This window comes from Cryobacterium lyxosi, assembly GCF_004403345.1.
GTDB classification, from domain to species: domain Bacteria; phylum Actinomycetota; class Actinomycetes; order Actinomycetales; family Microbacteriaceae; genus Cryobacterium; species Cryobacterium lyxosi.
On sequence record NZ_SOGT01000011.1, the window covers coordinates 1 to 230,686 of the forward strand.

The following is a 230,686-nucleotide window of genomic DNA, read 5'->3' on the forward strand; positions in this document are numbered from 1 at the left end:
AGCCGACGCCGCGTTCGTGTTGAAGGTCGGTGGCGTTGATGTGGATCATGACGGTGGTGGCGGCGCCGCCCATGGTGGGGGTCTTCGGATCGCGCGCGGCCGCTTCGAAGACGAAGCGGAGGATGTCGGCGCGTTTCTCGCCGGCGGTGCGGGAGTCGCCGTCGTAGCGGGCGTCGCCGGTGAACGGGTCGGCGCTGAACGGGTCGGCACTGAACCGGTCGCTGTCTGGGTTGGCAGGGTCTGCGCTGTCAAGACCATCTAACTCAGTGCCGGTGCCGGATTCGGTGCCGTTGAGGGGTGTGGTGGGTTCGAACCGTGGCGTGCGGGACCGGGCTGACAGGTAGGTGTCGAAGAGGGTGTCCATGATGCCGCGCAGCTCGGGGGTGACGTCGGCGCGCAGGGGGTATAAGCCGTGGCGCAGCAGCCCGAACGTCAGCGTGCTTGTCGCTTCGACGGTGTCGTCGTTGGGGGCGGTGCCGTCGGGATCGAGCCGGCCCTGCCACTCCAGTGCTTGCGCCCGCAGCAGGTCGGGCGTGAAGCGGATGCCGGCTCCGGGTAGTCCGGCAGTTTCCGGGGTGATCGCTCCGGTCGCGGAGGCGACCAGGGCACGTTCCACACGGTCGAGGTCGTCCTGCAGGACTTTTCCGTGCAGCGCGGTGAGGGTGCTGGCGATGATCTCTGCCGATTCCAGGCCGAGGTCGCCGCTGACCAGGCCTCCGGCGATGACCGCGTACCGCGCCGGCACGGGCAGGCCCATCGGCGTGCGTTCCACGACGGTCTCGCCCAGCTTCAGACGCCGTTGAGCTTCACGGCTGGAGATACCGGCGAGTTGGGTGATGAATTCAACCCGGTTACGGCATCCGTGNCCGGTCGGTCTCAGCGCGCACGCCGATGTCGGCGGTGGCTCGTAGCCTGGCACCATCGACCTTGCGACCGAGTTCTTCCAACGCCGCCAGTACCGCGATGGCTTCAGCATCATCAAGGTGCCCAAACCGTGTTCCATCCAAAACAGAGCCCAGCAACGCACCAGCCTGGCCGATGACGAAAACCCGAGAACCCTCGGGTTCCGGCACGGAGCCAGTTGCAGTGGGCGGGGCGGTGAGGGTCATGGCGTCAGTGCCTCCTTCACCCACAATTATAGCCCGAATCGACCACTAAAGCGAGTAAATCTCAGCATAAAAGTGATGTCAAATCAGAAGTTTCTTCTCATTTTCAAGAAGGCAAAAACTCGTCGTTTTAGTGGCCCAACGCAACTACTTTCGCATTCTCGGGAACAGTGGCGGAAGGGGATCGTTTGGTTTACCGTGCCGACAGAATGTCGTCGCCTTCGCTGCCCATCTGCCGGGTGCGACCAGCCATATTTCTTGAATGGGCGGGAGCACCATTTCTCGAGGATTGCTAGATTTAGGTATGCGAGAACTCCAGGCGCGAATCATCGCCGAACTCAACGTGTCACCCACTATCGACCCGGCCGCTGAAGTGCGCCGTCGGGTGAAATTTCTCAAGGAGTACCTGAAACGCACCGGCGCACAGGGATTCGTGCTCGGCATTAGCGGCGGCCAGGACTCCACCCTCGCCGGCCGCCTTTGCGCCCTGGCGGCAGGCGAACTGACCGAGGAAGGGCATCCGGCCACCTTTGTGGCAGTGCGCCTGCCGTACGCAGTGCAGCGGGACGAAGTGGATGCTCAACTTGCTTTGAAATTTATCCGCCCGCCCTCGCAGGCCACTTTCAACATTGAACTCGCCGTCGATGGATTTGAAAGTGAATTCCTGGCGAGCCTCGAGGTGGCTATGACGGACTTCACCAAGGGCAATATCAAGGCTCGCTCACGCATGATCGCCCAATATGCCGTGGCCGGTCAGCTCGGCCTGCTCGTGGTCGGAACCGACCATGCTGCCGAAGCTGTGACCGGATTCTTCACCAAGTACGGCGACGGCGGCACCGACATTCTGCCCTTGACCGGGCTGACCAAACGCCAGGGCCGCGCCCTGTTGATGGAGCTGGGTGCGCCCGAACAGCTTTATCTGAAGGACCCCACCGCTGACCTGCTCGACCACACTCCCGGCCAGACCGATGAGGCCAACCTCGGTCTTCAGTACGAGCACATCGACGACTTCCTCGAGGGCCGGTCGGTCGAAGATGAAGTGGCCGAGGCCATCGAGGCACGCTATCTCAGCACCGAGCACAAGCGGCGCGTACCTGCGTCATTGTTCGACACGTGGTGGCACTCGTCGCCGACGCGGTAAACAAAACACGAGCCGGTCAGCGCTGAGAAAGCGCCGACCGGCTCGTCGTTTGTCTGAGAAGAGCGACTATAGGGTGGGGGCCGCCGAGGAGCGCGTGAGCGGGTCGGTGCCGCGCACCTCGAGCTTGTTCACGTCATCCAAAAGGCGCTGGGTCTCGGTCGAAGCGTCCGAAGCCGTCGAAGCCGTCGAAGCCGTCGAAGCGGACGAAGCAGTTCGGTTGACGACCGCCGGTGTGAGCGGCGCGGCCCGCATCGGAGTGGGCGCCGAATCGGTTGGGTTGTACTGGTCGTGGTGTTGCTGGGCCACCCACGCTTCCTGCTCTGCCAGCAGGCTCTTCTCGGTAGAGGAGTTCTGCAACTTCCATCGGTCGAGATCGCCCTGAAAAATCTTGCGTGCGCGGGCGGGCTTGTTTTGCCATTCGATCAGTCGGTCGCGAAACTCCACCAACGCCGGCTCCAGCTGGTAACCGAACGTGGCGGAGGTGCGCTTGAGTTCGTAGAGTTCGTGGGCAGCCCAGTTCGCGGCGATTCCCGATCCGCGAATTGGCAGCAGCCGTACCTGAATATCGGCCTGGGCGACCGCTCGGTCGCTCATGACTTGTTCCTGCGGTGTGAGCGAATTCCACACGGATGCCTCGGTGGCGGCATCGACGAGGGTCGCGATAGCAGCCACCTTGATCTCGCGATCGCGCTGGGTAATGAGCCGTTTGATGGCTCCGCGCGAGATCAACGCGGCCAGCACGCTGGCAATGACGATCGCGCCGATGAACACGACCGCAGTGAAAATCATCGGTTGGGTGTTGACGTCGGTAAACCAGGCTACGAAGTTATTCCACCATTCCATGTGCAGGATTTTATCCGTGCCGAACCCTGTTCTCTGGGATCAGACGCGGCGTGCCCTCAGGCAAGTGCACTCCTTGCCCTCACGAGGGTGTACTTCTTAGTGCGTTACTAGCGAAAGCAGTCCACCGCATCGTCGATGCGACAGAACTCGCCGAGGTCTCGAGTGCGGGTCGCGAAGACGATTCTCCGGGCGCTATAGCGGTTGCCGTCGACATCGACGTGGTGTTCGATATACCCGATGACAGCGCCGGCTGGATCGACAATGCGCCACAGCCCGTCGCGCACGAGGATGAAGTTGCGGCCACGCACCGTGGGAAGTGCCGTTGCGGGGCGTGCTGTGATGGAAATTGCTGTGCGAAGAATCGGTGCGATGAGAGTGGTCATTTGTGCGCCTCCGTAATAATGCCGCAGTATCCCAGCCGCCCTGGGTGTTTTTTGAGCGTACGGGCGACCACCGACATCCGCTTTAGGCGAACAGGCGGCGTGAATGCCGGTTCGACCGGAGGCTGCAGCAAGCAAAGAGTTATACTGATACGATGCAAACTTTTGTGGTCGCAGGTGGATGTTTTTGGTGTCTCGATGCCGTGTATCGGGTCTTACGCGGAGTAAGCGATGTCGTGTCGGGGTACACCGGCGGTACGACAACCAACCCGAGCTATGAAGCGGTCTGCACCGGTCATACCGGCCACGCCGAAGCCGTCGCGGTGACCTTCGATCCCGATGTCATTCCGGCCAGCGTGATTCTTGATGTATTTTTCACCCTGCACGACCCCACCCAGCTCAATCGCCAGGGTAACGATGTGGGTACCCAGTACCGGTCGGCAATGTTCTATACCGACGACGCGCAGAAGCAGCTGTTTGAAACGGCCCGCGATCGCGCGACCGAATGGTGGGGTGCCGGCATCACGACCACGATCGAGCCGCTTGGCGAGTACCACGAGGCCGAGGACTACCACCAGGACTTCTTCACCAAGAATCCCGGACAGGGCTACTGCATGGCGGTCGCCGTGCCCAAGGTCAACAAGATTCGCAAGTCGTACTCGGAGTACCTGGTCAGCTAGTTCCTCCTCCACAGTCGTTTCGCTGCCCCGTTCTCCACTGATCGCGCGCAGCGTGCGCCGCGGCGTCGTTCCGAGCGGCACACTCACAGTGTGCGATCCGGGAACGGCAAAGAATGGCACGAGTTGCCGTTTCCGGGTCGCGTGCGCCGGGTGTTCGCTCGGCGGCTGACGTGCGAGTCCTCACGCGCTGACCGTGCCGGGAGAAACTATGAGCGACCACATCACCGTATCCGGAATCATCGGCACCGTCCCCCGCCGCAGTGTGGGCAAAAACGGCGCCCCGATCACGTCCTTTCGACTGGCCTCCCGCCAGAGTCATCTGGACCGCGCGAAAGATGAGTGGGTTGAGGACGAGAGCAGCTGGTACTCCGTCACGACATTTCGCCAGTTGGCCACAAATGCGGCGTCGTCGCTCAGTAAGGGCCAGCACGTCATCGTGAGTGGCCGACTGGTTATTCGCACATGGTCCAACGCCGAAAAATCCGGAATTGACGTCGATATTCTGGCCGACGCTCTCGGACACGACCTCACTTGGTACACCACGACGCCGGTGCGCAGCGATGCTTCCTCCAAAACCCCTGCCGAGCAGACCGGGCCAGAACAGGTAGAGCCAGCAGAGTCCGCCGAATCAGCCACCGCGTATGAAGCGGAAAGTAGGCAGATCGACCGTTCCGACGACGGCTTTGTTCCGATCGACATCGACGCTGATCAGGATGCGTATGCCCGTTTAGACTCGTAGCATCGTCCACGTGCGTGGACTGGGGGAGGCAAATCTTGAGCGTGGCGAAACCAGCATGGCAGAGTGTGGGTGCGAAAACAGCGCGGCGACGTGCACGCCGCCCGCGGTTCGCGCTGGGTATGGTGAGCGCTGGGCTCCTCCTCGGGGTAAGCCTGACCGCGTGCACCGGCGTCCCAGCAGAACCCCCCGCTAACGACACGGCGCCGTCCAACTCCGGTGCGCCCGAGCCGTCGGCCACACCGGCGCCTGACGCGACGCTCGTGCCCGACGGAACCGCGGCAGAGAACCTGGTGTACTTCAACTTTCTCGCCGCCGCCGTCACCAAAGCCAACCCCGCAGCTGACGGACGCGCCTACATCGATGCGCTCGTGGCCGGCGGGTTCGACCGCGCCGCGATAGAGGTGACCTTTGATCGAACCCAGGCCGACCTGGCCGCCGACTCCATCCAGTTCTCCGTACGCTTCGCCGGGGAATGCCTGATCGGCCAGATCGGGCCGGCCAGCAACGGCTTCCACAGCGTGGTCGTGCCAATTTTGTCGACCGGTTTGTGTCTTGTTGGGTCCACCCGGCAAATAGACTGGTAAACACTATGGCCGAATTTATTTACTCAATGGTCCGCGCTCGCAAGGCGATCGGCGAAAAGCTGATTCTTGACGACGTCACCATGTCCTTTTTTCCCGGCGCCAAGATCGGTGTGGTCGGCCCGAACGGTGCCGGAAAGTCCACCATCCTCAAGATCATGGCGGGCCTGGACACTCCCAGCAATGGCGAAGCGAGACTTTCCCCGGGCTACACCGTCGGTATCCTGATGCAGGAGCCGCAGCTTGACGAGAGCAAGACCGTGCTGGAGAACGTGCAAGAGGGCGTCGGACCGATTAAAGCCAAGGTCGACCGCTTCAACGAGATCAGCCTCGCCCTTGGCGAGCCCGACGCAGATTTCGATACGCTGCTCGCCGAAATGGGCGTGCTGCAGGAAGCCATCGATGCAGCGGATGCCTGGGACCTCGACTCGCAGCTGGAACAGGCCATGGACGCCCTGCGCACCCCGCCGGGAGACTCCGAAGTCTCCAACCTGTCCGGTGGTGAGAAGCGCCGGGTGGCCTTGACCAAACTGCTGTTGCAGAAGCCTGACCTACTGCTTCTCGACGAGCCCACCAACCACCTCGATGCCGAGAGCGTGCTTTGGCTCGAGCAGCACCTCGCCAAGTACCCGGGCGCTGTACTCGCCGTCACTCACGACCGGTACTTCCTCGACCACGTGGCCGAGTGGATCGCCGAGATCGACCGCGGACACCTGTACCCGTACGAGGGCAACTACTCCACCTACCTCGAGAAGAAGCAGGAGCGTCTGCTCGTGCAGGGTAAGAAGGACGCGAAGCTGTCGCGTCGTCTCGCCGACGAACTTGAGTGGGTGCGTTCCAACGCCAAGGGCCGCCAGGTGAAGTCGAAGGCGCGACTGGCTCGCTACGAAGAGATGGTCACCGCCGCCGAAAGCACCCGCAAGCTCGATTTCGAAGAAATCGTGATTCCGGTCGGCCCGCGCCTCGGCGCCCAGGTGATCGACGCGACCAAGCTGGAGAAGGGGTTCGACGGGCGCATACTCATCGAGAACCTCAGCTTCACACTGCCGCGCAACGGCATCGTCGGCATCATCGGCCCGAACGGCGTGGGAAAAAGCACCCTGTTCAAAACCATCGTCGGCCAGGAACCCCTCGACGGCGGCGAGCTCAAGATCGGCGAAACGGTGGACATCTCCTACGTCGATCAAGACCGTGGCGGCATCGACCCGAACAAAACCCTGTGGGAGGTCGTCTCGGACGGCCAAGACTATATCCAGGTCGGCAAGACCGAGATTCCGTCGCGCGCCTACGTGTCGACCTTCGGGTTCAAGGGTCCAGACCAGCAGAAGAAGGCCGGTGTGCTCTCCGGCGGTGAACGGAACCGCCTGAATCTGGCGCTCACCCTGAAGCAGGGCGGCAACCTGCTGCTCCTCGACGAGCCCACGAACGACCTGGACGTTGAAACTCTCGGCTCGCTCGAGAACGCGCTGCTCGAGTTTCCCGGTTGCGCCGTGGTGATCACTCACGACCGGTGGTTCCTCGACCGGGTGGCCACGCACATCCTCTCCTATGAAGGAACGGATGACAACCCGGCCAACTGGTACTGGTTCGAGGGAAACTTCGAGTCGTACGAGCAGAACAAGATCGAGCGGCTCGGCCCGGATGCAGCCAAGCCGCACCGCTCTGCGTATCGCAAGCTCACCCGCGACTAAACAGAACAGGGAAATCTGGTGAAGCTGCACGTACCGATTCGCCTGCGTTGGTCCGACCTCGATGCTTACGGCCACGTGAACAATTCTGAGATGCTGCGCCTGCTCGAGGAGGCGCGCATCCTGGCGTTCTGGGTGACCGAAGACGACGGAGCGATCGGAGCGAGTACGGCCGTGCTCGACGGTCGCCCCGGGGCGTCGACCCTGACGTTGATCGCGCGCCAGGAGATCGAATACCTCGCGCCGGTGCCCTACCTGCGCCAGCCCCTCGACGTGAGACTCTGGCTCGGCAAACTCGGCGGTGCCAGCCTCGATGTCTGCTACGAGGTATACAGCCCGGAGGGCGTCACACCCGAGGTTCTGTACGCCCGGGCGAACACCACCATTGTGCTCGTCGACGCGACGAGCGAACGCCCGCGCCGCATCAACGACACGGAGCGGGCGGCCTGGACGCCCTACCTCGATGCACCGATCGAGTTCGCGCGGCGGTGATAATCGCCGCGCTCTGCGGCTAGAGTTCCCGTAATACCGGTACTACTGAACCACACACGCGTTCACCGCGTGTTAAGCAGGGGAGGTACTTATGGCCGATGAGCGCGCCGAACTCTTGCAGGCACTGCACGATGAACACGCACCGCTTTTGTGGCGCTATGTCGTACGGTTGACGCAGGATCCGGCCTTTGCCGATGATGTAGTGCAGGAGACGCTGCTTCGAGCGTGGCAGCGCCCTCGCCTGCTCGACCAGACCGAAGTGTCTGCGCGCGCGTGGCTGTTCACGGTGGCCCGAAACCTGGTGATCGATGATCGGCGCTCGGCCCGTGCCCGCCATGAGATTCCCACCGACCAACTGCCCGAGGTGCCCACCGACGATCAAACCGATGCCTTGCTCGATGCCTGGCTGGTCGCGGACGCGCTGCACGATCTTTCTCCCGACCACCGGGCGGTCATTGTCTGCGCATATTATCGAGGCCAATCCGTGGCCGAGACTGCGCGCGACCTCATCATTCCCGAAGGCACCGTGAAATCGCGGCTGCACTATGGACTGCGAGCCCTGCGACTCGCACTGCAAGAACGTGGAGTGACGGAGCGATGAACACTCCAGCAGATCTATATGCCGACTGGGACGGCGCGTATATGCTCGGCGCCCTGTCACCGGGCGACCGCCGGGACTACGAACGGCATCTCAACGACTGCGTCGCCTGCAGCCAGGCGGTCGCGCACCTCGTCGGCTTGCCGGGGCTGCTGGCCCAAGTCCCACTCGATCAGGCATTGCAGCTCGGCCCGTCCACCGAGACGTCCACCGAGACCAGAGCGGATGCCGCGCACTCCGCCACCCTGTTGCCCCGCCTGGTGCAGGCGGCGCGGGCCAGTGTCCGGCGCGCCCGTCTGCTCGCCGCCGGAGCCGTGGTCGCGGCCGCTGCGATCGCGGCATCCGCTGCCCTCGTCGTACCGGGGTGGCTCGAACAGTCGGGCGCGAGCGTTACCGAACCGGCCGTGGCTATGGCCGCGGTGGTTCCCAGCCCGCTCACCGCATCCTTTCGCCTTGCCGGCGAAGACTGGGGCACCCGGATCGACGCGAACTGCAGCTATGCCACGAGCGCTAACGATTTCGGTCCGCAGGCCTACGCCCTCTTCGTGACCGACCGGGACGGGCAGGAGACCCTCGTCGCCAGCTGGATCGCTGGTCCCGGAAGCACGATCAACGCTATCGGCACCACGAGTGTGGCGGAGAACGATATCGCCAGTGTGGATATTCGGTGGATGCCCGACGAGCGGGTGCTGTTGGAATCCACACCGACCTGGTAGGTGCTCGAGTTAGTCGAGGATGATGGGGACGCGCAGCATGCCCTCCTGCGCAACGGTGGCCAGGAGCACGCCGTCGCGGCTGAAGATACTGCCCGTGGCCAGGCCGCGGCCGCCCTGAGCGCTCGGTGAATCCTGCACATAGAGCAGCCATTCATCGACCCGACCGAAACGGTGCCACCACATGGCATGGTCAAGGCTTGCGACCTTGAGGCCGGGGGAAGACCAGGCGATGCCGTGCCGACGCATGATCGGCTCCATGATCGAATAATCGCTGGCATAGGCCAGGGCGGCGCGGTGCAGATCGGGGTCGTCGGGCAAAGGAGAAAAAGTCTTCATCCACACGGCTTGGCGAGAGGTGTGCTCACCGTTCACCTTGAGGTAGATCGGTGAGGGGACATGCCGCATATCGAAGGGGCGCTCGCTCGCCCAGTAACGGGCCACCGAATGATCGATGTGTGCAAGCGCATCGGATGCCGTTGGCAGGCTCTCCGGGTCGGGGATATCCTTCGGCATCTCGATGTGGTGCTCCAGGCCCTCATCGGCGTCCTGGAACGAGGCGATCATCGACAGGATGGGCACGCCCTCTTGGTAGCACTGCGTGCGGCGGGTGGAGAACGAGCGACCATCGTGAATGCGCTCGACCGAGAAGGTGATCGGCGCTTTGACATCGCCGGGACGCAGAAAATAGCCGTGCATGGAGTGCACGTGGCGTTCGTCAGGAACGGTGCGCATCGCGGCGACCAGCGATTGGGCCAGGACCTGCCCGCCGAACACGCGGCCAAGCGGCATCCACTGGGACGGACCGGTGAAGATATCTTCGCTGGTGCGGGCACCGGTGTCGGTCAGATCGAGAACGGCCAGGAGGCCTTCCATCGGCTTGTGCATGCTGTCTCCTCGGGCAAGTTCGCGACCGCGGCACGCGGATGTTTCGTATCTTGGTAGTTTAGGAGGTGATGAGCCAGTCATTCACTCTTACCGATTCCCAGTCCCTCAGCGATTTGATCGTGTTTCTCTCACGATCCGGCCGCGTCCTCGATGGTTCCGTGCGTCTCATGGCGTCCGAGGGCGTTCTCGCGGTCTACACCGCCATTTTCTATCCGCGCGGTCTGCTCGACGCGAGCCCGACCGTGCTCGGGCTGCGCACCTTCGCCCTGACGGAGCCGGTCGACCTCGACAAGGTCGTGCCGGTGCGGTCCCTGCTAGAACGCCTCAAACGCCTCGAATCCACCGCGCGTGACCTCACCGTGCCGGTGGTCGTGACCGTTCCGCTGGAGGTGAATACCGTGACCTGGACCGGCATCTCCCCGCCGAAGGGCGGCTGGGAACCACACGGCCAGACGCCGGCATCTCACCTCGAAGCGGCCGCTCGGAAGGGCATCGACGAGGTTGCCGCCGCCGTGCCGGAGGGCACCGGAGAGTTGATCGTTGAACGCGTGCGCTCTGAGGTCTGGGGCCGTCAGGTCGATGGGCTCGAATTCGTACCGACCGGGGCCGGTTTCGCAGCCTTCAGCCTGGGCTTTCTCGCCGATGACGAACCGGTGCACCTGTTCGAGTCGGGCCTGTGGACCCGCCTCAGCACGAGTCGCGGCCACGTTTTGGTGCGACGCAAGCCGTGGACTCTCAAGGCCTGACCGGCTAGAGGTTGCACTGTCGGTCGCGAGGACTCGATGGTGGCGGACTGCCGCTGTCGGCCGTCACCGGACGGCCCACATCATGGATTCTCCACAGGCCGGCGGCCTTGGTGGTATCTACGCCGTAACCCGCTTGCATCCGAAGTCACCACAGCAGCGACAGGGGCTGGTGCGTTGGATGCCCCTAGGCTGTGGGGCATGCCGATACTGTTGCAGCTCGATTCGTCCGCCGACCTCGTGACCTCGCGCTCGCGTGCGATTACGGCGACTTTCGCGGATACCTGGCGCGGTCTGAGCAATGAACACACCGTCGTTCACCGTGATCTGCACCGGGAACCGTTGTCCCACCTGACCGATGCCGCGCTGCACTTTCCAGCACGGCTCCGCCCGGAGGGCGCGCGTCCGAGCGCGGAGCAGGAAAAGCTGCAGCAGCTCCTCATTGCGGAACTTGTCGCGGCCGACGTGCTGTTGATCGGTGTTCCGCTATACAACTATTCGATGCCGTCGACCCTGAAGGCGTGGATCGATTACATTCACCTGCCGACGGTGACCGCTCCGTTCGACGACCCGACCAGTCAGCAGCCCCTCGCTGGTCGCCCGGCCGTACTTGTTTCCACTCGCGGCGCGGTCTACGACCCGGGAACCTCCACGGAGTTCGACGATCACGCGCTACCGGCGCTGACCCTGATTTTGGCGAACGCCTTGGGAATGACCGTCGAGACGATCGTGGCCACCCGCACGCTCAGCGAACGGTTCGGTGCTCCCGCCGACGAGGTCGACACGCAACACGAAGAGCTGGCCGCGGCGCACGAGTCCGCTGCCCGGGCCGCCCGCCGTCTGGGCTGAGGGGGCCGCGACGACGTGACGCTGAGTGCGGTCGGCGCACATCCAGGGCTGCGCCGCAACGTTGCCTTCTGGCAGGCCGTGCTGTTGACCGGCACCGGGGCGGTGCTGGGCGGAATTCTCGGCCTGCTGGGGCCCACCATGCTCGGGCTGGTCGGTCTTTTGCCTTTCGCACCGCCGTGGCCCCAGGTCGCCCTGCTCGTTCTGGGGCTTCCCGTGATCATCGCGGTCGGCAGCTGGATCCTCGCCCGCCCGGCCGAATTCGAAGAGCGTCTGCAGCGCACGCTGAACTGATCCTGGTCAGGATGCTGCTGGCCGACACCGCTCACGTTGATGCGTTGCATGGCGACGATTCCGGCCTGGCAGGCCTGCCCACCGGCGTCGCCCAGCGCGCTTACTTGGCGGCGAGCAGGCGCGCAACGCGGGGCTTGACCTCGGTGGCGAGCAGGGTGATGGACTCGAGCAGGTGTTCCTGGGGGAGCCCACCGTGGTCGCCCTGCAGAAAATGACGCATGTGGCCGAGGTGCCTGTGCAGCGCGACAATGCGTTCCGCGACGTCGTCAGGGTCGCCCACGAAGTAGGCGCTGGGTGCATCGACCTGAGCCAGATAGGAACTGCGCTGCGGCACCGGCCAGCCCCGCAACCGACCCATCTCCACGTTCAAGTTCACCCACCCCGGATACATCCGCTCGACGGCTTCCTTCTTGGTCGGGGCCACCAGGCCGAAGGTCGCCACCGAGACCTTGATGTTGTCGCCGGTGTGGCCGGCCTGCGCAGCTGACTGCCGGTAGAGGTTGGCGAGGGGCGCGAACCGGTGTGGCTCTCCGCCGATGATGGCGTAGGCGAGGGGGAGACCGAGGCGCCCAGCACGAGCCGACGACGGCGCGCTGCCGCCGGTCGCGATCCAGATGGGGAGTGAGCCCTGCACCGGGCGCGGCACGACGTCGAGCTGGGGGATCGACGGACGTGCGGTGCCCGACCAGGTCACGTTTTCGGTGGCGCTGGTGTTGAGCGTGAGGAGCAGGTCGAGCTTCTGGGCGTAGAGCTCGTCGTAGTCGTTCAAGTCGTAGCCGAACAGCGGAAAAGTCTCGACCGAGGAGCCGCGGCCGGCGGTGATCTCGATTCGGCCACCGCCCGAGATCGCATCAGCGATGGCGAACTGCTGGAAGACCCGCACCGGATCATCCGTTCCGATGATGCTCGCCGCGCTGCCCAGTTTGATCTGACTCGTCGCGGCGGCGGCCGCTGCGATGATCGCACCGGGCGAGGAGGCTGGCATCGAGACGGTGTGGTGCTCACCGACACCGAAGTAGTCGAGCCCGGCCTTATCGGCCAGCACGATGGCGTCGAACAGGTTCCTGATCGCTTCTGCGGTGGAGCGTGAGCTGCCGTCGGGGTTGAGCTGAGTGTCGCCGAAGCTGTAGGCGCCGATCTCCATGGTGTTCTCCATTGTGTACGGGATGGTGAGGCGGCGTCCGGGAACGGGCGCGCCTTCTGGTGCAGAAATCCTCCGACGACCTCACGCGTCGTGCGCGAGTCGCCGTAGCTAGTTTCGCGCCTCTGTTGCCAATTCGCGCAGCCCTGTGGACAGGATGCGCGCGTCGCCCGGAGCGTGTGCGGGCTCTCATTCTCGTGTCCGTGACGATGACACGCAGAAGCGATGTTAACTGGCTCTTCCGCGAGACTGGACGGGTACACTCAAAGTATATACAAAATGTATTAAAATAGTAGTATTATGCGGGTATGGGTTCACTTTTACAAATTCGGAACGTACCCGATGAAGCGCGCCGGGCGCTGAAGGCCAGGGCCGCAGCTCAAGGCGAGTCCCTCAACACGTATCTGCTCGATCTCGTTTCCCGAGAGGTCGCTCGTCCGACGGTCAGTGAGGTACTCGAACGCGCAGCCCGTCGAACGGAACACGCGCAGGCATCCGCGCTCGAGGCGCTTGCGGTCGCACGAACGGAGCGCACTGGCGAGGTGCAGGACCGGTCCGGCGCGTGATCGTTGTCGACGCCGCCGCTGTGATTGATGCGTTGACCGCGGTCGCTGGTACCGATGGTCTACGCTCCCGCCTGGCAGCTGAAGAGCTGCATGCGCCGAGCCTGCTCGATTATGAAATCGTCTCCGCCTTACGCGGCCTCACGCTGGGCGGGCACCTGAGCGCGGCTCGGGCGCAGGACTTGTTGGTCGACTTCGAAGATTTGCCGATCCGACGGTGGCACTCGGCTGAACCGCTGTGCCGGCGGGCGTTCCAGTTGCGCGACACTGTTTCGGCCTACGACGCTGCCTACATTGCTTTGGCCGAAGCGCTGCGTTGCCCGCTGCTCACCCGCGACGCACGATTGGCCCGAAGTAGCGGGCACAGTGTGCGGATTGAAGTGCACTAGCGGGCATCATCTGCTCACGCGGATGTCTGTCGGTACCGCCGCGCCCTAGTCTTCGAAGCTGTTCACCATCGCGAAGGCGGCGCGTTCCATATAATCCCAGAGAATTCCCCGCTGCAACGGCGGCAGATTGGCGGCGTCCACGGCGACTTTCATATGGCCCAGCCAGCGGTCGCGGGCATCCGGGTTGACCTTGAACGGAGTGTGACGCTGACGCAGACGCGGGTGGCCGCGCTGCTCGCTATAGGTGCCTGGACCGCCCCAGAACTGCTCGAGGAACATAACCAGGCGGTGTTCGGCCGGTCCGAGATCTTCTTCGGGATACATGGGCTTCAGCACCGGGTCGGTGGCTACCCCGACGTAGAAGTCGTGCACGAGCTTTTCGAAGAACGGTGTTCCGCCGACCTCGTCGAAGAAAGTGGGCACTGCGGCGGGACCGTTCTCACCCTCGCGCAGGTACACGTCGGCACGGGCTGCAGGCTGATCGGTGGGGTGTCGTTCAGTGGTCACGTGGTGCGGCTTTCTTCTGTTGGGTGGGTTCAGTGTCAGTCAATGCCATCCCCACGAACTTCAGGGTCGGGCGTCTTCATCGGAGCCGGAACATTTTTGGGCTTGTGCGGCCCACGGGGCTTGCGTACCGCGACCGGGCCGGTGCGCACGCCGGCGACGGCGTCGGGTACGGCCGCAGCGGCCGCTTCGGCGGCATCGAGGGCGCCATCGGCCGGTTCACTGGTCGACCCCTCAAGGGTACCGTCGCCGGTGGTCATGACCACGCTGTTGAGCGGCGTGAGTGGCACTCCCATACCGTCGAGGGCCTTCTTCATGTGCAGGCGCAGGTCACGGGCGAAGTCCCACTTGGCCGAGACCCGGGTCTTGACCACGAGCCGGGTCACGAGGGCTTCGGCGCTGATCGACTCGAGGCCCCAGATCTCGGGCTTTTCGAGAATAAACGCGCGCCACTTGCGACTTGAGGCGAGGGCAGTGGCCACGCGCAGCAGCTCGTCTTGCACGGCCTCCACGTCGGAACTGTAGGGGATGGCGAGGTCGATGATGACGCGCGCCCAGCCCTGCGACATGTTGCCGACCCGCAGAATCTCGCCGTTGCGCACGAACCAGAGCGTGCCATCGATGTCGCGTACCTGAGTGATGCGAATTCCGACCGTTTCGACGACACCGGATGCGAATCCCACGTCGACGATGTCGCCCACGCCGATCTGGTCTTCCACGACCATGAACAGGCCGTTGAGAATATCCTTGACGATGTTTTGTGCGCCGAAACCAAGGCCGGCGCCGAGCGCAGCGGTGAGCAGAGCGAAGGAACCGAGAATGTCCTTGTTCAGGGTCGTGACGATGAGCAACAGGGCGGTGATCAGTATGAACACGTTCACGATGTTCGCCAGCACTGCCCCGAGGGTGCGTGAGCGCTGGACAACGCGAACCGCCGCGAGCGGTGACACATTGAGTGCCTGGGTGTCGTCGACCTTCTGATTCTTCTTGACGCCGGAGACGATCTGCTGCACCACGCGCCGAATGACGAACTGCAGAACCCAGCGCAGGGCGAAAGCGATGATGATGATCATCGCGACAGCGAAGGCCTTTTCCAGAAAGACGGTCCACGGAATTTTAGCAAAGTAGGTACCGAGATCGGCCCAGAAAGTTTCCCAGTTCATATCCGAGCCAGTCTACCGAGAGGCCGTTTGCGGAACCCGGGAGGTGACCCCGGTCACGGTATCGACGCCCGCGACACGCAACCGCAGCAGACCGGTCTCGGCACCGCGGGCAGTGGCATCCTCTCGGTAATCGTGGAGTTTGCTGTGAACCTCACGGGATGCGTGAAGCCCGCGGCCAGTGGTCGGCTGGCTGCGGGCTTCATGGTGTTCCCTGCCGACGGCTAGTCGGCGTCGCGCGCCTGTACCTTCAGCGATCGCTCGACTCCGGCCAGGTTCTCGACCACGAGGCGGCGAAGCGCTGCCGGCTCCGGGTTCGCATCGAGCCAGGCCCGGGTCGCGTCGGCGAGGGCCTGGTTGTTCAGCGGCGCCGGGTAGAGACCGATGACGAGCTTCTCGCCGATAGAGAAGCTACGCGACTCCCACACGCGCTGCAGCATCTCGAAGTAGGTCGCGACAAACGGCTCGAGCAGGGCTGCGTCGTTGACCCGCAGGAACCCGGCGGCCGTCGTGCGCACAATGGTCGTCGCTGCCGTGTCAACGTCGATGAGTGACGACCAGGCGGCGAGCTTGCCGTCGGCGGTGGGGAGAGCGGCCCGGGCCAGGGCGGCCGACTGGGCGCCGGTGGCCGTGTTGTCGGCCGTGAGCGCCGCGTCGATCTCAGTGGCGTCGGCGCGTCCACCCGCCACAAGGGCGGTGAGCAACTCCCAGGCCAGGTCGGTATCGATCGTGAGGCCCTTGAGCACGGTGCTGCCCGACCGCAGGGCAGCTACGTTCTCGAGGTCGGCTGGGTTGGTCGCAACGGCGGCGAAGAACTTCACGAACTGGAACTGGGCGTCGCTGCCGGCCACAGCATTCTGGGCCAGCGTCCACAGTGCCGCGGCGACCTCGGTCGTGACGGCAGCACGGTGTGGCTGGCCGACGTAGTAGTTCGCTGTGAGGACGACCTGGCCGAGTACGGTGCGCAGCGTGGTTGACTCGGTTTCGGTGGCCACGTTGTTCAGCACCAGGCGCACGAAGTCGCGCGCTGTGGTCTCAGCGTCGCGGGTGGCGTCCCAGACCGAACCCCAGACCAGAGCGCGGGCGAGCGGGCTCTCAATGGCAGAGAGATGTTCCAGAGCCACCGCCTCTGAGGCCGGGTCCAGGCGAACCTTGGCGTAGCTGAGGTCGTCGTCGTTGAGCAGGATCAGGTCGGAACGCTGGCGACCGACGAGGGCGGGGACATCCGTTCGCGAGCCGTCGACGTCGAGTTCGACCCGGTGCGTGCGCACGAGCTTGTGGGCGTCGTTGAAGGTGTAGAAGCCGATGGCCAGGCGGTGCGGGCGAATGGTGGGGTAATCGGCTGCGGCGCTCTGTAGCACCGTGAAGCCGGTGATGACTCCGGCCTCGTCGACGGTGATCTCGGGGCGCAGGGTATTGACGCCGGCGGTTTCGAGCCACAGCTTCGCCCAGTCGCGAAGGTCCCGGCCGCTCGCCGCTTCGAGTTCCACGAGCAGGTCGCGCAGCTCGGTGTTGCCCCACTGGTGCTTCTGAAAGTAGGAGCCGACGCCGGTGAAGAACGCCTCGATACCCACCCAGGCGGCGAGCTGCTTGAGCACGGAGCCGCCCTTGGCGTAGGTGATGCCGTCGAAGTTGACGAGCACGTCGTCGAGGTCGCGGATGGTGGCGACGACCGGGTGGGTCGAGGGAAGTTGATCTTGCTTGTAGGCCCAGCTCTTCTCCATCACGGCGAAGGTGGTCCAGGCTTCGTGCCACTCGGTGGCTTCGGCGGTGGCGATGGTCGATGCCCACTCGGCGAAGCTCTCGTTGAGCCAGAGGTCGTTCCACCAGGTCATCGTGACGAGGTCGCCGAACCACATGTGGGCAAGCTCGTGCAGAATCGTCACAACCCGGCGTTCCTTGACGGCGTCGGTCACCTTGGAGCGAAAGATATAGGTTTCGGTGAAGGTGACGGCGCCTGCGTTCTCCATGGCGCCGGCATTGAACTCCGGCACGAACAGCTGGTCGTACTTGTCGAAGGGGTACGCATAGCCGAACTTCTCCTCGTAGTAGGCGAAGCCCTGGCGGGTCTTCTCGAGGATGTAGTCGGCGTCGAGGTACTCCGAGAGGCTTTTGCGACTGAACACGCCAAGTGGGATGGTGCGTCCGTCGCTTGAGACGAGTTCGCTGCGCACGACGGCGTACGGGCCGGCGATGAGCGCGGTGATGTAGCTCGAGATGGTGTGGGTGGGCGCAAACGCCCACGTGCTGGCGCCGTTGCCAGCATCGATGGGTTCGGGCGTGGTGGAGTTGGAGACGACCTGCCACTCGCTCGGCGCCGTGACGGTGAAGGAGAATTTTGCCTTCAGGTCAGGCTGCTCGAACACCGCGAACACGCGGCGGGAGTCGGGTACCTCGAACTGGCTGTACAGGTAAACCTCGTTGTCGACCGGGTCGACGAAGCGGTGCAGGCCCTCACCGGTGTTGGTATAGAGCGCGTCGGCGACGACGACGAGCTCGTTCTCGGTCTGCAGGCCGTCGAGCTGGATGCGGATTCCGTCGCTCACGACGGCCGGGTCGAGCACGGCACCGTTGAGGGTCACCGAATGCACCTGCGCTGTGATGGCGTCGATGAAGGTCGAGCCGCCGGGGGTGGCGTTGAAGCGCACCGTGGTGGTGCTGCCGAATGTGGTGGGGCCGGTAGTGAGGTCGAGTACAACGTTGTAGCTCGCTACCGTGACGAGCGCGGCGCGCTCGGACGCTTCCAGGCGGGTGAGGTTCTCTCCAGGCAACTTAATTCTCCAATTCGATTCACGATTCGATTCGCGACGGATTCCATTTGGAACGGTGCAGCTTCGGCGCTCGTGGCGCCAACGCACCCCGCAAGCCTAGCCATGATTAGGATGTGGGCATGAGAGCGAGCACCGATCCCGGCGTCGCGACCGCTGAACGCTACCGGGCCTTCGCCGAGGTCGAAGCCCGCGGAATGAGCGCCTGCTACGAACGCTGGGCCGCTGGGGTTGCGGCTGATCCTGAGATCGTGACGCTGATCGATCTGCTGCCGCCAGTCAAGCGGCAACCAAACCTGGTGTTCAGCGCGGCCCGGTTGCACGGGGCTGTTGCCGGGGAGTACCCGGCTTTCGCGGCCTGGCTGCGCGAGCACTGGGCGCTCGTCGCCGCCACCTGCCTGACTCACGCCACCCAGACCAATGAGCCCGGTCGGTGCGCCGCGTTGTTACCGGCCCTGGCGGCGCTCGCCGGGCCGCTCGCGATAATCGAAGTGGGGGCATCCGCCGGTCTCTGCCTGCACCCCGATCGGTACAGCTACCGGTATCGGTCTGCTGATGGCGGCGAGTGGATGCTGCACCCGACCGACGGCCCCAGCCCGGTCGTTCTGGACTGCGCCGTCACCGGCCCGGTGCCGCTGCCCGAGCGGATGCCCGACATCGTGTGGCGGGCCGGAATCGACCTTCACCCGCTCGACGTGCACAGCGACGCGGACGTGGCCTGGCTCGAGGCGCTGATTTGGCCGGAGCACGACGACCGTCGATCCCGGCTGCGCGCCGCGGTTGCCGTGGCCTACCAGGAGACGGTCGAGATCGTGCCGGGGGACCTGAACGACCAGATCGAGGCGCTCGTCACCCGGGCACCGGCCGAGGCAACGGTTGTCGTGTTCCACACCGCGGTGCTCGCCTACCTGAACGAGCGGGACCGCAATCGGTTCGCCGCGCAGATGACCCGACTGCCGGTGCGCTGGCTATCGAACGAGGGGCAGAGTGTGGTGCCGGGGGTACTGGAGCGGCTTGGAAAGGCTCCGGCGAAGGAATCCGCTTTCATTCTTGCCCTGGACGGCGAGCCAATTGCCTTGACCCAGCCACATGGTCGCAGCCTGCACTGGCTCGGGTGACTCGGCGGGTGGCTCGGTCGACGGCCCCGCTGACAACGGCGCCGCGCTACCGGTCGCACAGCCGAAGGATGCGGATTGGAGCTGATCGCCGATTCCGATGACGTGGTCGGTGATGGTGCCGAGGATACCCTCAGGCAGCATGGTGGCCGTCGCTACGATGGGTCGTTCCAGAAAGATGATTCCGGCTCCGGCTCCGGCTCCGTCTTTGGTTTGCACGAACGAGAGCACGTGTCCGCGCAGGACGCTGTGCTCGATCATGCGTGCGCGCAGGTGCTCGAGAAAACCGGTGACCGTGTGCGGCGACTCGGCCATGATTTTGAGCTGGGCCGTGTTACGCCCGAATTGCGGGTTCGATACGCCCAGAAGCGCGGCCGGATCGGAGTCGGCCAACGCGGTCAGGGCGATGTCCGCGTCGACGAGTCGATGATCCAGTCGCCGACGGCCCGGTGTTACCAGGCGCCGGGCTGGTAGTCCTTGAGGAAGACGCCGTAGAGGTCTTCGCCGGCCTCGCCGCGCACGATCGGGTCGTAGACCCGGGCTGCGCCGTCAACCAGGTCGAGCGGCGCGTGAAAGCCCTCCTCGGCCAGGCGCACCTTGGTCGGGTGTGGCCGTTCGTCCGTGATCCAGCCGGTGTCGACGCTCGTCATGAGAATGCCATCATCGAGCATCTCCTTGGCGCTCGTACGCGTGAGCATGTTCAGTGCTGCCTTGGCCATATTGGTGTGCGGGTGGCCAGGGCCCTTATAGCCGCGACCGAAGACGCCCTCCATCGCTGACACGTTCACAATGTAGGTACGACGGGCAGCGGATGCCGTGAGCGAGCCGCGCAGACGGCTCACCAGCAAAAATGGTGCGGTCGTATTGCACAGCTGAACTTCGAGCATCTCGAGCGGATCGACGTCTTCGACGTTGGCCGTCCAACTGTTCACGTCGTGCAGGTCGGGAACAAGCCCGCCGGCGTCAATGGCGGTGCCGGCGGCAAGACGCTCCAGCGACGACGACCCGGCGGCGAGAGCCAGCCGGGTAAGGTCATCCGCTGTGAGCGCGCCGGCACCGGACGCCGCCGCGAGCAGCGGATGCCCGGAGACCGACGCAGCCAGGGCCAGCGGATGCGCATCATTGGTGTGTCCAAACGACACAATCTCGGGCAGGGGACCGTCGGGCAGCGGAGCATCCTCGGCCTCGACCAGGGGGGAGTACGAACCGCGGGAGCGTCGCACGGTCTGCGCTGCATTGTTGATGAGAATGTCGAGCGGACCCTGGGCAGCGACGGAATCAGCCAGGGCGATCACCTGGGCCGGGTCGCGCAGATCGATTCCGACGATGCGCAGGCGGTGCAGCCAGTCCTTGGAGTCGGGCATGGCGGCGAAGCGGCGAACGGCGTCGCGCGGAAACCGGGTCGTGACGGTGGTGTGGGCGCCGTCGCGCAGCAGGCGGAGTGCGATGTACATGCCGATCTTGGCACGGCCGCCGGTGAGCAGTGCGCGTTTGCCGGTGAGGTCGGTCCGAGCGTCACGCTTGGCGTGACTGGAGAGAGCGCAGCTCGGGCAAAGCTGGTGGTAGAACGCGTCGACCACGGTGTACTTCTGCTTGCAGATATAGCAGGCGCGCGGAACAAGCAGCTCACCGGCGGTCGCCGCGCTGGTACCGAGGGAAAGCTGGGCGCCCCGGGTCTCGTCGTCGATGCGGGTGGGCGCGCCAGTGGCGGTGGCCGCGATGACGCTGCGATCGGCGTCGGCGATGACCGCGCGTTTCTCGATGCGACGCACCATCTTGACCGACTTGAACATCTTGGCAGTGGCCTGGCGCACGGTGACGAAGTCGGGGCTGTCCGGATCGATGTCGGCCAGGGAGGCGAGCACGCGGAGGGTGACGGCGAGATCCTGTGGATCGATTCCAGCGAACTCGGTAGCCGGTGCTGCCGACTCGGCGGCGGTAGTGGGCGCGGAAGTCATTAGAGAATCCTACGCGGACCGACTGGGATCATCTGCGTCAGCGAAACGACGGCGCCCGTACGAAAAGCCCATTCGAACGCACTCCGACCAGGTCCGAGATCCCACGGGGAGAAGTCCTGGAACTGGCTGTTTCATGCCTTCCTTATTTGTCAGGTGGAGGCGCGTTGCGCGCGCGCCTCCACCTGATCATCGACTGGGCCCGGCGAACAGATACCGGGAAGCACTACACCTTCGTCGATTCCTGAGCCGGAATGGCGCTGGTCGGCGGCTCGAAGGTGTGGTCGAACGGCATCTGGTCGGTATCGAGCAGGGGATTGTCATCTTGCGTTTTGACGAGTTCATGCGCTTCCTCTTCGCTGTTCACGCTCGGCATGGAGCCAGGAAGATGACGATTGGCCGATTCCCGCAAGAAGAAGATGGCGATCGCACCGATGAACGACGTGCCCATCAGGTAGAACGCCGGCATCATGTCATTGCCGGTGCCCACAATGAGCGCCGCGATGATGAATGGTGTGGTCCCGCCGAATATGGCGACGGCGAAGTTGTACGAAATACCCATGGCACCGTACCTGCTCGCCGTCGGAAACAAGGCAGGCAGGGCGGAGGCGAGGTTGGAGACGTAGAACGTGACCGGGAACGCGATGAACGCCAGGCCGAGCAGAGTCGACCAGACGTCGCCGATACCGATCAGCAAAAACGCCGGGTAGGCCAGTACGACCGTGCTGATTGCTCCGATCCACAGCACCGGTCGGCGCCCGATGCGGTCGGACAGGCGACCGGCCAGCGGGATGCACAGGGCCATGACGACGAGAATAGGAATTGTCAGCGCTGTGCCGTGCAATTCGTCGTAGCCCTTGTTCTCGGTTAGATAGGTGGGCATATACGAGGTGAGGGCGTAGCCCACCGTGTTCGCGGCGGCGACGAGGATCATCGCGATGATGATGTTGCGCCAATACGCCTTGAATATGGCGATCGGGCTCTTCGGGGTGTCCGCCGTGGCGCCGATGGGATTCTTCTGCGCTTCCTCCTGGGCGTCGAGAGTGGCCTGGAAGGCGGGCGACTCGTCGATCTTCAACCGGAAGTAGATTGCGACCAGGCCGAGCGGCCCGGCGATGAGAAACGGAACCCGCCAGCCCCATTCCTCCATGACCGACTGCCCGAGCGTGAGCTGGAGTACCGAGACGAGTGAGGCACCGATGGCGAAACCGAGGTAACTGCCCATATCGAGAAAACTCGCAAAGTAACCGCGCTGTGTGTCGGGCGCGTGCTCGCTGACGAAGGTTGTCGCCCCCGCGTACTCGCCACCGGTTGAGAACCCCTGTACGAGCTTGACGAATACCAGCAGAACCGCTGCCCAGACGCCGATTTGGGCGTAACCGGGAAGGATACCGACGGCAAAGGTCGAGGCGGCCATCAGCGTCAGCGTCGTGGCGAGCACCTTCTGCCGGCCGATGCGGTCACCCAGCCAACCGAAGAACACGCCGCCGAGTGGGCGGGCGAAAAAGGTAGCGGCAAAGGTTCCGAGCAGAAACAGGGTTTGCACGGATGCGTCCGCCTCCGGCAGAAAGACCGGACCCATCGTGGTGATCAGGTAACCGAAGATACCGACGTCGTACCACTCCATGGTGTTTCCCACGATGGTGCCACCGAGGGCACGCTTCATGATGGGTTTGTCGACGACGTTCACGTCGGACACGGCGATGCGTCGGCGGCGCAAGGGTCTCGCGGCCTTTTTCCTCCCGGTCGAGGCGTTTGTGGCGTCGAAATTCGGGTTGGATGTACTTCGGTCAGTGGGCATGAAATTTCTCTCGTGGAGATATTGTGCTGCGAAGTCAAGGATGTACTGCGTGGTGCAGTTTTTTCAGTTGGACAAGAGTACCCCTAAATGGGGGCATTGCCTAAAGAGCAAATCTCGGTAGCGGGGAGGGCCCCGCGAGTTCTGCTTAGGCTGGAGGTATGACTGATTCCGTAGATTTCTGGTTTGACCCCTCGTGCCCCTGGGCCTGGATGACTTCGCGCTGGGTGGACGAGGTTGCGCGCCTGCGTAATCTCGACGTGACCTGGCACGTGATGAGCCTCGCTGTACTCAACGAAGACCAGGATGTGAGCGCGGAATATGCGGCATTCTTTCCGCGGGCGCTCAAGTACACCCGACTCGTGGCCGCCGCTGCCGAACTGCACGGCCAGCCGATGGTCAAGGCGCTGTACGACGCGCTCGGCACCCAGATTCACCCGGGCGGTAGCAACGATCCCGACGAGGTCATTCCCGCAGCGCTCGCCGAGGTGGGCCTGCCCGCCAGCTTCGCGGCCTTCGCCGACAGTGAGGAGTATGACCCCCAAATGCGCGCGAGCCACTTCGACGGCATCAATCGGGTTGGCCAGGACGTCGGAACCCCGGTGATCGCGGTCAACGGTGTGGCGTTCTTCGGCCCAGTCATCTCACCGGCACCCATGGGGGACGCCGCACTGGCCCTATGGGACGGCGTCGTGGCGCTCGCGAGTTACGACGGGTTCTTCGAGCTCAAGCGCAGTCGTACCCGCGAACCAATTTTCACCCCAGTCGCCAGCACTAAATAGACTGATCACATGCGCATCCACATCGCCACGGACCATGCCGGTCTCGACCTCAGCCACCACCTGATCACGCACCTGAGTGCGGCCGGTCACGAGGTCATCGACCACGGCCCCCGGACCTATGACGCCCTCGACGACTACCCGGCGTTCTGCATCAACGCCGCGCAGGCAACCGTCGACGACCGCGAGTCCGGTATCGAAGCGCTCGGCGTCGTATTCGGCGGTTCGGGCAATGGCGAACAGATCGCCGCCAACAAGGTATCCGGAGCCCGAGCAGCCCTCGTCTGGAATCTCAGCACGGCCCGGCTCGCTCGTGAGCACAACGACGCCAACGTCATTTCCATCGGGGCCAGGGAGCACACGATCGCGGAGGCCACGAGCTTTATCGATGCCTTTGTTGCCGAGCCGTTCAGTGATGAGGAACGGCACACGCGGCGCATCCGTCAGCTCGGCGAGTATGAGCGAACCGGAACCATCGCCGGGAAAAACGTCGACGGCAGGTGAACTGAGGTGCCAGAGGGTCACTCCGTTCATCGCATCACCCGCCAGTTTCAGCGCAATTTCATCGGCCACCGCGTGACGGTCAGCTCGCCGCAGGGCCGGTTCGCGACTGGCGCCACCCAGCTCAGCGGACATTCGGTGACAGATGCTCGCGCCGTGGGCAAGCAGATGTTTCTGGAGTTTGATCACGGATTGTGGTTGCGCATCCACTTGGGATTGTATGGCGCCTGGGATTTCAGCGGCGAGGTGCTCATGGATGCCACGATGGCGTCGGCCAACGGCCGGATGGGCCAGACCAATCAGCACGGCACCAAGGTCGCGGCGGGGGCCGAGGCCGCGACCTTTGACGCCGATGGTGAAAATTCGATCTTCAGTATCGGGGCGCCGCGGCGCACGCGGGTGCGCATGTCCGAGCAGGAAAAGGAGATCGAGCCCGTCGATATCTTTCCCCCCGAACCGGTCGGCCAGGTACGGGTGCGGCTGCTCACCGACACGGTGTGCGCCGACCTGCGTGGACCGACGGCGTGTGAGGTGCTCGACCCGGCTCAGGTCGACGCTGTGATCGCCAGGCTCGGACCCGATCCGGAACTGGAGAACACCCCCGCGGCCGAGGAACGCTTCGTTTCTGTCGTGCGAAAAAAACCCACGCCGATCGGCCGGCTGTTGATGGACCAGAGCGTGGTCAGCGGAATCGGCAACGTCTATCGTGCCGAAATACTCTTTCGTGCCGGTCTCAACCCGCACACTCCCGCCAAGTCACTCAGTGACGAAACCGTGCGCGCGCTGTGGCAGGACTGGGCCCACCTCTTGCATATAGGTGTTGCCACTGGCCAGATGATGACCATGGACAAGCTCGAGGGCGCCGGGTACCGGCGCGCCATGAGGAGTCGGGCCCATCGGCACTGGGTCTACAAACGCGAAGGCCTGCCCTGCCGAGTCTGCGGTTCGCACATCGTGCTCGAAGATATGGCGGCCCGCAAACTGTACTGGTGCCCGCGATGTCAGGCGTAACCGCTCCTGCTGCACGGTGAGGGGGCCAGCACGCGTGGTACTCGGGTGTCGGGCATGCTGCGAAAATAAAGTCATGATCCATCGTCGATTTGCCCGGCCACTCCGGCGTGTTGCAACCATCGTCAGCGGTGCCATCGTCGGAGCGGTCGTCATTACCGTCGCACTGACCGCCTGCTCGAGCGACGACGGCGCCGGCGTCATCGACACCGTCGGCAGCATCGACTTCGTAAATCCGCTCGCGATCCCGCCGCTGGCCGAATCGACCGTGAATGCCGCGGGTGAGCGAGTCTTCGACCTCGCCGCCCAAGAGGGAACGAGCGAGTTCGTGCCGGGCATCAGCACCGCCACCTGGGGCTACAACGGCAGCTACCTCGGCCCCACCCTCGTCGCCGAGCGCGGCGAAAACGTGCGCATCAATGTCTCCAATAACCTCCAGGAAGCTACGAGCGTGCACTGGCACGGCATGAACCTGCCCGCAAAGATGGACGGCGGCCCGCACCAGATGGTCGAGCCGGGCGCACAGTGGAGCCCGAACTTCACGATCGACCAGCCCGCCGCAACCCTCTGGTACCACCCGCATCCCGCCGGCACAACCGAGCACCAGGTAGAAATGGGCCTGGCCGGCCTGTTCCTGATCCAGGACGACGAGGAGGCCGCACTCAACCTGCCCCGCAGCTACGGAGTCGATGACATACCCGTTGTGGTGCAGGATCGCCGCTTCGACGCTAAGGGCCAATTCATCAGCAACGTGCGTGGTTACATCGGTCCGATCGGCGATGAGCTGTTGGTCAACGGCACCCTCGCGCCGTACTTCGACGTGACGACCGAGATGGTGCGCTTGCGCCTGGTCAACGGGTCGTCGGCGCGCGTGTACGACTTCGGGTTCAGCGACGGCCGGTCCTTCGACCTGATCGGAACCGATGGGGGACTGCTCCCTGCGGCGGCACCGATGGACGGCATCCGCTTGTCACCGGGCGAGCGCGCCGAGATCCTCGTGACAGTGATCCCGGGGGAGAATGTGAAACTGCAGTCCACCCCGCCCAACCTCGGCACCTCGGCCGGAGCGGCGACCCGCAACGCCGGTGATGACACGCTCGACGTGCTGGAGTTGCGCGCGACCGAAACTCTCGGCAGCATCGGCGCCGTATCGACGACCTTGGCGAACATCGAGCCACTCCAGAAAGCGGATGCCTCCGTCGACCGCTCGTTCACACTCAACGGCTACACGATCAACAACCGGCTCATGGACATGACACGCATCGACGAGACCGTCGAGGCCGGTGCCACCGAGGTGTGGACCGTCGATAATGCCATGCCGTTGCCGCACAACTTTCACGTGCACGCCATGCAGTTTCAGGTACTGCGGGTGGGAACGAAATCGCCGCCACCCGAACTTTCCGGCTGGAAGGACACGATCTATCTCGAGCCCGGGGTGCGCTACGAACTGATCATGCAGTTCGCGGAATATACCGATCCGGACTTTCCGTATATGTTCCACTGCCACATGCTTGCCCATGAAGATGCCGGAATGATGGGCCAGTTCGTCGTGGTCAAGCCCGGTGAGCAAGCCGGCACCCCGCCGACCGCTCAGGACGCGAGCGTGCCGAAGGTAAACCAGGCCGTTGGCAGCGGACCGCGCGTGATCTTGCCGAACCACGGCCACTAGAGGCGGACTGCCGCCTAAACGGCGAAAGCCGCCAGCTACGCGCTGACGGCTTTCGGTGTGTGCATATTCACTCTGTGGAGGGGACGACGGGAATCGAACCCGCGTCATAAGTTTGGAAAACTCAGGCTCTACCATTGAGCTACGTCCCCAGGCTCAATATTTGAGCACTCGAGTATCCTAGTACAGGAAACCGGGGGACGTTTGCCAGTGCGGGCGCATCCGTTCGAACGGCGTGCATTAGACTGGGCGAGGTCAATCCGCCTGTCGTGAGCTTTCGCTTGCGCCAACAGATTGGTTCCCCAACAAAGCAGTATCGATGGGTCGAAGTAGATCCGGGGCGTAGCTCAGCTTGGTAGAGCGCTCGTTTTGGGGGCGAGAAGTCGCAGGTTCAATTCCTGTCGCCCCGACATTATCCGCAGCACACCGTTTCAATACACAGGAGAGTCTCGAGTGAAGTCCACGGTCGAAAAACTGAGCCCCACGCGCGCCAAGCTCACCATCACGGTGAGCCCCGACGAGCTGAAGCCAGCCATCACCCACGCCTACGGCCACATCGCCGAGGACATCAACATCCCCGGTTTTCGTAAGGGAAAGATCCCGCCGGCCATCATCGACCAGCGCGTCGGCAAGGCCGCTGTCCTGGAACACGCCGTCAACGAGGGTCTCGACGGTTTCTACCGTGCGGCCGTCGAAGAGAACAAGCTGCGCCCCCTGGGTCGTCCAGAGGCCGACATCGTCGAATGGCCGAGCAACACCGACTTCTCCGGTGACCTGCTCCTCGCTATCGAGGTTGACGTACGCCCCGAAATCGACCTGCCTAGCTACGCCGGCCTCAAGCTCACCGTTGATGCCGTCGCGGTATCCGACGAAGAAGTTGCCGAAGAACTCGACAAGCTGCGTAGCCGGTTCGGTGCGCTCATCACCGTCGATCGTCCCGCCAAGACCGGTGACTTCGCTCAGATCGACCTGAACGCCGCAATCGACGGCGAAGAGGTCGACACCGCCAGCGGCATCTCCTATGAGGTCGGCTCCGGCGACCTCATAGACGGCATCGACGAAGCGCTCGACTCGCTCAGCGCCGGCGAGACCACGACCTTCAATTCCGACCTCATGGGTGGGGACCACGAGGGTGAGACGGCTGAGATCACCATCACCGTGATTGCCGTGAAGGAACGCGAGCTTCCCGCCGCCGATGACGACTTCGCTCAGATCTCGAGCGAGTTCGACACGATCGCTGAGCTCACCGAGAGCCTCAAGGTCCAGGTCGAGAAGTCCAAGGCCTTCGGACAGGGTAGCCAGGCCCGCGAGCGTCTCATCGAGACGCTCCTCGGCTCGGTCGAGGTTCCGATCCCCGCCGCGATCATCCTCGACGAGGTGAACCGTCACCTCGAGGGCGAAAGCCGCCTCGAGGACGACACACACCGCGCCGAGGTCACCGAAGCCAGCGAGAAGACCTTCCGTCAGCAGATCCTGCTCGACACGATCGCCGAAGCTGAGCAGGTCAAGGTCAGCCAGGACGAGCTCACCCAGTACCTCATCCAGGGTGCAAGCCAGTACGGCATGGACCCGAGCGAGTTCGTTCAGACGCTCAACACCAACGGCCAGATTCCGTCGATGGTTGCCGAGGTTGCCCGTAACAAGGCCCTCGCCATTGCCCTGGGTCGGGCTGAGGTCGTTGACTCCAACGGCAAGCCGGTCGACCTGAGCGAGTTCACGGGCCCGGTCGACGATGAGGGTGCTGGCGAAGAGGATGCTGCTGACGCGGCCGTTGACGCTGCACCCGTTGATGCTGCACCCGTTGATGCTGCACCCGTTGCCGAGGCTGACGCAGAGGTCGACGAGAAGCCGAAAAAGAAGAAAGCCGCTGCTAAGAAGTAGCGTGCGTAGTACTACTCCCTAAGCGCGTGCATAGGCCGGCCGGATTCACTCCGGTCGGCCTTTTGCATGCTGTGGGAGCCTGGGCGTGCGCCCGGTTATCTGCCGAGGGCGAACACAGCCGTTTTCCGCCGCGCGCTCCGATAGATTCATTGAGAAGCGACAACTGAAACGGAGCACGACATGGCCGACCCGACACCCACTAACGGTGTATTTGACCGACTGCTGAAGGACCGCATCATCTGGCTCGGCTCAGAGGTCCGTGATGAAAACGCCAACGAGATCTGCGCCAAGATTCTACTTCTGGCAGCCGAGGACTCAAAGCGCGACATCTATCTCTACATCAACTCTCCCGGTGGTTCGATCACCGCTGGAATGGCGATCTACGACACGATGCAGTTCGTACCCAATGACATCGTCACGGTCGGCATCGGGATGGCGGCCTCGATGGGCCAGTTCCTGCTCACCTCGGGCACCAAGGGTAAGCGGTACATCACTCCGAACGCTCGTGTGCTTTTGCACCAGCCGTCCGGCGGATTCGGCGGCACGGCGGCCGATATCCAAACACAGGCACGCCTCATCCTCGATATGAAGCAGCGACTGTCGGAGATCACAGCCGCGCAGACCGGCAAGACCCCCGAGCAGATCAACGCTGACGGTGACCGCGACAACTGGTTCAGCGCTCAGGAAGCCCTCGAGTACGGTTTCGTCGACCACCTCCGCGCATCCGCTTCGGATGTCATCGGCGGCGGCGGCACCGATCCCGACGCCGACGCCACCAAGTAGTCCGCCGAAACTGAACAGGAAGAAATCATGACTATCCCCACATTCGGTGGAACGGCCTACAGCTCGATGGGCGGCTCGACCAAGAACTCGCCCGAATCCCGCTATATCCTTCCCACCTTCGAAGAGCGCACCGCCTACGGGTACAAGCGCCAGGACCCTTACGCAAAGCTGTTCGAAGACCGCATCATCTTTCTCGGTGTGCAGGTTGACGACGCTTCGGCCGATGACGTGATGGCCCAGCTCCTCGTGCTTGAGAGCCAAGACCCGGATCGCGACATCACCATGTACATCAACTCGCCCGGTGGATCGTTCACCGCCATGACGGCGATTTACGACACCATGCAGTACATTCGACCCCACGTGATGACGGTCTGCCTCGGACAGGCGGCATCTGCTGCGGCCGTGCTTCTGGCCGGCGGTACCGCGGGCAAACGTCTCGCCCTGCCGAACGCGCGCATCCTCATTCACCAGCCCTCGGTTGGCGGCCAGGGCGGCGGCCAGGCCTCGGATATCGAGATTCAGGCGGCTGAGATTCTGCGCATGCGCGTCTGGCTCGAAGAGACCCTCGCCCACCACTCCAACCGGAGCGTGACGCAGGTCAACAAGGACATCGACCGCGACAAGATCATGAGCGCAGCAGAGGCCCTCGAATACGGCCTCATCGACCAGGTTCTGACCAGCCGGAAGAACCTTCCAATGCTCGTCAAGTAGCCTGTGGCCTGAACCGGCCTGACCGGCGCGTCGCCTGCGGGCGGCGCGCCGTTTCGGTTTATTGCGTGCTGCACCTAACTGTCGGATGCACGGACTAGGCTAAATTGCAGCGAGACCAATGGAGGAGGCTGACATGGCCCGAATCGGTGAAAGTGCCGACCTGCTCAAGTGTTCCTTCTGCGGAAAGAGCCAGAAGCAGGTGCAACAGCTCATCGCCGGCCCCGGCGTGTATATCTGCGATGAATGCGTCGAGTTGTGCAACGAGATCATCGAAGAGCGCCTGGCTGAAGCCGGCTCTGAAGACACGACCGGCGAGTTCGACCTCCCCAAGCCCAAAGAAATCTTCGGCTTCCTGGAGGAATACGTCATTGGCCAGGAACCTGCCAAGCGTGCCCTCGCCGTTGCCGTTTACAACCACTACAAGCGTGTCCGGTCCCGGGCTACACTCACCGCCGCCGAGGCTATCCACGACGACGTCGAGATCGCCAAGTCCAACATTCTGCTCATCGGCCCGACCGGTTGCGGCAAGACCTATCTCGCCCAAACCCTTGCCAAGCGCCTCAACGTTCCCTTCGCCGTAGCGGATGCGACGGCCCTCACCGAGGCCGGGTACGTCGGCGAAGACGTCGAGAACATTTTGCTCAAGCTCATCCAAGCCGCAGACTACGACGTCAAACGGGCCGAGACAGGCATTATCTACATCGATGAGATCGATAAGATCGCCCGCAAGGCCGAAAACCCGTCGATCACCCGTGATGTTTCGGGCGAGGGCGTGCAGCAGGCGCTCCTGAAAATTCTTGAGGGCACGATCGCCTCGGTTCCCCCGCAGGGTGGGCGCAAGCATCCGCATCAGGAATTCATTCAGATCGACACCACGAACGTGCTGTTCATCGTGGCCGGCGCTTTCGCCGGGCTCGAAGACATCATCTCGTCCCGCGCCGGCAAGAAGGGCATCGGTTTCGGAGCTCCCCTGCACGTCAAGGGCGACGACATCAACCTGTTCAGTGAGGTTTTGCCCGAAGACCTGCACAAGTTCGGACTGATTCCCGAATTCATCGGGCGTCTGCCCGTCGTCACGACGGTCACGCAGCTTGATCAAGTGGCCCTCATGCAAATTCTGACCGTGCCCAAGAACGCGCTCGTGCGACAGTACCAGCGCATGTTCGAGCTCGACGGGGTCGAGCTCGAGTTCGAACAACCGGCACTCGAAGCCATTGCCGACCTCGCCGTGCTCCGAAAGACCGGGGCCCGAGGCCTGCGAGCCATCCTCGAAGAGGTACTCGGCCCGGTCATGTTCGAGGTTCCGTCGAGCACCGACGTGGACCGCGTCATCATCACGCGCGATACGGTGTTGAACAACGCGCCCGCTGAGATGGTGCTGCACAAGACCCACCAGGTGAAGTCGGCCTAAGTCGGGCTCATCGTGCGGGGGCGTGCGCTCATGACACCGACGAACGCTTGGCAGCGGTGTCACCCGTTTGGGCCAATCGTGCCCGCATGATGATCCCGGCTACCGTGCGCTCGATGGTCAGCGCCGATAGCGCGGCGCTCAGGGCGAGGAGGGCGCCGGTCACTTCAAGTCCCTCTTCGATGCCGACGAGCAGGTGATACGGCAAGCTGCCGCGCGATAGGTCATCGAGGCGGCCTCCCACGACGATGCCGCCCATGGCTTCAAAGCCAACGGCGCCGAACAGGTAGATGGCTCCCGCGACAATGAGTCGGCGGCGAAGCTGTCGGTCGATCGAACGGGCGACCCAGAGCATGAGCAGGCCGGCGACAATGGCCAATGGCACACCGATTGTGAGCCAGGCAAACGTGAAGCCGGTGCCGAGATCGAATCGAGCCAATTGTTCGTGCAGTTGGGCGATTTCGTCGGCCGACAACTCGAGGGCGATGGCGGCGAGAATGAAGTACGGTGCACCCCGTTTTGCTTCATTGCGAACGGCGAACCCGACGGCGACCAAGCACAACGCGATGCCGGAGAGGAGCAGCCCAGACGCCCACGCCCAGAGGTTCCCTTCACCGTCGGCGTAGAGCAGGCTCGCCAGGGCGCTGAGAATGCGCCAGCCCGGGGTCGTGATGTCGATGTTTTCGCGTAGGTAGTGTGACACAACCCCACCCAGCAACATGAGTGCGAAAACGATGGCGACGACCCAGAGAAACCAGCGCACCCCAGGGCCGTGAGAACGAACTGTCGGAATGTCCATGGGCCCGTAGCTTACGGTGCCGACGCCGTTAACACATCCCAAATACTGAGGGTCCTGGAAAGTATTTGCTCGGCGGCGCCTGCGGCTCATCCCGCTAGGTGTTTGTCCTAATTGAGGCCGCGTCGGTCGAGCAGTGGCTGCAGATCGGCGTCCCGGCCACGCCAATGCCGGTAGGCCTCGAGCGGATCCTGAGTGCCGCCGACTCCGAGCAGGCGATCACGAAAACGATCGCCGTTGGCGCGAGTCAGGCCGCCATTATCCCTGAACCATTCCACGGTGTCGGCATCGAGTACCTCGCTCCAGATGTAGGAGTAGTACCCGGCGTCGTATCCTCCCGAGAATGTGTGCGCGAAATACGTGCTCGCGTACCGGGTGGGAACAGCCGGATTGTCCAGTCCAACAGAAGCGAGGGCATCCGCTTCGAACCGGGCGACGTCGGCGACGGTGGTGTCGGCGTCAATGCGGTGCCAGGCCTGGTCGAGGAGTGCTGCGGCGAGATACTCGCTGGTCAGGAAGCCCTCGTTGAAAGTCGATGACGCCTGGATGCGGTCCACCAACTGCTGCGGCATCGCCTCACCGGTCTGGTAGTGACGGGCGTAGTTGGAAAGTATTTCGGGCCAGAGCATCCACATCTCATTGACCTGACTGGGGAATTCCACGAAGTCCCGATACACGTTGGTTCCAGAGAACTTGGGATAGGCCGCGCGGGCCAGGAGCCCGTGCAGGGCATGACCGAATTCGTGGAACAGGGTGGTGACCTGGTCGTAGGTGAGCAGAGTCGGCTGCCCGGCAGCAGGTTTCGACACGTTGAGGTTATTGCAGACCACGGTCGTATCGGTTCCGAGCAGCGCTGACTGCGAGACCAGGGCGTTCATCCAGGCTCCGCCGCGCTTGGAATCGCGAGTGTAGAAGTCGCCGATGTACAGACCAAGCGCAGAACCCTCTTCCGTGGTGACCTCGAAGACGCGCGATTCGGGGTGCCAGCCGACCAATTCGGGCTTCGCCGTGAAGGTCAGCCCGTAGAGCTGGTTGGCCGCGTAGAAGACGCCATTGGTCAGTACGCTTTCGAGTTCGAAGTAGGGGCGCATGGCCGCGGTGTCCACGTCGTACTTTTCCTGCCGCACCTTCTCGGTGTAGAACGCCCAGTCCCAGGCAGCCAGCTCAAAACCCCCGCCCTCGGCATCGACCACGGCCTGCAGGTCGGCCTGTTCCACGCGGGCATTGCGGGCAGCGTTTGGCGCGAGGCGCCCGAGCAGATCCCATACTGCATCGGGTGACTTGGCGGTTTCATCGGCGGTCACGTAGGCGGCGTGACTGTCAAACCCGAGCAGGCGGGCGCGCTGGGCGCGGAGGTGAGTAATCTCGATCACGAGAGGCCGGTTGTCGTTGGCCGCTCCCGTCGCATCCGAGCGGATGCCGCGGGCTCGGCTCGCCGCGAGCAACCGTTCGCGTACCCCGCGGTCGGTGAGGCTCGCAAGGTAGGGGTGCGAGGTGGGGAGCACGAGGTTGATCAGGTATTTGCCGTCGAGCTGGCGTTCCCGAGCGGCCTCGGCCGCCGCCGAGATCTCGCCATCCGTGAGTCCGTCGAGCTCGGCCACGTCGTCAATGACGAGGGCGAGCTCGTTGGTGTCGGCCAACAGGTTCTTTTCGAAGCGGGTGGTGAGGGTCGACAGCCGCGAGTTGACATCACGCAGTGACTGTTTGTCGTCATCGCTCAGGCCGGCGCCGGCCAATGTGAATTCGGTGAAATAGCGGTTGATGAGGTACAACGATTCGGCGTCGAGTGTGAGGCTGGAGCGCTGCTCGTGCACGGCTTCGAGACGCGCGTAGAGGGCGGGATCGAGCCGGATCGCGTCGGCGTGGGCGGCCAGCAGCGGCGCGAGTTCTTCTTCGAGCTCGTTCGTGAAGTCGCTGGAGTCGGACGAACTCTTGTTGAAGAAGACCGCGGAGACACGGGCGAGCATTTGTCCGCTGCGCTCGAGGGCGACGAGCGTGTTGTCGAAACTGGGGGCATCCGCTGTGCCGGTGATGGCGCTGACTTCGGCGAGCTGCTCGGTCATGCCCTGCAGAAAGGCCGGCCGATAGTGTTCCTCGGTAATAGACGCGAAGGGCGGCAGCTGGTACGGCAACGTGCTGCGCGTGAAAAAAGGGTTGTTCGCTGTGGAAGCCATGCGTCCACACTAGCCAAGGCAGCCGCCATGCTCGTGCGGGGCCAGCTGCGCGTCGGAGTTCTGACGCCGATGTCGGACATCGAGCAGCCCACCCGCCCGAGTTACGAGTTACTGGTGCGCGACCACTCGGCGCGCACGGCGCTGAGCGCATCGTCGAGGCTGACTCCCCGTCGATGTAGGGCCTGCGCGAAGAGTCGCGCACTCGCACGAGACTCGTCGTCGATGCCCTGACCGGCGCGCACCCTGGTGCCACTGCCCCGACTGGTCGAGATGAGCCCCGCCGCCTCTAACGCGGCATAGGCACGCGCGACGGTGCCCGTCGCTATCCCCAGATCGGTCGCGAGCTGGCGCATCGAGGGCAGCCGCTGGTCCGCCACGAGCGATCCAGCCCGGATCTGATCCGCCAGCTGGGCCCGAATCTGCTCGAACGGCGGTGTGGCCTGGTCTTCGTCGATGGTGATCATGTGCCACGGCTCATGAGTGCTGAGTGGATGCCGCATTCGCTGTCGAGGCGCGTGCCGGATAAACGCGGCCGAGTGGCTGCGTGGTGGCATCCAGGATCGAGAGGCTGACCAGAACCCCTCCGAGTAGAGCGACGACCAGCCCGGCAACCAGCTCGGTGAGACCGAAGGCGGCGGCTGGCTGCACAGCGGAGATAGCCCCGCCGGGCAGGAAGGTGATTGCAGCGTTTCTCGTGGCCCAGCCGGCGACGAGCAACACACCGCCGGAGTAGAGAAACAGTGCTCCAGAACTGAGCTGCATGACGACGCGCGTGGCCAGAACTCGCACGGACCGATCGAGCTCGTCGAATTGTTCTGAGCGCGCTGCCGAGGCGATTCGACCGAGTGCGAACAGTGTCGCCGCGGCAAGCAGCACGGTCAAGCCGATCAACGGCACACCGTAATACCAGCCCGGGTAGGGGCCCGCTGTGCGTGAGCCGATGGTGATCGAACGAAAAGCGCCGTCGGGCGGCGCGCTTGCGGCCAAGCCGGCGATGATCGCGAAGACGACCACGGCCACTGCAGCACAAAGCGGCAGCAGGAATCCCCAGGCCGGTCCGTACGTCCACACTCGGCGCGGCACCAGGTTCGCCGAGCGGCGTTTAGGCCGGTCGGTCACGATGCGAGTGGGGGTCAGTGCGAAGACCAGCAGGCCGATTGCCGCAGCGACTCCGGGGGCCAGCATCAGCGGCAAACCATACCAGCCCGGTTGCGCCTGGTTGACCCGGTCGAGCGCCCAGAGCGCGACTCCGCCGGCCGCGAGGGTGCCGACGTTGCGAAGCATGATCGAGCGCGCGAACCTGCGCGCGGTCACCGTGCTAATCTCGGGAACCGTCACGACGAGACGGGCCAGGCTTTTTCGGCTGCCCACCCGAACAATTCCGACCACCAGGAAAACGAGTAGGAAGTAGATGAGAAACAACATGCACGCCGCCTTTTGTGTATCACTCAGGTGATACACAAAAGGCTAGCAGGCGTATCATCGCGCAGCTACACGTGAGACCCTAAATCCATTCCTCGTCATCATCGTCGACGTTGGTTGACGGCTGCGTGATGGTTGCGCTGTCGTCGACCGGGTTGAACCGGATGATGGTGCCATCGTCGAGCTCGATCACCGGCTTGGACTCCAGCCAGGTCAGGGTCCAGCGCCACGTGCTGCTGTCGACGGCCAGCGCCGCGACGTCTTCTTCGACCGATCGCACGGCGATCTCAACAACCTGCGGCAGCCCCGCCGGCAGGGTGCCGCCCAGGGCCCATCGGGTGCCTAACTGCATGATCTAGACGTCGATCTCGTAGGTGACCCAGTCGGTACGCGTTCCGAGCTGGTCGTAGAGCACCTGCGCGGTTGCGTTGTCGGCGGCGGTCACGAGCTGAATCTGGGCCAGCTTGTGCGCCCGGGCATAGGTCTTGGTGAATTCCATCAAAAGGGAGCCGACGCCATTCTTGCGCGCGTCCTCGGCCACATAGAGATCGTCCAGGAACAGCGCCAAGTCGCCGCTAAGGGTGCGCGGAACAGTGCGATAGTGGGCAAAGCCGACGAAGTCACCATCGTCGTTGACCGCCACGGCACCAACAAGGGCGTTGTTCGCGTCGATAATCCAGCTCCACACCTGCAGGGCTTTCTGATCGGTCAGTTCTCTTTCGTAGAACGCGCTGTAGCCTTCGAACAGGCCCAGCCAGGCAAAAAAGTCCTTGTCGCCCAGTGGGCGAACGGTCACTGACATCTGGTTTCCTAACTTTCCAACACGGTGGCGAACACGATGTCGGTCACAGCGAGTTCGCTGCCGTCGACAAAGGTCAGATTGTGAATGCGACCAACAGCTTTGAGATCAGCGGCGGCCAGGGTGAGCAGGGCGATCTCGGCGGGAGCACCGCATATTACTGCGGAATCCACCTCGGACTTTTGCGACGCCTTCGCATCCGTTTTGGCACGACGGATTCCCGTCAAAGCGCGGCTGGCCAGATCGAGCAGAGCGATATTGCCGGTGGCAACCTCGTCACTGCCGAGCAGATCGGCTGCGACCGGCCATGGCGCGGTGTGCACCGAGCCGTCGTTCGACCAGGACCAGGCTTCTTCGGTCGCGAACGGAACGAACGGCGCGAACAGGCGTAACAGTGTCGCCAGTGCAGTGCGCAGCGCGGCAACGGCAGAAGCCTGGCCGGGCCCGGGCTCGCCGTAGGCACGTTCCTTCACCAGCTCGAGGTAGTCGTCGCAGAAGGTCCAGAAGAAGCTTTCCGTGGTCTCCAGCGCGCGCGCGTGATCGTAGTTCTCAAACGCGGTCGTGGCTTGGGCGACGACCGCGGTGAGGCCGGCGAGCATGCTCTGGTCGACTGGTTCGGTGATCGGCGCCGTACTGCTGCCCTGCGACATGGAGACGAACTTGCTCGCGTTCAGAATCTTGATGGCGAGGCGGCGGCCGATCTTGATCTGCGTCGGGTTCTGTGGGTCGAAGGCCGCGTCGGTGCCCAGGCGCGAGGATGCCGCCCAGTAGCGCACCGCGTCGGATCCGTGCTTCTCGAGCATGTCGGCCGGGGTGACGACGTTGCCCTTCGACTTCGACATTTTCTTGCGGTCGGGGTCGACGATGAAGCCGCTGAGCGCGGTATGCTGCCACGGCGACACACCGTGTTGCTGCTCGGCGCGCAGCACGGTGGAGAACAACCAGGTGCGGATGATGTCCTGGCCCTGCGGGCGCAGCGAATAAGGGAAGACGAGCTGGAACAGTTCCGGGTCTCGCTCCCAGCCACCGGCAAGTTGCGGAGTGAGCGAGGACGTGGCCCAGGTATCCATGACGTCGACTTCGCCCACGAAACCGCCAGCCTCGCCGCGCTGGTTCTCGGTATAGCCGGGCGCGGCATCCGAAGAGGGATCAACCGGCAGGAGGTCGCGCGTGGCGACAATCGGCTGGTCGAACACCGGGTTGGCGTCGGTGTCGAGCGGGTACCAGACGGGCAGAGGCACGCCGAAGAAGCGCTGGCGGGAGATGAGCCAGTCGCCGGTGAGACCATTCACCCAATTCTCGTAGCGCACCTTCATGAATTCAGGGTGCCAGGCCAGCTCGGTACCGTGCTCGAGCAACCGTGCGCGCAGTTTTTCGTCGCGGGCACCGTTCCGGATATACCACTGGCGAGTCGAAACGATCTCCAGCGGTTTGTCACCCTTTTCGAAGAACTTGACCGCGTGCACGATCGGCTTCGGCTCGCCGATCAGGTCACCGCTGGCTGTCAAAAGCTCAACCACGGCGGCCTTCGCGCCGAACACGGTCTTGCCGGCAAGCTGCGCATACGCATCGCGGCCGACGACGGAGGTGATCGCCTCCGGGGCTTCTGCGATGATGCGACCATCGAAACCCATGATGGCGCGGTTGGGCAGGTCGAGTTCGCGCCACCAGACCACGTCGGTCACGTCGCCGAAGGTGCAGATCATGGCGATTCCGGAACCCTTGTCCTTCTGGGCGAGGTGGTGCGCGAGCACGGGAACCTCGACACCGAACACCGGCGTCGTCACGGTAGTGCCGAACAGATGCTTGTAGCGTTCGTCATCGGGATGCGCGACGAGGGCGACGCACGCCGGGAGAAGTTCGGGGCGGGTTGTCTCGATCTCGATCGTGCTGCCGTCGGGCTTGAGAAACGACACCCGGTGATACGCGGCGGGCATTTCTTTGTCTTCGAGTTCGGCCTGGGCCACAGCGGTGCGAAAAGTGACGTCCCAGAGGGTCGGCGCCATCGCCTGGTACGCCTCGCCGCGTTCGACATTGCCAAGAAAAGCGAGCTGCGAGGTGAACAGCGCCTCCTGGCCGATGGTGCGGTAGGTCTGGGTCCAATCGACACTCAGGCCGAGGGTACGCCAGAGGGCTTCAAACTGCTTCTCATCTTCTTTGGTGAGGGTTTCGCACAGTTCGATGAAGTTGCGGCGGCTGATCGGCAACTGGTCGGCGGCCTTGGAGCTCTTGCCGTCTCCACCTTCGAACGGTGGAACAAAGTTCTCGGTGTAGCCGAGCGAGGGGTCGCAGCGCACGCCGTAGAAGTTCTGCACTCGGCGTTCGGTGGGCAGACCGTTGTCATCCCAGCCCATCGGGTAGAACACGTTCTTGCCGCGCATCCGCTGAAAACGGGCAACGACATCGGTGTGGGTGTACGAGAAAACGTGGCCGATGTGCAGTGAACCAGATGCGGTCGGCGGGGGAGTGTCGATCGAGTAGATCGTCTCGCGGGTGGCGTTCGCTCGTGCAAATCGGTAAGTGCCGTCGGTTTCCCAGCGGGACTCCCACTTGGTTTCGAGCCCTTCGAGCGCAGGCTTTTCGGGGACGCGGTCGGCGTGGGTCATAACTCTCCGGTTCGGTGTATTCGGCACCGTGTGAATGGTGAGGTGCCCGAGTGTGCCCATCCAATCTACCCGATCGGCCCTTTTTCCCCGAACGGGGGCCTTCCTCCCCAGCGCGAATGCGCTCGTTTCACACGGGTGCGCGGGGCACTGCGGCGAGTAACTGCGCCGAGTATGGATGCTGTGGCGCGGCAAAGACGCGCTCCGCCGGGCCGATTTCTACGATGCGCCCGTCACGCATGACCGCGATCTGATCGCTGATGTGTTGCACGACACCGAGATCGTGCGAGATGAAGATGAGGCTGAGCCCGCGCTCTCGCTGCACGTCGTCAAGGAGATCGAGCACTTGGGCCTGAACGGTCACGTCGAGTGAGGAGACGGGTTCATCACAGATGAGAATCTCGGGTCGACCGGCTAGCGCCCGGGCGATACCAACCCGCTGTCTCTGCCCGCCGGAGAGTTCGAGCGGGCGTCGGGGCAGCACGGTCGGCGCAAGGCCGACCTCGTCGAGCAGGCTGGTGAGTCGCGTCGTCGTGTGCGGTGCGCCGCGCTCGTGCCGCAGGTTCAGGGCGTCGGTGAGGATTTCGGCGACACTCCAGCGCGGATCGAACGAGCCGAGGGCGTCCTGATAGATCGCCCCAACGGATGCCCGCAGTCCGCGCCGGGTCTTTTCGCTGGCCGCGCTCCACGGCTCGCCGAAGACGTGAACTTCACCGTGCTCTGGCGCCAGCAACGCGAGCAGAAGACGAGCTACCGTGGTTTTGCCGGAGCCGGATTCGCCGACGATGCCGAGGGTACTGCCGTGGTGCAATGTGAACGAGACGTCGTCGACGGCGAGCTGGCTGGTGCCATCGGGGCGTCGAAAACTCTTCGACAGCCCGATGGCTTCGAGCACGACGGTGCTTTCGAGCGAAACCTCAGCGCGGAAATTGGTCGGTGTGCTGAGAGTGCTCGAGGTGCTGAGAAAGCGCGGTGCGTCCGGCCTGGCGGACGGGCTCAGTCGCGTGCCGCGTGGTTTGTCGGCCGGTATCGCGGCGACCATTCTCCGGGTCTGCTCGTGCTGGGGCGAGCCTAGAACCTGTGTTGTGCGGCCGGTTTCCACGAGCTGTCCGTCGTGCATGACGGCGACCCGGTGTGCGACCCGACTCACCACGGCCAGGTCATGGCTGATCAGAAGCACGGCGGTACCGGCACCGGTGATCTGTTCAAGCAGTGCCAGAATCTGCGCCTGTACGGTGACGTCGAGCGCCGTCGTCGGTTCGTCGGCGATCAGCAGCGGCGGGTTCAACGCAATTGCCGCCGCAATCAAAGCACGTTGACGTTCGCCGCCGGATAGCTGCCCCGAGAGCTTGCGCACCTGCAATTCGGGGTGCGGCAGTCCGACCGCGTCGAGCAGCTCGAGCACTCGCCGTGCCCGGCCCGCAGCACCAAGAGCGGTGTGCAGCCGGAGCGAATCAGCGATCTCTCGGCCGATCGGCCTCAGCGGATCGAGCGAGACCAGGGCATCCTGTAACACCAGGCCGACGTCCTTGCCTCGTCGGCCCTGCCATGCGCGATCGGTCAGCCCCAGAACGTTCTGCCCGCCGAGCTCGAGCCGGTCGGCACTGACCCGGGAATTCCTACCGGCCAGACCAAGCAGGCTGCGGGCGGTCACACTCTTGCCCGAGCCGGATTCGCCGACGATGGCGAGGCACTCACCCGGGGCGACGACGAACGACACACCGCGAACGACCGGTTCGGCCGAGCCGAAACCAACCCGCAGATTGCGCACGGTCAACGCGGCAGCACTGTCACTTTTGAGTACCGGCCCATTCATACGTGCCTCATCCGCCGGTCGATGCTGCGGCCGAGTACCGTGGCGGTCACGGCGGTCAGCACGATGAACAGGCCGGGAAAGAAACTCATCCACCAGGCCGAGGTGATGTAGGTGCGCCCGGCCGAGAGCATGGCGCCCCACTCCGCGGTCGGCGGTTCGGCGCCGAGCCCGAGGTAGCTCAGCGTTGCCGCCCAGACAATGGCCTGGCCGATGCCGAGGGTTGCGAGAACGAACAGGGGGGCGAGGGTGTTGGGCAGAATGTGGCGCAGCAGAATCTGCCACCGAGTGCGGCCGAGCACGGTCGCCGCCTCGACGAACGCTTGTGATCGCACGGTAATCAGCTGGGCCCTGATGATGCGCGCATACCCGGGTGCTGTCGACAGTCCAACAGCAATCGTCGCGGTGACCACGCCGGGGCCGAAGATGACAATGAACAAAAGCGCCAGGAGTAACCCCGGAAAAGCGAAAAGTACCTCAAGAAATCGATTGACGGTGAAATCGATGACACGGCCCAGCATCCCAGCCAGGGTGCCCAGCACGATGCCGAGCCCTAGTCCGATCGCGGTAGCGGCAGCCCCGATCACGAGTGAATACTGAGTGCCGTGCACGACTCTGGTGTAGATGTCGCGGCCCGATTCGTCGGTGCCGAACCCGTGTGCGAAGTTCGGCGGCTGGAACGCCGAGAGCGGGTCGATCGCGAGGGGGTCGCCCGGTGCCAACAACTGTGGCACCACCGCTGATGCCACCAGGAACAAGGCGAGAACGCCAGCTGTTGCCTCGGCAACCCCGAGACGGCGCGACGGGCCGGACCGGCGGGATTGGGCCGCGAGGCCGGCCTGCACTTCGAGGTCGCTCATGTCAGACGCAATCGCGGATCAACGAGGCGACTGGCAGCATCCGTGAGCAGTGTCATCAGGATATAGGCGACCGCGACGATCATGACCACGCCGATCACCACCGGAACGTCCCGAAGGGTCACGGCATTGAGCAGGGTGCGGCCGAGGCCGGGGCGGGCGAAAATGGTCTCGACGACGACCGCGCCGCTGATCAGGGAACCGAACGCCCATCCGGAGAGGCTGATCGCTGGCAGCGAGGCGTGGCGTAGCGCGTGCACCCAGCGCACACCACGCTCACTCTCGCCGCGGGCGCGAGCCGAGAGTACGAAGGGGCTCTCCAGCGCGCCGAGGAGCGATTCGCGCATGATCTGCCCGAGAAATCCGGCCAGCGGAACGGCCAAGGTGAGAACCGGCAACACGAGCCCGGCGATGTCGCCGGTGCTGATCGGCGGCAGCACGCCGAGCCCGATGCTGAACACGACGATCAACGAGGTCGCGAGCCAGAAGTGTGGCAGTGCGGCCGCGACGATTTCAAGGCTCGACCCTACCCGGGCGGCGACTTTGCCACCGCGGGTCGACCAGGTGGCGAGGGCGAGGGCGAGCAGCCAGGCGAGAATAAGGGCAAGAACGGCCAGGAGCAGGGTGCCGCCGAGCTGGCTGAGCACGAGCGGTCCGACATCCGTGTTGAGTGCATACGACCGCCCGAGGTCGCCGGTTATGAGCCGGCCCAGCTGGGCGAAATACTGCACGATCACCGGTTGGTCGAAGCCATATTCGGCGCTCACGGCAGCAAGCGCCTCCGGCGAGGCTTGCGATCCCGGACCCCCCAGAACGGCCTGGGCGGGGTCACCCGGAATGAGTCGCACCGCAAAGAACGTAATGGTGGCCACCATCCACAGCACGAAGACAGATCCGGCCAGTCGGGCTGCGAGTCGGGGGAGCACAAGGGCCAACATCTCGAGCGCGACGGGGAATCGAGCGCGCGCGCTGGCACCGTCCCGGTCGGGGAGAGCCCGGCCCGGTCCGGGGCGACCGGCCGGCGCTACCGGTTCAGCCACACGTCGTACAGCGTGGGAACGGCCACGGTCGGTAGGGTACGCAGGCCTATCACGTCGCTACGCAGCAGAAAGTGGTTCTGTTGGTCGTAGAGCGGCAGAATGTAGAAGCCCTCCAGAATGCGGTCTTGGGCATCGGAATAGAGTGCCGCGCGTTCTGTGGCATCCGCCGTGCTCGCAGCAGTCGTGAGCAGCTCGTCGATCGCGGGGTCACTGACCTGGGCGAGATTGGCGAAATAGCCGCTCGGTGCCGGCACGATGCTGTCGGAGTGGTACAGAATGCGCAGTACGTCGGGGCCGACCTTGGTGTACGGCGCGCTGACCGCGTCGTAGTCGTTGCTGGCGAGGGCGGCGTACCAGCTGGAAAGATCCATCGGGCGCAGTTTTACCTCGAAACCGGTGGCCTTCGCCGTGGCCTGGATCTGCTCGAATACGCTCTGCTCGGCGGGAATGGACTGGTTGGTACTCACCGGAAACTCCACCGTCAGGCGAACGCCGTCTTTGATGCGGTAACCGTCGGCATCAGTCTCGTTCCAGCCGGCTTCATCGAGCAGGGTACCGGCAGCGGTCGGATCATAGGCGAACAGGGCGGCGTTCGAGACGGCGGTCGGCTCGACGCTCGACAGTGCCGAGTACGAGCGGGTCGCCGTGCCCTGGAACAGGCTCGACACGGCGTCGTCGACGTTCGCCGACCGGATGAACGCCTCCCGAACGCGCACATCGTCGAAGGGCGCTTGACCCGAGTTCAGTTCGATGCGGTTGGAAGAGCCGGGACGCGGGGAATCGAGCTCTTCGAGTGAATCACTCTGCTCGGCCTGCACGATCGTGTCGGGCTGGGCGTTGTCGATCACGTCGACCTCGCCGGACTGCAGGGCTGCGTACCGCGAAGCGGAATCGGGAATGAACCGCCAGATAACCGTGTCGAGGTAGGCGGGACCGGAATGGCCGGCATCCGCTGGCGGGGAAACGTAGTCATCGTTGCGCACCAGGGTGATGGCGTTCTGTTTCACCCAGCTCTCCACGATAAACGGGCCGGTGCCGACCGGGGCAGCGCAGTTCTCGTCCTGGCTGCGTTCGAGCGCCGCCGGCGATTCGATGGCGAGCCACGGCTGGGACAGCGATTCCAGCAGGGCACTGTCGGGTTCGCTGAGGGTGAAGCGCACGACGGTGGGGGAGACCGCCTCGGTGCCGGTGACCTTACCGAGGGCGAGGTATCCGGTCGAGGACAGCGTCGTCGGGTCTTGCAGATGAGCAATGTTGGCCTGCACCGCGCTCGCGTCGAAAACCGTGCCGTCGGTGAAAGTCACGTCGTCGCGCAGGGTGAATTCCCAGGTCAGGCCGTCGGCGCTCGGAACCCAGGACTCGGCCAGCCAGGGGATGATCTGGCCACTGCTGTTGCGGGAGACGAGCGACTCGAGGTATTGGGCGCTGACCAGCGCCTGGGGAAAGTTTCCGCCGACGTGCGGGTCGAGGCAGCTTGGTTCGGCGTCGCCCGAGGCGTAGGTGATCGTGCCGCCACTTTTGGGCTCACCGACCGATTCGGTCGAACCGGCCGCGGTGCAGCCGGCGACGAGCAGCCCGAGGGCGACCAGGCCGGCGAGGGAACCAAGCGCACGAGTAGTGCGCCGTGGAGCGGTTCGCGCCGGAGTGCCAGTTGGGGCGGGGCTGTGGGAGGCGGGCCGGGTAGGCATTCACAAACTCTTTCCCCGGCATTCGCTGCCGAGTTGATAGCACGTTGAACCGGCCCCTCGTGCGAATGAACCGGCCTTTAACACTAACGCCGCCTGCGTTCCGGTAGAATCAAACGCGAATGACAGTGACCCGGCTATCACCGGGAAGTCTTCGGAAGAACGGATGCTCACCCCCGGGTGGACAGCTCAGTAGAACCGAACGAGTCGGGCCCGTCACAGCCTGTGAACAAGCGGTCGCCCGGCAATTGTGGGCGGCAAGCGAGGTGGTACCGCGGCGATTTCTACAGGATCGTTCGTCCTCGTGGAGCAGGGCCCCTGTGACCCGTCCCGGTAGGAGAAGCAATTTGTACCCCAAGAAGCGCAACGCCCCCAGTGGCAGCACCCCCCTGAACGGTGAGCCGACGCCCGGCGCGAACATCGTTCCGTCGCCGAACTTTCCCGCGCTGGAAGCCGACATACTCGCCTTCTGGAAGAGCGACGACACGTTTCAGGCCTCGATCGACCTGCGTGAAGGCGCCGAGGAATGGACTTTCTACGACGGACCACCCTTCGCCAACGGCCTGCCCCACTACGGTCACCTCCTCACCGGCTACGCCAAAGACCTGTTCCCACGGTTTCAAACCATGCGCGGCAAGCAGGTACACCGCCGTTTCGGCTGGGACACCCACGGCCTGCCGGCCGAGCTCGAGGCCGAACGCAAGCTCGGCATCACCGACAAGAGCCAGATCGAAGAGATGGGCCTGGCCGCGTTCAATGCCGTCGCTCGCGAGTCGGTGCTCGAGTACACCAAGGACTGGGAAGAGTACGTCACTCGCCAGGCTCGCTGGGTCGACTTCGACAATGATTACAAGACCCTCGACATCACGTTCATGGAATCGGTGATCTGGGCCTTCAAGCAGCTGCACACCAAGGGTCTCGCCTATGAGGGCTACCGGGTGCTGCCGTACTGCTGGCGCGACCAGACCCCGCTGTCCAACCACGAACTGCGCATGGACGACGACGTCTACAAGATGCGCCAGGACCAGACGGTCACCGTGACCTTTCCGCTGATCGGTGCCAAAGCCGAAGCGCTCGGCCTCACAGCGGTCCGGGCCCTGGCCTGGACGACGACCCCGTGGACCCTGCCGACGAACTTCGCGCTCGCCGTGGGCCCCACAATTGTCTACGCCGTGGTGCCGGCCGGCCCGAACGGAACGCCAGACGCCGAGGTGCTGCGCGAGGGAGCAGTGGCGTCAGCTGAGGTGCTCGGCGCCGAGTACCTCATCGCGATCGACCTGGTCGGCAACTACGCGAAAGACCTCGGCTACGAGAACGCAGCGGAGGCATCCGCTGCTGTATCGCGCACCGTGCTCGGCAGCGAACTCGAGGGGGTCTCCTACGACCGCCTGTTCGACTACTACGCCGACGCATCGATCTGGGGCACCCAGAACGCGTGGCGCATCCTCGTCGCCGACTATGTCACCACGAGCGACGGTACCGGCATCGTGCACCAGGCGCCCGCCTACGGCGAGGAGGACCAGAAGATCGGTGAGGCCGCCGGCATCCCGGTCATCCTCTCCCTCGACGACGGCGGAAAGTTTCTCAGTGACGTTCCCGAGGTCGCCGGAGTGCTCTGGAGCGATGCCAACAAGCCCCTCACCGCGCTGCTCAAAGCCAACGGCCGGCTGCTGCGCCAGGCCAGCTATGAACACTCCTACCCGCACTGCTGGCGCTGCCGCAACCCCCTTATCTACAAGGCGGTGTCGAGCTGGTTCGTGCGCGTCACCGACTTTCGCCCGCGCATGGTCGAGCTCAACCAGGAAGTGAACTGGGTTCCGGAGAACGTGAAAGACGGCCAGTTCGGCAAGTGGATCGGCAACGCCCGCGACTGGTCCATCAGCCGTAATCGGTACTGGGGCTCGCCCATCCCGGTCTGGAAAAGCGACAACCCCGAGTACCCACGAACGGATGTCTACGGCTCGCTCGACGAACTGGCCGCCGACTTCGGCGTACGCCCCACCGACCTGCACCGCCCCTACATCGATGAACTCACCCGCCCGAATCCCGACGACCCCACCGGCCAGTCCACGATGCGCCGCATCGATGACGTGCTCGACGTCTGGTTCGACTCCGGCTCGATGCCGTTCGCCCAGGTGCACTACCCGTTCGAGAACAAGGACTGGTTCGAGGCGCACAACCCGGCCGACTTCATCGTCGAGTACATTGGGCAGACCCGCGGCTGGTTCTACCTGCTGCACGTGCTCTCTACTGCACTGTTCGACCGGCCCGCGTTTAAAAACGTGGTCAGCCACGGCATCGTGCTCGGCAACGACGGCCAGAAGATGAGCAAGTCGCTTCGCAATTACCCTGACGTCAATGAGGTCTTCGACCGTGACGGCGCCGACGCCATGCGCTGGTTCCTGATGAGCTCGCCGGTGCTGCGCGGCGGCAACCTCGTCGTCACCGAGGAGGGCATTCGCGAGGCTGCCCGCCAGGTCATGCTGCCTTTGTGGAGCACCTGGTACTTCTTTTCGCTCTACGCCAACGCCTCAGGAACCGACGGTGCCACCGGCTCCGACTCACGGGGTTATGAAGGCCAGTGGCGCACCGACTCCACCGACGTTCTCGACCGCTACCTTCTCGCCAAGACCCGCGACCTGATTGTGGGTGTCACGACCGATCTCGAAGCGCTCGACAGTACGGTCGCGGCTGCTCGCCTGCGCGACTTCGCCGACGTACTCACCAATTGGTACGTGCGCCGGTCACGCGACCGATTCTGGGGTGGAGCGGCCGAAGGTGCTACCGCCCACGAAGCCTTCGACACCCTCTACACCGTTCTCGAAACCCTCTGCCGGGTCACCGCGCCGCTGCTGCCGCTGGTCACCGAGCGCATCTGGCAGGGCCTGACCGGCGGCCGCAGCGTGCACCTCGAGGACTGGCCAGACGCCACCCTGTTCCCCGCCGACGAGAACCTGGTCGTCGCGATGGATCAGGTGCGCCTGATCAGCAGCACCGTGTTATCGCTTCGCAAGCAGGCAAGCCTGCGCGTGCGCCTGCCGTTGACCAACCTCACTGTCGTCACCGGCAATACCGCCGCACTTTCGGCGTTCGTGGGAATCCTCCGCGATGAGCTCAATGTGAAAACGGTCACCTTGATCGAGCTTGAAGACGACAGTGCCGCCGCCTACGGTGTCACGAGCAAGCTCGTCGTCAACGCCCGGGCTGCAGGTCCCCGCCTCGGTAAGCAGGTGCAGCACGTTATCAAGGCCGCGCGTGCCGGTGACTGGAGCGAGTCCGACGGCGTCGTCACGGCCGGTGGCATCGCGCTCGAAGCGAGCGAATTCGAGTTGACTCTCGAAGCGAACAACGTCGGTACTGACGGCGGGACGGCCTTGGCGTTGTTGCCCGGCGGCGGTTTTGCGCTTCTCGCGACGAACACCACGCCCGAACTTGAGGCTGAAGGTTTCGCCCGCGACCTGATTCGCGCCGTGCAGGACACCCGCAAGTCGGCCGGTTTTTCGGTGAGCGACCGCATCCGTCTCGATCTGGTCTTTCAGAGCGAAACGGATGCCGAATCCTTCGACCTCGCCCTCGGGGTCGATGTGGCGGCCGAGACACTCGCCACGAGTTTCACCACGCATCGCCCGTCAACCGGGGAAATTCTTGCGGAGTTGCCGTCGGAGTGGCTCGAGGCTCGCGTCGGCGCTCCCGTCGAACACTACGTCCGGTTTGAAGCACACCACTATGTCAACCAGGGCGCCGTCATTGTGGCCGTCGCGCGCGTGAACGGAGCCATCCTTGTCTGAGAACGACACCCCTACCGACGACACCCCTACCGACGGCGCACCCGCCGACGACAGCACTGATTGGAAGAACATCACCGGGCGCGGCGACGACGAGGAGCCGATGAACCAGCCGGCTCCGCTGGACGCTTTTCGCGAAGCCGGCGACGCTGTTTTCGCTGAATTATTGCAGCGGGTGGGGGAATCGCAGCCGCAGCCGCGCCTGGCCCCAACCCGGCGCGCCCTCGATTTTCTCGGCGACCCGCAGGGGTCGTACCCGATCATCCACGTGGCCGGCACGAACGGCAAGACCAGCACGAGCCGCTTGGTCGAGAGCATTGTTCGGGCCTACGGGCTGCGCACTGGTCTGCTCACCAGCCCGCACCTGGTGCGGCTGAACGAGCGCATCGTCATTGACGGCGAGCCGATCAGCGACCAGATCCTTGCCGCTAACTGGGCCGACATCCAGCCCTACCTGCAGCTCGTCGACGCCGAACTCGATGCCGCCGGCGAAGTGCCGCTGACCTTCTTCGAGGCGCTCACCGTGCTCGCGTACGCCTGCTTCGCTGACGCGCCGGTAGACGTGGCCGTGATCGAGGTCGGGATGGGCGGCGAGTGGGACTCCACCAACGTCGCCGACGGGCAGGTCGCGGTGTTCACGCCGATCGCGCTGGACCACACCCTGCGACTCGGCACGACCGTTGCCGAGATCGCCCGCACCAAGAGCGGCATCATCAAGCCGGCAGCCGCCGTTGTCTCCGCAGCGCAGAGCGCCGACGTGCAGGCCGAACTCAACCGTGCCGCCGAGCTGAGCGAGGCGACGCTCGCGCGTGAGAACGAGGGCTTCGAACTGATTTCCAGTACCGTCGCTGTCGGCGGGCAGGTCATCTCGGTCCGCGGTCTCGCCGGCACCTATACGGACCTGTTCCTGCCGCTGTACGGCACTCATCAGGCCCACAATGCGGCGCTTGCCATTGCTGCCGTCGAGTCGTTCCTCGGCGCGGGCAGCCAGGCGCTGGTCGGTGACCTGCTCGCGGAAGGCCTCGGCACGGCGACTTCGCCCGGTCGCTTGCAGCTCGTCGGCATCGAACCGACCGTTCTCGTAGACGCCGCGCACAACCCGCACGGCGCCGGCGCTCTCGCCGCCGCCCTCGAGGACTACTTCGACTTCGATGAAATCGCCGTGGTTGTCGGGATTCTCGCCGACAAGGACGCCGAGGGCATCATTGCCGCCCTCGCCCCCCAGGTCGACCGGTTCTACGTTACGGAGCCGCACTCCGAGCGCGCCGCGCGCATGGACGACCTCGCTGACAACATCGCCGAGTGGACGAGCGATGAGGTTACTTTTCGCTTCGACGACCTGGCCGGCGCGCTGGAGAGCGCACGGGAATGGGCCGCCGAGGCCCCCAAGCGTGCCGTGCTCGTCACCGGGTCGATCGTGCTCGTCGGCGAAGCGATCACCCTGGCGGTCGCCGGCGAATGGATGGAGAAATGAGCTCCGTGGGCGCCGACGATGCAGACGCTGACTCGCGCGCAGGTCGGTTTCGCCGGTCGCCCGGCCCGCGCTCGGTCAAACGCACACTCGCTACCATCGTGCTCGGCTTCGAAACCATCGTCGTATTTCTCGGTGCGGTGGTCACCCTCGGGCTGGTATCGGTGGCGACCGAGCCGGGTCCGGTCTCACCGCTGACTGTCATCATTGGCGGTGTGCTGCTGTGCCTGGCCATGGTCGTCCTGATCGCACTGCTCCGTTTTCGCTGGTCCTACCCGATCGGCTGGCTGCTGCAGGCGGTCATCATCGCTACCGGGTTCATCACCCCGGCCATGTTTTTTGTTGGCGCACTCTTTGCTGCCATGTGGACGTACTGCATGGTCACCGGCTCACGAATAGATCATCAGAAGGAGATTGAATGAACACCACGGTCGAAGAAACCCTCGTTTTGGTCAAACCCGACGGCGTTGCCCGCAACCTGACCGGCGAGATCCTGCGCCGCATCGAGGCCAAGGGATACTCCCTGGTTGACGTGAAGCTGGTCGAGCCTGACCGCTCGCTTCTCGCGGCACACTATGCCGAGCACGAGGGCAAACCGTTCTTCGAGCCGCTCGTTGAATTTATGGAAAGTGGGCCCATCGTCGCGTTCCGCGTCGCAGGCAACCGGGTCATCGAGGGGGTTCGCGCCCTGGCCGGCACGACCGATCCCACGACCGCCGCGCCCGGCACGATCCGCGGTGACCTCGGCCGTGACTGGGGCTCCAAAGTTCAGCAGAACCTCGTGCACGGCTCGGACTCGCCCGAGTCGGCCGCGCGTGAGCTCGCGCTCTGGTTCGACTGACCGAACAGCATCCGGTAGGCCAGGAGTGGCCCGTCTCATCAGTGAGGCGGGCCACTTCTGTCTGCACCAGCGCGTCACAGACGATTCAACACGTCCATGTTGACCTGCGCGACGATGAAGAACACGATGTAGCAGACGATGGTTATGACGAATATCCAGGAATACGCGGCGTCGGCCACGCGGCGAACGGATGCCCCACCGGGCAGATTGCCCACCGTGAAGTTATACAGCGTCACAGCCAAAAAGGCCGGAATGGTCACCGCCCAGGTCACCATGCACCACGGACACAGCACGTCTAGCACGAAAATACTCTGGGCGATCAGCCAGATCACGAAAACAATCGCGGCGAGCATCCCAACGTTCAGGCCGATCCAGAACCAGCGGGCAAATTTGGCTCCGGCCAGAATGGCGACACCGATCGTGATAACCACGCTCCAGGCGACGAGCCCGATCAGCGGGTTCGGAAAGCCGAGCACTGCGCCCTGGGGCGAGGCGAGGTTGGTCGCGCATCCGATGAGAACACTGAAGCTGCAACTCAATTGAGCGTTCGGATCCTCCAGCAGGCGGATCTTGTCGAGTGTGAGGGCGAATGCCGCTGCGAGTGCGATTAATCCGGCGATGATCAGGAAAATAGCCAGGCCGGTTGGACGCTGAGAACGCTCTGTCTGAGGCACGCTTGCGATTATGCCACGCGTGCTGCGTGGGTTTGTGCGATTACATGCGATAATCACTGGTAGTCGTTGAGCCGCGCTCAAGCAGACGCCAAAGAAGCTTGCCTGGGCAATAGTCGCCCAGAATTAGGGTCCCACGATCCGAAGTATTTGCAGCCAGAGCACAGTCCCCGAACAGCAACAGGGGGCAACGCCGGTTGCCGTAGTAAAAAAAGTTCGCGGAATCGTCACGAAGGTGACAATCCCGCACGAGAGAGTAACCGGTGGGTGGCGCGGTCATCCACAGCGGTCAAGGAGCGCACCAGTGATGGTGGAAGACAACGAAAACAAGAAACGCAAGAGCCTGTTCGGCCCTCGCAAATCAACCCGGAAGGCGCCGGTCACCCGTTCGACAGAACCAGCGATCGAGGCCCCGGCAGTGTCAGTCACCGCTGAGCCTGCAACCGCTGAACCTGCAACCGCTGAACCTGTACCCGCCAAGACAACCATCGCGGAGTACAACAACGTCACCGGAGCGCAGCAGATGACCGCTGCAACGCCGGCAAACGACACGGCGCACGACGGACCAGTCGCGCAGGCAGCGGCACCCGTACGCCCGTCGTTGTCCCTGTTGTTCCAGGCACCGGAAATTCTGCCGATGATGGCACGCACGGGTATCCGCTCGGCGCAGGAGTCGCACCAGCAAGAGCGCGATCTGGATGACGACGAGGAAGAAGAGGCGACGACGGTTCGTCGTCGAGCCCGTCGGCGCACCGGCGATGAGAACAGATCAGGCACCGACGACCCGGCCAACACGGTGGTCAAGGTACGCGCCCCGCGCGAACCCGAACTCATCACCGAACCTCAGCGCATCAAGGGATCGACCCGGCTCGAAGCAAAGAAGCAGCGTCGCCGCGACGGCCGTGACGCCGGACGTCGCCGCCCGGTTATCACGGAGGCAGAGTTCCTCGCCCGTCGTGAGTCCGTCGACCGCCTCATGGTCGTGCGCGCCAAGCACAATAAAATCCAGATCGGTGTGCTTGAAGACGGCGTGCTGGTTGAGCACTACGTCGCCAAGAACCAGGACGCCTCCCTCATCGGCAACGTCTACCTCGGGCGAGTGCAGAACGTGCTCCCAAGCATGGAAGCCGCCTTCGTCGACATCGGGCGTGGTCGCAACGCTGTGCTCTACTCCGGTGAAGTTGACTGGGATGCTGCCGCCGAGAACTCCGGCAGCAACAATCAGGCCCGCCGCATCGAGCTCGCGCTCAAGCCCGGCGACCAGGTGCTCGTGCAGGTCACTAAAGACCCGATCGGGCACAAGGGTGCCCGCCTCACCAGCCAGGTCTCCCTGCCTGGCCGCTACCTGGTCTACGTACCCAACGGTTCGATGAACGGCATCAGCCGCAAGCTTCCCGACACCGAACGCGCCCGCCTGAAGAAGATTCTCAAAGAGGTACTCCCCGACAACGTTGGCGTGATCGTACGCACCGCTGCTGAGGGCGCGACCGATGAGCAGCTCACCGTCGATGTCAACCGGCTTCGTGAGCAGTGGGCGAACATCGCTGAGCAGGTCGAGTCCGCGCAGGCGCCCGCCGAGCTGCACAGCGAGCCCGACCTGCTGGTCAAAATCGTGCGGGACGTCTTCAACGAAGACTTCCAGCGCATGGTCGTGGCCGGCCCCGACGTGCGGTCCACAATTGAGACGTACCTCAGCCAGGTCGCTCCCGATCTGCTCGAGCGCGTTGAAACCTATGAGGGCGAGATTGATTCCTTCGATGCGTTCCGCATCTCGGAGCAGATCGAAAAGGCCCTCGACCGCAAGGTCTGGTTGCCGTCCGGCGGATCCCTCGTGATCGACCGCACCGAGGCCATGACCGTCGTCGACGTCAACACCGGCAAGTTTGTCGGCAGTGGGGGAAACCTCGAAGAGACCGTCACCAAGAACAACCTCGAAGCGGCTGAAGAGATCGTGCGCCAGCTGCGCCTGCGCGATATCGGGGGCATTATCGTGGTCGACTTCATCGACATGGTGCTCGAGTCCAACCGCGACCTCGTGTCGCGCCGGCTGATCGAATGCCTCAGTCGAGACCGCACCAAGCACCAGGTGGCCGAGGTCACCTCGCTCGGGCTCGTTCAGATGACGCGCAAAAAGCTCGGCCTCGGACTGTTGGAATCGTTCAGCGAAGACTGTGAGTCTTGCGCCGGCCGCGGCATCATCGTGCACCACGACCCGGTCACCAAACACCGCCAGACCGCGCAGCCGCCGCAGGAACGCCGTCCGCGCGCCAAGGGCGGCAGCAATGCGGCGGGCACCAACGGTGGAGGAAACAACGGGTCGGGAAACGGCCGCGACAATTCGGGCCAGCGCGACGGTTTCAACCGTGACGCGCATTCCGGCAGCAGCGCCGGGTTCGACGCGCCGAAAAGCGGTCAGGGCACCCACGGCATCACGGAGGACGCCAAGCAGGCCCTCGCGCTGATCGCCGCCCGTACCATCACCCGCACCGGCTCCATCGCGATCATCCCAGCTTCGGATACGCGGGCAGCGGATGCTGATGCTGGTGCAGCGAAGGTCGCACCGGTCACCACCGGTACTGCCACCACCGGGGCTGCCAGTATCGAGCTGGCTGGCACCGAGCTGGCTGGCACCGAGCTGGCTGGCACCGAGTTGGCTGGCATTGTGCTGGCGAGCACCGAACTGGCCAGCACCGAGCTGGCTGGCGCTGGACCCGCCAGCACCGAAGCGGTCGAACCGACGACTGCCGAGCGTTCACGAGGCCGTCAGTCTCGTTCGCGCGGTCAAGGCGGGCGCGGCCAGCAGTCGCGGTCCGAACAAGCTCGTGCTCGTCAGGCTGGCACGAAGCAGGCTGGCACGAAGCAGGCTGGCACGGAACAGGCGGACGCCGAGCCGGGGAACATCGGTCAGGCCAACACGGAACAGACCGACGCAGCCGTATTGACTACGCCGGTCACCGAGCCACTCGTCGGCACCGCCGCCATGGCAGGGGCGCCCCGCACCCGCGGTGGTCGCAGCGCCCTGCCGGCTGGGGCGCCGGCCGTGCAGTCGCCCGTCGCCGTGCAGTCGCTCGCAGCCGATATATCGGAGTCTGTCGATATCCTCGACATTCCGGTGAAGAAGGCGACGCGTACCGCGCGGCGCCCCAGCAAGCAGGTCACTGACCAGCTGCTGGACTCGGTGTTGGATTCGCTGCCCGAGCCGAAACTTCCCGGTCAGGGACGCGCGCGCAGCCGCCGCGTCACGACCGCCGGAGGTCCTGGTGGGCAGGCCATTCTGACCAAGACGGGTACGGTGACGTCCGCATCGGCACCGAGCCAGTTGCCGCCGGGTGAATAGGCCGCGGCGCCAGGTCAGGCGATAACGCAATCGGTGCGTAGGTCTCCTGCGGCGATGGCCTCCCGGCCTTGCCCCAAGGGACCCGCTCACCATCGTCACTACGCAGCGGGTCGTCGGCTGGGGCTGCCACATCCTCGTAGCACGCCCACCGCTTCGATGCGGGCGTGAGCGCGGCGAGCGACCCGGTCGCGTTCACCCCGGTCGAAATTCTGCCGGTGGATCAGGCGAACGATATTCTGCCTTCTGAACAGGTTGCCGATCGCTGAAGCGTGACACCAAACTTTTTCGACGGTGCCCGGTCAGCGCCGAGGCAGCGAATGCGACGATCGTGGTCGTGAACCTGCGGCCGGTTTGCGGCGCCCCGGCGTGCTCGGGTTCGACGCTACGTGAGCGTACGCGGGAAGCAGTTTGCTATCCGAGACGCCGTTCTCGAGCCGTCACACGCAGCCCGCTGGAGCGCAACCGCACGATCATCTCGCGAAAGCTCACCGGCAGTGCCCCGGCGGCGACCAGATCGGCGTAGCGAGCCTCAGGGACGTCGTAGTGGTCACGGTCGAAACCACGTCGCGGAACGCCGGCTGCGGCCGCGAAAGCGTGCAATTCGTCAAGATTCGCATCACTCACGAGGTGTGCCCACACCGTTCCGTGCGCCAGCCAGCTAGGCTGGTCGATAAGTATTGCCATGATCGAAGTCTATGAGCCGCACTGGTTCAGACACCGTGGTTCAGACACGCCGCGCCATTGGTTTGACCACGGGTAGCGGATCAGGTAAAGTCAACCCTTGGTGTGTGTTAGGCAATATCAACGCAAACACCATGATTTTCTGAGTGCTCTGGGCCAACCGGCCCGGCCATGCAGCAAATTTCCAGATTCGGAGTCTTTTGGGGCTCCCCAACGATTGGTACGTAAAGTGGTTTACGCAGTTGTGCGCGCCGGAGGGCGGCAGGAGAAGGTAGAGGTCGGTACCATCGTGACGATGGACCGAATCAAGGCTGACAAGGACGGCAACGTCGAGCTGGCCGCCGTGCTTCTCGTCGACGGCGACAAGATCACCTCTGACTCTACGTCGCTGGCCAAGATCAAGGTCACGGCCGAGGTTTTGAACAACCTTCGCGGTCCGAAGATCGTCATCCAGAAGTTCAAGAACAAGACCGGGTACAAGAAGCGTCAGGGGCACCGTCAGGAGCTCACTCGCGTTCAGGTTACCGGCATCGCCTAGGCCTGAGGAGATAGACAGATGGCACACAAAAAAGGTGCGAGTTCCACTCGCAACGGTCGCGACTCGAACGCCCAGCGCCTCGGCGTGAAGCGCTTCGGAGGTCAGGTTGTCGGCGCGGGCGAGATTATCGTTCGTCAGCGCGGCACGCACTTCCACCCCGGCATCAACGTCGGTCGTGGCGGCGACGACACGCTCTTCGCCCTCGAGGCCGGCTCCGTGCAGTTCGGCGCCAAGGGTGGCCGCAAGGTCATCAACATTGTGGTCGCAGCCGCGTAGGTTTCCACACCACAGTAATTGTTAGCACAGCGTCAGGGCGGGCTTCGGTCCGCCCTGACGTGTTTGTCCGTGACAGATTTGATTACCGCACATAGTTTCATAGCACCGTGTTTTGAAGCACTTCTTGCGCCACCTGAAAGGGGCACTCCATGGCCACATTCGTTGACCACGTGACGCTGCATTTACGAGCGGGCAATGGAGGAAACGGATGCGTTTCGGTCAAGCGCGAAAAGTTCAAACCCCTGGCCGGCCCCGATGGCGGTAACGGCGGGGGCGGCGGAGACCTCGTACTCGTCGCCGACCCGAGCACGACCACCCTGCTCGGTTACCATCGTTCGCCCCACCGCAGCTCCGACAACGGTGGACCAGGTATGGGCGACCACCGCAATGGTCATAACGGCGACCTGCGCGAGCTCATGGTGCCGATCGGCACGGTCGTCAAAGACGTTGAGGGCAACCAACTCCTCGATATGAACGAACCTGGCCTGCGCCTCATCGTCGCACCCGGCGGCCAGGGCGGGCTCGGTAATGCTGCCCTCGCCTCGACCAAGCGCAAGGCCCCAGGCTTCGCCCTGCTCGGCACGCTCGGCTGGGAAGGCGACGTCTATCTCGAGCTCAAGACCGTAGCGGATGTCGCGCTCGTCGGGTATCCCTCCGCAGGCAAGTCCAGCCTTATCGCCGCCATGAGCGCGGCTCGGCCCAAGATCGCCGACTACCCCTTCACCACGCTGCACCCCAACCTCGGCGTCGTCGAGTCCGGTGAATCGCGCTACACCATCGCCGACGTGCCCGGCCTCATCGAAGGAGCGAGCGAAGGCAAGGGCCTCGGCCTCGAGTTTTTGCGGCACGTCGAGCGGTGCACCGCCCTGCTGCATGTGTTGGATTGCGCCACACTTGAGCCTGGCCGCGACCCGATCAGCGACCTCGACGTCATCCTTGGCGAACTTGACGCCTACCCCGTACCCGAGGGGCAGAAGCCGCTGCTGCAGCGTTCTCAGCTCGTTGCTTTGAACAAGATCGACGTGCCGGAAGGCCGCGAGCTGGCCTCCTTCGTCAAGGCAGACCTCGAAGCCCGTGGCTACCGCGTGTTCGAGATCTCCAGCGTCACCCACGAGGGTCTCAAGCAACTCAACTACGCCCTTGCCGAGGTCGTGGAACAGGGCCGCGCCGAGGCGGCCGCAGCCGAAGCGAAGAAGCCACGCATCATCATCCGTCCCAAGGCCGTCGACGAGGGTGGTTTCGTCATCAAGGTCGAGGGTGGCACCTTCGGCAACATCTACCGCATCCTCGGCACCAAGCCGGAACGCTGGATTCAGCAGACCGATTTCACCAACGACGAAGCCGTCGGCTTCCTCGCCGACCGGCTCGCCAAACTCGGTATCGAGAACCAGCTGTACAAGTCGGGGGCTATTGCCGGTTCGACCGTCATCATCGGCCCTGGCCACGGTGTCGTCTTCGACTGGGAACCGACGCTGACCTCGACCGCCGAGCTGATCACCGCTCCGCGCGGCACCGATTCCCGCCTCGACGAGCCCAAGCGCCGCACGAGCAACGAACGCCGCGAAGAATACTTCGGTCGAATGGACGCCAAGTCCTCGGCCCGCGCCGAGCTCATTCGCGAGCGCGAAGCCGGCATGTGGCAGACCGGCGAAGAGGAATACAACGAAGACGTGCGCCTCGCCGACGTGGAGTTGACCACCGCTGGGGGAGTCGCTGCCGCCGACACCTCGTCGGCGGCGGACGCAGCCGAGACTGAAGCCGCGACTGAAGCCGCGACTGAAGCCGCGACTGAAGCCGCGACTGAAGCCGAGACTGAAGCCGAGTTCGACCGTAGCAATGACGTCGACAGTGACGCTGTGGAGGAAATTCAGAAGTGAGTGGCTTAGCCAGAGAAAACGTAGCGGGCGCGAAACGCGTCGTTGTGAAGGTGGGGTCGTCATCGATCAGCGGCGAGAACTCCGACCAGATCACCCCCCTCGTTGACGCTTTGGCCGAGGCATACGGTCGTGGGATCGAGGTCGTACTGATTTCTTCGGGTGCTGTCGCCACCGGAATGCCGTTCCTCAACCTCGAGGAGCGACCCAGCGATGTCGCCACGCAGCAGGCAGCCGCCGCCGTCGGGCAGAACGTATTGATCTTTCGCTACCAGGAAAGCCTGGACCGCTACGGCATCGCGGCGGGCACGGTGCTATTGACCGAGGGTGACGCGCTCAATGAACCGCATCGCAGCAATACCCGGCGCGCGCTCGAACGCCTGCTCGACCTGCGCATTCTGCCGGTCGTCAACGAGAACGACACCGTGGCCGTGTACGGTTTGCGGTTCGGAAGCAACGACCGCCTCGCTGCTCTGGTGGCAACACTCATCCGTGCGGACCTGTTGATCATGCTCAGCGACGTCGATGCGCTCTACACCAAGCCTCCACACCTGCCGGGGGCGGTAAAGCTCGACTTCATTGGCGCGGATGATCCACTCGACGCATTCGAGTTCAGCTCGAGCGGAGCGACCGGAGTCGGCACCGGAGGAGCGAGCACCAAGGTCGTGGCGGCCCGTCTGGCGACCGAGGCCGGCACCGCTGTTCTGGTGACGTCAACCGAGCTGGCCGCCGCCGCCCTCCGCGGCGAGCACGTCGGCACCTGGTTCGAACCGAAAGCGACTGAAGAGCGCCACGCGCTGCTCTAGTGAAGTCGGGGCAGGCGCACTGTGTCTGAACGTGAGTACCCTGGTCAGGGGTGTCATTGTGACTCGCCTCCCGCGTGACGATTCTCTTCCCCCAGTAGATGGATGCTCTTCGGACGCCGCCAGGCGACTTGCGCCGGTGAAAAACGTTCGCTGCATTCGGTAAACTGCCACTAACCGCGCTCGGTGCGGTTGTTTTTTCGCCGAAGGTTGAGTCCGTGGGGTTGCACGTCGTGAGTGGTGAAATCGTGGGGCTCGCGAGGCTATGAGGGCGCACTCGCGGCACGTCGTTCGATCGGCGTCGCGCATCGTAGTCAAGGTGGGCTCCTCGTCGATCAGCGGTGAGAACTCCGGTCAAATTGCGCTACTCGTTGATGCTTTGGCCGAAGCCCATGGTCGGGGTACCGAGGTGGTTCTGGTGTCATCCGGTGCTATCGCGATCGGAATGCCCTATCTCCAACTGCAGGAACGCCCCACCGACCTGGCCACCCAGCAGGCGGCGGCATCCGTTGGGCAAAATCTGCTGATCTTCCGATACCAGGACCGCCTCGATCGCTACGACATCGTGGCCGGCCAGGTGTTGCTCACGGCGAGTGACCTCGACAACGCGACTCACCGCGGTAACGCCCAGCGCGCCATGGAACGCCTGATGGCACTGCGTATACTTCCGATCGTCAATGAGAATGACACGGTCGCCACCCACGAAATTCGATTCGGCGACAATGACCGGCTGGCCGCGCTCGTTGCCACTCTCATCGGCGCCGACCTGCTGGTGCTCCTCAGCGACGTGGACGCCCTGTACACCTGCCCACCGGACGTGCCCGGGGCAGAGCGGATCAGTCATGTTGCGTTCGGTGACCCCTTACTCGGCATGAAATTTGGCGCCACAACCGTCAATGGAGTCGGTACCGGGGGAGCCAGCACCAAGGTGACGGCGGCTCGCATCGCCGCCCAGGCCGGAACCGCAGTGCTGGTCACCGCTACCGGGCTGGTGGCCGAGGCTCTGCGCGGAGACCCGGTGGGAACCTGGTTCGAACCCTCGACGGCGCCATCGGCATTGCGGATTTCCTGAGAACCGAGAATGCTCTCCTGGATGCCTCCCGTAAACTACGGAGTATGTTGCAGTCCCCGAACGATGTAGCCCAACTCACACCCACCCTCGAGGCCGCGCGCACCGCCTCCGTGTCACTCGCGTCGGCGCCGACGGAGCTAAAAAACAAAGCCCTCAAGCTGATTGCCCAGGCGCTGCGTGACCATGTCGCAGAGGTCGTCACTGCTAACGGGGCCGATCTCGCCGCCGGCGTCACCAACGGTCTCCGTGACGGACTGCTGGACCGGCTGAAGCTCGACGAGCCCCGAATATTGGCCTTGGCGGATTCCGTCGACCAGATCGCGCTGCTCACCGATCCGGTCGGGCAGATCGTGCGCGGCAGCAGCCTGCCCAACGGCATCAAAATCAGCCAGGTGCGCGTTCCCTTCGGCGTGATCGGGGTCATTTACGAAGCTCGTCCCAACGTCACGGTCGACCTCGCGGCCCTCGCGCTGAAGAGCGGAAATGCTGTTGTACTCCGCGGCGGTTCCGCTGCCGAGAACAGTAACCGGGTGCTCATCGGCCTGGTGCAGGCCGCGATCATCGACGCCGGACTCAACCCCGATTCAGTGCAGACCATCGATCCCTTTGGTAGGGCCGGTGCTACCGAGCTTATGAAAGCCCGCGGCTACGTCGATGTGCTCATTCCCCGTGGCAGCGCCACCCTCATTCAGACCGTGGTGGCGCAGTCCCAGGTGCCAGTCATTGAGACGGGAGCGGGCGTCGTGCACGTCTTCCTTGATGAGTCGGCTACCAAGGAGTGGGCGATCGAGATCGTGCACAATTCCAAGACGCACCGCCCGAGCGTATGCAATGCCCTCGAAACCCTTCTCGTGCACCGAAGCGCCGCCGAACGACTGCTTCCCGCCGTGTTGGCCAAGCTTGCGGCATCCGGTGTCACCATCCATGCGGATGCCCGCACGCGGTCGATCTATCCGGCCGCGGTCCCGGCGACCGACGAAGACTGGGGCACCGAGTACATGAGTCTTGACATCTCCGTAGCAATCGTCGACTCACTCGACGAGGCCATCGCCCACATTCGCCGCTATTCCACGGGGCACACCGAGTCGATCATCACCAATGACCTGCAGAACGCGGAACGCTTTCTGAACGAGGTCGATTCGGCCGCGGTCATGGTCAACACCTCGACCCGGTTCACCGACGGCGGCGAGTTTGGGTTCGGCGCTGAGGTGGGAATCTCTACCCAGAAGCTGCACGCTCGCGGGCCGATGGGTTTACCAGAATTGACCAGTACAAAATGGATCGTGCGCGGCACCGGACAGGTGCGTGCTTAGGTCCGATGGCGGGGTCCGGCTAGAATGGGGCGATGGCGTGAGTCGCCAAGCCTGCGACCCGTCGCTGTCATCTCAAGCCGCGCCTAACCTGTGCAGCCCGTGAATGGAGAACCGATGTCTTTTCTGACTGCCGTGCTGACCGAGGTCGAGCACATCGCCCTGCCGTTGCCGCTCGTCGTCTACCCGCTGGTCGCGGCTGTGCTGTTTCTGGCCCTCGGGGTCGTGCTGTGGAGCTTTCGTGACGTCGCGAACCGTCACAGCGGCAAAGCCAATGCTTACGCGGCCGCGCACGGTGGACATGGTGGAACCTCCGACACCGGTGGCCATTAGAAGCCTGATTTCACCGTGACAGTTCGTCGTCCGCGCATCGGCGTGATGGGCGGAACGTTCGACCCCATCCACCATGGGCACCTCGTCGCCGCCAGCGAGGTGGCACACAGTTTCGACCTCGACGAGGTGGTCTTCGTTCCGACCGGGCAGCCGTGGCAGAAAAGCGGCGTAACCCGAAGTGAACACCGATACCTGATGACCGTGATCGCAACCGCCTCCAATCCACGGTTCACGGTAAGCCGCGTCGATATCGACCGGGTCGGGCCGACGTACACAATAGACACGCTGCGTGACCTGCATGAAGAGCGTCCGGACGCCGAATTGTTCTTCATTACCGGAGCGGATGCCATCACCCAGATTCTCGGCTGGAAAGACGTACGTGAACTCTGGGAGCTGGCGCACTTTGTCGCTGTGAGTCGTCCGGGGCATGAGCTGAGCGTTTCAGGATTACCGAACCAAGACGTAAGCTTGTTGGAAGTCCCTGCACTGGCCATTTCGTCCACTGACTGCCGGGCACGGGTCAATCGGGGATTCCCGGTCTGGTATCTGGTCCCCGACGGGGTTGTCCAGTACATCTCAAAGCATCATCTGTATCGGAGTGTGGCATGACGTCGGGAGAGCCTCAGCCGCTCAGCCGACGTCAGGCGCGCGAACTTGCCCGCGACCAGGGCGATGAAACGGCCGCGCCACACGACGCAATACCGACTCTCGACGTTCCGGTCCTGGTGCCGGCCGCGCTCAGCCCTGCATCCTTCTCCGGCTCAACGCAGCCTGCGACCTCACGTCGAACGAACCGGCACCATACGATTCCCGCAGTAGACGAGGCCCAGGAGGCAGTACTTCCTGGCGCAAGTGCACTTGCAGCCGAGTCCGCGCCGTCTGCTCTGGTTTCGGCACCATACACGCCCAGTCGCCGGGAATTACGTGCATTGCACGCGCGTGAGCAAGAGCAGGCCCTCTCTACCGGCGACTTTCCAATTTCCGCTGGTGAGCCGGTCGAGGCGAAAGTTACTGATGCTGCGCCCGCTGATGCTGCGCCGGTCGAGCCCGAGCTGATCGAACCCGAGCTGATCGAACCCGAGCTGATCGAACCCGAGCTGATCGAGCCCGAGCCGATCGAGCCCGAGCCGGCCACTCCGGTCGTCGTCGACCGCATCGAACCCGAGCAAATGTACGCCGAACCGATCGTGGCCGAACCTATCGTCACGGCGCCGATCGATGCACCAGACTCGGTTGTCAGCTCCACCACCGGTTGGATACCGCCGATCGGGCACTGGTCGGTCGATGAGGACGCTCTGCGCGTCGAAGCGCCGCAGCGCGACCAGTCCCTCGACGAACTGATCAACCGCGGTATCGGGGCCGGTGGGATTCCCACCACCACGAACGCGCTCATATTGCCGTCGATTCCACATCAGGGCAGCAGCGTGAGTCCCATCTCCAACACCGGTGAGATCATGATCACCGGTTCATTCGACCTGCCGCGTAGTCTTGGGTCGACTGGCGCGCATCCGAATCTGTTCGATTCGTCGGAGATAGACCACATGATGGACCAACTCGACGCCGATCAACTCGGGGGGGACTCGGCCCCGGTTAGTGCGAGTCGCGCTGTGAGCACGCATGCCTCGACGCGGGGCATGCTGGCCCCGCCCAAGAGACGCCGTGCCTCGCTTCCGATGATTCTCGTCATCGCGACGGCAGTTTTGGCTGTGAGCGTTCTAGCGCTTTTCGTGACCGGCTATCTGCTGGGCAATTTCTAGTGGCTCGAATCATTCAACCTCGTCCCGCCCGCTCTGTGAGCCCCTGCTGTTCGCTTTCTTTCGTTCCCTCTATCATCGCCACAATGGCAATACCGCCTCGCTTCACAATCTCAAGGATTCATTCATGACCACTTCACCCCACGCCCTCGAGCTGCTTGCAATCGCCGTCGCCGCCGCCGACTCCAAGGGAGGAGAAGATCTTGTCGCCCTCGATGTCTCAAATCCGCTTCCTCTGGCCGACATTTTCTTCATCGTCACTGGCCGATCCGAGCGCAACGTGGTTGCGATTGCCGGTGAGATCGAAGACAAACTGATCGAGGCCGGCTACAAGCCGCTTCGTCGTGAGGGACGGGCTGCCGGTCGCTGGGTGCTGGTTGACTTCGGTGACCTGGTCGTGCACGTCTTCCACGAGGAAGAGCGCCAGTATTACTCCCTCGAGCGCCTGTGGAAAGATTGCCCGGTGATTCCAACCGGGATTCCCGCCAAACTGTCCGTAGAAGACGCCGCCGAAGAGGTCGCGGAGTAGCTTCGGTTTCGCAGATCCCAATCTGTGTTGTAAGCTAACAAAGTTGTTTCGGAGCAATTCGAAACAACAATCTGGGTCCGTGGCGCAGCTGGTAGCGCACCTGCATGGCATGCAGGGGGTCAGGGGTTCGAATCCCCTCGGATCCACCAAGTATGAAATAGCTCCGACATTGTCGGGGCTATTTTTTTGTATCGGCAGTGTAGAAGTTGTGAATGCAAAAGAAATACCGCGTGGCGGGTATCGGAATGCGGGTGGGGCAGCCATAATCTGTTAGTGGTTATTGCCACAACGAATGCATCCATCCCGAATGTATTCGACACTGCATTGGAGAATCTCAGAATGAAGAAGACCACGGTTCAGCTGCTCGACGACCTTGACGGCACCGTTATCGAGAATGGCTCCGGAGCGACCGTTTCCTTTACCTTTGAGGGTGACTCTTACGAGATCGATCTGTCAGCAGGGAATCTCGCTGAATTCCGATCTGCAGTCAAGCCTTACATAAATGTTTCACGGCGCGTTGGCTATGTGCCCGCCAAGCCGCGTGGTGCCAGTTCGGCCGGTTCAGACCGGGCCGAACTGCAGGCCATCCGCGCCTGGGCCGCCGCCAACGGCACGCACGTGTCCGACCGTGGGCGCATCTCCGGCACCGTGCGCGAGGCTTACGCCAAAGCGCAGGCGTAGCCGACTGTCAGCACAACCCATCACTGTGCATCAGCGTTGTCCGTGCCTGAGCGGCGACACCTACTCTGTCTGCTGCGGCCGCTATCACAGTGGTGCTGCTTCACCACCAACGGCTGAATGGCTCATGCGTTCGCGGTATAGCGCTTTTTACCTCGGCAACGCCCAGTACGTACTCAAGACCTGGCATCAGCAGACCAGACCTGAGTCATTCGAGCTGGACCCGGAGATAACGTGGCGGCGGCTCGATATCGTGCGCACAGAACGCGGCGGGTTACTCGATAAAGAAGGCATCGTGGAATTCGCAGCGCACTATCGTGAAGACGGCATAGCAAGACAGCAGAAAGAAATCAGTCGTTTTCTCAAGGTCGACCGCCAGTGGTATTACCTCGACGCTGCGGCAGAGGGTCTGGCGTCGGCATAACCCGGCCCGGCAATGGTGTGCGTCGAATTCCAACACAGGTGTCACCGACGGGAATATCCGGCGGCCATTTCCCAGACACATAACCTAGATTTGATAAATGTCAGAGCACCTCTCCCGCGATATGGCCAGCGGCAGCGACCCGCGGCATCCGGTGCGGCGGGCGCTGCGCCGAGCTCGCACGTGGGTCGACGGGCACCGGCATCTGCTCTTCGTCTATCGCCTCGGCGTCGCGCTGCTCGGCACGATGATTATTGCGATCGGCGTCCTTCTGATTCCTTTGCCGGGACCGGGGTGGCTCATCGTCTTTTTGGGCTTCGCCGTGCTCGGAACGGAATTCGCGTGGGCGCGTCGGTTTGGAGCATTCCTCAAGCGCATTGTCACTCAGGCCTGGGCGTGGTGGCGCGCGCGACGTGACCGCCGGGTGGCCAGTTCTTCCTGAGCGCAAACGTGCATCTGCCGGCGGCGGATGCGATGGGTCAGCGGCCCGGCGACGGTGTGGGAACGGTGATGAAAAGTGAAATCAAGACGGCGACGTAGACGATCACGAAGATCGCCGGGGTCACGTAGCGCACGACATTGACCCACGCTGCCATAGCGACGATGCACCGGGTAACCGAACTGGGCGCCGTCACGGAACGCAGGTCGGCGATGACGGCCAGTCCCTCGTTGGCGGCGGCTATTTGCGCGAGCGCCCCGAAAATACCCGACGCGAGCAGAATACCCGCCGCGGCAATGCGCACGGCCAGGTCGGCGGTGCCGAGTCCGAGTGCGAGAAAGCCCACGGTGGCGGTCAACAGAAAAGTTGGGGCGGCCTGGGACGCGATGATGTGTGCTCGCGCCTTGACCCACAAACTGATGAGGTCGATTTCGGTCATGGGGGTCTCCAGTCGTCGGGTGCAGAGAGCACGTGGTTCCATTTTGGTGGCTCTGGCAGTGCAAATCGAAAATGATGAACGAAATTCTGTCAGGACCTCGTTGCACCGGCAGATGCATGTGCCGGGAAATATTCGTGTCTCGTGAGAAGCCGTAACCGCGTGACGTACACACGTGAACCGGGACACGATACTTTCGGAGTCGCCGTCGCAGGGCGCCAGGCGCCGGGAAGGCGGATATGCCGCCGGATGCCTGTAGCGTATTCTGCAAGCGCGATCCGATCACCTGGCTGCGCGCGCCCTCGTCGCTGCTTTTGCACCTGACCGTGTCTTATCTTCATCCCGAGGAGTCTCATGGAAACCTGGCCTGGAACCGCCTACCCCCTCGGCGCGACGTTTGACGGGAGCGGTACCAACTTCGCCCTGTTCAGCGAAGCCGCCCAACGCGTCGAGCTGTGTCTCATCGACGAGAACGGGGGTGAGACGCGGGTGGAGGTGCGCGAGTCATCCGCTTTTATTTGGCACTGTTACCTACCACTCGTACAGCCGGGCCAGCGTTACGGGTATCGGGTGCACGGCACCTATGACCCGGCGGCCGGTAATCGGGCCAACCCGAGCAAGCTGCTGCTCGATCCATACGCCAAGGCCACTACTCAGGCCATCGACTGGGACCCCTCGTTGTTCTCCTACGATTTCGATGACCCCGATGCGCCGAATGACGAAGATTCCGCCTCGCACATGATGCTCGGCGTCGTCGTCAACCCGTTCTTCGACTGGACCGGTGACCGGTCTCTGCGCACACCATACAGTGAGTCCTTCATCTACGAAGCACACGTCAAAGGCCTCACCAAGCTGCAACAATCGGTGCCCGAAACGCAGCGCGGCACCTACGCCGGGTTGGCGCATCCGTCGGTCATCGACCACCTGCAAAAGCTCGGTGTGACCGCGATCGAGCTGATGCCGGTGCACCAATTCGTCGACGACGGAACCCTCGTTGACCAGGGCCTGAACAACTACTGGGGCTACAACACGATCGGATTCTTCGCGCCGCACAGCGCGTATTCCTCGACCGGCGACCTTGGGCAGCAGGTGCAGGAATTCAAGGGCATGGTGCGCAGTCTGCACGCCGCCGGCATCGAGGTCATTCTCGACGTGGTCTACAACCACACCGCCGAGGGCAACCATATGGGACCGACCCTGTCGTTCAAGGGCATCGACAATGAGGCCTACTATCGCCTGATGAACGACGACAAACGCTACTACATGGACTACACCGGCACCGGAAACACCCTCAATGTGCGCCACCCGCACGTGCTGCAGCTCATCATGGACTCGCTGCGGTACTGGGTGCTCGAGATGCACGTCGACGGATTTCGGTTCGATCTGGCGTCAGCTTTGGCCCGAGACCTCTACGACGTCGACAAGCTCTCCACCTTCTTCGAGCTTGTGCAACAAGACCCGATCGTCTCGCAGGTCAAGCTCATCGCCGAGCCGTGGGATGTCGGTCCCGGCGGCTACCAGGTGGGAAACTTTCCTTCCCAGTGGTCAGAATGGAACGGTCAGTACCGCGACACCGTGCGCGATTTTTGGCGTGGTGAGCCGTCCACTCTGGGCGAATTCGCCTCCCGCGTGGCCGGATCCGCCGACCTCTACGAACACTCCGGGCGCCGCCCGATGGCCTCGATCAACTTCGTGACCGCGCACGACGGTTTCACCATCGCCGACCTCGTCTCATATAACGAGAAACACAACGATGCCAACGGCGAAGACAACACAGATGGCGAGTCGCACAACCGCTCGTGGAACTCCGGTGTTGAGGGCCCCAGTGATGATCCCTCGATTCGCGGGCTGCGCGCCCGGCAGGCACGCAACTTCATTGCGACGCTGCTTTTGTCGCAGGGAGTACCGATGCTGCTGCACGGCGACGAGCTGGGCCGTACGCAGCTCGGCAACAACAACACCTACGCGCAGGATTCCGAGCTGACCTGGATTCACTGGGACAAGGCCGATGTGCCGCTGATCGAATTCACGGCGGCCGTATCCCGCCTGCGCCGTGAGCATCCAACTTTTCGGCGCAGCAGATTCTTCGACGGTCGACCCGGTAAGCGGGTGGCGGGCGAATCGCTGCCCGATATCGTCTGGCTCAACACCGATGGTGAACCGATGGTGCCTAAAGACTGGGATGAAAGCCTGGCCCGCACAGTGGCCAAATTTCTCAACGGCAACGGAATCCGCGAGCGTGACGCGCGAGGTCAGGACGTCACCGACGACAACTTTCTCCTATTGTTCAACGCCGACGCCGAAGACGAGGAATTCACGCTCCCGCCCGATGAGTATGCTCCGGCCTGGGAGATCGTGGTCGATACCGCCGGCAACGGCGCCGTTTCCACCCCCCGTCCGGCCGGAGCGATTCAGACCGTGGCCGGTCGTTCCCTCGCGGTGCTGCGCGCCTATCACGAACCCGAAGTTGTGCCCGATCACTCCGTCGCAGCGTCACTGGCCGGTGCCACCGGTCTGATGACCCTGGTTAGCCACAGCTGAGGGCCGGGCCGATGACCGACGAACCAGGTAGTGCGGCAGCGGAGTCGGTACCCGTACCGCGCTCGACCTATCGACTGCAGATCACCGCAACCTTTGACCTGGATGCCGCCGCGGCAACGGTCGACTACATTCGCGATCTCGGTGCCGACTGGGTCTACCTCTCACCGTTGCTGCAAGCCGAGGCCGGATCGGATCACGGGTATGACGTCGTCGATCATTCCCTCGTCGATCCGGCCAGAGGCGGGGCGGATGCCCTGGACCGGTTCGCGACAGCGGCCCACCTGTCGGGGCGGGGCGTACTCGTGGACATCGTGCCGAACCACATGGGGGTCGCGACGCCGCGGCAGAATTCCTGGTGGTGGGACCTGCTCCAAAATGGCCAACAGTCGCGTTACGCCGAGGCCTTCGACGTGGACTGGGCATTCGGCCACGGGCGAATTCGTATTCCGGTCCTGGGCGACGGGCCTGGCCAGCTCGACCAGTTGAAGATCGTCGACGGCGAACTGCACTATTTCGATAATCACTTTCCGATTGCCGCCGGATCGGCCGACGACGGTGCCAACCCAGCCGGTGTGCACGATCGGCAGAACTATGAGCTGGTGAACTGGCGGCGGGCCGACGACGAATTGAACTACCGTCGATTCTTCGCTGTGAACAGCCTGGCCGGTATTCGTGTCGAAATGCCGTGGGTGTTCGAGGAGTCGCACCGTGAAATCGTGCGTTGGGTGCGTGAAGGTCTCGTGCAGGGACTGCGGGTCGACCACCCAGATGGCCTGGCCGACCCGGCGCGTTATCTCGAGGCGCTGCGTCGTGCCACACACGGCGCTTACGTTCTGGTCGAGAAAATTCTCGAGGGGCCAGAGCAGCTACCCACGAGCTGGGCTACAGCCGGTACCACCGGGTATGACGCCCTCACCGACGTCGATCGGGTTCTGGTTGATCCGGCCGGTCAGGCGGATCTTGACGCCCTGGAGTTGCGGCTGCAGGGGGAGAACGCGGCCGGGTGGGGAAAACTGGTGTATCACAACAAGCGCGCGGTGGCCGATGGCATCCTGCGCTCGGAGGTGCTGCGCATCGCTCGCCTGGTGCCCAGCGACGAGCAGAGTAACGACCACACCGCCGACGCTCTTGCCGAACTTCTGGCCTGGTTCCCGGTTTATCGTTCCTACCTGCCCCTGGGCCGGGACAACCTGCAGGCGGCGGCGAATCGATCGATCGCCCACAGACCCGAATTCGAGGCCGAAATCCACCGGCTGCTGCCGCTGCTGGGCGACCAGGAGCATCCGGCTGCTGTGCGCTTTCAACAAACGTCGGGCATGGTCATGGCCAAGGGTGTCGAAGATCGGGCCTACTATCGATTCAGCCGGCTTACCTCGCTCAATGAGGTCGGCGCTGACCCCGATGAGTTTGCGGTCACGGTAACGGAGTTCCACGATCGGCAGCGAGCGCGCCAGGCCGGGTTCCCGCTGTCGATGACAACCCTGTCAACCCACGATACGAAACGTGGCGAAGACGTGCGGGCGCGCATCTCGGTGCTCGCTGAGATCCCCGCCCGGTGGGGGGCCGTGCTCGAGCAACTGCGGGCGCGCCATCCGATTGGTGACGCGCCGTTCGAGAACCTGCTCTGGCAGGCGATCGTCGGCGCCTGGCCAGCCAGCAGGGAGCGTCTCTTCGCCTACGCACTCAAGGCGGCGCGCGAGGCCGGTACCTCGACCACCTGGACGGAGCAGAACGCTGATTTTGAGGCGAAACTCGATGGGCTCATCACCGCCGTCGTCAGTCCCGGGCCGACCCCCGACCTCATCATCGATCTGGTCTCTGAACTGCAGCAGGCAGGCTGGAGCAATTCGCTCTCGCTCAAACTGTTGCAACTGACCATGCCGGGAGTCCCCGACGTCTATCAGGGCAGTGAGCTGTGGGAGACGTCGCTGGTCGACCCGGACAACCGCCGCCCGGTCGACTATAAGCTGCGCCGCGAACTGCTGACCCGCATCGACGACGGATGGCTCCCTCCCATCGACGAGGGCGCGGCCGCGAAGCTGCTGATCACCTCACGCGCCCTGAGGCTGCGCCGCGACCGGGCAGACTTGTTCACTCGCTACGTTTCGATACCCGCCTTCGGCGCGGCCGCCGGGCACATCGTGGCATTCGATCGCGGGGGAGCGATCGCGCTGGCCACCCGGCTGCCGGTCGGACTGCGCCGCGCCGGAGGCTGGGGCGACACGACCGTTGTGGTGGCCGGCCGCAGCTACATCGACGTGCTCACCCAGGAGAGGTTCGATGGTCCGAGCTTGCGCGTCGCTGACGTTCTCGCACGCTACCCCGCGGCTCTGCTGGTCGCGGATGACGATGACCGAGGTTTCCCGTTCGACCCCACCCTTCACAACAGCACAGGACGACACGCATGAACGATCAGAAATTTGAGGTCTGGGCACCCGACGCGCACGCCGTGCAGGTGCAGCTCGGGCCGCGCAGGCTCGAGCTGACGGCGCGCGATGACGGGTGGTGGGAGCTGCCGGCATCCGTTCCCCCTGCCGGTGCCGGCGGAATCGACTATGGGTTCATTGTCGACGGGAGCGGGCCGTTCGCAGACCCGCGCGCGCGGCGTCAGCCCGGTGGGGTTCACGCCCTGTCGCGCACCTTCGACTTCGCCGAACATATCTGGCAGGACACCGACTGGACCGGTCGCCAACTCGCCGGCGCCATCATCTACGAGCTGCACGTGGGAACCTTCACACCCGAGGGCACGTTCGAAGCGGCAGCGAGCCGGCTCGATCACCTGAAATCGATCGGTGTCGACTTCGTTGAACTGTTGCCGGTGAACGCGTTCAACGGAACGCACAACTGGGGTTACGACGGTGTGCTCTGGTACGCCGTGCACGAGGGCTATGGCGGCCCGGCCGCGTACCAGAGTTTTGTCGACGCCTGCCACCGGCATGGCATCGGCGTGATCCAGGATGTCGTTTACAACCACCTCGGTCCGAGCGGCAACTATCTGCCCCGGTACGGTCCATATCTGAGCGAGGCTGCAGAAAACACCTGGGGTTCCTCGCTCAACCTCGACGGGCCACACTCCGACCCGGTGCGCCGCTATATTCTGGATAATGCCCTGATGTGGCTCGGCGATTACCACGTCGACGGCCTGCGACTCGACGCTGTCCACGCGCTGCGCGACACGAGCGCCACCCACCTGCTCGAGCAGCTCGCCACCGAGGTCGGCGCGCTCAGCGCCGCGATCGGGCGTCCGCTCACCCTGATCGCCGAATCCGACCTCAACGATCCGCGCCTCATCACGCCCCGAGAGGCCAACGGTTACGGCCAGGACGCCCAGTGGAGTGACGACTTCCACCACGCCGTGCACGTGGCCCTCACCGGGGAAACCGCCGGGTATTACGCCGACTTCGAGCCGCTTGATGCCCTCGCCAAGGTGATCACCCACGGATTCTTTCACGACGGCACGTACTCGAGTTTTCGCGAACGCACCCACGGCCGCCGCATCGATCGTGAACGGATGCCCACCTGGCGACTGGTCGTCGCGTCCCAGAATCACGACCAGATCGGCAACCGGGCCATCGGCGACCGTCTCAGCGCCCAGCTGGATGTGGGTCAACTCGCCATTGCGGCGGCGCTGACCCTGCTCGGGCCGTATACGCCGATGCTGTTCATGGGGGAGGAATGGGGCGCGACAACGCCGTGGCAGTTCTTTACGTCGCATCCCGAGCCTGAGCTCGGCACAGCAACGGCCACCGGGCGTATCAACGAGTTCGCCCGGATGGGCTGGGATCCGCAGATCGTTCCCGACCCGCAGGACCCGGCCACGTTCGAGCGTTCCAAACTCAACTGGAGTGAGTCGAGCGAGACCGAGCATGGTCGGCTGCTCGGGTTTTATCGTGACCTCGCGGTGCTTCGCCGTTCGTATCCCGACATCACGGATCCACGGTTCGACCAGATTGCCGTGGAGTTCGATGCCGCCGACGGGTGGTTGCGGCTGCGCCGTGGCGGCACACAAATTTTGATCAACTTCGGTGAGCGGTCGGTACACGTGCCGGCCAGTGGGGGAGAGGTGGTGTTGTCTTTCGCGACCGGTCCCGATGCTGTGCAGGGCCGGCTGCCCGATGCCCTGACGCTGGCTCCGCACTCCGTCGTCGTGTTGGCCTGACCGGTCTGAGCTGGGCTGCGCTGGGCTGCGCTGGGCTGGGCTGGGCTGGGCTGGGCTGCGCTGGCGACGGACCTGGTCTGGCAAGATGGGTCTGCTGACACCGGTTGCAGCAGATTTGATGAGGACCAGGCATGGGATCGTTTTTAGCACCGACGACAGCAGCCGCGCTCGAGCGGCTCCTGGCGCTGCACACGGATGCCGGCAGCTCGCCCCTGGACCGGCTGCGCGCCATCCGCTCGCTGCAGGCCTCCCTCGATCAGGACCCGGCAACGCTCGTCGCGGTGCGCGCTGCGCTCGCCGCCGACACGTCGTGGGAGCAGGTCGCCGATGCCACAGGGCTCAAACCACCGGCGGCCAGATGGCGTTGGGGCGGCACCGACGATGAGATCAGCGCCCGCCTTGAAGCTGGCCGCAAACGCTCCGTGCGGCCGAGCAGTGTACCCACCGACCTCCCCGGTCTGTCGGTCGCCGAGGCGGCAGCTGAACGTGGGGTGAGTGCCCAGGCCATCTACCTGCAGGTGCGTCGCGGCACCCTGGTCAGCCGCACGGTGACCCTGCCAGACGGCCGCAGCTACAAGCGGGTGTTCCCCGCCGGCACGACTGACCCCGATTCCAGCCACGACCGAAGTGGCGACCTCCAGGGAGATGTCGCACAATGACCACCACCCTCACAATTGACCGCCGCGTCGACCGGGTGCACGTTCAGCTCGACCGGCCCGATGTGCGCAATGCCATCGACCAGACCATGATCGACGAGCTGCACGCCGTCTGCGCCGAACTCGAGCAGCAGCCGCGGATCCTCATTATCAGCGGTGCGAATGGTGTTTTTGCCTCGGGCGCTGACATCTCCGAGCTGCGCGAACGTCGTCGCGACGATGCGCTGCGTGGAATCAACTCGGCCCTGTTCTCGCGCATCGCACAGCTGCCGATGCCCGTGATCGCCGCGATCGACGGCTGGGCGCTCGGCGGCGGAGCCGAACTCGCCTACGCGGCCGACTTTCGCATCGCCTCAACGAGTGCCCGGCTCGGCAACCCGGAGACGGCACTCGGCATCCTGCCCGCCGCCGGTGCGCTCTGGCGCCTGGCCGAGCTCGTCGGCGAACCGGTGGCCAAGGAGATCATATTGGCCGGACGCATCCTGAGCGCCTCCGAATGCCTCGCGGTACACCTGGTCACCGAGGTACACGACCCCGATGACCTGCTCGTTGCCGCTCACGCACTGGCCGACCGGATCGCCGCCCAGGACCCGCTGGCGACCAGGCTTGCCAAGGAGGTCTTCCACGCTCCGCGGGCCGCGCATCCGCTCGTCGATAACGTCGCCCAGTCGATCCTGTTCGAGTCCGAGGCAAAATTCACCAGAATGGATGCGTTCCTCGCCCGTCGAAAGCGCTAGCCCTTCCGCGAAAGCGCGTAAAGGGTTGCTTCAGCAGCCATGACGCAAGCCATTACGCGCTTTGGGAAGAAGTTTCCTGAATACCTTGGGGCGGTTCGTGATTGGATGGACTCGGTGCGGTGGTGGACGTACCCGCCCACACTCATCGGGGGACCTCATGACACTGGTGAATGGTGCGGCGCCAACCCGCCCGAGGGATGTCGCTGCAGCCCTGACCCTGTGGCTGCCGGTTCTGGCGGTTATCGTCACCTGGTTGCTCTGGATCGACCGCTTGCCCGACGTGCTGCCCCGGCAGTGGGGGCGCGATGGGGCGCTTGGGTGCTGTTCACCTTTACCGCCTGCGGCTATGGTGCGCTGCCGTTCCTGATCGCCCATAAGTGGGTTGTTCCGGCGGCCGTGGTTGAACCCATCGATGCGACGCCAGAGACGACCGCTGTCGACCTCACCGCCACCTGGACCCAGCTCGTGACAAGTCCGGTCATGGCCGTCATCGGCGGACTCATCGTGCTTGGCGGAATCATCGGTGTGATCGCGGTGTTCGGCGAGGACGGTCAGGCTTCTGCGGTGGGCGCCGGTGTCATGACGATGGTGATTGTCGGGCTGATCCTGGTGATGACTCTCGCCTTTGCCCAGGTTCGGGTGAGAGTGGATCGGCGGGGGCTCCGCGTCGTGTCCCGGCTGCTGGGCATCCGTTTGAAGCGGGTGTCGCTCCACTATGGGAAGGTAGGTCCAGTTTCTCAGCTGAGCCCGGGCCCTGAAGGTCACGGCGGGAGCTAGGGAGCTAGGGAGCTAGGGAGCTATGGCGTCGGGCCGGCCAGGCGGGCCACCTCGTAACCTCCGGCGGAATAGATCGTCGTGAATGCCACCCCGGGGTGCAGCGCTTCGCCCACGACCTGCGCCGACGTCCACTCGGCGGGCAGACCTCCGGCGACAAGGTCGATCACGAGATAGTCCGGCAGGGGGTTCTTGTTGCCGAGCCAGAAGACATCCGTTCGTTCCACGAGATAGTTCATCAGCCCAATATCTGATTCAACCCGGGCGCCGTCGGGCACGACCCGCAGAGCAGCGGTCGCAGCGATGGTGCGATCCGTTGAAATATTGCCCGCCATATCCGTCAGTGTGAACAAGGGCAGCGTCGTGGCGAGCACGAGGGCGGCGACAATCGAAACGGATGCTGCCTGCCGCCCGTATCCGCGCAGCCAACGGCGCCGGCTGCCGCGCGCGAGCGCGATGCCGTCGAGGGCGGCGGCGAACACGATCGGCATGAGCACGGCGCTGTACTGCCAGGTCGGCCCCCAATAGCCCGAATTATCGGACAGGAACCGCCAGGCGAGGGTCGGCAACAGCACGAGCGCGAGCGGTGAACGCACCGCGATAAAGCCGCCGGCCACGAGGAGCAGCGCGAGAGTCACGCCCTTCTGCGGCTGAAACAGTGCCGCCGGGTCACCCATAATTTTGAGTAGGTCGATGCTGCTCGAATATGCCCAGGCCCCATTCGGGTTGAGCAGCGGCAGGATGACCAGGCTGGCCAGGGCGAACCAGCCCACGCCCCAGACCGCCAACCACACTCCGAGCGGATTCCGGCTGCGCACGGCCAGTACGATGCCCAGCGCGGCCACGGTTAGTCCGAGGTCTTCCTTCACGAACACGAGCGGCATCGCCCAGAGCAGGCAGGTTACCCACTTTTGCCCAAGAAAGGCCGTCAGAGACAGCGCCAGCAACGGAACGGCGAAGGCGATCTCGTGGAACTGCGCCTCGACCGCGGCTTGCAGACCAAAGCTGAACGCAAACGCCAACCCGAACAGAGCGCCGGTGAGCGACCCCAGCAGTCGGATGGCGGCGTAAGCCAAGGCTGCCGCGGCGATCCCCAACATCGCATTCTGCACCACCAGCAGGGTGAAAGCGTGCGGAAAGATCGCGAAAATCGGGCCGAGCACCACCAGAAGCGGATGAAAGTGGTCACCGAGCAGGTTGAAACTCTCGCCCTTGATCGTGACAATGGGCGCCTCAAGTGCCGCGTACTGCCGCGCCAGCTGCGTGAAGATTCCGAGGTCCCAGGACGGCGCGGCGAAACTGCGCCACTGCAGGTTCGAGAACACGGTGTACAGCGCGGTCGTCACGATCCCGACGCCCACCGGAAGTACGAACGGTCCGAGCGCCCGCCGCCATTCAGGCAGTCGCCGACCGCCGCCCATTCCCCTCATCCGACCACGCTAACGCACCCCCCGGCTGATCCTGTAGCGGTACGGGACCTATGGCCCTAGATGACCGACGATGCAGGCGGCACACTGAGAGCGTGCCCCAAACAACGGCGCACTCGGAGATCGCATGACACTCACTTGCCCCTTCTGCCATTCCCGGGCCCGGCTCAGCCCGAATCCGGCCCATGCCGAGCGCAATTCTCTTCCCGTCTACATCTTCACGTGTTCCGGATGCGACCACACCAGTGTGCGTGCCACCCTGGTTCGCGGCCAGCTGGCCACCACAAACGCCTCTGGCGCCTGACGGTACCGCAAAAATTACCCTGTTCTTCCCTGCGGAACTACAGGTCGGCCAGCAGACTGACCGGGTTTTCGATGCAGCGAGCCACATAGGTGAGAAACCCGGCCGCGGTTTTGCCGTCGCAGACGCGGTGATCGAACACCATCGACAGTTCAACGACGGTGCGCACCGCGAGTGCGTGGTCGACCACCCACGCTCGCTCGATCATGCGGCCGATGCCGAGGATCGCCGCCTCCGGGTGGTTGATGATCGCCGCCGAACCGTCGACACCGAGCGATCCGAAGTTGTTCAGGGTGAACGTTCCGCCGGTGAGCGCGCTCGGCGGGAACGTGCCGTCTGGCGAGTGCGCCACGAGCTCGGCGAGGGAATCGCGCAACTGCCGTGTAGTCATCGCGTGCGCGTCGTGGATCACCGGAACCATCAGCCCGCGCGAGGTCTGCGCAGCAATGCCGAGGTTCACCGCGCCGTGTTGCAAAATCTCCTGGCTCGCGGTGTCGACCGAGGAGTTGAGCAGCGGAAACTGTCGCAACCCGGCGACCACGAAACGCGCGATGAGCGCCGTCACGCTGAACCGCTCCCCGGTCGCCGTCAGCAACTGATCGCGGGCGGTGAACAATGCCGTTGCGTCGACGTCGAGCCAGATCGTCGCCTCGGGAATCTCCTGCCGCGACGTCGTCAACCGCGCGGAGACGGCCTTGCGCAGGCCGGTGATGGGAATGCGGATGTCGGCACTCACATCGGCCGGTTGGGCGGCGTTGCGGGCAGGCGTCGCACGGGCAGGCGCCGGGCGGGCAGTCAGGTCGCGAATATAGTCGTCGACGTCTGTGCGCAGCACCAGGTTGTTCTGCCCGGTGCCGGCGAGCATGCTCGCGTCGAAGCCGTTGTCGCGGGCGAGTCGACGCACGATCGGCGAGACGACGGGGGAGCGGCGGGCCGGGTGCAGCACGCCGGTCATGACGGATGCGGTCGGCGTAGTCTGCGCCGCGGCCACCGGGAGGGTCGGCGCGGGCAAAGCCGCGACATCCGCTGGAAAAACGTGGGTTTCGCTCGGCGTTCCCGTGCGGCCGAAACGTCCGGCGGGCACCGTGCTGGCCGGCCGGGTACTTTCCGTCGTACCGTAGCCGACCAGTACGGCGCCGGAGCCTTCGGACGGGGTGGCGGCGGTCGCTGCGGCAACCGGAACGTCTGGAACGTCTGGAACGTCTGGAACGTCTGGAACGTCTGGAACGTCCATAGCCGTGGCGGCGTCAGCCACGGTCAGTAACACCTGCCCGGCGTGGATGATCTGCCCTGGCTCACCGAACAGGCTGGCCACGACACCGCCGTATGGTGATGGCAGTTCCACGATCGACTTCGCCGATTCGACCTCGACCACAGCCTGATCGATGACAATCGTGTCGCCGGGAGCGACCAGCCACGCCACGATCTCGGCCTCGGTGAGGCCCTCGCCGAGGTCGGGCAGCAGAAATTCGCGGCCCATCAGGACCACTCCCAGGTCGACAGTGCGGCAAGAATGCGGTCCGGGGTCGGCAAGTAGTACTCCTCGAGTTTGGGTGACGGGTAGGGGATGTCGAAACCGGTGACGCGCAGAATGGGTGCGGCCAGATAGAAGAAATTGCGTTCGGTCAGGCGAGCGGCGACCTCGGCGCCGTAGCCGCCGAACTGGGCGGCTTCGTGCACGATGCAAGCGCGGCCGGTCTTGCGAACGGATGCCCCCACCGTTTCGTCATCGAAAGGTGAGAGCGAACGCAGATCGATGACCTCGATCGAGAGCCCCTCAGCGACAGCCTGCGAGGCCGTGGCGAGTGCGGTCTTCACGGTCGGCCCATAGGCGATGAGTGTGACATCGGTGCCGGCGCGCAGCACGACCGCCCGGTTCAAAGGCTCGGTCTGCACCGGCAAGGCCACGGAAGCCTTGCTCCAGTACCGGCTCTTCGGTTCCATGAAAATAACCGGGTCATCGCTTGCTATGGCGCCCCGCAGCATGGAATAGGCGTCGGCCGGGTTCGACGGGCTCACCACGGTGAGTCCGGGCGTAGCCGTCCAGTAGGCCTCGGAAGAATCGGAGTGGTGTTCGACCCCGCCGATGTCGCCGGCGTAGGGAATGCGGATGACGATTGGCAGCTGGATTTTGCCGCGCGTTCGATTGCGCATCTTGGCCACGTGCGACACGATCTGTTGAAACGCCGGGTAGCTGAACGCGTCGAACTGCATCTCCACGACGGGGCGCAGGCCGTACATGGCCATGCCGATCGCGGTTCCGACGATGCCGGCTTCGGCCAGTGGGGAATCGCTCACGCGGGTTTCGCCGAATTCGGCGTAGAGCCCGTCGGTGACTCGAAAGACGCCGCCAAGCGGGCCGACGTCTTCGCCGAACAGAACGACCGTCGGATCATCGACCATGGCATCGTGAATGGCGGCGTTGAGCGCGGCGGCCATGGTGAGGTTCTCTGGCACGCGCACCGCAGTGCCGGTCTGCAGGGGCTGCTGTGAGCTCATCGGGTGCTCTTATCACGAGCAACAACGGATGCCACAGCGTCGCCATCGAGTTCGGCCGCCAGAAAGGCGCGTTGCTCCGCCAGGGCGGTGCGCGGGGTGGAGTAGACGTGCTCGAACAGTTCCAGCGGGTCGACGACCGCCTGCTCGGTCATGCAGTCCCGGGTTGTGGTGGCGAGCTCCTCGGCGGCCGCCAGAATCGAAGCACGCACCTCATCGGTCAGGGCGCCCTGCGCGACGAGGTATTTTTCCAGACGTTCGATCGGGTCTCGGTGGCGCCACAGGTCGACGTCGGCCGCCTTTCGGTAGCGCGTGGGGTCATCCGAATTGGTGTGTGCTTCGATGCGGTAGGTGAGGCCCTCGATCAGGGTTGGGCCACCGCCGGTGCGAGCGCGGTCCATGGCCGCCGAGATGACGGCGTACATGGCCGCAACGTCGTTGCCGTCGACGTAATAGCCGGGCATGCCGTAGCCGATCGCCTTGTCGGCGATGGTGCGGCAGGCCATCTGCTTATCGAGGGGCACGCTGATGGCGAACTGGTTGTTCTGCACGACGAAGACGACGGGAGCCTGCCAGACGGCCGCGAAATTGAACGCCTCGTGGGCGTCACCCTCGCTCGTGGCGCCGTCACCGAGCAGTGTCAGCGCCACGGTGTTGTGGCGTTTGAGCTTCGCTGCGGTGGCCAGACCGACGGCGTGGAGCGCCTGAGTGGCCAGCGGGGTGGCTTGCGGGGCGATGCGGTGCGTGTGATAGTCGTAGCCGCTGTGCCAATCACCGCGGAATGAGGCGAGGATGTCTTTCGGCTCGACGCCCCGGGTGAGCAGCGCGATGCTGTCGCGGTAGGTCGGAAACAGCCAGTCCTGCGGGTCGAGCGCGGCGACCGCGGCGATCTCACAGGCTTCCTGGCCGAGCGCGGAAGGGTACGTGGCAAGGCGACCCTGCCGGGTGAGGGCGGTGACCTGTGCGTCGAAACGGCGGGCGATGACCATCTGCCGGTACAGACTGAGCAGGGTGTCCACGACCGGCAGGGTAAAGCCGCCGCTCTCGTTTTGCGGGACCATACGGCCGAGGTCGTCGATCAAACGCAGGGGTGGGGCCGGTAGCACGGTGGTCATGATCGGGTTCTCGACATTGAGGCTCATGAGGCAATGGTGCGCCTTTGCGCCAGTCCGCACCCAGCTTTTTTGCAGTTGTGAACGATTGGCCGTGCACATGCCAGTCAGCGACCAAACGGCATTACTGAAGTGTGTTTCAGTGCCAAGCGTCCGGAGTAGTTCCGGGCGCGTGACCGACGATCTCGTCGAGGATTAGGTGCGACCGGGTCGAGATCACCCCGGGCATGCTGTGGATGTCGCGAAGAATGGCCTGGCTGAGCTGTTCGTGGTCGGGAGCGCTCACGGTCAGAATAATGTCGATGTCCCCGCTCACTGCCTGCGCCTTCTCGACGAAAGGGAGTTCGGCCAGCTGCGCGGCGATATCACCCCAGGCCACGTCAGCGATCTTCACGATGACGAGAGCCGACACATTGAGGCCGAGGGCCTTACGGTTGGTCTGGGCGCCGAAACCGGTGATCACACTATGGCTGATGAGCTTCTGCACCCGGGTGTGTGCGGCGGTGCGGGAGATGTGCACCTGCAGGGCCAGCTGGCGAATGGAGAGTCTGGAGTCCCGGCTGAGCTCGGCGATGATCTGGCGATCAACGCCGTCGAGTCCGGGGTGGGGTGTCTTCGGCTGCGTCATTGGACCCTCATGCTACCGGCGTCGATGCGGGCGGCACCGACGCGCGCACCGACGCGCGCAGCGTCGATGCGCGCAGCCCGGACTTGCGCAGCAGGCGCAGGTAGTGATTCTTCGGCCAATGTCGTATTAGGCGCGGCAGCCGCGGATAAACCAGGCGGATGCCGCCCAGCACCAGGTCAAAGCATCGCTGGTGCCGCGTCGACCAGGGCAGGTCGAAGAGCACCCGAACGTTCGGAGGCAGCAGGCCGGCGGTCAGCAGGCGGGCCACGGGCAAGGCGGCGCGATACCAGAGCGGTGCGGTGCGCGAGTGCAACAGTTCGTGCGCGACGGCGCGGGTAGCGGCATCCGTTGTCAACAGGGCGAGCTGCTCGTTCCAATACAGGCGAAACGCCGCGCGGTCCGTCGGCCACAGCTCTGGCGGCACCTGCAGCGACGTGCCGAGGCGAGAGTATTCGCGGTAGACCTCATCGGCCGCCTGGTCGTCAAGCGCACCGAAGAGCAGGCCGTGCAGGTGAGTGGCCGATTCGTACAGCGTCGCGGCGACCCAGAGCTGCAGCTCGGGGGTGAAGGCGTTGTACCCGGGTGTCGTGCCGGTTGAATGCACGGGACCGTGTGCGTGGTTGACCCGCGCCGCCATGGTGGCGGCCAGCTCCGCATCGCCGAACACGATGGCGTAGACGTAGCTGAGCGTGCCGTTCAGCCGATCGAGGGGACGATCGGCGAAATGACTGTGATCGGCGACGCCGTGGCCGATGGCCGGATTGGCCAGCTGCAGCAGGATGGCGCGGCCTCCGGCGGCAATCAGGATGCCCTCACCAGCGACCCCCATCAGACTCGGCGCTATCCTGCGGGAACGACCTATGCGCACAGCTACCTCCCGATAAACACGCAGAACCCCGTGACACGCTGAGTTTATTCGGTCGGCCTGCATGCGCGCTTCGTCCTCATACCCAATGAGGGGAAGATAAATTCTTACCTTCCCGGGAATACGACCGAGTTCTATGCACTTGCATGTATCCGAGGGCGACAATTCCTGGGCCCACACACTGGAGGAGAATTTTTATGAGCGAGAGCACCGCAACGAGCATCCCCGGCTTCAAGGCCGGAACCTGGACCATCGACAAGACGCACAGCTCGGTGAGCTTCAGCATTCGCCACATTGTCATCAGCAAAGTCAGGGGCACCTTCGAAGACTTCGACGCCACCTTCGTGACCGGTGAAAATCCGCTCGAGACGAGCGTCACCGCCTCGGCCAAGGTCGTCTCCATCAACACCAACGAGCCCAGCCGCGACGGTCACCTGCGCACCGGGGACTTCTTCGACGCCGAGACGTACCCGACCATCGACTTCGTGTCGACCGGTATGCGCGAAGTCAAGGGTGACTATCTCGTCGACGGCAACATCACCATCAAGGGCGTCACCAAGCCGACCACCTTCGAGCTCGAGTTCGGCGGCTTCGGCGGAGACCCCTACGGAAACTACAAGTTCGGTGCCACAGCCAAGACCGAGGTCAACCGCGAAGACTTCGGCCTCACCTACAACGCTGCCCTCGAAACCGGCGGCATGCTGCTGGGCGACAAGGTCACCATCACGCTCGAACTGCAGGCTGCGCTCAACGCGTAACCGGTAAGTCGTCGGTCAGGGCCCCACTTCGGTGGGGCCCTGTGTCGTTTAGGAGCCACGACTCCTGGGTGAGACAGAAACGAATGCCATTCGCTAAGTTGCGCGATGGCCGCGAACTGCGCCCCGCTGCGCTTGCCGAGGCTCAGACCGGGCGGGTGTCCTTGCCATCAAGCCACAACTCGACAGTCTCGTCGCGGTGTACGCCATCTGTGCCAACATGTTTTTCGTTGATCGTGGCACCATTCTTGATGACATAGACCAGGGCCATGGCGTGGCCGCGACCCAGTCCGTAGTCGGCCTTGAGCCAATCGACGATGACGCCGGCCTTCGTGGTTGGTTCGTCGAGACCGCGTTCGTGCGCGAGGGCGACCAGCGCGCGCGGCGTGAACCCCGTCTTCTCTTCGATCGCGGTGAGATAAGCCTGAAATGACATGGGGTCTCCTGACGTCGGGCGCACTCGTCAGTATGCGGGAGCCGGTACTGCGGGGCTAGGGTGAAATGATGCCCGTGCATTAATCCCGGTGCGTCGCGTGTATACGAGCAGGCGACACGAGAATTAGATTGCCGGTCCAGTTATTAGAACAATGGTCTAATCAAACGAGGAGATTCCCGTGTTCACCCTGAACGACCTGAAGATTCCGATTCTCGCGGCGCCCATGGCCGGCGGCGCCTCAACGCCCAACCTCGTGGTCGCCGTGAGCGACGCTGGCAGTCTCGGCTTTCTGGCGGGCGGCTACAAAACCCCGCAGGCCCTGGCCGAGCAGATCATCGAGGTGCAGCAGCGCACCGAGAATGCGTTCGGCGTCAACCTGTTCGTCCCGCAGCCGCCCCTGACCGACCGGGCCGCTGTTCTGGCCTATCGTGACGCACTGGCAGACGAGTACACAACCGCGTTTTCCGAGATCGTCGCCGAGGACGACGATTATTTCGTCGAGAAGGTGGCCGTGGTCATCGATCAGAAGGTTCCGGTGGTCTCTTTCACCTTCGGACTGCCTCCCGCAGATGTGGTGACACGGATGCACGCGGCCGGGTCGTACCTGATCGCCACGGTCACCTCGGTCCCGGAAGCCCTGCAAGCGGTGGAGCGTGGAGTGGACGCCCTCTGCGTGCAGGGGCCGGAGGCCGGCGGACACCGGGCGACCTTCCAGACGCAAGACGAACCGGGCACCCTCGCATTGGGCGCGCTAATGATGGCGATTCGTGCGGAGGCGACACTGCCCCTGATCGCGGCGGGCGGCATCCACTCGGGGGAGCAGATCGCCGGGTTGCTTGAGGCCGTCGCCGAGGCTGTTCAGGTCGGCACGGCCGTTCTGCGCACCGACGAATCGGGCGCGACCCAGGCCCACAAAGACGCGCTGGTCGAGTCGCGATTCACGGAGACAGTGATCACCCGCGCTTTCTCGGGCCGTCCGGCGCGCGCCCTGCTGAACGCTTTCATCGTCAACCACGGCGCTGATGCACCGAGCGAGTACCCCCAGGTGCATCACGTCACCAAGGGTCTTCGAGCGGATGCTGCCCGCCGGGGTGACGCCGACGGGCTCGCCCTCTGGGCCGGCACCGGGTATCGCGCTGCGACCGCGGGTTCTGTCCAGTCTGTTCTTGAGGCCCTCTGGCTCGAGGCGACGGCGGCGACCGCTCGCCGTTAGCCGGGCGCCAGCTCAGCGGATGAGTTGTGGCGGAACGGGGCTGACCCTCCGCTTCGGGGTCGTGAGCGGCACGCAGGTTGCGCTGCGTTGACTGGTCAGGCGGCGGGGTTTTTCACCGGAGCCATGTTGCTTCGGGGGAGACGGTCGCGGATCAGCAGAACGACGGTGATCCCGACCACGGCACCAATAAGGGTTTCCAAACCGCGGTCTGCGAGCAGGGACACCGGGTCGACCGGGCTGGCGAGTTGAGTCATCAGCAGTATCACGGGCGTGAAAAAAATGAGGGCGACACCGTAATGGCGCATCATGAATAGTTCCGCCGGGAACTGCAGGGCCATGACGAGGATAACCAGCACGGTCGTGCCGGGATGCAGCAGCAGCACACCAGCCGTCACGCCCAGGCCGGCATAGGTCCCGAGTATGCGATGGATGCCTCGCTGCACCCGGCTGGAAAGATCGGCACCGGCGAGGGGAACGGCCGCAGCGGCCATAGCCCAATACGCGTGGCCGATTCCCAGGAGGAGGCCGAGAGCACCGGCGGCTGCAACGGCGACGATATAACGAGTGGCGTGCACGCCCGCCTTCGGGAGCCATGGTCCGGAGCGAGGTTCGGTAGTGCGTCTCGCCGTGGAATCCCAGGTGCGGTTTCCAAACCAGCCGGTGAACCCGACCAGCAGGGAAAAGAGTGCGGACGCAGCGCAGACGAGCGCGGCCGTCCACAGTGGGATGACCGTGGGGATCGACGCGCAGGCTCCCAATGCAAAAATGCCGAAGAATGGCCCGGCGGGTCTGAGCTTTATTTTGTCGGCTACGAGTGAACCGAGTCCGGCCAGGAGTGCCTCGATAAAGACCAGCCCCCAGGCCTGAACGTGGGTGATGGACAGAGCCACACCGACAGTCACCCCGGTCAGCAGTAACGCCGCAGCCTGGGTCTGGTGCACCAACCGTAGCTGATGGGTTTCACCACGGCCGTACATGCCCGTGAAAGCACCGAAAACGGCATAGATGGTCAGCTCGGGGTGACCAAGAAGCAGCAAGAGCAATACTGGGACGGTGACACCCAAGCCGACGCGAAGCGCCGGCCAGTGATCATTGACCGCGGGTGGGACGCTGACGAGTGCGCGCAGGTAGAACAGGACCGGGCGCACAGGGTCTCACGGCCTTTCGAACAGAACAGTGGTGGCGCGGCGTAAACAGCAGAACCCGGTTGGCTGGTTTCACGCCCGACTGCTGCGCTCACCCCAGTCTGTACCGCTTTGCCTCGCCGGTCCAAGACTTGAATTCAACCAGTCGATAACCAGACATTATCAATCAGCCAGTCGCGTCGCGGGCGCTTCGGGCACGATCGACGAAAGCCCCCGATCGAACAGCTCACCCAGGGAAAGCCGCGCTGCAACGGCCGCGAACGCCCGTGCGGTCACCGAACCAGGCGACGCGGGACTTATCGCCGCAGCGACGCGCGCGGTGGCGACGGGATCGACGAGTGGCACAATGCGGGTCCGCGATGACGGTGTGATGGTTTGGACCCACGAATGTGGCACGATGCTGGCCCACTGGCCTGTCTTCATGTGCGCGTGGAGGGAGGCGATCGAGTCTGTTTCTACCTGCGGCTCCATCCGAATCTGGTTCTGGCTGAAGGCATCGTCGATCACTTGTCTGCTGCGCATTTCCGTTGTCAAGACAGCAAGGGGGAGCGCGGACGCCTGACGCCAGGTCATCGTCGCTGGAATCTCTGGAAGGAGTTCGTCGGAGGCGATGAGAACATAGCGTTCCTCGTACAACGGCACGAAGAAGAGTCGCGGGTCTTCCCCGTCATCGAGATAGGTGACGCCGGCATCCAGCTCGAAATTTCGCAATCGCCGGCTAATCTCGGCCGCGGACAGGCCCGACTTGATTTGGACCTTGGCCAACGGATGCGCAGCACAGAACGCGGCCACCACCAGCGCGATCGTCGTCGAGGCACTCGGTACCACACCCAGCCGTAACACGCCGGTCACTCCGGACTGGACCGCCTGCACCTCCGCCTTGAAAGCGTCGTGCTCGGCGAGGATTCGTTTGGCCCAAATCACCAAGCGTTCGCCCTCCGGCGTCAGCCCCTCAAAGGTATGACCACGATTGATCAAAGAAACATTGAGCTCCTGTTCCAATCTGTTGATTGCCGCGGAGAGGGCAGGCTGGGAAACGTGGCATGCGGCGGCCGCACGAGCGAAGTGCCGTTCCCGGGCGACAGCGACAAAATATTCGAGCTGGCGAAAACGCATAGGCTCTTCTTTCACGTTGGTAATCAGTGGGGCGTGTACCCCAAGGTAGGCTCGTTTCGACAGGGTGTGCAGCAACCGCCCTGGGGTAGATCAGCGTCGATCGGCGCGAAACAACTCTCTGGCCGCCAGTCCAAGCAGATCGCACGACAAGAAATGGTTTTCCTTTGCGCAAAATGAATATGTCCCGGGCAAGAAAGCTCTCGGTTGCCGTCACGGCGCTGCTGGCCCTCGCCAGCGGGTTCGCGGGCGTCAGCGCCGTGGCCGCGAGCGAGCCGAGCAGCCACGTCCAGCCCCGGACATCGGTCGCCGGCGAAACCTACGTTATCGGTACCGACACGACCTTCGCACCGTTTGAGTACCGCGAAGACGGTGAACTGACCGGCATCGACATGGACTTGATTCGTGACATCGCTGCTAACCAAGGCTTCACCGTTGAGATCAAGTCGCTCGGCTTCGACGCCGCGCTGCAGGCGTTACAGTCCAATCAGGTGGACGGCGTCATCGCCGGAATGTCGATCACCGACGAGCGCAAGCTGGTGTTCGATTTCTCCGACCCGTACTTCGACTCCGGTGTGCAGATGGCCGTCGCCGAAGACAACACCGAAATCACCGGTTACGCCGACCTGGCCGGTGAAACCGTCGTTGCCAAACGCGGCAGCGAGGGCGAGACCTTCGCCAACTCGATCAAAGACGAGTACGGCTTCACCGTCAAGGCCCTGGCCGACTCGGCCACGATGTACGACGACGTCAAGGCTGGCAACTCTGTCGCCGTCTTCGATGACTACCCGGTCCTCGCCTACGGCATCAACCAGAACAACGGGCTCAAGTCGGTCACCGAGAAGGAACAGGGCAGTTCCTACGGCTTCGCTGTCAACAAGGGCCAGAACCCCGAGCTGCTTGCTGCCTTCAACACCGGTCTGGCCGAGCTGAAAAGCAAGGGTGATTACCAGTCCATTCTCGATACGTATCTGGAGCAGTCGGTGCCCGTCGCGGCATCCGGTTTCTTCGGGCTGTTGTCCGACAGCCTGCCGGCCCTCATGAAGGGCCTCGGCCTGACGCTGCTCGCGACCGGGCTGTCGATCGTGGTCGCCCTCGTGCTCGGCGTACTGTTCGGGTTCTTCAAGGTCTCCGAGAGTCGCGTGCTGCGCGGCTTGGCGAGCATCTACGTGAGTATCTTTCGGGGTACCCCGCTGCTCGTGCAGGCGTTCTTCTTCTACTTCGGCCTGCCGCAGCTCACCGGGCAGCCGATCGACGTACTCACCGCCGGTGTACTGACCCTGAGCCTCAATGCCGGCGCCTACATGACCGAGATCGTGCGCGGCGGTATCCAGTCGGTCGACCCGGGCCAGACCGAGGCCGGCCGGAGCCTCGGCCTCGGCTACGTCACGACGATGCGACGCGTCGTGCTACCGCAGGCCGTGAAGATCATGACGCCGTCGTTCATCAACCAGTTCGTGATGACGTTGAAAGACACCTCTCTCCTGGCGGTGATCGGCTTCGCCGAGCTCACCTACCAGGGCCAGCAGATTTACGCCGCGAACTTTCGCACCGGTGAGACCCTGCTGATCGTGGCCGCGCTGTACTTCATCGTCATCAATTTGCTCACCATGCTCTCCAACACGCTCGACAAGAGGTTCAACAAATGAGCAAGAACAGCGCCGGCAGCACAATTCCCGCCGGCAGTAAAATCAGCGTCAGGGGACTGCGCAAGTCGTTTGGCTCCAACGAGGTGCTCAAGGGCCTCGACGTCGAGATCAACGAGGGCGAGGTCGTCTGTGTCATCGGTCCGTCGGGCTCGGGCAAGTCCACGTTTCTGCGCTGCCTGAACAAGCTCGACGAGCTCAGCGCCGGCACGGTCATCGTCGACGGATTCAACCTCGGCGATAAGACGGTCGACCTCAACGAGGTACGGCAGCACATCGGCATGGTTTTTCAGCACTTCAACCTGTTTCCGCACATGACGGTGTTGCAGAACATCATGCTGGCCCCGGTTGAGTTGAAGAAGGAATCCAAGACGGATGCCCGCGCCACCGCCCTCAAACTGCTCGACCGGGTGGGCCTCGCCGACAAAGCAGACGCCCGTCCCGGCCAGCTTTCCGGCGGTCAGAAGCAGCGTGTCGCCATCGCTCGATCCCTCGCTGTGAACCCCGACATCATGCTCTTCGACGAGGCCACGAGCGCCCTCGACCCGGAGATGGTCGGCGAAGTGCTGCAGGTCATCCGTGATCTCGCCGCCGAGGGCATGACCATGGTCGTGGTCACCCACGAAATGGGTTTCGCCCGCGAAGTCGCCGACCGGGTCATCTTCATGGCCGACGGGGTCATCGTCGAAGAGGGCACCCCGGCCGAGCTGTTCGGCAACCCGCAACAGGAACGCACGCAGGACTTCCTCTCCAAGGTGCTGTAGTTTCACCGCGCCCCAGTGCGGTGGCCGCTGCGGTAACCCCTGGAGCGCGCACCGAAGTAGCACGCACCTGCTCGATATATACTGCACCCACGGTGCGCGCAGCATCCGTTACTGCGCAGGCGTTTTAGGCGCGGTCGCCGACGATTTCTTCGCGCACCCGGCGCAGGTCTTCCATGAGCGATCCGATCAGAATCCAGTGGTCAGGGTGCGGCGTCACGATCTGCAGCGGCGCGGTCAGGGCGAGCACGTCGGGCGCGGCCGGCTCCGGTACAGACTCACGGTCACCGTCGGCGCGGGCGAGTAGACCCAGGTCGTGCGCCGCCCGGGCTAGTTCCTGAGAGAAAGCCTGAACGGTGGGCTCGAACTGCAGTGATGGGTCGTAGTGGTCGTGCAGTGCTCGAGTCATGCCGATTGCGCGGGTCACGAGAGTCGGCAGTCGCTCGATCATGTCGTGGTCGGCGTCGAGGGCTACTCGCAGCTTGGCTTTGCGAGGGTTGAGCATGAGGCTCTCCTCGGCCTGCGCGATGGCCTTCTCCGCCGACGCGAGCATGGGGCGCAGCAGCCGGGCCTTGATCATCAATTCCATCAGGTCGATCGGGCTCTGTGGGGTGAGCAGCGCCCGGGCGATGCGGTCGAAGGTGTCGGCCAGCTCGCGAGCCAGCAGGCCGACGGCGTCGCGGGCGGGCGCAATCAGTACCGGGGGAACGATGAGGGCATTGATGACGAGGGCGATTCCTGCTCCGATGAACGTCTCGAAGATTCGATCGAGGGCGTAGCCGGGTGTCGTGGCGCCGAGGGCGAGTACGAGCATGGCACTGATGGGAATCTGGCTCGCCGACGACGGGGACAGGCGCAGCGCCCAGGCAACGAGCAGGCTGACCATAATCGTGCCGAGAACGACCCAGCTGGACTCGCCGAGGAAGAAACCGATCGTGGAAGCGATGACGACACCGCCGATGACGCCCGCGGTGCGTTCGATCGCTCGCCCGAGGGTCTGGTTGACGCTCGGCTGCACGACGAGCAGGGCAGCGATCGCAGCGAAGATCGGCAGGTCGCTCGGTAACAACAGCTGGGAGACGACCCAGGCCAAGGCGACGGCGACGGCCACCTTGACGACCTGCAGCAGCGGGAGTCGTTTGGAGATGCGCAGGGCCGAGGTTAGTTTCACTGGTCAAGGGTAACCCGGGCCGGGTCAGTCAAGCGGATGCCGGCGCATCCGCTTCCAGGGTCTGCCGCATGGGCACGCCAAGAAACCGGGCGTAGTCCTGCACGGCCTGGCCCAAGCCCCGCTGCGTTTTCGCCGCCCGAGTCCGGGCGGCGATCGCAGCTTCGCGGGCCAGCTCCAGCACGGCCGGGTCGAGGCCGAGTCGCTCGTTGGTCGTTCGGGTTTTCGCGAGCAGTCGCGGTGTCGTGAGGCTCTGTATCCAGCCCAGTTCGCGGGCCGGAACGAAATGCAGCGTGCCCCGCATCGGCCACGACCGCACGATCTCGCCGGCCGAAATCAGGGCCTGCACGTCATGGAGCGTAGTGCCGGGGGAGCGCACCCCCAGGGCCCACTGCGCCGCAGGGTAGTCCTGGGCTTGCACCGCGAGCATCCGCTCGGCGACGGCGACCGCACCGGGGAGCGGAACCCCGGCCAGCCCCTGGGCCTGGAGGCGCAGGCGCACGACATCGGCGCGGGAGGCGGCAGCTGGCATGACACCAGTATGCCGACTCCCGCGCCGAGCGTAACTCACATCAACCGATGTGCTATTTTTCGCGCCGCCCGACTTTGGATCGAACCACGCGAATCACCCGGGCGCTTCCGTCCGACGTCTGGGTTCCGAAGGTATCCAACTCCACGGTGTCATCTGCCTCGGCGCCGTCGCCATCGGTGTCATCCGTGCCGCCGCCTGCCAGGGGGCCGTCGGTAGGTCCGCCGCGTCCGAAGCGACGGCGCAGTGCCTTGACCAGCGGCGGGCCGATCAGGAACAGCACGATCACGGTGTAGAGCACGACGGCGACCGGTTCGCTCACAAGCGCAGCGGGGTCGCCAGCGCTGATCTGTAGCGCGCGGCGCAGCTGGCGTTCCATCTCCGGTCCGAGGATGGCGCCCACGATGATCGGCAGCACCGGAAAACCGAAGCGTCGGGCCATGTAACCCAGGGCACCGAGCAAGAGCAGGATGCCGATGTTGAAGGTCTGCATACCCGCCGCGTAGGCGCCGAGGGTTGCGAAGAACAGAATGCCCGCGTAGAGGTAGGGCCGCGGAATGCGCAGCAGCTTCGCCCAGAGCGGAGCGAGCGGCAGGTTGAGCGCGAGAAGCAGCGTGTTGCCGATGAACAGGCTCGCGATCAGGGTCCACACCAGAATGGGTTCGGTCTGGAACAGTAGCGGACCAGGGTGGATTCCGTACTGGTTGAACGCGGCGATCATCACGGCGGCGGTCGCCGTGGTGGGCAGGCCGAGGGTGAGCAGCGGCACGAGCGTTCCCGCGGCAGAAGCGTTGTTGGCTGCTTCCGGCCCGGCTACGCCCTCGATGGCGCCGTGGCCAAACTGCTCCGGATGCTTGGACAGCTTCTTTTCCGTCACATAGGACAGGAAGGTGGGGATCTCGGCCCCGCCGGCCGGGATAGCCCCGAACGGGAAGCCGATGACCGTGCCGCGCAGCCACGGCTTCCAGGAGCGTTTCCAATCGTCCTTGCGCATCCACGGCACACCCACCGGGATAGTCGCGGGGGTGCCGTGCCGCAGGTGCGCAGCAATCCAGAGCGCTTCACCGACCGCGAACAGGGCGACGGCGATGACGACGACGTCGATGCCGCCGGAGAGCAGCGGCTGGCCGAACGTCAGGCGCGGCTGCCCGGTCGTGCCGTCGAGGCCGACCAAGCCGATGGTGAGGCCGATGAACAGCGACGCGAGCCCGCGAATGCGGCTCGAACCGAGCACGGTGCTCACCGCGATGAAAGCGAAAACCATCATCGCGAAGTACGAGGGGGCCCCGAGCCCGATAGCGATCGCCACGACGAACGGGGCGACGAAGACAAGAGCACCCGTGGCCAGGGTTCCGGCCACGAAGGAGCCGATCGCCGCCGTTGCGAGCGCTTGGGCGCCGCGGCCGGCCTTGGCCATTTTGTTTCCTTCGAGCGCTGTGACGACCGAGGAAGATTCACCGGGGGTGTTGAGCAGAATCGATGTCGTCGACCCGCCGTACATGCCGCCGTAGTAGATACCGGCGAACATGATCAGCGATCCGGTCACATCAAGCGCGTAGGTGAGTGGCAGCAGCAGGGCCACTGTCATGGCCGGTCCGATCCCGGGTAGCACCCCCACGGCGGTGCCGAGCAGCACGCCGATGAGGGCGAACAGCAGATTCTGCAGGGTCAGCGCGTTGCTGAATCCCTCCATCAGAAGGGTCAGGTTGTCCATTTAGAGAATTCCCGTCAACAGGCCGGCCGGCAGGTTGATGCCGAGGCCCAGTACAAAGCCGTAGAACGTGCCGACGGCGAGAAAAATGCCGATCACGAGTGCCCAGATGAAGCGGCGGGAGCCGAGTAGCAGGGCGGATCCGTAGAACAGCAGCGCGCTGCCGATCACGAATCCGAGAAAGTCCATCGACAGGGCGAAGACAAGAATCAGCCCGCCGAGGCCGAAGACGGTCGGCCAGTGGGCCTTCTGGGAGAGGTCGATGTCCTCGCCGTCTTCGGCTTCGGCGTGGCCGCCCCTCAGCACAGAGATCGCCAGGGCGATCGCGCAGAGGCCCAGGCCGATCGCGATAATCGTCGGAACGACCCGCGGTCCCATCACACCGGTATTGATGGCGGTGTCACGGATGTTCGCGGTATCGACCGCGATCACGATCGCGATCACGGCGAGCAGTGCGGCGACGCCGAGCTCGGAGCGACCCTGGAGTCGAGCGCGCAGCCCGGAAGCCGCGCCTGCACTGGGGGCGGTCATGCTTAGACCAGGCCCAGGGTCTTCAGCACGTCGGCGACGCGGGTGTCCTGCTCGGTAAGGAAGGTGCTGAAGTCGTCGCCGGTGATGAAGGCATCGGTCCAGCTGTTGTCGGTCAGAACCTGCTTCCACTCTGCGCTGTCGTGCATGGCCGTGACGGCGTCGACGAGGCGAGCGATTTCCACATCCGACAGCCCTGGAGCGGCCAGGAGCCCGCGCCAGTTGGTGAAGACGAGATCGATACCCTCTTCGGTGAGGGTGGGGGCGTCGATCACCGGAACGCGCTCTTCGCTCGTGACGGCGAGCACGCGCAGGTCGCCCGACTTCACCTGTTCGAGGAACTCGCCGTAGCCGGAGGCCCCGAACTGCAGCTTGCCGCCGAGAATGGCCGGCAGCAGCTCGCCGCCGCCGTCGTAGGGCACGTAGTTGACGGCCGTGGGGTCGATGCCGACGGCATCGGCAAGCTGCATGGGCAGCAGGTGGTCGGGGCCTCCCGGGGAGGAGCCGCCGCCGACGGCGAAGGAAGCCGGGTCGGCCTTCCAGGCGGTGACGAGATCGTCAATGGTCTCGTAGGGAGAGTCGGCAGCGACGAAGATGGCGCCGGCTTCTTCGATGAGCCCGGCGATCGGGGTCGCGTCGGCAACCTTGGCATCGCCCTCGTTGGTGTACGCGGCACCGACGACGCCGAGCCCCATCATGAGCATGAAGTTGGCGTTGCCGGTCTCGGTGAGGGTGCGGGCCAGGCCCACAGTCCCGCCGGCGCCGGCCAGGTTGGTGACCTCGGTGCCGGAGGCCAGCCCGAGGTCGTCCATCACCTTGACCGCTGCGCGACCGGTGACGTCGTAGCCACTGCCGGGAGCGTTGGGAATCATCACCTGTAGGTTTTGGATCGGGCCCTCGTCGGTGGTCTCGGTGGTCGTGGCGCTGGTGACTCCGCAGGCGGTGAGGGCGAGTGCGACGGCACCGGCGAGAAAGACGGTGCCCGCCGTGCGGCGCGTGCGCGTGCGCGTGGTGCGTGCTGTGATTGGCATGCTCAAATCCTCTTCGATTTCTGGCGAGCCTCTTTGCTGGCCGAATTCAGCCTGCCGGGTGTGCCCGGCCAGACACAACTTGTGACTCTAGTGAACGTTGTGTAGCTTGCGGTTGCGCGCGGGGTGATTCGGATAATTTCGGTTTGGCTTCACGATGAGGGAGTATCTCTTATGGCCAGAGTCGACCGGAGGAACCCGATGCGAAAACGTGAGGCGCAGCCACCACTGCCGGCGGCGGGCTCGCGCGGGTCGGGCATCCGTTCAAGCCGCCTGAGCCTGACCCGCCAACTGTTGCTCTTCCAGTTGAGCCTGATCACCCTCGTTCTCGTCGCTGTCACGGCCATTTCGATCGAGCAGACCCGCAGCGGCTTCGAAAGCGGCGCCCAGCGACGCATGCTGACGGTCGCCGAGTACACCGCTGCCAACCCGCTCGTGCGCAGCCTGCTCGACACTGCGGCGGTGCCCCAGCAATACTCCGTTCCGGTCGAAGCGCTCCGCACCACAACCGGGGTCGACCAGCTGATCGTAACGGATGCGGTGGGCCGAATCATCGCCTCGCCGGCTGATCCGCGGCTGCTCACGACCGACCTGGCCATCGATGCCGCGCCGGACGAATCTGATGCCGCCTGGGCCGGCGCTGCCCCGATCGGCGCCAACGACTACGTTGTCGCGCAGGTGCCGGTGCTGTCCAACTCCGGTGAGGTCGTGGGCTCGGTTGTGGCCGCCCGCGAGTTTCCGGCCGTAGCTGAACTGCTCAAGGCCGCAGCGCCGAACCTGCTCACGTATCTGGGCGTGGCCGGGGTGCTCGGCGTCGTGGGATCGTTGCTGCTGGCAGCCCGGGTGAGACGGCAGACCCTCGGCCTCGAGCCGGAACAGATCGGTCGGTTGGTCGAGCATCGCGACGCCATGATCCACGGCATCCGGGAAGGGGTCATCTCCGTCGACACCGACGGACTCATCACGCTCGCCAATGACAGCGCGCGCACCCTGCTTGGTTTGCCCGCTGACGCGGAAGGCCGGGCGATCGATGCGGTCGGCCTCGATGACGAGGCGGTGCGCGCGCTACGCCAACAGGAAATCGGCGACATCGACACAGTGTTCGTGAACAGAGGGGTGCTGCTGGTGCTCAACCAGACGCTCATTCACCCGCCCAGGTCGCGGCCCGAGGTTGTCACCACCCTGCGCGACCGCACCGAACTGGTCACTCTGCAGCACGATCTCGGCAGCAGCCGGCAGGCTACCGATACCTTGCGCGCCCAAACCCATGAGTTCGCGAACCGGCTGCACACCATTTCGATGCTCATACAGCTCGGCGACACCGATGCGGCGGTGGAATACGTCGACGCCGTCACGCGCGAACGCACCGACCTCGACAACTCAGTCATCACCCGCCTGCAGGAGCCGGCGGTCGCCGCACTCGTGATCGCCAAGACCTCGCTCGCCCGCGAACGCGGCGCCACGCTCGTGCTCTCGGCCGAATCGACTTTGGCCAGGGTCGACGCTGATCTGTCCACCGACCTCGTCACTGTGATCGGAAACCTGGTCGACAACGCCCTCGACGCCGTCACGGGAGCCCGGGAACGCGGTGTGCGGCTCGACGTGCAACCAGTTTCAGGTACCGGTGCCGGTGCCGTGCGGGTGACGGTGAGTGATTCCGGGCCGGGCATCGATATCGCACTGATCGACCGGGTCTTCGAAACTGGCGTGACCAGCAAATCGGCGCTCGGCGATGCCGACTCCCACGGCTACGGACTGGCTATTGTGCGACTCGTTTCGACGCGTCGCGGCGGATCGGTCGGCTACCGGGCCGAGAACGGTGCCGTGTTCGAGGCTGTGCTCCCGATTGATGCGGCCCGGTCACCTCAGGAGAAGGAGCTGACCCGTGTGTGACGTGCTCATCGTCGACGACGATTTCATGGTGGCGCGCGCGCATGAACGCATTGTGGCGCAGCAGGTCGGTTTCACCGTGGTCGGCGTCGCTGCGTCCGGGTCGGACGCGCTCGCCCAGATTGTCGACAAGGCCCCGCACCTCGTCCTCCTCGACATGTTCCTGCCCGATATGACCGGCCTCGACGTGATCCGTCGCGCGCGAGAGGCGGGGTGGGCTGTGGACTTTCTCGTGCTCAGTGCCGCCCGCGAGGCTGAAATGGTCACCGCGGCGCTGCAGGGTGGCATTGTGAGCTACCTGCTCAAACCATTCAAGATCATCGAACTGCAGTCGCGGCTGGCGGGATACGTCGAAAGACGACGACTGCTCGACCGCGCGGGAGACCTCAACCAGAGCGAGCTCGACCGGATGATCGCACCCGCGTTCGCTGTGCCACCCGCGGGAGCAATCTCCGCGCTACCGAAAGGACTGAGCAAGGAGACGACTGCGCTGACCACTGCGGCCCTGGCTAACAGCAAACCAGACCTGGCGGCGTCGGAGTGCGCCGAACTGCTCGGCTTGTCTCGGGTGGTGGCACGCAAATACCTGGAATACCTCGTAGCGACGGGGCAGGCGGCCGTCAGCCTGCGCTACGGCCAGACCGGCCGTCCGCAGCGGCGCTACGCCTGGGTGGTCGGCTAACTTTCCAGCTGGTTAGCCCAAGTCGTCGTCGGTGCGAGCGCCGAACACGATCTCGTCCCAGCTCGGCATGGATGCCCGGCCGCGTTTAGGTGTCGTACGAGTGTGGTTCGTGCGTTCCTGGGCGCGGGCAGCCTGGTTGGCCCAGGCATTGCCGGTCGGCTCAGGAGTGGTGGATGGCGCCGCAGTGGCCTCATCGGTGACCGTGGCGGCGGTCGGAGTCGCGGGCCGGGGCCGGGATGGTTCGGTGGAAACCGGCACCGAAGCGGATGCCACCGGCTTGGCTGCAGACGCATCCCCGCTCGACGCCGCTTCGCGTTCACCGCGTCGTCGACGCAAAGATTCTAAGAGGTCGGCGGTTTCGCTCATGTTCGAGGCCGGTTCTGCGGCACGCTTGATCGCCGCTTTCGACACCGCATCGTCCCGGCTCAGCGAGCGCGAGTACGGGACGGCTTCGAGGTTGGGGCTGGTGTCGTTCAGAATCTCGTCGGCGAGGGATTCCTTGAAGTTGAAGGCGTTACTGTCGAAACGCGATACGTCGGCCGCGCTCGTCTCGGAGCCGACGGCACGCAGGCGCGGAATCAACGAACCCTTGAGCTCCCCCTGCTGGGACAGCGCGATGGCTTCGCTACCAACCGGAGATAAAGCATTCTTCTTCGGTTCGAAAGCCCACCGAGCGTCATGGTCGATCTCGTCGGCGGTGAACGATAATTTGACGATCCAGCCGCCACCGGGTTCTTTCCAGCTCGCCCAGCGCTCACCGGTGGCCCCGAGGGAGGCGAGCCGTTCGCGAATGACACTGCCGAAGTTGACGTTCTCGTCGATCGGATCCGGGTCGATGGCGGTGTGCACCGGAACGCTCAACGCCGACGAGACGATGTACTCCCGCTCGGCGACGACCGGGCCCTCGAAGCGGCGTACGTAGTCGAGTGATGCCCCCGTGACCGCAGCGACGTCCTCGGCGGACATTCCAGAGCGAATGTGCGCCTGAACTTCCCGCGGGGACAGCTTGGGAGCGTTGACGCGCTCCGTCTGGGTTTGGCGAAGCCGGGACTGAAGAACTTCGTCGATGGCGATGCGATATCGGTCGCCATCTTCGGACGCTGCGAGCAGCGCACCGTTCTCAACTCCAATAACCTTCAATTCCTGCATGAAGACAAGCCCTCTCGCGATTACCGTTGGCTGCAAGACTGCCACGAGTTGGTGCCTTTTCGCGGGAATACGCCGGGCGTGCCGCAAGTTGTTTCTTCGTGTCCGAATAAAAAGGTTGGCGGACGGTTTGCTATTCCGTCTGGATTGTTGGAAACTGTGGCCGCCGATTTCGTTTTTCGGCGTAACTGAAATGGATGGGCATGGCAACCGATTACGACGCACCCCGAAAGACTGAAGACGACTCTGAGTCGATCGAGGCTCTTAAGGAACGTGTGCCAGACAAGATGTCCGGCAGCGTTGATGTCGACGACTCCGACAACCCTGGGGGGTTTGACCTTCCGGGCGCTGACCTGTCCGACCTGGACCTCGATGTCGTCGTTCTGCCCGCGCAGGCCGACGAGTTCACCTGCGTGAATTGTTTCCTTGTGAAGCACCGCTCGCAGATGGGCCACGAGACGAAGCTCGGCACCGTCTGCTTGGAGTGCGACTCTTAAACCTTCGCTTTATTCCACGTTGGCCGTTCGCGATTCATTGATCGCGGCGGCCAATTGTGTTGGGTGGCGGCTGGAGATGATCCAGTACGGTGCTGGGTCGGTCGCATCGACGATGGGCACGCGCACAACCGGGTCGATCCAGCCGCGAATGAGCAGCCAGGCTCGGGCGTCCAATCGGGTTCCGCGCTCCTGGGTCGCTTCGGTCTTCTCATATGCCGTTGCTTCGCCGAGCAGCCCGGTGGAGATCGTGGCGGGGCCAGCGGTCAGTACGCCGTTCTGAACGCGTACGACCGGCGCGGCCAGCACGAGCAGCAGCACGCATCCGCCGTACAAGACGGCGGCCGTGACGATACCCGCAAACAGGGAAATCGGCACGAGCACGAGAATGCTCGCCGGTATCACCAGGGCGGTGACAAGGAAGGCCCATACGTTGGGCCACAGTTTTTCGCGGTATTCAGGCATGGCTCTATTCGATCAGATATCTGCACTACCCTCGACACGTGGCAGAAAGCGTCGAAGTACTGATCCAGGCATCCAACCTCCCAATCTACGCACACCCCGGTGATGCCGGGGCTGACCTGCATGCTGCCGAGGCTGTCGTGCTCGGCCCGGGAACCCGTGCACTTGTCGGTACCGGCGTGTCGATCGCCCTTCCTGATGGCTTTGCGGCTTTCGTCGTTCCTCGCAGCGGCCTTGCGGTCAAACATGGCATCACGATCGTGAACTCGCCCGGAACAGTGGATGCCGGCTACCGCGGTGAAATCAAGGTGGCGTTGCTGAACACCGATCCGAATGAGTCGTTCACGATCGCGATCGGCGATCGCATCGCCCAAATCATCGTGATGCCTGTCGTTCGTGCCACATTCATTGCCGTCGACAAACTGCCCGGCAGTCAGCGTGGCGAGAGCGGTTTTGGCTCGACCGGAGTTTTGCCCCGCGCGGCAACCAGCACTTCCAACAGCGCGCCAGTATCGGGCCCTACGGTCCCGCAGTCAGGAGACAACCGGTGAGTGACCTCACGAACTCTGGGGAGATCCCCGAATCGATGCCGAAGTCGGCACCCGAAGACCGCGAAACCGAGGGCCCGCTCGACGAATCAGAGGCCAACCCGGTGCGTCCGTACGTGGACCTCGGTGGGATCAAAATCCTTCCACGGGAGGGTCTGCACCTGCGCCTCGAAATCGAAGAGGGCAGTAAGCGAGTGGTAGCCATCGGCCTTGACTTCGCCGGGTCGACTTTGCAGGTACAGCCGTTCGCCGCGCCGCGCTCGAGCGGCCTATGGCATGAAATTCGAGAGCAGATCGCCGACCAGATCGGCAAGCAGGGTGGAACCACGACTCCGCGAGAAGGCCCCTTCGGCCCCGAACTCGTCGCCGAGATCCCCGTCGCGGCCGGACAGCAAGCCGGCGGTGTCACCCGCCTCGCGCGCTTCATCGGTGTCGACGGTCCGCGCTGGTTCCTGCGCGGCGTCATCGCGGGCGAGGGCGCAATCGACCCCGATGCCGCCGCGCAGATCGAAGACCTGTTCCGCAGCATCGTCGTCGTGCGCGGGTCCACACCGATGCCGCCGCGCGATCTGATTCCGCTGCGCATGCCGGCCACCCCCGCCGGCGCGTCCGAAACCACCGCAGTCTAAACAAGCGATGAGCGACACCCCCAAAGAGCGGCCCGAGCAGCCCGGTCAGCCCGAGCCGTCTGGTGAACAGCGCGGCGAGCCGAAAGACGCATTGACTCCGATAACCTCCGGACTATTTGCTGAGTCGATGGCCGGCGCAGCGCGGCGCGCCGGGTTTGGCGCGGCAACCGAGGGAAAGCCGATCAGTGGCCAGGCGCTGCTGGTGGCCATGGGCGGCATTCGCGGCCTGATTGAAGCTGTCCTGCCGGGCCTGGTCTTCCTGATCACCTACTCGCTCACTATCGATCCCTCCACTGATGTGACGAGCGACCCGATCGGAACTCTGCTGCCCTCGCTCGTGGCGCCGCTCGTGATCGGCGTGATCTTCGTCGCCCTGCGGGCGATCACCAGGCAGACCACGACGCCCGCACTCGGTGGCCTGGTCGGAACGGCGATCAGCGTCGCGCTGGCACTGTTCTCAGGCAAACCGTCCGACTTCTTTCTGGTCGGCCTGTGGACCAACGCCGGTTACGGTGCTGCCCTGCTGGTCTCCGTACTCGTGCGCTGGCCGCTCATCGGCGTGGCCGTCGATTTTCTCATGGGCGACGGTGTCGCTTGGCGCCTCGACGCGTCGAAGCGCCGGGTGCTGACCATCCTCACCCTGTGTTGGACCGGTCTCTTTCTGGCTCGTCTGGCCGTGCAGCTGCCGCTCTACCTGGCTGACAACGTCGAATTGCTCGCCACGATGAAACTCCTCATGGGCATCCCGCTGTATGCGCCGCTCCTGATCGTTTCGTGGCTCATGGTGCGCTCGGTCTATCGCAAAGCGGATGCCGCTGATGCGGTGTGAATGACGACTCGGACACCCGCTCTCCCTGCTAGAGTTATCTCGACGTCAAGATAGTTGTTCGGCGAGGAGTCGCCGGGCAACTCGATGGAAAAAGGCAGCTCCCGGCATCCGCTGGTTAGGCTTGCCTTGCTGGCACGAGGCTGTGCCTGCCAGAAGAATTGAGGATTGCCGCCGGTCTCCCGTCGGCTCCCACAACGGAGAGGGCATTGTGTCGGAATCAACAAATACCGCGGTAAACAGCTTCGGAGCCAAAGACACCCTGCGCGTCGGATCGACGGAATATGAAGTCTTTCGTCTGGACGCGGTCGACGGCTACGAGAAGCTGCCATACAGCCTGAAGGTACTGCTCGAGAACCTCCTCCGCACCGAGGATGGCGCCAACATCACCGCCGAGCACATTCGCGCTCTCGGCGCGTGGGTACCAACCGCTGAGCCCGACACCGAGATCCAGTACACGCCGGCTCGCGTCGTGATGCAGGACTTCACCGGTGTTCCCTGCATCGTCGACCTCGCTACCATGCGCGAAGCCCTCGTCGAACTCGGCGGCGACGCCAAAAAGATCAACCCGCTCGCCCCGACCGAAATGGTCATTGACCACTCCGTCGTGGCCGACCTGTTCGGCACGACCGACTCGTTCGAACGCAACGTGGAAATCGAGTACGAACGTAACGGTGAGCGCTACCAGTTCCTCCGCTGGGGCCAGACCGCGTTTGACGACTTCAAGGTCGTTCCGCCGGGAACCGGCATCGTGCACCAGGTCAACATCGAATATCTCGCGCGCGTCACCATGACGCGAGAGGTCAACGGCGTTCTGCAGGCCTATCCCGACACGTGTGTCGGCACCGACTCGCACACGACCATGGTCAACGGCCTCGGCGTGCTCGGCTGGGGCGTCGGCGGAATCGAAGCCGAAGCAGCCATGCTCGGCCAGTCGGTCTCCATGCTCATTCCGAAGGTTGTCGGCTTCAAGCTCTCCGGAATCATCCCGGCCGGCGTCACCGCAACGGATGTCGTGCTTACCATCACCCAGATGCTGCGGGGGCACGGCGTCGTCGGCAAGTTCGTCGAGTTCTACGGATCGGGCGTGGCCTCTGTCCCGCTCGCCAACCGCGCCACCATCGGCAACATGAGCCCCGAGTTCGGCTCGACGGCCGCCATGTTCCCGATCGACGACGTCACGCTCGGCTACCTGCGCCTCACCGGCCGCAGCGAGGAGCAGGTCGCGCTGGTCGAGGCCTACTCCAAGCTGCAAGGACTCTGGCACAACCCCGACCAGGAGCCGGTCTTCAGCGAGTACCTCGAGCTCGACCTCTCCACGGTCGTTCCCTCGATCGCCGGACCGAAGCGTCCGCAGGACCGCATCGTCCTCTCCGAGGCCAAGACCCAGTTCGAGCGCGACCTGGACAACTACGCCAATGCGCCCGTATCCCTCGTGGACGCGGCAATAGAGGGCACTTTTCCGGCCTCAGACCCGATCGGCCTCACTCCGCAAGACGAAGAGACCGCGCACAACCACGCGTTCGAGAGCGGCCTGGCCCGCCACACCAGCCACCCGACGCAGTCGCACCCGCAGCCGACCGACGTCACCCTGGCCGATGGCCGTGAGTTCACGATCGACAACGGTTCCGTTGCGATCGCGGCCATCACTTCCTGTACCAACACGTCGAACCCGAGCGTTATGCTCGCGGCCGGCCTGCTGGCCCGCAACGCGAGCCTCAAGGGCCTCAAGAGCAAGCCGTGGGTCAAGACCACGCTCGCTCCCGGCTCCAAGGTCGTCACCGAGTACTACGCGAAGGCCGGCTTGAACGGTTACCTCGAAGATCTCGGCTTCTATCTTGTTGGCTATGGCTGCACCACCTGCATCGGTAACTCCGGCCCGCTCGAAGATGAAATCTCCACCGCAGTGCAGGAGAACGACCTCGCCGTTACCGCGGTGCTCTCGGGTAACCGCAACTTCGAGGGACGCATCAACCCCGACGTGAAGATGAACTACCTGGCCAGCCCGCCGCTCGTCATTGCCTACGCCCTGGCTGGAACGATGAACTTCAACTTCGACACCGACTCGCTCGGCACTGACCAAGAGGGCAACAACGTGTTCCTCAAGGACATCTGGCCTGATGCCGACGAGGTGCAGAAGACCATCGATGAGTCGATCGACTCGAACATGTTCGAGACCCAGTATGCCGGGGTCTTTGACGGCGACGAGCGCTGGCAGTCGCTCGAAACTCCCGTCGGCGACACCTTCGCCTGGGACGCTGAGTCCACCTACGTGCGGAAGCCTCCGTACTTCGATGGAATGACCCTGGAAACCAGCCCGGTCGTCGACATCTCCGGTGCTCGCGTACTCGCCAAGCTCGGCGACTCCGTCACTACCGACCACATCAGCCCGGCCGGTTCCATCAAGGCAGACGGCCCGGCCGGCCGCTACCTGGCCGAGCACGGCATCGAACGTGGCGACTACAACTCCTACGGCTCGCGCCGGGGTAACCACGAGGTCATGATTCGTGGAACGTTCGCGAACATTCGCCTGCGCAACCAGCTCCTCGACAACGTCGAGGGTGGCTTCACGCGCGACTTCACCGTCGCCGGAGGACCGAAGGCCGACATCTACGATGCCAGCCAGAACTACCAGGCCGCCAAAACTCCGCTCGTCATCTTCGGTGGCAAGGAGTACGGCTCGGGTTCCAGCCGCGACTGGGCAGCCAAGGGCACGAGCCTTCTCGGCGTCAAGGCCGTCATCGTGGAGAGCTTCGAGCGCATTCACCGCTCGAACCTCATCGGTATGGGTGTTGTGCCGCTGCAGTTCCCGGCGGGTCAGAGCGCCGATTCGCTCGGCCTCGATGGTACCGAGATCGTTTCGGTTTCGGGTATCATCGAGCTGAACAACGGCACGACCCCGAAGACCGTGCACGTGACCTGCGCTCCGAGTGAATTCTCGGCAGCAGGCAAGGCTCCGGTCGAGTTCGACGCCATCGTGCGCATCGATACGCCGGGCGAGGCCGAGTATTACCGTAACGGCGGCATCCTGCAGTACGTGCTGCGCTCGCTCGTCTAAGCCAGTAAGCGGGCTGGAAGCGCCTCGCTCTACCAACACGACACCGGCGCGTAGACTCGATTCATTCGGGTCTGGGCGCCGGTTTGTGTCAGTGCCGGTTCGACCAATTCAACAGATTCGTGTACAAACGACGTGAAAGGTGTGACGGATGATCCTTCTGGAGACAATTCATGGTCCCCGGGACCTCGATGGTCTCTCGAAAGAGCAGCTGCCCCAGCTGGCCAGCGAGATCCGTTCCTTTCTCGTGCGGGAGGTTTCCAAGACCGGTGGGCATCTGGGTCCCAACCTCGGCGTCGTTGAGCTGACCATTGCCATCCACCGGGTCTTTCATTCGCCGATCGACCCCATCGTCTTCGACACCGGTCACCAGTCCTACGTGCACAAGCTGCTCACCGGGCGCCAGGACTTCAGCAAGCTGCGCCGGCTTGAGGGGCTTGCCGGCTACCCACAGCGGTCCGAGTCCGAGCACGACATCGTCGAGAGTTCACACGCGTCGAGCTCGCTGTCTTGGGCCGACGGCATCTCTCGCGCCTTTGAAATCACTGGCCAGACTGATCGACACGTCGTCGCCGTCGTCGGCGACGGGGCACTGACCGGGGGAATGACCTGGGAAGCGCTCAATAACATCAGCGACGACAATACCCGCAAGCTCATCATCGTGGTCAACGACAACGGGCGATCCTATGCACCGACCATCGGCGGCATGGCGCGTTTCCTCAACACCATCCGCACGCGGGCCAGCTACCGGGATGCCTACCTCACCAGCAAAGACGTGTTCGATCGCTTGGGCGCTCCCGGACGCGCAGTCTGGCGCGGCGTGCGCGGTGGCATGCACGGTTTCCTCGCCCGGGTCACCAACAATGAAGCCCTGTACTCCAACCTCGACATCAAATACATCGGTCCCATCGACGGGCACGACGTACACGCGATGGAAGAGGCCCTCACCCAGGCCAAGGGTTACGGCGCACCGGTCATCGTGCACGCCATCACGCAAAAAGGTAAGGGCTACGACCCGGCCGTCAAGGACATCGCCGACCAGTTCCACGCGGTCGGGCAGATCGATCCGGAAACCGGCGAATCCGTCGAAGAATCCGGTGCAGAATCCTGGACCTCGGTCTTCGCCGACGAACTATTGCAGTTAGCGATCGGCAACGAGCGCATCGTGGGCATCACCGCCGCCATGCTGCGTCCGATCGGCCTGCACAAGATGGCCGAGCGTTTCCCTTCCCGCGTGCACGACGTGGGAATCGCCGAACAACACGCGGTGACCAGCGCGGCCGGCCTGGCCTACGGTGGTCTGCACCCCGTCGTCGCGCTCTATGCAACGTTCATCAACCGCGCCTTCGACCAGGTACTGATGGACGTTGCCCTGCACAAAGCCGGGGTCACCTTCGTTCTCGACCGCGCCGGGGTCACCGGGCCGGACGGCCCCAGCCACCACGGCATGTGGGACCTCGCTATTTTGCAAGTCGTTCCTAATATTCGCCTGGCGGCGCCGCGCGATTCTGTTCGGCTGCGCGAAGAACTGGCTGAGGCCGTTGTCGTCGACGACGGACCGACGGTCCTGCGCTATCCCAAGGGCACCGTCGGGGTCGAGTTCGATGCCATTCGCCGCCTCCACGACGGTGTTGACGTGCTCCAGGAATCCACCCAGCTCGACGTCCTCATTGTGACAGTCGGCCCCATGGCGGCGATGGGGCTCGACATAGCTGACCGCCTCGCCGCCCAGGGCATCGGTGCAACCGTCGTCGACCCACGCTGGGTCGTCCCCGTGCCGCGGAGCATCATCGGCCTCGCGGCCGCGCACCGTATCGTCGTCACGATCGAAGACGGTATTCGCGTGGGTGGGATCGGCACGCGGATCCGTCAGGACCTCCGGGAGGCGGGCGTCGACACGGCGGTGACCGAACTCGGTTTGCCCGATCAGTTCCTCGATCATGGTACCCGTGCCCAGATTCTCGAGCGGGTCGGGTTGACCCCGCAGGTGATTGCCCGCGACGTGGTCGCGATGGTGCTCGGCAGCAAGATTCCCAACGCGCGGCCGCTGCCTGCCGATTACACCGACACCGGTGCGATCCAGGTAACCCGCCGCGACTAGCCCCCTCCGCTGTCCCGCACTGTCCCCTCCGGTCCTGTCTTGAATACGGACGGGGCCCGGGCCCCGTCCGCGGGCCCAGTTTATAAACTGGGCCCGCGTTCACAAGGTGGGCCCGGTTACCAGGCCGCCCGGAGGCTCGGTTAGCTGCGGGTGACCGCGGGCACGGATGCAGCGATACCGCGGATCGGCGGCGTATGGAACGTACCGCCGAACACTCGTTCACTCGCGCCGACGCGATCGAGGTACGGGGTGATGCCGCCCATCTGGAACGGCCAGCCGGCTCCGAGGATCATGCACAGGTCGATGTCCTCGGCCGCGTGCACGACGTCTGTGTCCAGCATTCGCTTGATCTCGTCGACCAGGCCGTCTTCAACCCGCTGCAGAATCTTCTCGGCCGTCATCGGTGTGGCGCCGCCGGCGACGATCTTCAGTGCGCCCTTGTCGAAGCCTGTGCGACGTCCCTTGCCGTCGCGCTCGAGAATCTTGCCGTGCTCGGCGAGCCTGTGCAGGTTGTCACTCTCGAAGAAGCGTTCGGGGAACGCCGCGTGGTGCGTGTCGAGCACGTGAGCGCCCACGGTGAGACCGACGAGCTCGAGCAACTCGAACGGGGTCATCGGCAGTCCGAACGGCGCTACGGCGGCTTCCACGACCTCGAACGGTGTGCCGGTATCCACGGCGTGCATGGCTTCGCCGAGCAGCTTGGCGAGCACTCGGTTGACCACGAAACCGGGGGTGTCCCTGGTGATCACGGCGTTTTTTCGCAGCTTGCCGGCGATGACCATCGCGGTGGCGAGCGTCACTTCGTTGGTCTGCGGCGTGTTCACCACCTCGATGAGTGGCATCACGGCAACCGGATTGAAGAAGTGGAACCCGACCAGGCGCTCCGGGTGCGCGAGCTTCGCGCCGATCTGTTCGACCGAGAGCGACGAGGTATTGGTGGCCAGAATCGCGTCGGGCGAGATGACCTTTTCGATCTCGGCGAACACCGACTGCTTGACACCCAGTTCTTCGAAGACAGCCTCGATCACCCAGTCGGCGTCGGAGAACGACGATGTGTCGGTCGTGCCGGTGACGAGTGCGCGCAGGCGATTTGCCTCGTCGGGGGAGATGCGGTTCTTGGCCTGGAGCGCGGCGATTTCGTCGTGGATGTACGCCACACCCTTATCGACGCGGGCCTGGTCCAAGTCGGTGATGACGACGGGCACCTTGAGGCGCCGCACGAACAGCAGCGCGAACTGGCTCGCCATAAGGCCAGCGCCGATCACGCCGACCTTGGTGATCGGTCGGGCCAGTTTCTTGTCCGGCGCTCCGGCCGGCCGCTTGGCGCGCTTCTGAACGAGATTGAAGGCGTAGATGCTCGCCTGCAGCTGATCGCCGGCGATGAGGCCGGCCAGTGCGTCATCCTCGCGCTGAAAACCTTCGGCGCGACTGCCGCTCTTGGCCGCCTGCAGCAGGTCGAGCGCCACATACGGTGACTGGGCGACCTCGCCGATGCGGTTGACGAGCATCTTGCGGGCGATGCCGACGGCCACGTCCCACTTGACGAGGCGCTCGATCTTGCCGGGCGCATTGGGCCGCGACACCTTCTCGCTGCCCGCGATGACGCCGTCGGCCCAATTGATGGAGTCTTCGAGGAACCGCGCCGACGTGAACATGACGTCCGCGATACCGAGCGCGAGGGCATCCGCTCCACTGAGGGTGCGGTTGTTCTTGAGGGGGTTCTCGATGACGACCTTCAAGGCATTTTCGATGCCGATCAGGTTGGGCAGCAGATACGAGCCGCCCCAGCCGGGGATCAGACCGAGAAAAACCTCGGGAAGTGCGATTGCGGGTACGGACGCGTCCACGGTGCGGTAGGCGGCATTCAGCCCGATTTCGAGGCCGCCGCCGAGCGCGAGCCCGTTGATGAACACGAACGACGGTACGCCGAGCGTGTCGAGCTTGCCGAGGGCGTGGTGGCCAAGCTGGCTGAGTAGCTTGCCGGCCGCGAGCGAGGGAATTTCGGCGACCTTGCTGAGGTCGGCGCCGGCGGCGAGAATGAACGGCTTGCCCGTGACGGCGACACCGTGAATCTCGCCGCGCCCAGCGCGAGCGGTGAGTTCGTCCATGGTGGCGGCGAACTCCAGCAGGGTGACCGGGCCGAGCGTATTCGGCCGGGTGTGGTCGCGCCCATTGTCAAGGGTGACCAGCGCGAGCGTACGGCCAGCGGCCAGCGGCACATCGCGCACAAAGGAGTGCGTGACGACCTCGTCACCGGAGATCGCGACGAGCGAACTGAAGTCGAGGGAATTGTAATCAGTGGTCGTCATCGTTTGGCTGCCTTCTTGTTGAAGTGCGGGTTTTCCCAAATCACGGAGCCGCCCTGGCCGAGGCCGACGCACATTGCGGTCAGGCCATAGCGCACCTCGGGGTGCGATTTGAACTGGTGCGCGAGCTGGTTCATCAGTCGAACGCCGGAGGAGGCGAGCGGATGCCCCAGCGCGATCGCCCCGCCGTATTCGTTCACGCGGGGATCTTCGTCGTCGATGCCGAAGTGGTCGAGAAAGGAGATGACCTGTACGGCAAAGGCTTCGTTGAGTTCGAACAAACCGATGTCGGTGATCGACAGGCCGGCCTTGCGCAGTGCTTTCTCGGTGGAGGGCACCGGCCCCAGGCCCATGACCTCCGGTTCCACGCCGGCGAAGGCGAAGCTCATCATGGTCATCTTCACGCCGAGCCCGAGTTCCCTGGCCGTGGCGCCGCTCGCCATCAGGCAAGCGGATGCGCCGTCGTTCAGCCCGGACGCGTTGCCCGCCGTGACGCGGCCATGCGACCGGAACGGCGTGCGGAGGGTTGCGAGGCCCTCGAGTGTGGTGTCCGGGCGCGGTGCTTCGTCGCGGGTTGCGAGGCCCCAGCCGGATTCGCTGCGCGTGGCAACGGGAATCAGGTCGGGCTGAATGTTTCCGGCCTCGTAGGCGGCGGCGACCTTCTGCTGGCTGCGCAGCGCGAACCGATCGGAGCGTTCCTTGGTGTACTCGGGGAACCGGTCGTGAATGCGTTCGGCAGTTGCGCCCATGTTCAGCGCGTCTTCGCTGACCAGCCGCTCGGAAAGGAATCGCGGGTTCGGGTCTGCCCCGAACCCCATCGGGTGGCGGCCCATGTGCTCGACACCGCCGGCGATGGCGAGGTCATAAGCGCCGAAACCGATGGAGGACCCCATCATGGTGACGGCGGTCATCGCCCCGGCGCACATGCGGTCAATCGCGAAACCAGGGACCGATTTCGGAAGACCGGCCAGTAGAGAGGCGGTACGCCCGAGGGTCAAACCTTGGTCGCCGGTCTGGGTCGTGGCTGCGATAGCGACATCATCGATGCGGTCGGGCGGTACACCGGGGTTTCGTTCCATCAGCCCGATAATCGCCTTGACGACGAGGTCGTCCGCTCGGGTGTTCCAGTACATACCCTTGTCGCCGGCGCGTCCGAACGGGGTTCGAACTCCATCCACAAAAACGACTTCTGCTCTTTCGGCCACAATGCCTCCCGTACGTCAAACAGATCCGAAGCGGCCTGTTAGCTCTGAACCGATCCTAGGGTGACTCAAATGGGCCTCTCGAATCGTTTGCAGGTTTCTACGACTTCAGATCCGAGATGGGATCGGCTGTTTGTGGAATCTCTACAAAAGCATCCGCTATTAATTGTGCGGTCACGTCAATTTGCCAGCGCCGGGCTCCTAAAACACTGAGGGCCTGCCCGACGGATGCCGTGTCAGCCGGTTCTGGCGGCGACCACGACACCCGACGCAGGTAGTCCGGAGTGAGCAGATTCTCGAGGGGAATCTCGAGTTCATCCGTGACAGTCTGCAGCGCAGCGCGCGCCGCCCGATAGCGCACATCGGCCTCCGGATTGCGGTCGGCCCAGGCCCGCGGTGGCGGCAGGGTGTCGCTGATCGCCTTGAGCGCTGGCAGGTCGGTCGCCGTGCGACCGCGCTCAATGGCGGCCCACCAGCGTTCGAGTTCCGTGCGACTGGCACGACCACTGAACTCGCGCAGATCGGCCAGGGCCTGTCTCGTTGCCGGCAGCACGCGTGCGGCGGCGAGCAAGGAAGCGTCGGGAACGAGGCGCCCGGGGGAGACATCGACGTCACGGGCGAATTCATCACGGGCAAGCCACAATTCGCGGGCAACGGCCAGATTGCGCTGCCCGTGCAGGGAGTGGATGCCCGCCAGTCGCCGCCAGGGATCAATGCGCGCAGCCTTGGCCTCTTTGGCCAGGGTCGCGGCGAACTCCTGGTCGGCAATGTCGGTCTTATCGGACTCGACGAGCAGGTCGACCATGCGGTCGCGGAGGTCCGGCAGTAGCTCGACGTCGAGAGCGGCGTACACCAGCCACGATTCGGGCAGTGGCCGGGTCGACCAGTTCGCGGCAGAATGCTCCTTGGCGAGGTGGATTCCGAGCAGCTCTTCCACCACGGTGCCGAGCCCGACCCGCGGGATGCCGAGCAGCCGGGCGGCGAGCTCGGTATCGAAGATGTGGGCCGGGTCGAGTCCGACCTCGCGCAGGCAGGCGAGATCCTGGCTCGCGGCATGCAAAACCCACTCGGCGTCGGCGAGCGCATCGTTCAACTCGCTGAAGTTGCCGATCGGCGGCGGGTCGAACAGAAACGTGCCAGCGCCGCGACGGTAAATTTGAATCAGGTACGCGCGTTGCGAGTAGGTGAAACCGGATGCCCGTTCCGCGTCGACCCCAACCGGCCCGTTCCCGGCGGCCAGAGCGGCCGTCGCGGCAAGGTAGGCCTCGCGAGTGTCAATGACATGGTGGTGCGATTCAGCCACGGGCTGCTCGGCGTGCTGATAACATGCTGACTCCTTCCCCAGCGGGAGGGAGTCCGGCGAGCATGCATAGCAGCTCGCCCCACCCCTCGACGTGGGCGGTGAGATTGTGATTCAGGGGCGTCCACGACGCACGCAGCTCAATCTGCGCACCATCTCCCTGTTTGGCGAGTGCGCCAAAGCCTGATGAAATTATTTTAGTCGCCGTTCCGGAGGCCGCGGTGTACTTGGCCTTGCGCGAGTCGAGGGCATCGACGAGCCACGTCCAGGTGACCTCGGCCAAGAACGGGTCGAGCCCGATCTCGACCTCGAGCGGAGCGTGCGCGAAACAGACCACGCGGAAGGCGCCATTCCAGCTTTCTGGTTCCTCCGGATCGTACAGAAGGATGAATCGGCCGGTTCCCAGTTCGGAGTCGCTGCCGTGCCGCACCGGCCTGATATTGGCAGCCAAGGCGGTCGAATACGGGGCGAGTTGTGCGGGAGCGGCAATTTCGGTGACGACCAGTTCGGCTCGGCTCGTGGCACGACGAATCGCTGTCAACGCCGCAGCAAACTCCGCGGGGAGCGATTGATCTGTTTCGGGCACGTCTGCAGACTAGAGTTTTTTCTGGGTGTTGTCCGTGAGGCACGCCGATCAGTAGGAGGTGCACGTGCACGACCCACAGCCCCCAAACAGGCGTCATGATCACGTTCTGCGCGCGATTCTCGGCGGCGCCGGCATCGTCATCGCCGGCTCTGCCGTGGCCATCGTCGGTGCCGTCGGTGTACTTGCGGGGGTCATGGCGAAGACCATTGTCACACCACCCGTACCCCGTACCGATGACACCCGGGTTGTTGCAGTCGACCTGCCAAGCGGCACGATCACACTGCAACGCCATCGCGATTCCGTCCTTGCGGGTGACTACAGCTTCTTCTTCAGCTCGGGCACCGGGCATGCGCGCATCGGTGAGATTACCGCGCGCTCGGCCGCGACCGTCACCCGGCGCATCCTCACGGTGGACTACGGCGACCTCGCCGCTGCCCGCCGAGGGCGGTTCAGCGGTTGGCTGTACACCAGCCCCGCCGACCTTGGTTTCGCCTGGGCTGAGGTCATCATTCGCACTCCCGTGGGGCCGGCGCCCGCCTGGCTCGTTCCAGCGGATGCCGGCATCCGCTCGACAGGGTGGGTGATCCAGGTGCACGGCCGGGCCGTGCGCCGCGAGGAGGCTTTACGGGCCGTGCCGGTGTTTCACGCGGCCGGCTACACCTCGTTGCTCGTCTCCTACCGAAACGACGGCGATGCTCCCGCCAGCACTGATCGCCGTTACGGCCTCGGCGACACCGAATGGCCCGACGTGGACGCCGCCATCGACTACGCCGCCGCGCACGGGGCGACGAGCATCGTGCTGATGGGTTGGTCGATGGGCGGTGCCGTGGTGTTGCAGACGCTGACCCGCGGTCGACGCGCTGACCTGATCGTCGGTGTCGTGCTGGAATCGCCGGTCATCGACTGGCGAGACGTTGTTGACGCGCAGGCCACTGATCGTAAGTTGCCGAGGCTGATCGCGCGCTGCGCCGTCGTTGTGCTGGGAGCGCGCTGGGCCCGGCGCCTGACCGGACAAGACGCTCCCATTGATTTTGCCAGGCTCGACTTTGTGGAACGCGCCGGCGACGTGCACCGTCCCGTTCTCCTGTTGCACAGCGATGACGATGGTTTCGTGCCCCCGACCGGGTCGCGTCGACTCGCCGACCGACGGCCCGACATGGTGACCTTCGTTGCTTTTACCGAAGCCAGACACACGAAGCTATGGAACTACGACCCCGATCGGTGGAACGAAGAGATCGCAGCCTGGCTGGCGCAGTTGCCAACGCCTCACGCAGCGAGTCGCTCTCGCAGCTGACGTTTGGCCCGGCCAAGCATGGCGCTCATGCCTCGCAGGCGCAGCGGGGAGACGGCTTCGCTCAAGCCGATGGATTGGGGATAGTCATCGGGAACGGCGAGCACCTGCTGGGCGCTCAGGCCGTCGAGCCCCTGGGCGAGGATTGACGCAAACCCCCGCGTGGTCGGGGACTCGCGCGGAGCAGTGGCGTGCAGGTGGAAGGCACCGTCGGCATCCAGGTCGACGAAAATAAAAACCGGCGATTGGCATTCGACGACGCGCTCGAGCAGGTCGGGGTGGTCCTGAAAATTTTTCGGAAGTTCCGGCAGGTCATTGGCGAACTCGAGCAGCAAGAGCAGACGGTCCTTCTGCTCGAGTGCCAGAAAGTCCTCCCGAATCTCCGCCAGCAGGTCTGCGCTCATGGGCGCGGTGCCGGTGCGGTACCCGGCGCCGTACCGACCGCGATCGGCACGGCGACGGCGTTGCCCCACTCGGTCCAGGAACCGTCGTAGTTGCGCACATTCTCGAAGCCGAGCAGGTAGGTCAGCACAAACCAGGTGTGACTCGACCGCTCACCGATGCGGCAATAGGCGATCACGTCGTCGCCGTCGGACAGGCCTGCTTTCCCGCGGTAGATGTCGTCCAGCTCGGTGCGGGTGCGAAAAGTGGAGTCGGCGTCCGCGGCGAGGGCCCACGGAACAGACGCTGCCGTAGGAATGTGGCCGCCGCGCAGGGCTCCCTCCTCAGGGTAGGCGGGCATCGTCGTGCGTACGCCGCTGTACTCCTCGTCGGAGCGCACATCAATGAGCGGGTTACCAAAATGGGCGAGCACGTCGTTCTTGAAGGCACGAATCGGGGCGTCGTTGCGCGAGACCACCGGGTATTCCGTGGGGGTGACGGAGGTCGCATCCGTTGTCATCTCGCGCGCCTCGGCGAGCCATTTCGTGCGTCCACCGTCGAGCAGGCGAACGTCGTCGTGGCCGAACAGGGTGAACACCCAGAGGGCGTAGGCGGCCCACCAGTTGCTCTTGTCGCCGTAGATGACCACAGTGCTGTCGCGGGTGATGCCCTTGCTGCTCATGAGGGCGGCGAATGCGGCGCCCTCGATGTAGTCGCGGTTGACCTTGTCGTTGAGGTCTGTATGCCAATCGATTTTCACTGAGCCGGGGATGTGTCCCACTTCGTACAGCAAGACGTCTTCGTCGGATTCGACCACGACCAGTCCGGCGTCATCGCGGTGTTCGGCCAGCCAGTCGGTGGAAACCAGCTTGGAAGGGTGGGCATAGGTGGCAAACTTCTCGGTTGGATCGAACGGGGCAGACATGTAACCTCCAGTGGGCAGCGGATGCATACGGATTTGGGTTGACCGCGGATTAGGCTTATCTGGTCCACCCCATAAATCTACGCGGTGCCGGCACACAGCGCATTTGCACACACCGCGCATTCGCAGCACGATGAACGAGAACGGGCGTTTCAGCATGGCTCCAGAGGCCCACGAGAAGGCGCACCACACGGTTCCGCAACTGGCCGACCGAACTCCGAGCATCACGGGCCGGGAAATAGTGGCCGAACTGGTGCCGCCTCCCCAGTTTGAACACGCCTCGTTCGAGAACTACCGGCCGGATCACGATTACCCGTCCCAGGTCGCGGCCGTTGAAAAGCTGCAGGAATTCGTGAACCCCCGGCCGGCCGGATTCTTTTCCCGCCGCCGACAGGCGAAGGACGACCTGCCGGGCATCTACCTCGATGGTGGGTTCGGTGTCGGCAAGACGCACCTGCTCGCAGCGCTCTGGCATGCCGCGACCGGCCCGAAATACTTTGGCACCTTCATCGAGTACACCGCCCTCGTGGGCGCCCTCGGCTATCAGGAGACCATCAAGGAGCTGCGTAGCGCGAAACTCATCTGCATCGACGAGTTCGAGCTCGACGATCCGGGTGACACCATGGTGATGACCCGGCTGCTCGGCGAACTCGTCGCCACCGGCACCCGCGTCGCCGCCACGTCGAACACCCCGCCCAACTCGCTCGGCGAGGGCCGATTTGCCGCGCAGGACTTTCTCCGCGAGATCTCGGCGATGAGCGCCAACTTCGAGACCCTGCGCATCGACGGTCTCGACTACCGTCGCCGCAACGTCACTGGTCAGGCCGTGGCGGTTGAGCCTGAGGCACGTGAACACCTCGTCAACACCCTGCTGGAGCGTGGTTCGAAGGTCACCGAGGATGACTTCGGTTCCCTGATTCGTCACCTGGGCACCGTGCATCCATCCAAATACATCAAGGTCATCCGTGGCGTCGAGGTTATTGCTCTGCGGGGCGTCTTTCTCCTGACCGATCAGTCGGACGCCCTGCGTCTGGTCGCGTTCATTGACCGCGTCTATGACGCTGAGATTCCGATCGTCGCCAGTGGGCGTCCGCTCAATGAGGTCTTCGACGACGAGATGATGGCGGGCGGGTATCGCAAGAAATACCAGCGGTCGCAGTCTCGCATGGTCGCCCTCACTACGGGAGAGTTGCCGCCGCACACTGACTGACCCTGAAATCTGGCGTTAACAATTCCCCAGCGCCCGTAACCGCAACGAAACACGTCGGAACGTTTGTTGTAACAGTCACCTCAGATACTGGACTCGTATCCGAGGTGGATCGCCTCGTGCTACGCCCTGCATATTTGAGACGCGTGACGACAATTCTATGGAAACCGGAAGCATTGCCTGGGGGCTGACCGCCACCGCGCTCGTGTTGTTCATGACACCGGGTGTCGCCTTCTTCTATGGCGGGCTGGTCAAGGCTAAAAGCGTCATCAGCATGATGATGATGAGCTTTGGTGCACTGGGCCTCATCAGCGTCCTGTGGATTCTGTACGGCTACAACATGAGCGCCGTGAACGGTCCCACCGAATTCGCCGGCAATCCGTTCTCCGACTTCGGCCTGGGCAATCTCGCCATGGGAGAGACGGGTAGCATCGACCTGCTCGGTGCCACGTACGGTGCCACATTCGCCATCATCACCGTCGCGCTCATCAGCGGGGCCGTTGCCGACCGGGCGAAGTTCGGATCCTGGATGATCTTCGCGGGTATCTGGGCGACCCTCGTCTACTTTCCGGTCGCAGCCTGGGTCTGGGGCGGCGGCTGGATCATGAAGCTCGGTGAAACGTTGGGCCTGCCGAGCGTCATCGATTATGCCGGTGGTACCGCGGTGCACATCAATGCCGGTGCCGCAGCTCTCGCGCTTGCCCTGGTCCTCGGCAAGCGCGTCGGGTTTCAGAAGGGCATCACCAAACCGCACAACGTACCGCTCGTGCTCATCGGCGCCTCGATTCTCTGGTTCGGCTGGTTCGGTTTCAACGCCGGTGCTGAATGGCTCAATGGCCTCGCCAATGTCGGCATCATCGTGATCAACACCCTGGGCGCCACGGCAGCGGCCATCCTCGCCTGGATGCTCGTGGAGAAATTCAAGGACGGCAAAGCCACCTCGGTGGGAGCCGCATCGGGCGCTGTTGCCGGCCTCGTCGCCATCACCCCGGCGTGCGCCAACCTGGAACCGGGTTGGGCGCTCCTGCTCGGCGGGCTCTCCGGTGCCGTTTGCGCCCTCGCCGTTGAACTCAAGTTCAAGCTCGGCTTCGATGACTCGCTCGACGTCGTCGGCATCCACCTCGTCGGTGGCATCATCGGCACCCTGTACCTCGGTTTTTTCGCCATCAACACCGGACTCTTCACCGGCGGCGACCTCGGTCAGCTCGCGGTGCAGGCCATTGCAGGCTTTTCGGTTCTCGTCTACTCCTTCATCGTCGCGTACCTGCTCGGCCTCGCGATCGAGAAGACCATCGGCTTCCGCATCAAGAACGAAGACGAACTGGCCGGAATCGACACGAGCGTGCACGGCGAAGAGGGTTACGCCCTCGAGCGTGTCTAGCTTCTGACTTCGTCAGTGTGAACGGTCTGCCTGGCATGGGGCGGCACGGAATACGGGTTGACCCGCTTCCGTGCCGCCCTTCGTGCGTTGCGCGCTTCGTTGGTCCGCGCACTGTTCGTGCGAAGCACATTGGTGCGGGGCAGAGTTCGTGCGAGGCAGAGCTGGTGCGGGCTGTGTTTCTGCGAGCGAGCGGATACCGGTGGTTCAGCCGCGAACGCAGGTTCCCGATGATACCGGGGAGCTCAGACCGGGTGCCTGGCTGATAACCGGCTGCACTTCTTCCAGCGCGAGGGCATAGCCGACGTTCTCGGTGTTGGACGCCTTGGCAAAAATAACGCCGACCACCAGGCCGGATTCGCTCAGGAGAGGTCCGCCCGATTCGCCCTGCTGCACGTCCGAAGCCACGGTATACACCTGGCGGGGCGTCGGGTCCTGCCCATAAATGTCGGCGACGCTGATGGTGCCGATCGAGATGACCTGTGCCGGATCGGAGACATACGGCCCTCCGAAGGGATACCCGTCGGCGGCCGCGCCGCTGCCCGCCGGGAGATTTGCGCCGACGGTCAGGGGTGCAGCATCAAGGCCGGGCACCGAAATGATGGCGAGGTCATCGACCGGGTCGAAGTACACGATTTCGCCGGCCATCGTTTCGCCGGCCGGCGTTTGCACGACGGGCTGGCCCACGCCAGCGACGACGTGCGCGTTTGTGACGACGCGGCCGTCAGAGACGACGAAGCCGCTGCCGGACTGGCTCTGCCCGCAGGCGTAGGCCGTTCCGGTGATGCGTACGACCGACTGCGCCGCCACGGCCAGTGCCGGGCTGCTCGTGTCGGCTTCGGCGGCATCCGGTGCCGGTCCCGCGAATGCGTCGACGATGCGCGGCAGACCCTGCTGCACGGCCAATGAGCGCAGCTCGGCCATGAACGCCTTGACCGGGTCGGGGGTGAGAGAGTCAATTCCTGAGACGACGGTGGAGGAGGCGATGGCGGGGGACAGGAACGGGATCCCCAGGGCGCCGATGCTGAATGCGACCATCGACGCGACGAGGGCCGAGGCGACAGCGGCAAACGCTGATCCCAACACGCGGTTGAGGGTGCCGAGCGGGGAACGCCGTTTCTGGCTACCGGACATGCCACCCACCGACACACCGATCGAATGGCCGATGAGGACGAGCAGAATCGCCACGGCGATCGTGGCCGGAGTGCGCCATTCGGCCGCCGGCACCCAGGCACCCACGATGGGCACGATGAAGAAGGCGGCTATCCCGCCGAGCACGGCTCCGACGATGCCGGTGAGGCTTTGCAACAGTCCGCTGCGGTAACCATTGACGAGGGCTACAAACAGGATGAGAACGAGAAAGAGGTCGAGAACGGTCGAACCCGGCATTCGTCTCCTCATCTGTGGTTCGTGTGGTGCAGCGCGACGATTTTGTCTTCTTTATGTTTACACAGGCCGCCTCCGCGATTGCTGAGCGGAACCGCCTCCCTGCATGCATTCCCGGGTGATCAACATGCGCAGGGGGTGCCCAGCGAGTACCGTGAGGCAGATCGAGAAAGGATTCGTATGGCGAACGCTGAGGCACATCCCATTTCCGCGATAGCACCGCCCCTGGCCGGAAGGGCCGCGGCGAGCCAGCGCTGGTCGCATGTGGTGTTTCTGCACTGGCGAGTGGATGCTGCTCTGGTCGCGCCGTTGTTGCCGAAAGGCCTCGTCCCCGACGAACACGACGGGTCGAGCTGGGTCGGCCTGATTCCATTTGTGCTCGATCGCGCCACCATTCTCGGGAGCCCGCCGATTCCGTACTTCGGCACCTTCGTCGAAGTGAATGTTCGACTCTATGCAGTCGACTCCGAGGGCCGTCGCGGTGTCGTGTTTGTATCACTGGAGGCCGGTCGCCTCGCGGCCGTGCTGGCTGCCCGCGCACTGTTCTCGTTGCCCTACATCTGGTCGCGCACCCGACTCACGATTGATTCCGGCCAGTACCGGTATAACTCGACGCGACACGGAAACCATGCCAAGCGCTCAGAGATCGTGGCGCGACCAGGTGCCGGTGCTGTCGTTGATGATCCGCTGGCAGATTTTCTCACCGCACGATGGGCGTTGTTCACCAATATCCGTGGGCGGACCGTGTATTTACGCAACCATCACGAGCCGTGGCCCTTGTTCGGGGCCGAGCTGGTCAGTCTCGATGACACGCTCTTGGCCGCGGCTGGTTTTGCCGGCCTCACCGATCGCGCGCCCGATTCTGTGCTTTATTCACCCGGCGTTACGACCTGGTTCGGCCGGGGAAAGTGACGACGCCAGCACTCAGAAAAATCTGGAAAAATGATCGTCACAGACAAATCCACAAGAGGAGCAATACACCATGGGATTTCTTGACTTTCTGCTGGGCCGCAAGGAGCAATCACCCACGGACAACAGGTCAAACCGTTCGACCGGCGCCCCCACGCGCAGCGAGGATGAGATCGCGGTCGAGCGCTACCAGTACCTGCTGCGCACGGCACCACCCGAAACCATCGAACAGGTGCACAGCGAAGCGTTCTCAAAATTGACTGACGAGCAGCGCAACATTCTCTTTCGCCAACTCACCGAGAACGTCGAACCGAGCGAACGCCCGGCGGACGCCGCACCGGCCACGCTCGCCCAAGCCGCGACCCGGGCTGAATTGCGTCAGCCTGGAACGCTGACGCGCTCGTTTGGAAGCCAGAACGGACAGAACGGAATGGGCTTCGGCGGCATGATGGGCAGCTCACTGCTTGGCACCGTTGCCGGATTCGTCATTGGTTCGGCACTGGTCAGCGCCTTTATGCCGATGGATGGCGGCGGTACGGATGCCGGCGCAGACGCCAACACCGAAACCAACGCGGACTCCGCGAGCGATGCGGGCGGCGACTCCGGCGGAGATTTCGGTGGCGATTTTGGTGGCGGCGACTTCGGCTTCTGAGCCTGTTAGCTTCTGGGCCTGTGAGCTTCTGGGCCTGTGAGCTTCTGGCCCTGTTAGTGGATAGCGGCTATGGCCTCGCCGATCGGCACGTCGCCGTCGGCGAATTCAATGAACGCGCCCACGGTATTGTCGTCGGCCAGCACGGCCGCCGCAACGAGCGCCACGTTCTCGCGTGAGGTGTCACCAGTCGCTTTCGAGCCCACATTGATGGAGCCCGTCGCGGCGGCCAGGGTCAACGTGCTCGGTCCGAGAATGGTCCAGTTCAACGAGGTGGCGCGCAGATAGTCATCGGCGGCAGCCTTGGCCTCATAGTAGGCAAACATGCCGTTGTCGGGTGAGGCTCCGTGATCGGCACGTGATCCCAGATACGACACCATCACGTAACGGTTGATGCCGGCTTGAGCGGCGGCATCCATCGAGCGGATGGCCGCGTCCCGGTCCACCGCGTACGTGCGCTCTGCGCTTCCTCCGCCGGCGCCGGCGGACCAGACCACCGCATCATGCCCAGCGAGCGCTTTGGTCATCTCATCCACCGACAGGTGCTCGACATCCGCTACGAGCGGCGTTGCACCGGTCGCCGTGACGTCGTCGACGTGTTCGGGGTTGCGGATGAGCGAGGAGACGTCGTGTCCCGCAGTCGTGAGCAAACGGGCCAGGTGGAGGGCAACTTTTCCGTGTCCACCGATGATCGCTATTTTTGTCATGCATTCAGCCTCCCACGATTGACTGAAAGCGAGTCCTAGATTCGAACAAAGCCGAGCAGCCGGGCGCTCAGGGCAACGCAGACCACTTGCGCGACGATGAAAACGGCCACCCAGAAAATACCCGGAAGGTGGGTGAGTCTCGTCAATTGGTCGGCGTCCGACGAGGAGCCGCCCCGACGCGACCGGGATTGCTGCAGTTCGAAAGACGTGCGCAGCGAGCCGAAAAGGAGAACCAGGGTGACCAACAGCGCGAACACACCCTGCACCTGGGGCGACCCAAACCAGGAGACACTGAACACGACGGCGCCGGTGACGGCAACCGACCAGAGCCCGAACCAGTTGCGGATCTGTATGAGCAGCAATGCCAGCAGCACGAGAAGTGCCCATAGGAGGCCCACGTCGTAGCCCAAACTGAGTAACCAGGCCGCGCCGAGGCCGAGCAGCGCTGCGGCCGGGTAGCCGGCCAGCAGGGTGAAGATCATGCCGGGGCCGGTCGGGCGTCCTCGACTCACGGTGAGCCCGGAAGTGTCCGAATGCAAGCGGATGCCGCCCAATCGCCGCCCGCTCAGCACGGCGACGATACCGTGCCCGCCCTCGTGCACGATCGTGATGACGTGTCGCGCCAGGCGCCACATCGGAGGAAAGACCACGATCACAGCAGCTGCTGCCACGGTTAGCCAGGCAATGAGCGGTTCCAGCATGGCATGTGGTGTCGTTATGCGTTGCCAGATGTCGAGGAGTACGTCCATGTCCCTCAGACTAGGTTGCCCCGACCGCGCGAGGCGGTGAACAAGAAAAAACCCCCGGTGAACGGGGGTTTTCTTGGTGGGCGATGCGGGACTTGAACCCACGACCTCTTCCGTGTGAAGGAAGCGCGCTACCAGCTGCGCCAATCGCCCAAGTGCTTTTCGCACGACAGCCAAGGCTTGTCGTGCGACTTTTGATACTAGCCCAGTCTGGCGCGCCGCCGCACATCGAGACCGCACCGGGAGTGGCGCGCGTGCCGTGCGCGGCCACCAGATAGGTCTCGGCAGGCCGTCGCGCCGACCGACGCAACACGCCGTAAACAGCTCGGTTTGGTTTCCGTCTTGCTATTCGGCTAGAGTCTCCAAGTACGCAGAAATGCGGACAGTTGCGGATGTGGCGCAGTGGTAGCGCATCACCTTGCCAAGGTGAGGGTCGCGAGTTCGAATCTCGTCATCCGCTCGAATGAACTGGAATCGGTCGAAAGACCGGTTCCAATTCGTTTGGTATGAACCCATATGGTGTGAACCCACATGGTGGATTGGCCGAGAGGCGAGGCAGCGGCCTGCAAAGCCGTTAACACGGGTTCGAATCCCGTATCCACCTCCATTCTTTGTGCACGTCCTGAAGAATAGGTAGTTCCCAGAATCTTGGGCGATTGGCGCAGCGGTAGCGCGCTTCCCTGACACGGAAGAGGTCACTGGTTCGATCCCAGTATCGCCCACAGTAAAAGCCCCGGTCAAACGGGGTTTTTTTGTGCCCAAAACAGACCGTGCAATATACGTGCAATATCGTTTCACGCGAGCAGACCCCCCGAACGGTGCGGCGGGCTCAACTCGGGCGTGTCGCGGGCGTGATCTGCCGACAAGCGGATGCCCTACGCGGTAGGTGGGTCATCGGCAGGTGCTCCAATCTGAGTACCCGGTGACCGGGTGAGCGCCGACGAATGATTCATCGGGCGACCAGTAGTCGGCAGGTTCAGGATCGGCAGACGGCTCGGGGGCAGGTGAGTAGTTACTACTCACCTTGAGGTCGTCTCGAATTGACGACTGGCTCACGCCCACTATCGGTGCGATGGCCCGAGTGCTCATCCCTTGCTCGTGCAGTTCAGCCACGAGCGCCTGCCGAGTGTCCCGCTCCAACCGCATCGGGGTTTCACCCAGTACGTCCGCGAGGGTGCGTTATACACGCGTACCCTGTGGCTGGCGCGACGATGCCCGCTCACGCACGAGCGCGGGAATGTCGAGGGATTGCTCCCCGAACACAAATAGTGCCCCCGTCGGCCTGGGGGAGGCGACGAGGGCACTAGGGGTTGAGCTTATACGCACGAGCGGGGCAGTCGGGCACGCAAAAACCCCCCGGCATCCGGTCAGGATATCGAGGGGCAGTTGCGGCGCTGGCAGATCATAACTTGGAAGGGGGCTCGCGTTCATCCATCCTGCACGTCCTTACGTGCGATGAGGTTCACGCCGTGCACGAGGGTCAGTGCCAGGCTCGGTCGGCCTTCTTGCGTGCCAACACTTCCGGGTCGCGCACTTCGCCAGTGGTGACAAGTAACCGCGCCGCCTGAATGGTCCCCAGCAGTCCGTAGATTCCGCTCGGATGTCTCTCGTGGCGCCAGTACGTCAAGTACTCCACCCGCCACGCTGCGAACGCCTCAACAGGCGGCTCAGGCCATTCTGAGAGGTCAAAACGTGTCATCTTCACCGGATGGTCAGACATAACGTTGCGACGCTTACGAACGACCATAGGGTGCCTCCCGGTCGAGTGCTTCCAGTGCTTCGATGCAGGCATCAATCATGGACGGTGCGACGGCCAGCGATGCCGGCCAGTTGTTGCGGTGGTAGCTCGTGGCCGCATCCAACGAGCCGAACGCCTCAACGTTGCAGTCGTCTGCCCATTTCATGAGCTCGTCACCCCAAGCTTTCGCGGAAACGCCCGCGCCAGGAATAAACGCTGCCAGGTGCCCGGGCCGACTGACCGACTGGCGGGACTTTCGCCGCACGACCATCAGCGGCGACCCTTGCCGTAAACGCCGCGAACGCCGCGACTGGCGGGGAGGTCGTCGCCCTCGAGCGCGGGGATGCCGAGTGACACGAGCAGCCGGGCAAGGGTCAGACGTTGCTGTCGAGCCTCGGCGATTGCGGGGTGTAGCCGGCTGCCCTGGCTACTTTCGATCATGAGGCCTTCCGTGGCAACGGCCGCGTCGAGCTGCACGATACGGTCACGGGTTCGGCATCCTTCCTCGAGCATTGCCAGCTCGTGGTGGGCCCAGTCAAACTCGGTTGTGGCAACGTCCCAAAGCTTTCTGCCCGAACTATTGAGGCCACGCGGGACAGCCAGTTTCGAGCCAGTTTCGGGGGGTTTCGTTTCATTCATTTCGGGGTCCTAATTGGGATTGAGGCGTCAAAGGGGCTCTTTGTTTCGCCTGGTGTGAGAGATATGTGCCTAGTCGCCCAGTGGCGCAAGAGGGGTACCCCCGGGGTATAGGCCCCATTGCCTCGCGCGCGTGAGAAAGGTTTGGAATTCATACAGACTGTCAGGCCCTATGTCGCCCGTTCATCTGTTTGGGCGCTTGGGGTTATAGGCCCCATGCCGATCTCTTATCTCTGTGGAAAAAAAACCGGGGGGAGATAGGCACTGTGCCGCCCGGGGGCCGTGGTTGCTGGGGCAAGGGATATAGAGCCATGCCTGCCGCTCTGTTGGCACCGCGGGTGGGGCCGGCTCGTCGTGTGAACCGGCCCCGTGTTGCGGGCCTACTTGCGGGGCAGTAGATCGTTCTCGGTTTGCCCTGCTGGTAGCGGCGCGATTGCGGTGATGGGTCGCCCGTCGCTTAGTCGCGGCATCATGCGCAGTTCCATCTTCCGCCCCTGCACGTCCCGCTGCTTCGAGCGTTCAATGCCGATGGGTACGAGCCTGGTGTTGATCGTGCCGTCGGCATTGCGGGGCAGGTATGGGTATGTCCCATCAGGGCCGGGGTCGGTGATGTCGTGCGCCATTACTTCACCTGTTCGAGGTAAGCGATGGCCGCTTCGATGTCGTCAATGTCGGGCTCGATGTACGCGGTGACCGTGATGTTTGCGCTGGCCTCGACTGCCTTGTGCTGGTTCGAGTCGATGAAATCGCTAAAGGGCTGGGGACGATAGGCGAGGTCGGCGTTGGTGTGTGGCTCGCGGCCGAGGAGGTGCGCTGCGGATTGTGCATCTGACCGTGCGAGGCGACGTGCCGAGATCGTGCCGAGGTAGCCGACGAATTCAGAATAGGCACCGTTGAGATCGCCGGTGACTGCTGCTGCGACGGCTGCCTCATAGCGTACGGTTCCAGTCGCTTGTAGTTCTTCCTCCATTGCCCGTGCGGCGTCGTAGGACTTCTGTGCCCGTGCGGCCCGTGCCTGCTGAATGACCGAGGCTTGGCGCTCCTGCTCGATCCGCTCTTGCGCTTCAATTGCAGCGAGGGCGGCGTGTAGTTCGTCGGCGGTGGCGGGGGTGGTGTTCTTTACGGCGGCCATGTTAGTTGTCCTTCTGGTTAAGTTCGGCGAATGCTGCTTTTGCGGTGTCGGCATAGCCGGCGCTCATGAGCGTGTGGGCGCTAAGCGTGAGCCCGGCCTTGAGTGCCTGCTCGATCTGCTCGCGTTCCTTGACGACCTTCTCGGTGTAGGTCTTGGCGATGGAGGTGACGCGGCGATTCTTGCGAATGGTTTCGGGGTCTTCGCCGAGGCCCTCGAGGTTGATGATGTCCATGCTGTTACTCCTTGATTTCTTGGTCTTGCTCGGTGGGATGAAACGTTGTGGCGTGCTCGGCCATGACCTTGATACGCAGTGAGGCGTGCTCGATTTCGGGGTCGATGTACACGAGCCAGCCTTCGAGGGTGAGGGATGCCAGCGCCCGCAGTGAGTGCCGGTTGAGGTACTTGGTCGAGGCGTGGTAGCTCTCGACACGCTCTCTGGTCTCGGTGCGGGGGTAGTGGAGCCAGTTGGGCCGCTGGGTTGGGTCGTCGTGCAGTCCGAGCGCTATGAGGGTTACGAGGGGGCCGTGGTCTGCGGGCCAGCCCCGCGAGCTTGTGGTGATGCTCAAGAGGGCACCTCGAGGGCTTGCAAGCGGGCCTCGATGGACTGTGCCCAGGGGATCATGAGCAGCGCGAGGCGTTCGTACTTGAGGCCGGTCGGCTTGCCCTCGGCGTCGTAGTCGACGAGCCAGTGGAGGCCGAGCGCGTGCACGTCTTCGGCAATGAGGCCGAGCTCCGTTTCTGCCTGATCTCCCAGGTTGTCCACGGCGTCGATATAGCGGAATGTGACGAGCTGTAGCGCGGTGAGTAGTGCCGGGTCGAGCGTTGCCGGCGTGATGTCCTGTTTGAACTGGCGAGACGAGGGCACATAGCCCATCGTGCCGTCTACGTGGACATACTGGGCCTTGTAGCCGCCGCCATAGGTTAGGAGCTTGGTATAGACACCCGTTGAGGACACTCCGGTGGGGAATGTTCCGGTGGTGCCGGAAACTGCGCCAGTTGACGCGACAGCGGGCGGGGCTGCGACGAGTGACTGAATCGCCGCGGTCGTCATCGAGTTGGCCGAGATTGAGGTCTGCACTGTCGTGTCGATATTGACGAGGGTCGCGTCTACGCGGGCGGAGAGCTCGCTGACAGTGGCGATGGTCGCGTTTGCCAGGTCGAGGGTGTCATTCGCCTTCTTGATGACAGGGGCGAACGACTGAGCGATACTCGGGCCGAGCTCGCGCACGAACCGCTCGAGGTCTGCCACGCGCCTCACCTGTGTGTCTTCGCTTGCGGGCATTGCTGAGCCGATTGAGCCGGGGTTGGCCATGTCATTTCTCCTTGGTGAGTGATTTATCGTGCGTTGATTTGTTGTTGATGCGGTAGCGCTTGCCTGCCCAAACTCCACCTAGTGGCCGGTCGAGCTCGGCATAGGTGGCACACCCGTCGTACAGCGGGCACGCTCGGCAGATCGGCGCGAGTTCGCCTATTGCCTGGTCGTCGTCGGTGAACCGGGTGTCTTGTTGGCACGCCGGATCGCTTGAGGTCATAGCGACCTGTAGCCGGGTGTAAGCGTCCGTGGCGCGGCTCACGATGCGATCCGCTCGGCGTCGTGCTCGGTGTTCCGTTTCCCACAGATACCCGCGAGTTTCGAGGCCGGGGCGAGCAGGGGAGCGGCGCAGACTCGGCAGGTATCCAGAACTGTACAGGTGACGGGGGCAGGTGGTACCTCAGGTACCAACTCGGCGGGTGTTGCATTTGCAACACGTTCGGCCTCGTCGTTACCGGGGTTACCGGAGTTACCGAGTTCGGTAACAACAGGGGCGGGCAGGTAGCGCTCGAATGCGTCGAACAAGTGGTGTGTCTGGTACCCCTTCACTGAGACACCGTTGATCTTGAATGTGTTGTTGGTGGTGATGTCGTATTTGCCGAGCACCTTGGCGAGGAACCGCGAGTCGATCGGTTCGCCCTTAATGTTTGCCCACGGTGCCGTTTCCATGCCGTGGAGGCCCGCGAGCAATTCCACGGTGCTGATCCGGTCAGCGTCACCCATCACGAGACGGATATCGGCGAGCAGTTTGATACCGAGCGTGGCGGGCTTCTTCTGAGACTCCGCGACCATGAGCACAGCGGCATCACGAGCAGTGATCGGCCAGTGACCGCCTGCGGCATCCGCGATGGCTAGGATCGGCTCCCAGATATCCGCGTCCCTGTCTTCGATCCCCTCGGGGAGTTCCGGCCAAGCATCCGCAACCTGAGTGCGTATCTGTTCGGTCCAAACCGCAAGGGAGCTAGTTAGGTCAACGGCTTCCGGCTGATTTACTCGGCGGCGGTACGGTTCCACGATCTGCCCGCGGGCTCGGCGCTTCATGTGCACGACGATCGAGCGAGTCATGAGAGTGTCCGGTAACTGGTTGAGTCCAGCGAGAGCCACGGCGCAGTAAGACGGCCATTCCTCGGTAATGATCTCCTTACCGCGAATCGCAGCGCGGCCGGCAGTGGCGCCCTTCCGATATCCAGAGTTCAGCAGGCCCCGTAGGTCTTCGTTTCCGTCACTCTTACCTCCACTGAATACAGCGTCGATTTCATCCATGAGCAGAGTGGGGAGTCCTGCCTCGTCGCTGATCTTTCGGAAGACGTAAGCAACAGTGGAGTTGACCGACAGGACAGGGCGGGGTGTGAGAGCTTCTGTGAGCTCCATGCAGCGGCTCTTACCACTCCCTGGTTCCGGAGAGAGGAAAGCGAGACGCGGGGTGTTCTCGAAGGCGTCCACGAGGTGCGCGTGAGCAATCCAGAGAGTGTGAGCTACAGATGACTCGGGGGAGGGGTAGGCAATGAACCGTTCGAGAAACGTCTGGATCTCGTTTAGAAGGTGTTCGCCGGTCACCCCCGTTTTGTCCCGGGAATCGGTAACCTCGGTAACTCCGGTACCCGGGGCGGCTGTCTGCCATGTTTCCGCGCTCACTTGGCGCCGCCTGAGTAGATCTCGTGGCGGGTTTTCTCGAGCTCACGATATGAAGGGCCGATATGTATCGGCTTACGCGGATTGAATGCGGCGACATAATACCGATCAGCCGAAGAATTCGCTTGGTCCCGCTCTTGCTCGGCGCGGGTCAGCTCGGGGAGCAGCGAGGCGAGGGCGAGCCGGTGACCGTGCAGCACGTAACCCTGTAGGGCGGGCGTGAATGCGTCGAGGGTGATCTCGTCGGCCACAAGTCGCGCGAGCTCGGCGGCGAGACGGGTCTCGACGGTGGCGCCGATCAGTGCCGCGGGTTCTGCCGTGGTCGGGGCGGTGGGCTGTACGCTGAAAGCATTCGAGCTGCCCGCGAGAATTTGAGCCGGTCCCATTGCCAGGGGCCGGTTTCTCTCTGCCACCTACGCGGTGTACGCGAGCGAGCGGCCGAGGGTGTCGAGACTTGCCGTGCTCACGCGAATGAGTCGGGGTCCGACTCGCTGGGCGTCGATAAGGCCCTGAGTGATCCAGCGGCGAATGGTTTTCGTGCTGCACTGGTAGTGCTCGGCTGCATCCCGAATGGTGACCCATTGTGGGGTCTCTTGGGTATTGCTGGGGCGTGCTTTAGGGTTGGACAAGATCGTTCCTCTCGAAGGGTTTCGGTCAGCCCCCGGTTCGAGTTGGCGCTCGGTCGGGGGCGTTTCACATTCGGTCTGAATCTCACGAAACATTCCTTGCGTTCGACACCCCTCGGGGATACCTATAGTTTGCATGGGACATCTGATCGAATAGAACGACAGGGCGGGTCAGGAGGGGCGGTAGCGACTTGCTATACCTCAATGAACGCCCGAAACGTTGCCGGGAGTTCTCCATTTGTCGTCATGCGTAGCCGAATGTCGGGAAACGTCTGTGGATGTCTATGAGCCTCTATGGAATGTCGCGAAACCATCGCAAGCCGTCGTCATCGGTAAGGAATTGACGTCATGTGTCGACAATTCTGAGCTGATCTCGTGCACAACATTTTTTTGAAAAAGTTTCTGCGCTTGGGCGTGTCGCGGTACGCAAAACGCCCCGAACCGCACGAATGCGGCCGGAGCGTCTTCGAATTATGGTTACGCGGTGAGCGCGTCCATCCGGTCAGCCATGCTACGCAGCCATGCGGGGAATGCCTCGTAGGTGTCGGCGGCGGCCCTGAACTCCGCGGCCGTCATCTCACCGGTTCCCTCAAAACTGATATCTCCAGTGAACGTGCCCAGACGATCAGAGATGGAGCCGAGCACAGTGCGCCCGTCGAAGCTGTCATTCACGGCCTCGTGCGACCAGTCGGATTCGGGCAGTATATGTTCATGGCCCTCACCCGTGCATTCGGCGTACTTGCACGGTGTGTTTTGCGCTGCGGTCCATAGTCTCTCGAGCTCGATGCGTGAAGCGTCGTTCATGTTGGTTCCAACATTGGCTACAGTGTTCATGATTCGTTTCTCCTTGCTTGGTGTTGCGGATCTTGCCCTCGAGTTGTTGGATCAGCTCGGGGGCACTTTCTAACCACTCCCTGGTGGCTAAATCTCTGCTAGCTCGCTCATGCGTCGGGCTAGTTCAGCGTCACGGCCTGCCGTGTGTTGGTAGCGCATTGCAGCGGCCACTGTCGAGTGCCCTAGCCGCTCCTGTAGCTCTTTGAGAGTTGCGCCCGCGAGTGCCGCCCTGGTGGCTCCGTAGTGGCGTAGAGCGTGCCATGGCATGTCGCTCCGTCCCGCGGCTTTGCGTGCCGGATACCAGTGCTTTGCGAATGTGCTTTGAGCTAGGTGGGTCGTGCCGTCCGTCGCCGGGTAGAGCAGCGACTCGGGGCCGGGTCGAACATCTGCGTTCAGGTGGTCGACCACGATTCCGACAACATGCGGCGGGAGCGTGATCGATCGCACGCCAGCCTCACTCTTCGTTTTGCCGACTATGAAGCCCTCACCCGTCGTCTTGGTCACGGCCCGCGAGACTTTCACGGTAATGCTCGCGACGGTGCGGCCCTCCTTGGTCAGAATGAGATCCTTGCGCCGAAGCTCGGTGAGTTCGCCGAAGCGGCATCCACCCCATGCGGCAATGATGACGGCTGCGCGGTAGCGCGGCGTGATGGCGTCGAGGATCTTCTGCAGCTCGGCCGGCGTCGGCGGCTCGACCTTGCGGCCTGTCTTCGCATTTTGGGCGCCGCGAACGATGCAGGGGTTAGCGGTGATACGCCCGTCTTCGACAGCGGTATTCAGCACCGCTTTGAGAAACCCATACGCTCGGGCGGCTTGCGTTCTGGTGCCGCCCTCGAGCTGATCGGCGTTCCATGAGCGGATCATCTCGGAAGTGATCGAGTTCAAGCGCTCGCCGGAGAGTGGCGCTAGTGCGGTGCGCAGGAGGCGGGCGTACTCGACGCGGGTTCTCGGCCGCAGGTGTTCGCCGTGGCTGTTCATGCGGGTGCCGAGCCATTCCGTGGCGTAAGTCTCGAGGGTTTCGGCTCGGCCCCCCTTGGCGGCATCCGCTCGGCTGGTGTCCATCGGGCTCCACTGCCCGGTGTGAAGCTTGGCCTGTTGAATCGAGAGCCAGCCGCGCGCGTCGGTCTTGTTGTCGAAGGTCTGTGGAGCGTTGTACCGCTTGCCGTCCGGTCCGGTGTAACTCGCCTGGATGCGACCGGAGGGAAGAATACGGAATGCACCGAACGATTCCCGCGTCTTTCGCGCAGGGGTAACTGTTTTCTTGACCATGCCGGATTCTCCCCATTTCGTGCAATATCGTGCAATATCGCAAGTGACTTCATGTCTACTTGTATCTAACAGTGACACTAACGTATTGCACGCGAAATCCCCGAGAATACGGTCTAAATGGGAGCATTTCCGCGTGTTCCCGGGGGTAAATCCCAGTAGCGCTGAGACTGGTTCGATCCCAGTATCGCCCACAGAACATTTACACCTCAACGAGAACCCCGGTCATCCGGGGTTTTTTTCTGCCCGAAGGCTCGGCGCACGACGACCGGCACGGGAGCAGCGAGGTCCTCGGCGCCGATTTCGTGAGTGAACGCTCGACGGAATCGGTGTGAGGTCGGAGCCCGGACAGGACCGGACTCCGACGTCACAGCCCCTGCTACCGAACTACCCGTACGATTTTCGGCACGGTCAACGCCTGAGCGAACTTCGGCGTGCCCAGGTAGCGGGCTACCAGCACGTGAGCGCCGACCTTGAGCGACGCGTACCTGAACGTGGCTAAACCGTTCTTGAGCGCCACCGGGGTGCCGACCTTCGTTGTCACGTCGTAGAACTGCACGAAACCGGTCACCACGGCGGTGCCGGAACGCGGAGCGAATTTCGCCACAGCCGTGACGGCGGTGCCGACAATGACCTCACCTCTCGGCGACACGGTCAGCGTTCCAGCGACCTTGCTGGCCCTGGCGGTCTTGGCCAGAACCGTGACCGTCACCGCTGGCGACGTCGACGACTCGTAGAACACGGCGAAACTTTCGGCGGTGATGCGGTGCACCCCCACGGACAGACTCGTCGTAGTCAGGGTGGAATGCCATTCGCCGAACACCTGGTTGCCAACGAGTGGCTGGCCGTTGTCGTAGAAAGTGATCTCTTCGCCTGATCGGTCACCGTTTAGGGCGCGCCCCTGACTGTCCGTGACGTTCGCCGTGAAGGTGATGCGCTGCCCGGCCGTTATGGTGCCGGACGGCGTCGCGGTCAGCGTCGTTTTCGTATCGGGACCGGTCGGCACGAAGTAGTTGAAGGTTTTCGAGGCCGGGGCAAAGTTCTTATCCCCGAGGTAGTCCACTCGAAACTGGCGCGTCCCGGCCACGCTGGGATGAGCGTCGGAGTAGAACACACCGGCCGTGTCGCTCGGCAGGAGCGTCGGCGTTTCGGTGGGGTTGCCCGGCTCGAGGGAGACGACCCGAACAGTCCCCGTCGGGACGCCTGTGGCAGGGGCGGTGGGCGTGATCTCGCCATAAACGGACGCGGCCTGCCCGGCGAAATAAATATCGAAAGTGCCGGCCACGATACTGACCGTGGCCCGCCCCGTGGAAAGGGCCGGGGCATCCGTTACCGCCGATGCTGCCGGCGCGGCGATGAGGGCGCCGAGCATCACGGCGGCCGGTAATACCAGAGCGGGAAAGCGCCACGAGCGCCTCGCGTCCGCATGGCTGGAATGGGATGGGTGCGGTGCAGGTATCATTTATCGCTTCTTTGCGGTCGGTAGTGATCGGCCCCCTAAATTACGGACAAGATACTCCGATATCGGCGGGGCTAGAAGTGCGGGCGTGCGTTTTCGCGGCGTCGCGATCTCGCAACCGACGAGCGCACCCGCGCACGCCGCTAAAGTTGACGGGTAGGCAAACAACAGGGAGTTATACACGTGGCTGACGGCTTTGCGCTTTTCACCGATCGATCCATTGTCGCCATGCGCGTCAATGGTGAGTTGAAAGACCTGGCGGCCAGCGTGTTGCCAACGGATGTTGTCGAACCGGTGGGCATAAATTCTCCCGACGGCCTCAGCATTTTGCGCCACTCCGCCGCTCACGTGCTCGCCCAGGCAGTGCAGACGGTCAACCCGACCGCCAAGCTTGGCATCGGCCCGCCCATCACCGACGGGTTCTATTACGACTTCGACGTCGAGGTTCCGTTCACCCCGGACGACGTGAAGTCACTGGAAAAAGCGATGGATCGCATTATTCGTCAGGGGCAGCGCTTTGTGCGCCGAGTCGTGACCGATGACGAAGCCCGAGCCGAACTGGCTGCCGAACCGTACAAGCTCGAACTCATCGGGCTGAAGGGCGGCTCCACCACCGAAGACAACGAGTCCGTCGAGGTCGGCGGCGCCGAACTCACCATCTACGACAACGTTGACCCGAAGACGGGGGAGACAGTCTGGAAAGACCTCTGCCGCGGTCCGCACCTGCCCAATACGCGCATGATCGGCAACGGCTACTCGCTCACCCGGCTGGCCGCCGCCTATTGGCGTGGCTCCGAGAAGAACCCGCAGCTGCAGCGCGTCTACGGCACCGCCTGGCCCACCAAGGACGAACTGCGCGCCTACCAAACCCGCCAGGAAGAGGCCGCCAAGCGCGATCATCGCAAGCTCGGCGCCGAACTCGACCTGTTCAGCTTTCCTGAGGAGATCGGCTCGGGCCTGGCCGTTTTCCACCCTAAGGGCGGCATCATCCGTCAGGAGATGGAAAGCTACTCCCGCAAGCGCCACGTTGAAGCCGGCTATGACTTCGTCTACTCGCCGCACATCACCAAGTCGACACTGTTCGAGACCTCGGGCCACCTCGACTGGTACCGCGAAGGCATGTTCCCGCCGATGCACCTCGACGAGGAACGTGACGAGACCGGCCATGTCACCCGCCAGGGCGTCGACTACTACCTCAAGCCAATGAACTGCCCCTTCCACAACCTCATCTTCAAGTCCAGCGGCCGCAGCTACCGCGAGCTGCCGATGCGCCTGTTCGAATTCGGGTCGGTCTACCGCTACGAGAAGTCCGGCGTGCTCAACGGGCTCACCCGGGTGCGCGGCATGACTCAGGACGACGCCCACATCTACACGACCAAAGAAGGCATGAAAGAGGAGCTCACCAGTACGCTCAACTTCGTGCTGCAGCTGCTCGCCGACTATGGCCTCGAGGACTACTACCTCGAACTGTCCACGAAAGACCCGAAAAAGTTCGTCGGCAGCGACGACGCCTGGGACGAAGCCACCGAGACGCTCCGTGAGGTCGCGGAGGCATCCGGTCTCGATCTCGTCGCCGACCCGGGCGGGGCGGCGTTCTACGGCCCCAAGATCTCGGTGCAGGCCCGCGATGCCATCGGCCGCACCTGGCAGATGTCGACCATTCAGCTCGACTTCAACCTGCCCGAACGGTTCGACCTCGAATACACGGCGAACGACGGCAGCCGCCAGCGCCCGGTCATGATCCACCGCGCCCTATTCGGCTCGATCGAGCGCTTCTTCGCCGTGCTCACCGAGCACTATGCCGGGGCGTTTCCGGTCTGGCTGGCGCCGGTGCAGGTCGTCGGTATCCCCGTCTCCGAGCAGTACGGCCCGTACCTCGACGACGTGATCGCCACCCTGAAGAAGGCTGGCGTGCGCGCTGAGGTCGACCATTCCGACGACCGCATGCAGAAGAAGATTCGCACCCACACCAAAGCCAAGGTGCCCTACCAGCTCATTGTGGGCGAAGACGACCAGGCCAATGGAGCGCTGAGTTTTCGTTTTCGTGACGGTACGCAGCAAAATGGCGTGCCGGTCGCCGAGGCCGTGCGCCTCATTGTGGAATCGATCGAGAACCGCGCCCAGGTCACCACGAGCCCAGTTGCCCCGATCGCGGCCGAAGTACAGGCGTAGCATGACGGAAATTCCGGACGATCGGCTGCGCGGCTCGGACACTGGCGACGCGGGTGCGAGCGAAACCGCTGCAGAGTTCGCGGCGGTTCCGGATGCCTTCCAACGGCTCTGGACGCCGCATCGGATGGTCTATATCCAGGATGGGCAGCAGCCGCACCCGGATGACTGCCCGTTCTGCATCGCTCCGGGGCTGGACGATGAGAAGGCGCTGATCGTGGCGCGCGGTACCCATGCTTACGTGCTGCTCAACCTATTTCCGTACAACAGCGGTCACCTGCTGGTCTGCCCGTATCGGCACGTCGCCACCTACGACCAGGCCACACCGGCGGAGGTCGCCGAGATCGGCGAACTCACGCAGATCGCCATGCGGGTTCTGACGCAGGTGTCTAATTGTGACGGATTCAACATCGGCATGAATCAGGGGCGCATCGCCGGGGCGGGTATCGCCGAGCACCTACACCAGCACATCGTGCCGCGTTGGGCCCTCGACTCGAATTTCTTTCCGATCATCGCCGGCACCAAGGCCATTCCGCGCCTGCTCGGCGACGTGCGGCGCGAAATCGCTGACGGCTGGCCCAGCATCGTAAAGCCCGCTGCGGCGACCCGCTAACTCGATTCACACTGGACGCATGTTGGTGCGCGCCCGGTCTTACCCTGTCAGTGCACCAGCCGCCGACCAGACCACCACCGTGCAAGGAATACAATCGTATTATGACTAAATCAACCTCCGCCGAGCAGTTCGGTTCGAGCCGCGTCAAGCGTGGACTCGCCGAAATGCTCAAGGGCGGCGTCATCATGGACGTCGTCACCGCTGCCCAGGCTCGTATTGCTGAAGACGCCGGCGCTGTCGCCGTCATGGCTCTTGAACGCGTTCCCGCCGACATTCGCTCACAGGGTGGCGTAGCCCGGATGAGCGACCCTGACCTCATCGACAGCATCATCGCGGAGGTCAACATTCCGGTCATGGCCAAGGCTCGTATCGGCCACTTCGTCGAGGCGCAGATTCTTGAAGTGCTCGGCGTTGACTACATCGATGAGTCCGAGGTGCTCAGCCCGGCCGACTACATGAACCACATCGACAAGTGGAATTTCACCATTCCCTTCGTCTGCGGTGCTACCAACCTCGGGGAGGCGCTTCGCCGGATTAATGAGGGCGCGGCCATGATCCGTTCCAAGGGAGAGGCCGGCACCGGCGACGTCTCCGAAGCCACCAAGCACATCCGCACCATCAACGGCGAGATCAAGCGTCTCACCTCGCTCAGTCGCGACGAACTGTACGTCGCCGCCAAGGAGCTGCAGGCACCCTACGAGCTCGTCGCCGAGATCGCCTCCACCGGTAAGCTGCCCGTCGTGCTGTTCACCGCCGGAGGCGTGGCCACCCCGGCTGACGCTGCAATGATGATGCAACTCGGCGCTGACGGCGTTTTCGTCGGCTCCGGCATCTTCAAATCGGGCAACCCCGAGCAGCGCGCAGCAGCCATCGTCAAGGCCGTCACCTTCTACGACGACGCCAAGGTCATCGCAGATGTCTCGCGTGGCCTCGGCGAAGCCATGGTCGGCATCAACGTGTCGGACATTCCTGCGCCGCACCTCCTCTCGACCCGCGGCTGGTAACTGAGCGGTTCGTGACGATCCTCTCCATGCGCACCCGACCGGCAGAAACCGCTCTACCGGCAGGTCTGCGGGTCGGGGTGCTCGCCCTGCAGGGCGATTTTCGCGAGCACGCGCACGTGTTGCGCGAACTCGGCGCTCACGTCGACCCGATACGCCGCCCGGAAGAACTCGACCGAATCGACGGTCTGGTCATCCCGGGCGGTGAATCGAGCGTCATGGACAAACTGGCCCGCACGTTCGGTCTCGCCGAGCCGCTGAAGGCCGCCATTCGGGGCGGATTGCCGGTCTACGGTACGTGCGCCGGCCTCATCATGCTTGCCGATACGGTTATCGACGGTATGAACGGTCAACAGAGTCTCGGCGGACTCGACATCGTGGTGCGCCGCAACGCCTTCGGGTCGCAGACGGCCTCCTTTGAGACCGACCTTGACATTCCGGTGCTCGGTCAGCAGCCGGTGCATGCCGTGTTCATTCGAGCGCCGGTCGTGGAGACCATCGGTGCGCGGGCGACCGCGCTGGCCACCCTCGATGACGGGCGCTGCGTCGCTGTCGAGCAAGGAAACCTGCTCGGAACCTCCTTTCACCCGGAAATCACCGGCGAATATCGTTTTCACCAGTATTTCCTGCAGAAAGTGATTTCCGCCGCACGGTGAGAAGTCGGCTTAATTGTGCCGGGTGCGCGAGTGTGGCTAGGGTTCAGACATGACTCAGACAACCGGTGGTCAACGATGACCCGATATGTAGCACTGCTCCGTGGCATCAACGTCAACGGCATCACCATAGCCATGACGGATCTTGCTGAAACATTCCACGAACTCGGTTACACCGACGTCAAAACCGTGTTGGCAAGTGGCAATGTGATCTTCAGTATCGACAGTCCGCTCGTTGATAAGACGGATGCTGCCGCGCTCAAGGCCCGCATCGAGAAGGCCCTGGCCGCTCGGTTTGACTACGAGGCGTGGATCGTGCTCGTCGACGCCGAATCCCTCGACCGGATCGTTCGCGCGTACCCCTTCGACGCGGACCGCGACGGCTGGCATCCATATGTGATGTTCTCCTCCGACCCGGGACATCTCAGCGAGCTCGCCGGACACCGCAAAGAACTCGAGGCCGCCGAGGAACGCATCGAACTCGGCCATGGTGTGCTCTACTGGGAGGTTCGCAAGTCGGTCGGCATCAAGAGTGCTTTCAGCAAGAAGAGTGCCAAGCTCAAGTACCGCAACACGACGACCACCCGCAACCTGCACACTCTGCACAAGCTGCTGGAACTCACACCGGGATAGACTGCTTGAGCACTTACGCGTGCACCGACCACGCACAGCCGGCGCCCGCAGCATAACGGCCAAATGGCCAGGGGCCCCCGCGCCTGCTGCACCACGTCCAAACGATCGAGCACAACAACGGGAGATGTATGTCCGGGCATTCCAAATGGGCCACCACCAAGCACCAGAAGGCGGTCACCGACTCCAGGCGGGCCAAGGCGTTCGCCAAGCTCATCAAGAACATCGAGGTTGCGGCTCGATTGGGCGGCGCTGACCTCTCGGGTAACCCGACGCTGGTCGACGCCATTCAGAAGGCCAAGAAGACCTCGGTACCCAACGACAACATCGACCGCGCGGTCAAGCGCGGTGCCGGCCTGTCGGGCGAGCAGGTCGACTACACGACCATCATGTACGAGGGCTACGCCACTCACGGTGTCGCGATCATGATCGAGTGCCTCACCGACAATAAAAACCGCGCAGCGGCCGAGGTGCGCACCGCGATGGCCCGCAACGGTGGGGCCATGGCTGATCCGGGCAGCGTCGCCTACAACTTTCACCGCAAGGGCGTCGTTGTGGTCAAGCACCTGCCGACGCTCACCGAAGACGACATCATGCTTGCCGTTCTCGATGCCGGCGCCGAAGAGGTCATTGACGAGGGTGAGACCTTCGAGATCCATTCCAATGTGAGCGACCTTGTCGCTACCCGCACCGCGCTGCAGGCCGCCGGAATCGACTATGAGTCAGCGGATATCGCGTTCATTCCCTCGCTCAAGATCGAGGTCGACGCCGAAACGGCCCGTAAGGTGTTCCACCTGATCGACGCCATGGAAGATCTCGACGACGTGCAGAACGTGTATTCCAATTACGACCTGTCGGCTGAGGTGCAGGCCGCACTCGCGAGCGAGTCCGAGTAATTCGATGGCGGTACGGGTTCTCGGCATCGATCCGGGCCTCACCCGTTGCGGTGTGGGCGTGGTCGACGTCGAGGGTAACCGCTCGGCTCGCCTGGTGGATGTGACGGTGCTGCGCAGCGCACCCGACCTGCCCCTGGAGCAGCGTCTGCTGCTCCTGGCCCAGGGCTTGGAAGACATGCTCGACCGCCATCGGCCCCAATTCATTGCTATTGAACGCGTCTTCGCCCAGCACAACGTGCGCACCGTCATGGGCACCGCGCAGATCAGCGGTGTCGCCCTGATGCTCGCCGCGAAGCGCGGTCTGCCGGTAACCCTGCACACCCCGAGCGAAGTGAAGGCGGCCATCACCGGCTATGGTGCCGCCGACAAGAAACAAGTCGGCACTATGGTCGCGCGCATCCTGGGGCTCACCGAGATTCCCCAACCAGCCGACGCAGCGGATGCCCTCGCCCTCGCGATCTGCCATGCCTGGCGTACCGGGGCATCCGGTGGCACTCTGCCGACCGTCACCTCGGTGAAAGCGGCCGCCATCATGCCCGGAGCGCTCACCCCAGCCCAGAAAGCGTGGCGCGACGCCGAACGCAAATCGGTGCCAGCAGTGTCGGTGGTGCCCCGTAGTCTTAAGCGGTGATCTCCTCCGTACGTGGCCCTGTCCGCTCAGCTGTCGGCTCAACCGTCGTGATCGAGGTCGGCGGTGTCGGTCTCGCCGTGCAGGTGACGCCGGCCACCGCACTCGGCCTGCGCATCGACGAGGAAGCCCGGCTGGTGACCGTACTCATCGTGCGCGAGGATTCGCTCACGCTCTATGGCTTTCCGAGCGGCGATGAGCTCGCCGTCTTCGAACTGCTCGTCGGTGTGACCGGTGTGGGCCCCAAGTCCGCTCTCGGCGTGCTCGCGGTGCTCACCCCCAACCAGATCGCGCAGGCTGTCGCCGGTGATGACGACGGCGTGTTCCGCAAGGTCAGTGGCATCGGACCGAAAACGGCAAAACTTATCGTGCTCTCCCTGGCCGGCAAACTCGCTGTGACGGCGGCAACTTCTCCAACCCGAACACGTGGGCCCGCCTCGGTTGCAGCCAGCGTGCTGGCTGCACTGATCGGCCTCGGCTGGTCGGAGCGGGTCGCGGCGGAGGCGGTCGACGAGACCCTGTCCGAGCTGGGGGATGCCGCCGGCACAGACTCCGCGCCGCCGGCGGTTGCCGCTGTGCTCCGGTTAGCCCTCGGCCGGCTTGGACCGGCAGCGCATCACGTTACCGGTGCGGCGGCCGCAGCGAGCACCGGAACGGCTCGCTCGTGACAACCGATCCATCCATCGAGAACCCGGCCGTCCAGCTGGTCAACCCCGCGCTGGAAAGCGAGTCAGAGCTGGCGTTCGAGGGCGCCCTGCGCCCGGCGAGTCTGACCGAATTCGTCGGCCAGAAGAAGGTGCGTGGGCAGTTGCAGCTGCTGCTGACTGCCGCCACGATGCAGAATCGCACACCCGACCACATCCTTCTGGCCGGCCCTCCCGGCCTCGGCAAGACCACCCTGGCCATGATCGTCGCCTACGAGGGCAATCGTCCGCTGCGCATGTCGAGCGGTCCGGCCATTCAACACGCCGGCGATCTCGCGGCCGTGCTGTCGTCCCTGGTGCCCGGCGAGGTACTCTTCATCGACGAGATCCACCGTATGGCTCGCTCCGCCGAAGAGATGCTCTACCTCGCCATGGAGGACTTTCGCATCGACATCATGGTCGGCAAGGGCGCCGGCGCTACCTCGGTCCCGCTCGAACTGGCCCCGTTTACCCTGGTCGGCGCTACTACCCGGTCCGGGCTGCTGCCGAACCCCTTGCGCGACCGATTCGGTTTCACCGCCCATCTCGAGTTCTACGCTCAGAGCGAGCTCGAACAAGTACTCGCTCGGGCAGCACACTTGATCGGCCTGCCGATCAAAAAGGATGCTCTCGCTGAGATCGCTGGGCGATGCCGCGGCACGCCGCGCATCGCGAATCGCCTGCTGCGTCGGGTACGGGACTATGCGCTCGTGCACGGGGGAGCGGCCGACATTGCGGCGGTGCACGCGGCTCTCGAACTCTATGACGTCGATGCGATCGGCCTCGACCGCCTCGACCGCGAGGTGATGAAGATCATCCTGACCCGGTTCGGGGGCGGGCCGGTAGGGCTCAACACTCTGGCCGTGTCCGTCGGTGAAGAGTCCGAAACGGTGGAGGCGGTCGTAGAGCCGTTTCTGGTGCGGATAGGATTTCTCACGCGCACCCCGCGAGGTCGAGTTGCCACCAGCGCAGCGTGGCAACATTTCGGTCTGACCTCTCCTCAGGGCAGTGCGACCCTTCTTGACCTATAATTCAATTTGGCCCGTGTGCCTACAGCTCTAATCCAGTAGGCGCGTTCCCGTAAATCGGGCCCCCATCACAAGCTTCGGCCACTCGTGCCGCAATCGAAAGGTAATACAGTTTTATGGATTCATTGACTCTCGTTATGTTGGCGGTTTTGGCCGTCCTCGTCTTCTTCATGTTCCGAAACGGCCGCAAGCGCAAAAAAGACCAGGAAGCGCTGCAGGCCACCATGGTTGCCGGCGCGGACGTCATGACCAACTTCGGCATGTACGGCACGATCATCGCTATCGATGAAGAGGCCAACAAAGTCGAGCTGCAGATCGCCCCCGGCGTCATCGTCGAAATTCACCGTCAGACCATCGCCCGTGTGGTGGAGCCGGTTGTCGTCGACGTTTCTGAGGACTCAAATGTTGATAGCATCGACTCGCTCACCGAGCCGGAATTCGGCCAGCGTGTTGCCGACGTAGACACCGACACCACTGAACAGCCCAAAAAGGGTGACGCGTAGTTTCTCACTTTTAGGTAATACTTCGCTTGGCACCATAGTTAGCACAACGCACGTACTGCATCACGCGGCGCGCCCACGCATGTTGGCGTGGGCGCCAACAGAAAGCTGAGTTCATAGGTGGCTAAGTCGTCTCCGGTCAAGAAGGCCTGGCGTTCCCTGACCTGGCTTGGCGTGATTATCGTCGGTCTGATCGCCCTCAACGCTTTTGGGGTGCTGACCCAGAACGGATCATGGACGCCGAAACTGGCCCTTGACCTTGAGGGTGGAACACAGATCATCCTCGCCCCCCGGGTTGAGAGTGGCGCAACAGTGACGTCGGAGCAGCTCACTGAAGCCGTGGGTATCATTCGCCAGCGTGTCAACTCGTCGGGGGTATCCGAGGCGGAGGTCAACACTCAGGGCGGACGAAACATCGTCGTGTCGATCCCCGGTACGCCCGATGACGCCACCCTGGAACGCATCAAGTCGTCAGCGAAGCTCGAGTTTCGGGCGGTGCTCGTCGCCGGTCAGCCGTCCGGCCAGACCGTCGGTGCTGACGGAACGGCAACGCCGGTGCCGCAAGCTCCGGTCGATCCGAGCCTGTCGACCACTCCCGCCGTGGCGCCGACCAACGCAAGCGACTTGAACTACGTCACCCCAGCGCTCCAGGCCGAGTACGACGCCTTCGACTGCAGCAAAATCAATACCACCAACGTGGCACCGGCCGACCAGCCCCTGATCACCTGCGAAACAGATGGCTCCGTCAAGTACATCCTGGGTCCGGTCGAAGTAGACGGTTCCACGATCGCCGACGCGACCAACGGCCAGGTCACGACGCAAAACGGTGCAACCACCGGCGAGTGGGCTGTCAATATCGTCTTCAACAATGATGGAACCACGAAGTTCGCTGACGTCACGACCCGGCTATTCGACCTCACCGGTGTGCAGAACCAGTTCGCGATTGTGCTCGATGGCCGTGTCATCTCTGCGCCAGCCACCCAGGGCGCCATCCTCGATGGCAAGCCACAGATCACCGGGTCATTCGACCAGGACAGTTCTAAGGCCCTGGCCGACCAGCTCAAGTTTGGTGCCCTTCCGATCAGCTTCACCGTGCAGAGCCAAGACACCATTTCGGCGACGCTCGGGTCGACCCAGCTGGTCAACGGGCTGATCGCCGGCCTGATCGGCCTGATCCTCGTGGTCTTGTACTCGCTCGCGCAGTACCGTCTTCTCGGCCTGATCACGGTTGCATCACTCGGCGTGGCTGCGGTGATCACCTACCTGCTCATCACCATCTTGTCCTGGCGCGAGGGCTATCGCCTGTCTCTGGCTGGTGTGGCCGGTTTGATCGTGGCTATTGGTATCACCGCCGACTCGTTCATCGTGTACTTCGAACGTGTCCGCGATGAACTGCGTGACGGTCGCGGGTTGGAGTCCTCGGTCGAGGCCGGCTGGAAGCGGGCTTTCCGCACCATCGTCGCCTCTGACGTCGTCAATTTTCTTGCCGCTGCCGTGTTGTTCGTGCTCGCCGTCGGCAACGTGCGCGGTTTCGCGCTGACGCTTGGCCTCACGACGGTCGTCGACCTGCTCGTGGTCAGCTTGTTCACGCACCCGATGCTGCAGCTGGTCGCGCAGACGAAATTCTTCAATGAGGGCCACAAACTCAGCGGGCTTGATCCGCGAGCACTCGGCGCCGTCTACCGGGGACGGGCCCGATTCGAACCATCGGCGTCGATGTCCGCCTCCAAGGTCTCATCCTCGAGCAAAGAGGCAGCGAAGCGACAAACCATCGCCGAGCGTAAAGCTTCCGAGCTCGTAAGCAGCAGCACTGAACGATCGACTAACGGGAAGGATTCCTGATGGCTAGCTTCTCGAAATTTGGAAACGACCTCTATACGGGCGCTCGTTCGCTCGATATCGTCGGGCGTCGAAAGCTCTGGTACTTGATCGCCGGGGGAATGGTCCTCATTGCCTTGGTCGGTCCGTTCCTGTTGCGCGGCGGCTTCGTCTTCGGTATCGAATTCACCGGGGGCAGCGAGTTCGTTGTCTCGCAAACGACCAGCCAGTCAGAGACCACGGCAACGGATGCCGTCGCCAGCGTCGTTCCAAATGCCATCCCGAAGGTCTCCACGATCGGCAACGACGGCGTCCGGGTGCAGACCGACCAGCTGTCGGAAGCGGAGACGACGAGCGTGCGAGACGCTCTCGCAACCGCTTACGACGTTCCCGTCGCTGAAGTCGCCACCTCGTTTATCGGTGCGACCTGGGGGCAGGACATCACCGGGCAGGCTCTTCGTGCCCTGGTCGTGTTCCTCGTGCTGGCCGGAATCATCATGGCGATCTACTTCCGTACCTGGAAGATGTCCGTTGCGGCAATGGTCGCCCTACTGCACGACCTCGTGATCACCGCCGGCTTCTATGGAATAACCGGTTTTGAAATCACGCCAGCGGCCGTGATCGGATTTCTCACGATCCTCGGGTACTCGCTCTACGACACCGTCGTTGTCTTCGACAAGATTCGCGAGAACACGAATTTCGACGGGTCAGGTTCAAGCCGAACCTTCTCTGAGTCGGTCAACCTCGCGGTCAACCAGACACTCGTGCGATCCATCAACACCTCCGTCGTGGCGGCCCTGCCCGTGGCATCCATTTTGTTCATCGGTGCGTTCGTTCTGGGCGCCGGTACCCTGCGCGACATCTCTCTCGCCTTGCTTATCGGAATCCTGGTCGGCACCTACTCGACCATCTTCATTGCGTCACCGATGTATGCCCAGCTGCGAAATGGTGAGGATGTCATTCGTAAGCACGACAAGAAAGCCCTCGCCGCTCGCGCCAAGGCGTCAGCTCCAAGCGCGGAGAGCGTCACGGTGTAGCCGCCGGAACGTGCACGACGAGAAGCGGCCGGCCCTTTCGGGTCGGCCGCTTTTGCGTGTGAACGAGACGTGATCGCTGGGGGCGTAAGGGCGAGCCTCAGAGAACCGGCATAATTGACAGTACGCACACCCGCCCCTGCAGAGCGTGAAGTACGAGGTGAGACTATGACCGACACGACGACACCATCCCCGGCCTCGCTGCGCCGACTTGTGCCGCGCATCTTCTCCCGCGCGCAGCCTGCCGGTGCCGTCGATCGCTTGATCAAGACGGTCCGGTCGAACCACCCCAAGGTTGATCTATCGGTCATCGAACGCGCGTATACCGCTGCCGAGCGAGCACACGACGGGCAGTTTCGGCATAGCGGGGAGCCGTATATCACGCACCCGGTTGCGGTAGCGCAGATTCTGGCCGACCTGGGCATCGGTACCAAGACCATCGCCGCAGCGCTGCTGCACGACACCGTGGAAGACACCGAGTACACCCTCGACGCACTCCGGGCTGACTTCGGCGATGAAATCGCGATGCTGGTGGACGGGGTCACCAAGCTCGACAAGGTGAAGTACGGCGATTCGACCCAGGCTGAGACCGTGCGCAAGATGATCGTCGCAATGTCCAAAGACATTCGGGTGCTCATCATCAAACTCGCCGACCGACTGCACAATGCACGTACCTGGGGCTTCGTGCCCAACGAATCCGCCGTGCGAAAAGCAACAGAGACCTTGGAGATCTACGCGCCCCTGGCGCATCGGCTGGGAATCCAGACCATCAAATGGGAACTCGAAGACCTGTCTTTTGCGGTGCTGTACCCCAAGTTGTACGCCGAGATCGAAAGTCTGGTCAAGCAGCGCACGCCGCAGCGCGAAGAGTTCGTTCAGCAGGTCATCGACACCATCAACGACGACCTCAAATCAGCACGCATTCGCGGCAAAGTTGCCGGTCGACCCAAGCAGTATTACTCGATCTACCAGAAGATGGTCGTGCGCGGCCGGGAGTTCGATGAGATCTACGACCTCGTCGGTATTCGCGTTCTCGTGAACTCTCTGCGGGACTGCTACGCCGTGCTGGGTTCCATCCACGCCAGATGGACACCACTGCCCGGCCGGTTCAAGGACTACATCGCCACCCCGAAGTTCAACCTGTACCAGTCCCTGCACACGACCGTGCTCGGCCCGAGCGGTCGCGCAGTGGAAATCCAGATTCGCACCACCGAGATGCACCAGCGTGCTGAGTTTGGCGTTGCCGCGCATTGGATGTACAAGGAACAGGTCAACGGTAAGAGCACCGGCGGGCCAGGTCTCCAGAGCGATACCGATATGGCGTGGCTCGCGCACATCTCTGACTGGCAAGCCGAAACGGCCGACCCGGGCGAGTTCCTCGACTCCCTGCGTTATGAGATCGGCGCCAAGGAGGTTTACGTCTTCACGCCGAAGGGCCGGGTCATCGGCCTGCCCTCCGGCGCCACCCCGGTCGACTTCGCCTATGCGGTGCACACCGAGGTTGGCCACCGCACCATGGGTGCCAAAGTCAACGGCCGACTGGTGCCGCTGGAGAACGAACTGATCACCGGCGACGTCGTCGAGGTGTTCACTTCCAAGAACCCTGACTCCGGCCCGAGCAAGGATTGGCTGAACTTCGTCAAGAGCCCCCGGGCGCGCAACAAGATCCGGCAATGGTTCACGAAAGAACGCCGCGACGAAGCCATCGAACAGGGTCGCGACGCCATCGCGCGTGCGATGCGCAAGCAGAACCTGCCCCTGCAGAAGCTGATGAACCAGGATTCCTTCGCGGAGGTCGCGGCCCAGCTCAAGTACGAAGACGTTTCGGCGCTCTATGCCGCTGTGGGTGAAGGTCACGTTTCAACCCAGTCGGTGCTCGAAAAGGTTGTCTCGTCGGTGCAAAGCATCGAAGACAACGACAACAACGACTTTCCGGTCGCCGCACGGGGTCGCACCCAGTCCACCCGCAATACAGATTCGGGAGTGCTCGTGCGCGGTGCGCCCGACATTCTGGTCAAACTCGCGCGTTGTTGCACTCCCGTGCCCGGTGACAAGATCGTCGGGTTCGTCACTCGTGGCGCCGGCGTTTCGGTGCACCAGGCTTCCTGCCACAATGTGCAGTCGCTGCTCAAAGAACCGGAGCGCATGATCGAGGTCGATTGGGCACCCACCTCCAAGAGCCTGTTCCTCGTGCATATACAAATTGAAGCTCTCGACCGTGCCGGGCTCCTCTCCGACGTCACCCGGGTGCTGTCAGAGCACCACGTGAACATTCTCTCGGCTACCGTCAACACCTCGAGTGACCGGCTGGCGCTGAGCCGTTTTGTGTTCGAAATGGGTGACACGACTCATCTCGACCGCGTATTGAACGCGGTGCGTCGCATCGATGCCGTTTATGACGTGTACCGGGTCAGCGACGGCTAACCTGCGGTGATGGTTGCAGTACGCTGCGGGCTCTGCAGCCGCAGGGCTTGCAGGGGTGCCCGGACGGCCGCCAATCGCTCCACGGCGAGTGTGCTGTGAGCGGGGCTGCCGCGTTTGCAGAGGCGAATGGCGGCCGAGACATCGGGGTACTCGCCGTAGTGCAGGAGGCGAGCCAGCAGGGCGGTGAGTCCGGCGGCTGACGTGGTGCTGGGCGTGTAGCGGGCGAGGTCGACCGCGGTACGCAGTGGCGTGGTGACCCGCACTCCCGAGATGGTGCGGACGTCATCGGGAGAACGCACGATTTCACGTACCTGTGCCCGGGGAGACCACACGGCGGTGGTGCGCGCGCTGATCAGCACGCAGAACTGGTGGCGGCGCGGCTCCGGTGCGAGGCCGTAGATCCACGCGGCGGTGAGTTGTTCGGCGATGGCGCGGGGCGGGACCAACTGGCTGGCGGCGATAGCCCGGGTGTCGCATCCGTCTATCTCATCGATCACGCACCAGGAGTCTGCGACTTGAAAGACCTGGCCATCGAGGCGGGCGCTGTAGAGCTCGGTGAGCGGGAGATCGTTTATGGTGAGCGGTCGTCCCGGTAAGTTCGTCATGCTCTTAGAGTGACGGTCCTACCCATTCAGATCCCTCGGGGGGCCGCATCTGTGGATAAAGTGCGGACCCCCGTGGAGTGTGCATAACTCCGCGGGGAGTCCGCTGCCGCCCTGGCTACTGGCCGATCGCCTTCAGCCAGGCCTTGCGCGCCTCGAGCGCTTCGGTGGCGTCCTTGATGGCGCGCGCGTTCTGCCCCTTCTGCGCCGCGACGAGCTCAGCCTCGAGCTTGGCAATCGCGTCGTTCAGCTGGCCGGCGAGGCCCTCCGTGCGGGCCTTCGTCTCCGGGTTGTTGCGCTTCCAGTGATCGTCATCGAGTTTGCGGACGACGGCTTCCACCTTGCGAAGACGATCCTCGATCGGCTTGACCTGGTCGCGGGGGACCTTGCCGATTTCATCCCACTTGCGCTGGATCACGGTGAGCGTGTCGCGGCCGGCGTTGCGGTCGCTCGTGGTGAGCAGGGTTTCGGCCTCGGTCAGCAGTTCAAGCTTGAGCACGAGGTTCGCCGAGAACTCTTCGTTGTCCTGGGCTTCGACCTCGCTCTTGACCGCGTAGAGCACATCGCCGGCGGCCTTGAACTTCGCCCACATAGCGTCGTCCTGCTTCTTGCCGCTGCGACCGGCCTTCTTCCACTCGTCGAGCAGGTTTCGGTACGTCGAGACGCCATCGGCACCCTGCGGGGCCAAGGCCTCGGCCTGTTCGATCAAGTGCTGCTTCTTGGTGCGCACATCTTTGTGAGCACTGTCGAGCTCGGCGAAGAAGGCCTTGCGGTTTTGCTCGATCGTCGTGCGTGCGGCACGGAAGCGCTTCCACAGGTCGTTGGCTTCCCCCTTGGGAATGCGCGGGGCATCGTGCTGGTGTGCCTGCCATTTGGCGAACAGGGCGTCCAGGGCGGCACTGGTCTGCTTCCACTGCGTCTTCGCCGGATCTTCGGCGGCGAGACGCTCGGCCTCGGTCACGATCTCGGCCCGCTCAGCGACGGCGGCAGCGGACGCGGCCTTGGTCTCGATGCTCTGCTGCTCGGTGAGCTCAGTGACGGCCCCGCCGAGGGCTCCGAGACGTTCGGCCAGTGCGGCGAGATTGCCAACGGCGTTGGCGTTGGCAACGGCGACGGTGAGGTTGGCGACCGATTTGGCGATATCCGCTGCCGGAGCGCCACCCTTCGCGCGCTGTTCGAGCAGGGTGACTTGCCCGTTGAGCTCAACGTACTTGCGTTCGAAGTAGGCCAGGGCCTCTTCCGGAGTGGCATCCGGGTACTGGCCAACGGCGCGTTCACCGTCGGCCTCGCGCACGTAGACCGTGCCGGTTTCGTCTACGCGACCCCATGGTTGCTGATCTGTCGTAGTCAAGAGCCTCACCTTTGCTGAGTTGTTGTGTGTGGATCCGCGGGAGGGACGAGTGCGGAGCCAGGAAATACCCTGATAATCCTATTGCAATAGCGCAGGCGGATCGATTGATCCTACTGAACTGTTATGCCCGTGATCGTCGTTGGCACCTTCGGGGCACCGTCACCGGCACCATCCGCGGTTCCGGCATCCGTGATCTGGGCCTTGAGTTCGTCCAGGCCACTCGTGACGTGGCCGAGCACGGTATAGCCACCGCCCGCGTCTGATGGGATGGTCGTGTCGTCATAGACCACGAAGAACTGACTACCCATGCTGTACTCATTTCCGCCTTGACGGGCCATCGCGAGTGTTCCGGCAGGGTAGATATCGTCGGCCGGGGCGTTCTCCACAGGCCCGTAACTGTAACCCGGGCCGTGCGTAGCCTCTGCGCCAGTTTTTTCGGCGTCAGGATCGCCGCATTGCAACACGAAGAACCCACCCGTGGTGAGGCGATGGCACGTGACGCCGGTGTAGAAACCGCTCTGGGCGAGGCTGATGGTGGAAGAGACCGCCTGAGGTGCGAGCGCACCGTCAAGCTCGATGCCGAGGTTGACATCGTTGAGGGTGAGGGTTCCAGTCCAGGTGCGGCCTTCGGCGAGGGTGCTCGCGGGGACGTCTCCGCTGTTCTCACCCGCTGCTGTGCCGGGGGCTGTCGGAGTGGTAGTCGCCGCTCCTGTGGGCGCAGGGGTACCGGGGCCGCCGTCGAAATAGAAGACCTGAGCGATTACGATCAGGGTCAGCACCACGAGCAGACCGCCCCCGGCGATCACGTTGTCGCGCACACGACGCTTCTTCTGGTGCTCGTGCACGGCCCGTCTGGCTTGGTAGGAACGAACGCGTCCGCGCTCTTCACGTGCCGCACGCTCGAGCTTGTAATTCGAAGCCACTAGAACCCCTCCAGGGTCGTCGGGGTTGGCGACGACCGAACACAAAGCAATCGGACGCGTCGTGCTCCCGATCTCGTAGAACTCTACGCACAAACTACGCTGGAAGAATGTCGGATGCTCAACCGGGTCTGCGCAGTGGTGCGACCCCCCTCGCCGTACGAATGCGCCCAAAAACTCTTGACGAGGTCGCCGGCCAGCGCCACCTGCTGACGCCGGGTTCGCCATTAGTGAGTCTCGCGAGCGACAAGACCGGGGAGCGCGGCAGCGTGTCGGTCATCTTGTGGGGACCGCCCGGTACCGGAAAAACCACGCTCGCGCAAGCTATCGCGCACAGCTCAGGGCGACGATTCGTCGAGCTGTCCGCCGTGACGGCCGGCGTACGTGACGTGCGGCAAGTGATGGAAGATGCCCGTACCAATCGCGATTTGTACGGCCTCGCGACGGTGCTGTTTCTCGACGAGATCCACCGCTTCTCCAAGGCCCAACAAGACACCCTGCTGCCCGGGGTCGAGAACGGCGTCGTCATCCTGGTCGCCGCGACGACCGAAAACCCGTCGTTTTCGATCATCTCCCCCTTACTGTCTCGGTCCCTGTTGCTCACCCTCGAAGTTCTCAGCGACGACGACCTCGGCATCGTCGTCGATCGTGCCGTCACCGATGCGCGCGGCCTGGCCGACCGGTTCGAACTCGAACCCGAAGCCCGAGGCGCGATCATCCGACTCGCCTCCGGTGATGCGCGGCGGGCACTGACCGCGCTGGAGGCAGCATCCGTTTCGGCCGAATCGACGCTCGAAGCGGGAGCTACCGGCAAGCCCGTCATCACGACCGATGTTGTCGCCCTCGCCGTTGATCGTGCCTTACTGCGCTACGACCGCAACGGTGACGAGCACTACGACGTGATCAGCGCGTTCATAAAATCGGTGCGCGGCAGCGACGTCGACGCTGCGCTGCACTACCTGGCGCGCATGATCGAGGCCGGCGAAGACCCGCGCTACATTTGCCGGCGCATTATCGTTCTCGCCTCGGAGGACATCGGTATGGCGGACCCGCAATCGCTCCTGATCGCTGTAGCCGCCGCCGACGCCGTGCAACTGATCGGCATGCCTGAGGGCCGTATACCGCTGGCTCAGGCCGTCGTGCACCTCGCAACGGCCCCCAAGTCCAATGCCGCCTACATGGCGCTCGACGCGGCGATCGCCGACGTGCGGGCCGGCAAGATGGGCCGAGTGCCCAAGGGCATGCGCGACGCGCATTACCCTGGTGCCAAACGACTCGGTCATGGCAAGGGGTACGTGTACCCGCACGATGATGCGCTCGGCGTGGTCACCCAACAGTATCCGCCGACCGAATTGAAAAACACGCGTTATTACGAGCCCACCGAGCACGGCCACGAACGCGACATTTCCGCGCGCCTGCTCAAAATTCGTAGGATAGTGCGCAATCAGTAAGAGTGCCCCCGTGTGCTAGCCTTATGTCTGCCTACAACTGGTTTCGGCATGCGGCTGCGTCCGTTTCCAGTTTGGAGGGGATTCGTTCTGTAGCCGAACGTCCCGTGGCACCCAATCCTCTGATCTCCCATGACCTGTGTCGGTTACGTCCACACTCGCCCTGGTATCCCTGTTATTGAGTCCGATCGAAAGGAAACCGTGTCTACCAAGTCACGTACCCGCAGTAAAACTCGCCTCTCGCGCGCCCTGGGCATTGCCCTCACGCCGAAGGCAGCCCGCTTCCTCGAGAAGCGCCCCTATGCACCCGGTGAGCACGGCCGCACCAAGCGCAAGACCGATTCGGACTACGCCGTGCGCCTTCGCGAAAAGCAGCGCTTACGCGCCCAGTACGGCATCCGCGAAGCCCAGCTCAAAATTGCCTTCGAGCAGGCTCGTCGTCGTCAGGGACTGACCGGTGAGAACCTCGTGGAGATCCTCGAGACCCGTCTCGACGCCCTTCTCGTTCGTTCCGCGATTGCGCGCACCACGGCCCAGGCGCGTCAGATGATCGTGCACCGTCACATCCTCGTTGATGGAGAGCTCGTCGACCGGCCGTCCTTCCGCGTGAAGCCGGGCCAGCTCATGCACGTCAAGGCTCGCAGCGAGGGCATGGAGCCCTTCCAGGTTGCAGCAGCCGGCGGACACGTCGACCTGCTCCCCAAGCTCCCGCCGTACCTCGAGGTTGAGCTCGACAAGCTTCAGGCCCGCCTCGTGCGCGCTCCGAAGCGCATCGAGATTCCGGTGACCTGTGAAGTTCAGCTCGTCGTGGAGTACTACGCAGCTCGCTAAGTACCTGACCGATTGAGGGCAGCCCCCGGCTGTGTGAAACGGTACGCTGAAGGGCGGATCACCCCAGGGTGATCCGCCTTTTTGTATACCCGCGCTCCGCAGGAGCCGATCGAACTGAGTGGAGTCACCGTGTCAGGTGGAGATATTGCCGGTCTTATCGCAGCCGGCGTGTTCGCGATTCTGGTCGCGGTCATCGCTATTCCGCTGGTCAAATTGGGTCGGGTGTTTGATGAAACCACCGCGGCCATCCATGAACTCAGCGAGGGGATCACTCCGATGCTGACCGAAACGACCGATGCTATTCGCGGGGCCAACCAACAACTGGCTCGAGTGGACACCATCACGAGCAACGTGGCGGATGTCACCGGTAACGTTTCCGCGCTCGTCGCGTTGTTCGCCGCGACGGTTGGCGGACCGCTGATCAAGCTCGCCGGGTTCTCTGCCGGCGTACGTGCGGCGTTTCGCGCCGGGCGGCCGCGGCCTCGGCGTGATCGGGGTTGACCGGCTACTCTGGACTCGGCGCTGATATTCTCGCGCCCGACTTATCGATGGCTCCGGCTAGCGCAGATTCAGGGAGAAGTGCAATGAAGAACGTCATCTGGTTGGTCATTGGCGTGGCCGCAGGCTTCGTGGTGGCCCACGAGGTCAACAAGACCCAGCAAGGCAAGCAGTTCTTCACCGAACTCGACACCAAGGCCCGCGAGTTCGGCGAGGCCATCTCTGAGGGCTACCGCCAGCGCGAGGCCGAACTGCACGCCGCGGTCGGCGACGCGCCGACGCCCACCGCGCCGTAGGCGTCCGGTCACACAGAACCACAGTCTTTCGCATCACCACACTCACGCACCATCAAAGCTACGGACACCATGCAGACTGCTGACATTCGCGGGCGCTGGCTCGACTTCTTCGCCGATCGTGGACACACCGTTGTGCCGTCCGCGTCATTGGTGAGCGACGATCCCACCCTTCTTTTCACCGTGGCCGGCATGGTGCCGTTCGTGCCATACCTCACCGGGCTCGTTCCAGCGCCATATCCGCGCGCCACGAGCGTGCAGAAGTGCATTCGCACTAACGACATCGAAGAGGTCGGTAAAACACCCCGGCACGGCACCTTCTTTCAGATGAACGGCAACTTCAGCTTCGGTGACTACTTCAAGGAAGAAGCCATCGGCTTCGCCTGGGAGCTGCTCACCACCCCGGAGAACCAGGGCGGCTACGGCTTTCGCGAAAGCGAACTGTGGGTCACCATCTACCTCGATGACGACGAGGCCTACCGTTACTGGCGTGCCATCGGCGTGCCGGACAACCGCATTCAGCGCCTCGGCATGGAATCCAACTACTGGTCTACCGGCCAGCCCGGCCCGGCTGGCCCCTGCTCAGAGATCTTCGTCGATCGCGGCCCAGCGTATGGAGCCGATGGCGGCCCGGCCACGGACGATGACCGTTACGTCGAGATCTGGAACCTCGTCTTCATGCAGTACCTGCGCGGCGAAAGTACCGGTAAAAACGACTTTCAAATTCTTGGCGACCTGCCCAAGAAGAACATCGACACCGGCATGGGCCTCGAACGCGTCGCCTTCCTCAAGCAGGGCGTCGAGAACATGTACGAAATCGACCAGGTGCGTCCGGTCCTCGACCGTGCCGCCGCACTCGCTGGCCGCCGCTACGGCGCCGACCACGACGATGACGTGCGCATGCGCATCGTCGCCGACCATGTGCGCTCCTCCCTCATGCTCATGAGCGATGGCGTCATGCCGTCCAACGAAGGTCGCGGCTATATCCTGCGCCGCCTCCTGCGCCGTAGCGTGCGCGCCATGCGCCTGCTCGGCGTCGACACCGTCAGCCTTCCCGAATTGCTGCCCGCCTCGCGTGACGCCATGAGCGCCGCCTACCCCGAGGTCAAGAGCGACTTCGGACGTATCAGTCAGGCAGCGTTCGCCGAGGAAGAAACCTTCCTGCGCACCCTCGCGAGCGGCAGCACCGTGCTCGACCTTGCCGTGGCGAAGACGAAAAAGGCCAACAAGACCGAACTGGCCGGCCCGACGGCCTTCCTGTTGCACGATACCTACGGGTTTCCCATCGAGATCACCCTCGAGATTGCCGAAGAAGCCGGCCTGAGCGTCAACCGTGACGCCTTCGACGTGCTCATGACCAAGCAGCGCAGCCTGGCTAAGGCCGACGCGAAATCCAAGAAGACGACCCTCGCCGACCTCGGCGTCTACAGCCCGTTCCGAGCCCTTGGTGAGACCGTCTTCACCGGGTATGACAACCTGCGGAACGAGTCAACCGTGCTGGGCCTCATCGTCGACGGCGAGTCCGTCACGGGCGCGGTTGCCGGTCAAACAGCCGAAGTTATCCTCGCCGAGACCGCGCTCTGGGCCGAATCCGGTGGGCAAGAGGCAGACGCCGGCCTCATCGTCGGTGCCGGTTACGAGCTCAAAGTGCTCGACGTGCAGAAGCCGGTCAGGGGCCTCATCAGCCACAAAGTACTCGTGCTCTCCGGCGAGGTAGGTGTGGGAGAGCGCGCCACGAGCGTCGTCGACGAAAGTTGGCGCCGCGGTGCCCGCCAGGCGCACTCCGGAACGCACGTGCTGCACGCCGCGTTACGGCAGGTTCTCGGCCCCAACGCCCATCAGTCCGGCTCCTACAACAAGGCTGGGTTCTTCCGACTCGACTTCTCCTGGAACCAGGCACTATCGCCGGCGACCCGCACCGAGATCGAAGAGATCTCCAACAACGCCATTCGTGACAACCTGCCAGTCACCACGCGGGAGCTGCCTCTCGCTGAAGCGAAGGCGCTTGGCGCTATGGCGCTGTTCGGCGAGAAGTACGGCGATGTCGTGCGCGTCGTCGACATTGGCGGCCCCTGGTCGCGTGAACTCTGCGCCGGAACGCACGTGTCCAGCAGCGCTGAGATCGGCATGATCAACCTCATCAGTGAAGCCTCGGTCGGATCGACCAACCGCCGCGTCGAGTCTCTGGTCGGCCTTGAAGCCTTCCGCGATCTCGCCGCTGAACGGGCCCTCGTCTCGCAGCTCACGTCGAGCCTGAAAACGCCGCGCGAACAGCTGCCAGAACGCATCAGCGACCTCGTGACGAGCCTCAGGGCGGCGGAGAAGAAGATCGCCGCCTTCGAGGCCCGGGCCCTGACCGACCGTGTTCCCGCTCTGCTGTCAACGGCGCGCCGGGTCGGCGCCGTGACCGTTGTCGCCGAAGACCTCGGCGTGCTCGGTTCGCCCGACGACCTGCGCGTGCTGGCTCTGGCGACCCGAGATCGCCTCGGCACCGACGCGGTGGTTGTGGCGCTCTCCGCCATTGCCGCGGGCAAGCCTGTCGTGATCGTCGCCACCAACACGGGCGCGCGAGCTGCCGGTCACAAGGCCGGAAGCCTCGCCAAGACCGTTGCGGGAATTCTCGGCGGAGGCGGTGGCGGCAAGGACGACGTCGCGCAGGGGGGCGGCCCCAACGGCGACGCCATCCCGGCCGCGCTGCAGGCCGTCGTAGCAGCGATCAGCCGCTAACGATGCGGTCAGGGGTGCGTGTCGGCGTCGACGTCGGCAAGGTGCGCATTGGCGTCTCCCGCAGTGACAACCACGGGATGCTTGCTACACCGGTCGAAACCGTTGCCCGCGACCTGGCCGGGCTGACCGACCTCGTGCGCATTCGAGCTGTGGTGCTCGAGCTTGACGCGGTCGAGGTCATCGTCGGTTTGCCCCTGGCTTTGTCGGGAAACGTGACCGCGTCGACCGACGACGCGATCGATTTCGCAGCGCGGCTCAACCGAATTCTCGACGTGCCGGTGCGCTTGGTCGATGAACGGCTCTCGACCGTGTCTGCGCAGTCGGCGTTGCGGGCGTCCGGTCGGTCCACGAAAACGCACCGGCCAGTGATTGATCAGGTGGCCGCGACTATCATTCTGCAACACGCGCTCGACAGTGAGCGTGCCTCAGGGCGGCCGCCAGGGTCGCCCGTCGAACCGACAGAGAGGCCGTAACCGTGTCGAGTTCCACCCCGGAAGAGCCGTTGCCGAGCCGTCGGCAGTTGCGCGCGCAGCAGGCCGCAGCGGAACAAGCGGCCGCGGGAGAGAGCCAGGCCGTACCGCCTCCTGTCACCGTCGCCGGAGACGGACCGCTGTTGCCTCGATTGGCCAGCGAAGCAGCCGTGCCCCCTACCGACGCCACCGACTTTCGGACAACGCTCGAGAGCGTCGGCTCCGGCCACGGCCGTGCAAACCGGCGCTCACTGCTGGCCGACGAACCGCCGCGAGAAAAACGCAGCCGTAAGGGTGCCTGGGGCTGCCTCATCGTCATTGCAGTGCTGGCTGCGCTCGTGGCCGGGGCCTACTTCTTTCTCCAAGGTCCCATCTCGCAAATCATCGCGGCCACACAGGGCCCCGCCGATTTCACGACCGAGGAAGCGGCCTCCGGTGAAGACGTGGTCGTTATGATTCACGGTGGTGACGGCGGCTCGGACATCGCCACCACCCTGGTCGACCGGGGCGTAGTGAAGAGCTTCGATGCGTTTTACGCGCTTCTCTTGGAGGCTACCCCGGAGCCGGTGTTCCAGCCCGGTGCCTACCAGCTGAAGACTAAAATGGTCGCGAGCACAGCCCTGGATGCGCTGCTCGTTGACGGTACGCGACTACGCCAGACCGTCGTCGTTCCGGAGGGAACCGCGGCCGTCGACGTGTTGCAGTCGATATCCGAGGGCACTGACATTCCTCTCACCGATGTGCAAGCTGCTGCGGCCAACGTGGGCTCGTTTGGTTTACCGCCCGAAGCGACCACGCTCGAAGGTTTTCTCTTTCCTGCCACCTACACGTTCTCACCGGGGGACACCGCCCAGGTCGTCCTGCAGGCTATGGTCGATCGGCAGTTCGAGGCCCTCGACTCGGCGGGGGTCGCTGTTACCGACCGCTGGTCGACAGTCGTGTTCGCCTCACTCATTCAGCGAGAAGCTGGTCTCGCCGCCGATTACTACAAGGTATCCCGGGTCTTTCTGAACAGGCTGGAGCCAGCGCGGTGGCAGAGCGGTTTGCTGCAGTCCGATGCGACCGTCGCTTACGGTACGGGAAACACCCACCTCGTGACCACGACCGATGCCGAACGCGGCGATGCCGGCAACGCGTACAACACCTACGTGCACCCCGGCATGGTCGTCGGCCCCATCTCGAACCCGGGTGACCTGGCTATTGACGCCGCCCTGAACCCGCTGGACGGCCCGTGGCTGTTCTTCGTGACCGTCAACCTCGATACCGGCGAGACGGTCTTCTCCACGACCGTGGCAGAACACGACGCCGCAGTCGTCGTCTGGCAGAACTGGATGAGGGAGCACCCCGAATATGGATAGCCTCACCGCGAATCGGCTTGCGGTGCTCGGCTCGCCGATCAAGCATTCTCGTTCGCCGCTGGTGCACCGAGCCGCCTACCGGCAGCTGGGACTCGACTGGTCCTACGATGCCGTCGAGGTCAAATCAGGATCCCTCGCCATGTTCCTGAGCAAGCTCGAGCCAGAATGGCGAGGTTTGTCACTCACGATGCCGCTCAAGCAGGAGGTTCTGCCGTTCATCGACGACTGCGACCGGGTTGCCCAGCTGACCGGTTCGGTCAACACGGTGCTGCTGCGCCGGGTCAAGGGGCGCGGCACACTGAGCGGCTTCAACACGGATGTTGCGGGTCTGGTGCGCGCCCTCGCCGAAAGTGGCGTCACCCAGGCGACGCACGTGACTCTGCTCGGGGCGGGCGCGACGGCGTCATCCGCTTTGATGGCGGCAGCAGAACTCGGCGCCGAGTTCGTCACGGTGCTCATGCGGGACGCACGAAAGGCGCAGCCACTGGTCGAGCTCGGCCGAACGTTGGGCGTGGTCGTTGACCTGCAGGATTTCAGCGGGGTGAGCCGGGTCGATAGCGATGTCGTGATCAGCACACTGCCGGGAGGAACCGTGCTGCCGTCGCTGCTCCCGCTGGAACTGCGCGAACGTGCCGTCTTGTTCGACGTCGCGTACTCACCGTGGCCGAGTGGGGTCGCCACGTCGTGGCAGGCGGCGGGGGGCACGGTGGTGAACGGACTCGGAATGCTGCTGCATCAGGCACTCATCCAAGTGCGGGTCTTCGTTACCGCTGACCCGTTTGAACCATTGTCCGACGAGCCGTCCGTGCTCGCGGCCATGCGCGGTGCGCTCACCCGTGACACTGGCTTCGACGATGCTGTGGAAAGATAGGAACCATGCTTCGTTGGCTCACCGCCGGAGAATCTCACGGCCCCGAACTCATCGCCATTGTCGAGGGTTTGCCCGCTGGAATCCCGGTCACCCTTGAATCGATCCGCCTCGATCTGGCGCGCCGCAAGCTCGGCTACGGCCGAGGCGCGCGCATGAAATTTGAAGAGGACGAGCTCACGCTCTCCGGTGGGGTGCGGCACGGGCTCACCCTCGGCGGTCCGGTCGCACTGCGCATTGGCAACTCGGAGTGGCCCAAATGGGTCGACGTGATGAGTGCAGCGCCGGTGGACCCCGGCACGATCAGTCGCGGTCGTGGAGCGCCGCTGACCCGGCCGCGGCCCGGTCACGCCGACCTGGTCGGCATGCAGAAGTACGACTTCGACGAAGCCCGCCCGGTGCTCGAACGCGCCAGCGCTCGGGAAACCGCCGCACGGGTCGCGCTGGGCGCCGTCGCCAGGTCCTTTCTGAACGAGCTGGGGATTCACCTGGTCAGCCACACGATCGCCATCGGACCGGTGCGCGTGCCAGACGGCGCGCCGTTGCCGCTGCCCGAAGACGTCGACGCCCTTGACGCTGACTTGCTGCGCTGTTTCGACGCCGCGACATCCGCTTTGATGGTCGCTGAAGTGGATGCCGCGCACGATGATGGTGACACCCTCGGCGGCGTCGTCGAAGTGCTCGCCTACAATCTCCCCCCAGGCCTCGGGTCATTCGTGCACTGGGACCGCCGTCTGGATTCGCAGCTCGCCGCTGCCCTCATGGGCATACAGGCGATCAAGGGCGTTGAGGTTGGCGACGGTTTCGAGACCACCCGTCGTCGCGGGTCCGACGCGCACGACGAACTCGTGCAGGCGGATGGCGTGATTGTGCGGGTCAGCGACAAGGCCGGCGGCACAGAGGGCGGTATGAGCACCGGCACGGTGCTGCGCGTTCGCGCCGGCATGAAGCCGATCGCCACGATTCCCCGGGCGCTGCGCACGGTCGACGTGGCAACGAGCGAGCCGGCAGCGGCGCACCACCAACGCTCCGACGTCTGTGCGGTTCCGGCGGCCGGTGTCGTTGCCGAGGCCATGGTGGCGCTCGTGCTCGCGAATTCGGTGCTCGAGAAGTTCGGCGGCGACTCGATCAAAGAGACCCGCCGTAACCTTCAGTCTTATCTGGCCGAAATTCCCGCCAACCTGCGCACGGGTGCGTCCAGCGACGCGACACTGTGACGAGTTTTCGGCCTGAGCGATGCTGAGTCTGCGTAACTCGTTGCTGCCGATTGTCTTCATCGGGCCGATGGCCGCCGGTAAGACCAAGATCGGTCGCCGAGTGGCGCGCGGCCTGGACGTGCCCTTCATCGACACCGATAAACGCATCGTCGAACACTACGGTCCGATTGGCGAGATCTTCGCTCGTGAGGGCGAAGAGTACTTTCGCATCATCGAGCGCGAAGCCGTCGATTGGGCTCTCGGTGAGCCCGCCATCGTGTCGCTCGGTGGGGGAGCGGTGCTGAATGCCGACACCCAGTCCGATCTCGAAAACGCGACGGTCGTCTACCTGAGCGTCACGACGGCGGCAGTGCAGGCGCGCCTGGGGGGCGGCAAAAGGCCGCTTCTGGCGGGGGGAATCACCGACTGGGAACGCATTTACAACGTTCGTCGCTCCACTTATGAGGCCCTCGCAACGATTCACTTGGATACTTCCAACCGACCCATCAGCGGCATCGCCGACGAAATCGTGAATTGGGTACAAGAAAGAAATGATGAGTGAGATTTTCAGGATGACCGAGATGACCGAGATGACCGAGATGACCGAGATGACCGAGATGACCGAGCAGCCCGCAACTACCGTGATCACCGTGACGGGGGTCGATAGCTATCAGGTCCACGTGGGGCGTGGCCTCGTCACCACCGTCGCCGAGCAGCTGGGCAGCGGCGTCAACAAGGTACTTATCGTGCACACCTCCACCGTCGGTGCCCGCGCCGTTGCACTGCGGGATAGCCTGCTCGAAACCTATTCCGAAGTATTGCTCGCTGAAGTTCCCGACGCCGAGGCCGCCAAGCGCGTCGAGGTGGCAGCGTTCTGCTGGGGCGTGATGGGTCAATCCGACTTCAGCCGTACCGACGCCGTGATCGGACTCGGTGGCGGCGCGGTCACCGACCTCGCCGGTTTCGTTGCGGCTACCTGGCTGCGCGGTGTGAAGCTCGTGCAGATTCCCACGAGTGTACTCGGCATGGTCGACGCCGCCGTTGGCGGCAAGAACGGCATCAACACCGCCGAGGGTAAGAACCTCGTCGGCACCTTCTACGCGCCCGCCGCCGTGCTCTGCGACCTGGACCTGCTCGACGCGCTGCCGAAAAATGAGATCCTGGCCGGTTTCGCGGAAATCGTGAAGGCCGGCTTCATCCAGGTTCCCGAAATTCTCGACATCATCGAAGCGGATGTCGACCGCGCCACCGACCCGACAACCCTCGAATTTCGCCGGCTGATCGAACTGTCCATCGCGATGAAAGCCCGCATCGTGGGGGAGGACTTCAAGGAGGTCGGCCTCCGTGAGATCCTCAACTACGGCCATACCCTCGGCCACGCGGTCGAGCACGCCGAACGGTACGGCTGGCGCCACGGCGCTGCCGTTGCCGTCGGAATGATGTTCGCGGCCGAGCTCGCCGCACTGAGTGGCCGGCTCCCGGTCGAGGTCGTCGACCGGCACCGCAGCATTCTCGAATCGCTGACCCTGCCCACCGGCTATCCGGTGGGTCGCTGGCCCACCCTGCTCGCCACGATGCAGCGCGATAAGAAGACGCGCAGCGGCATGCTGCGCTTTGTCGTGCTCGATGATGTGGGCAAGCCCACCATCCTCGAGGGCCCGGACGCCTCCTTGTTGTTCAGCGCGTATCAGGCCATCGGCCAGTAGCCTCAGGCTGGAACAGCCTTCGTGGCGCTGGCCACGGCATCCTCTCCGGCGGTGTCGGTTTCGGCCGAGTCGGCAAACGGGGTCATCGTGGTCATGAGCTCGGAGCGGATGAGAAAGCGCACACCGCGCGGGGCTTCGGCGCTGAAGCCGCTGCCGCGACCCGGTACGACGTCGACGGTGAGGAAGGTGTGGCTCCAGTAGGTGAACTGTTCGGCGGACATCCAGAAGTCGAGGGGCTGGCTGGGCTCATTGGCCGGAGCGATATCGAACTGGCCGAGGCGCACGTCCTGGTCGGAGGTGATGAACTCGCCGGCCATGAACAGCATCGGGGAACTACCGTCGCAGCATCCGCCGGACTGGTGGAACATGAGGGGTCCGTGCTCCTCCCACAGGCTGCGGAGCAGGTCGACCGCGACCGGGGCGAGCTGCACGCGGGGGACGGTTTCATCGGCGATCGTGACCGATGCGGTGATCGTGGGTGTCGACATTGACTGACCTCCTGATAGACGGATGATGATAAAAAGGGCTGCCTACGACGTTACGTCGTTGGCAGCCCCCCGGCCAGCCCTCCAGCGAACTCCCACCGATAGGGCTACCCGGCGACCAGATTGATCGGTTTAGAAAAAGCCGAGCTTATTTTCGGAGTAGGAAACCAGCAGGTTCTTGGTTTGCTGGTAGTGACCGAGCGCGAGCTTGTTGTTCTCCCGGCCGATGCCGGAGCTCTTATAGCCGCCGAACGCGGCGCCGGCCGGGTACGCGTGATAGTTGTTGACCCAGACACGACCGGCCTGGATGTCACGGCCAGCCCGGTAGGCGACGTTACCGTTGCGCGACCAGACACCCGCTCCGAGGCCATAGATGGTGTCGTTGGCGATGGAAATAGCGTCGTCATAGTCCGTGAAGCTCGTCACGGCCAGTACCGGTCCGAAGATCTCCTCCTGGAACAGGCGCATCTTGTTGTGGCCCTCGAAGATGGTCGGCTGCACATAGTAGCCGTCGGTGAGGTCACCGCCAAGATCGGCTCGTTCGCCGCCGAGCGCCAGTTTCGCGCCCTCCTTGGTGCCAATGTCGATGTACGACAGGATCTTCTCGAGCTGGTCGTTGCTGGCCTGTGCGCCCATCTGGGTGTCCGTGTCGAGCGGGTTGCCCTGGATGATCTTTTTGGCGCGCGTGACCGCGTCCCCGAGGAAGCTGTCGTAGATCGGCTTCTGTAGCAGCGCCCGGCTGGGGGCCGTGCAGACCTCTCCCTGGTTGAAGGCGAACAGCACGAAGCCTTCCTGGGCCTTGTCGTAGAACGCATCCTTCGCCTCTGCAACGTCGCTGAAGAAGATATTCGGGCTCTTACCGCCGAGCTCGACGGTCGACGGGATGATATTGGCCGAGGCGTACTGAAGAATCAGGCGGCCGGTGGTGGTTTCCCCGGTGAAGGCGATCTTGCGGATGCGGTTGCTCGAAGCGAGCGGCTTGCCGGCCTCGAGGCCGAAACCGTTGACGATGTTGACCACTCCCGGGGGGAGGATGTCGCCGATGAGCTCCATCAGAACGAGAATCGAGACCGGGGTCTGCTCGGCTGGCTTGAGGACGACCGCATTGCCGGCGGCGAGGGCAGGGGCAAGCTTCCAGACGGCCATCAAAATGGGAAAGTTCCACGGAATGATCTGGCCGACAACGCCGAGCGGCTCGTGGAACTGATATGAGACCGTGTCGCCGTCGAGCTGGGCGTGGTCGCCGTCTTGGGCGCGGATCGCCGCAGCGAAGTAGCGGAAGTGGTCGGCGGCGAGGGGAATGTCGGCATTGATCGTCTCGCGAATGGCCTTGCCGTTGTCCCAGGTTTCGGCGACGGCGAGCATTTCGACATTGGCGTCGATGAGGTCGGCGATCTTGCCCAGGACCGCGGCGCGCTCGGCGGGGCTGGTCTTTCCCCAGGCGGGAGCAGCCTTGTGGGCGGCGTCGAGCGCCAGCTCGATGTCTTCGGCGGTGCCCCGAGCCACTTCGGCGAATGCCTTGCCGGTGACCGGGGTGATGTCTTCGAAGTACTGGCCTTTGACGGGGGCGACCCATTCGCCGCCGATCCAGTTCTCGTAGCGGGACTTGAAGGTAATTTTGGAGCCGGGTGTTCCTGGGACTGAATAGACGGTCATGTCACTCCTCTTTCGACGACGGTGTCGGGCTCGCAAACCTGCGGCCTATTTCTACTCTAGGAGGGGGGACGTTGCAAAATGTTGCGATGGCCACCGATTTCGACTTCGATGCGCGCAAGATGCGCCACGACCGTTGCACGTTTGGGCGATCGGGCCGGGAGCAGCTCGAGGCAGGCCCGCCAGACTTCGGCGTCCCAGGTGGCTTCTTCGGTGCGCGCGTAGGTGAGCAGCAGGTCGACCGAAGCATCCGCGAGCATTGCCTCGCGCAGTCGGCTGCTCACTTCTGAACGGATTTCGATGATCCCGGGAGCGGACGATCCCGGGAGTACAGGGCCGCGGTAGGCGCCGAGAGCCACCCGGTGAGCGCCGCGATCCAGAAAGGCCAACACCTGTTGCGCATCGAGTTCGAGCCGTGATTCCAGCCGATACGGCCGGGAGGTGATCGTGATCGAGGGATCGAGGAGGGCGAGTACCTTGCGTACCCGCACCATTTCGGCGCGCAGCGTTTCCACTGCTGTGTCCAGATCAAAGAGGTAGCTGGCCAGACGATCGGCGGAAAGTCCTTCGCGGTGCCAGGCGAGAAGTGTGAGAATCTCGGTGTGGCGGGGCGAGACATCCACGGTGCTGCCGCCGCAACATAACTGGCCGTGATCGGTGCCGAGCACACTCAGACCGGCCGGTGCCAGTCGCCGCACGGTCGTCGGCAGCGATGTATGCGACCGGCGAGCGGGCGGCGAAGAATTCGGCTGGCCAAGGCGCTGGATGCGCAACTCTGCCTCCATCGCGGCGACAGCTGCTTCAACGAGGGGGAGTGTTTGCGGTGCGACCGCCTGATCGCCGCCGGTGATGTCGATCACGCCGAGGATTTTGCCGGTGTCTGGATCGTGGATGGGTACGGCCGTGCAGCTCCAGGGGTGCGCGAGAGCGTTGAAGTGTTCGGCCCGCCGAATCTGAATACCGCGGTCCAGGGCCAGTGCGGTACCGGGGGCGCTGGTTCCGACCCGTTTTTCTGACCAGTCCGCTCCCTCGACGAACAGCATTTCCTCGACCTGGCGGCGCAGCGCCCGGTCGCCGTCGATCCAGAGCAACCGGCCGGATTCGTCGCCGATGGCCACGAGTAACTCAGCATCAAAGGCGTGGCGGATAAGCAGGTTCTGCACGACGGGCAATACCGTGGCGAGCGGATGCTGGTTGCGCAGGTGCCGCAGTTCGATATCGGTCAGTGCCCGCTCGGGTGCCACACTGCCGGGGTCGAGGCTGAGAGAGAGCGACCGCTGCCAGGAATCCTGCACGAGCTGGCGCACGCCGGACTGGAAGACTCGGTCTGTGACGGCGGATTCGTGGGCCCGTTCCAGGGCGAGCAGGCTTTCGTACGCCGACCCGGACGGAATCGACGAGGTACTCTTCAAGCCGTGTCCCATCAGCGTCTGCCTCCATTAGCAGTAGCGGGCGCAGCTGCCGCGGCCGCCGTTTCAGTGTCATTCTACGGGCACTGACGCAGCGGGGCGTGCGGACCATCGAACTACCCGAACCGTGCCACCGCCGTCGCCCGAATTGAACCGCAACGTCGCCGACACCCGGACGACCGGACGCCCGCCGGAAGATACCCACAGCCGAGCGGATTCAGGAAATTCCTGTGGATAATCCTTCGCGACTACGAGACCGGCTCATGCTGGGCACATGACAATCAACATCGACGACGCTCCGCCCGTGAGCACTGTGGTGCAGGCCAAGGCACGGGTTTTCGACCTGATCGGCCCCGCTATCCGCCGCCAGCTCTGGCTCATGGTTCTCGACGCCCACGGGCAACAGCTCCCACTGATGATTCCCCTCGACGGCATTCCGCTCCGGCCGGAACCTGGTTCGGTGCGACCGTTCGCCGTGAGAATTAATGAAATCCTGGCCAGGGACGCCCCGGGGGGCAGCCTCATTGTGACCCTGGAACGACCAGGGTCAGCGGCCCGCACCGCCCCAGACCAGGCCTGGGCAGTGGAGTTGACCGAGTCCTTTGGCAAACTCATGCGCATTACCGGCCTGTTCGTCGCCCACGATGACGGCGTGGCCGTACTCACTCCCTGACGGAGACTGTCGACACGGCAGTTGCACGGGGACGGCCTAGGCTGAGAGCATGAGTACAGTGCTGGTTCTGAACGGTCCGAACCTCGGGCGCCTGGGTAGTCGCGAGCCAGACGTGTACGGGTCGGCGAACCTGGAGGACCTGCGCGAGCTGCTCGTCGCATCCGCTCGTGACGGGGTCTTGATCGACCTGCGGCAGACCGACGACGAGGCAGAGCTGATCCACTGGCTGTACGAGGCAGTTGACGAGCGGATGCCGGTCATCCTGAATCCGGCAGCGTTCACGCACTACAGCTACGCGCTGAGGGATGCCGCTGCCCTCGTCACCAAGGCTGGCCTGCCGTTGATCGAGGTGCACATCTCGAACCCGCACGCTCGTGAGACGTTTCGCCACACGAGTGTGGTGAGCGCCATCGCGACCGGTGTCATTGCCGGTCTTGGCTTCGACTCCTACCGGTTGGCACTGGACTTCGTCACCGCTTCGTGACGCAGTGTCGAAACGGTGCCTTTGGCGCTTGTGGCTTCGGCACCTAGACTTCACACGGTGCCATTTGCACCCGCGCACCTTATCAATTGAACGGAACACCCCTCCCATGGCTTCTACCGCTGATATCAGAAACGGCGTCGTACTCAACATGGATGGCCAGCTCTGGGCCGTCGTCGAGTTTCAGCACGTCAAGCCGGGCAAGGGCGGCGCCTTCGTTCGTACCAAGATGAAGAACGTCGTCTCGGGTAAGACCGTCGACCGCACGTTCAACGCCGGCGCCAAGATCGAGACCGAGAACGTTGATCGTCGCGACTTCCAGTACCTCTACAACGACGGTGACGCCTACGTCTTCATGGACGTGGCCGATTATGACCAGATCACCGTCTCCGCTGCGGTCGTGGGTGATGCGAGCAACTTCATGCTCGAAAACCAGGCCGTGACCGTGGCCCTGCACAACGGCAACCCGCTGTACGTCGAGCTGCCGGCATCCGTCACCCTGGAAATCACCTACACCGAGCCAGGCCTGCAGGGCGATCGTTCCACCGGCGGCACCAAGCCGGCCACCGTGGAAACCGGCTACCAAATTCAGGTTCCGCTGTTTCTCGAGCAGGGCACCAAGGTCAAGGTCGACACCCGCACCGGCGACTACCTCGGCCGCGTCAACGAATGAGCGCACGTACCAAGGCTCGCAAGCGCGCCATTGACATCCTGTACATCGCGGATGTGCGCCAGATCAGCATTCCGGAGTCGCTCGCGATCGAGGCTGAGCGCGCAGCAAGCGAGCCAGCCCGCCTGGTGTCCTGGCTGTATGCGCGGGAGCTCGTCGACGGGGTCGTCGACCACCGCGAAGAGATCGACGAACTCATCGAGACCTACTCGCAAGGCTGGTCGCTCGCTCGCATGCCCAACATCGATCGTGCCATTTTGCGGATCGGTATCTGGGAGATCCTGTACAACGACGCAGTACCGCACGCCGTCGCCATCGATGAAGCCGTCGAAGCCGCCAAGATTTTCTCAACGGATGACTCGGCTGGTTTTGTCAACGGACTGCTCGGCAAGATCGCCCAAACCGCGCCGTCTGCCTAACGACCCGACCCGCAGGCTCGGCTGTCGCCGGGCGCGCCTCGACGTCACCGAAGGACACGAACATGGATAGCTTCGGACCGAACGGCTTTCGCGACGAGCCGATGCAGCCCAACTCATATGCGCCGCCGCTGCCGGGGCCGGTTACTCCGTTTGCGACCGTACCGAAGACCAACACCCTGGCGATTGTGTCACTCGCGTCGTCGTTCTTCGTTGGTCTCGTCGCAGTCATCACGGGGCACATCGCGCTGGGGCAGATTCGCGCACGCGGTGAACTCGGCCGCGGTTTTGCGTTGGCCGGTCTCATCATCGGATACGTCCACCTTGCTGTGACAGCCTTTCTGGTTGTTTTACTGATCGTGTTCGCCTCCGCTGTCGGAGCATTCTTCGTCGCGCTGAATGCAGGCCTGGCCTCCTCGACGCCGACGGAATCTCCGGCACCACTGCCGACCGGTCAGCTCGGCGCCGCCAACTTCGATGGCGGATATCTCGAATTCGGTACCGGCGCCGTCATCGTCGACGAGTATGTGGATTTGATGTGCCCGTTCTGCGCCCAGTTCGAGAAGACCAACGGAGAACTGCTGGCCGCGGGTGTGGAAAGCGGCGTTATCACCCTCCGGGTGCACTCGCTCACCTTTCTCGACCGAGTCTCTCAGGGCACGAACTACTCCAGCCGCGCATCCGCAGCGCTGACCTGCCAGGCCACCCTGAACCCCGATCAGAGCCTCGACTATCTGTCAGCGTTGTTCGCCGAGCAACCACTTGAACAGACGACCGGGCTCAGCGATAGCCAACTCGTAGACCTCGCTTCCGGGGCGGTCAGCATCGCCGACTGCGTTGAAGCTGGTGAATACCAGACCTGGTCGCAGCAGAACACCGAAACAGCCCTGACCGGGCCGATCGCGGGTGCTGAGGTCGCCTCTATTCAGGGCACCCCAACCGTGCTCGTTGACGGGGCGCTCTACACCGGCAGCAACCTTGACCGGTCCGAATTTCAGGCTTTCGTTGCCGCTGCTTTTTCGTAATTCGCTTTCCCCGAAGCCGTTGGTGCGCGGACAACGGCGCCAACGGTAAGCTACTGGTAATCAGACATCCTTTAATGATCCGTCCTGTGAGACGGGGAAGGAGGTCGGCATTTGGCGCACATTGTGCTCACCCAAGCTGACATCACCCGCGCGTTGACTCGAATTTCCCACGAGATCCTGGAGTCCAATCGGGGGCCGGACAACCTGGTCATCCTCGGTATTCCGACGCGGGGCGTGATCCTCGCCCGCCGCATCGCCGAGATCATCCAGCGGATCGAACCAGCGGCAACCGCCCTTCGGGTCGGATCGCTTGACGTGACGCTTTATCGTGACGATCTCGCCCACGGACGTACGCGCACGCCGTCGCGCACTGAGGTGCCTGGCCGCATCGACGACGCTACCGTCGTGCTCGTCGATGACGTGTTGTACTCGGGGCGCACCATCCGCAGCGCCCTCGACGCGCTCGGAGACCACGGCCGTCCGAATATCGTGCGCCTGGCCGTGCTCGTTGATCGCGGCCACCGTGAGCTGCCGATTCGCGCCGACTTCGTCGGTCGAAACCTGCCGACGGCTGCTGACGAACGCATCAACGTGCACCTCGAAGAGATCGACGGTGACGAATCCGTCTCGATCGATGGACGGAGTGACCGATGAGGCACCTTCTTTCCACCAAAGACCTCTCCCGCGACGAGGCCATCAACCTGCTCGACATTGCCGAAGACATGGCGGATGTCGCACAGCGCGAGGTCAAAAAGCTCCCGACCCTGCGTGGCAAGACCGTGGTGAACCTTTTTTTCGAAGACTCCACCCGCACCCGCATTTCCTTTGAGGCGGCTGCGAAGCGACTCAGCGCCGACGTGATCAACTTCAGCGCCAAGGGATCGAGCGTGTCGAAGGGGGAAAGCTTGAAAGACACCGCTCAAACCCTCGCCGCAATCGGTGCGGACGGCGTCGTCATTCGGCACCCAGCCTCAGGCGGCCCCGCCGTGCTCGCTGCGAGCGGGTGGATCGACGCCGGCATCATCAACGCCGGTGACGGCACCCACGAGCATCCCACCCAGGCCCTGCTCGACGCGTTCACCATCCGCCGTCGCATCCACGGCCAGGCCTCCCGTAGCCGGGGGCTCGACGGGGTCACGGTCACCATCGTCGGCGACGTACTGCACTCCCGGGTGGCTCGCTCCAACCTCTGGCTGCTCACCACTCTCGGCGCGGAGGTCACGTTCGTCGCCCCGCCCACCCTGTTGCCGAGTAACACCGCACTGTGGCCGGCTCGCTTCAGCTTTGACCTCGATGATGCGATCGATGCCGGCCCCGACGTGGTCATGATGCTGCGCATCCAGACCGAACGGATGAGCGCAGCGTTTTTTCCGAGCAGCCGTGAGTACTCCCGGGTCTGGGGACTCGACGACGCGCGATTTGGCCGACTCGGTCCGGCTAGCATTGTTATGCACCCCGGCCCGATGAATCGTGGTCTGGAGATTTCCTCGGCGGCGGCCGACTCCGCGAATTCGACCGTACTCGAACAGGTCACGAACGGTGTCTCCGTGCGGATGGCCGCGCTCTACTTGCTCTTATCCGGTGATCGGAAGGAATCGAAGAATGTCGATTGACGGATTACAGCAACACGACGTGCACGAACCCTGGCTGATTCGCGGCGCGACCTTGCCGGACGGCACGCGCACCGACATCCGTCTGGCTGGCGGACGTATCGACGAGCTCGGGACCGGCCTGTCCCCGAGCGGCGCGCGCGTGCTCGACGCCGACGGCCTCATCGCGCTGCCCGGCCTGGTCGACCTGCACGCCCACCTGCGCGAACCCGGCTACGAGCACAGCGAAACCGTGCTGAGCGGCAGCCGCGCCGCTGCCCGGGGCGGGTTCACGAGTGTGTTCGCCATGGCCAACACCCTGCCGGCCCAGGACACTGCCGGGGTGGTCGAGCAGGTCCTCGCCCTCGGCGAGAGCGCCGGCTACGTTGACGTTCAGCCGATCGGGGCCGTGACCGTTGGCCTGGCCGGCAAACAGCTCGCCGAACTCGGAGCCATGGCATCGAGCAGGGCGCGTGTGCGGGTGTTCTCGGACGACGGATTCTGCGTCTCGGACCCGCTCCTCATGCGCCGTGCCCTCGAGTACGTCAAGGCCTTCGATGGCGTCATCGCGCAGCACTCTCAGGAACCACGCCTCACCGAAAAAGCCCAAATGAACGAGGGCGCCCTCTCCGGTGAGCTCGGTCTCATCGGCTGGCCGGCCGTCGCCGAAGAGTCGATCATCGCCCGCGATGTCCTGTTGGCCGAACACGTCGGTTCCCGCCTGCACGTCTGCCACGTCTCCACGGCCGGTTCGGTCGACGTGATCCGCTGGGCCAAGGCTCGCGGCATCAACGTGACGGCCGAGGTCACCCCGCACCACCTGCTGCTGACCGAAGACCTCGTGCGCGGCTACGATGCCCGGTTCAAGGTGAATCCGCCGCTGCGCAGCCGCGAAGACGTCGAGGCGCTGCGCGCCGGACTCGCCGACGGCACGATCGACATCGTCGCGACCGACCACGCACCGCATCCAGCCGAAAGCAAGGACTGCGAGTGGGACGCCGCCGCCAATGGCATGGTGGGGCTGGAATCGGCTCTGTCGGTCGTGCATGCCGCCGTTGTCGCCACCGGGCTGCTCGACTGGGCCGACATCGAACGCGTTTTGTCGCGCACCCCGGCCCGTATCGGTGGCCTGGCCGGTCAGGGCAACCCGATCGCGGTCGGTTCCCCGGCCGAGCTGGCGCTCTACGACCCGGCAGCGACCCGAGTTTTCGGCCGCGCCGACCTAGCCGGTACCAGCTCGAACTCGCCCTACCTGTCCATGACGCTGCCCGGCGACGTGCGAGCGACGTTCCACCGTGGCTATGCCACGATGCTCGACGGAGCGGTTCTCAGCAGCCTCGAGATAGCCGGCCACGCCAGAGGAGTAGTCACCCATGGATAGGTCCATTCCCGCCATCATCACAGGCCTCGTTCTGCTCGGCGTTCTCGTTCTCATGTGGCGCAGTTGGCGAAAGCGCAGTCGACGAGATGGCGCCCTTGCCGCCGGCTACCCGATGCCGGAGGACACCGGAGCCGCACTGGCCGGTGCCGCGACCTACTATGTGGCGACCACCCCCCGCGGCGCGCCGCTCGAGCGGCTGGCTATTCCCGGGCTGGGCTTTCGGGCCCGCGCCGCTGTCACCGTGACCGAGGCCGGCGTGACGCTCGACCTCGATGGTAACCAGCCGGTGTTCATTGCTGCCAGCGCCGTCGACGCGGTTGGTGCGGCCCAGGTGGCCATCGACCGGGTGGTCGAAACCGACGGTCTGGTCTGCCTGGGCTGGCGTCTCGCTCCGGGCACCACCTCCGGCCCCGACGACCGCCGTGCCGTTGACAGCTTCTTTCGCATCATCGATCCCAATGATCGTGCTCGCCTCGTCGACTCGATCCGAACCATTGCCACTACGGCTCATCAAGATGAAAGCGAGGCCTGACGTGCCCGACTCGACCGCTCCAAACCAGGCAGAAGCAATCCAGGCTGCACCAACGGATGCCGCACCAAGCGACGCCGTCGCATCCGCTGCCGCCGTATTGCCCGCAGTGAGTAGCACTTTCTCGGCGACCGACCGGCCGGGCCCGGCCGTACTCGTTCTCGAAGACGGCCGCCGCTTCGTAGGCCGCCGCTACGGCAGCGAAGGCCAGACGCTCGGCGAAATCGTCTTCGCTACCGGCATGACCGGCTATCAGGAAGCCCTGACCGATCCGTCCTACGCCGGGCAGATCGTACTCATGACTGCCCCGCACATCGGCAACACCGGAATGAACGACCAGGACATGGAGTCCAGGAAAATCTGGGTCGCCGGCTTCATCGTGCGGGAACCGGCCCGGATCGCCTCGAATCATCGTGCCACCCGCACCCTCGACGACGACCTCGAAGCCCAGGGCGTCGTCGGGATCAGCGGCATCGACACCCGTGCGATCACCCGCCACATTCGCTCGAAGGGCGCGATGAAGAGCGGCATCTTCTCGGGCGACCTGTTCGGCTTGTCCGACAGTGAACAGCTCGAACGGGTGCTCTCGGGCGCGCCCATGCGCGGTCGCAATCTCTCGCTGGAGGTCTCGACGGTCGAACCGTTCTCGATTCCCGCCCAGGGCGAACGCATCGGCTCCGTCGCGGTGCTCGACCTCGGTGTGAAGACCAGCACGCTCACCTACCTCGCCGAGCGCGGGTTCGAGGTGCTCGTCTTGCCGCAGTCGGTCACCGCCGAACACGTTCTCTCGCTGAAGCCCTCTGCCCTGTTCTTCTCCAACGGACCCGGTGACCCGGCTGCCTCCGACGCCCACGTCACCCTGCTGCAGGAGGTGCTCCGCGCCGGCATTCCCTACTTCGGTATCTGCTTCGGCAACCAGCTGCTCGGCCGGGCACTCGGGTTTCGCACCTACAAGCTGCCGTTCGGGCATCGGGGCATCAACCAGCCCGTGCTCGACAAGACCACCGGACGGGTGGAGATCACCTCGCAGAACCATGGATTCGCCGTCGACATGCCCATCGAGGGCGTCCACGACTCGCGCGCCGGGTTCGGCCGCGTGGAAGTAAGCCACTACAGCCTCAACGACCAGGTAGTCGAAGGCATCCGCTGCCTCGACATCAACGCTTTCTCGGTGCAGTATCACCCGGAGGCAGCCTCCGGCCCGCACGACGCCAACCACTTGTTCGATCGATTCAGAGACGTTGTGCTGGCTTCGCAGCGCGGCATTGCAGGAGAAACCAAATAATGCCCAAGCGCGACGATATCAACAGCGTTCTTGTCATCGGCAGTGGCCCGATCGTCATCGGCCAGGCGTGCGAGTTCGATTACTCCGGCACCCAGGCCTGCCGGGTGCTGCGCGAGGAAGGCGTTCGCGTCATCCTGGTCAACTCGAACCCGGCCACCATCATGACCGACCCCGACTTTGCCGATGCGACCTACATCGAACCCATCACGGCCGAGATTCTCGAGACGATCATCGCCAAGGAACGGCCGGATGCGATTCTGCCGACCCTGGGTGGGCAGACCGCCCTCAACGCGGCAATCCAGCTGCACGAGCGCGGAATCCTGCAGAAGTACGACGTCGAGCTGATCGGCGCGAGCTTCGACGCCATCAACAAGGGCGAAGACCGCATGATCTTCAAGCAGCTCGTCATCGACGCGGGCGCCGGCGTGGCCCGGTCCTTCATCGCCCGCACGGTCGAGGAAGCCGTCGGCTACGCCGCCGACCTCGGCTACCCGCTGGTCGTGCGTCCCTCCTTCACCATGGGCGGACTCGGCTCGGGCTTTGCCTACACCGAGGTGGAACTGCGCCGCATCGTCACCGACGGCCTGCACCACAGCCCGACGACCGAGGTACTGCTCGAGGAGTCGATTCTCGGCTGGAAAGAGTACGAGCTCGAGATGATGCGCGACACGGCCGACAACACCGTCGTCGTCTGCTCCATCGAAAACATCGACCCGGTCGGTGTCCACACCGGCGACTCGATCACCGTCGCCCCGGCCCTCACCCTGACCGACCGTGAATTCCAGCACCTGCGCGACATCTCCATCGACATCATCCGCGCCGTCGGCGTCGACACCGGCGGCTGCAACATCCAGTTCGCGATCAACCCGGTCGACGGCCGCGTCATCGTGATCGAGATGAACCCGCGGGTCTCGCGTTCCTCTGCCCTGGCCAGCAAGGCCACCGGCTTTCCGATCGCCAAGATTGCGGCCAAACTCGCCATCGGTTACCGTCTTGACGAAATCCCCAATGACATCACCGGTGTCACCCCGGCAAGCTTCGAACCCACCCTCGACTATGTCGTGGTCAAGGTGCCGCGCTTCGCGTTCGAGAAGTTCCCGGCCGCCGACATGCGCCTGACCACGACCATGAAGTCGGTTGGTGAAGCCATGGCGATCGGTCGCAGCTTCACATCCGCATTGCAGAAGGCGCTGCGCTCGCTCGAGAAGCGCGGCTCGAGCTTTCACTGGGGTGAGGAATCCCGCACGGTTGACGAGCTGCTCATTGCCGCCGAGATTCCAACCGACGGCCGCATCGTCACCGTGCAGCAGGCCCTCCGCCGTGGCGCGACCATCGATCAGGTCTTCGCCGCCACCAAGATCGACCCGTGGTTCCTCGATCAGATCGTTCTGATCAACGAGATCGCCGACTCGGTCAAGGCCGCCGACCGGCTCGACCGCGACGTCATGATCCTCGCCAAGGACCACGGCTTCTCCGACGCCCAGATCGGTGAGTTGCGCGGTTTCGGCGAAGCGGATGTCCGCACCGTGCGCCACATTCTCGGCGTGCGTCCCGTGTTCAAGACCGTCGACACCTGCGCGGGGGAGTTTCCCGCCCTCACGCCGTACCACTACTCCAGCTACGACGACGAGACCGAGGTCGTCGCCAGCGACCGCCGCAAAGTCGTCATCCTGGGCTCCGGCCCGAACCGCATCGGGCAGGGTGTCGAATTCGACTACTCCTGCGTGCACGCCTCTTTCGCACTGTCGGAGGCCGGCTACGAGACCATCATGATCAACTGCAACCCCGAGACGGTCTCCACCGACTACGACACGAGCGACCGGCTCTACTTCGAACCGCTCACCCTGGAAGACGTGCTCGAGGTCATCTACGCCGAAAGCCAGAGCGGCGAACTCGTCGGCGTCGTCGTACAGCTCGGCGGCCAGACCGCATTGAGCCTCGCCCGAGGCCTGGAAGCGGCGGGTATCCCCATTCTCGGCACCACCCCCGACGCGATCGACCTCGCTGAGGAACGCGGACTGTTCTCGAAGATTTTGGACGATGCCAGCCTGCTCGCGCCCCGCAACGGAACAGCGATCGACTTCGCCGGTGCCGTCGTGGTCGCCGAAGAGATCGGTTACCCGGTGCTCGTGCGCCCAAGCTACGTGCTCGGCGGCCGCGGCATGGAGATCGTCTACGATTCCCCGTCGCTCGCCGATTACTTCACCCGCATGGCCGGGCAGGGAATCATCGGCGCGGGGCATCCGCTTCTCGTCGACCGTTTTCTCGACGATGCGATCGAGATCGACGTCGATGCTATTTACGACGGTCACGAGCTCTACATCGGCGGCGTCATGGAGCACATCGAAGAGGCCGGAATCCACTCCGGCGACTCGAGCTGCACCCTGCCGCCGGTCACCCTCGGGCGCGCCGAAATTGACCGGGTACGCGAAGCCACCCTCGGCATCGCCCGCGGCATCGGCGTGAAGGGCCTGCTCAACGTGCAGTTCGCGATCGGCGCCGGTGTGCTCTACGTGCTCGAGGCCAACCCGCGCGCCTCGCGCACGGTGCCGTTCGTCGCGAAAGCGCTGGGCATCACGCTCGCCAAGGCCGCCGCGCTGATCATGGTCGGTACGACCATCGCCGAGCTCAAGGCCGAGGGCAAGCTGCCGCTGATCGACGGCTCTCGCGTTTCGATCGAATCACCGGTCGCGGTGAAGGAAGCTGTGTTGCCGTTCAACCGGTTCCGCACCCCCGAGGGCCTCGTCGTCGACTCCATCCTCGGCCCGGAGATGCGCTCCACCGGCGAGGTCATGGGCATCGACCGCGACTTTCCGCGGGCCTTCGCCAAGAGCCAGCTCGCCGCCTACGGTGGAATTCCGCTGTCCGGTACCGTCTTCGTGTCGGTCTCCGACCGCGACAAGCGCGCGATCATCCTGCCCATGCTGCGGCTGCAGCAGCTCGGCTACGAGATCACCGCGACCATCGGTACCGCCGAGGTGCTGCAGCGCAACGGTATCCGTGCCCGCGTCGTGACCAAGTTCAGTGAGAAAACGGGGGAGGACGACGTGTCCATCGTCGAGCTCATTCGCCGCGAAGAGATTCAGATCGTCATCAACACCCCCGGCGGCAGCACGGCCAGGGCCGACGGCTATGAGATTCGCGCAGCCGCCGTTGCCGGCGACCTGCCGTTGTTCACCACGATTGCGGAGCTCAGCGCCGCGGTCGCCTCAATCGACTCCATTCGCGACGGGTTCGAGGTGACCTCGCTCCAGGAATACGCCACCGCGCGAACGGCCCTGTTGTGACGAGGTCGCCTGAACCGGGCGTGACCGGATCGGGTCTCTCTTTCGGTGATCGTCTCGCTGGAGTGTTCGCCGAGCGCGGCCAGCTGTGCGTGGGCATCGATCCGCACTCCTGGCTGCTGAGCGACTGGAACCTACCCGACACGGCCGCCGGCGCCGAATCCTTCGGCCGCGCGGTTGTCGCCGCTGCGGCCGGCCGGGTCGGCCTGGTCAAACCTCAGGTCGCTTTCTACGAACGTTTCGGTTCGGCCGGGTTCGTCGCGCTCGAACGGGTACTGGCCGACGCCCGGCAGGCTGGTCTGCTCGTGATCGGCGACGCCAAACGCGGCGACCTCGGCACGAGCGCACTGGCGTATGCCGAGGCCTGGTTCTCACCCGGTTCCCCGCTCGAAGTGGATGCCCTCACCCTGGCCGCGTACATGGGTGTCGGTTCGCTCGACTCGTCACTCAGTCTCGCGGCAGCACACGGCAAGGGCGTCTTCCTGCTTGCCGCGACGTCCAACCCCGAGGCCGAACACATTCAGCGAGCGATCGTAGCCGACGGGAGCTACGCCGGTTCGAGTGTCGCCCGCGCCATTCTCGATGATGTCGGAGAGCGCAATGCGCGTGTCGGCAGGGCCACCGAAATGGCGGCATCCGTTCGTGCAGTGACCGGTCTCGGGTCGATCGGCGTCGTGCTGGGAGCCACTCTCGACCTGGCCCGCTTTGGCATTGACGTGCACCAGGCGCCGACCGAATTTCGAACACCCGTGCTCGCCCCGGGCTTCGGACACCAAGGTGGGAATATTATGGATCTGATCTCGATATATGGCGGATACGCCGATGGGGTTATCGTGAGTGAATCGCGCAGTGTGCTCTCGGCCGGACCCCACCGAATCGAAGAAGCCATTGAGCGCCGAGTAGCCGAGGTAGGTGCCGTTCGTGGCTGAAAATCGTCCAACCCCGCCCGAAGTCGACCGGGTGGCTGCCTCCCGTGCCGCTGTCGCGGCACGCCGTGCCCGCGCCCGGGTCAAGGCGGAGGTCGCCTCCGGCGAACGGACCGCGCTCGAGGTGCTCGCCACAGCGATTGCGAACCCGATCGGAACCGAGGGTCGGCTGCGAGTGACCGAGTTGCTCGTGAGTATTCCGGCCATCGGCGTGACCAAGATGCAGCGCATCATTCACCGTTTGGAGATTTCACCGTCCAAACGCCTCGGTGGGCTCGGCCGTCACCAGCGCGATCGGCTGCGCGATTTTCTCTCTGAACGACCCACCCTGCGCCATAGCGCTGTCGACTCCAAGCTCATCGTTCTTGCTGGCCCGACTGCCGTCGGCAAAGGAACTGTTGCCGGGTACATTCGCGAGAACTACCCGCACGTGCTGCTCTCCGTTTCAGCGACGACCCGGGCACCGCGCCCGGGAGAGGTTGAAGGAGTGAGCTATTTCTTTGTCTCTGACGACGAGTTCGATAAAATGATCGAGTCCGGCGAATTGCTCGAGTGGGCCACAGTGCACAACGCTTACCGCTACGGCACCCCCCGCGGACCGGTCGACGACGCTATCGCTGCAGGCAACAGCGTGCTTCTCGAAATCGATTTGCAGGGCGCCCGCGCCGTTCGGCGCGCCATGCCGGAAGCCCGCCTCGTGTTCCTGCTGCCACCGAGCTGGGAGGAACTGGTGCGCCGCCTGATCGGTCGTGGCACCGAAGACGCGGCAGAACAGGCCCGCCGTCTCGAGACCGCAAAGCTGGAATTAGCGGCCCAGGGCGAGTTCGATTATCGCGTGATCAACCATGATGTCGGCGACGCCGCTCGTGAGGTCGTAGACTTGATGGAGATCCGCGCTGCATCCAGCATGTCGTAGCGCCCGTTTCTGATGAATTCTTGCGTGTCTTCGGACGCGTTTGCCGATCGTATGTTCTCGTTCAACAACAGATTCGCACAGGCCACGGCCGTGCTCTATTAGGAGTGTGACACCAATGGCGAACAAGCCCACTGGCATCATTGACCCGCCCATCGACGACCTGCTGTCCAAGGTCGATTCGAAGTATGCCCTCGTGATTTTCGCGTCCAAGCGTGCGCGCCAGATCAACGACTACTACGCCGACCTGCACGAAGGCAGCCTGTTCGACAATGTCGGACCGCTCGTGGACTCAACCGTTGAAGACAAGCCGCTTTCGGTTGCACTGCGCGAGATCAACGACGACAAGCTCGTTTCCCGCCCGATCGTCGAGGCCTAGAACACCACACCCTAAGCGCGCAGGATGAAGACACCTCGCACGATCGTCGTCGGCATCACCGGCGGCATCGCAGCGTACAAGGCAGTCAACATCGTGCGCGCTTTCGTGTTGAACGGCGACTCGGTGCACGTCGTCGCCACCGCGGCGGCCTTGCGCTTCGTTGGCAAGCCGACCCTCGAAGCGATCTCGCGTAACCCGGTGCATACCGACCTCTATGAGGGCGTCGCCGAGGTGCGTCATGTAGCCATCGGGCAGAGCGCCGACCTCATCATCGTGGCCCCGGCCACGGCTAACAGCATTGCCAAACTTGCCGTTGGCCTGGCCGATGATCTGCTCGGCAACACGATTCTGGCCAGCACCGCGCCGCTCGTGATCGCCCCGGCCATGCACACCGAGATGTGGAACAACGCGGCCACGGTCGCCAATGTCGCCACGCTGAGGTCGCGCGGCGTCACCATCGTCGGCCCCGGCGTCGGTCGCCTCACCGGCACCGACACCGGCGCTGGGCGCATGGAGGACCCCGAGACCATCGTGGCGATGGCTTTGGCTGTGCTCGACCGCTTGCAGCCCGGTGGCGAGTCCGCAGTATCCGCTGTGCACGATCTGACCGGTCGCCGGGTGCTGATCAGCGCCGGTGGCACCAGGGAACCTCTCGATCCGGTGCGGTTCCTCGGCAATCGGTCGAGTGGAAAGCAGGGCGTCGCACTCGCTCAGGCTGCGCTGGCCCGGGGAGCTCAGGTCACCCTGGTCGCCGCCAATCTCGAAGTGCCCGTTCCCACCAGCGTCACCACCGTCAGGGTCACCAGCGCCGTGGAGATGCATGAGGCTATGACGCTCGCCGCCGAATCGGCCGAGGTCATCATCATGGCCGCCGCGGTGGCCGACTATCGGCCCAAGACCGTACAGGTCGGTAAAATCAAGAAGGAAGACGTGGGGGATACCCTCACCCTGGAACTTGTCAAAAATCCCGACATCCTGGCCAGCCTGTCTGCTGCGCGCCGGCGGGGCCAGCTGATCATCGGCTTCGCCGCCGAGACGGAAACGGATGCCGATCGGCTGCTCACCCTCGGCCGCGCCAAAATCTCCCGCAAGGGTTGTGATTACCTGGTCGTGAACCGGGTGGGCCCGGGCGTCGGTTTCGGCACGGAACGTAACACCGTGACGGTGCTCGATCGCGACGGAGTTATAGTGAATGAGGCCTCCGGCAGCAAAGTGTCGGTGGCCAATTGCATACTTGACCTGATCGGCTAGCGTCCGCTGCGACAGGCAACAACTTCTACGTTTTCATTCAAAACTATGTTTTTTAGTAAACAGAGACGGGCCAGATGAGCGATCTTCGCCTCTTCACCTCGGAATCAGTGACCGAGGGTCATCCCGACAAGATCTGCGACCAGATCTCCGACAGCATCCTCGATGCCCTGCTCGCCGACGATCCGCACAGCCGGGTCGCGGTTGAGACCCTGGTCACGACGGGGCTCGTGCATGTGGCGGGCGAGGTCTCGACCGAGGCGTATGTCGAGATTCCCTCGATCGTGCGCAAGTGCATCACGGACATCGGCTACGACTCTTCCGACGTCTGGTTCGACGGCCGCTCCTGCGGCGTGGAAATCTCTATCGGCGGCCAGTCGCCCGACATCGCCCAGGGCGTCGACAACGCCTTCGAAACGCGCGAGCAGTCCAGCGTCGACGACTTCGACCGCCAGGGCGCCGGCGACCAGGGCATCATGTTCGGCTACGCCACCCGTGAAACACCCGAACTCATGCCGATCCCCATTTGGATCGCCCACCGTCTGGCCGAACGCCTCGCCTTCGTGCGCAAGAGCGGCGAACTCGATTACCTGCGCCCCGACGGCAAGACCCAGGTCACCATCGGCTATGACGGAATCGTTCCGCGCACCGTCGAGACCGTCGTGGTGTCAACCCAGCACGCGCCCTCGGTTTCCACCGAGCAGTTGCGCCTCGAGGTGGAAGAGCTCGTGATTCGTCCGGTGCTCGACCTGATCGATCTTGATTCTTCTGCGCTCACAACCCTGATCAACCCGACGGGGCGCTTTGAAATCGGTGGCCCGCAGGGCGATGCCGGCCTCACCGGTCGCAAGATCATCATCGACACCTACGGCGGATCGAGCCGCCACGGCGGCGGTGCATTCAGCGGCAAGGACCCATCCAAGGTCGACCGGTCTGCCGCCTATGCCATGCGCTGGGTTGCGAAGAATGCCGTGGCTGCCGGCCTGGCCGAGCGCCTCGAAGTGCAGGTTGCCTACGCGATCGGAAAAGCGTCCCCGGTTGGCCTGTACGTTGAAACTTTCGGCACCGGTGTGCTGCCCGACAAGGAGATCACCGCGGCTATTCGCGCCGTGTTCGACCTGCGACCGGCAGCCATCATCCACTCGCTTGACCTACTGCGTCCCATCTACGCGCAGACGGCCACGTATGGCCACTTCGGCCGGGAGCTTCCCGACTTCACCTGGGAGCGTCTCGACAAGGTCGACGACCTGATCCGCGCCGCCGGCCTCTGAAGTCGGCGCAGTCATGACGCACTCCGGCCTCGTCGCACGGGTGCTGATCGAGTCCCCCCTGCCGCAACTGGACCACCTGTTCGACTACGGCGTCCCCACCGAACTGGTCGGTCAGGTTGCGGCGGGAATGCGCGTCAAGGTGCCCTTTCGCTCTGGCGGCCGTGTCGTGGACGCGTATGTGATCGAGGTGCTGGATCCGCGATCCGCTCGGCGCCGGTCCGACTCTGAAACGGATGTCGCCTTCCGCGGCGCCCTGAGTCCGCTCGACTCGGTCGTATCCCCGGCTGTCGTGCTCACGCCCGAGGTGTGGAAACTGGCGCGACGGCTGGCGGATCGGGCTGCCGGCAACGCGAGTGACATCATCCGACTCGCGGTGCCGCCGCGGCAGGTGCGCGTTGAAAAGGCCTGGTTGGCGGCGCAGGCCGTTGCTGCTGTTTTGAGCACGGGTATCGAGCCGGCTGATGCTGGTCCGTCACCCGTAACGATGGGCCTGGCCGCTCCCGCTTTCGTCGGCTACCCGACCGGACGGCTCGACAGTGTGATCATGGAGCACCACCGCGTCGCCGTCGCCGCTATCCCCGAACTCACGCAGCTGATCGACGGCAGCACGATCGGCCGTTGGGCCCAAACCCTGGCTGAACTCGCCGTCGCCACCGTCAGCGCGGGTCAGAGCGCCATTCTCTGCGTGCCCGACTTTCGTGATCAGGACCAGGTACAGGCCGCCCTGGCCCAGCTCGCCCCGACGCTGCCGCTCTGTCGGGTCGATGCCCGGCAGCCGAACGCCGACCGGTACCGCGCCTTTCTGGCTTGCCTCGAACCCGCGCCGCGCATCATCCTCGGCAACCGCTCGGCCGTCTACGCCCCCGCGCACGACCTCGGTCTCATCGCCGTCTGGGACGACGGCGACCCGCTCTACTCCGAACCGCTCAGCCCCTACGTCAATACCCGCGACGCGGCCCTGGTGCGCCAGCAGGACAGTGACTGTGCCCTCGTGCTCCTCGGCCACTCGCGCAGCGTCGAAACCCAGCGCCTGGTCGAGCTCGGATACCTGACCGAGGTGAATCCGGCCGCCGACCGACACCCGCGCATCATCCCCACTGATTTTCAATCCGAACCCGACCAACAGGCTCGCGCAGCCCGGATCCCTTCGGCAGCGTGGCAGGCTGCCCGGGAGGCGCTCGCGCACGGGCCGGTACTGGTGCAGGTCGCGAGCCCGGGGTATGCCCCGATGCTCGCCTGCCAAAGCTGCAAGAAAGCCGCCCGGTGCACCCACTGCCAGGGTCCGCTCGGGCTGAAGTCAGCCTCGGCCGTGCCGTCTTGTCGGTGGTGCGGCGCCCTCGCCGCCGGTTGGACCTGCGCGCACTGCGAAGGCACCAAACTGCGTGTGGTGACGCTCGGCACCGGACGCACCGCTGAAGAACTCGGCCGCGCCTTTCCCGGCGCGCGCGTCATCGTCGCCGACGGCGAACACACGATTCAGACCCTGAGTGCCCAGCCCGCTCTCGTGATCGCCACCCGGGGCGCCGAACCGGTGCCGACCAATGGTTACCGGGCCATCCTCATCCTCGACGGCGAGCGGATGCTTGCCCGCGAATCGCTGCGCGTCGCTGAGGACTGCCTGCGCTGGTGGGCCAACGCGGCCGCTCTTGCCGCACCCGGCGCTCCCGTGTTGCTCGCCGGGGTCGGGGGCGCCCTCGCCCGGGCACTCAATTCCTGGCGGCCAGACAGCTTCGCCGCGAGCGAGCTCGCCGACCGTCGCCAGCTGCGGTTTCCGCCGGCCGTGCGCGTGGCTTCGGTCACCGGCACCGCTGCAGACGTCGACGCTGCCCTCGCTGATCTCGTTGCGGTGGCAGGCCTTGACATACTGGGCCCGGTCGACACCGAGGCCCCCCTGGTGCGGGCGGTCGTTCGGTTCGGCTACGCCCGCGGCGATGAAGTGGCCCACGCGCTCAAGGCGGCGGTCGTGCGAAACGCCGCCAAACGCCGCAAGTCGAAGTCGGGTTCGTTCCAACCGCCACCTACACTTAAAGTTCGATTCGACGACCCGGAGCTGCTTTAAATGAAACTCGTCTTTGCTGGCACGCCCGAGGTCGCGCTGCCCAGCCTCAGGGCCCTGGCCAGCTCCGATCACGAGATCGTCTCCGTGATCACTCGAGCGGATGCTCCGCTCGGCCGCAAGCGCACCCTCACTCCGTCGCCGGTCGCGCAGGCCGCGGTGGCCTATGGCTACCCGGTACTGAAGACCAACCGACTCGACGCTGAGGCGACCGAGACCATCCGCGCCCGGCAACCTGACCTCGGTGTCATCGTCGCCTACGGCGGCATCGTGCGCGAACCTATGCTCTCCGTTCCCCGCCTCGGTTGGATCAACCTGCACTTCTCCCTCCTGCCGCGGTGGCGGGGGGCCTCGCCGGTGCAGCGCGCCGTCATCGCCGGTGATGAACTCACCGGCGCCGCAGTGTTCCAGCTGGTACCCGAACTCGACGCCGGTGCCGTTTTCGGGAGTTTCTCCCAACCCCTCGGCGCACATTCCACATCAGGAATGCTTCTCGATGAGCTCAGCCACAGCGGCGCCGCTCTGCTCCTGCGGGTCGTCTCTGAGCTCGCCGCCGGCACCGCCCTGGCTGTGGCGCAGACCGGCGAGGCGACCCTCGCGCCCAAACTCGTGCGGGACGATGCGCGGATCGTGTTCAGCCGACCGGCGGCATCCGTTTACAACCATATTCGCGGAGTGACCCCGGAGCCGGGTGCGTTCACGACCGTGAACGGCGCCGAATTGAAACTTCTCGAGGTCGCTCCCAGCGTCGACCAACCCAACCTGCCTGCCGGAACTATTGTGCAGCGCGAAAAGATAGTGCTGGTAGGCACGCAGACCGAACCCCTGGTTCTGCTGCGCGTGCAACCGGCCGGAAAGACAGCGATGACAGCGAACGACTGGTGGCGCGGAGTGGCAGCAGAATCGGTGACGGCGTCATGAGTGACGATCGCCTAGGTTCGGCCCGCGGAGGCTCGGCCCGTGCAGGCTCGGACCGTGCAGGCTCGGACCGTGCTCACTCGGATCGGGCGGCCGACTCGGCACCGTCGGGCAATGCCCGGTTTCGCCCGGTCCCGGCCGACTTCGTGCAGCCGGCTCGACGCATCGCCTATGAGGTGATCGCGGCGGTGCGCGAATCCGACGCGTACGCGAACCTGCTGCTGCCGACCCGCATTCAACGCGCAGCCCTGAATACGGCGGATGCCGCCCTCGCGACCGAGCTCACCTACGGGACCCTGCGCATGCAGGGGTTCTATGACCGTGTGATCGCCCTCGCCGCCAACAGACCGGTCAGCGCCATCGATCCGGCCATTCTCGATGTGCTCCGCCTTGGCGCCCATCAGCTGCTGGCCACTCGCATCGCGACCCACGCCGCGGTCAACGAATCCGTCTCACTCGCCAAGCAGGTCGGTTCGCGCTCCGCCACCGGTTTCACCAACGGCGTGCTGCGCACCATCTCCCGATCGAGCGCCGAGGAATGGCGTGACCGGGTGCTCGAAGGTGCGGTCAACGTCGATGACCGGCTCGCCGCCGAATATTCACATCCCGCCTGGATCGTGCGGGCTTTTCGGCAGGCACTGCGTGCGGAGGGTCACGAAGACGAGCTGGCCGATCTGCTCGCAGCTGACAATATGGCGGCAAAGGTCAATATGGTCGCGTTGCCCGGTCTCGCCACCGACGAAGACCGCGAACGGCTGGGCCTCGCCGATGAATTCTCGCCGGTTGGTTTTGTGTTGGACTCCGGAGACCCCTACCACCTCGTGACGGCGACGGCGGGTCGCATTCGGGTGCAAGATGAGGGATCGCAGATCGCTGCTCTGGCACTCAGTCGGGCCCGGCCGATCGTTGCGGGGGAGCGGTGGCTCGACCTCTGCGCCGGACCCGGTGGCAAGGCAGCCCTGCTCGCTTCCGAGGCACGTGCCGGGGGAGCCGAACTTGTGGCCAACGAGCTTGTTCCCGCCCGGGCGACCCTCGTGCGCACCGCCCTCGAGGCTCTCCCCGAGCCAGTTCCGGTGTGGGAAATCGACGGCACCACCATCGGCCGAACGCACCCGGAAACCTTCGACCGTATTTTGCTCGACGCCCCCTGCACCGGCCTCGGCGCTCTTCGGCGCCGACCCGAGGCTCGTTGGCGCAAACAGCCCAAGGACGTCGCCGACCTCGCTGGTCTGCAGTCTGGACTCATCGAGGCGGCTTTGCTCGCGCTCAAGCCCGGCGGCATCCTCGCCTATGTCACCTGCTCACCGCACACCGCCGAGACGCGGGCGATCGTCGCCCTCGCCGTGCGCGATGCCGGCGGAACCGTGACGGCGCTCGACACTGCGGCCGTCGTGCAGTCATTCAGCGCGGCGAACCTCGACCTGCCCGCCGACACCGGGAGTGTTCAGCTCTGGCCGCACCGCCACGGGACCGACGCCATGTTCATCACCCTGCTGCAGCGCTCCAACGAGTAGCAGCCGGCGCGCCGGCGTGGGCCGATGCGTGCGCTCCCGGTCTCTTTCACGTTCGGGGGCCCGGGACGCGGGCCCGGTTGAGAGACTGGGCCCGCCAGTATCGAAACCTCCGGCTGAGTACGACGCCGAAACCGCCCCACATCGCACCCGGAGCGAACTCGTCCAGCTCGACTGAGACCCTCCCGCAAACGGTACGAACCAGGGGGCAACCGCGCGCCGCGCGGGGCTCGATAAACTGAGCGGATGGCTAACCGCATCAATCCGAGCATTCTCGCCGCCGATTTTGTCAATATTGAGAGCGAGCTGGGTCGCATCCGCTCCGCCGACCTCGTGCACGTCGACATCATGGACAATCACTTCGTCCCCAACCTCACTTTCGGGCTGGGAATGGTCGAACGCCTGCAGCAGGTATCGCCGTTGCCGCTGGACATCCACTTGATGATCGACGATCCCGAGCGGTGGGCGCCCGGCTACGCCGAGGCCGGTGCCTACTCGGTCACCTTCCACGCCGAGGCCACGACCGAGCCCGTCGCTCTGGCCCGTCGCCTGCGGCAGATCGGCGCGCGCGCTGGCATCGCCCTGAAACCGGGCACCGATGTCGCACCGTATCTCGAACTGCTCCCCGAATTCGATCAGGTGCTGGTGATGACTGTAGAACCCGGATTCGGCGGCCAGAGCTTCATGGAATCGACCATGCCGAAGTTGGTTCAGTTGCGGAGAGCAGTCCAAAAGACCGGCCTCGACGTCTGGTTGCAGGTGGACGGCGGCATTACCGCACAGACCATCGAGATCGCAGCTGTGGCCGGCGCCGACACTTTCGTGGCTGGTTCCAGCGTGTTCGGGGCTGAGAATCCGGCCGCCCAAATCGGCCTGCTGCGGGAGCGCGCGGCTAGCCACCGGCACGGGGCGGGTAACCTAGAGTTGTGAAAACATTCGATGACCTTTTCGTAGAACTGAGCGACAAGGCCGCCACCCGTCCAGAGGGCTCCGGTACCGTGCTCGAACTCGACGCCGGCGTGCACGCCATCGGCAAGAAAATTGTTGAGGAAGCCGCCGAAGTCTGGATGGCCGCTGAGTTTCAAAGCGACGACGAAACCTCCGCTGAAATCTCCCAGCTGCTTTATCACCTGCAGGTCATGATGATCGCCAAGGGCCTCTCTCCGGCCGACATCTACCGACATTTGTGATCCACACCAGCGCCCGCCGCTGGCTCGAATTCACTGAATAGTCGTGTGAAAAAAACCAAGAGAGTATCCCCATGCTGAGAATTGCCGTGCCCAACAAGGGCTCGTTGTCTGAAACCGCCGCGCAGATGCTTGCTGAAGCCGGCTATACCGGCCGCCGCGACCCCCGCGACCTTGTCACCGCCGACCCCCGCAACGGCGTCGAATTTTTCTACCTTCGTCCCCGCGACATCGCCACCTACGTCGGTTCCGGCGCCCTCGACGTCGGCATCACCGGACGCGACCTGCTGCTCGACTCACACTCAAAAGCCGTGGAGATCGCCAGCCTCGACTTTGGAGACTCGACTTTTCGCTTCGCCGGGCCGGCCGGTCGCTTCACCGAGCTGACAGACCTCGACGGCCTGCGCGTCGCCACGAGCTACCCGGGTTTGGTCGAACGCTTCCTCGCCACGCACTCGGTGACCGTCGAACTGGTTGAACTCGATGGCGCGGTCGAATCGGCGGTTCAACTCGGGGTAGCGGATGCCGTCGCCGACGTCGTCTCCACCGGGACGACCCTGCGCAAAGCCGGCCTCGAAATCTTCGGACCGGTCATCCTCGAGTCCACGGCCGTTCTCATCAGCTCCACCAACGACAAGGCCGGAATCGACACCCTGCTCCGTCGTCTCCAGGGCGTCCTCGTGGCCCGCCAGTACGTGCTCCTTGACTACGACATTCCCGTTGCCCTGCTCGATGCGGCCGCAGCGCTCGCGCCCGGCATCGAATCGCCGACGGTTTCCTCCCTTCACGACCCCGAGTGGGCCGCCGTGCGGGTCATGATCGGCCGTGTCGACATGAACAACGTGATGGATGCCCTCTACGCCCTCGGGGCCCGGGCCATTCTCGTCACCACCATCCACAACGCCCGTTTATAACCCGGCCCGTTTATAACCCGGTGAGAGGAGAACTCGCATGAGTTTGAGTGTGCGCGTCATTCCCTGCCTTGATGTGGCCAACGGTCGTGTCGTCAAGGGCGTCAACTTTCAGAATCTGCGCGACGCCGGCGATCCGGTCGAACTGGCGCGGCGCTACTACGAGCAGGGTGCCGACGAACTGACCTTTCTCGACGTCACGGCCACGGTGGACAACCGCTCAACGACCTATGACGTGGTGCGCGCCACCGCTGAGCAGGTGTTCATTCCGTTGACGGTCGGCGGCGGCATCCGCAGCGTCGAAGACGTCTCCCGGCTGCAGGCGAGCGGCGCTGACAAGGTCGGCGTCAACAGCGCGGCCATCGCCCGGCCCGCCCTCATCGCTGAAATCGCCGACCGGTTCGGCGCTCAGGTTCTCGTGTTGAGCCTCGACGTAAAACGGTCCGAACGCACCGAGAGCGGTTTCGTTGTCACCACACACGGTGGTCGTACCGAGACCGACCTGGATGCCGTGGCCTGGGCCCAGCGAGCGATCGAGCTCGGTGCCGGAGAACTCCTGGTCAACTCGATCGACGCCGACGGTACCAAAACCGGTTTCGATACCGACCTGATCGCGCTCATGCGCACGAATAGTCGGGTTCCGGTGATCGCCTCCGGTGGCGCCGGGCGGGTAGAGGACTTTCCGCCGGCGATCCGAGCCGGCGCGGATGCTGTTCTCGCGGCATCTGTTTTTCACAATCAACTATTGACCATAGGCGACGTCAAGCGTGAGCTCGCCGACGCCGGAATGCTGGTGCGCTGATGACCAACGAACTGACCGATCAGCTGGACGCCGCTGTATTCAGTGACAACGGGCTGCTGCCCGCCGTCATCCAGCAATGGGACACCCACGAAGTGCTCATGCTCGGGTGGATGAACCGGGAAGCGCTGCGCCGCACCCTCACCGAGGGACGCGTCACGTTCTGGTCGCGCAGCCGGCAGGAGTTCTGGCGTAAGGGCGACACCTCCGGCCACGCCCAGTATGTGCAATCGGCCGCCTTCGACTGCGATAGCGACACCCTGCTCGTGCAGGTCGACCAGGTTGGAGCGGCGTGTCACACCGGCACGCATACCTGCTTCGACGGCCGCGACCTGGGCGCGATTACCATGGATAGGCCGATGGAATGAGTGACGGTATCCCAGTCGCAACCGGTTCCCGTACCGCCGGTTCGACGACGCGCAATCAGTTTGACGCGTTGACCGGGGAGCACCGGGTGATCCCGGTGATCCGTGAACTATTCGCCGACGGTGAGACCCCGGTCGGCATCTATCGCAAGCTCGCCGAGGGGCTGCCGGGCAGCTTTTTGCTGGAGTCCGCCGAACAGGGCGGTATCTGGTCTCGGTTCTCGTTTGTCGGTGTCTCCTCGTTCGGTGTGCTCACCCAACAGGGCGACGACACCCGTTGGATCGACTACGGGCTCTCCGCCGAGCGTGCGCTCGGTTCCGCAGCCGATCTCGGACCGCTCGACGCTCTGGCCTACTTGTTCGAACGCTGGCAGACGCCCAGGCTGCCCGAGCACCCTCCACTCACGGGCGGACTGGTCGGCTTCATCGGCTGGGAGGCAATTCGCCAGATCGAACGCCTGCCGCACCAGCCGCCGGCCGACTACGACGTGCCAGGCCAGTCCTTCAGCTTCGTTGCCGACCTCGTTGTCCTCGACCACAAGTACGGAACCGTGCAGCTCATCGCCAACGTGCTCAACGACGGTGCCGACACCCCCGAAAAGCTCTGGGCTGACGCGAGCACACGACTGGATTCACTGCAAACCCGTCTCGCCGCGCCCGGAGAAGCCTGGCTGGCCGAGGTTGACCTGCAGGCGCCGAGCGCGCCGCTCCACCGCACCACGCGAGACGATTTTCTCGCCGCCGTCAATATCGGCAAACAGCACATCGTCGACGGCGACGTGTTTCAGGTCGTCATCTCCCAGCGTTTCGACCAGGTCTGCACCGCACACCCCATCGACGTCTACCGGGTGCTGCGCAGCCTCAACCCGAGCCCATACATGTACCTGCTCAGCCTGGAAACGCCGGCGGGCGAGCCGTACTGGATCGTCGGGTCCTCGCCCGAAGCGCTCGTCAAGGTGCAAGACCAACGCGTCTTCACCCACCCGATCGCCGGCTCGAAACCCCGTGGCACCACACCGGATGCCGACGCCGACTACGCGATCGAGCTCGCCGAAGACCCGAAAGAACGTGCCGAGCACCTCATGCTCGTCGATCTCGCCCGCAACGACCTGCTCAAGGTCTGCGCGGCCGGGTCGGTCGAAGTGACCGAATTCATGCGCATCGAACGGTTCAGCCACATCATGCACCTGGTGTCCTCGGTCGAGGGCAATCTGGTTCCCGGTAAGACCGCGATCGACGTCTTCCGTGCCACGTTCCCGGCCGGCACCCTGTCGGGCGCGCCGAAACCGCGGGCGCTCGAGATCATCGACGCCCTCGAACCAGCCCAGCGTGGCGTCTACGGGGGAGTGGTGGGCTACTTCGGCTTCGCCGGCGACGCCGACCTGGCTATCGCCATCCGTACCGCCACCATCAAGGACGGCGTCGCCCGGGTGCAGGCCGGCGGCGGCGTCGTCACCGATTCCGATCCGGCCTCCGAGTATCAGGAGTCGCAGAACAAAGCGGCAGCACCCCTGCGCGCCGTCGCTATCGCCAACGCGATGCGGCGAGTGTTCTGATGAGGGAACGGATGTCTCCGCGTCGCCTCAAACTCGTGCTCATTCTCGCCATTTTGGGAGCGAGTGCCCTGGCAATGCTGGCCTGGACGCAGGTCTGGGTGCGCGCCGAGGTGGGGCTGCCCGACGCTGGCACCCAGGTGCTCCAAATCGACGGAGCCATCGCCGCGCCGGCACTGACGGCGCTGGCGCTCTCCGGGTTCGCCCTCGCCGCGGCCCTCACCATCGCGGGTCGGCTCATTCGAGTCGTGCTCGGTGCGCTCGAAGTTCTTCTCGGATTCTCGGTGTTTCTCGCCGCATACCTCGCGGTCGAGGACCCCTCCCAAGCCAGTGCCGCTGCGGTCACCGCTGCGACCGGAGTTGCCGGGCATGAGTCCATTCAGTTGAGCGTCCTCGGCACGGTGGTCACCGCGTGGCCGTTCGTCGCAATGGGCGCCGCAGTCGTTATGGCGGCGACCGGTGTGACCGTCATCACGACGAGCGCACGGTGGCCCGGGCCGACCCGTAAATACCAGGGCGTGCGTTTTGAACCGGTAGCCGCTCCCGACGGTTCCCTGAAAGCTGCGCCCGTGACCGTTGATGTGTCGACCGAGCCCACACCGGCGGACTCCGTCGGCGACTGGGACGATCTCAGTCGCGGCGAAGACCCGACCGCTCGCTAGGGACGAGCTGCCGCTCCGCTAGACTTGATTTGCTTGTCAACGCACACAGGCTTACGCATTCACGAGGAGAACCATGAGCATCGATCTGTCAGATCCCGGACACGGCCACTCCCCGGCGGCTTGGATCGCGGTCATCATCATGCTGGCTGCCTTCACCATCGGCACCACAGCATTCTTCTTCAACCTGGTCTGGCTCGTCTGGGCCTCATTCGGATTGCTCATTGCCGGACTCATCGTCGGCTACGTACTCGGCAAAGTCGGCTACGGCGTCAGCGCCACGTCGACCGGCCACTAGCAGTCGGCGCTGAGACCTGGTGCTCCAAGAACTTCTCGCTGGCGCGCTCTCTGACGCCGAACAGCGCCTCCTCACTCGCCCGCTGGCGAGCGTGGAGGCTGCGGCGCGCGCCCACGCGCCCGCCCTCGATGCCTTGGCGGCCCTGGCCCCCACTGACCGGGTCAAGATTCTCGCAGAAATCAAGCGGGCCAGCCCGAGCCGTGGCGCCCTGGCGTCCATCACCGATCCGGCAGCCCTGGCAGTCTCCTATGAAACCGGGGGGGCCAGTGCTATCAGCGTACTCACCGAGGGTCGCCGTTTTCACGGCTCGATGACCGACCTCGAGCAGGTGCGGGCTGCGGTGAGCATTCCCCTCCTGCGCAAGGACTTCATCGGCACGCCGTACCAGGTGTTCGAGGCCCGCGCTGCGGGCGCCGATCTGGTGTTGCTCATCGTCGCCGCCCTCGATCAAGCCACGCTGCTCTCGTTGCACGAGCTTGTCCACGAGCTCGGCATGACCGCCCTGGTCGAAACGCACAGTGGCGACGAAGTCAGTCGCGCTCTCGACATCGGAGCGAGCCTGATCGGGGTCAACGCGCGCGACCTGTCTACCTTTGAGCTCGATCCGAACCTCTTCGGCACTCTCGCCGGCACAATTCCCTCCGGCGTCATCCGTGTCGCCGAATCCGCCGTCAAGACTGCCGCCGACGTCGCGCACTACCGTGGTGCCGGCGCCGATGTCGTCCTGGTCGGCGAAGCGCTCGTCACGAGCGATCCCATCCGAACCCTCTCTGAGTTTTTGGCGGTCTAAATGTCTCTACGTACACAGCCCGGCCCCTATTTCGGTGACTTCGGCGGCAGGTTCGTGCCCGAGTCCCTCGTGGCGGCGCTCGATGAATTGACGGCGGAATACGAACTCGCCAGAAACGATCCGGCTTTCGCAGCGGCCTTGACGAAGTTGCACATTAACTACAGCGGTCGTCCCTCCATCATCACCGAGGTGCCGCGCTTCGCCGAATATGCCGGTGGTGCCCGTATCATCCTCAAGCGTGAAGACCTCAACCACACCGGTTCGCACAAGATCAACAATGCCCTCGGCCAGGCCCTGCTCACCCAGCGCATCGGCAAGACCCGTGTGATCGCTGAAACCGGGGCCGGCCAGCACGGTGTGGCCACGGCCACCGTCGCGGCCCTGTTCGGGCTGGAGTGCGTCGTCTATATGGGAGAGGTCGACACCGAACGTCAAGCCCTCAACGTCGCTCGAATGCGCCTGCTCGGCGCCGAGGTCGTTCCGGTGAAAACCGGCTCGCGCACCCTGAAGGACGCCATCAACGACGCCATGCGCGATTGGGTCAGCAACGTCGAAACCACCAACTACATTTTCGGGACCGTGGCCGGACCGCATCCGTTCCCGGCCATGGTGCGTGACTTTCAGAAAATCATCGGTGAGGAGGCCCGGAAGCAGGTTCTCGATCTGACCGGGGGCCTGCCGGACGCGGTCACCGCCTGTGTCGGCGGCGGTTCTAACGCCATGGGGATCTTCGACGCCTTCCTCGACGACCCCGATGTCGCCCTGTTCGGCTATGAAGCGGCTGGCGACGGCGTCGAAACGCCCAGGCATGCGGCGACCATCACGAAGGGCCGCCCCGGTGTGCTGCACGGCGCCCGCAGCATGCTGCTGCAGGACGAAGACGGTCAAACCGTTGATTCGCACTCCATTTCGGCGGGCCTCGACTACCCGGGCGTCGGGCCGGAGCACGCCTGGCTTGCCAGCATCGGCCGGGCCACCTATCTACCGATCACCGACGACGAGGCAATGAGCGCCCTGCGGCTGCTGAGTCGCACCGAGGGCATCATTCCGGCGATCGAGTCGTCCCATGCCCTCGCCGGCACCCTCGAGCTTGGTCGCGCACTCGGCCCGGAGGCAACCATCCTGGTCAACCTCAGCGGTCGCGGCGACAAGGACATGGAAACAGCCGGTCGGTACTTCGACCTGCTCGACGAAGGCGCGGAACAGTCATGACGACCCCCATCACCAGCGGCGCTGTGAGCACGGTCGAACACACCATCGCCCGGAGGCGCTCTGAGGGCGGGGGAGCCCTCATCGGCTACCTTCCGGTTGGTTTCCCCACGCTGACCGACAGCATCGACGCTGCGGTGGCGCTCGTGGCCAACGGCGTCGACATTATCGAACTGGGCCTGCCCTACTCCGACCCGGTGATGGACGGGGCCGTCATCCAGGCGGCCACCCAACAGGCACTGGCCAACGGATTCAAGCTGCGCCACGGGTTCGAGGCGATCCGGGCCATCACCGCACAGGTTGATGCCCCCGTTCTGGTCATGACCTACTGGAACCCCGTCCTGCAGTACGGCGTTGAACGATTCGCCGACGACCTGCGCGCCGCTGGCGGTGCCGGTCTGATCACACCAGACCTCATTCCCGACGAAGCCGACGACTGGATGACCGCAAGCGAACGCAGCGACCTCGACCGCGTCTTTTTGGCCGCACCGTCGTCGTCTGACGCACGCCTGGTGCAGGCGATCGAGGCGAGCCGCGGCTTCGTGTACACCGTCTCGACGATGGGAACTACCGGCGCTCGCGCCGGCGTGGACGCGGCCGCTCGTATTCTGGTGGAGCGCTTGCGCGCGGTCGGCTGCACCAGCGCGTGCGTCGGCCTCGGCATTTCGACCCCCGAGCACGTGCGTGAAATTCTCGGCTACGCCGACGGCGCCATTGTCGGGTCAGCCCTCGTGAAAGCACTCACCGACGGGGGAGTGCAAGCCGTCGCCCGTCTGGCTCTCGACCTGGCCGCCGGCGCTAACAATATCCGCCCGGCTTCAACCCCCCAGTAAATCCAGGCGCGCTCCACACTCAATTGTTCGCGGCGATCAATTCGCCCCAGGTGACGTGAGTCACGATGAAAGGTAGTACCCCGGTGTCTTTGAATCTTCTGAGCGCGAGTATCCCGAGCCCTGAGTGGAGCTTCTTCGACCTCGGTCCGTTCCGGATCCACGCGTACGCGTTATGCATCCTCGCTGGAATCATTCTTGCGACGGTCATCACCTCACGCCGCCTCACCAAGCGCGGGGCAGAACCGGGTGTCGTACTGGACATCATTCTCTGGGCGGTCCCGCTCGGCATCGTCGGGGCGCGCATCTACCACGTACTCACCCACCCGGGGGACTACTTCTTTGAGGGCGCCGACTTGCTGCGCACCCTGTACATCTGGGAGGGCGGCAACGCCATCTTCGGATCGTTGATCGGTGGCGCCGTCGGCGCCTATATCGGCTGCCGGCTGACGGGCATCCGCTTTTGGACGTTCGCCGATGCCGTCGCGCCAGCGCTGCTCGTCGCGCAGGCCACCGGCCGGCTCGGCAACTGGTTCAACCACGAACTGTTCGGTCTGCCGACGACCCTGCCCTGGGGCCTCGAAATCGAAGCGAGCAATGTTGCCTTCCCGGTCGGGCTGCCGTCCGGCACGCTGTTCCACCCGACTTTTCTCTATGAAATCATCTGGAACCTGCTCGGTGTGGCCGTCATCCTCTACCTCGAACGCAAATTCCGTCTGCGGTTCGGTCAGACCCTGGGTGCCTACCTCATCTGGTACGGACTGGGACGTAGCTTTTTTGAGTCGATTCGCATCGACCCGAGCGAGATCTACTTCGGCATCCGAACCAACGTCTGGGCTGCCCTGGCTGCCATCGCGCTCGGTCTGGTCATCATTTTCGTGCAGCGTCACCGCCACCCGGGACTTGAGTCCAGCCCGTATGTTTCCGGGCGGGAATGGATTGCCCCTGACGCTGGGGTAGAATTCGAGGACAGCGATTCGGAACCAGAAGACAACACCACCGCGGATCAGAGCGATGATGCCGATCACCCCGAATCACCCGCGACCGCAGCCACAAGCACGAGCGCTCCGCGTCTGTAGTCTCACGTCTGCGCAATCCCAGCTGACATACCCGTATTGGCGTCCGGTTACGGGCCCGTCCCGAACAGGGCGCCGCTACGGTCTCCTGCACACTTCACCATCGGGCCAACGTCGTCCCTTACAGCCAATCATTTCGTGAGGACGGTCTCCATGGCGCAGAAACCTCTCTATTCCCGCTTTAGCAGCATGCCCGAAGCATCCGGTCTGTACGACCCGTCGGCCGAACGCGACGCGTGTGGCCTGGCCATGGTGGCGACCCTGCGGGGAACCGCCGGACACGACATCATCACCCAGGCCCTCGATGCCCTGCGCAACCTCGAGCACCGCGGCGCGGTCGGCTCCGACGCCGGAACCGGTGACGGCGCCGGCATCATCACGCAGGTACCGGATGCGTTCCTGCGCGCCGTGACCGATTTCGCGCTCCCCCCGATGGGTCAGTACGCCGTTGGTAACGTGTTCCTCCCGACCGACCCGACCGCGCGCACCAGGATCAAACGCGCGATCAGCCTGATCGCTGAGGAGGAAAGCCTCACCATCCTCGGCTGGCGCGAGGTTCCGGTGCACCCGGAAGACCTCGGCATCCAGGCCCGCGCCAATATGCCCGCCATTCAGCAGCTGTTCGTGCAGAGCACCCGCACCACCGAATCTGGCGACCCGTTTTCAGATATCGCGCTGGATCGGCAGACGTTTCGGCTGCGCAAGCGTGCCGAACGCGAACTTGAGATCTACTTCGTCTCTCTGTCCAGTCGCACCCTGGTCTACAAGGGCATGGTCACCACCCTGCAGCTCGAACCGTTCTACCCCGACCTGTCCGACGAACGCTTCGTCTCGACACTCGCCCTCGTACACTCCCGCTATTCCACAAACACGTTCCCGTCCTGGCCCCTGGCCCAGCCGTTCCGCATGATCGCCCACAACGGCGAGATCAACACGGTGCAGGGCAACCGCAACTGGATGCGTGCGCGCCAGTCCCAACTCGAATCCGAGCTGCTCGGCGACGTCGCACCACTGCTGCCGATCGTCACCCCGGGCGCAAGCGACTCGGCCTCCTTCGATGAGGTTGTCGAACTGCTCAGCCTGTCCGGTCGTTCGCTGCCACACGCCATCATGATGATGGTGCCCGAGGCGTGGGAGAACCAGACCGACCTCGACGACGAACGTCGTGACTTCTATGAATACCATTCCATGCTCATGGAGCCGTGGGACGGTCCAGCCGCGATCGTTTTCACCGATGGTTCCCTGGTAGGGGCAACGCTCGACCGCAACGGCTTGCGCCCCGGACGCTACCTCGTCACCGACGACGGCCTCGTCGTGCTCGCGAGCGAAATCGGCGTGCTCGGCATCGACCCGGCCCGCGTCGTGCGTAAGGGCCGCTTGCGCCCCGGACAGATGTTCCTGGTCGACACCAAGGCCGGCCGCATCATCGACGACCGGGAGATCAAAGCAGAACTGTCCGCGAGCGAACCGTGGGGAGACTGGCTCGAGAAGGGGCGCATCAACCTCAAGGACCTCCCGGAGCGAGAGCACATCGTGCACCCACCGGCATCCGTAGTGCGTCGTCAGCGCACCTTCGGCTACACCGAAGAGGAGGTGCGCATTCTGCTCGCCCCGATGGCCAGAACCGGCGCTGAACCGCTGGGCGCCATGGGTAGCGACACCCCCATCGCCGTGCTCAGCGACCGCCCACGCCTCATGTTCGACTACTTCACCCAACAGTTCGCGCAGGTCACCAACCCCCCGCTCGACTCGATTCGCGAAGAAGTCGTCACGAGCCTCAAGCTCGCTCTCGGGCCGGAACGCAACCTGCTCTCCGCCGGTCCGGAGCATGCCCGCCAGGTCATTTTGGATTTCCCGGTCATCGATAACGACGAACTGGCGAAGATCCAGCACATTGACCCTGTGGTCGGCAGCCGCACCACCACGACCATTCGTGGCCTCTACCGCGTCGAAGAAGGCACCGACGCGCTGTCACAGCGCCTCGCTGCCATCTGCGTTGAGGTCGACGAGGCCATAGAGGCCGGCGCGCTGTTCATCGTGTTGAGTGACCGCGACTCCAACAAAGACCTCGCACCGATCCCATCGCTGCTCATGATCGCGGCCGTGCACCACCACCTGATTCGCACCGAACACCGTATGAAGGTCGGCATCGTCGTCGAGGCCGGTGACGTGCGCGAGGTGCACCACGTGGCGTTGCTGATCGGCTACGGCGCGTCCGCCGTCAACCCGTACCTGGCAATGGAAACGTGCGAAGACCTCGTGCGCAGCGGAATCATCACCAACGTGACGCCTGAAAAGGCGGTACGCAACGTCATCAAGGCCCTCGGTAAGGGCGTGCTCAAAATCATGTCCAAGATGGGCATCTCCACCGTGTCGTCATACGCCGGCGCGCAAACCTTTGAAGCCGTTGGCCTGGCCCAGTCCTTCGTCGACCAGTACTTCACCGGAACGACGAGCAAGCTCGGCGGCGTCGACATCGACGTGATCGGCGTGGAAAACCTGGCGCGGCACGCATCCGCCTATCCGATGGATGCCGCCGTCACCGCCCACGAACGCCTCGCGACCGGCGGCGAATACCAGTGGCGCAGGGACGGCGCCCCGCACCTGTTCAACCCGGAGACCATTTTCCGGCTGCAGCACGCCACCCGCACCCGGCGCTACGACATCTTCCGCGAATACACGAAGATGGTCGACGATCAGGCCGAATCCCTGATGACGCTGCGGGGCATGTTCACGATCAGCCCCGGCCAGCGCCCCCCGGTACCCCTTGACGAGGTCGAATCGGTCTCCCAGATCGTCAAACGGTTCTCCACCGGCGCGATGAGCTACGGCTCCATTTCGCAGGAAGCGCACGAGACCCTCGCGATTGCAATGAACCGCCTGGGCGGTAAGTCCAACACCGGCGAAGGCGGCGAAGACCTCGACCGTCTACTCGACCCGACCCGGCGTAGCGCTGTGAAGCAGGTTGCGTCCGGTCGATTCGGTGTCACGAGCATGTACCTGACCCACGCCGATGACATCCAGATCAAACTTGCCCAGGGTGCCAAGCCCGGTGAGGGCGGTCAGCTGCCGCCCACCAAGGTGTACCCGTGGATCGCTCGCACCAGGCACGCCACGGCCGGCGTCGGCCTCATCTCGCCGCCACCGCACCACGATATCTACTCGATCGAAGACCTCAAGCAGCTCATCTTCGACCTGAAACGGGCCAACCCGAAGGCCCGCATTCACACCAAACTGGTCAGCCAGTCCGGTATCGGAGCCGTTGCGGCCGGTGTCGCCAAGGCCCTCTCCGACGTGATCCTGATCAGTGGGCACGACGGCGGAACGGGCGCCAGCCCGGTCAACTCGCTCAAGCACGCCGGTACGCCGTGGGAACTCGGCCTCGCCGAGACCCAGCAGACGCTCATGCTCAACGGCATGCGTGACCGCGTCGTCGTGCAGGTAGACGGCCAGCTGAAGACCGGGCGTGACGTGCTCGTCGGTGCCCTGCTCGGCGCCGAGGAATTTGGTTTCGCCACCGCGCCGCTCGTCGTCTCGGGCTGCATCATGATGCGCGTCTGTCACCTCGACACCTGCCCGGTCGGCGTCGCCACGCAGAACCCGGAGTTGCGCAAACGCTTCAACGGTCAGGCTGACCACGTCGTGAACTTCTTCGAGTTCATCGCCCAGGAGGTGCGTGAGTACCTCGCCGAGCTGGGATTCCGCAGTCTGGACGAAGCCATCGGTCACCGTGAGGTGCTGAACGTCAACCGTGCCCTGACCCACTGGAAAGCGCAGGGGCTGGACCTCTCACCCATTCTGAGCGGCCCGGACTTTTCCGAGAGCGAACCGCGCAAGTGGGCCCGCTCCCAGGAGCACGAACTCGACAAACACTTCGACAACGAACTGATTCGCCGAAGCCAGAACGTGCTCGAGCATGGCGGCACGATCAGCATCGACCTGCCGATCCGCAACACCGAGCGCGCCGTCGGAACCATGCTCGGCAACCAGGTCACCCTGCGGCATGGCGAAAACGGCCTGCCGGCCGGCTCCATCGAGGTCACCCTCACCGGGTCCGCTGGGCAATCATTCGGAGCGTTCCTGCCGAGCGGCATCACCCTGCGGCTCGAAGGGGATTCCAACGACTATGTCGGCAAGGGCCTGTCGGGCGGGCAGATCGTCGTGCGCCCCGATCGGGCCAGCCAATTTCCCGCCGAAGACAACGTCATCGCCGGAAACGTCATCGGTTACGGGGCTACCCAGGGCAGTATGTTCATTCGCGGCATCGTCGGCGAACGATTCCTGGTGCGTAACTCCGGCGCGATCGCCGTCGTGGAGGGTGTGGGCGACCACGCCCTCGAGTACATGACCGGGGGTCTCGCAGTCATCCTCGGCGAGACCGGACGCAACCTCGGAGCTGGGATGAGCGGCGGCACGGCCTACGTCTACGGGCTTACCGCCGAACGGGTCAACCGTGATGCGTTGACCTCGGGGGAGTTGCGCCTGCTGGCACTCGAAAGTGTCGACCGTGAGATCGTGCGCGACCTGCTCGAACAGCATCGGGACCAAACCGACTCCGAGCTGGCCAAGCGGATGCTCGACAACCTGGAAGAAACCATGGATACATTTGTCAAGGTGCTGCCGCGCGACTACGCGGCCGTACTGGAGACCAGACAGACGGCGCTCGATGAGGGACTCGATCCCGACGGACTCGTAGTCTGGAATCGAATTCTGGAGGTAACCAATGGCTGATCCGAAGGGATTTCTGAAGACCACGGAACGTGAGCTGCCAGCTCGTCGGCCGGTGGCCATCCGCTTGATGGACTGGAAAGAGGTCTACGAGCAGGGTGATAGTGCCGTGCTCAAACGGCAGGCCGGCCGCTGCATGGACTGCGGTGTGCCGTTCTGCCACCAGGGTTGCCCGCTCGGCAACCTCATTCCCGAGTGGAACGACCTGGTCTGGCGCGACGAGGGTCGAGCCGCCATCGAACGCCTGCACGCGACGAACAACTTTCCCGAATTCACCGGTCGCCTCTGCCCGGCGCCGTGTGAATCGTCGTGCGTGCTCGGCATCAACCAGCCGGCGGTGACCATCAAGGAGGTCGAGGTGTCGATTATCGACCAGGCCTTCGCGAAGGGCTGGGTGCAGCCGCAGCCGCCCGGCCGCCTGACCGGTAAAACCGTCGCGGTCGTCGGCTCCGGCCCGGCCGGGCTGGCCGCAGCCCAGCAACTCACCCGCGCCGGTCACACCGTCGCCGTGTTCGAACGCGACGATCGCATTGGCGGGCTGCTGCGCTACGGCATTCCGGACTTCAAAATGGAGAAGAAGCACCTCGAACTGCGCCTCGCCCAGATGACCGCCGAGGGCACTCGGTTTCGCGCGAACGTTAACATCGGTGTGGACATCAGCTGGGACGACCTGCGGGCCCGCTATGACGCTGTCGTGGTAGCGACCGGGGCGATGGTTCCCCGCGATCTGCCCATTCCGGGGCGCGATCTGCCCGGAGTGCACTTCGCCATGGAATTCCTGGTTCAGCAGAACAAGATCGGTGCCGGTGGAAGCATCGAAGCGTTGATCACCGCCGAGGGTAAGCACGTCGTCGTGCTCGGCGGTGGTGACACCGGTGCCGACTGCATCGGCACCGCGCATCGCCAGCTGGCAGCATCCGTCACCAACCTGGCGATCGGCAAGCAGCCGGGCACTACCCGCCCGGAAAGCCAGCCTTGGCCGATATCGCCGACCCTGTTCGAGGTGTCCAGCGCTCACGAAGAGGGCGGCACCCGCCAGTACCTCGCGTCAACGGTCGAATTTCTCTCCAACGAATTCGGCGAGGTGCGTGCCATTCGCATCGCCGAGACCGAGTACCTTGACGGACGCCGCGTGCCCAAGGCCGGTTCGGAACGAGAGATTCCGGCCGACCTGGTGTTGCTCGCCATGGGATTCACCGGTCCGGAACAAAGCGACCTCAGCCACCAGCTGAAGGTTCCCTTCGATGGGCACGGCAACGTTGAGCGTGACGGCAACTACCAGACCAGCCAGGAGGGTGTCTTCGTCGCCGGTGACGCCGGTCGTGGCCAGTCGCTGATCGTCTGGGCCATTGCTGAGGGTCGCGCCGCCGCCGCTGCGGTCGATGAGTTTCTGGAAGGGCAGACGCAACTGCCGTCTCCCGTCAAGCCCACAGATCGCTCGTTTGCCCTCTAATTCACCAGCCTTCCTGCACCACGTTCACATGCGCTTGAAGAGCGCGGAAATCGGAGATTCACCAGAATGAGACGCGCAAAAATCGTCGCCACCCTTGGGCCGGCAGCTGCCAGTTACGAGCAGATCAGGGCTCTCATCGATGCGGGGGTCGACGTATGTCGAATGAACCTGAGCCACGGCAACTACCAGGTGCACGAGAGCGTCTATGCCAATGTGCGCAAGGCCGCCAACGATTCCGGTCGTGCCATCGCCGTCATGGTCGACCTGCAGGGTCCGAAGATTCGTCTGGGTAAATTCGAAGGCGGCCCGTACGACCTCGCCGTCGGCGACATCTTCAAGATCACCACCGAAGACGTACTCGGCACGAGAGAACTCTCCGGCACGACCTTCAAAGGACTGCCGCACGACGCGAACCCCGGCGATTTTCTGCTCATCGACGATGGCAAGGTCAAGGTGCAGGTCGTTGAAACGGATGGCGTCGTCGTCACGACCAGGGTGATCGTCGCCGGCCCGGTCTCCAATAACAAAGGCATCAACCTGCCCGGCGTCGCCGTCAACGTTCCCGCCCTGTCGGAGAAGGACGAAGCAGACCTGCGCTGGGGCCTGCGTCTCGGAGCCGACCTCATCGCGCTGTCGTTCGTGCGCAGCGCCGATGACATCACCCGCGTGCACGAGATCATGGCCGAAGAAGGTCGCCGCGTTCCGGTGATCGCCAAGATCGAGAAGCCGCAGGCCGTCGACAACCTCGAAGAGATCGTTCACGCCTTCGACGCGATCATGGTCGCCCGAGGTGACCTCGGCGTCGAGCTGCCGCTCGAGGCCGTGCCGATTGTACAAAAGCAGGCCGTGGAAATCGCTCGCCGCATGGCCAAGCCGGTCATCGTGGCCACGCAGATGCTCGAATCCATGATTTTGAGTCCGGTACCCACCCGGGCGGAAACCAGCGACGTCGCCAACGCCGTGCTCGACGGCGCGGATGCCGTCATGCTCAGCGGTGAGACCAGCGTCGGAGCATACCCCGTTGTCACGGTGCAGACCATGGCCCGCATAGTGGAGTCCACCGAGGTGCACGGACTCGAGCGCATCGGCAAGCTGACCAATAAGCCGCGCACGCAGGGCGGTGCCATCACCCTGGCCGCCATCGAGGTCGCCGAGTTCGTCGACGCAAAGTTCCTCTGTATTTTCACCGAGTCGGGAGACTCTGCCCGACGCATGTCGCGTCTGCGGTCGAAAATCCCGATGCTGGCCTTCACCCCTGAGGCGGGCATCCGTCGTCGTCTGGCCCTCACCTGGGGCATTCAGACCTACCTGGTGGACCCGGTCACGCACACCGACGCAATGTTCGGTCAGGTGGATGACATCCTCATCGGTCAGGGACTCGCGCAAATCGGTGACAAGGTCGTCGTCATCTCTGGTTCCCCTCCCGGAATCGTCGGTTCGACCAATGACATTCGCGTGCACCGCGTGGGCGACGCCCATAACGAGGTCGCGCCGGCGTACGTCAAGAAATAGCGTGTAGCGCGATCAGCCTCGCTCTGTGATTTTTACGGAGCGAGGCTTTTGTCGTTATCGACGACTCATTTCTGGTGCCGCCAGTGCGCTCGCTTTCGCCGAGACGAACTGGTCTACCTCGGCGACCGTGTAAAAAACCTCACCTGCACATCCGTGCCGGTGAGGCCAAGCAGCGTCAGAAACTGCATTTGATCTGGTCATTTACTGGTGAAAAATTGTACCGGTGGTGGGACTCGAACCCACACGTCCTTGCGAACAAAGCATTTTGAGTGCTCCGCGTCTGCCATTCCGCCACACCGGCTAACAACTACTCGTTCAGAATACCGTAGGCTTTTGCACGTGACCGACCAAGACAGCACCCCCACCCCTCCGCGCCGCGTTGTCGTCGCTGAGGATGAATCCCTCATCCGCCTCGACATCGTCGAGATTCTGCGCGACAACGGCTTTGAAGTCGTCGGCGAAGCCGGTGACGGAGAAACTGCGGTCGCCTTGGCACGGGAACTCCGCCCCGACCTGGTCATCATGGACGTCAAGATGCCCCAACTGGATGGCATCAGCGCAGCTGAACGCCTCTCCAAGGAGCACATTGCACCGGTCGTCCTGCTGACAGCGTTCAGTCAGAAAGAACTGGTCGAACGCGCCACCGAAGCCGGCGCCCTCGCTTATGTTGTCAAGCCCTTCACCCCGAACGACCTGCTGCCTGCAATCGAGATCGCCCTCTCGCGCTACAGCCAGATCATCACCCTCGAGGCTGAGGTCGCCGACCTGGTCGAGCGGTTCGAGACCCGTAAGCTCGTCGACCGGGCCAAGGGCCTGCTCAACGAGAAAATGGGCCTGACCGAGCCGGAAGCCTTCCGCTGGATCCAGAAAGCCTCGATGGACCGGCGCCTCACCATGCACGATGTGTCGCAGGCGATCATCGAACAGCTCAGCGCCAAGAAGTAGTCGCGGTTTAAAAGTAGAACGGCCCGGCAGGTTCTGCCGGGCCGTTCTACTGTCTGGCGGTCCAGCCCAGGGCCCGGTGGACGGTGTGTCAGTGCTGCCCGCTACGCTCGAAATTAACGAAGGGCGGTCGCATGTTCCTACTGGATGGCCAGGTGGTGACCAGTGCGAGTGACCTGAGCGCTGCATCCGTCTGCGAGTTTGCGTTTCTGCGCCGTATCGACGCGAAACTCGGCCGCATTGACGGGGTTCCTGAACCGGTCGACGCCATGCACAAACGCACGTCCCGGCTCGGCGACGAGCACGAACATCGGGTGCTCGAACGCTACCGGCAGGACTATTCGGTCGTGGAGATCGCCCGGCCAGAGCGGATATCGCGCCCAGCCCTCGAGACAGCCGCCGAGAACACGCGGCTGGCCTTCGCGGAGCACACCGACGTTATTTTTCAGGCCACCTTCTTCGATTCCGATTATGGCCTGACCAACATAGCCGACCCCATCGTCTTCCTCGGATTCGCCGACTTCATCGTGCGGCAGAGTGATCACACCTGGTTGGTACAAGACACGAAACTTGCCCGGCACGCCCGGGTGACCGCCCTGCTGCAACTGGCCGCGTACGCCGAACAACTCGAACGCATTGGGGTTGACCCGGCTGAGACCGTCGAGCTGTTGCTCGGCGATGGCTCCGTCAGCGTGCACCAGCTGGAAGACATTCGCCCGGTATACCGCAAGCGCAAACAGCGTCTCGTGCAGATCATCACGGAACGCCTCGGCGACAGTGCCTTCGTCAGGTGGGGTGACCCGCGCTACACCGTCTGTGGGCGCTGTGTCACTTGTGAACTAGAGGTGCAGAAGCACCGCGACCTGCTTCTCGTAGCCGGTCTGCGGCCGTCCCAGCGCGCCCGGCTTGCGGCCGCCGGCCTCTGCACCATCGATGAACTCGCTGCATCCGGTGGCGCTATCGACGGCATGGCCGATTCCACGCTCGCCGCCCTGCGCACACAGGCGCGGCTCCAGCTTCAGGCGGTCGCGGGGACAGCGCCGCCGGTAGATCTGTGCAATCCGGGGACGCTGGCGGTGCTGCCCGAGCCAAATCCCGGCGATATCTTCTTCGACTTCGAGGGTGACCCGCTGTACACAGAAGACACTGCGACCGAGGGTGCGACCACGCAGTGGGGCCTGGACTACCTGTTCGGTCTGGTCGACGTCGATGAATCCTTTCGCGCCTTCTGGGCGCACACCTGGGCCGAGGAGAAGCAGGCACTCACGGACTTTCTGGCGTACCTGGTCGAGCGTCGCGCTCGATACCCGGGCATGCACGTCTACCATTACGCCGCGTACGAGCGCACTCATCTGCTCAGCCTCGCTGCCCGGCATGGCATCGGCGAAGATCAGGTCGACTCGCTGCTGCGTGAGAACGTGCTGGTCGACCTCTATCCGCTCGTGCGCAAGAGCATGCGTGTCGGGTCCCGCTCCTACTCGATCAAGAAGCTCGAGCCGCTCTACATGGGCTCCGAACTGCGCGGCGGCGAGGTCACTAACGCAGCGGAGTCCATCACCGAATATGCCGGCGCTCGAGACCTGCACGCGCACGGCGACACGGCCGAAGCGCAGCGCATGCTGGAATCCATCGCCGACTACAACCGCTACGACTGTGTGTCAACGTTGCGGCTGCGTGACTGGCTGCTCGCGCTCGCGCGTGGGGCGGGCATCCGTTCAGTCGGCACCCAGCCCGAAGCGGATGCCGACACGCTCGAGCCGTCGCCGGTGCGCGACGCCCTGCTCGCCATCGCGGCCACGGCTGGCCGCACGTCGCGCACCGCAGACCAGGCAGCGGCAGCCTTCGCCGCCGCCGCGATCGACTACCACCGCCGGGAGCAGAAGAGTTTCTGGTGGGGACACTATTCTCGGCTCGAATACCCCATCGACGACTGGCAAGACACCCGCGACGTGCTCGTAGTCGACCGCGTCGACGTGGACCGTGACTGGTTTCGCGAGGGCCAGCAGCGCGTCGATCGTCGCCACCTATGGCTTCGAGGGCGTCTGGCACCGGGCAGCAGCATCAAACCGGGCGACCAGGCCGGGCCATACCTGCTCTACGAATACCCCGGGCCTTTCACCAACCCCGACACATCGGAGGGCGCTCGCACCCACCGCGCCGTAAAAGTGCTCGCGGTCGACGACGACGGCGCAATCCTGGTCGAAGAGACCCTGCTGAAAGATGTCGCCCGCTACGACCACCGACCGAGCGCACTCGCACCGGCCGCACCACCCCGACCGTTGCAGCAGAAGCCCGCCATCGATGAGTGGGCTCAAGCGATCGTTGACGCCCAGCCGGACTGGCCGCGCGACCCTATGGTCGATATTTTGCGCCGCATCCCGCCGCGCACCCATACCGGACACCTGGCGGCCGTCACGGTCGACGGAGAGACCATAGACGCTGTCCTGACAAGTCTGCGTGACCTCGACAGGTCGTATCTTGCGATCCAGGGGCCACCCGGCACCGGCAAAACCTACCTCGGCGCCCACGTCATCACGGCGCTCGTGCAGCAGCATGGCTGGAAGATTGGCGTCGTCGCCCAATCCCACGCAGTCGTTGAGAATCTGCTCGGCGCCATCGTCACGGCCGGGCTCGACCCTGCGCTGGTCGGAAAGGTGGCCAAAACCGGGGCTGACCGGGCACAGGCCGTGTACACGGTGCTGCCCAAAGACGGCCAGCTGCTCTTCGCACTCGACCACGCCAACTCCGGATTCGTCATCGGCGGCACTGCCTGGGACTTCAGCAATCCTGCCCGTGTGCCGCGGCACAGCCTGGACCTGCTCGTCGTCGACGAGGCGGGCCAGTTTTCGCTCGCCTCGACCATCGCGGCGAGCGTCGGCGCGAAGAACCTGTTATTGCTGGGTGACCCGCAGCAACTGCCGCAGGTGAGCCAGGGCATGCACCCCGAGCCGATAGACCAGTCAGCGCTCGGCTGGGTCGCGGCCGGCCACGACGTGCTGTCAGGGACGCGAGGCTATTTTCTGGCCGAGAGTCGCCGCATGCATCCGGCGGTGACAGCCCCGGTCTCCCGCCTCTCCTACGGCGGACTCCTGCGCGCCAATCCGATCACCTCGACCCGGTTCCTCGCCGGTGTCACGCCTGGGCTGCACGCTGTTCCGGTGGTGCACACCGGCAATGCCATTTCATCGGCTGAAGAAGCGGAAGCCGTCGTGGCACTCGTGCATAATGTCCTCGGCCGGCTCTGGACCGACCCGACCGACTGCCGCACCGAGGACCCACTCAGCGAAGCCGACGTGATCGTCGTAACCCCCTACAATGCCCAGCTGGCGCTCGTACACGCGGCACTGGCTGCTGCCGGCCACTCCAACGTCAGAGTGGGCACGGTCGATAAGTTCCAGGGTCAGGAGGCGGCCGTCGCGATCGTCACGCTCGCCGCCAGCTCGGCCGACGACGTACCGCGCGGCCTGGCGTTCCTCATTATGAAGAACCGCCTCAACGTCGCCATCTCGCGAGCCAAATGGGCCGCGTACCTGATCTACTCACCTGCCCTGACCGCATACCTGCCGGTAACGTCCGCCGGCCTCTCCGAACTCAGCGCGTTCATCAGCCTGGTGGAGCCAGACCCGGCCGAGATCTAGGCTTGCGGCGGCAAGTCCTTGATGATGTTCGTGATGCGAATCGTCGAGCAGCGCCGGCCGGCATCATCGGTGACGACGATCTCGTGGGTGGTGAGCGTGCGGCCAAGATGAATCGGGGTACACACCCCCGTGACGTAGCCGGACGTTGCCGAGCGATTGTGCGAGGCGTTGATTTCGATACCGACTGCGAGTTTTCCCGGTCCGGCATGCAGATTCGCGGCCATCGAGCCGAGCGACTCACCGAGCACGACATAGGCGCCGCCGTGCATGAGCATGGCCGGCTGCGTGTTGCCCGCCACGGGCATCCGTGCCACGGCCCGGTCAATGGTGAACTCGGTGAACTCCAGCCCCATCTTGTCGGCGAGATCTCCGCAGCCACGCTGCTGAACCCAGGCGAGTGCGTCGTCAGTCGTATTGAACATGATCACCTTTGGTCGGGGAGCCTTGTCGGGGAGACACTTGTAGGCTAAGGGAGTGTTGGACTCCGAAAAGCCTACCCTGATGATCATCGACGGCCACTCCCTGGCATTCAGGGCGTTCTACGCCTTGCCGGTGGACAGCTTCCAGACCCATGCCGGTCAGCATACAAACGCCATCCACGGCTTTCTGTCGATGCTGCTCAGCCTGCTGCGCAACGAGAAGCCGACCCACCTCGCCGTCGCCTTCGATATTTCGCGCGCATCCTTTCGCACCAGGGAATACCCGGAGTACAAGGGCACGCGTAATGCGACACCGCCGGAGTTCCTCGGCCAGATTCCACTGCTGCAAGAAGCCCTCGCCGCGATGAACATCACGACCATCACCAAGGAAGACTTCGAGGCCGACGATATTCTGGCGACCCTCTCGGTGCAAGGCACCGTGGCCGGCTACAACGTACTCGTCGTCTCTGGCGACCGGGATGCGATCCAGCTCGTCAACGAGACCGTCACCCTGCTCTACCCTTCCAGCCAGGGCGTGTCCGCCCTCACTCGCTACGACCCGGCCCGGGTGCGCGAGCGTTACGGCGTCGAACCGGAGCAGTATCCCGACGTCGCCGCCCTCGTCGGTGAAACCAGTGACAACCTGATCGGCATCAGCAAGGTGGGCGAGAAGACCGCCGTCAAATGGCTCGGCCTCTACGGCAGCCTCGATGGCATCCTTGAACACGCCGACGAGATCAAGGGCGTCGTCGGCAACAACCTGCGCGAGCAGCGGGAGAACGCGATTCGCAACCGCCGTCTCAACCGTCTGGTCACCGACCTGGAGCTGCCTGTGGCCGTTGCCGGCCTCGAACGCGGGGCCATGAACACCGACGCTGTGCGTGACATCTTCACCCGCCTCGAATTCAAGACGTTGCTCGACCGGGTGCTCAAGCTCGCCGGGGAAGACCCGGCGGCCGCAGCATCCGCTCTCGTCGCCGCCATCGACGAGGTTCCAGCCGTGCAATCGCCCATTGCGCAGGACCTGCTCGACGAAGAGTTGCAGTCCTGGCTCGACCGGGCAACGGCGGCGCACCCGGCCGGACTCGGCCTCACGGTGGAAGTGCAAGACGGCAAGGCCATCGGTTTCGGACTGGCCAGCCCGACCGAAACCATCAAGCTGCCGTGGCAGCAGGGCCGCAAAGACTACGCTCCGTTCGAAGCTTGGCTCGCGAGCGACGCTCTGAAGATCATGAACGACGCCAAACACCAGGTGAAGGCGCTGCGCCGCAGCGGTTTGCCCTTGGCCGGCCTCGCCTTCGACACGCTGGTCGGCGCCTGGCTCTTTCGCCCCGGGGGACCGGACAAGACCCTGGCCGACCTCGTGTCACGGTACCTCGACGAAGCACTGCCGGTGGCCGACCCCAACCAGCTCGTGCCCGACGAGACCCAGCAGGCCGGCGCCCCCGCCCAGGCCTGGTACACCCTGCGGGTGTTCGCCGCCGTCGAGACCGCGCTCGACCCCGGCTCTCTCAAGCTGCTGCTGGAGATCGAACTGCCCACCCTGCTGGCTCTTGCCGACATGGAGCTCGCCGGCGTCAGCGTCTCGCACGAGCAACTCGCCGAACTTTCAGCTGAACTCGGCGCCAGCACCGCGAGTCTCGCGGCGGCGGCGTACGCCGAAATCGGCCGTGAGGTGAACCTCGGCTCACCCAAACAACTACAAGACGTGTTGTTCGAGCAGCTTGAGATGCCCAAGACCCGGGCCAACAAGACCGGTTTTTCAACGGATGCCGGCGCCCTGGCCGACCTGCAGGCGAGCAACCCGCATCCGTTCCTCGACCTGCTGCTGAAGCACCGTGATGCCACCAAGCTGCGGCAAATTGTTGAGACCCTCGATAAAGCCATCGACACCACCGGGCGCATCCACACTACGTATGTGCAGATCGGTACCACGACCGGCCGCATCTCCTCGAACGATCCAAACCTGCAGAACATCCCCGTTCGCACCGAGGAGGGTCGGCGCATCCGTGCCGCTTTCCAAGCCGGTGCGGGAAGCGAGAGCCTGCTCACTGCGGACTATTCACAGATCGAGATGCGCATCATGGCGCATCTTTCCGAAGACGCGGGGCTGATCGAAGCCTTCAATGCCGGCGAGGACCTGCACCGTTTCGTCGGTTCGCGTATTTTCGGTGTCGACCCCGCTGACGTATCCGGTGAGATGCGCAGCAAGGTCAAGGCGATGAGCTACGGGCTCGCCTACGGCCTCAGCGCCTTCGGTTTATCCAAGCAGCTGCGCATCGATACCAAAGAAGCCAAGCAGCTCATGACCGACTACTTCGACCGGTTCGGAGCGGTGCGCGACTACCTGCGCAACGTCGTTGAGCAGGCCAAGGTCGACGGCTACACCGAGACCATCTACGGGCGGCGCCGGCCGTTCCCTGACCTGGCCAGCCCCAAACGAGTGCTGCGCGACAACGCTGAACGCGCGGCCCTCAACGCTCCGATCCAAGGTTCGGCGGCCGACATCATGAAGATCGCCATGAACGGTATCGCCGCCGACCTGGCGGATGCCTCAATGGGGTCCAGCATGCTGCTCCAGGTCCATGACGAGTTGATTTTCGACGTGGCTCCGGGGGAGTGGGACGCCCTGCGCCAGGTTGTCACCCACAACATGGAGTCCGCCGCCGACCTGCTCGTTCCGCTGACGGTGCAGGTCGGTCGCGGACCCAACTGGGACGCAGCCGCCCACTAGTTCCGTGCGGGTTGACCGGCCACTCTCCCCGATTGGGGGGTTCAGTCGAAACTCTCGTGTCCTAGGCTCGGGGCATGACACACGACATCCAGCGCACGCCAACGGCCATCGACCAGATCGCTGAAGAGTGGGTGGACACCCTCGTCGACCTCGACCCAACGGTGGGTACCTACATCGGCCGCACCGAGGGGGATGGTCGTTACGGCGACTATTCCCCCGCCGGCCACGAACGATTCGTCGCCGAGGCGAAGAAGACCATTGCCCAGCTGGATGCCGCCCACCCGGTCGACAGCGTCGATGACGTCACCCAGACCGACCTGCGCAGCGAGTTGGCCCTCACCGTGGAAAGCTCCGACGCCGAGTTACAGCTGCGCGACCTCAATGTCATTGCATCCCCGGCGCAGGAGATTCGCGAGATCTTCGACCTCATGCCGACCAAGACCGTTGACGACTGGGCCAACATTTCGTCCCGGCTCGGCAATCTGCCCGCAGCCATCGACGGGTATATCGACACGCTGCGCCTCGGCATCGAACGCGGCGTGACGCCGGCTCTTCGGCAGGTGCGCGAGGTGCTCGCCCAGGCGCAGCGCCACGCAGCCATCGACGGGTTCTTCGCCGAGTTCACCGCGAACGCCGCTGTGGACGATGGCGCACTGCCGGCGTCCCTGGTCACAGACCTCGGTGTGGGCGCACGCCGCTCAGCGACCGCCTACGACAAACTGGCCACTTTCTTCACCACAGAACTCGAGGGTAGAGCCACCGAAAACGACGCGATCGGTCGTGATCTCTATACCCTCGCCTCCCGTCGCTTTTTGGGCGCAACTGTCGACCTCGACGAAACCTACGAATGGGGCATCGAAGAACTCGCTCGCATGGTGGAAGAGCAAGAAAAGATCGCCGACCAGATCAAACCCGGTGCGAGCGTACTCGAAGCCATCGCCTACCTCGACACTGACCCGAAACGCAAACTGCACGGCACGCAGGCCTTGCAGGAGTGGATGCAGAAAACCAGCGATAAAGCCGTCGCCGACCTCGCCGAAACCCAATTCGACATTCCCGACGAGATCAAGACCATCGAGTGCATGATCGCGCCAACCCAAGAGGGCGGCATCTACTACACCGGCCCCACCGACGACTTCTCCCGCCCCGGACGCATGTGGTGGTCAGTACCCGTCGGAGTGACCGAATTCGACACCTGGCGCGAACTCACCACCGTTTATCACGAGGGCGTGCCCGGCCACCACCTGCAGATCGGCCAGGCCGTCTATAACCGGGCCAAGCTCAATACCTGGCGCCGCCAGCTGGCCGGCACGTCGGGGCACGCCGAGGGCTGGGCGCTCTACGCCGAGCGACTGATGGAACAACTCGGCTACCTCGACGACCCGGCAGACCGTTTCGGAATGCTCGACGGGCAGCGAATGCGCGCCGCTCGTGTGGTCCTTGACATCGGCGTGCATCTCGGCAAGACCCTGCCAGACGGTTCGGGCCCGTGGACTTCAGACTATGCCTTCCAATTTCTCGGTCAGAACGTCAACATGAACGAGAGTTTCGTGAAGTTCGAGGTCAACCGCTACCTGGGCTGGCCGGGCCAGGCGCCGTCGTACAAGGTGGGCCAGCGCATCTGGGAGCAGCTGCGCGACGAGTGTGCCGCTCGCGAGGGAACGAACTTCAGGGTCAAGGAATTTCATCGTCGCGCCCTGGACCTTGGCGGCGTTGGCCTTGACACCCTGCGGTCGGCGCTGGCGTAACGGGCAGGGGTGACGCAGTCCTCAGTGAGCATATAGGGCTCGGTAAACTGAACAGGTGCGTCCCCCCGAGTCGTCCCCGTTCGATACCTGCTCTGTATCTCCGCCGGAGCAAGTGACGGGCGTCACCGCTCCAGTGCAGGTTCGGCCGAAGTCCCGCCGCGCCGTCATTGATCGAACGGGCATCCGTTTTTTGTTTTTGGCTCCAGCCGGGGCGTCGCTGCTGCTTGGGCTATACGCGGCGACGGCCCTGCTCGGCTTCGACGTTCCGCCGCTCGCCGACCGCGTCGCCGCGTCCCACGGTGCGCTGATGGTTTTCGGTTTCGTGGGTACCCTGATTGTGCTGGAACGGGCCGTCGCCATCAAGAGGTGGTGGGCGTTCACCGCCCCGGCCTTGCTCGGCCTCGGCAGCCTGCTCGTGCTGGCGCCGCTGCCGTCCTGGCTCGGACGTACCGCGATCGCGGTCGGTGCGCTCGGCCTGCTGCTGATCTACCGCAGCATCTGGCGACGGCAGGCGATGACAGCCATCGCGATCCAGTTCCTCGGCGGCGTCAACCTCCAAGTCGCCGCGATTCTCTGGCTCGCCAACGTTCCCGTTGCCCACCTGATCCCGGCGTTCAGCGCCTTCCTCGTGCTCACCATCGCCGGCGAACGCCTCGAACTCGCGCGGTTGACCCTGCGCGGCACCCATCCCGGACGAGGCCTGCTGTGGGCGTCGCTATCGTTGACCGGATGCGTCTCGCTCGCCCTGTGCGTGCCCGCATTTGGCTACCCGTTGTTTGGAATGGCCCTTTTCTGGGTGGTCTGCTGGCTGTTTCTGCACGACGTCGCACGCCGCACGCTGGGGTCGTTCGGGCTTCCGAGGTACATGGCAGCTTGCTTGCTCAGCGGGTATGCCTGGCTGGTCGTCGCCGGCGGAATCTGGCTCGTCGAAGGCGCCGCGACGAGCGGCGCGACCTACGACGCAGTCATCCATGCGGTACTGCTGGGGTTCACGCTCTCGATGATCATGGCGCACGCGCCCGTCATTCTGCCGGCGGTGCTGCACCGCCCGCTACCGTATCGGCCGATCATGTACCTACCCGTAGCTCTGCTGCACGCCTCGCTCGTGCTGCGGGTGCTGTTCGGCGATGCGCGCGGCTTGCCCCACCTGCTACAGCTGGGCGGATCACTCAACATCACAGCCCTGCTGCTGTTCATCGTCATCGCTGTGGTCTCCGCGGTGCTCGGCCCGGTACAGCAGGCTAAACCCGCGAGGCCCGTTCGGAAAGATCGATGATGAGTCTCGTCTCGGCCCGCGTGCATGCCCGCAACACGTGGTATCTGCAGACCAACGCCGTCATCGCCGCCTGGCTCGCCGTACTCGGCGTCGTTGTTCTGGCCCATCAGGGCATTCGGGTTGCCAACTGGCTCATGGTGCATCTTTTGCTGCTCGGCGCAGTCAGTACGGCGATCATCATCTGGAGCCAGCATTTCGCCGATACCCTGGTGCGACGGCCGGCACTCGATGGGCGCCGGTCGCTGATCGTTCGCTTGGTCGGGCACACGCTTGGGGCCATTCTCGTGATGATCGGCATGATTTTGAACCTGTTCGTCGTGGTGCTCGTGGGCGGCGTGTTGGTCGGCGCGGTTGCGGTGCTGCATGCGGTCCTTCTGGGCGGCGAGCTCCGCCGGGCGAAACCCACCCGCTTCGGTTCGCTCGTGCGTTACTACGTCGTCGCCGCGGTGAGTCTCTTCGGTGGGGTAGGCCTCGGCATCTGGATGGCGAACCCGGGGACGGGCGGCGACCTGCACGCTCGCCTCTACGTGGCGCACATTGCCCTGAACGTGCTCGGCTGGGTCGGTCTGACCGCGGTGGGAACTTTGCTTTTGCTCTGGCCCACGGTGCTGCGTACCCGGCTCGGTGATGGAACGGATGCCGCCGCCCGCACCGCCCTTCCCTTACTCACCGCCGGCGTAACGGTCGTCGCCGGCGCCAGCCTGGCCGGAGTGCCGCTCGGTGTCGGGGCCGGCAGCGTGCTCTACCTGCTCGGACTCGTACCCGTCACGCGGGAGGCCGTGCGGCAGGCCCGGCACGCGCCACCGACGACTTTCGCCGGCTGGAGCCTCGCCGCCTCAATGGCCTGGCTCGCATTCAGTGTTGCGGCGCTCGGTGTCGTGGTCGCGACCGCGGCCACCCCGGCCGACGCCGTCGCCCGCCTCGGCTGGCTGGTGATTCCGTTGCTGGCCGGCTTCAGTGCGCAACTGCTGCTCGGCGCCCTCAGCTACCTGGTTCCGATGGTTTCCGGCGGCGGACCGCAAGCCGGTAGGGCTGCCGCCCTCGAACTCAACCGGGCGCCGCTGTTTCGCCTGCTCGTCACCAACGGCGGCATCGTGCTGTACCTCCTGCCGGTACCGAGCCTGGTCAAGGTCGTGCTGTCCCTGTTGGTGTTCGGGGTGCTGCTGAGCTTTCTGGTACTGCTGGTGCGCGCGGTCGCGGCGGGCGGGCGCATCCGCTCCCGTGCCGGGTCCGCTCCGGTCGCCGGGCTCACAGCGGTCCCGGCAGGTGCGGTGGGCCCGCGCCGCACGCGCAGTGGGATGGCCGCCGCCGCGGTCGGCGCTCTCGTTCTGGCCGTCACCGCGGGTATCGCACTCGACCCGGTCACGGCCGGGGTCGGTACGGCGTCGCTCACCACTCAGGGCGCCAACGCGAGCATCGCCTCGGGCGAGGTCACCGAGGCGACCGTGACCATGCTGGACATGCGGTTCTCACCGTCAATCCTGACGGTACCCTCCGGCAACCGGCTCGAACTCACCGTCACCAACGGCGACACCGCCGTGCATGACCTCACCCTCGCGAATGGGTTGACCTCGGGCCGGGTCGCGCCGGAGGAGACCGTCATCGTCGACGCCGGAATCATGGCCGCCGGCAGTGAAGGCTGGTGTTCCATTGCCGGCCACCGCCAGATGGGCATGGTGCTGCAGATCGTCGTCACGGGGTCCGCAGCGACGGATGCTGCGGCCGACCACGCCGGATCCGGTGCGACGGACTCGGAAGCATCCGCCGCCGACGACCTCGGAGCCCAGTCTCCGCCCTCGCCGGGATTCGTGGCGCGCGATGCCGCCCTGCTGCCTGCATCGGCCGAAACCCACCACGATTACACGTTCCGGGTCGGCGACACCGAGATCGAGGTCGCCCCAGCAGTGACCCAGACACTGTGGCCGTTCAACGGCACTGCGCCAGGCCCGACCCTGCGCGGAAAAGTCGGCGACACCTTCACGATCACCCTGGTCAACGAGGCCTCGATCGGCCACTCCCTCGACTTCCACGCCGGCGCGCTCGCCCCCGACGGTCCCATGCGCACGATCGATCCGGGCGAAACCCTCGAGTATTCCTTCACCGCCACGCGGTCCGGGGTCTGGCTGTACCACTGCTCCACGATGCCGATGTCGCTGCACATCGCCAACGGCATGTTCGGGGCGGTCGTCATCGATCCCGCCGGACTCGACCCGGTCGACCGGGAATACCTGCTGGTCCAGTCTGAGTTCTACCTCGGGCCGCAGGGAGGCGTTGCAGGTTCCGACAAGATTGCCGCCGCCGCCCCCGACCTCGTTGTCTTCAACGGTTATGCCAACCAATATCAGGATCAGCCGCTCCGCGCGAAGGTGGGCGAGCGCATCCGCTTCTGGGTAATCGATGCCGGGCCCAACCTGGCGAGTTCCTTCCACATCGTCGGGGGCCAGTTCGACACGGTGTACGTGGAGGGTGAATATCTGCTGCGTGACGGCGGCAGCACCGGCACCGGCGGCAGTCAGACGCTGGCGCTCGCGCCGGCGCAGGGCGGGTTTGTGGAGCTGAGCTTTTCTGAAGCAGGTACCTATCCATTTGTGACGCACGCCATGACAGACGCTGAACGCGGCGCCGCCGGGCAGATCATGGTCGTTCCATAGCAGCTTTCCGGCGGCAGGGCAGCCGCGCTGGACACCGAGTTGCTCCTCGTCGCTCAGGGTGGCTAAACTGAAGTGTCACAATCGTGACGCCTATCCGCTGCCATGCGCGGAGTGTTCCCCGGGTTTTTGCCGCTGAGCATCCTCAACACTTGCACGATTTTTTCGCGTATGGCCCGATTTTGTCCATCCTGGAGCAACTACTACATGACAATCGCAACGACCGAACGGGCACCCAAGCAGGTCGCCATCAACGACATTGGATCTGCTGAAGACTTTCTTGCCGCGGTCGAAAAGACTCTGAAATTCTTCAACGACGGAGACCTCATCGAAGGCACCGTTGTGAAGATCGACCGCGACGAGGTTCTCCTCGACGTTGGGTACAAGACCGAGGGTGTCATTCCCTCCCGCGAACTCTCCATCAAGCACGACGTCGACCCTTCTGAGGTTGTCAAGGTCGGCGACCTGGTCGAGGCCCTCGTTCTTCAGAAAGAAGACAAAGAAGGCCGCCTCATCCTGTCCAAGAAGCGGGCTCAGTACGAGCGTGCATGGGGCGACGTCGAGAAGATCAAGGAGTCCGACGGTGTTGTCACCGGTTCGGTCATCGAGGTCGTCAAGGGTGGACTCATCGTCGACATCGGCCTGCGCGGCTTCCTGCCGGCATCGCTCATCGAACTTCGTCGTGTTCGCGACCTGACCCCGTACCTGGGCCAGGAGATCGAAGCGAAGATCCTCGAGCTCGACAAGAACCGCAACAACGTTGTGCTGTCACGTCGCGCCCTGCTCGAGCAGACGCAGAGCGAAAGCCGCACCACGTTCCTCAACAACCTTCAGAAGGGACAGGTCCGCAAGGGCGTCGTCTCCTCGATCGTCAACTTCGGTGCGTTCGTCGACCTCGGCGGCGTCGATGGTCTGGTTCACGTTTCCGAGCTCAGCTGGAAGCACATCGAGCACGCCAGCGAGGTCGTTGAAGTTGGCCAGGAAGTCACCGTCGAGATCCTCGAAGTTGACCTCGAGCGCGAGCGTGTCTCGCTGTCCCTCAAGGCAACGCAGGAAGACCCGTGGCAGGTATTCGCACGCACCCACGCCATCGGCCAGGTTGCACCGGGTAAGGTCACCAAGCTCGTTCCGTTCGGCGCGTTCGTTCGCGTAGCCGAGGGCATCGAGGGCCTCGTTCACATCAGCGAGCTCTCCGGCAAGCACGTCGAGCTCGCCGAGCAGGTTGTCTCGGTCGGCGACGAGGTCTTCGTGAAGGTCATCGACATCGACCTCGAGCGTCGCCGCATCTCGCTCAGCCTCAAGCAGGCCAACGATGGCGTCGACCCCGACGGTACCGAGTTCGACCCGGCGCTCTACGGAATGCTCACCGAGTACGACGACAAGGGCCAGTACAAGTACCCCGAAGGCTTCGATTCCGAGACCAACGAGTGGCGCGAAGGCTTCGACGAGCAGCGCGAAAAGTGGGAGCAGGACTACGCTGCTGCCCAGGCTCGCTGGGAAGCCCACAAGAAGCAGGTTTCGACCGCGAACGACGAGATCGCTGCCCCCAGCGACGTCGCACCGGCTGGATCGGCCTTCTCGAGCGAGTCGGCTGGTGCCGGCACGCTCGCCGACGACGAAGCACTCGCGGCTCTCCGCGAGAAGCTCTCCGGCGGCAACTAGCACCACAGCTACATCCCCAACAGCGGGCTGCATCCTTCGGGGTGCGGCCCGCTGTGTCGTGTAACCGACGGATCCGACACCCACGGTTGACGTAACACCTGCGGTTGAGCCGGATGCCACAGGCGCTGGGTATCCGTCGCGGTCGTGCTCGGGCTGACCGCGGACCTCTGAAACTTCGTGCTATACCTGATAGTGAGGATATTTTCTCCTCTTTGGCGCGTCCCGATATCTTCAGGATTGCCGCGCACCTCCAACTTCCCCACGAGAACCTGTTTTCTGGATGAATTCGCCCGTGCACACCAGTTCCACGAACCACAGCCCCATCGGAGAATTTCATGAATAGTTTTCATCCCTCAGACAGCACGGGAGGCCCCGCTGCCGTCGACGCAGCGCCGCCCAGCCTCACTGAATCCATCGTCTGCAGCATCACCATGCAGAGTCACTCGACGGCGCTTGTCGTCGAGAACGATCCCCAATCGGCCGAGCTCCTGCGGCTGCTCCTGGAGACGGAAGGATTTCGGGTGATCACGGTTGCGAACGGCGAGGAAGCTCTCGAGATCGCTCGGCGCGTTCCGCTGAGGCTGATCACCCTCGACGTGCACCTTCCTGGAATGGACGGTTGGAAATTCCTGCTGAAACTGCACGATGCGCTGGGGCTGGCATCCGCACCGGTCATCATCATCGATGGCCTGACGGACATGGGCATGGCGCTGAGCCGGGGGGCTGCTGCCGTTCTGGAGAAACCACTCCAGCCAGCCGAGCTGCAGACCTCACTCGCCCTGCTGGGTCTCCGTCCGGATCGGCCGCAGACGCGCACCATCCTCGTTGTCGACCAGGATGAAGAAACCGTCAACCAGGACACGCTGGACAGCGGCCCAAAACAAGGTTGTGGTCGAGGTGAACGAGCCTGACATCGACCGTGCGGAACTGCTGGCCGAGATTCAGCGAGCCCTCGGGTAGACCGATGCACGCAGGGCGGTGTTGATGCAGGGGGTCGCCTCCGCTCGGCGCCGACGGCGCAGCGGATAGCATGGCGGAATGTATCTGATTGGACTGACCGGCGGAATCGCGTCGGGCAAGAGCACCGTGGCGAAGCGCCTTGCTTCCTGGGGTGCCATCGGAATCGACGCCGACCAGCTGGCCCGTCAAGTGGTCGAACCTGGAACGCCCGGCCTCGCCGCAATCGTCGCGGAGTTCGGCGACACGATCCTGCTGAATGATGGCACGCTGAATCGACCAGCGCTGGGCGCCATCATTTTCACCGACGCGCGCCAGAGGGAGCGGCTGAACGCCATCACGCATCCGGCGGTACGGCGGCTCACTCGCGATCGGGTCGCCGCCGCGGTCGCCGCCGACCCGCACGTTATCGTCGTGTACGACGTTCCGCTCCTGGCCGAGGCCATCGCCGGCGGTCTGGTCACGTTCGATCTGATCGTTGTCGTGCATGCAGATGCTGAGACCCGAATCGAGCGCATGGTGGCGTTACGTGGACTGTCGCGTGAGGAAGCTACCCACCGCATTGCCGCGCAAGCGAGTGACGCGGACCGCCTCGCCCTGGCTGATGTCGTCATCGACAACAACGGCACCGTCGAAGCGACTCTGTCCCAGGTCGACGCATTGTGGACTCGGGTACGGGCGGCCGAAGCTGGCGCGGGTGAAGCTGGCGCGGGTGAAGAGATCGACGATGCCCCCACGCCATAGTCCACCTACGAAGGCTGACTGTCAGACCCCCTTTGTACAATGAGGGCATGGAACCCACGCGCTCTGTGAACCCGTTTGAAGTGGTCAGTGAGTACACCCCGAGCGGCGACCAGCCGTCCGCCATCGCCGACCTGACCGCCCGCATCAATGCCGGAGAAACCGACATCGTTCTGCTTGGAGCCACCGGTACCGGCAAGTCAGCCACAACTGCCTGGCTGATCGAGCAGGTGCAACGCCCGACGCTCGTGCTTGCCCACAACAAGACTCTCGCGGCTCAGTTGGTCAACGAATTTCGCGACCTGATGCCCAACAACGCGGTCGAGTACTTCGTCTCGTACTACGACTACTACCAGCCCGAGGCCTACGTTCCGCAGACCGACACGTTTATCGAAAAGGACTCCTCGATCAATGAGGAGGTCGAACGGCTGCGGCACTCCACCACCAATTCGCTGCTGAGCCGCCGCGACGTCATCGTGGTGTCCACCGTGTCGTGCATCTACGGGCTCGGCACGCCGCAAGGCTATCTCGACGCCATGATCGCGCTGCAGATAGGCCAGAAAGTCAGCCGCGACTGGTTGGCACGCAAATTCGTAGCTATGCAATACAAACGAAACGATGTCGATTTTTCGCGAGGCAATTTTCGCGTACGCGGCGACACGATCGAGATCATCCCGATGTACGAAGAGCTCGCTATTCGCATCGAGATGTTCGGCGATGAGATTGAGGGGCTCTACAGCCTGCATCCACTCACCGGTGACATCGTCAAGAAACTCGATTCGGTATCTGTTTTTCCCGGGTCGCACTATGTCGCAAGCGACGACGTCATGCGCCGTGCCATCGGCACCATCGAGATCGAACTTGCTGAACGCCTCGAGGTGCTCGAACGTGAGGGCAAGCTACTCGAAGCCCAGCGTCTGCGCATGCGCACCACCTTCGACCTCGAGATGATGGAGCAAATCGGGTTCTGCTCCGGCATCGAGAACTACTCCCGTCACATTGATGCGCGTGAGCCGGGGGAGGCACCGCACTGCCTGCTCGACTACTTTCCCGACGACTTTCTCATGGTCATCGATGAGTCGCACGTGACCGTGCCACAGATCGGTGCCATGTACGAGGGGGATTCCTCGCGAAAGCGCACCCTGGTCGACCACGGCTTTCGGCTGCCGAGCGCGCTGGACAATCGACCGCTCAAGTTCAACGAGTTCAAGAACCGAGTAGGTCAGACCGTGTACCTGTCGGCCACGCCGGGCAAGTACGAGATGGGTATCGCCGATGGCATCGTCGAACAGATCATCCGCCCGACCGGCTTGATCGATCCCCAGATCATCGTCAAGCCGAGCGCCGGACAGATCGACGACCTGCTTGAAGAAATCAAAAAGCGCACCGAACGCAATGAACGCGTGCTGGTCACAACGCTCACCAAGAAAATGGCCGAGAACCTCACCGACTTTCTCACCGAAGCGGGGGTGCGCGTACGCTACCTCCATTCCGACGTCGACACCCTGCGTCGAGTCGAGCTCCTCACCGAGCTCCGTGCGGGTATTTACGATGTGCTGGTCGGCATCAACCTGCTGCGCGAAGGCCTCGACCTGCCCGAGGTATCCCTCGTCGCTATCCTCGATGCCGACAAAGAAGGGTTTCTGCGCTCGGCCACGTCCCTCATCCAGACCATCGGTCGAGCCGCCCGCAACGTTTCCGGCGAGGTACACATGTACGCCGACCGACTGACGGCATCCATGGCGAAAGCGATCGACGAGACCGACCGTCGCCGGGAGAAGCAGGTCGCATACAACACCCTGCACGGCATCGACCCGACGCCGCTGCGCAAACGCATCGGTGACATCACCGAGGCCCTCGCCCGAGAGGAGGCGGACACCGCCGAACTTCTCGCCGGCCGAGATGCTCGGCGCAAGAGTTCCAGTCCCAACCGGCGGGTCGGCCTCGCCGCGAACGGCGCCAACGACCTCGAATCGATCATCGCCGATCTCAACTCGCAGATGCTCGAGGCTGCGGGGGAGCTGAAGTTCGAGCTCGCCGCGCGCCTGCGCGATGAGCTCTCCGAGCTCAAGCGTGAACTGCGACAAATGGAGAAGGCCGGCCACCTGCAGTAACCGTGCAAGCGTGCCTTCGAACAGGGTGCCTACGCCGAGCCCTGCTCTCGCGGCACCTGTTGAGGGTCGCAGCACGCGTTCTTAGGGGGGCCGCGATCCCGAACGGGTGCCGCGAGCCGGTGTCCGTCCCGAGGCGGCGCGGGCCAGAGCGTCGTGGCACTCGTTTGGTCTCGCCGTTTTCGTTGTAACGAGTGCGGCGATCCTAAACGAGTGCCGCGAGAGCGGATGCCCGATCCCCGGCCGGTCAATTCAGTCGAACGCGGCCCGATTACTGAACCGGGTGCGGTTTCCGCCGGCCGTGAGGGCACCGCCGACCGCGACGACCGCCGGAAGCGCCACCACGATCAGCGCGAGTTGCAGCCACGGGGGAGTGAACGGCAGCAAGGAAAGGCCCGCGGTGTCGCGGGTCAGTGACAGCGCGAGCGAGGGAACCAGCCCGAGCAGCACCCCGATGACGCTGCCGAGGCCGACGATCACCACCGCCTGCCAGAACCCGAACGCCCGGCGCACCCGCGGGGACGCCCCGAGCGAGGTGAGCACCGCGTTGTCCCGGTGCCCGTCAGCGCGGGCGAGTCCGATCGTGATCGACGCCGTGACCAGGGCGATGATCGCCGTGAGAGCGAGCAGGGCCCAGGTCCACGACGCTCCATAGGTCTGTGGGCCTGATTCGCTTATGAGAGAAAACTTCGGTGAGATCGCGGCGAGGGCACCCTGGGCGTGGTCGAATTCGGCTTGGGTCGGGGCAGCGCCGATACTGCTGACGACCATCGACGGCCGGTACTCGAGGTTTACATCGTCGGCTGTGGAAGTCAGCATGAACACGGCGTAGGGCAGTGGATGCTGCGGCTCCTGCACGCTCCCGGCCAGCGTCAGGCTGCGCGCCGGCTTCAGGGTGGAGTTGAGCTCGGTGATCCAGTCGATCTGAATGCTGTCGTCGACCACGTATTGTGCGTAGGTGGCGACAGCTCCACCGGCGGCGAGCGTTGCCCGGGACTCGGTCGAGACCGGCTCTCCGAGAATCGCGGCGAAGTCCGCCAGATCGCCAACCCAGATGTGGTCGTTCCTGCTCGACATCGTGAACGTGTCGAGATAGTAGGGAGTGGGGCACCGGGTGTCGGCGCGGTTTTCCGCCTCCGGGTTCGAGCCCAGCCGACTGGCATCACTCGGACACACCGCGCCGGGGTCGAGCCGCGGTAACGCGAAGGTCGGCTCAGCAGCGGCGCTCCCACTCGTTTGGGCATCCGTCTCTCCGAAACCCATTGGCGGGTCCTCGGCGCTGCTCAAGAGGCGGGCCTGGGCGCTGGGAAAACTGCTGTCGACGGCCGCAACGACTTCGGGCCCCGCGGTCTGCAATACATGGCCGTACGGTGGAACGTCGAGAGAGGTGCTCAGACTCACCCACGCCGTGTCGAGCGGGGCACCGAAAACGTAGTTCTTGGTCGAATTCAGCTGGAAGGTCGACACGAGACTCATCGCGAACGTGGCGACGAAAACGCAGCTCATGATGGCGGCGATCGCCGGAACGCTGCGCCCCGGATTGCGGGCGACATCCCGGGTCGCCAAGCGGGCGGCCGGTCCGACCCTCGAGGCGACCCGCGCCGCCCACCGCAGAATCAGCGGAGCGACGAACACCGCGCCGATCTGCATGATCACCGGGCCGCCAACGATGAGCCAAATTCCGAGGGTGGCCAGGCCCTGGCGGTAGGTGGGCACGTAGGCGGCGAGCTCGATCAACCCGCCGGTGACGGCGATGACCGCACCGATGGCCAACAGAACGAGCCCGGCCGCTGGTCGGCGAAGCGTTGCTCGTGGCGGGCGCTGGGTGCCGCGCAGCGCCGCCAGAACGTCGATCCGGCCAGCAGCCCGCGCCGGAACCGCCGCTGCACACCAGCCGGCGAGCACGGCGAAGACCGCGATGACGAGCAGGGACACCCGATCGAGGTGGAAACCCGGATATCGGGCCGCGCTGCCGTTCGCCGAAATCTGCATGAAGATCCACGCACCAGCGAGGCCGAGCACCGTTCCCAGTGCCGCTCCGAGAGCGCCGAGAATGACGCCGCCGAAGGACATGACGCGAAACAGCATTCTTTTGTCGCCGCCGACGCTCGCGAGGGTCGCGAGGGTGCGCTGCTGGGTGCGCGCGCCAACTGTGAATGCGGCCCCAGCGAGCAGCGCCACCTCGAACAGGGCGAACCCGCCGAGCAGAGCGATAAAGAGATTTTCGAAGTCGCGGGAGAAGCTGCTATTAAAAGGGGAGCTGCCTGCGGGCGGGGGGTCAAGCAGCACCGTGCGTGAAAGCACGGTCGCCCCGCGTGGGTTGAGTTGACCGATCTGGCTCCAGGTGAGTGGGGTGTCGGGCAAGTACCACTCGGTCTGCAGATCGGCATCATCGGGCATGACGCCGTCGAAGACGCCGGGCATACCGTAGAACGCCACGATGCTGTCGTCAGAATAGGCGTAACGAATCGTGCCGACGATGGTGAATGATGCGGCAACGGGCGCGGTCATGACGGCCGTCGACCCGATTTGTGCTCCGAGGCGGTCGAGCGCTGCGGCGGTCACCATGATCTCGCCGTCGTTGGTCGGGGCCGAACCAGATGTCACGTCGTATTTGCCGGCAAACGATGGGTCCCAGGGCTGGCCCTGCACGGCATTGAACGAGCCGAGCCCGTCCTTCGTCTCCGCGACGACGTTCGTCTCCCGGATGGACAGCAGGTGGGTGCCAGCGGGGAACAGCGAGGCGGCGGTGACCGGCGTCGGCTCGATCGACTGCGCGGCGTCGGCACGGCTCGCCTGATCGCTGTAACCCGAATACCGGTCATTGACCGGGTCTTGGGTGAACTTCGGGTCGGGTGCTGCGGCGATCATGACACGCGCCTCAGTCGACCCAAGTTCGAGTACAACGCGCTCAGCGGGCGTCGCGACGTTGCTCGCGGTCACCGTCGTGATTCCCACCAGGCCGAGCACGGGAATGGCCACCAGCAGTGCGATCAGCGCGCTGCGACCCGGGGACTGCCCGGCCATCCGCCGGGCGATCCGAAACGCGACTCGAGTAGATCCCGATCGCCCGCCAGCGAGCGAACTCGGTTCGACACTCATGCCGGCAGTCCGCTCAGCAAGCTTGTTACAGCGGATGCCCGCGACTCGTCCACGATCCGCCCATCGCGCAGAAAGACGATCCGGTCCGCCCAGGCCGCGTGGCGGGCATCGTGGGTGACGAGAATGCCGCCGGCACCGGCGTCGACTCGCGAGCGGAGCATCCGCAGCACGAGCTCACCGGTCGAGCTGTCGAGGGCGCCGGTGGGCTCATCGGCCAGAATCAGCGACCGGCCACCGACGACGGCGCGGGCGATCGCCACGCGCTGCTGCTGGCCGCCCGACAAATCCGAGGGAAAATGACCGGCCCGGTCCCCGAGTTCGACGATATTGAGCGCATCGAGGGCTGGACGGTGCGCCTTCTTCGACGTCCACCCGTCGAGTTCGAGCGGCAGACTAACATTTTCGAGCGCGGTCAACGAGGGAATCAGGTTGAAATCCTGAAACACGAAGCCGAGGCTGCGCCGGCGAAGCACGGCGAGCTCCCGAGAGGAAAGCTGGCTCAGCCAGTGCCCCTCGACGACGACCTCACCGGCCGTCGGCGGGGTGAGCCCGCCGGCCACGGTCAACAGGGTCGATTTCCCCGAACCGGATGCCCCCATCACCGCCACGAGTTCGCCGCGGCGCACCGACAGGTCGACCCCCGCCAGCGCGGTGATCGCGGTCTCACCGCGGCCATACTGCATCGACACGCCGTCGAGCTGCAGCAGAATGTCGCTGTCAGTCATGCGCTGGCCGCCGTCGTCTTGGCCGGGCGGCCGCGCTTGGGCACCGCGGTGTTGAGCGGCAGAGGCGCGGCGAGGCCGGCGGCCCGCGCCCGAGCGAGCCGGTGCTCCGAATGGTCGAGCCAGCGCGCCTCGGCCTCGGCCGCGAAAATGAGGGAGTCGATCACCAGGAGCCAGGCCAGCTGCTCGGAGGATTCCGGGTCGGCGGTCGCGTTCTTGGTGCGGGTCAGCTCCTGCAGGGTGCGCATCGCCTGGGTGCGCTGCACCTGAATCACCCGAGCGATGTCAACGCCCGGCAGCGTCACGGCGATCGCGAGTTTGATGGCGAGCTCGTCGCGGGTGGCCATGGTGCGCACCACGGGGGAGCCGAGCCACTCGGCGACCTCAGCGCGGCCGGCATCCGTTATCTCGACGTAGTTCTGGCCATCGGCGTCGATGTCTGCCTTCTGCACCAGGCCGTCCCGCTCGAGCCGATCCAGGGTGTTGTAGATCTGACCGACGTTGAGCGGCCAGGTCGACCCGGTGCGACGGTCGAATTCGGCCCGCAACTGATAGCCGTAGCACGGCCCCTGGTCCAGGATGGCGAGCAGACTCTGGCGAACAGACATACGACCTCCGGTACTTCAACAGATATTAAGTATCGAGTATATACATACTCGGCAACTTCACGGATGATGTCGCCGCCCGAGTTTATGGACGCGGCAGTCGAAGAAACCGTAGCCGGTGGACCAAGCACATGCTACGAGCGCAATCCGAGGGGAAGTATGCGCCAGGGGGCGTACCTGTACGACACTGTCAGCGGCGTTGCATAGAATCGAAAAGTGTCGATTACCAAGGTAGAAACAGGTCCGAAACTCAGTGTGCGCGGAGCCCGCGTGCACAATCTCCACAACGTTGATCTGGAGATTCCGCGCGATTCGCTCGTAGTTTTCACCGGGCTTTCGGGTTCGGGCAAGTCATCGCTGGCCTTTGACACCATTTTCGCCGAGGGTCAGCGCCGCTACGTCGAGTCGCTTTCAGCGTATGCCCGGCAGTTCCTCGGGCAGGTTGACCGTCCCGACGTGGACTTCATCGAGGGCCTGAGCCCGGCGGTCTCGATCGATCAGAAATCGACTAACCGCAACCCGCGGTCCACGGTGGGGACCATCACGGAAATCTACGACTACATGCGCCTGCTCTGGGCCCGCATCGGTGTGCCGCACTGCGCCGTCTGTGGTGAGATTATCCAGTCCCAGACCGTACAGCAGATCGCCGACCAGCTCATGGAGCTGAAGGCGGGCATCCGCTATCAAGTGGTCAGCCCGATCATCTCGCAAAAGAAGGGCGAGTTCGTCGACCTGTTCCAGGAACTCGCCGGTGGTGGATATTCCCGCGCGATCGTCGACGGTACGCAGATTCAGCTGAGTGAACCGCCCACGCTCAAGAAACAGCAGAAGCACGATATCGCGGTCATCGTCGACCGCCTCGTCGCCGGCCCTGAGCTTCTTTCCCGCCTCACCGACTCGCTCGAAACAGCGCTCAAGCTCACCGACGGACTCGTTCAGATCAACTTTCTCGACGAAGAAGGCGATAAGGCCTGGCAGAACTATTCCGAAAAGCTCTCCTGCCCGAACAACCACCCGGTGCAGCTGACCGAAATCGAGCCGCGCACTTTCTCGTTCAATGCTCCGTTCGGTGCCTGCCCCGAGTGCTCCGGTCTCGGCACCCGCATGTCGGTCGACGAAGACCTGCTGCTCGGCGATCCCGACTTGAGCATCGCCGAGGGTGTTGTGCTGCCGTGGACCACCCAGGGCAAGGGCCTGTTCCAGTACTACGAGAAACTGCTCGACGGCCTCGCCCGTGACCTCGACTTCTCCCTCGACACCCCCTGGGGTGAACTGACCAGTGAGGTACAGAACGCCGTCATGCGCGGTGACAACTTCGAGGTGCGCGTCAAGTGGAAGAACCGCTATGGCCGGGAGATGAGCTACACCTCGGGCTTTGAGGGCGTCGTTCCCTACATCGAACGCCAGTACCTGCAGGCCGAGAGCGACACCCAGCGTCAGCGCTGGTCCGAGTACCTGCGCGAGGTTGACTGCCACGTCTGCAAAGGCACCCGGCTCAAGCCCGAAGTGCTCGCCGTACTCGTGCACGAGGCGAGCATTGCGGATGTCTGCGCGCTCAGCTTGAGCGACGCACGCGAATTCATGGACCGGCTCACGCTCACCGACCGCGAGGCGGCCATTGCCGCCCAGGTCTTGCGCGAGATTCGGGCACGCCTCGACTTTCTTATTCGGGTCGGGCTGAACTATCTCAACCTTGCTCGTGCTGCGGCGACCCTCTCCGGTGGCGAGGCGCAGCGCATCCGCTTGGCGACCCAGATCGGCTCCGGCCTCACCGGGGTGCTCTATGTGCTCGATGAGCCGAGCATCGGCCTGCACCAGCGCGACAATCGCCGCCTGATCGAGACGCTCGTCACCCTGCGTGACCTCGGTAATACGCTCATCGTGGTCGAGCACGACGAAGACACCATCAAAACCGCCGACTGGGTCGTTGACATCGGGCCGGGCGCCGGGATCAACGGCGGGCACGTCGTGCACTCCGGGTCCTACGAGGGTCTGCTGGCCAACACCAAATCGCTCACCGGAGACTACCTGTCCGGGCGCAAGTCCATCGCCACGCCGAAAACTCGCCGCCCGATCGACCCGGAACGACTCATCGGCGTCACCGGTGCGGAGGCGAACAACCTGCAGAAGGTCTCGGTGACTTTCCCCCTCGGCACATTCACCGCTGTCACCGGGGTGAGCGGCTCCGGCAAGTCCTCGCTCGTCAACGATATCCTCTACCGGGTGCTCGCCAACCGGCTCAACGGTGCACGCAAGCTGCCAGGTAAGCACACCAGGGTTACCGGGCTGGAGCAGCTGGACAAGGTAATCCATGTCGACCAGGCACCGATCGGCCGCACGCCGCGCTCCAACCCGGCCACGTACACCGGCGTGTTCGACAAGATCCGCACTTTGTTCTCGGAAACCATCGAATCCAAGACTCGCGGCTACCTCCCCGGCCGGTTCAGCTTCAACGTCAAGGGCGGGCGCTGCGAAGCGTGCTCGGGCGATGGCACGATCAAGATCGAAATGAACTTTCTGCCCGACGTGTACGTCGCCTGTGAAGTGTGTGGGGGAGACCGGTACAACCGCGACACCCTGACCGTGCACTACAAGGGCAAGAACATCGCCGAGGTGCTCGACATGCCGATCAGCGAGGCGGCCGATTTCTTCGAACCGATCTCGTCGATCCACCGTTTTCTCAAAACGCTGGTCGAGGTCGGCCTCGGTTACGTGCGGCTCGGCCAAAGCGCCACCACACTTTCCGGCGGCGAAGCCCAGCGGGTGAAGCTCGCCACCGAATTGCAGCGACGCTCCAACGGCCGCAGCGTGTATGTTCTCGACGAGCCCACGACGGGCCTGCACTTCGAAGACGTACGCAAACTGCTGCTCGTGCTCAACAGCCTTGTCGACAAGGGCAACACCGTCATTGTCATCGAGCACAACCTCGACGTCATCAAGTCCGCTGACTGGGTGATCGACCTCGGACCAGAAGGCGGCTCCGGCGGCGGCAAAGTGCTCGCCACCGGCACGCCCGAACACCTCGCCACGGTCAAGAAGAGCTTCACTGGTACCTTCCTGAAAGAGGTCCTGGCTGCCGACTAGGCGGCAAATATCCATGTCTGATGCCCTAAGCTATCGCCCAAAAACGGGCGAGATTCCTACGACCCCCGGGGTGTACCGGTTCCGTGACGCGACCGGGCGCATCCTCTATGTCGGCAAGGCTAAAAACCTGCGTGCGCGGCTGAGCAATTATTTCGCACCGCTGCATAGCTTGCACGAACGTACCCGGCGCATGGTGACGTCTGCGGCCGGGGTCGAGTGGACGGTCGTCGGCACCGAGGTCGAGGCCCTGCAGCTCGAGTGGATGTGGATCAACGAGTTCGATCCGCCCTTCAACGTGCAGTTCAAAGACGATAAGTCCTATCCGTATCTCGCCGTCACGCTGGGTGACGAGGCGCCGCGCGCCCTGGTCACCCGCACCGAAGGCATCAAGGGTGCTCGCTATTTCGGTCCATACCCCAAGGTGTGGGCGGTGCACGAAACCATTGAGCTCATGCTCAAGGCTTTCCCCATCCGCACCTGCAACAATGCCAACTACAAGCGGGCGATGCAGAGCGGCAAGCCATGTTTCGCCGGCCAGATCGGACGCTGCTTCGGTCCCTGTTCCGGTTTGGTTTCGATGGAGGACCACCGAAAGATCGTCAACGAGTTCGTGAGCTTCATGGGCAGTCACGACAAGAAACTCATCAACCTCCTCACCCAGGAGATGAAAGACGCCGCGGCCGCGCAGCAGTATGAAATCGCCGGCAAACGCCGTGATCAGGTGCGTGCACTCAATGCCGTACTCGAGAAAAGCGCCGTTGTGCTGCGCGACAACGTCGATATTGATCTGTTCGCCATCGAGCAGGACGAGTTGGCGGCGGCCGTGCAGTTGTTCATCGTGCGCGGTGGGCGTATCCGCGGCGTGCGTGGGTGGATGGTCGACAAGGAACTCGACGTCACCATGAGTGAACTCATCGACTCCATGATGCAGACGGCGTATAACCACGACGCAGTGCCGCCGCGCGAAATCGTGCTCCCGGAGCTGCCGGATGACGCAGAGGCTCTCGAGGCGTCGCTGGCTGACCTGGCCGGTCGCAAGGTGCGGCTCGTTGCCGCCCAACGCGGTGAGAAGGCTGCTCTGCTCGTGACAGCGAGCAACAACGCCAAGCAGGCGCTGATGCTCTACAAAACCCGTCGCAGCTCGGACTTCGTCGCACGCTCCAAGGCCCTCGAAGACATTCAGGACGCCCTCGAGATGCCGGACGCTCCTCTGCGCATGGAGTGCTACGACGTGTCGCACCTGAGTGGCACGAACATCGTCGCGTCCATGGTCGTCTTCGAAGACGGGTTACCCCGAAAAGATGAATACCGCCGCTTCAACATTCCCGAATCAACCGACGACACCGACTCGATTTATCAGATTCTCACTCGACGCCTTGCTTACCTGAAGCCAGAGGCAGGTGCTGCGGATGCATCACATCCCTCACCGGGCGCTGGCGATTTGAGCGACATCGCCCAGGTGGAGCAGAAGCGCGCCAAATTCAAGTACCTGCCCAACCTGCTTATCGTTGACGGCGGCCAGCCGCAGGTCGCCGCAGCCAAACGCGCCCTGGCCGAATCGGGCGTGACCGGAATCCAGCTGTGCGGGATCGCCAAGCGGCTCGAGGAAATCTGGCTGCCCGACTCTGACTACCCGGTCATTCTGCCCCGCAACAGCGACGCGTTGTTTCTGATCCAGCGCATCCGCGACGAAGCCCATCGGTTCGCCATCACGCATCAGCGCATTCGCCGCAAAAAGGACATCTCGTCGATTCTGGGTGAAGTCGCGGGGCTCGGGCCGGCTCGGGTGAAAGTTTTGTTGCAACATTTCGGTTCGGTGGCGCGCCTCAAGGTGGCTTCGGAGGCGGAAATAGCGGATGTCCGTGGCATCGGCTCGGTGCTGGCGGAGTCGATCCACACCCACCTGCGCGCCTGAACGACACCCGAAACCGGCCAGCGCTCGGTAGGCTTGCTAGTCCATCAACTTCTCATTAAGGCGATTTCCAAGAATGACTACGGACCCCGACAAGCAGGAAGTGCTGATCGTCACGGGAATGTCCGGGGCGGGACGCTCCACCGTAGCCAACGCATTGGAAGACCTGGACTGGTACGTCGTCGACAATCTTCCGCCGCAAATGCTGCGGCCCCTGGTCGATCTGGTCGAACGGGCCGGCACGAATTTGCCCAAGATCGCGGCTGTCGTGGACATTCGCGGCCGCGATCTGTTCGGTGATTTTCTCGAAACCGTGCAACAACTTCGCAGCAACACCCAGGTGCAGGTTATCTTTCTTGAAGCCCGGGACGACGCGCTCGTGCGCAGGTTTGAATCCGTACGGCGGCCGCATCCGCTGCAGGGCGACGGTACCCTTCTCGACGGCATTTCGGCGGAACGTTCTCGGTTGCTCGCCGTTCGGGAGTCGAGTGATCTCGTCGTTGACACCTCTGACCTCAACGTGCACCAGCTCGCGACGACGATCACCGAGCGGTTCGCGGCCGAGGGGCGAGCGGGGGTGCAGCTAACCATTATGAGCTTCGGCTTCAAGTACGGTCTGCCGACGGATGTCGATCTGATCGCGGATGTTCGCTTTTTACCGAACCCGTTCTGGATTCCCGAGTTGCGCGCGCACACCGGTGTCGAGCCGGAGGTGAGAGACTTTGTACTTGCCCAAACGGGTGCCCTTGATTTTATCGACCACTACGCCGCCGCCATGGCGCCGGTGCTGGCCGGGTATCAGCGGGAAAATAAACACCACGCCACAATCGGCATCGGCTGCACCGGAGGCAAGCACCGCTCTGTCGCCATGGCCAGGGAACTGGCCTCGCGGCTTGAAAAACTTCCCGGTGTCGCGGTCAATATCAAGGACCGCGACCTCGGACGCGAATAAGCGAGCCCGGGCGCAGCATCCAGCTCCCCGGGCTTTCACCACTCAGACGTAACGCAACTGATCAACAGAATGGAAAAGCGATTGGCACTCACCGCCGACGTTAAAGATGAACTTTCGCGCGTGGAGGTCTCCAAGACCACCGTGCGCGC

The 230,686-nt window shown here is 64.0% G+C and carries 211 protein-coding genes, 8 tRNA genes and 1 pseudogene (1 of these 220 cut by a window edge); 143 read left to right on the forward strand and 77 right to left on the reverse strand.

Translation table 11 applies throughout. From position 1 onward, the window contains the following. Positions 1-772, reverse strand: a 772-nt coding sequence (locus tag E3T27_RS08015; RefSeq protein ID WP_241992178.1) for a DUF222 domain-containing protein, incomplete at its 3' end; no start/stop codon positions are given. A 638-nt stretch (positions 773-1,410) separates the two neighbouring features. On the opposite strand from E3T27_RS08015, the gene nadE reads away from it, so the two are divergent. Continuing rightward, entirely contained in the window at positions 1,411-2,247 is an 837-nt protein-coding gene (gene nadE, locus E3T27_RS08020; protein WP_104197800.1) for an ammonia-dependent NAD(+) synthetase, read from the forward strand. A gap of 66 nt (positions 2,248-2,313) precedes the next feature. On the opposite strand, the gene E3T27_RS08025 is transcribed toward nadE, so the two are convergent. Together E3T27_RS08025 and E3T27_RS08030 are read right to left on the reverse strand one after the other, a co-directional pair. Continuing rightward, the gene (locus tag E3T27_RS08025) at positions 2,314-3,090 is read right to left on the reverse strand and encodes a hypothetical protein (RefSeq protein ID WP_134572206.1); all 777 of its coding nucleotides are present in this window, start codon (positions 3,088-3,090) and stop codon (positions 2,314-2,316) included. 107 nt (positions 3,091-3,197) lie between these two features. Then, on the reverse strand, positions 3,198-3,473 hold the full coding sequence (locus E3T27_RS08030) for a DNA mismatch repair protein (protein ID WP_104197802.1): 276 nt from the start codon (positions 3,471-3,473) through the stop codon (positions 3,198-3,200). Between the two features lie 152 nt (positions 3,474-3,625). Here E3T27_RS08030 and msrA point away from each other — a divergent pair, with 152 nt between their 5' ends. From msrA to E3T27_RS08065, 7 genes are all read left to right on the forward strand, one after another. Next, on the forward strand, positions 3,626-4,150 hold the full coding sequence (msrA, locus tag E3T27_RS08035) for a peptide-methionine (S)-S-oxide reductase MsrA (RefSeq protein ID WP_104197803.1): 525 nt from the start codon (positions 3,626-3,628) through the stop codon (positions 4,148-4,150). Positions 4,151-4,358: 208 nt separating this feature from the next. Continuing rightward, complete coding sequence (locus tag E3T27_RS08040; protein ID WP_134572207.1) at positions 4,359-4,889, forward strand: single-stranded DNA-binding protein; 531 nt, start codon at positions 4,359-4,361, stop codon at positions 4,887-4,889. A gap of 41 nt (positions 4,890-4,930) precedes the next feature. Further along, complete coding sequence (locus E3T27_RS08045; RefSeq protein WP_241992179.1) at positions 4,931-5,473, forward strand: DUF6993 domain-containing protein; 543 nt, start codon at positions 4,931-4,933, stop codon at positions 5,471-5,473. Positions 5,474-5,478: 5 nt separating this feature from the next. Next, positions 5,479-7,161, forward strand: a complete 1,683-nt coding sequence (gene ettA / locus E3T27_RS08050; RefSeq protein WP_104197806.1) for an energy-dependent translational throttle protein EttA — start codon at positions 5,479-5,481, stop codon at positions 7,159-7,161. Between the two features lie 18 nt (positions 7,162-7,179). After that, positions 7,180-7,650: an acyl-CoA thioesterase gene (locus E3T27_RS08055; RefSeq protein ID WP_104197807.1), complete on the forward strand. Its 471-nt coding sequence runs from the start codon at positions 7,180-7,182 to the stop codon at positions 7,648-7,650. A gap of 91 nt (positions 7,651-7,741) precedes the next feature. After that, on the forward strand, positions 7,742-8,251 hold the full coding sequence (locus tag E3T27_RS08060) for a sigma-70 family RNA polymerase sigma factor (protein ID WP_104128928.1): 510 nt from the start codon (positions 7,742-7,744) through the stop codon (positions 8,249-8,251). Continuing rightward, positions 8,248-8,964 (forward strand): anti-sigma factor, encoded by a 717-nt coding sequence (locus E3T27_RS08065; RefSeq protein ID WP_134572208.1) that lies wholly within the window; start codon positions 8,248-8,250, stop codon positions 8,962-8,964. The genes E3T27_RS08060 and E3T27_RS08065 overlap by 4 nt, the downstream gene beginning before the upstream one ends. 9 nt (positions 8,965-8,973) lie before the next feature. On the opposite strand, the gene E3T27_RS08070 is transcribed toward E3T27_RS08065, so the two are convergent. Continuing rightward, complete coding sequence (locus tag E3T27_RS08070; RefSeq protein WP_241992180.1) at positions 8,974-9,849, reverse strand: acyl-CoA thioesterase; 876 nt, start codon at positions 9,847-9,849, stop codon at positions 8,974-8,976. A 68-nt stretch (positions 9,850-9,917) separates the two neighbouring features. On the opposite strand from E3T27_RS08070, the gene E3T27_RS08075 reads away from it, so the two are divergent. The 3 genes from E3T27_RS08075 (at position 9,918) to E3T27_RS08085 (ending at position 11,732) form a co-directional block, all read left to right on the forward strand. Next, on the forward strand, positions 9,918-10,595 hold the full coding sequence (locus E3T27_RS08075) for a DUF8185 domain-containing protein (RefSeq protein WP_104197809.1): 678 nt from the start codon (positions 9,918-9,920) through the stop codon (positions 10,593-10,595). A gap of 198 nt (positions 10,596-10,793) precedes the next feature. Then, entirely contained in the window at positions 10,794-11,441 is a 648-nt protein-coding gene (locus tag E3T27_RS08080) for an FMN-dependent NADH-azoreductase (protein WP_134572209.1), read from the forward strand. A gap of 15 nt (positions 11,442-11,456) precedes the next feature. Beyond that, on the forward strand, positions 11,457-11,732 hold the full coding sequence (locus E3T27_RS08085; protein WP_134572210.1) for a hypothetical protein: 276 nt from the start codon (positions 11,457-11,459) through the stop codon (positions 11,730-11,732). A gap of 100 nt (positions 11,733-11,832) precedes the next feature. Here the strand turns inward: E3T27_RS08085 and E3T27_RS08090 are convergent, their stop codons facing one another. Next, positions 11,833-12,888, reverse strand: coding sequence for an LLM class flavin-dependent oxidoreductase (locus E3T27_RS08090; protein WP_241992181.1), 1,056 nt, complete (start codon positions 12,886-12,888; stop codon positions 11,833-11,835). Between the two features lie 293 nt (positions 12,889-13,181). Between E3T27_RS08090 and E3T27_RS08100 the strand changes: the two genes are divergently transcribed. Then, complete coding sequence (locus E3T27_RS08100) at positions 13,182-13,439, forward strand: FitA-like ribbon-helix-helix domain-containing protein (RefSeq protein WP_104197813.1); 258 nt, start codon at positions 13,182-13,184, stop codon at positions 13,437-13,439. Then, entirely contained in the window at positions 13,436-13,825 is a 390-nt protein-coding gene (locus E3T27_RS08105; protein WP_134572211.1) for a type II toxin-antitoxin system VapC family toxin, read from the forward strand. Before E3T27_RS08100 ends, E3T27_RS08105 begins: the two co-directional genes overlap by 4 nt. 45 nt (positions 13,826-13,870) lie before the next feature. Here E3T27_RS08105 and E3T27_RS08110 read toward each other — a convergent pair whose 3' ends face one another. Next, positions 13,871-14,278 (reverse strand): globin, encoded by a 408-nt coding sequence (locus E3T27_RS08110; RefSeq protein ID WP_277612401.1) that lies wholly within the window; start codon positions 14,276-14,278, stop codon positions 13,871-13,873. Between the two features lie 89 nt (positions 14,279-14,367). Further along, positions 14,368-15,492 (reverse strand): mechanosensitive ion channel family protein, encoded by a 1,125-nt coding sequence (locus E3T27_RS08115; protein WP_134572212.1) that lies wholly within the window; start codon positions 15,490-15,492, stop codon positions 14,368-14,370. Between the two features lie 27 nt (positions 15,493-15,519). On the opposite strand from E3T27_RS08115, the gene E3T27_RS08120 reads away from it, so the two are divergent. Further along, positions 15,520-15,717, forward strand: coding sequence for a hypothetical protein (locus E3T27_RS08120; protein WP_134572213.1), 198 nt, complete (start codon positions 15,520-15,522; stop codon positions 15,715-15,717). Here E3T27_RS08120 and pepN read toward each other — a convergent pair. After that, positions 15,714-18,260: an aminopeptidase N gene (gene pepN / locus E3T27_RS08125; protein WP_134572214.1), complete on the reverse strand. Its 2,547-nt coding sequence runs from the start codon at positions 18,258-18,260 to the stop codon at positions 15,714-15,716. The genes E3T27_RS08120 and pepN overlap by 4 nt on opposite strands. A gap of 119 nt (positions 18,261-18,379) precedes the next feature. Between pepN and E3T27_RS08130 the strand changes: the two genes are divergently transcribed. Further along, entirely contained in the window at positions 18,380-19,375 is a 996-nt protein-coding gene (locus tag E3T27_RS08130; RefSeq protein ID WP_134572215.1) for a DUF2332 domain-containing protein, read from the forward strand. Positions 19,376-19,450: 75 nt separating this feature from the next. After that, the gene (locus tag E3T27_RS08135) at positions 19,451-19,846 is read left to right on the forward strand and encodes a hypothetical protein (protein ID WP_134572216.1); all 396 of its coding nucleotides are present in this window, start codon (positions 19,451-19,453) and stop codon (positions 19,844-19,846) included. Here the strand turns inward: E3T27_RS08135 and E3T27_RS08140 are convergent. Together E3T27_RS08140 and E3T27_RS08145 are read right to left on the reverse strand one after the other, a co-directional pair. Next, on the reverse strand, positions 19,825-21,330 hold the full coding sequence (locus E3T27_RS08140) for an SDR family oxidoreductase (RefSeq protein ID WP_104197820.1): 1,506 nt from the start codon (positions 21,328-21,330) through the stop codon (positions 19,825-19,827). The genes E3T27_RS08135 and E3T27_RS08140 overlap by 22 nt on opposite strands. Positions 21,331-21,553: 223 nt before the next feature. After that, positions 21,554-23,128 carry an MFS transporter gene (locus tag E3T27_RS08145; RefSeq protein ID WP_134572217.1) on the reverse strand — a complete coding sequence of 525 codons (1,575 nt, stop codon included), beginning with the start codon at positions 23,126-23,128 and terminating at the stop codon, positions 21,554-21,556. A 158-nt stretch (positions 23,129-23,286) separates the two neighbouring features. On the opposite strand from E3T27_RS08145, the gene E3T27_RS08150 reads away from it, so the two are divergent. The 4 genes from E3T27_RS08150 (at position 23,287) to E3T27_RS08165 (ending at position 27,082) form a co-directional block, all read left to right on the forward strand. Next, the gene (locus tag E3T27_RS08150; RefSeq protein WP_134572218.1) at positions 23,287-23,907 is read left to right on the forward strand and encodes a mycothiol-dependent nitroreductase Rv2466c family protein; all 621 of its coding nucleotides are present in this window, start codon (positions 23,287-23,289) and stop codon (positions 23,905-23,907) included. Between the two features lie 9 nt (positions 23,908-23,916). After that, positions 23,917-24,408, forward strand: a complete 492-nt coding sequence (locus E3T27_RS08155; RefSeq protein ID WP_104197823.1) for a ribose-5-phosphate isomerase — start codon at positions 23,917-23,919, stop codon at positions 24,406-24,408. A gap of 6 nt (positions 24,409-24,414) precedes the next feature. Further along, positions 24,415-25,416, forward strand: a complete 1,002-nt coding sequence (locus E3T27_RS08160) for an Fpg/Nei family DNA glycosylase (RefSeq protein WP_134572219.1) — start codon at positions 24,415-24,417, stop codon at positions 25,414-25,416. A gap of 73 nt (positions 25,417-25,489) precedes the next feature. Next, positions 25,490-27,082 carry a multicopper oxidase family protein gene (locus E3T27_RS08165; RefSeq protein WP_134572220.1) on the forward strand — a complete coding sequence of 531 codons (1,593 nt, stop codon included), beginning with the start codon at positions 25,490-25,492 and terminating at the stop codon, positions 27,080-27,082. Positions 27,083-27,157: 75 nt separating this feature from the next. Here E3T27_RS08165 and E3T27_RS08170 read toward each other — a convergent pair. Beyond that, a tRNA-Gly gene (locus E3T27_RS08170) sits at positions 27,158-27,231 on the reverse strand. Between the two features lie 184 nt (positions 27,232-27,415). On the opposite strand from E3T27_RS08170, the gene E3T27_RS08175 reads away from it, so the two are divergent. The 5 genes from E3T27_RS08175 (at position 27,416) to clpX (ending at position 31,865) form a co-directional block, all read left to right on the forward strand. Further along, positions 27,416-27,489 (forward strand) — tRNA-Pro (locus tag E3T27_RS08175). A 43-nt stretch (positions 27,490-27,532) separates the two neighbouring features. Beyond that, entirely contained in the window at positions 27,533-28,960 is a 1,428-nt protein-coding gene (gene tig, locus E3T27_RS08180; RefSeq protein WP_166786155.1) for a trigger factor, read from the forward strand. 180 nt (positions 28,961-29,140) lie between these two features. Next, entirely contained in the window at positions 29,141-29,743 is a 603-nt protein-coding gene (locus E3T27_RS08185) for an ATP-dependent Clp protease proteolytic subunit (protein ID WP_104133107.1), read from the forward strand. A gap of 27 nt (positions 29,744-29,770) precedes the next feature. After that, positions 29,771-30,454 (forward strand): ATP-dependent Clp protease proteolytic subunit, encoded by a 684-nt coding sequence (locus E3T27_RS08190; protein ID WP_104197833.1) that lies wholly within the window; start codon positions 29,771-29,773, stop codon positions 30,452-30,454. A 133-nt stretch (positions 30,455-30,587) separates the two neighbouring features. Continuing rightward, positions 30,588-31,865, forward strand: coding sequence for an ATP-dependent Clp protease ATP-binding subunit ClpX (clpX, locus tag E3T27_RS08195; RefSeq protein WP_104198095.1), 1,278 nt, complete (start codon positions 30,588-30,590; stop codon positions 31,863-31,865). 28 nt (positions 31,866-31,893) lie between these two features. On the opposite strand, the gene E3T27_RS08200 is transcribed toward clpX, so the two are convergent. The 11 genes from E3T27_RS08200 to E3T27_RS08250 all read right to left on the reverse strand — a co-directional run bounded on the left by E3T27_RS08200 (position 31,894) and on the right by E3T27_RS08250 (position 45,054). Beyond that, positions 31,894-32,661, reverse strand: a complete 768-nt coding sequence (locus E3T27_RS08200) for a hypothetical protein (protein ID WP_134572221.1) — start codon at positions 32,659-32,661, stop codon at positions 31,894-31,896. Positions 32,662-32,768: 107 nt separating this feature from the next. After that, positions 32,769-34,832, reverse strand: a complete 2,064-nt coding sequence (locus tag E3T27_RS08205) for a M3 family metallopeptidase (protein WP_134572222.1) — start codon at positions 34,830-34,832, stop codon at positions 32,769-32,771. 101 nt (positions 34,833-34,933) lie between these two features. Then, on the reverse strand, positions 34,934-35,296 hold the full coding sequence (locus tag E3T27_RS08210) for a GntR family transcriptional regulator (RefSeq protein ID WP_104197836.1): 363 nt from the start codon (positions 35,294-35,296) through the stop codon (positions 34,934-34,936). A 10-nt stretch (positions 35,297-35,306) separates the two neighbouring features. After that, positions 35,307-36,257: a hypothetical protein gene (locus E3T27_RS08215; protein WP_134572223.1), complete on the reverse strand. Its 951-nt coding sequence runs from the start codon at positions 36,255-36,257 to the stop codon at positions 35,307-35,309. A gap of 79 nt (positions 36,258-36,336) precedes the next feature. Next, on the reverse strand, positions 36,337-36,606 hold the full coding sequence (locus E3T27_RS08220; RefSeq protein ID WP_104197838.1) for a hypothetical protein: 270 nt from the start codon (positions 36,604-36,606) through the stop codon (positions 36,337-36,339). A gap of 3 nt (positions 36,607-36,609) precedes the next feature. Beyond that, entirely contained in the window at positions 36,610-37,056 is a 447-nt protein-coding gene (locus tag E3T27_RS08225; protein WP_134572224.1) for a GNAT family N-acetyltransferase, read from the reverse strand. 8 nt (positions 37,057-37,064) lie between these two features. Next, positions 37,065-39,659: a valine--tRNA ligase gene (gene valS / locus E3T27_RS08230; RefSeq protein WP_134572225.1), complete on the reverse strand. Its 2,595-nt coding sequence runs from the start codon at positions 39,657-39,659 to the stop codon at positions 37,065-37,067. 127 nt (positions 39,660-39,786) lie between these two features. Then, positions 39,787-41,472, reverse strand: a complete 1,686-nt coding sequence (locus tag E3T27_RS08235; RefSeq protein ID WP_134572226.1) for a dipeptide ABC transporter ATP-binding protein — start codon at positions 41,470-41,472, stop codon at positions 39,787-39,789. Next, positions 41,469-42,329 carry an ABC transporter permease gene (locus E3T27_RS08240; RefSeq protein WP_104197842.1) on the reverse strand — a complete coding sequence of 287 codons (861 nt, stop codon included), beginning with the start codon at positions 42,327-42,329 and terminating at the stop codon, positions 41,469-41,471. The genes E3T27_RS08235 and E3T27_RS08240 overlap by 4 nt, the downstream gene beginning before the upstream one ends. Then, on the reverse strand, positions 42,326-43,264 hold the full coding sequence (locus tag E3T27_RS08245) for an ABC transporter permease (RefSeq protein WP_134572429.1): 939 nt from the start codon (positions 43,262-43,264) through the stop codon (positions 42,326-42,328). The genes E3T27_RS08240 and E3T27_RS08245 overlap by 4 nt, the downstream gene beginning before the upstream one ends. An 86-nt stretch (positions 43,265-43,350) precedes the next feature. Next, complete coding sequence (locus tag E3T27_RS08250; RefSeq protein WP_134572227.1) at positions 43,351-45,054, reverse strand: ABC transporter substrate-binding protein; 1,704 nt, start codon at positions 45,052-45,054, stop codon at positions 43,351-43,353. Between the two features lie 344 nt (positions 45,055-45,398). Here E3T27_RS08250 and ileS point away from each other — a divergent pair, with 344 nt between their 5' ends. The 4 genes from ileS to ndk all read left to right on the forward strand — a co-directional run bounded on the left by ileS (position 45,399) and on the right by ndk (position 51,148). Then, positions 45,399-48,839, forward strand: coding sequence for an isoleucine--tRNA ligase (ileS, locus tag E3T27_RS08255; protein WP_420898052.1), 3,441 nt, complete (start codon positions 45,399-45,401; stop codon positions 48,837-48,839). 100 nt (positions 48,840-48,939) lie between these two features. Then, on the forward strand, positions 48,940-50,310 hold the full coding sequence (locus tag E3T27_RS08260) for a bifunctional folylpolyglutamate synthase/dihydrofolate synthase (RefSeq protein WP_104198097.1): 1,371 nt from the start codon (positions 48,940-48,942) through the stop codon (positions 50,308-50,310). Continuing rightward, positions 50,307-50,729, forward strand: a complete 423-nt coding sequence (locus E3T27_RS08265) for a DUF4233 domain-containing protein (protein ID WP_233200952.1) — start codon at positions 50,307-50,309, stop codon at positions 50,727-50,729. The genes E3T27_RS08260 and E3T27_RS08265 overlap by 4 nt, the downstream gene beginning before the upstream one ends. After that, on the forward strand, positions 50,726-51,148 hold the full coding sequence (gene ndk / locus E3T27_RS08270) for a nucleoside-diphosphate kinase (protein WP_134572229.1): 423 nt from the start codon (positions 50,726-50,728) through the stop codon (positions 51,146-51,148). Before E3T27_RS08265 ends, ndk begins: the two co-directional genes overlap by 4 nt. A 74-nt stretch (positions 51,149-51,222) precedes the next feature. Here ndk and E3T27_RS08275 read toward each other — a convergent pair whose 3' ends face one another. After that, positions 51,223-51,822 (reverse strand): vitamin K epoxide reductase family protein, encoded by a 600-nt coding sequence (locus tag E3T27_RS08275; RefSeq protein ID WP_166786156.1) that lies wholly within the window; start codon positions 51,820-51,822, stop codon positions 51,223-51,225. A 307-nt stretch (positions 51,823-52,129) separates the two neighbouring features. Here E3T27_RS08275 and E3T27_RS08280 point away from each other — a divergent pair, with 307 nt between their 5' ends. Further along, the gene (locus E3T27_RS08280) at positions 52,130-55,156 is read left to right on the forward strand and encodes an Rne/Rng family ribonuclease (RefSeq protein ID WP_420898054.1); all 3,027 of its coding nucleotides are present in this window, start codon (positions 52,130-52,132) and stop codon (positions 55,154-55,156) included. Between the two features lie 411 nt (positions 55,157-55,567). On the opposite strand, the gene E3T27_RS08285 is transcribed toward E3T27_RS08280, so the two are convergent. Further along, the gene (locus E3T27_RS08285) at positions 55,568-55,840 is read right to left on the reverse strand and encodes a DUF4031 domain-containing protein (protein ID WP_134572230.1); all 273 of its coding nucleotides are present in this window, start codon (positions 55,838-55,840) and stop codon (positions 55,568-55,570) included. 226 nt (positions 55,841-56,066) lie between these two features. Here E3T27_RS08285 and rplU point away from each other — a divergent pair, with 226 nt between their 5' ends. The 14 genes from rplU to E3T27_RS08355 all read left to right on the forward strand — a co-directional run bounded on the left by rplU (position 56,067) and on the right by E3T27_RS08355 (position 65,867). Beyond that, positions 56,067-56,375: a 50S ribosomal protein L21 gene (gene rplU / locus E3T27_RS08290; RefSeq protein ID WP_104081810.1), complete on the forward strand. Its 309-nt coding sequence runs from the start codon at positions 56,067-56,069 to the stop codon at positions 56,373-56,375. A gap of 18 nt (positions 56,376-56,393) precedes the next feature. Beyond that, positions 56,394-56,651 (forward strand): 50S ribosomal protein L27, encoded by a 258-nt coding sequence (gene rpmA, locus E3T27_RS08295; RefSeq protein WP_104128962.1) that lies wholly within the window; start codon positions 56,394-56,396, stop codon positions 56,649-56,651. Positions 56,652-56,800: 149 nt separating this feature from the next. Further along, positions 56,801-58,528, forward strand: a complete 1,728-nt coding sequence (gene obgE / locus E3T27_RS08300; RefSeq protein ID WP_134572231.1) for a GTPase ObgE — start codon at positions 56,801-56,803, stop codon at positions 58,526-58,528. Continuing rightward, positions 58,525-59,331 carry a glutamate 5-kinase gene (gene proB / locus E3T27_RS08305; protein WP_134548047.1) on the forward strand — a complete coding sequence of 269 codons (807 nt, stop codon included), beginning with the start codon at positions 58,525-58,527 and terminating at the stop codon, positions 59,329-59,331. The genes obgE and proB (E3T27_RS08305) overlap by 4 nt, the downstream gene beginning before the upstream one ends. Before the next feature lie 262 nt (positions 59,332-59,593). Beyond that, on the forward strand, positions 59,594-60,400 hold the full coding sequence (gene proB, locus E3T27_RS08310) for a glutamate 5-kinase (RefSeq protein WP_134572232.1): 807 nt from the start codon (positions 59,594-59,596) through the stop codon (positions 60,398-60,400). A 44-nt stretch (positions 60,401-60,444) separates the two neighbouring features. Beyond that, on the forward strand, positions 60,445-61,713 hold the full coding sequence (locus E3T27_RS08315) for a glutamate-5-semialdehyde dehydrogenase (RefSeq protein WP_104197851.1): 1,269 nt from the start codon (positions 60,445-60,447) through the stop codon (positions 61,711-61,713). Between the two features lie 114 nt (positions 61,714-61,827). Further along, positions 61,828-62,043: a hypothetical protein gene (locus E3T27_RS08320; protein WP_104197852.1), complete on the forward strand. Its 216-nt coding sequence runs from the start codon at positions 61,828-61,830 to the stop codon at positions 62,041-62,043. 15 nt (positions 62,044-62,058) lie between these two features. Beyond that, positions 62,059-62,652, forward strand: a complete 594-nt coding sequence (gene nadD / locus E3T27_RS08325; protein ID WP_134572233.1) for a nicotinate-nucleotide adenylyltransferase — start codon at positions 62,059-62,061, stop codon at positions 62,650-62,652. Further along, positions 62,649-63,800, forward strand: a complete 1,152-nt coding sequence (locus tag E3T27_RS08330; protein ID WP_134572234.1) for a hypothetical protein — start codon at positions 62,649-62,651, stop codon at positions 63,798-63,800. The genes nadD and E3T27_RS08330 overlap by 4 nt, the downstream gene beginning before the upstream one ends. A 124-nt stretch (positions 63,801-63,924) precedes the next feature. After that, the gene (gene rsfS / locus E3T27_RS08335) at positions 63,925-64,326 is read left to right on the forward strand and encodes a ribosome silencing factor (protein ID WP_104197855.1); all 402 of its coding nucleotides are present in this window, start codon (positions 63,925-63,927) and stop codon (positions 64,324-64,326) included. A gap of 73 nt (positions 64,327-64,399) precedes the next feature. Next, positions 64,400-64,475, forward strand: a tRNA-Ala gene (locus E3T27_RS08340). 190 nt (positions 64,476-64,665) lie between these two features. Further along, entirely contained in the window at positions 64,666-65,007 is a 342-nt protein-coding gene (locus E3T27_RS08345; RefSeq protein WP_134548262.1) for a histone-like nucleoid-structuring protein Lsr2, read from the forward strand. Positions 65,008-65,032: 25 nt separating this feature from the next. Further along, positions 65,033-65,428, forward strand: coding sequence for a YchJ family protein (locus E3T27_RS08350; RefSeq protein WP_198416511.1), 396 nt, complete (start codon positions 65,033-65,035; stop codon positions 65,426-65,428). 97 nt (positions 65,429-65,525) lie between these two features. Next, a complete protein-coding gene (locus E3T27_RS08355) occupies positions 65,526-65,867 on the forward strand; it encodes a TIGR02611 family protein (protein ID WP_134572235.1) in 342 nt (113 codons plus the stop codon). A 37-nt stretch (positions 65,868-65,904) separates the two neighbouring features. Here the strand turns inward: E3T27_RS08355 and E3T27_RS08360 are convergent, their stop codons facing one another. Further along, a complete protein-coding gene (locus E3T27_RS08360) occupies positions 65,905-66,303 on the reverse strand; it encodes a hypothetical protein (protein WP_134572236.1) in 399 nt (132 codons plus the stop codon). A 351-nt stretch (positions 66,304-66,654) separates the two neighbouring features. Between E3T27_RS08360 and glgX the strand changes: the two genes are divergently transcribed. The 6 genes from glgX (at position 66,655) to E3T27_RS08390 (ending at position 75,170) form a co-directional block, all read left to right on the forward strand. Next, positions 66,655-68,841: a glycogen debranching protein GlgX gene (glgX, locus tag E3T27_RS08365; RefSeq protein ID WP_134572237.1), complete on the forward strand. Its 2,187-nt coding sequence runs from the start codon at positions 66,655-66,657 to the stop codon at positions 68,839-68,841. Between the two features lie 11 nt (positions 68,842-68,852). Continuing rightward, positions 68,853-71,249, forward strand: coding sequence for a malto-oligosyltrehalose synthase (treY, locus tag E3T27_RS08370; protein WP_134572238.1), 2,397 nt, complete (start codon positions 68,853-68,855; stop codon positions 71,247-71,249). Beyond that, positions 71,246-73,000, forward strand: a complete 1,755-nt coding sequence (treZ, locus tag E3T27_RS08375) for a malto-oligosyltrehalose trehalohydrolase (RefSeq protein ID WP_134572239.1) — start codon at positions 71,246-71,248, stop codon at positions 72,998-73,000. Before treY ends, treZ begins: the two co-directional genes overlap by 4 nt. A 131-nt stretch (positions 73,001-73,131) precedes the next feature. Continuing rightward, a complete protein-coding gene (locus tag E3T27_RS08380) occupies positions 73,132-73,659 on the forward strand; it encodes a hypothetical protein (RefSeq protein WP_134572240.1) in 528 nt (175 codons plus the stop codon). Next, positions 73,656-74,393, forward strand: a complete 738-nt coding sequence (locus E3T27_RS08385) for an enoyl-CoA hydratase/isomerase family protein (RefSeq protein ID WP_104197864.1) — start codon at positions 73,656-73,658, stop codon at positions 74,391-74,393. Before E3T27_RS08380 ends, E3T27_RS08385 begins: the two co-directional genes overlap by 4 nt. A gap of 318 nt (positions 74,394-74,711) precedes the next feature. Further along, positions 74,712-75,170: a hypothetical protein gene (locus tag E3T27_RS08390; RefSeq protein WP_134572241.1), complete on the forward strand. Its 459-nt coding sequence runs from the start codon at positions 74,712-74,714 to the stop codon at positions 75,168-75,170. A 20-nt stretch (positions 75,171-75,190) separates the two neighbouring features. Here the strand turns inward: E3T27_RS08390 and E3T27_RS08395 are convergent, their stop codons facing one another. Beyond that, complete coding sequence (locus E3T27_RS08395) at positions 75,191-76,597, reverse strand: DUF2079 domain-containing protein (RefSeq protein ID WP_134572242.1); 1,407 nt, start codon at positions 76,595-76,597, stop codon at positions 75,191-75,193. Positions 76,598-76,721: 124 nt separating this feature from the next. Between E3T27_RS08395 and E3T27_RS16530 the strand changes: the two genes are divergently transcribed. Beyond that, a complete protein-coding gene (locus tag E3T27_RS16530; RefSeq protein WP_158251887.1) occupies positions 76,722-76,898 on the forward strand; it encodes a hypothetical protein in 177 nt (58 codons plus the stop codon). A 37-nt stretch (positions 76,899-76,935) separates the two neighbouring features. Here E3T27_RS16530 and E3T27_RS08400 read toward each other — a convergent pair whose 3' ends face one another. The 5 genes from E3T27_RS08400 to E3T27_RS08420 all read right to left on the reverse strand — a co-directional run bounded on the left by E3T27_RS08400 (position 76,936) and on the right by E3T27_RS08420 (position 81,960). Further along, complete coding sequence (locus tag E3T27_RS08400; protein ID WP_134572243.1) at positions 76,936-78,375, reverse strand: dihydrolipoamide acetyltransferase family protein; 1,440 nt, start codon at positions 78,373-78,375, stop codon at positions 76,936-76,938. Beyond that, positions 78,375-79,394 carry an alpha-ketoacid dehydrogenase subunit beta gene (locus tag E3T27_RS08405; RefSeq protein ID WP_174722198.1) on the reverse strand — a complete coding sequence of 340 codons (1,020 nt, stop codon included), beginning with the start codon at positions 79,392-79,394 and terminating at the stop codon, positions 78,375-78,377. The genes E3T27_RS08400 and E3T27_RS08405 overlap by 1 nt, the downstream gene beginning before the upstream one ends. Then, positions 79,391-80,533, reverse strand: coding sequence for a pyruvate dehydrogenase (acetyl-transferring) E1 component subunit alpha (pdhA, locus tag E3T27_RS08410; protein WP_198416512.1), 1,143 nt, complete (start codon positions 80,531-80,533; stop codon positions 79,391-79,393). Before pdhA ends, E3T27_RS08405 begins: the two co-directional genes overlap by 4 nt. 109 nt (positions 80,534-80,642) lie before the next feature. Next, entirely contained in the window at positions 80,643-81,131 is a 489-nt protein-coding gene (locus E3T27_RS08415; RefSeq protein ID WP_104197868.1) for an Lrp/AsnC family transcriptional regulator, read from the reverse strand. Positions 81,132-81,138: 7 nt separating this feature from the next. After that, positions 81,139-81,960: an oxygenase MpaB family protein gene (locus E3T27_RS08420; RefSeq protein ID WP_134572244.1), complete on the reverse strand. Its 822-nt coding sequence runs from the start codon at positions 81,958-81,960 to the stop codon at positions 81,139-81,141. Positions 81,961-82,193: 233 nt separating this feature from the next. On the opposite strand from E3T27_RS08420, the gene E3T27_RS08425 reads away from it, so the two are divergent. Then, a complete protein-coding gene (locus E3T27_RS08425; protein ID WP_134572245.1) occupies positions 82,194-82,754 on the forward strand; it encodes a YceI family protein in 561 nt (186 codons plus the stop codon). Between the two features lie 142 nt (positions 82,755-82,896). On the opposite strand, the gene E3T27_RS08430 is transcribed toward E3T27_RS08425, so the two are convergent. After that, positions 82,897-83,187, reverse strand: coding sequence for a DUF4287 domain-containing protein (locus E3T27_RS08430; protein WP_104197871.1), 291 nt, complete (start codon positions 83,185-83,187; stop codon positions 82,897-82,899). A 178-nt stretch (positions 83,188-83,365) separates the two neighbouring features. On the opposite strand from E3T27_RS08430, the gene E3T27_RS08435 reads away from it, so the two are divergent. Then, a complete protein-coding gene (locus tag E3T27_RS08435; protein WP_134572246.1) occupies positions 83,366-84,400 on the forward strand; it encodes an NAD(P)H-dependent flavin oxidoreductase in 1,035 nt (344 codons plus the stop codon). A 95-nt stretch (positions 84,401-84,495) separates the two neighbouring features. Here the strand turns inward: E3T27_RS08435 and E3T27_RS08440 are convergent, their stop codons facing one another. Both E3T27_RS08440 and E3T27_RS08445 read right to left on the reverse strand, forming a co-directional pair. Further along, positions 84,496-85,548: an FUSC family protein gene (locus E3T27_RS08440; RefSeq protein ID WP_134572247.1), complete on the reverse strand. Its 1,053-nt coding sequence runs from the start codon at positions 85,546-85,548 to the stop codon at positions 84,496-84,498. A 159-nt stretch (positions 85,549-85,707) separates the two neighbouring features. Then, positions 85,708-86,661, reverse strand: coding sequence for a LysR family transcriptional regulator (locus tag E3T27_RS08445; RefSeq protein ID WP_104197874.1), 954 nt, complete (start codon positions 86,659-86,661; stop codon positions 85,708-85,710). 179 nt (positions 86,662-86,840) lie between these two features. On the opposite strand from E3T27_RS08445, the gene E3T27_RS08450 reads away from it, so the two are divergent. Continuing rightward, positions 86,841-88,307 carry an amino acid ABC transporter substrate-binding protein/permease gene (locus E3T27_RS08450; protein WP_134572248.1) on the forward strand — a complete coding sequence of 489 codons (1,467 nt, stop codon included), beginning with the start codon at positions 86,841-86,843 and terminating at the stop codon, positions 88,305-88,307. Continuing rightward, the gene (locus E3T27_RS08455; RefSeq protein WP_104197876.1) at positions 88,304-89,068 is read left to right on the forward strand and encodes an amino acid ABC transporter ATP-binding protein; all 765 of its coding nucleotides are present in this window, start codon (positions 88,304-88,306) and stop codon (positions 89,066-89,068) included. Before E3T27_RS08450 ends, E3T27_RS08455 begins: the two co-directional genes overlap by 4 nt. 124 nt (positions 89,069-89,192) lie before the next feature. Here the strand turns inward: E3T27_RS08455 and E3T27_RS08460 are convergent, their stop codons facing one another. From E3T27_RS08460 to E3T27_RS08480, 5 genes are read right to left on the reverse strand one after another with little or no spacing between them, the layout of a single operon-like run. After that, a complete protein-coding gene (locus tag E3T27_RS08460) occupies positions 89,193-90,236 on the reverse strand; it encodes an FUSC family protein (protein ID WP_104197877.1) in 1,044 nt (347 codons plus the stop codon). A 28-nt stretch (positions 90,237-90,264) separates the two neighbouring features. Beyond that, entirely contained in the window at positions 90,265-90,765 is a 501-nt protein-coding gene (locus E3T27_RS08465; protein WP_134572249.1) for a DNA glycosylase AlkZ-like family protein, read from the reverse strand. Positions 90,766-90,817: 52 nt separating this feature from the next. Further along, positions 90,818-92,476 (reverse strand): tripartite tricarboxylate transporter permease, encoded by a 1,659-nt coding sequence (locus tag E3T27_RS08470; RefSeq protein ID WP_134572250.1) that lies wholly within the window; start codon positions 92,474-92,476, stop codon positions 90,818-90,820. Beyond that, the gene (locus tag E3T27_RS08475; protein WP_134572251.1) at positions 92,477-93,004 is read right to left on the reverse strand and encodes a tripartite tricarboxylate transporter TctB family protein; all 528 of its coding nucleotides are present in this window, start codon (positions 93,002-93,004) and stop codon (positions 92,477-92,479) included. It lies immediately after the preceding gene. A 2-nt stretch (positions 93,005-93,006) separates the two neighbouring features. Continuing rightward, the gene (locus tag E3T27_RS08480; protein WP_134572252.1) at positions 93,007-94,032 is read right to left on the reverse strand and encodes a Bug family tripartite tricarboxylate transporter substrate binding protein; all 1,026 of its coding nucleotides are present in this window, start codon (positions 94,030-94,032) and stop codon (positions 93,007-93,009) included. Positions 94,033-94,230: 198 nt separating this feature from the next. Here E3T27_RS08480 and E3T27_RS08485 point away from each other — a divergent pair, with 198 nt between their 5' ends. Then, positions 94,231-95,922 (forward strand): sensor histidine kinase, encoded by a 1,692-nt coding sequence (locus E3T27_RS08485; RefSeq protein WP_241992182.1) that lies wholly within the window; start codon positions 94,231-94,233, stop codon positions 95,920-95,922. Continuing rightward, positions 95,915-96,601 carry a response regulator gene (locus E3T27_RS08490; protein ID WP_104197882.1) on the forward strand — a complete coding sequence of 229 codons (687 nt, stop codon included), beginning with the start codon at positions 95,915-95,917 and terminating at the stop codon, positions 96,599-96,601. Before E3T27_RS08485 ends, E3T27_RS08490 begins: the two co-directional genes overlap by 8 nt. Before the next feature lie 12 nt (positions 96,602-96,613). Here the strand turns inward: E3T27_RS08490 and sepH are convergent, their stop codons facing one another. Further along, complete coding sequence (sepH, locus tag E3T27_RS08495; RefSeq protein WP_104197883.1) at positions 96,614-97,750, reverse strand: septation protein SepH; 1,137 nt, start codon at positions 97,748-97,750, stop codon at positions 96,614-96,616. Positions 97,751-97,950: 200 nt separating this feature from the next. On the opposite strand from sepH, the gene E3T27_RS08500 reads away from it, so the two are divergent. Then, positions 97,951-98,244 (forward strand): DUF4193 domain-containing protein, encoded by a 294-nt coding sequence (locus E3T27_RS08500; protein WP_092112645.1) that lies wholly within the window; start codon positions 97,951-97,953, stop codon positions 98,242-98,244. Positions 98,245-98,253: 9 nt separating this feature from the next. Here E3T27_RS08500 and E3T27_RS08505 read toward each other — a convergent pair whose 3' ends face one another. Beyond that, on the reverse strand, positions 98,254-98,706 hold the full coding sequence (locus tag E3T27_RS08505) for a DUF3093 domain-containing protein (protein ID WP_104197884.1): 453 nt from the start codon (positions 98,704-98,706) through the stop codon (positions 98,254-98,256). Between the two features lie 38 nt (positions 98,707-98,744). On the opposite strand from E3T27_RS08505, the gene dut reads away from it, so the two are divergent. The 5 genes from dut (at position 98,745) to dxs (ending at position 105,862) form a co-directional block, all read left to right on the forward strand. Beyond that, positions 98,745-99,254, forward strand: a complete 510-nt coding sequence (dut, locus tag E3T27_RS08510) for a dUTP diphosphatase (RefSeq protein WP_134572253.1) — start codon at positions 98,745-98,747, stop codon at positions 99,252-99,254. Positions 99,255-99,289: 35 nt separating this feature from the next. Further along, positions 99,290-99,880 (forward strand): DUF3710 domain-containing protein, encoded by a 591-nt coding sequence (locus E3T27_RS08515; protein ID WP_134572441.1) that lies wholly within the window; start codon positions 99,290-99,292, stop codon positions 99,878-99,880. A gap of 7 nt (positions 99,881-99,887) precedes the next feature. After that, the gene (locus E3T27_RS08520; protein ID WP_134572254.1) at positions 99,888-100,709 is read left to right on the forward strand and encodes a DUF3159 domain-containing protein; all 822 of its coding nucleotides are present in this window, start codon (positions 99,888-99,890) and stop codon (positions 100,707-100,709) included. 208 nt (positions 100,710-100,917) lie between these two features. After that, the gene (locus tag E3T27_RS08525) at positions 100,918-103,764 is read left to right on the forward strand and encodes an aconitate hydratase (RefSeq protein WP_134572255.1); all 2,847 of its coding nucleotides are present in this window, start codon (positions 100,918-100,920) and stop codon (positions 103,762-103,764) included. Positions 103,765-103,912: 148 nt separating this feature from the next. Then, complete coding sequence (dxs, locus tag E3T27_RS08530) at positions 103,913-105,862, forward strand: 1-deoxy-D-xylulose-5-phosphate synthase (protein WP_104197888.1); 1,950 nt, start codon at positions 103,913-103,915, stop codon at positions 105,860-105,862. A gap of 140 nt (positions 105,863-106,002) precedes the next feature. On the opposite strand, the gene E3T27_RS08535 is transcribed toward dxs, so the two are convergent. The 4 genes from E3T27_RS08535 to E3T27_RS08550 all read right to left on the reverse strand — a co-directional run bounded on the left by E3T27_RS08535 (position 106,003) and on the right by E3T27_RS08550 (position 111,256). Continuing rightward, positions 106,003-108,171 carry a 3-hydroxyacyl-CoA dehydrogenase NAD-binding domain-containing protein gene (locus E3T27_RS08535; RefSeq protein WP_134572256.1) on the reverse strand — a complete coding sequence of 723 codons (2,169 nt, stop codon included), beginning with the start codon at positions 108,169-108,171 and terminating at the stop codon, positions 106,003-106,005. Then, complete coding sequence (locus tag E3T27_RS08540; RefSeq protein ID WP_134572257.1) at positions 108,168-109,373, reverse strand: thiolase family protein; 1,206 nt, start codon at positions 109,371-109,373, stop codon at positions 108,168-108,170. The genes E3T27_RS08535 and E3T27_RS08540 overlap by 4 nt, the downstream gene beginning before the upstream one ends. A 97-nt stretch (positions 109,374-109,470) precedes the next feature. Continuing rightward, entirely contained in the window at positions 109,471-110,673 is a 1,203-nt protein-coding gene (locus E3T27_RS08545) for an HRDC domain-containing protein (protein ID WP_174722199.1), read from the reverse strand. Beyond that, on the reverse strand, positions 110,666-111,256 hold the full coding sequence (locus E3T27_RS08550; RefSeq protein ID WP_134572258.1) for a DUF3000 domain-containing protein: 591 nt from the start codon (positions 111,254-111,256) through the stop codon (positions 110,666-110,668). The genes E3T27_RS08545 and E3T27_RS08550 overlap by 8 nt, the downstream gene beginning before the upstream one ends. 64 nt (positions 111,257-111,320) lie before the next feature. Between E3T27_RS08550 and E3T27_RS08555 the strand changes: the two genes are divergently transcribed. Next, on the forward strand, positions 111,321-112,550 hold the full coding sequence (locus tag E3T27_RS08555) for an alpha/beta hydrolase family protein (protein WP_134572259.1): 1,230 nt from the start codon (positions 111,321-111,323) through the stop codon (positions 112,548-112,550). Here the strand turns inward: E3T27_RS08555 and E3T27_RS08560 are convergent. Both E3T27_RS08560 and E3T27_RS08565 read right to left on the reverse strand, forming a co-directional pair. After that, the gene (locus tag E3T27_RS08560; protein ID WP_104198102.1) at positions 112,523-112,951 is read right to left on the reverse strand and encodes a SufE family protein; all 429 of its coding nucleotides are present in this window, start codon (positions 112,949-112,951) and stop codon (positions 112,523-112,525) included. The two genes, E3T27_RS08555 and E3T27_RS08560, sit on opposite strands and share 28 nt — an antisense overlap. Continuing rightward, on the reverse strand, positions 112,948-113,853 hold the full coding sequence (locus E3T27_RS08565) for a sulfurtransferase (protein ID WP_104197894.1): 906 nt from the start codon (positions 113,851-113,853) through the stop codon (positions 112,948-112,950). The genes E3T27_RS08560 and E3T27_RS08565 overlap by 4 nt, the downstream gene beginning before the upstream one ends. A 154-nt stretch (positions 113,854-114,007) precedes the next feature. On the opposite strand from E3T27_RS08565, the gene zapE reads away from it, so the two are divergent. Both zapE and E3T27_RS08575 read left to right on the forward strand, forming a co-directional pair. Further along, on the forward strand, positions 114,008-115,060 hold the full coding sequence (gene zapE, locus E3T27_RS08570; protein ID WP_104198103.1) for a cell division protein ZapE: 1,053 nt from the start codon (positions 114,008-114,010) through the stop codon (positions 115,058-115,060). A 157-nt stretch (positions 115,061-115,217) separates the two neighbouring features. Then, on the forward strand, positions 115,218-116,438 hold the full coding sequence (locus E3T27_RS08575) for an ammonium transporter (RefSeq protein WP_104197895.1): 1,221 nt from the start codon (positions 115,218-115,220) through the stop codon (positions 116,436-116,438). 204 nt (positions 116,439-116,642) lie between these two features. Here the strand turns inward: E3T27_RS08575 and E3T27_RS08580 are convergent, their stop codons facing one another. Further along, positions 116,643-117,824 carry a MarP family serine protease gene (locus E3T27_RS08580; protein WP_104197896.1) on the reverse strand — a complete coding sequence of 394 codons (1,182 nt, stop codon included), beginning with the start codon at positions 117,822-117,824 and terminating at the stop codon, positions 116,643-116,645. A gap of 177 nt (positions 117,825-118,001) precedes the next feature. Between E3T27_RS08580 and E3T27_RS08585 the strand changes: the two genes are divergently transcribed. Together E3T27_RS08585 and E3T27_RS08590 are read left to right on the forward strand one after the other, a co-directional pair. Next, positions 118,002-118,733, forward strand: coding sequence for a YqjF family protein (locus tag E3T27_RS08585; protein ID WP_104197897.1), 732 nt, complete (start codon positions 118,002-118,004; stop codon positions 118,731-118,733). 70 nt (positions 118,734-118,803) lie between these two features. Beyond that, the gene (locus E3T27_RS08590) at positions 118,804-119,382 is read left to right on the forward strand and encodes a hypothetical protein (RefSeq protein ID WP_134572260.1); all 579 of its coding nucleotides are present in this window, start codon (positions 118,804-118,806) and stop codon (positions 119,380-119,382) included. Between the two features lie 53 nt (positions 119,383-119,435). Here E3T27_RS08590 and E3T27_RS08595 read toward each other — a convergent pair whose 3' ends face one another. The 3 genes from E3T27_RS08595 to E3T27_RS08605 all read right to left on the reverse strand — a co-directional run bounded on the left by E3T27_RS08595 (position 119,436) and on the right by E3T27_RS08605 (position 120,985). Next, positions 119,436-120,086 carry an SDR family oxidoreductase gene (locus tag E3T27_RS08595; RefSeq protein WP_134572261.1) on the reverse strand — a complete coding sequence of 217 codons (651 nt, stop codon included), beginning with the start codon at positions 120,084-120,086 and terminating at the stop codon, positions 119,436-119,438. 35 nt (positions 120,087-120,121) lie between these two features. After that, positions 120,122-120,835 carry a M50 family metallopeptidase gene (locus tag E3T27_RS08600; RefSeq protein ID WP_134572262.1) on the reverse strand — a complete coding sequence of 238 codons (714 nt, stop codon included), beginning with the start codon at positions 120,833-120,835 and terminating at the stop codon, positions 120,122-120,124. Positions 120,836-120,909: 74 nt separating this feature from the next. Beyond that, a tRNA-Val gene (locus E3T27_RS08605) sits at positions 120,910-120,985 on the reverse strand. 235 nt (positions 120,986-121,220) lie between these two features. On the opposite strand from E3T27_RS08605, the gene E3T27_RS08610 reads away from it, so the two are divergent. The 3 genes from E3T27_RS08610 to E3T27_RS08620 all read left to right on the forward strand — a co-directional run bounded on the left by E3T27_RS08610 (position 121,221) and on the right by E3T27_RS08620 (position 121,554). Further along, positions 121,221-121,292, forward strand: a tRNA-Gly gene (locus tag E3T27_RS08610). 73 nt (positions 121,293-121,365) lie between these two features. After that, positions 121,366-121,439, forward strand: a tRNA-Cys gene (locus tag E3T27_RS08615). 43 nt (positions 121,440-121,482) lie between these two features. Beyond that, positions 121,483-121,554: transfer RNA gene (locus tag E3T27_RS08620), tRNA-Val, on the forward strand. 758 nt (positions 121,555-122,312) lie between these two features. Here E3T27_RS08620 and E3T27_RS08625 read toward each other — a convergent pair. The 15 genes from E3T27_RS08625 to E3T27_RS08690 form a co-directional block, all read right to left on the reverse strand. Then, positions 122,313-122,579, reverse strand: coding sequence for a hypothetical protein (locus E3T27_RS08625; protein ID WP_134572263.1), 267 nt, complete (start codon positions 122,577-122,579; stop codon positions 122,313-122,315). Then, on the reverse strand, positions 122,566-122,736 hold the full coding sequence (locus tag E3T27_RS16535) for a hypothetical protein (protein WP_166786157.1): 171 nt from the start codon (positions 122,734-122,736) through the stop codon (positions 122,566-122,568). The genes E3T27_RS08625 and E3T27_RS16535 overlap by 14 nt, the downstream gene beginning before the upstream one ends. A gap of 104 nt (positions 122,737-122,840) precedes the next feature. Further along, positions 122,841-123,209, reverse strand: coding sequence for a P27 family phage terminase small subunit (locus E3T27_RS08630; RefSeq protein ID WP_198416513.1), 369 nt, complete (start codon positions 123,207-123,209; stop codon positions 122,841-122,843). A 377-nt stretch (positions 123,210-123,586) separates the two neighbouring features. Next, complete coding sequence (locus E3T27_RS08635) at positions 123,587-123,829, reverse strand: hypothetical protein (protein ID WP_134572264.1); 243 nt, start codon at positions 123,827-123,829, stop codon at positions 123,587-123,589. Continuing rightward, positions 123,829-124,338, reverse strand: coding sequence for a hypothetical protein (locus E3T27_RS08640; protein WP_134572265.1), 510 nt, complete (start codon positions 124,336-124,338; stop codon positions 123,829-123,831). Before E3T27_RS08640 ends, E3T27_RS08635 begins: the two co-directional genes overlap by 1 nt. A gap of 1 nt (position 124,339) precedes the next feature. Continuing rightward, positions 124,340-124,570: a hypothetical protein gene (locus tag E3T27_RS08645; RefSeq protein ID WP_134572266.1), complete on the reverse strand. Its 231-nt coding sequence runs from the start codon at positions 124,568-124,570 to the stop codon at positions 124,340-124,342. Between the two features lie 4 nt (positions 124,571-124,574). Beyond that, positions 124,575-124,904: a hypothetical protein gene (locus E3T27_RS08650; protein WP_134572267.1), complete on the reverse strand. Its 330-nt coding sequence runs from the start codon at positions 124,902-124,904 to the stop codon at positions 124,575-124,577. Further along, positions 124,901-125,587: a tail fiber domain-containing protein gene (locus E3T27_RS08655; RefSeq protein ID WP_166786158.1), complete on the reverse strand. Its 687-nt coding sequence runs from the start codon at positions 125,585-125,587 to the stop codon at positions 124,901-124,903. Before E3T27_RS08655 ends, E3T27_RS08650 begins: the two co-directional genes overlap by 4 nt. Before the next feature lie 64 nt (positions 125,588-125,651). Then, positions 125,652-125,912 (reverse strand): hypothetical protein, encoded by a 261-nt coding sequence (locus E3T27_RS08660; protein ID WP_134572269.1) that lies wholly within the window; start codon positions 125,910-125,912, stop codon positions 125,652-125,654. Beyond that, positions 125,909-127,285 carry a DUF3631 domain-containing protein gene (locus E3T27_RS08665; RefSeq protein ID WP_241992183.1) on the reverse strand — a complete coding sequence of 459 codons (1,377 nt, stop codon included), beginning with the start codon at positions 127,283-127,285 and terminating at the stop codon, positions 125,909-125,911. The genes E3T27_RS08660 and E3T27_RS08665 overlap by 4 nt, the downstream gene beginning before the upstream one ends. Further along, positions 127,282-127,695 (reverse strand): hypothetical protein, encoded by a 414-nt coding sequence (locus tag E3T27_RS08670; protein WP_134572270.1) that lies wholly within the window; start codon positions 127,693-127,695, stop codon positions 127,282-127,284. The genes E3T27_RS08665 and E3T27_RS08670 overlap by 4 nt, the downstream gene beginning before the upstream one ends. Beyond that, on the reverse strand, positions 127,696-127,911 hold the full coding sequence (locus tag E3T27_RS16540; protein ID WP_166786159.1) for a helix-turn-helix domain-containing protein: 216 nt from the start codon (positions 127,909-127,911) through the stop codon (positions 127,696-127,698). It lies immediately after the preceding gene. Positions 127,912-128,385: 474 nt separating this feature from the next. Continuing rightward, positions 128,386-128,742 (reverse strand): hypothetical protein, encoded by a 357-nt coding sequence (locus E3T27_RS08680; RefSeq protein ID WP_134572272.1) that lies wholly within the window; start codon positions 128,740-128,742, stop codon positions 128,386-128,388. A gap of 87 nt (positions 128,743-128,829) precedes the next feature. Further along, entirely contained in the window at positions 128,830-130,011 is a 1,182-nt protein-coding gene (locus E3T27_RS08685; RefSeq protein WP_134572273.1) for a tyrosine-type recombinase/integrase, read from the reverse strand. 376 nt (positions 130,012-130,387) lie between these two features. Continuing rightward, positions 130,388-131,470 carry an Ig-like domain-containing protein gene (locus E3T27_RS08690; protein WP_134572274.1) on the reverse strand — a complete coding sequence of 361 codons (1,083 nt, stop codon included), beginning with the start codon at positions 131,468-131,470 and terminating at the stop codon, positions 130,388-130,390. A 225-nt stretch (positions 131,471-131,695) separates the two neighbouring features. Between E3T27_RS08690 and thrS the strand changes: the two genes are divergently transcribed. The 13 genes from thrS (at position 131,696) to E3T27_RS08755 (ending at position 145,544) form a co-directional block, all read left to right on the forward strand. Continuing rightward, entirely contained in the window at positions 131,696-133,639 is a 1,944-nt protein-coding gene (gene thrS / locus E3T27_RS08695) for a threonine--tRNA ligase (protein WP_241992200.1), read from the forward strand. Position 133,640: 1 nt separating this feature from the next. Continuing rightward, positions 133,641-134,249, forward strand: a complete 609-nt coding sequence (locus E3T27_RS08700; protein ID WP_104197913.1) for an HIT family protein — start codon at positions 133,641-133,643, stop codon at positions 134,247-134,249. A gap of 101 nt (positions 134,250-134,350) precedes the next feature. Further along, on the forward strand, positions 134,351-135,253 hold the full coding sequence (gene pdxS / locus E3T27_RS08705; protein WP_104197914.1) for a pyridoxal 5'-phosphate synthase lyase subunit PdxS: 903 nt from the start codon (positions 134,351-134,353) through the stop codon (positions 135,251-135,253). A 26-nt stretch (positions 135,254-135,279) separates the two neighbouring features. Further along, positions 135,280-135,906 carry a pyridoxal 5'-phosphate synthase glutaminase subunit PdxT gene (gene pdxT / locus E3T27_RS08710; RefSeq protein ID WP_104197915.1) on the forward strand — a complete coding sequence of 209 codons (627 nt, stop codon included), beginning with the start codon at positions 135,280-135,282 and terminating at the stop codon, positions 135,904-135,906. Between the two features lie 75 nt (positions 135,907-135,981). Then, positions 135,982-136,536 (forward strand): DUF1697 domain-containing protein, encoded by a 555-nt coding sequence (locus E3T27_RS08715; RefSeq protein WP_104197916.1) that lies wholly within the window; start codon positions 135,982-135,984, stop codon positions 136,534-136,536. A 128-nt stretch (positions 136,537-136,664) separates the two neighbouring features. Beyond that, positions 136,665-137,429 (forward strand): YebC/PmpR family DNA-binding transcriptional regulator, encoded by a 765-nt coding sequence (locus E3T27_RS08720; RefSeq protein ID WP_104129021.1) that lies wholly within the window; start codon positions 136,665-136,667, stop codon positions 137,427-137,429. 4 nt (positions 137,430-137,433) lie between these two features. Continuing rightward, complete coding sequence (gene ruvC / locus E3T27_RS08725) at positions 137,434-138,060, forward strand: crossover junction endodeoxyribonuclease RuvC (RefSeq protein WP_104197917.1); 627 nt, start codon at positions 137,434-137,436, stop codon at positions 138,058-138,060. Beyond that, complete coding sequence (gene ruvA / locus E3T27_RS08730; RefSeq protein ID WP_104197918.1) at positions 138,057-138,725, forward strand: Holliday junction branch migration protein RuvA; 669 nt, start codon at positions 138,057-138,059, stop codon at positions 138,723-138,725. The genes ruvC and ruvA overlap by 4 nt, the downstream gene beginning before the upstream one ends. Positions 138,726-138,739: 14 nt before the next feature. Beyond that, on the forward strand, positions 138,740-139,771 hold the full coding sequence (gene ruvB / locus E3T27_RS08735; RefSeq protein ID WP_174722204.1) for a Holliday junction branch migration DNA helicase RuvB: 1,032 nt from the start codon (positions 138,740-138,742) through the stop codon (positions 139,769-139,771). A gap of 113 nt (positions 139,772-139,884) precedes the next feature. Continuing rightward, positions 139,885-140,271, forward strand: a complete 387-nt coding sequence (gene yajC / locus E3T27_RS08740; RefSeq protein WP_104197919.1) for a preprotein translocase subunit YajC — start codon at positions 139,885-139,887, stop codon at positions 140,269-140,271. 117 nt (positions 140,272-140,388) lie between these two features. Next, positions 140,389-142,110, forward strand: a complete 1,722-nt coding sequence (gene secD / locus E3T27_RS08745; protein ID WP_104197920.1) for a protein translocase subunit SecD — start codon at positions 140,389-140,391, stop codon at positions 142,108-142,110. Then, positions 142,110-143,123: a protein translocase subunit SecF gene (secF, locus tag E3T27_RS08750; RefSeq protein WP_104197921.1), complete on the forward strand. Its 1,014-nt coding sequence runs from the start codon at positions 142,110-142,112 to the stop codon at positions 143,121-143,123. The genes secD and secF overlap by 1 nt, the downstream gene beginning before the upstream one ends. A 165-nt stretch (positions 143,124-143,288) precedes the next feature. Further along, positions 143,289-145,544 carry a RelA/SpoT family protein gene (locus tag E3T27_RS08755; RefSeq protein WP_104197922.1) on the forward strand — a complete coding sequence of 752 codons (2,256 nt, stop codon included), beginning with the start codon at positions 143,289-143,291 and terminating at the stop codon, positions 145,542-145,544. Here E3T27_RS08755 and E3T27_RS08760 read toward each other — a convergent pair. The 3 genes from E3T27_RS08760 to E3T27_RS08770 all read right to left on the reverse strand — a co-directional run bounded on the left by E3T27_RS08760 (position 145,541) and on the right by E3T27_RS08770 (position 148,420). Then, positions 145,541-146,149: a type IV toxin-antitoxin system AbiEi family antitoxin gene (locus E3T27_RS08760; RefSeq protein WP_134572276.1), complete on the reverse strand. Its 609-nt coding sequence runs from the start codon at positions 146,147-146,149 to the stop codon at positions 145,541-145,543. The genes E3T27_RS08755 and E3T27_RS08760 overlap by 4 nt on opposite strands. 115 nt (positions 146,150-146,264) lie before the next feature. After that, positions 146,265-147,497: a DUF349 domain-containing protein gene (locus E3T27_RS08765; protein WP_134572277.1), complete on the reverse strand. Its 1,233-nt coding sequence runs from the start codon at positions 147,495-147,497 to the stop codon at positions 146,265-146,267. 110 nt (positions 147,498-147,607) lie between these two features. Next, on the reverse strand, positions 147,608-148,420 hold the full coding sequence (locus tag E3T27_RS08770; protein WP_241992184.1) for a peptidylprolyl isomerase: 813 nt from the start codon (positions 148,418-148,420) through the stop codon (positions 147,608-147,610). A 107-nt stretch (positions 148,421-148,527) separates the two neighbouring features. On the opposite strand from E3T27_RS08770, the gene E3T27_RS08775 reads away from it, so the two are divergent. The 11 genes from E3T27_RS08775 to aroB all read left to right on the forward strand — a co-directional run bounded on the left by E3T27_RS08775 (position 148,528) and on the right by aroB (position 159,812). After that, positions 148,528-149,868 carry a replication-associated recombination protein A gene (locus E3T27_RS08775; RefSeq protein WP_134572279.1) on the forward strand — a complete coding sequence of 447 codons (1,341 nt, stop codon included), beginning with the start codon at positions 148,528-148,530 and terminating at the stop codon, positions 149,866-149,868. 198 nt (positions 149,869-150,066) lie between these two features. Further along, on the forward strand, positions 150,067-150,696 hold the full coding sequence (rpsD, locus tag E3T27_RS08780; RefSeq protein WP_092107727.1) for a 30S ribosomal protein S4: 630 nt from the start codon (positions 150,067-150,069) through the stop codon (positions 150,694-150,696). A gap of 129 nt (positions 150,697-150,825) precedes the next feature. After that, a complete protein-coding gene (locus E3T27_RS08785; RefSeq protein WP_104198105.1) occupies positions 150,826-151,197 on the forward strand; it encodes a DUF948 domain-containing protein in 372 nt (123 codons plus the stop codon). 83 nt (positions 151,198-151,280) lie between these two features. Continuing rightward, a complete protein-coding gene (locus tag E3T27_RS08790) occupies positions 151,281-151,490 on the forward strand; it encodes a hypothetical protein (protein WP_104197927.1) in 210 nt (69 codons plus the stop codon). A 69-nt stretch (positions 151,491-151,559) separates the two neighbouring features. Next, positions 151,560-154,214 carry an alanine--tRNA ligase gene (gene alaS / locus E3T27_RS08795; protein ID WP_104197928.1) on the forward strand — a complete coding sequence of 885 codons (2,655 nt, stop codon included), beginning with the start codon at positions 151,560-151,562 and terminating at the stop codon, positions 154,212-154,214. Between the two features lie 2 nt (positions 154,215-154,216). After that, a complete protein-coding gene (gene ruvX / locus E3T27_RS08800; RefSeq protein ID WP_104197929.1) occupies positions 154,217-154,687 on the forward strand; it encodes a Holliday junction resolvase RuvX in 471 nt (156 codons plus the stop codon). A 2-nt stretch (positions 154,688-154,689) separates the two neighbouring features. Further along, positions 154,690-156,042 carry an endolytic transglycosylase MltG gene (mltG, locus tag E3T27_RS08805; RefSeq protein ID WP_241992185.1) on the forward strand — a complete coding sequence of 451 codons (1,353 nt, stop codon included), beginning with the start codon at positions 154,690-154,692 and terminating at the stop codon, positions 156,040-156,042. Then, complete coding sequence (locus E3T27_RS08810) at positions 156,035-156,913, forward strand: shikimate dehydrogenase (protein WP_134572280.1); 879 nt, start codon at positions 156,035-156,037, stop codon at positions 156,911-156,913. Before mltG ends, E3T27_RS08810 begins: the two co-directional genes overlap by 8 nt. Before the next feature lie 5 nt (positions 156,914-156,918). Then, positions 156,919-158,127 carry a chorismate synthase gene (aroC, locus tag E3T27_RS08815; protein WP_104197932.1) on the forward strand — a complete coding sequence of 403 codons (1,209 nt, stop codon included), beginning with the start codon at positions 156,919-156,921 and terminating at the stop codon, positions 158,125-158,127. Positions 158,128-158,146: 19 nt separating this feature from the next. After that, on the forward strand, positions 158,147-158,668 hold the full coding sequence (locus tag E3T27_RS08820; RefSeq protein ID WP_241992186.1) for a shikimate kinase: 522 nt from the start codon (positions 158,147-158,149) through the stop codon (positions 158,666-158,668). A 55-nt stretch (positions 158,669-158,723) separates the two neighbouring features. Continuing rightward, positions 158,724-159,812, forward strand: coding sequence for a 3-dehydroquinate synthase (gene aroB / locus E3T27_RS08825; protein WP_104198107.1), 1,089 nt, complete (start codon positions 158,724-158,726; stop codon positions 159,810-159,812). A gap of 92 nt (positions 159,813-159,904) precedes the next feature. On the opposite strand, the pseudogene E3T27_RS08830 reads toward aroB, so the two are convergent. The 3 genes and pseudogenes from E3T27_RS08830 to E3T27_RS08840 all read right to left on the reverse strand — a co-directional run. Next, positions 159,905-160,300: pseudogene (locus tag E3T27_RS08830) on the reverse strand (DUF779 domain-containing protein); the annotation flags it as partial. A 129-nt stretch (positions 160,301-160,429) separates the two neighbouring features. After that, positions 160,430-161,953: an acetaldehyde dehydrogenase ExaC gene (gene exaC / locus E3T27_RS08835; protein ID WP_104197934.1), complete on the reverse strand. Its 1,524-nt coding sequence runs from the start codon at positions 161,951-161,953 to the stop codon at positions 160,430-160,432. 56 nt (positions 161,954-162,009) lie between these two features. Further along, positions 162,010-163,374: a GAF domain-containing protein gene (locus E3T27_RS08840; protein WP_134572281.1), complete on the reverse strand. Its 1,365-nt coding sequence runs from the start codon at positions 163,372-163,374 to the stop codon at positions 162,010-162,012. A gap of 259 nt (positions 163,375-163,633) precedes the next feature. Here E3T27_RS08840 and E3T27_RS08845 point away from each other — a divergent pair, with 259 nt between their 5' ends. The 34 genes from E3T27_RS08845 to pyk all read left to right on the forward strand — a co-directional run bounded on the left by E3T27_RS08845 (position 163,634) and on the right by pyk (position 201,284). After that, positions 163,634-164,032 carry a hypothetical protein gene (locus E3T27_RS08845; protein WP_104197936.1) on the forward strand — a complete coding sequence of 133 codons (399 nt, stop codon included), beginning with the start codon at positions 163,634-163,636 and terminating at the stop codon, positions 164,030-164,032. Positions 164,033-164,081: 49 nt separating this feature from the next. Continuing rightward, a complete protein-coding gene (locus E3T27_RS08850; RefSeq protein ID WP_104197937.1) occupies positions 164,082-164,516 on the forward strand; it encodes a type II 3-dehydroquinate dehydratase in 435 nt (144 codons plus the stop codon). Positions 164,517-164,622: 106 nt separating this feature from the next. Beyond that, positions 164,623-165,186 (forward strand): elongation factor P, encoded by a 564-nt coding sequence (gene efp, locus E3T27_RS08855; RefSeq protein ID WP_092107753.1) that lies wholly within the window; start codon positions 164,623-164,625, stop codon positions 165,184-165,186. After that, positions 165,183-165,602, forward strand: a complete 420-nt coding sequence (nusB, locus tag E3T27_RS08860) for a transcription antitermination factor NusB (RefSeq protein ID WP_104197938.1) — start codon at positions 165,183-165,185, stop codon at positions 165,600-165,602. Before efp ends, nusB begins: the two co-directional genes overlap by 4 nt. A 62-nt stretch (positions 165,603-165,664) precedes the next feature. Beyond that, positions 165,665-166,624 (forward strand): thioredoxin domain-containing protein, encoded by a 960-nt coding sequence (locus tag E3T27_RS08865; RefSeq protein WP_134572282.1) that lies wholly within the window; start codon positions 165,665-165,667, stop codon positions 166,622-166,624. Between the two features lie 111 nt (positions 166,625-166,735). Continuing rightward, positions 166,736-167,278 carry a bifunctional pyr operon transcriptional regulator/uracil phosphoribosyltransferase PyrR gene (gene pyrR / locus E3T27_RS08870; RefSeq protein ID WP_104197940.1) on the forward strand — a complete coding sequence of 181 codons (543 nt, stop codon included), beginning with the start codon at positions 166,736-166,738 and terminating at the stop codon, positions 167,276-167,278. After that, entirely contained in the window at positions 167,275-168,237 is a 963-nt protein-coding gene (locus tag E3T27_RS08875; RefSeq protein WP_104197941.1) for an aspartate carbamoyltransferase catalytic subunit, read from the forward strand. The genes pyrR and E3T27_RS08875 overlap by 4 nt, the downstream gene beginning before the upstream one ends. After that, on the forward strand, positions 168,227-169,594 hold the full coding sequence (locus E3T27_RS08880) for a dihydroorotase (protein WP_174722200.1): 1,368 nt from the start codon (positions 168,227-168,229) through the stop codon (positions 169,592-169,594). The genes E3T27_RS08875 and E3T27_RS08880 overlap by 11 nt, the downstream gene beginning before the upstream one ends. After that, positions 169,587-170,126, forward strand: coding sequence for a PH-like domain-containing protein (locus tag E3T27_RS08885; RefSeq protein ID WP_104197942.1), 540 nt, complete (start codon positions 169,587-169,589; stop codon positions 170,124-170,126). Before E3T27_RS08880 ends, E3T27_RS08885 begins: the two co-directional genes overlap by 8 nt. Positions 170,127-170,223: 97 nt before the next feature. Continuing rightward, positions 170,224-171,408 (forward strand): glutamine-hydrolyzing carbamoyl-phosphate synthase small subunit, encoded by a 1,185-nt coding sequence (gene carA / locus E3T27_RS08890; protein WP_369831172.1) that lies wholly within the window; start codon positions 170,224-170,226, stop codon positions 171,406-171,408. Continuing rightward, on the forward strand, positions 171,408-174,695 hold the full coding sequence (gene carB / locus E3T27_RS08895; protein WP_134572284.1) for a carbamoyl-phosphate synthase large subunit: 3,288 nt from the start codon (positions 171,408-171,410) through the stop codon (positions 174,693-174,695). The genes carA and carB overlap by 1 nt, the downstream gene beginning before the upstream one ends. After that, a complete protein-coding gene (gene pyrF, locus E3T27_RS08900; protein ID WP_277612399.1) occupies positions 174,692-175,621 on the forward strand; it encodes an orotidine-5'-phosphate decarboxylase in 930 nt (309 codons plus the stop codon). The genes carB and pyrF overlap by 4 nt, the downstream gene beginning before the upstream one ends. After that, positions 175,614-176,534, forward strand: a complete 921-nt coding sequence (gene gmk / locus E3T27_RS08905) for a guanylate kinase (protein ID WP_134572285.1) — start codon at positions 175,614-175,616, stop codon at positions 176,532-176,534. The genes pyrF and gmk overlap by 8 nt, the downstream gene beginning before the upstream one ends. Positions 176,535-176,649: 115 nt before the next feature. Next, complete coding sequence (rpoZ, locus tag E3T27_RS08910) at positions 176,650-176,910, forward strand: DNA-directed RNA polymerase subunit omega (protein ID WP_092107764.1); 261 nt, start codon at positions 176,650-176,652, stop codon at positions 176,908-176,910. Positions 176,911-176,934: 24 nt separating this feature from the next. Then, complete coding sequence (gene coaBC, locus E3T27_RS08915; RefSeq protein WP_104197946.1) at positions 176,935-178,161, forward strand: bifunctional phosphopantothenoylcysteine decarboxylase/phosphopantothenate--cysteine ligase CoaBC; 1,227 nt, start codon at positions 176,935-176,937, stop codon at positions 178,159-178,161. 74 nt (positions 178,162-178,235) lie between these two features. Further along, a complete protein-coding gene (metK, locus tag E3T27_RS08920; RefSeq protein ID WP_104197947.1) occupies positions 178,236-179,429 on the forward strand; it encodes a methionine adenosyltransferase in 1,194 nt (397 codons plus the stop codon). Between the two features lie 13 nt (positions 179,430-179,442). Then, entirely contained in the window at positions 179,443-181,488 is a 2,046-nt protein-coding gene (locus E3T27_RS08925; RefSeq protein ID WP_134572286.1) for a primosomal protein N' family DNA-binding protein, read from the forward strand. Beyond that, a complete protein-coding gene (gene fmt / locus E3T27_RS08930) occupies positions 181,489-182,406 on the forward strand; it encodes a methionyl-tRNA formyltransferase (protein WP_134572287.1) in 918 nt (305 codons plus the stop codon). After that, entirely contained in the window at positions 182,403-183,917 is a 1,515-nt protein-coding gene (locus E3T27_RS08935) for an RsmB/NOP family class I SAM-dependent RNA methyltransferase (protein ID WP_134572288.1), read from the forward strand. Before fmt ends, E3T27_RS08935 begins: the two co-directional genes overlap by 4 nt. A gap of 243 nt (positions 183,918-184,160) precedes the next feature. Continuing rightward, a complete protein-coding gene (rpe, locus tag E3T27_RS08940) occupies positions 184,161-184,844 on the forward strand; it encodes a ribulose-phosphate 3-epimerase (RefSeq protein ID WP_134572289.1) in 684 nt (227 codons plus the stop codon). Beyond that, on the forward strand, positions 184,841-185,104 hold the full coding sequence (locus E3T27_RS08945; RefSeq protein WP_104197951.1) for a phosphoribosyl-ATP diphosphatase: 264 nt from the start codon (positions 184,841-184,843) through the stop codon (positions 185,102-185,104). Before rpe ends, E3T27_RS08945 begins: the two co-directional genes overlap by 4 nt. Before the next feature lie 71 nt (positions 185,105-185,175). Beyond that, the gene (gene hisG, locus E3T27_RS08950) at positions 185,176-186,015 is read left to right on the forward strand and encodes an ATP phosphoribosyltransferase (RefSeq protein WP_104129058.1); all 840 of its coding nucleotides are present in this window, start codon (positions 185,176-185,178) and stop codon (positions 186,013-186,015) included. Between the two features lie 37 nt (positions 186,016-186,052). Continuing rightward, positions 186,053-186,814 (forward strand): imidazole glycerol phosphate synthase subunit HisF, encoded by a 762-nt coding sequence (gene hisF / locus E3T27_RS08955; RefSeq protein WP_134572290.1) that lies wholly within the window; start codon positions 186,053-186,055, stop codon positions 186,812-186,814. Beyond that, positions 186,814-187,179 carry a phosphoribosyl-AMP cyclohydrolase gene (gene hisI / locus E3T27_RS08960; protein WP_104197953.1) on the forward strand — a complete coding sequence of 122 codons (366 nt, stop codon included), beginning with the start codon at positions 186,814-186,816 and terminating at the stop codon, positions 187,177-187,179. Before hisF ends, hisI begins: the two co-directional genes overlap by 1 nt. Next, on the forward strand, positions 187,176-188,732 hold the full coding sequence (locus E3T27_RS08965; RefSeq protein ID WP_134572291.1) for an anthranilate synthase component I: 1,557 nt from the start codon (positions 187,176-187,178) through the stop codon (positions 188,730-188,732). Before hisI ends, E3T27_RS08965 begins: the two co-directional genes overlap by 4 nt. A gap of 11 nt (positions 188,733-188,743) precedes the next feature. After that, positions 188,744-189,391, forward strand: a complete 648-nt coding sequence (locus E3T27_RS08970) for a Trp biosynthesis-associated membrane protein (protein ID WP_166786160.1) — start codon at positions 188,744-188,746, stop codon at positions 189,389-189,391. Positions 189,392-189,464: 73 nt separating this feature from the next. After that, on the forward strand, positions 189,465-189,686 hold the full coding sequence (locus E3T27_RS08975) for a DUF6704 family protein (RefSeq protein WP_104129063.1): 222 nt from the start codon (positions 189,465-189,467) through the stop codon (positions 189,684-189,686). Between the two features lie 19 nt (positions 189,687-189,705). Beyond that, positions 189,706-190,476, forward strand: a complete 771-nt coding sequence (gene trpC / locus E3T27_RS08980; RefSeq protein WP_104197956.1) for an indole-3-glycerol phosphate synthase TrpC — start codon at positions 189,706-189,708, stop codon at positions 190,474-190,476. Next, positions 190,477-191,688: a tryptophan synthase subunit beta gene (gene trpB, locus E3T27_RS08985; RefSeq protein ID WP_134572293.1), complete on the forward strand. Its 1,212-nt coding sequence runs from the start codon at positions 190,477-190,479 to the stop codon at positions 191,686-191,688. Continuing rightward, positions 191,685-192,518: a tryptophan synthase subunit alpha gene (trpA, locus tag E3T27_RS08990; protein ID WP_134572294.1), complete on the forward strand. Its 834-nt coding sequence runs from the start codon at positions 191,685-191,687 to the stop codon at positions 192,516-192,518. Before trpB ends, trpA begins: the two co-directional genes overlap by 4 nt. A gap of 65 nt (positions 192,519-192,583) precedes the next feature. Next, positions 192,584-193,594, forward strand: a complete 1,011-nt coding sequence (gene lgt / locus E3T27_RS08995; RefSeq protein WP_104197959.1) for a prolipoprotein diacylglyceryl transferase — start codon at positions 192,584-192,586, stop codon at positions 193,592-193,594. Between the two features lie 150 nt (positions 193,595-193,744). Beyond that, positions 193,745-198,322: a glutamate synthase large subunit gene (gltB, locus tag E3T27_RS09000; RefSeq protein ID WP_104197960.1), complete on the forward strand. Its 4,578-nt coding sequence runs from the start codon at positions 193,745-193,747 to the stop codon at positions 198,320-198,322. After that, positions 198,315-199,772: a glutamate synthase subunit beta gene (locus E3T27_RS09005; protein ID WP_134572295.1), complete on the forward strand. Its 1,458-nt coding sequence runs from the start codon at positions 198,315-198,317 to the stop codon at positions 199,770-199,772. The genes gltB and E3T27_RS09005 overlap by 8 nt, the downstream gene beginning before the upstream one ends. Before the next feature lie 66 nt (positions 199,773-199,838). Further along, positions 199,839-201,284, forward strand: a complete 1,446-nt coding sequence (pyk, locus tag E3T27_RS09010) for a pyruvate kinase (protein WP_134572296.1) — start codon at positions 199,839-199,841, stop codon at positions 201,282-201,284. A 218-nt stretch (positions 201,285-201,502) separates the two neighbouring features. Here pyk and E3T27_RS09015 read toward each other — a convergent pair. Then, positions 201,503-201,585: transfer RNA gene (locus E3T27_RS09015), tRNA-Leu, on the reverse strand. Between the two features lie 38 nt (positions 201,586-201,623). Between E3T27_RS09015 and E3T27_RS09020 the strand changes: the two genes are divergently transcribed. Together E3T27_RS09020 and E3T27_RS09025 are read left to right on the forward strand one after the other, a co-directional pair. Then, positions 201,624-202,229 carry an ANTAR domain-containing response regulator gene (locus tag E3T27_RS09020; protein WP_035879545.1) on the forward strand — a complete coding sequence of 202 codons (606 nt, stop codon included), beginning with the start codon at positions 201,624-201,626 and terminating at the stop codon, positions 202,227-202,229. A 131-nt stretch (positions 202,230-202,360) separates the two neighbouring features. Next, positions 202,361-205,864 (forward strand): TM0106 family RecB-like putative nuclease, encoded by a 3,504-nt coding sequence (locus tag E3T27_RS09025; RefSeq protein WP_134572297.1) that lies wholly within the window; start codon positions 202,361-202,363, stop codon positions 205,862-205,864. On the opposite strand, the gene E3T27_RS09030 is transcribed toward E3T27_RS09025, so the two are convergent. Beyond that, positions 205,861-206,286 carry a hotdog fold thioesterase gene (locus tag E3T27_RS09030; RefSeq protein WP_104198111.1) on the reverse strand — a complete coding sequence of 142 codons (426 nt, stop codon included), beginning with the start codon at positions 206,284-206,286 and terminating at the stop codon, positions 205,861-205,863. The two genes, E3T27_RS09025 and E3T27_RS09030, sit on opposite strands and share 4 nt — an antisense overlap. Before the next feature lie 52 nt (positions 206,287-206,338). Here E3T27_RS09030 and polA point away from each other — a divergent pair, with 52 nt between their 5' ends. From polA to uvrB, 8 genes are all read left to right on the forward strand, one after another. Continuing rightward, the gene (polA, locus tag E3T27_RS09035) at positions 206,339-209,017 is read left to right on the forward strand and encodes a DNA polymerase I (protein WP_134572298.1); all 2,679 of its coding nucleotides are present in this window, start codon (positions 206,339-206,341) and stop codon (positions 209,015-209,017) included. 74 nt (positions 209,018-209,091) lie between these two features. After that, complete coding sequence (locus E3T27_RS09040; RefSeq protein WP_134572299.1) at positions 209,092-210,765, forward strand: DUF885 domain-containing protein; 1,674 nt, start codon at positions 209,092-209,094, stop codon at positions 210,763-210,765. 112 nt (positions 210,766-210,877) lie between these two features. After that, on the forward strand, positions 210,878-212,041 hold the full coding sequence (locus E3T27_RS09045) for a hypothetical protein (protein WP_198416514.1): 1,164 nt from the start codon (positions 210,878-210,880) through the stop codon (positions 212,039-212,041). After that, positions 212,038-214,692, forward strand: coding sequence for a multicopper oxidase domain-containing protein (locus tag E3T27_RS09050; RefSeq protein ID WP_241992187.1), 2,655 nt, complete (start codon positions 212,038-212,040; stop codon positions 214,690-214,692). Before E3T27_RS09045 ends, E3T27_RS09050 begins: the two co-directional genes overlap by 4 nt. 204 nt (positions 214,693-214,896) lie before the next feature. Beyond that, entirely contained in the window at positions 214,897-216,351 is a 1,455-nt protein-coding gene (gene rpsA, locus E3T27_RS09055; protein WP_092448535.1) for a 30S ribosomal protein S1, read from the forward strand. 335 nt (positions 216,352-216,686) lie between these two features. Then, entirely contained in the window at positions 216,687-217,262 is a 576-nt protein-coding gene (locus E3T27_RS09060; protein ID WP_134572301.1) for a response regulator, read from the forward strand. Positions 217,263-217,389: 127 nt separating this feature from the next. Next, entirely contained in the window at positions 217,390-218,052 is a 663-nt protein-coding gene (gene coaE, locus E3T27_RS09065) for a dephospho-CoA kinase (protein ID WP_134572302.1), read from the forward strand. Between the two features lie 47 nt (positions 218,053-218,099). Continuing rightward, a complete protein-coding gene (gene uvrB, locus E3T27_RS09070) occupies positions 218,100-220,163 on the forward strand; it encodes an excinuclease ABC subunit UvrB (protein ID WP_134572303.1) in 2,064 nt (687 codons plus the stop codon). 249 nt (positions 220,164-220,412) lie between these two features. Here uvrB and E3T27_RS09075 read toward each other — a convergent pair whose 3' ends face one another. From E3T27_RS09075 to E3T27_RS09085, 3 genes are read right to left on the reverse strand one after another with little or no spacing between them, the layout of a single operon-like run. Further along, positions 220,413-223,262 carry an FtsX-like permease family protein gene (locus E3T27_RS09075; protein WP_134572304.1) on the reverse strand — a complete coding sequence of 950 codons (2,850 nt, stop codon included), beginning with the start codon at positions 223,260-223,262 and terminating at the stop codon, positions 220,413-220,415. Next, positions 223,259-223,987 carry an ABC transporter ATP-binding protein gene (locus E3T27_RS09080; RefSeq protein WP_104197970.1) on the reverse strand — a complete coding sequence of 243 codons (729 nt, stop codon included), beginning with the start codon at positions 223,985-223,987 and terminating at the stop codon, positions 223,259-223,261. Before E3T27_RS09080 ends, E3T27_RS09075 begins: the two co-directional genes overlap by 4 nt. Beyond that, positions 223,984-224,592, reverse strand: coding sequence for a PadR family transcriptional regulator (locus tag E3T27_RS09085; RefSeq protein WP_134572305.1), 609 nt, complete (start codon positions 224,590-224,592; stop codon positions 223,984-223,986). The genes E3T27_RS09080 and E3T27_RS09085 overlap by 4 nt, the downstream gene beginning before the upstream one ends. A gap of 213 nt (positions 224,593-224,805) precedes the next feature. On the opposite strand from E3T27_RS09085, the gene uvrA reads away from it, so the two are divergent. The 4 genes from uvrA to whiA all read left to right on the forward strand — a co-directional run. Then, positions 224,806-227,673: an excinuclease ABC subunit UvrA gene (gene uvrA / locus E3T27_RS09090; RefSeq protein WP_104197972.1), complete on the forward strand. Its 2,868-nt coding sequence runs from the start codon at positions 224,806-224,808 to the stop codon at positions 227,671-227,673. Positions 227,674-227,686: 13 nt separating this feature from the next. Continuing rightward, positions 227,687-229,588, forward strand: coding sequence for an excinuclease ABC subunit UvrC (gene uvrC, locus E3T27_RS09095; protein WP_134572306.1), 1,902 nt, complete (start codon positions 227,687-227,689; stop codon positions 229,586-229,588). 73 nt (positions 229,589-229,661) lie between these two features. Beyond that, positions 229,662-230,537 carry an RNase adapter RapZ gene (gene rapZ / locus E3T27_RS09100; protein WP_134572307.1) on the forward strand — a complete coding sequence of 292 codons (876 nt, stop codon included), beginning with the start codon at positions 229,662-229,664 and terminating at the stop codon, positions 230,535-230,537. 81 nt (positions 230,538-230,618) lie between these two features. Next, positions 230,619-230,686, forward strand: the 5' portion of a protein-coding gene (gene whiA / locus E3T27_RS09105; RefSeq protein WP_104197975.1) for a DNA-binding protein WhiA. The gene runs 922 nt beyond the window's last position; 68 of the gene's 990 nt are visible here — the first part of the coding sequence; it begins with the start codon at positions 230,619-230,621; its stop codon lies off the right edge, out of view.

Coding starts and splice junctions, on each gene's coding strand:
- nadE (WP_104197800.1), top strand. CDS start 1,411: ATGCGAGAACTCCAGGCGCGAATCATCGCCGAACTCAACGTGTCACCC.
- E3T27_RS08025 (WP_134572206.1), bottom strand. CDS start 3,090: ATGGAATGGTGGAATAACTTCGTAGCCTGGTTTACCGACGTCAACACC.
- E3T27_RS08030 (WP_104197802.1), bottom strand. CDS start 3,473: ATGACCACTCTCATCGCACCGATTCTTCGCACAGCAATTTCCATCACA.
- msrA (WP_104197803.1), top strand. CDS start 3,626: ATGCAAACTTTTGTGGTCGCAGGTGGATGTTTTTGGTGTCTCGATGCC.
- E3T27_RS08040 (WP_134572207.1), top strand. CDS start 4,359: ATGAGCGACCACATCACCGTATCCGGAATCATCGGCACCGTCCCCCGC.
- ettA (WP_104197806.1), top strand. CDS start 5,479: ATGGCCGAATTTATTTACTCAATGGTCCGCGCTCGCAAGGCGATCGGC.
- E3T27_RS08060 (WP_104128928.1), top strand. CDS start 7,742: ATGGCCGATGAGCGCGCCGAACTCTTGCAGGCACTGCACGATGAACAC.
- E3T27_RS08065 (WP_134572208.1), top strand. CDS start 8,248: ATGAACACTCCAGCAGATCTATATGCCGACTGGGACGGCGCGTATATG.
- E3T27_RS08070 (WP_241992180.1), bottom strand. CDS start 9,849: ATGCACAAGCCGATGGAAGGCCTCCTGGCCGTTCTCGATCTGACCGAC.
- E3T27_RS08075 (WP_104197809.1), top strand. CDS start 9,918: ATGAGCCAGTCATTCACTCTTACCGATTCCCAGTCCCTCAGCGATTTG.
- E3T27_RS08080 (WP_134572209.1), top strand. CDS start 10,794: ATGCCGATACTGTTGCAGCTCGATTCGTCCGCCGACCTCGTGACCTCG.
- E3T27_RS08090 (WP_241992181.1), bottom strand. CDS start 12,888: ATGGAGAACACCATGGAGATCGGCGCCTACAGCTTCGGCGACACTCAG.
- E3T27_RS08100 (WP_104197813.1), top strand. CDS start 13,182: ATGGGTTCACTTTTACAAATTCGGAACGTACCCGATGAAGCGCGCCGG.
- E3T27_RS08115 (WP_134572212.1), bottom strand. CDS start 15,492: ATGAACTGGGAAACTTTCTGGGCCGATCTCGGTACCTACTTTGCTAAA.
- E3T27_RS08130 (WP_134572215.1), top strand. CDS start 18,380: ATGAGAGCGAGCACCGATCCCGGCGTCGCGACCGCTGAACGCTACCGG.
- E3T27_RS08140 (WP_104197820.1), bottom strand. CDS start 21,330: ATGACTTCCGCGCCCACTACCGCCGCCGAGTCGGCAGCACCGGCTACC.
- E3T27_RS08145 (WP_134572217.1), bottom strand. CDS start 23,128: ATGCCCACTGACCGAAGTACATCCAACCCGAATTTCGACGCCACAAAC.
- E3T27_RS08150 (WP_134572218.1), top strand. CDS start 23,287: ATGACTGATTCCGTAGATTTCTGGTTTGACCCCTCGTGCCCCTGGGCC.
- E3T27_RS08155 (WP_104197823.1), top strand. CDS start 23,917: ATGCGCATCCACATCGCCACGGACCATGCCGGTCTCGACCTCAGCCAC.
- E3T27_RS08165 (WP_134572220.1), top strand. CDS start 25,490: ATGATCCATCGTCGATTTGCCCGGCCACTCCGGCGTGTTGCAACCATC.
- E3T27_RS08185 (WP_104133107.1), top strand. CDS start 29,141: ATGGCCGACCCGACACCCACTAACGGTGTATTTGACCGACTGCTGAAG.
- E3T27_RS08190 (WP_104197833.1), top strand. CDS start 29,771: ATGACTATCCCCACATTCGGTGGAACGGCCTACAGCTCGATGGGCGGC.
- clpX (WP_104198095.1), top strand. CDS start 30,588: ATGGCCCGAATCGGTGAAAGTGCCGACCTGCTCAAGTGTTCCTTCTGC.
- E3T27_RS08200 (WP_134572221.1), bottom strand. CDS start 32,661: ATGGACATTCCGACAGTTCGTTCTCACGGCCCTGGGGTGCGCTGGTTT.
- E3T27_RS08205 (WP_134572222.1), bottom strand. CDS start 34,832: ATGGCTTCCACAGCGAACAACCCTTTTTTCACGCGCAGCACGTTGCCG.
- E3T27_RS08210 (WP_104197836.1), bottom strand. CDS start 35,296: ATGATCACCATCGACGAAGACCAGGCCACACCGCCGTTCGAGCAGATT.
- E3T27_RS08215 (WP_134572223.1), bottom strand. CDS start 36,257: ATGTTGTTTCTCATCTACTTCCTACTCGTTTTCCTGGTGGTCGGAATT.
- E3T27_RS08220 (WP_104197838.1), bottom strand. CDS start 36,606: ATGCAGTTAGGCACCCGATGGGCCCTGGGCGGCACCCTGCCGGCGGGG.
- E3T27_RS08225 (WP_134572224.1), bottom strand. CDS start 37,056: ATGTCAGTGACCGTTCGCCCACTGGGCGACAAGGACTTTTTTGCCTGG.
- valS (WP_134572225.1), bottom strand. CDS start 39,659: ATGACCCACGCCGACCGCGTCCCCGAAAAGCCTGCGCTCGAAGGGCTC.
- E3T27_RS08235 (WP_134572226.1), bottom strand. CDS start 41,472: ATGAATGGGCCGGTACTCAAAAGTGACAGTGCTGCCGCGTTGACCGTG.
- E3T27_RS08240 (WP_104197842.1), bottom strand. CDS start 42,329: ATGAGCGACCTCGAAGTGCAGGCCGGCCTCGCGGCCCAATCCCGCCGG.
- E3T27_RS08245 (WP_134572429.1), bottom strand. CDS start 43,264: ATGTTGGCCCTTGTGCTCCCCCGACTCGCAGCCCGACTGGCCGGATCT.
- E3T27_RS08250 (WP_134572227.1), bottom strand. CDS start 45,054: ATGCCTACCCGGCCCGCCTCCCACAGCCCCGCCCCAACTGGCACTCCG.
- E3T27_RS08260 (WP_104198097.1), top strand. CDS start 48,940: ATGAACCAGCCGGCTCCGCTGGACGCTTTTCGCGAAGCCGGCGACGCT.
- E3T27_RS08265 (WP_233200952.1), top strand. CDS start 50,307: ATGAGCTCCGTGGGCGCCGACGATGCAGACGCTGACTCGCGCGCAGGT.
- ndk (WP_134572229.1), top strand. CDS start 50,726: ATGAACACCACGGTCGAAGAAACCCTCGTTTTGGTCAAACCCGACGGC.
- E3T27_RS08285 (WP_134572230.1), bottom strand. CDS start 55,840: ATGGCAATACTTATCGACCAGCCTAGCTGGCTGGCGCACGGAACGGTG.
- rpmA (WP_104128962.1), top strand. CDS start 56,394: ATGGCACACAAAAAAGGTGCGAGTTCCACTCGCAACGGTCGCGACTCG.
- obgE (WP_134572231.1), top strand. CDS start 56,801: ATGGCCACATTCGTTGACCACGTGACGCTGCATTTACGAGCGGGCAAT.
- proB (WP_134572232.1), top strand. CDS start 59,594: ATGAGGGCGCACTCGCGGCACGTCGTTCGATCGGCGTCGCGCATCGTA.
- E3T27_RS08315 (WP_104197851.1), top strand. CDS start 60,445: ATGTTGCAGTCCCCGAACGATGTAGCCCAACTCACACCCACCCTCGAG.
- E3T27_RS08320 (WP_104197852.1), top strand. CDS start 61,828: ATGTCTTTTCTGACTGCCGTGCTGACCGAGGTCGAGCACATCGCCCTG.
- E3T27_RS08330 (WP_134572234.1), top strand. CDS start 62,649: ATGACGTCGGGAGAGCCTCAGCCGCTCAGCCGACGTCAGGCGCGCGAA.
- rsfS (WP_104197855.1), top strand. CDS start 63,925: ATGACCACTTCACCCCACGCCCTCGAGCTGCTTGCAATCGCCGTCGCC.
- E3T27_RS08345 (WP_134548262.1), top strand. CDS start 64,666: ATGAAGAAGACCACGGTTCAGCTGCTCGACGACCTTGACGGCACCGTT.
- E3T27_RS08355 (WP_134572235.1), top strand. CDS start 65,526: ATGTCAGAGCACCTCTCCCGCGATATGGCCAGCGGCAGCGACCCGCGG.
- E3T27_RS08360 (WP_134572236.1), bottom strand. CDS start 66,303: ATGACCGAAATCGACCTCATCAGTTTGTGGGTCAAGGCGCGAGCACAC.
- glgX (WP_134572237.1), top strand. CDS start 66,655: ATGGAAACCTGGCCTGGAACCGCCTACCCCCTCGGCGCGACGTTTGAC.
- treY (WP_134572238.1), top strand. CDS start 68,853: ATGACCGACGAACCAGGTAGTGCGGCAGCGGAGTCGGTACCCGTACCG.
- treZ (WP_134572239.1), top strand. CDS start 71,246: ATGAACGATCAGAAATTTGAGGTCTGGGCACCCGACGCGCACGCCGTG.
- E3T27_RS08380 (WP_134572240.1), top strand. CDS start 73,132: ATGGGATCGTTTTTAGCACCGACGACAGCAGCCGCGCTCGAGCGGCTC.
- E3T27_RS08385 (WP_104197864.1), top strand. CDS start 73,656: ATGACCACCACCCTCACAATTGACCGCCGCGTCGACCGGGTGCACGTT.
- E3T27_RS08395 (WP_134572242.1), bottom strand. CDS start 76,597: ATGAGGGGAATGGGCGGCGGTCGGCGACTGCCTGAATGGCGGCGGGCG.
- E3T27_RS16530 (WP_158251887.1), top strand. CDS start 76,722: ATGACACTCACTTGCCCCTTCTGCCATTCCCGGGCCCGGCTCAGCCCG.
- E3T27_RS08400 (WP_134572243.1), bottom strand. CDS start 78,375: ATGGGCCGCGAATTTCTGCTGCCCGACCTCGGCGAGGGCCTCACCGAG.
- E3T27_RS08405 (WP_174722198.1), bottom strand. CDS start 79,394: ATGAGCTCACAGCAGCCCCTGCAGACCGGCACTGCGGTGCGCGTGCCA.
- pdhA (WP_198416512.1), bottom strand. CDS start 80,533: ATGAGCCTCAATGTCGAGAACCCGATCATGACCACCGTGCTACCGGCC.
- E3T27_RS08415 (WP_104197868.1), bottom strand. CDS start 81,131: ATGACGCAGCCGAAGACACCCCACCCCGGACTCGACGGCGTTGATCGC.
- E3T27_RS08420 (WP_134572244.1), bottom strand. CDS start 81,960: ATGGGGGTCGCTGGTGAGGGCATCCTGATTGCCGCCGGAGGCCGCGCC.
- E3T27_RS08425 (WP_134572245.1), top strand. CDS start 82,194: ATGAGCGAGAGCACCGCAACGAGCATCCCCGGCTTCAAGGCCGGAACC.
- E3T27_RS08430 (WP_104197871.1), bottom strand. CDS start 83,187: ATGTCATTTCAGGCTTATCTCACCGCGATCGAAGAGAAGACGGGGTTC.
- E3T27_RS08445 (WP_104197874.1), bottom strand. CDS start 86,661: ATGCGTTTTCGCCAGCTCGAATATTTTGTCGCTGTCGCCCGGGAACGG.
- E3T27_RS08450 (WP_134572248.1), top strand. CDS start 86,841: ATGTCCCGGGCAAGAAAGCTCTCGGTTGCCGTCACGGCGCTGCTGGCC.
- E3T27_RS08455 (WP_104197876.1), top strand. CDS start 88,304: ATGAGCAAGAACAGCGCCGGCAGCACAATTCCCGCCGGCAGTAAAATC.
- E3T27_RS08465 (WP_134572249.1), bottom strand. CDS start 90,765: ATGCCAGCTGCCGCCTCCCGCGCCGATGTCGTGCGCCTGCGCCTCCAG.
- E3T27_RS08470 (WP_134572250.1), bottom strand. CDS start 92,476: ATGGACAACCTGACCCTTCTGATGGAGGGATTCAGCAACGCGCTGACC.
- E3T27_RS08475 (WP_134572251.1), bottom strand. CDS start 93,004: ATGACCGCCCCCAGTGCAGGCGCGGCTTCCGGGCTGCGCGCTCGACTC.
- E3T27_RS08480 (WP_134572252.1), bottom strand. CDS start 94,032: ATGCCAATCACAGCACGCACCACGCGCACGCGCACGCGCCGCACGGCG.
- E3T27_RS08485 (WP_241992182.1), top strand. CDS start 94,231: ATGCGAAAACGTGAGGCGCAGCCACCACTGCCGGCGGCGGGCTCGCGC.
- sepH (WP_104197883.1), bottom strand. CDS start 97,750: ATGCAGGAATTGAAGGTTATTGGAGTTGAGAACGGTGCGCTGCTCGCA.
- E3T27_RS08500 (WP_092112645.1), top strand. CDS start 97,951: ATGGCAACCGATTACGACGCACCCCGAAAGACTGAAGACGACTCTGAG.
- E3T27_RS08505 (WP_104197884.1), bottom strand. CDS start 98,706: ATGCCTGAATACCGCGAAAAACTGTGGCCCAACGTATGGGCCTTCCTT.
- E3T27_RS08515 (WP_134572441.1), top strand. CDS start 99,290: ATGCCGAAGTCGGCACCCGAAGACCGCGAAACCGAGGGCCCGCTCGAC.
- E3T27_RS08520 (WP_134572254.1), top strand. CDS start 99,888: ATGAGCGACACCCCCAAAGAGCGGCCCGAGCAGCCCGGTCAGCCCGAG.
- dxs (WP_104197888.1), top strand. CDS start 103,913: ATGATCCTTCTGGAGACAATTCATGGTCCCCGGGACCTCGATGGTCTC.
- E3T27_RS08535 (WP_134572256.1), bottom strand. CDS start 108,171: ATGACGACCACTGATTACAATTCCCTCGACTTCAGTTCGCTCGTCGCG.
- E3T27_RS08560 (WP_104198102.1), bottom strand. CDS start 112,951: ATGAGCGCAGACCTGCTGGCGGAGATTCGGGAGGACTTTCTGGCACTC.
- E3T27_RS08565 (WP_104197894.1), bottom strand. CDS start 113,853: ATGTCTGCCCCGTTCGATCCAACCGAGAAGTTTGCCACCTATGCCCAC.
- zapE (WP_104198103.1), top strand. CDS start 114,008: ATGGCTCCAGAGGCCCACGAGAAGGCGCACCACACGGTTCCGCAACTG.
- E3T27_RS08575 (WP_104197895.1), top strand. CDS start 115,218: ATGGAAACCGGAAGCATTGCCTGGGGGCTGACCGCCACCGCGCTCGTG.
- E3T27_RS08580 (WP_104197896.1), bottom strand. CDS start 117,824: ATGCCGGGTTCGACCGTTCTCGACCTCTTTCTCGTTCTCATCCTGTTT.
- E3T27_RS08585 (WP_104197897.1), top strand. CDS start 118,002: ATGGCGAACGCTGAGGCACATCCCATTTCCGCGATAGCACCGCCCCTG.
- E3T27_RS08590 (WP_134572260.1), top strand. CDS start 118,804: ATGGGATTTCTTGACTTTCTGCTGGGCCGCAAGGAGCAATCACCCACG.
- E3T27_RS08595 (WP_134572261.1), bottom strand. CDS start 120,086: ATGACAAAAATAGCGATCATCGGTGGACACGGAAAAGTTGCCCTCCAC.
- E3T27_RS08600 (WP_134572262.1), bottom strand. CDS start 120,835: ATGGACGTACTCCTCGACATCTGGCAACGCATAACGACACCACATGCC.
- E3T27_RS08625 (WP_134572263.1), bottom strand. CDS start 122,579: ATGGTCGTTCGTAAGCGTCGCAACGTTATGTCTGACCATCCGGTGAAG.
- E3T27_RS16535 (WP_166786157.1), bottom strand. CDS start 122,736: ATGAAATGGGCAGACGACTGCAACGTTGAGGCGTTCGGCTCGTTGGAT.
- E3T27_RS08630 (WP_198416513.1), bottom strand. CDS start 123,209: ATGAATGAAACGAAACCCCCCGAAACTGGCTCGAAACTGGCTGTCCCG.
- E3T27_RS08635 (WP_134572264.1), bottom strand. CDS start 123,829: ATGGCGCACGACATCACCGACCCCGGCCCTGATGGGACATACCCATAC.
- E3T27_RS08640 (WP_134572265.1), bottom strand. CDS start 124,338: ATGGCCGCCGTAAAGAACACCACCCCCGCCACCGCCGACGAACTACAC.
- E3T27_RS08645 (WP_134572266.1), bottom strand. CDS start 124,570: ATGGACATCATCAACCTCGAGGGCCTCGGCGAAGACCCCGAAACCATT.
- E3T27_RS08680 (WP_134572272.1), bottom strand. CDS start 128,742: ATGAACACTGTAGCCAATGTTGGAACCAACATGAACGACGCTTCACGC.
- E3T27_RS08685 (WP_134572273.1), bottom strand. CDS start 130,011: ATGGTCAAGAAAACAGTTACCCCTGCGCGAAAGACGCGGGAATCGTTC.
- E3T27_RS08690 (WP_134572274.1), bottom strand. CDS start 131,470: ATGATACCTGCACCGCACCCATCCCATTCCAGCCATGCGGACGCGAGG.
- thrS (WP_241992200.1), top strand. CDS start 131,696: ATGCGCGTCAATGGTGAGTTGAAAGACCTGGCGGCCAGCGTGTTGCCA.
- E3T27_RS08700 (WP_104197913.1), top strand. CDS start 133,641: ATGACGGAAATTCCGGACGATCGGCTGCGCGGCTCGGACACTGGCGAC.
- pdxS (WP_104197914.1), top strand. CDS start 134,351: ATGACTAAATCAACCTCCGCCGAGCAGTTCGGTTCGAGCCGCGTCAAG.
- pdxT (WP_104197915.1), top strand. CDS start 135,280: ATGCGCACCCGACCGGCAGAAACCGCTCTACCGGCAGGTCTGCGGGTC.
- E3T27_RS08715 (WP_104197916.1), top strand. CDS start 135,982: ATGACCCGATATGTAGCACTGCTCCGTGGCATCAACGTCAACGGCATC.
- E3T27_RS08720 (WP_104129021.1), top strand. CDS start 136,665: ATGTCCGGGCATTCCAAATGGGCCACCACCAAGCACCAGAAGGCGGTC.
- ruvC (WP_104197917.1), top strand. CDS start 137,434: ATGGCGGTACGGGTTCTCGGCATCGATCCGGGCCTCACCCGTTGCGGT.
- yajC (WP_104197919.1), top strand. CDS start 139,885: ATGGATTCATTGACTCTCGTTATGTTGGCGGTTTTGGCCGTCCTCGTC.
- secF (WP_104197921.1), top strand. CDS start 142,110: ATGGCTAGCTTCTCGAAATTTGGAAACGACCTCTATACGGGCGCTCGT.
- E3T27_RS08755 (WP_104197922.1), top strand. CDS start 143,289: ATGACCGACACGACGACACCATCCCCGGCCTCGCTGCGCCGACTTGTG.
- E3T27_RS08760 (WP_134572276.1), bottom strand. CDS start 146,149: ATGACGAACTTACCGGGACGACCGCTCACCATAAACGATCTCCCGCTC.
- E3T27_RS08775 (WP_134572279.1), top strand. CDS start 148,528: ATGTCGGATGCTCAACCGGGTCTGCGCAGTGGTGCGACCCCCCTCGCC.
- E3T27_RS08790 (WP_104197927.1), top strand. CDS start 151,281: ATGAAGAACGTCATCTGGTTGGTCATTGGCGTGGCCGCAGGCTTCGTG.
- alaS (WP_104197928.1), top strand. CDS start 151,560: ATGCAGACTGCTGACATTCGCGGGCGCTGGCTCGACTTCTTCGCCGAT.
- ruvX (WP_104197929.1), top strand. CDS start 154,217: ATGCGGTCAGGGGTGCGTGTCGGCGTCGACGTCGGCAAGGTGCGCATT.
- E3T27_RS08810 (WP_134572280.1), top strand. CDS start 156,035: ATGGATAGCCTCACCGCGAATCGGCTTGCGGTGCTCGGCTCGCCGATC.
- aroC (WP_104197932.1), top strand. CDS start 156,919: ATGCTTCGTTGGCTCACCGCCGGAGAATCTCACGGCCCCGAACTCATC.
- E3T27_RS08820 (WP_241992186.1), top strand. CDS start 158,147: ATGCTGAGTCTGCGTAACTCGTTGCTGCCGATTGTCTTCATCGGGCCG.
- aroB (WP_104198107.1), top strand. CDS start 158,724: ATGACCGAGCAGCCCGCAACTACCGTGATCACCGTGACGGGGGTCGAT.
- exaC (WP_104197934.1), bottom strand. CDS start 161,953: ATGACCGTCTATTCAGTCCCAGGAACACCCGGCTCCAAAATTACCTTC.
- E3T27_RS08840 (WP_134572281.1), bottom strand. CDS start 163,374: ATGGGACACGGCTTGAAGAGTACCTCGTCGATTCCGTCCGGGTCGGCG.
- E3T27_RS08845 (WP_104197936.1), top strand. CDS start 163,634: ATGACAATCAACATCGACGACGCTCCGCCCGTGAGCACTGTGGTGCAG.
- E3T27_RS08850 (WP_104197937.1), top strand. CDS start 164,082: ATGAGTACAGTGCTGGTTCTGAACGGTCCGAACCTCGGGCGCCTGGGT.
- efp (WP_092107753.1), top strand. CDS start 164,623: ATGGCTTCTACCGCTGATATCAGAAACGGCGTCGTACTCAACATGGAT.
- nusB (WP_104197938.1), top strand. CDS start 165,183: ATGAGCGCACGTACCAAGGCTCGCAAGCGCGCCATTGACATCCTGTAC.
- E3T27_RS08865 (WP_134572282.1), top strand. CDS start 165,665: ATGGATAGCTTCGGACCGAACGGCTTTCGCGACGAGCCGATGCAGCCC.
- E3T27_RS08875 (WP_104197941.1), top strand. CDS start 167,275: ATGAGGCACCTTCTTTCCACCAAAGACCTCTCCCGCGACGAGGCCATC.
- E3T27_RS08880 (WP_174722200.1), top strand. CDS start 168,227: ATGTCGATTGACGGATTACAGCAACACGACGTGCACGAACCCTGGCTG.
- E3T27_RS08885 (WP_104197942.1), top strand. CDS start 169,587: ATGGATAGGTCCATTCCCGCCATCATCACAGGCCTCGTTCTGCTCGGC.
- carB (WP_134572284.1), top strand. CDS start 171,408: ATGCCCAAGCGCGACGATATCAACAGCGTTCTTGTCATCGGCAGTGGC.
- rpoZ (WP_092107764.1), top strand. CDS start 176,650: ATGGCGAACAAGCCCACTGGCATCATTGACCCGCCCATCGACGACCTG.
- coaBC (WP_104197946.1), top strand. CDS start 176,935: ATGAAGACACCTCGCACGATCGTCGTCGGCATCACCGGCGGCATCGCA.
- metK (WP_104197947.1), top strand. CDS start 178,236: ATGAGCGATCTTCGCCTCTTCACCTCGGAATCAGTGACCGAGGGTCAT.
- E3T27_RS08925 (WP_134572286.1), top strand. CDS start 179,443: ATGACGCACTCCGGCCTCGTCGCACGGGTGCTGATCGAGTCCCCCCTG.
- fmt (WP_134572287.1), top strand. CDS start 181,489: ATGAAACTCGTCTTTGCTGGCACGCCCGAGGTCGCGCTGCCCAGCCTC.
- E3T27_RS08935 (WP_134572288.1), top strand. CDS start 182,403: ATGAGTGACGATCGCCTAGGTTCGGCCCGCGGAGGCTCGGCCCGTGCA.
- rpe (WP_134572289.1), top strand. CDS start 184,161: ATGGCTAACCGCATCAATCCGAGCATTCTCGCCGCCGATTTTGTCAAT.
- hisG (WP_104129058.1), top strand. CDS start 185,176: ATGCTGAGAATTGCCGTGCCCAACAAGGGCTCGTTGTCTGAAACCGCC.
- hisF (WP_134572290.1), top strand. CDS start 186,053: ATGAGTTTGAGTGTGCGCGTCATTCCCTGCCTTGATGTGGCCAACGGT.
- hisI (WP_104197953.1), top strand. CDS start 186,814: ATGACCAACGAACTGACCGATCAGCTGGACGCCGCTGTATTCAGTGAC.
- E3T27_RS08965 (WP_134572291.1), top strand. CDS start 187,176: ATGAGTGACGGTATCCCAGTCGCAACCGGTTCCCGTACCGCCGGTTCG.
- E3T27_RS08970 (WP_166786160.1), top strand. CDS start 188,744: ATGTCTCCGCGTCGCCTCAAACTCGTGCTCATTCTCGCCATTTTGGGA.
- E3T27_RS08975 (WP_104129063.1), top strand. CDS start 189,465: ATGAGCATCGATCTGTCAGATCCCGGACACGGCCACTCCCCGGCGGCT.
- trpB (WP_134572293.1), top strand. CDS start 190,477: ATGTCTCTACGTACACAGCCCGGCCCCTATTTCGGTGACTTCGGCGGC.
- trpA (WP_134572294.1), top strand. CDS start 191,685: ATGACGACCCCCATCACCAGCGGCGCTGTGAGCACGGTCGAACACACC.
- lgt (WP_104197959.1), top strand. CDS start 192,584: ATGAAAGGTAGTACCCCGGTGTCTTTGAATCTTCTGAGCGCGAGTATC.
- gltB (WP_104197960.1), top strand. CDS start 193,745: ATGGCGCAGAAACCTCTCTATTCCCGCTTTAGCAGCATGCCCGAAGCA.
- E3T27_RS09005 (WP_134572295.1), top strand. CDS start 198,315: ATGGCTGATCCGAAGGGATTTCTGAAGACCACGGAACGTGAGCTGCCA.
- pyk (WP_134572296.1), top strand. CDS start 199,839: ATGAGACGCGCAAAAATCGTCGCCACCCTTGGGCCGGCAGCTGCCAGT.
- E3T27_RS09025 (WP_134572297.1), top strand. CDS start 202,361: ATGTTCCTACTGGATGGCCAGGTGGTGACCAGTGCGAGTGACCTGAGC.
- E3T27_RS09030 (WP_104198111.1), bottom strand. CDS start 206,286: ATGTTCAATACGACTGACGACGCACTCGCCTGGGTTCAGCAGCGTGGC.
- E3T27_RS09040 (WP_134572299.1), top strand. CDS start 209,092: ATGACACACGACATCCAGCGCACGCCAACGGCCATCGACCAGATCGCT.
- E3T27_RS09050 (WP_241992187.1), top strand. CDS start 212,038: ATGATGAGTCTCGTCTCGGCCCGCGTGCATGCCCGCAACACGTGGTAT.
- rpsA (WP_092448535.1), top strand. CDS start 214,897: ATGACAATCGCAACGACCGAACGGGCACCCAAGCAGGTCGCCATCAAC.
- E3T27_RS09060 (WP_134572301.1), top strand. CDS start 216,687: ATGAATAGTTTTCATCCCTCAGACAGCACGGGAGGCCCCGCTGCCGTC.
- coaE (WP_134572302.1), top strand. CDS start 217,390: ATGTATCTGATTGGACTGACCGGCGGAATCGCGTCGGGCAAGAGCACC.
- uvrB (WP_134572303.1), top strand. CDS start 218,100: ATGGAACCCACGCGCTCTGTGAACCCGTTTGAAGTGGTCAGTGAGTAC.
- E3T27_RS09075 (WP_134572304.1), bottom strand. CDS start 223,262: ATGAGTGTCGAACCGAGTTCGCTCGCTGGCGGGCGATCGGGATCTACT.
- E3T27_RS09080 (WP_104197970.1), bottom strand. CDS start 223,987: ATGACTGACAGCGACATTCTGCTGCAGCTCGACGGCGTGTCGATGCAG.
- E3T27_RS09085 (WP_134572305.1), bottom strand. CDS start 224,592: ATGTCTGTTCGCCAGAGTCTGCTCGCCATCCTGGACCAGGGGCCGTGC.
- uvrC (WP_134572306.1), top strand. CDS start 227,687: ATGTCTGATGCCCTAAGCTATCGCCCAAAAACGGGCGAGATTCCTACG.
- rapZ (WP_134572307.1), top strand. CDS start 229,662: ATGACTACGGACCCCGACAAGCAGGAAGTGCTGATCGTCACGGGAATG.